The organism is Lysobacter capsici (genome assembly GCF_014779555.2).
Taxonomy (GTDB): Bacteria; Pseudomonadota; Gammaproteobacteria; order Xanthomonadales; family Xanthomonadaceae; genus Lysobacter; species Lysobacter capsici.
Genome location: NZ_CP094357.1, coordinates 4,763,774 through 4,994,459 on the forward strand (window position 1 = coordinate 4,763,774; position 230,686 = coordinate 4,994,459).

General features: G+C 66.8%; 189 protein-coding genes, 1 tRNA gene, 1 other RNA gene, 3 pseudogenes and 1 riboswitch (2 of these 195 cut by a window edge). Of the genes and pseudogenes, 71 read left to right on the top strand and 123 right to left on the bottom strand.

Features of this window, described 5'->3' with window-relative positions:
• From IEQ11_RS19520 to IEQ11_RS19550, 5 genes are all read left to right on the top strand, one after another.
• Positions 1-1,606 carry the 3' portion of a sensor histidine kinase gene (locus IEQ11_RS19520; protein ID WP_191822045.1) on the top strand. It extends 20 nt beyond the left edge of the window, so the window shows 1,606 of its 1,626 coding nt (coding positions 21-1,626); its start codon lies off the left edge, out of view; its stop codon occupies positions 1,604-1,606.
• A gap of 85 nt (positions 1,607-1,691) precedes the next feature.
• Positions 1,692-3,101, top strand: coding sequence for a sigma-54-dependent transcriptional regulator (locus tag IEQ11_RS19525; RefSeq protein WP_036104561.1), 1,410 nt, complete (start codon positions 1,692-1,694; stop codon positions 3,099-3,101).
• 544 nt (positions 3,102-3,645) lie between these two features.
• Positions 3,646-4,068 carry a pilin gene (locus IEQ11_RS25925; RefSeq protein WP_046657784.1) on the top strand — a complete coding sequence of 141 codons (423 nt, stop codon included), beginning with the start codon at positions 3,646-3,648 and terminating at the stop codon, positions 4,066-4,068.
• 536 nt (positions 4,069-4,604) lie between these two features.
• Complete coding sequence (locus IEQ11_RS19545; protein WP_046657785.1) at positions 4,605-5,018, top strand: pilin; 414 nt, start codon at positions 4,605-4,607, stop codon at positions 5,016-5,018.
• A 120-nt stretch (positions 5,019-5,138) separates the two neighbouring features.
• On the top strand, positions 5,139-7,034 hold the full coding sequence (locus IEQ11_RS19550; protein WP_191822046.1) for a hypothetical protein: 1,896 nt from the start codon (positions 5,139-5,141) through the stop codon (positions 7,032-7,034).
• Positions 7,035-7,756: 722 nt separating this feature from the next.
• Here IEQ11_RS19550 and IEQ11_RS19555 read toward each other — a convergent pair.
• Genes IEQ11_RS19555 through IEQ11_RS19570 form a run of 4 tightly spaced genes read right to left on the bottom strand, consistent with a single transcriptional unit; the run spans position 7,757 to position 11,349 of the window.
• Positions 7,757-8,917: a glycosyltransferase family protein gene (locus IEQ11_RS19555; RefSeq protein ID WP_191822047.1), complete on the bottom strand. Its 1,161-nt coding sequence runs from the start codon at positions 8,915-8,917 to the stop codon at positions 7,757-7,759.
• Complete coding sequence (locus IEQ11_RS19560) at positions 8,914-9,774, bottom strand: hypothetical protein (RefSeq protein ID WP_191822048.1); 861 nt, start codon at positions 9,772-9,774, stop codon at positions 8,914-8,916. The genes IEQ11_RS19555 and IEQ11_RS19560 overlap by 4 nt, the downstream gene beginning before the upstream one ends.
• Positions 9,764-10,465 carry a class I SAM-dependent methyltransferase gene (locus tag IEQ11_RS19565; RefSeq protein ID WP_191822049.1) on the bottom strand — a complete coding sequence of 234 codons (702 nt, stop codon included), beginning with the start codon at positions 10,463-10,465 and terminating at the stop codon, positions 9,764-9,766. Before IEQ11_RS19565 ends, IEQ11_RS19560 begins: the two co-directional genes overlap by 11 nt.
• Positions 10,456-11,349, bottom strand: a complete 894-nt coding sequence (locus IEQ11_RS19570) for a glycosyltransferase family 2 protein (RefSeq protein ID WP_191822050.1) — start codon at positions 11,347-11,349, stop codon at positions 10,456-10,458. The genes IEQ11_RS19565 and IEQ11_RS19570 overlap by 10 nt, the downstream gene beginning before the upstream one ends.
• A 135-nt stretch (positions 11,350-11,484) precedes the next feature.
• On the opposite strand from IEQ11_RS19570, the gene pilB reads away from it, so the two are divergent.
• From pilB to coaE, 4 genes are read left to right on the top strand one after another with little or no spacing between them, the layout of a single operon-like run.
• Positions 11,485-13,212 carry a type IV-A pilus assembly ATPase PilB gene (gene pilB, locus IEQ11_RS19575; protein ID WP_191822051.1) on the top strand — a complete coding sequence of 576 codons (1,728 nt, stop codon included), beginning with the start codon at positions 11,485-11,487 and terminating at the stop codon, positions 13,210-13,212.
• 3 nt (positions 13,213-13,215) lie between these two features.
• Positions 13,216-14,472 carry a type II secretion system F family protein gene (locus IEQ11_RS19580; RefSeq protein ID WP_191822052.1) on the top strand — a complete coding sequence of 419 codons (1,257 nt, stop codon included), beginning with the start codon at positions 13,216-13,218 and terminating at the stop codon, positions 14,470-14,472.
• A gap of 21 nt (positions 14,473-14,493) precedes the next feature.
• Positions 14,494-15,381, top strand: coding sequence for a prepilin peptidase (locus IEQ11_RS19585; RefSeq protein WP_191822053.1), 888 nt, complete (start codon positions 14,494-14,496; stop codon positions 15,379-15,381).
• 3 nt (positions 15,382-15,384) lie between these two features.
• Positions 15,385-16,005: a dephospho-CoA kinase gene (gene coaE, locus IEQ11_RS19590; RefSeq protein ID WP_191822054.1), complete on the top strand. Its 621-nt coding sequence runs from the start codon at positions 15,385-15,387 to the stop codon at positions 16,003-16,005.
• A 150-nt stretch (positions 16,006-16,155) separates the two neighbouring features.
• Here coaE and IEQ11_RS19595 read toward each other — a convergent pair whose 3' ends face one another.
• The 3 genes from IEQ11_RS19595 to IEQ11_RS19605 form a co-directional block, all read right to left on the bottom strand.
• A complete protein-coding gene (locus IEQ11_RS19595; protein WP_247024614.1) occupies positions 16,156-17,130 on the bottom strand; it encodes a Nudix family hydrolase in 975 nt (324 codons plus the stop codon).
• A gap of 82 nt (positions 17,131-17,212) precedes the next feature.
• Positions 17,213-19,933, bottom strand: coding sequence for a preprotein translocase subunit SecA (secA, locus tag IEQ11_RS19600; protein ID WP_191822056.1), 2,721 nt, complete (start codon positions 19,931-19,933; stop codon positions 17,213-17,215).
• Positions 19,934-20,579: 646 nt separating this feature from the next.
• Positions 20,580-21,491, bottom strand: a complete 912-nt coding sequence (locus IEQ11_RS19605) for a M23 family metallopeptidase (protein ID WP_036104597.1) — start codon at positions 21,489-21,491, stop codon at positions 20,580-20,582.
• 7 nt (positions 21,492-21,498) lie between these two features.
• Here IEQ11_RS19605 and IEQ11_RS19610 point away from each other — a divergent pair, with 7 nt between their 5' ends.
• Positions 21,499-21,954 carry a DciA family protein gene (locus IEQ11_RS19610; protein ID WP_096415560.1) on the top strand — a complete coding sequence of 152 codons (456 nt, stop codon included), beginning with the start codon at positions 21,499-21,501 and terminating at the stop codon, positions 21,952-21,954.
• A 340-nt stretch (positions 21,955-22,294) separates the two neighbouring features.
• On the opposite strand, the gene lpxC is transcribed toward IEQ11_RS19610, so the two are convergent.
• The 15 genes and pseudogenes from lpxC to mraZ form a co-directional block, all read right to left on the bottom strand.
• Positions 22,295-23,203 (bottom strand): UDP-3-O-acyl-N-acetylglucosamine deacetylase, encoded by a 909-nt coding sequence (gene lpxC, locus IEQ11_RS19615; RefSeq protein WP_036104603.1) that lies wholly within the window; start codon positions 23,201-23,203, stop codon positions 22,295-22,297.
• Between the two features lie 378 nt (positions 23,204-23,581).
• On the bottom strand, positions 23,582-24,802 hold the full coding sequence (ftsZ, locus tag IEQ11_RS19620) for a cell division protein FtsZ (protein ID WP_036104606.1): 1,221 nt from the start codon (positions 24,800-24,802) through the stop codon (positions 23,582-23,584).
• Positions 24,803-25,008: 206 nt separating this feature from the next.
• Positions 25,009-26,244 carry a cell division protein FtsA gene (gene ftsA, locus IEQ11_RS19625; RefSeq protein WP_036104607.1) on the bottom strand — a complete coding sequence of 412 codons (1,236 nt, stop codon included), beginning with the start codon at positions 26,242-26,244 and terminating at the stop codon, positions 25,009-25,011.
• A gap of 56 nt (positions 26,245-26,300) precedes the next feature.
• Positions 26,301-26,981 (bottom strand): annotated as a pseudogene (locus IEQ11_RS19630) (cell division protein FtsQ/DivIB); the annotation flags it as partial.
• Positions 26,978-27,955 carry a D-alanine--D-alanine ligase gene (locus IEQ11_RS19635; protein WP_046657795.1) on the bottom strand — a complete coding sequence of 326 codons (978 nt, stop codon included), beginning with the start codon at positions 27,953-27,955 and terminating at the stop codon, positions 26,978-26,980. The pseudogene IEQ11_RS19630 and the gene IEQ11_RS19635, both read right to left, overlap by 4 nt.
• Complete coding sequence (gene murC, locus IEQ11_RS19640) at positions 27,952-29,397, bottom strand: UDP-N-acetylmuramate--L-alanine ligase (RefSeq protein ID WP_057922453.1); 1,446 nt, start codon at positions 29,395-29,397, stop codon at positions 27,952-27,954. Before murC ends, IEQ11_RS19635 begins: the two co-directional genes overlap by 4 nt.
• Before the next feature lie 69 nt (positions 29,398-29,466).
• Positions 29,467-30,649 (bottom strand): annotated as a pseudogene (gene murG / locus IEQ11_RS19645) (undecaprenyldiphospho-muramoylpentapeptide beta-N-acetylglucosaminyltransferase); the annotation flags it as partial.
• Complete coding sequence (ftsW, locus tag IEQ11_RS19650) at positions 30,646-31,974, bottom strand: putative lipid II flippase FtsW (protein WP_191822058.1); 1,329 nt, start codon at positions 31,972-31,974, stop codon at positions 30,646-30,648. The gene ftsW and the pseudogene murG, both read right to left, overlap by 4 nt.
• Positions 31,974-33,062, bottom strand: coding sequence for a phospho-N-acetylmuramoyl-pentapeptide-transferase (gene mraY, locus IEQ11_RS19655; protein WP_036104620.1), 1,089 nt, complete (start codon positions 33,060-33,062; stop codon positions 31,974-31,976). The genes ftsW and mraY overlap by 1 nt, the downstream gene beginning before the upstream one ends.
• Positions 33,052-34,446 carry a UDP-N-acetylmuramoyl-tripeptide--D-alanyl-D-alanine ligase gene (locus IEQ11_RS19660; RefSeq protein ID WP_191822059.1) on the bottom strand — a complete coding sequence of 465 codons (1,395 nt, stop codon included), beginning with the start codon at positions 34,444-34,446 and terminating at the stop codon, positions 33,052-33,054. Before IEQ11_RS19660 ends, mraY begins: the two co-directional genes overlap by 11 nt.
• Positions 34,443-35,903 carry a UDP-N-acetylmuramoyl-L-alanyl-D-glutamate--2,6-diaminopimelate ligase gene (locus tag IEQ11_RS19665; protein WP_191822090.1) on the bottom strand — a complete coding sequence of 487 codons (1,461 nt, stop codon included), beginning with the start codon at positions 35,901-35,903 and terminating at the stop codon, positions 34,443-34,445. The genes IEQ11_RS19660 and IEQ11_RS19665 overlap by 4 nt, the downstream gene beginning before the upstream one ends.
• An 8-nt stretch (positions 35,904-35,911) precedes the next feature.
• Complete coding sequence (locus IEQ11_RS19670; RefSeq protein ID WP_082124471.1) at positions 35,912-37,897, bottom strand: peptidoglycan D,D-transpeptidase FtsI family protein; 1,986 nt, start codon at positions 37,895-37,897, stop codon at positions 35,912-35,914.
• Complete coding sequence (gene ftsL, locus IEQ11_RS19675) at positions 37,894-38,157, bottom strand: cell division protein FtsL (RefSeq protein ID WP_031371593.1); 264 nt, start codon at positions 38,155-38,157, stop codon at positions 37,894-37,896. The genes IEQ11_RS19670 and ftsL overlap by 4 nt, the downstream gene beginning before the upstream one ends.
• Entirely contained in the window at positions 38,154-39,224 is a 1,071-nt protein-coding gene (rsmH, locus tag IEQ11_RS19680) for a 16S rRNA (cytosine(1402)-N(4))-methyltransferase RsmH (protein ID WP_228464673.1), read from the bottom strand. Before rsmH ends, ftsL begins: the two co-directional genes overlap by 4 nt.
• Positions 39,225-39,235: 11 nt before the next feature.
• The gene (gene mraZ, locus IEQ11_RS19685; protein ID WP_036104630.1) at positions 39,236-39,682 is read right to left on the bottom strand and encodes a division/cell wall cluster transcriptional repressor MraZ; all 447 of its coding nucleotides are present in this window, start codon (positions 39,680-39,682) and stop codon (positions 39,236-39,238) included.
• 469 nt (positions 39,683-40,151) lie between these two features.
• Between mraZ and IEQ11_RS19690 the strand changes: the two genes are divergently transcribed.
• Entirely contained in the window at positions 40,152-40,751 is a 600-nt protein-coding gene (locus IEQ11_RS19690) for an ester cyclase (RefSeq protein ID WP_191822061.1), read from the top strand.
• A 326-nt stretch (positions 40,752-41,077) separates the two neighbouring features.
• Here IEQ11_RS19690 and rnpB read toward each other — a convergent pair.
• An RNA gene (rnpB, locus tag IEQ11_RS19695) (RNase P RNA component class A) lies at positions 41,078-41,437 on the bottom strand.
• A gap of 92 nt (positions 41,438-41,529) precedes the next feature.
• On the opposite strand from rnpB, the gene IEQ11_RS19700 reads away from it, so the two are divergent.
• Positions 41,530-41,871, top strand: coding sequence for a hypothetical protein (locus IEQ11_RS19700; RefSeq protein ID WP_191822062.1), 342 nt, complete (start codon positions 41,530-41,532; stop codon positions 41,869-41,871).
• Here IEQ11_RS19700 and rsmI read toward each other — a convergent pair.
• Positions 41,868-42,695: a 16S rRNA (cytidine(1402)-2'-O)-methyltransferase gene (gene rsmI, locus IEQ11_RS19705; RefSeq protein WP_036104644.1), complete on the bottom strand. Its 828-nt coding sequence runs from the start codon at positions 42,693-42,695 to the stop codon at positions 41,868-41,870. The genes IEQ11_RS19700 and rsmI overlap by 4 nt on opposite strands.
• Positions 42,696-42,770: 75 nt before the next feature.
• Between rsmI and IEQ11_RS19710 the strand changes: the two genes are divergently transcribed.
• The 4 genes from IEQ11_RS19710 to IEQ11_RS19725 all read left to right on the top strand — a co-directional run bounded on the left by IEQ11_RS19710 (position 42,771) and on the right by IEQ11_RS19725 (position 46,680).
• Positions 42,771-44,165, top strand: a complete 1,395-nt coding sequence (locus tag IEQ11_RS19710; protein ID WP_228464674.1) for a penicillin-binding protein activator — start codon at positions 42,771-42,773, stop codon at positions 44,163-44,165.
• Positions 44,149-44,562 carry a YraN family protein gene (locus tag IEQ11_RS19715; RefSeq protein ID WP_191822064.1) on the top strand — a complete coding sequence of 138 codons (414 nt, stop codon included), beginning with the start codon at positions 44,149-44,151 and terminating at the stop codon, positions 44,560-44,562. The genes IEQ11_RS19710 and IEQ11_RS19715 overlap by 17 nt, the downstream gene beginning before the upstream one ends.
• Positions 44,563-44,729: 167 nt before the next feature.
• A complete protein-coding gene (locus tag IEQ11_RS19720; protein ID WP_191822065.1) occupies positions 44,730-45,290 on the top strand; it encodes a metal-dependent hydrolase in 561 nt (186 codons plus the stop codon).
• Complete coding sequence (locus IEQ11_RS19725; protein ID WP_191822066.1) at positions 45,280-46,680, top strand: FAD-binding oxidoreductase; 1,401 nt, start codon at positions 45,280-45,282, stop codon at positions 46,678-46,680. The genes IEQ11_RS19720 and IEQ11_RS19725 overlap by 11 nt, the downstream gene beginning before the upstream one ends.
• A gap of 316 nt (positions 46,681-46,996) precedes the next feature.
• On the opposite strand, the gene IEQ11_RS19730 is transcribed toward IEQ11_RS19725, so the two are convergent.
• The 15 genes from IEQ11_RS19730 to glyA all read right to left on the bottom strand — a co-directional run bounded on the left by IEQ11_RS19730 (position 46,997) and on the right by glyA (position 60,722).
• The gene (locus IEQ11_RS19730; protein ID WP_191822067.1) at positions 46,997-48,178 is read right to left on the bottom strand and encodes a hypothetical protein; all 1,182 of its coding nucleotides are present in this window, start codon (positions 48,176-48,178) and stop codon (positions 46,997-46,999) included.
• 339 nt (positions 48,179-48,517) lie between these two features.
• The gene (gene thiL / locus IEQ11_RS19735) at positions 48,518-49,525 is read right to left on the bottom strand and encodes a thiamine-phosphate kinase (RefSeq protein WP_191822068.1); all 1,008 of its coding nucleotides are present in this window, start codon (positions 49,523-49,525) and stop codon (positions 48,518-48,520) included.
• 79 nt (positions 49,526-49,604) lie between these two features.
• A complete protein-coding gene (gene nusB, locus IEQ11_RS19740; RefSeq protein WP_036104656.1) occupies positions 49,605-50,066 on the bottom strand; it encodes a transcription antitermination factor NusB in 462 nt (153 codons plus the stop codon).
• Positions 50,063-50,530, bottom strand: a complete 468-nt coding sequence (gene ribH / locus IEQ11_RS19745; RefSeq protein WP_036104660.1) for a 6,7-dimethyl-8-ribityllumazine synthase — start codon at positions 50,528-50,530, stop codon at positions 50,063-50,065. The genes nusB and ribH overlap by 4 nt, the downstream gene beginning before the upstream one ends.
• A 3-nt stretch (positions 50,531-50,533) precedes the next feature.
• Entirely contained in the window at positions 50,534-51,433 is a 900-nt protein-coding gene (locus tag IEQ11_RS19750; protein WP_191822069.1) for a phytanoyl-CoA dioxygenase family protein, read from the bottom strand.
• 71 nt (positions 51,434-51,504) lie between these two features.
• Positions 51,505-52,635, bottom strand: a complete 1,131-nt coding sequence (gene ribB / locus IEQ11_RS19755; RefSeq protein WP_036104663.1) for a 3,4-dihydroxy-2-butanone-4-phosphate synthase — start codon at positions 52,633-52,635, stop codon at positions 51,505-51,507.
• The gene (locus IEQ11_RS19760) at positions 52,632-53,243 is read right to left on the bottom strand and encodes a riboflavin synthase (protein WP_046657807.1); all 612 of its coding nucleotides are present in this window, start codon (positions 53,241-53,243) and stop codon (positions 52,632-52,634) included. The genes ribB and IEQ11_RS19760 overlap by 4 nt, the downstream gene beginning before the upstream one ends.
• A gap of 183 nt (positions 53,244-53,426) precedes the next feature.
• Positions 53,427-53,598, bottom strand: a riboswitch (FMN riboswitch).
• A gap of 571 nt (positions 53,599-54,169) precedes the next feature.
• Complete coding sequence (locus IEQ11_RS19765) at positions 54,170-54,946, bottom strand: class I SAM-dependent methyltransferase (RefSeq protein ID WP_191822070.1); 777 nt, start codon at positions 54,944-54,946, stop codon at positions 54,170-54,172.
• A 149-nt stretch (positions 54,947-55,095) separates the two neighbouring features.
• Complete coding sequence (gene ribD / locus IEQ11_RS19770; RefSeq protein WP_191822071.1) at positions 55,096-56,196, bottom strand: bifunctional diaminohydroxyphosphoribosylaminopyrimidine deaminase/5-amino-6-(5-phosphoribosylamino)uracil reductase RibD; 1,101 nt, start codon at positions 56,194-56,196, stop codon at positions 55,096-55,098.
• Positions 56,193-57,026, bottom strand: coding sequence for a hypothetical protein (locus tag IEQ11_RS19775; protein WP_191822072.1), 834 nt, complete (start codon positions 57,024-57,026; stop codon positions 56,193-56,195). Before IEQ11_RS19775 ends, ribD begins: the two co-directional genes overlap by 4 nt.
• A complete protein-coding gene (locus IEQ11_RS19780; protein WP_228464676.1) occupies positions 57,017-57,502 on the bottom strand; it encodes a hypothetical protein in 486 nt (161 codons plus the stop codon). The genes IEQ11_RS19775 and IEQ11_RS19780 overlap by 10 nt, the downstream gene beginning before the upstream one ends.
• Before the next feature lie 10 nt (positions 57,503-57,512).
• Positions 57,513-58,031: a transcriptional regulator NrdR gene (gene nrdR / locus IEQ11_RS19785; protein ID WP_036104695.1), complete on the bottom strand. Its 519-nt coding sequence runs from the start codon at positions 58,029-58,031 to the stop codon at positions 57,513-57,515.
• 44 nt (positions 58,032-58,075) lie between these two features.
• Entirely contained in the window at positions 58,076-58,600 is a 525-nt protein-coding gene (locus tag IEQ11_RS19790; RefSeq protein ID WP_191822074.1) for an energy transducer TonB, read from the bottom strand.
• 177 nt (positions 58,601-58,777) lie between these two features.
• Positions 58,778-59,440, bottom strand: a complete 663-nt coding sequence (locus tag IEQ11_RS19795; protein WP_191822075.1) for an energy transducer TonB family protein — start codon at positions 59,438-59,440, stop codon at positions 58,778-58,780.
• A complete protein-coding gene (gene glyA / locus IEQ11_RS19800) occupies positions 59,433-60,722 on the bottom strand; it encodes a serine hydroxymethyltransferase (RefSeq protein ID WP_191822076.1) in 1,290 nt (429 codons plus the stop codon). The genes IEQ11_RS19795 and glyA overlap by 8 nt, the downstream gene beginning before the upstream one ends.
• 293 nt (positions 60,723-61,015) lie before the next feature.
• Here glyA and lpxO point away from each other — a divergent pair, with 293 nt between their 5' ends.
• From lpxO to IEQ11_RS19830, 6 genes are all read left to right on the top strand, one after another.
• Positions 61,016-61,918 carry a lipid A hydroxylase LpxO gene (gene lpxO, locus IEQ11_RS19805; protein WP_036104706.1) on the top strand — a complete coding sequence of 301 codons (903 nt, stop codon included), beginning with the start codon at positions 61,016-61,018 and terminating at the stop codon, positions 61,916-61,918.
• A 520-nt stretch (positions 61,919-62,438) separates the two neighbouring features.
• Positions 62,439-64,100: an energy-dependent translational throttle protein EttA gene (ettA, locus tag IEQ11_RS19810; RefSeq protein ID WP_036104709.1), complete on the top strand. Its 1,662-nt coding sequence runs from the start codon at positions 62,439-62,441 to the stop codon at positions 64,098-64,100.
• Between the two features lie 132 nt (positions 64,101-64,232).
• Positions 64,233-64,640 carry a hypothetical protein gene (locus IEQ11_RS19815; protein ID WP_036104712.1) on the top strand — a complete coding sequence of 136 codons (408 nt, stop codon included), beginning with the start codon at positions 64,233-64,235 and terminating at the stop codon, positions 64,638-64,640.
• A 75-nt stretch (positions 64,641-64,715) separates the two neighbouring features.
• Complete coding sequence (gene map, locus IEQ11_RS19820; protein WP_036104713.1) at positions 64,716-65,453, top strand: type I methionyl aminopeptidase; 738 nt, start codon at positions 64,716-64,718, stop codon at positions 65,451-65,453.
• A gap of 142 nt (positions 65,454-65,595) precedes the next feature.
• Positions 65,596-66,408 carry an orotidine-5'-phosphate decarboxylase gene (gene pyrF / locus IEQ11_RS19825; protein WP_191822077.1) on the top strand — a complete coding sequence of 271 codons (813 nt, stop codon included), beginning with the start codon at positions 65,596-65,598 and terminating at the stop codon, positions 66,406-66,408.
• An 11-nt stretch (positions 66,409-66,419) separates the two neighbouring features.
• A complete protein-coding gene (locus IEQ11_RS19830; protein WP_191822078.1) occupies positions 66,420-66,674 on the top strand; it encodes a hypothetical protein in 255 nt (84 codons plus the stop codon).
• Positions 66,675-66,728: 54 nt separating this feature from the next.
• On the opposite strand, the gene IEQ11_RS19835 is transcribed toward IEQ11_RS19830, so the two are convergent.
• Entirely contained in the window at positions 66,729-67,598 is an 870-nt protein-coding gene (locus IEQ11_RS19835; protein ID WP_191822079.1) for a DUF1444 domain-containing protein, read from the bottom strand.
• Positions 67,599-67,700: 102 nt separating this feature from the next.
• Here IEQ11_RS19835 and IEQ11_RS19840 point away from each other — a divergent pair, with 102 nt between their 5' ends.
• The gene (locus IEQ11_RS19840) at positions 67,701-68,672 is read left to right on the top strand and encodes an MBL fold metallo-hydrolase (RefSeq protein ID WP_191822080.1); all 972 of its coding nucleotides are present in this window, start codon (positions 67,701-67,703) and stop codon (positions 68,670-68,672) included.
• A 460-nt stretch (positions 68,673-69,132) separates the two neighbouring features.
• On the opposite strand, the gene IEQ11_RS19845 is transcribed toward IEQ11_RS19840, so the two are convergent.
• The 18 genes from IEQ11_RS19845 to xerD form a co-directional block, all read right to left on the bottom strand.
• A complete protein-coding gene (locus IEQ11_RS19845) occupies positions 69,133-70,020 on the bottom strand; it encodes a glycosyltransferase family 2 protein (RefSeq protein ID WP_191822081.1) in 888 nt (295 codons plus the stop codon).
• Positions 70,004-70,843 carry a glycosyltransferase gene (locus tag IEQ11_RS19850; RefSeq protein WP_191822082.1) on the bottom strand — a complete coding sequence of 280 codons (840 nt, stop codon included), beginning with the start codon at positions 70,841-70,843 and terminating at the stop codon, positions 70,004-70,006. The genes IEQ11_RS19845 and IEQ11_RS19850 overlap by 17 nt, the downstream gene beginning before the upstream one ends.
• Before the next feature lie 342 nt (positions 70,844-71,185).
• Entirely contained in the window at positions 71,186-73,432 is a 2,247-nt protein-coding gene (gspD, locus tag IEQ11_RS19855; protein ID WP_191822083.1) for a type II secretion system secretin GspD, read from the bottom strand.
• A 9-nt stretch (positions 73,433-73,441) separates the two neighbouring features.
• Positions 73,442-74,257, bottom strand: a complete 816-nt coding sequence (locus IEQ11_RS19860) for a hypothetical protein (protein WP_036104718.1) — start codon at positions 74,255-74,257, stop codon at positions 73,442-73,444.
• Positions 74,247-74,945 (bottom strand): type II secretion system protein GspM, encoded by a 699-nt coding sequence (gspM, locus tag IEQ11_RS19865; protein ID WP_036105013.1) that lies wholly within the window; start codon positions 74,943-74,945, stop codon positions 74,247-74,249. Before gspM ends, IEQ11_RS19860 begins: the two co-directional genes overlap by 11 nt.
• Before the next feature lie 25 nt (positions 74,946-74,970).
• Positions 74,971-76,155 carry a PilN domain-containing protein gene (locus tag IEQ11_RS19870; RefSeq protein ID WP_082124474.1) on the bottom strand — a complete coding sequence of 395 codons (1,185 nt, stop codon included), beginning with the start codon at positions 76,153-76,155 and terminating at the stop codon, positions 74,971-74,973.
• Positions 76,152-77,075 carry a type II secretion system minor pseudopilin gene (locus IEQ11_RS19875; RefSeq protein ID WP_051547089.1) on the bottom strand — a complete coding sequence of 308 codons (924 nt, stop codon included), beginning with the start codon at positions 77,073-77,075 and terminating at the stop codon, positions 76,152-76,154. The genes IEQ11_RS19870 and IEQ11_RS19875 overlap by 4 nt, the downstream gene beginning before the upstream one ends.
• The gene (locus IEQ11_RS19880) at positions 77,075-77,755 is read right to left on the bottom strand and encodes a prepilin-type N-terminal cleavage/methylation domain-containing protein (protein WP_247024617.1); all 681 of its coding nucleotides are present in this window, start codon (positions 77,753-77,755) and stop codon (positions 77,075-77,077) included. Before IEQ11_RS19880 ends, IEQ11_RS19875 begins: the two co-directional genes overlap by 1 nt.
• Positions 77,752-78,186, bottom strand: coding sequence for a type II secretion system protein XpsI (gene xpsI, locus IEQ11_RS19885; RefSeq protein ID WP_247024619.1), 435 nt, complete (start codon positions 78,184-78,186; stop codon positions 77,752-77,754). Before xpsI ends, IEQ11_RS19880 begins: the two co-directional genes overlap by 4 nt.
• Positions 78,187-78,251: 65 nt before the next feature.
• Positions 78,252-78,719, bottom strand: coding sequence for a type II secretion system protein XpsH (gene xpsH, locus IEQ11_RS19890; RefSeq protein ID WP_228464677.1), 468 nt, complete (start codon positions 78,717-78,719; stop codon positions 78,252-78,254).
• A 121-nt stretch (positions 78,720-78,840) separates the two neighbouring features.
• Positions 78,841-79,287: a type II secretion system major pseudopilin GspG gene (gspG, locus tag IEQ11_RS19895; protein ID WP_046659318.1), complete on the bottom strand. Its 447-nt coding sequence runs from the start codon at positions 79,285-79,287 to the stop codon at positions 78,841-78,843.
• A 326-nt stretch (positions 79,288-79,613) separates the two neighbouring features.
• Entirely contained in the window at positions 79,614-80,831 is a 1,218-nt protein-coding gene (xpsF, locus tag IEQ11_RS19900; protein WP_036104727.1) for a type II secretion system protein XpsF, read from the bottom strand.
• A 116-nt stretch (positions 80,832-80,947) separates the two neighbouring features.
• Complete coding sequence (gspE, locus tag IEQ11_RS19905; protein ID WP_425479551.1) at positions 80,948-82,705, bottom strand: type II secretion system ATPase GspE; 1,758 nt, start codon at positions 82,703-82,705, stop codon at positions 80,948-80,950.
• A 143-nt stretch (positions 82,706-82,848) separates the two neighbouring features.
• Positions 82,849-85,086: a glycoside hydrolase family protein gene (locus IEQ11_RS19910; RefSeq protein ID WP_191822086.1), complete on the bottom strand. Its 2,238-nt coding sequence runs from the start codon at positions 85,084-85,086 to the stop codon at positions 82,849-82,851.
• Positions 85,087-85,232: 146 nt separating this feature from the next.
• A complete protein-coding gene (gene purL / locus IEQ11_RS19915; RefSeq protein WP_191822087.1) occupies positions 85,233-89,339 on the bottom strand; it encodes a phosphoribosylformylglycinamidine synthase in 4,107 nt (1,368 codons plus the stop codon).
• A 149-nt stretch (positions 89,340-89,488) separates the two neighbouring features.
• Positions 89,489-90,118 (bottom strand): hypothetical protein, encoded by a 630-nt coding sequence (locus IEQ11_RS19920; RefSeq protein ID WP_191822088.1) that lies wholly within the window; start codon positions 90,116-90,118, stop codon positions 89,489-89,491.
• Positions 90,119-90,281: 163 nt separating this feature from the next.
• Positions 90,282-91,169 carry a DsbC family protein gene (locus IEQ11_RS19925; protein WP_096415665.1) on the bottom strand — a complete coding sequence of 296 codons (888 nt, stop codon included), beginning with the start codon at positions 91,167-91,169 and terminating at the stop codon, positions 90,282-90,284.
• Positions 91,170-92,089: 920 nt separating this feature from the next.
• On the bottom strand, positions 92,090-93,037 hold the full coding sequence (xerD, locus tag IEQ11_RS19930) for a site-specific tyrosine recombinase XerD (protein WP_036104744.1): 948 nt from the start codon (positions 93,035-93,037) through the stop codon (positions 92,090-92,092).
• A 145-nt stretch (positions 93,038-93,182) separates the two neighbouring features.
• On the opposite strand from xerD, the gene IEQ11_RS19935 reads away from it, so the two are divergent.
• Complete coding sequence (locus tag IEQ11_RS19935; protein ID WP_191823426.1) at positions 93,183-93,671, top strand: RDD family protein; 489 nt, start codon at positions 93,183-93,185, stop codon at positions 93,669-93,671.
• 166 nt (positions 93,672-93,837) lie between these two features.
• On the opposite strand, the gene lptG is transcribed toward IEQ11_RS19935, so the two are convergent.
• Positions 93,838-94,938 carry an LPS export ABC transporter permease LptG gene (gene lptG / locus IEQ11_RS19940; protein ID WP_036104749.1) on the bottom strand — a complete coding sequence of 367 codons (1,101 nt, stop codon included), beginning with the start codon at positions 94,936-94,938 and terminating at the stop codon, positions 93,838-93,840.
• The gene (gene lptF, locus IEQ11_RS19945; protein ID WP_036104751.1) at positions 94,935-96,017 is read right to left on the bottom strand and encodes an LPS export ABC transporter permease LptF; all 1,083 of its coding nucleotides are present in this window, start codon (positions 96,015-96,017) and stop codon (positions 94,935-94,937) included. The genes lptG and lptF overlap by 4 nt, the downstream gene beginning before the upstream one ends.
• A 309-nt stretch (positions 96,018-96,326) precedes the next feature.
• On the opposite strand from lptF, the gene IEQ11_RS19950 reads away from it, so the two are divergent.
• The 4 genes from IEQ11_RS19950 to IEQ11_RS19965 all read left to right on the top strand — a co-directional run bounded on the left by IEQ11_RS19950 (position 96,327) and on the right by IEQ11_RS19965 (position 101,862).
• Entirely contained in the window at positions 96,327-97,799 is a 1,473-nt protein-coding gene (locus IEQ11_RS19950) for a leucyl aminopeptidase (RefSeq protein WP_046657834.1), read from the top strand.
• Positions 97,800-97,982: 183 nt separating this feature from the next.
• Positions 97,983-98,408 (top strand): DNA polymerase III subunit chi, encoded by a 426-nt coding sequence (locus IEQ11_RS19955; RefSeq protein ID WP_057922486.1) that lies wholly within the window; start codon positions 97,983-97,985, stop codon positions 98,406-98,408.
• A gap of 150 nt (positions 98,409-98,558) precedes the next feature.
• Positions 98,559-101,324 (top strand): valine--tRNA ligase, encoded by a 2,766-nt coding sequence (locus IEQ11_RS19960; protein WP_191823427.1) that lies wholly within the window; start codon positions 98,559-98,561, stop codon positions 101,322-101,324.
• A 7-nt stretch (positions 101,325-101,331) separates the two neighbouring features.
• On the top strand, positions 101,332-101,862 hold the full coding sequence (locus IEQ11_RS19965) for a hypothetical protein (protein ID WP_191823428.1): 531 nt from the start codon (positions 101,332-101,334) through the stop codon (positions 101,860-101,862).
• A 52-nt stretch (positions 101,863-101,914) separates the two neighbouring features.
• Here IEQ11_RS19965 and IEQ11_RS19970 read toward each other — a convergent pair whose 3' ends face one another.
• The 5 genes from IEQ11_RS19970 to pssA form a co-directional block, all read right to left on the bottom strand.
• Positions 101,915-102,631 (bottom strand): ankyrin repeat domain-containing protein, encoded by a 717-nt coding sequence (locus IEQ11_RS19970; RefSeq protein WP_191823429.1) that lies wholly within the window; start codon positions 102,629-102,631, stop codon positions 101,915-101,917.
• A gap of 169 nt (positions 102,632-102,800) precedes the next feature.
• Positions 102,801-104,315: a catalase gene (locus IEQ11_RS19975; RefSeq protein ID WP_425494692.1), complete on the bottom strand. Its 1,515-nt coding sequence runs from the start codon at positions 104,313-104,315 to the stop codon at positions 102,801-102,803.
• A gap of 219 nt (positions 104,316-104,534) precedes the next feature.
• On the bottom strand, positions 104,535-105,026 hold the full coding sequence (gene rimI / locus IEQ11_RS19980; protein WP_046657839.1) for a ribosomal protein S18-alanine N-acetyltransferase: 492 nt from the start codon (positions 105,024-105,026) through the stop codon (positions 104,535-104,537).
• Positions 105,023-105,448, bottom strand: coding sequence for an alanine acetyltransferase (locus tag IEQ11_RS19985; protein ID WP_191823431.1), 426 nt, complete (start codon positions 105,446-105,448; stop codon positions 105,023-105,025). The genes rimI and IEQ11_RS19985 overlap by 4 nt, the downstream gene beginning before the upstream one ends.
• Complete coding sequence (gene pssA, locus IEQ11_RS19990) at positions 105,445-106,236, bottom strand: CDP-diacylglycerol--serine O-phosphatidyltransferase (RefSeq protein ID WP_036104761.1); 792 nt, start codon at positions 106,234-106,236, stop codon at positions 105,445-105,447. The genes IEQ11_RS19985 and pssA overlap by 4 nt, the downstream gene beginning before the upstream one ends.
• Positions 106,237-106,346: 110 nt before the next feature.
• Between pssA and IEQ11_RS19995 the strand changes: the two genes are divergently transcribed.
• The 3 genes from IEQ11_RS19995 (at position 106,347) to IEQ11_RS20005 (ending at position 109,798) form a co-directional block, all read left to right on the top strand.
• Positions 106,347-106,865, top strand: a complete 519-nt coding sequence (locus tag IEQ11_RS19995; protein ID WP_082124477.1) for a DUF4124 domain-containing protein — start codon at positions 106,347-106,349, stop codon at positions 106,863-106,865.
• 316 nt (positions 106,866-107,181) lie between these two features.
• A complete protein-coding gene (locus IEQ11_RS20000) occupies positions 107,182-108,903 on the top strand; it encodes a proline--tRNA ligase (protein WP_191823432.1) in 1,722 nt (573 codons plus the stop codon).
• Positions 108,904-109,414: 511 nt separating this feature from the next.
• The gene (locus tag IEQ11_RS20005) at positions 109,415-109,798 is read left to right on the top strand and encodes an H-NS histone family protein (protein WP_036104764.1); all 384 of its coding nucleotides are present in this window, start codon (positions 109,415-109,417) and stop codon (positions 109,796-109,798) included.
• A gap of 153 nt (positions 109,799-109,951) precedes the next feature.
• Here the strand turns inward: IEQ11_RS20005 and IEQ11_RS20010 are convergent, their stop codons facing one another.
• A complete protein-coding gene (locus tag IEQ11_RS20010) occupies positions 109,952-111,202 on the bottom strand; it encodes a threonine/serine exporter family protein (protein ID WP_036104766.1) in 1,251 nt (416 codons plus the stop codon).
• A 187-nt stretch (positions 111,203-111,389) separates the two neighbouring features.
• Between IEQ11_RS20010 and IEQ11_RS20015 the strand changes: the two genes are divergently transcribed.
• The 6 genes from IEQ11_RS20015 to IEQ11_RS20040 all read left to right on the top strand — a co-directional run bounded on the left by IEQ11_RS20015 (position 111,390) and on the right by IEQ11_RS20040 (position 117,481).
• On the top strand, positions 111,390-112,511 hold the full coding sequence (locus tag IEQ11_RS20015) for an ABC transporter permease (RefSeq protein ID WP_036104769.1): 1,122 nt from the start codon (positions 111,390-111,392) through the stop codon (positions 112,509-112,511).
• 85 nt (positions 112,512-112,596) lie between these two features.
• Positions 112,597-113,466: an ABC transporter ATP-binding protein gene (locus IEQ11_RS20020; protein WP_096415693.1), complete on the top strand. Its 870-nt coding sequence runs from the start codon at positions 112,597-112,599 to the stop codon at positions 113,464-113,466.
• Entirely contained in the window at positions 113,463-114,353 is an 891-nt protein-coding gene (locus IEQ11_RS20025; RefSeq protein ID WP_191823433.1) for a CPBP family intramembrane glutamic endopeptidase, read from the top strand. The genes IEQ11_RS20020 and IEQ11_RS20025 overlap by 4 nt, the downstream gene beginning before the upstream one ends.
• A gap of 34 nt (positions 114,354-114,387) precedes the next feature.
• Positions 114,388-115,317 (top strand): MlaD family protein, encoded by a 930-nt coding sequence (locus tag IEQ11_RS20030; protein ID WP_036104772.1) that lies wholly within the window; start codon positions 114,388-114,390, stop codon positions 115,315-115,317.
• Positions 115,318-115,472: 155 nt separating this feature from the next.
• Positions 115,473-116,096 carry an ABC-type transport auxiliary lipoprotein family protein gene (locus IEQ11_RS20035; protein ID WP_228464998.1) on the top strand — a complete coding sequence of 208 codons (624 nt, stop codon included), beginning with the start codon at positions 115,473-115,475 and terminating at the stop codon, positions 116,094-116,096.
• 197 nt (positions 116,097-116,293) lie between these two features.
• Complete coding sequence (locus IEQ11_RS20040; protein WP_191823434.1) at positions 116,294-117,481, top strand: glycoside hydrolase family 16 protein; 1,188 nt, start codon at positions 116,294-116,296, stop codon at positions 117,479-117,481.
• A 333-nt stretch (positions 117,482-117,814) separates the two neighbouring features.
• On the opposite strand, the gene IEQ11_RS20045 is transcribed toward IEQ11_RS20040, so the two are convergent.
• On the bottom strand, positions 117,815-118,405 hold the full coding sequence (locus IEQ11_RS20045) for an alpha-ketoglutarate-dependent dioxygenase AlkB family protein (RefSeq protein WP_191823435.1): 591 nt from the start codon (positions 118,403-118,405) through the stop codon (positions 117,815-117,817).
• Between the two features lie 238 nt (positions 118,406-118,643).
• Here IEQ11_RS20045 and IEQ11_RS20050 point away from each other — a divergent pair, with 238 nt between their 5' ends.
• Positions 118,644-120,296, top strand: coding sequence for an electron transfer flavoprotein-ubiquinone oxidoreductase (locus IEQ11_RS20050; RefSeq protein ID WP_036104780.1), 1,653 nt, complete (start codon positions 118,644-118,646; stop codon positions 120,294-120,296).
• Positions 120,297-120,385: 89 nt separating this feature from the next.
• Here IEQ11_RS20050 and IEQ11_RS20055 read toward each other — a convergent pair whose 3' ends face one another.
• The 3 genes from IEQ11_RS20055 to IEQ11_RS20065 all read right to left on the bottom strand — a co-directional run bounded on the left by IEQ11_RS20055 (position 120,386) and on the right by IEQ11_RS20065 (position 124,460).
• On the bottom strand, positions 120,386-122,788 hold the full coding sequence (locus IEQ11_RS20055) for a reprolysin-like metallopeptidase (RefSeq protein WP_191823436.1): 2,403 nt from the start codon (positions 122,786-122,788) through the stop codon (positions 120,386-120,388).
• 119 nt (positions 122,789-122,907) lie between these two features.
• Positions 122,908-123,540, bottom strand: a complete 633-nt coding sequence (locus IEQ11_RS20060; RefSeq protein WP_057922500.1) for a CoA transferase subunit B — start codon at positions 123,538-123,540, stop codon at positions 122,908-122,910.
• 182 nt (positions 123,541-123,722) lie between these two features.
• Positions 123,723-124,460 carry a CoA transferase subunit A gene (locus IEQ11_RS20065; protein WP_191823437.1) on the bottom strand — a complete coding sequence of 246 codons (738 nt, stop codon included), beginning with the start codon at positions 124,458-124,460 and terminating at the stop codon, positions 123,723-123,725.
• A gap of 117 nt (positions 124,461-124,577) precedes the next feature.
• On the opposite strand from IEQ11_RS20065, the gene IEQ11_RS20070 reads away from it, so the two are divergent.
• Entirely contained in the window at positions 124,578-125,489 is a 912-nt protein-coding gene (locus IEQ11_RS20070; protein ID WP_036104788.1) for an ATP-grasp domain-containing protein, read from the top strand.
• A 177-nt stretch (positions 125,490-125,666) separates the two neighbouring features.
• Here the strand turns inward: IEQ11_RS20070 and IEQ11_RS20075 are convergent, their stop codons facing one another.
• A complete protein-coding gene (locus IEQ11_RS20075) occupies positions 125,667-127,079 on the bottom strand; it encodes a mannose-1-phosphate guanylyltransferase/mannose-6-phosphate isomerase (RefSeq protein ID WP_191823438.1) in 1,413 nt (470 codons plus the stop codon).
• Between the two features lie 148 nt (positions 127,080-127,227).
• Between IEQ11_RS20075 and IEQ11_RS20080 the strand changes: the two genes are divergently transcribed.
• Positions 127,228-128,055, top strand: coding sequence for a D-hexose-6-phosphate mutarotase (locus tag IEQ11_RS20080; protein WP_191823439.1), 828 nt, complete (start codon positions 127,228-127,230; stop codon positions 128,053-128,055).
• A gap of 33 nt (positions 128,056-128,088) precedes the next feature.
• On the opposite strand, the gene IEQ11_RS20085 is transcribed toward IEQ11_RS20080, so the two are convergent.
• Positions 128,089-128,685: a hypothetical protein gene (locus IEQ11_RS20085; protein ID WP_191823440.1), complete on the bottom strand. Its 597-nt coding sequence runs from the start codon at positions 128,683-128,685 to the stop codon at positions 128,089-128,091.
• 417 nt (positions 128,686-129,102) lie between these two features.
• Between IEQ11_RS20085 and IEQ11_RS20090 the strand changes: the two are divergent.
• Positions 129,103-129,530, top strand: a pseudogene (locus IEQ11_RS20090) (electron transfer flavoprotein subunit beta/FixA family protein); the annotation flags it as partial.
• 156 nt (positions 129,531-129,686) lie between these two features.
• Here the strand turns inward: IEQ11_RS20090 and IEQ11_RS20095 are convergent.
• Complete coding sequence (locus IEQ11_RS20095) at positions 129,687-131,273, bottom strand: glycosyl hydrolase family 28-related protein (RefSeq protein ID WP_057922504.1); 1,587 nt, start codon at positions 131,271-131,273, stop codon at positions 129,687-129,689.
• Between the two features lie 534 nt (positions 131,274-131,807).
• Here IEQ11_RS20095 and IEQ11_RS20100 point away from each other — a divergent pair.
• The 7 genes from IEQ11_RS20100 (at position 131,808) to IEQ11_RS20130 (ending at position 139,199) form a co-directional block, all read left to right on the top strand.
• Positions 131,808-132,554, top strand: a complete 747-nt coding sequence (locus tag IEQ11_RS20100) for an electron transfer flavoprotein subunit beta/FixA family protein (protein WP_036104800.1) — start codon at positions 131,808-131,810, stop codon at positions 132,552-132,554.
• Positions 132,554-133,495 carry an electron transfer flavoprotein subunit alpha/FixB family protein gene (locus IEQ11_RS20105; protein WP_191823524.1) on the top strand — a complete coding sequence of 314 codons (942 nt, stop codon included), beginning with the start codon at positions 132,554-132,556 and terminating at the stop codon, positions 133,493-133,495. Before IEQ11_RS20100 ends, IEQ11_RS20105 begins: the two co-directional genes overlap by 1 nt.
• A 273-nt stretch (positions 133,496-133,768) precedes the next feature.
• Positions 133,769-134,458: an NAD-dependent epimerase/dehydratase family protein gene (locus IEQ11_RS20110; protein WP_057922507.1), complete on the top strand. Its 690-nt coding sequence runs from the start codon at positions 133,769-133,771 to the stop codon at positions 134,456-134,458.
• Positions 134,455-135,414, top strand: a complete 960-nt coding sequence (locus IEQ11_RS20115) for a glycosyltransferase family 2 protein (RefSeq protein ID WP_057922508.1) — start codon at positions 134,455-134,457, stop codon at positions 135,412-135,414. The genes IEQ11_RS20110 and IEQ11_RS20115 overlap by 4 nt, the downstream gene beginning before the upstream one ends.
• A complete protein-coding gene (locus IEQ11_RS20120) occupies positions 135,407-135,814 on the top strand; it encodes a GtrA family protein (RefSeq protein ID WP_057922509.1) in 408 nt (135 codons plus the stop codon). Before IEQ11_RS20115 ends, IEQ11_RS20120 begins: the two co-directional genes overlap by 8 nt.
• A 29-nt stretch (positions 135,815-135,843) precedes the next feature.
• On the top strand, positions 135,844-137,172 hold the full coding sequence (locus tag IEQ11_RS20125; protein WP_057922510.1) for an NAD(P)/FAD-dependent oxidoreductase: 1,329 nt from the start codon (positions 135,844-135,846) through the stop codon (positions 137,170-137,172).
• On the top strand, positions 137,169-139,199 hold the full coding sequence (locus IEQ11_RS20130; protein WP_191823525.1) for a hypothetical protein: 2,031 nt from the start codon (positions 137,169-137,171) through the stop codon (positions 139,197-139,199). The genes IEQ11_RS20125 and IEQ11_RS20130 overlap by 4 nt, the downstream gene beginning before the upstream one ends.
• Positions 139,200-139,519: 320 nt before the next feature.
• Here the strand turns inward: IEQ11_RS20130 and IEQ11_RS20135 are convergent, their stop codons facing one another.
• From IEQ11_RS20135 to IEQ11_RS20195, 13 genes are all read right to left on the bottom strand, one after another.
• Positions 139,520-141,133 carry a class I SAM-dependent methyltransferase gene (locus tag IEQ11_RS20135; protein ID WP_191823526.1) on the bottom strand — a complete coding sequence of 538 codons (1,614 nt, stop codon included), beginning with the start codon at positions 141,131-141,133 and terminating at the stop codon, positions 139,520-139,522.
• Entirely contained in the window at positions 141,069-145,214 is a 4,146-nt protein-coding gene (locus IEQ11_RS20140) for a glycosyltransferase family 4 protein (RefSeq protein WP_191823527.1), read from the bottom strand. The genes IEQ11_RS20135 and IEQ11_RS20140 overlap by 65 nt, the downstream gene beginning before the upstream one ends.
• Before the next feature lie 26 nt (positions 145,215-145,240).
• Positions 145,241-146,215 (bottom strand): GDP-mannose 4,6-dehydratase, encoded by a 975-nt coding sequence (gene gmd, locus IEQ11_RS20145; protein WP_057922514.1) that lies wholly within the window; start codon positions 146,213-146,215, stop codon positions 145,241-145,243.
• Complete coding sequence (locus IEQ11_RS20150) at positions 146,212-147,138, bottom strand: GDP-mannose 4,6-dehydratase (RefSeq protein WP_191823528.1); 927 nt, start codon at positions 147,136-147,138, stop codon at positions 146,212-146,214. The genes gmd and IEQ11_RS20150 overlap by 4 nt, the downstream gene beginning before the upstream one ends.
• A complete protein-coding gene (locus IEQ11_RS20155; protein ID WP_191823529.1) occupies positions 147,135-148,547 on the bottom strand; it encodes a methyltransferase domain-containing protein in 1,413 nt (470 codons plus the stop codon). The genes IEQ11_RS20150 and IEQ11_RS20155 overlap by 4 nt, the downstream gene beginning before the upstream one ends.
• Complete coding sequence (locus IEQ11_RS20160) at positions 148,544-149,812, bottom strand: ABC transporter ATP-binding protein (protein ID WP_191823530.1); 1,269 nt, start codon at positions 149,810-149,812, stop codon at positions 148,544-148,546. The genes IEQ11_RS20155 and IEQ11_RS20160 overlap by 4 nt, the downstream gene beginning before the upstream one ends.
• On the bottom strand, positions 149,809-150,600 hold the full coding sequence (locus IEQ11_RS20165) for an ABC transporter permease (protein WP_191823531.1): 792 nt from the start codon (positions 150,598-150,600) through the stop codon (positions 149,809-149,811). Before IEQ11_RS20165 ends, IEQ11_RS20160 begins: the two co-directional genes overlap by 4 nt.
• Positions 150,601-150,617: 17 nt before the next feature.
• Entirely contained in the window at positions 150,618-151,880 is a 1,263-nt protein-coding gene (locus IEQ11_RS20170; protein ID WP_228465008.1) for a glycosyltransferase family 4 protein, read from the bottom strand.
• A gap of 177 nt (positions 151,881-152,057) precedes the next feature.
• Positions 152,058-153,239, bottom strand: a complete 1,182-nt coding sequence (locus IEQ11_RS20175; RefSeq protein WP_191823533.1) for a cystathionine gamma-synthase — start codon at positions 153,237-153,239, stop codon at positions 152,058-152,060.
• A gap of 502 nt (positions 153,240-153,741) precedes the next feature.
• The gene (locus tag IEQ11_RS20180; RefSeq protein WP_191823534.1) at positions 153,742-155,112 is read right to left on the bottom strand and encodes a pyridoxal-phosphate dependent enzyme; all 1,371 of its coding nucleotides are present in this window, start codon (positions 155,110-155,112) and stop codon (positions 153,742-153,744) included.
• A 389-nt stretch (positions 155,113-155,501) separates the two neighbouring features.
• Positions 155,502-155,717: an HP1242/YdcH family protein gene (locus IEQ11_RS20185; protein ID WP_031371506.1), complete on the bottom strand. Its 216-nt coding sequence runs from the start codon at positions 155,715-155,717 to the stop codon at positions 155,502-155,504.
• A 625-nt stretch (positions 155,718-156,342) separates the two neighbouring features.
• Positions 156,343-156,984: a hypothetical protein gene (locus tag IEQ11_RS20190; protein ID WP_191823535.1), complete on the bottom strand. Its 642-nt coding sequence runs from the start codon at positions 156,982-156,984 to the stop codon at positions 156,343-156,345.
• A complete protein-coding gene (locus IEQ11_RS20195; protein WP_046657865.1) occupies positions 156,981-157,361 on the bottom strand; it encodes a DUF4398 domain-containing protein in 381 nt (126 codons plus the stop codon). Before IEQ11_RS20195 ends, IEQ11_RS20190 begins: the two co-directional genes overlap by 4 nt.
• Positions 157,362-157,459: 98 nt before the next feature.
• On the opposite strand from IEQ11_RS20195, the gene IEQ11_RS20200 reads away from it, so the two are divergent.
• Entirely contained in the window at positions 157,460-158,575 is a 1,116-nt protein-coding gene (locus tag IEQ11_RS20200) for a PilT/PilU family type 4a pilus ATPase (RefSeq protein WP_036104874.1), read from the top strand.
• A gap of 192 nt (positions 158,576-158,767) precedes the next feature.
• Here the strand turns inward: IEQ11_RS20200 and maiA are convergent, their stop codons facing one another.
• Positions 158,768-159,430: a maleylacetoacetate isomerase gene (gene maiA, locus IEQ11_RS20205; protein ID WP_096415767.1), complete on the bottom strand. Its 663-nt coding sequence runs from the start codon at positions 159,428-159,430 to the stop codon at positions 158,768-158,770.
• A gap of 94 nt (positions 159,431-159,524) precedes the next feature.
• Complete coding sequence (locus IEQ11_RS20210; protein WP_191823536.1) at positions 159,525-160,511, bottom strand: fumarylacetoacetate hydrolase family protein; 987 nt, start codon at positions 160,509-160,511, stop codon at positions 159,525-159,527.
• Between the two features lie 490 nt (positions 160,512-161,001).
• On the opposite strand from IEQ11_RS20210, the gene IEQ11_RS20215 reads away from it, so the two are divergent.
• Entirely contained in the window at positions 161,002-162,981 is a 1,980-nt protein-coding gene (locus IEQ11_RS20215) for a peptidoglycan DD-metalloendopeptidase family protein (protein WP_191823537.1), read from the top strand.
• Positions 162,982-163,632: 651 nt separating this feature from the next.
• On the opposite strand, the gene IEQ11_RS20220 is transcribed toward IEQ11_RS20215, so the two are convergent.
• Positions 163,633-166,416, bottom strand: coding sequence for a serine/threonine-protein kinase (locus tag IEQ11_RS20220; RefSeq protein ID WP_191823547.1), 2,784 nt, complete (start codon positions 166,414-166,416; stop codon positions 163,633-163,635).
• Between the two features lie 48 nt (positions 166,417-166,464).
• Positions 166,465-167,016, bottom strand: a complete 552-nt coding sequence (locus tag IEQ11_RS20225; RefSeq protein ID WP_046657870.1) for an ECF-type sigma factor — start codon at positions 167,014-167,016, stop codon at positions 166,465-166,467.
• A 334-nt stretch (positions 167,017-167,350) separates the two neighbouring features.
• Between IEQ11_RS20225 and IEQ11_RS20230 the strand changes: the two genes are divergently transcribed.
• On the top strand, positions 167,351-167,845 hold the full coding sequence (locus tag IEQ11_RS20230) for a GNAT family N-acetyltransferase (RefSeq protein WP_191823546.1): 495 nt from the start codon (positions 167,351-167,353) through the stop codon (positions 167,843-167,845).
• Between the two features lie 233 nt (positions 167,846-168,078).
• Here IEQ11_RS20230 and IEQ11_RS20235 read toward each other — a convergent pair.
• From IEQ11_RS20235 to rplM, 3 genes are all read right to left on the bottom strand, one after another.
• Positions 168,079-168,153, bottom strand: a tRNA-Gln gene (locus tag IEQ11_RS20235).
• Positions 168,154-168,219: 66 nt separating this feature from the next.
• Positions 168,220-168,612: a 30S ribosomal protein S9 gene (rpsI, locus tag IEQ11_RS20240; protein WP_036104896.1), complete on the bottom strand. Its 393-nt coding sequence runs from the start codon at positions 168,610-168,612 to the stop codon at positions 168,220-168,222.
• A gap of 9 nt (positions 168,613-168,621) precedes the next feature.
• Complete coding sequence (gene rplM, locus IEQ11_RS20245) at positions 168,622-169,050, bottom strand: 50S ribosomal protein L13 (RefSeq protein ID WP_036104898.1); 429 nt, start codon at positions 169,048-169,050, stop codon at positions 168,622-168,624.
• A 181-nt stretch (positions 169,051-169,231) separates the two neighbouring features.
• Between rplM and IEQ11_RS20250 the strand changes: the two genes are divergently transcribed.
• Positions 169,232-170,407: a (Fe-S)-binding protein gene (locus IEQ11_RS20250; protein ID WP_191823545.1), complete on the top strand. Its 1,176-nt coding sequence runs from the start codon at positions 169,232-169,234 to the stop codon at positions 170,405-170,407.
• 118 nt (positions 170,408-170,525) lie between these two features.
• The gene (coq7, locus tag IEQ11_RS20255) at positions 170,526-171,167 is read left to right on the top strand and encodes a 2-polyprenyl-3-methyl-6-methoxy-1,4-benzoquinone monooxygenase (protein ID WP_191823544.1); all 642 of its coding nucleotides are present in this window, start codon (positions 170,526-170,528) and stop codon (positions 171,165-171,167) included.
• 587 nt (positions 171,168-171,754) lie between these two features.
• On the opposite strand, the gene speD is transcribed toward coq7, so the two are convergent.
• Positions 171,755-172,549 (bottom strand): adenosylmethionine decarboxylase, encoded by a 795-nt coding sequence (speD, locus tag IEQ11_RS20260; RefSeq protein WP_036104904.1) that lies wholly within the window; start codon positions 172,547-172,549, stop codon positions 171,755-171,757.
• A 217-nt stretch (positions 172,550-172,766) separates the two neighbouring features.
• On the opposite strand from speD, the gene crp reads away from it, so the two are divergent.
• Both crp and IEQ11_RS20270 read left to right on the top strand, forming a co-directional pair.
• A complete protein-coding gene (gene crp, locus IEQ11_RS20265; RefSeq protein ID WP_082124483.1) occupies positions 172,767-173,456 on the top strand; it encodes a cAMP-activated global transcriptional regulator CRP in 690 nt (229 codons plus the stop codon).
• 6 nt (positions 173,457-173,462) lie between these two features.
• Positions 173,463-173,924, top strand: coding sequence for a global regulator CLP-associated N-acetyltransferase (locus IEQ11_RS20270; protein ID WP_046657873.1), 462 nt, complete (start codon positions 173,463-173,465; stop codon positions 173,922-173,924).
• Positions 173,925-174,464: 540 nt separating this feature from the next.
• Here the strand turns inward: IEQ11_RS20270 and IEQ11_RS20275 are convergent.
• From IEQ11_RS20275 to IEQ11_RS20355, 17 genes are all read right to left on the bottom strand, one after another.
• Positions 174,465-175,220, bottom strand: coding sequence for a haloacid dehalogenase-like hydrolase (locus IEQ11_RS20275; protein WP_046657874.1), 756 nt, complete (start codon positions 175,218-175,220; stop codon positions 174,465-174,467).
• Positions 175,217-176,008: an indole-3-glycerol phosphate synthase TrpC gene (gene trpC / locus IEQ11_RS20280; RefSeq protein WP_191823543.1), complete on the bottom strand. Its 792-nt coding sequence runs from the start codon at positions 176,006-176,008 to the stop codon at positions 175,217-175,219. The genes IEQ11_RS20275 and trpC overlap by 4 nt, the downstream gene beginning before the upstream one ends.
• Before the next feature lie 3 nt (positions 176,009-176,011).
• Complete coding sequence (locus IEQ11_RS20285) at positions 176,012-177,850, bottom strand: Mur ligase family protein (RefSeq protein WP_191823542.1); 1,839 nt, start codon at positions 177,848-177,850, stop codon at positions 176,012-176,014.
• Between the two features lie 4 nt (positions 177,851-177,854).
• On the bottom strand, positions 177,855-180,644 hold the full coding sequence (gene cphA / locus IEQ11_RS20290; protein ID WP_057922528.1) for a cyanophycin synthetase: 2,790 nt from the start codon (positions 180,642-180,644) through the stop codon (positions 177,855-177,857).
• A 159-nt stretch (positions 180,645-180,803) separates the two neighbouring features.
• Positions 180,804-181,649, bottom strand: coding sequence for a cyanophycinase (locus IEQ11_RS20295; protein ID WP_036104912.1), 846 nt, complete (start codon positions 181,647-181,649; stop codon positions 180,804-180,806).
• 129 nt (positions 181,650-181,778) lie between these two features.
• Positions 181,779-182,969: a beta-aspartyl-peptidase gene (gene iadA / locus IEQ11_RS20300; RefSeq protein WP_191823541.1), complete on the bottom strand. Its 1,191-nt coding sequence runs from the start codon at positions 182,967-182,969 to the stop codon at positions 181,779-181,781.
• Positions 182,970-182,976: 7 nt separating this feature from the next.
• Positions 182,977-183,372 (bottom strand): antibiotic biosynthesis monooxygenase family protein, encoded by a 396-nt coding sequence (locus IEQ11_RS20305; RefSeq protein WP_191823540.1) that lies wholly within the window; start codon positions 183,370-183,372, stop codon positions 182,977-182,979.
• Positions 183,373-183,640: 268 nt separating this feature from the next.
• The gene (trpD, locus tag IEQ11_RS20310) at positions 183,641-184,675 is read right to left on the bottom strand and encodes an anthranilate phosphoribosyltransferase (RefSeq protein ID WP_191823539.1); all 1,035 of its coding nucleotides are present in this window, start codon (positions 184,673-184,675) and stop codon (positions 183,641-183,643) included.
• 43 nt (positions 184,676-184,718) lie between these two features.
• Positions 184,719-185,300, bottom strand: coding sequence for an anthranilate synthase component II (locus IEQ11_RS20315; RefSeq protein WP_057922530.1), 582 nt, complete (start codon positions 185,298-185,300; stop codon positions 184,719-184,721).
• Positions 185,301-186,013: 713 nt separating this feature from the next.
• Entirely contained in the window at positions 186,014-187,372 is a 1,359-nt protein-coding gene (locus tag IEQ11_RS20320; protein ID WP_036104922.1) for a sensor histidine kinase, read from the bottom strand.
• 34 nt (positions 187,373-187,406) lie between these two features.
• Positions 187,407-188,081 carry a winged helix-turn-helix domain-containing protein gene (locus tag IEQ11_RS20325; RefSeq protein WP_036104925.1) on the bottom strand — a complete coding sequence of 225 codons (675 nt, stop codon included), beginning with the start codon at positions 188,079-188,081 and terminating at the stop codon, positions 187,407-187,409.
• 304 nt (positions 188,082-188,385) lie between these two features.
• Complete coding sequence (locus tag IEQ11_RS20330) at positions 188,386-188,577, bottom strand: hypothetical protein (protein ID WP_046657878.1); 192 nt, start codon at positions 188,575-188,577, stop codon at positions 188,386-188,388.
• Between the two features lie 1,183 nt (positions 188,578-189,760).
• Positions 189,761-191,251: an anthranilate synthase component I gene (gene trpE, locus IEQ11_RS20335; RefSeq protein WP_046657879.1), complete on the bottom strand. Its 1,491-nt coding sequence runs from the start codon at positions 191,249-191,251 to the stop codon at positions 189,761-189,763.
• 153 nt (positions 191,252-191,404) lie between these two features.
• Entirely contained in the window at positions 191,405-192,382 is a 978-nt protein-coding gene (gene yegS, locus IEQ11_RS20340; RefSeq protein WP_191823538.1) for a lipid kinase YegS, read from the bottom strand.
• Between the two features lie 1,222 nt (positions 192,383-193,604).
• On the bottom strand, positions 193,605-194,078 hold the full coding sequence (rraA, locus tag IEQ11_RS20345) for a ribonuclease E activity regulator RraA (protein ID WP_191823910.1): 474 nt from the start codon (positions 194,076-194,078) through the stop codon (positions 193,605-193,607).
• Between the two features lie 24 nt (positions 194,079-194,102).
• Positions 194,103-194,798 carry a ribulose-phosphate 3-epimerase gene (gene rpe / locus IEQ11_RS20350; RefSeq protein WP_036115462.1) on the bottom strand — a complete coding sequence of 232 codons (696 nt, stop codon included), beginning with the start codon at positions 194,796-194,798 and terminating at the stop codon, positions 194,103-194,105.
• Positions 194,799-194,963: 165 nt separating this feature from the next.
• Positions 194,964-195,296 (bottom strand): J domain-containing protein, encoded by a 333-nt coding sequence (locus tag IEQ11_RS20355; RefSeq protein WP_036115466.1) that lies wholly within the window; start codon positions 195,294-195,296, stop codon positions 194,964-194,966.
• Between the two features lie 184 nt (positions 195,297-195,480).
• Between IEQ11_RS20355 and IEQ11_RS20360 the strand changes: the two genes are divergently transcribed.
• From IEQ11_RS20360 to IEQ11_RS20370, 3 genes are all read left to right on the top strand, one after another.
• Complete coding sequence (locus IEQ11_RS20360) at positions 195,481-196,410, top strand: phosphoribosylaminoimidazolesuccinocarboxamide synthase (protein ID WP_036115470.1); 930 nt, start codon at positions 195,481-195,483, stop codon at positions 196,408-196,410.
• A gap of 590 nt (positions 196,411-197,000) precedes the next feature.
• Positions 197,001-197,336 carry a DMT family transporter gene (locus IEQ11_RS20365; RefSeq protein WP_036115472.1) on the top strand — a complete coding sequence of 112 codons (336 nt, stop codon included), beginning with the start codon at positions 197,001-197,003 and terminating at the stop codon, positions 197,334-197,336.
• 115 nt (positions 197,337-197,451) lie between these two features.
• Positions 197,452-197,946, top strand: coding sequence for an Mpo1 family 2-hydroxy fatty acid dioxygenase (locus IEQ11_RS20370; protein ID WP_046657883.1), 495 nt, complete (start codon positions 197,452-197,454; stop codon positions 197,944-197,946).
• Positions 197,947-198,023: 77 nt separating this feature from the next.
• On the opposite strand, the gene IEQ11_RS20375 is transcribed toward IEQ11_RS20370, so the two are convergent.
• A complete protein-coding gene (locus IEQ11_RS20375) occupies positions 198,024-198,455 on the bottom strand; it encodes a hypothetical protein (protein ID WP_191822023.1) in 432 nt (143 codons plus the stop codon).
• Between the two features lie 65 nt (positions 198,456-198,520).
• Here IEQ11_RS20375 and IEQ11_RS20380 point away from each other — a divergent pair, with 65 nt between their 5' ends.
• Positions 198,521-199,411 (top strand): DMT family transporter, encoded by an 891-nt coding sequence (locus tag IEQ11_RS20380; RefSeq protein ID WP_191822024.1) that lies wholly within the window; start codon positions 198,521-198,523, stop codon positions 199,409-199,411.
• 87 nt (positions 199,412-199,498) lie between these two features.
• Here the strand turns inward: IEQ11_RS20380 and IEQ11_RS20385 are convergent, their stop codons facing one another.
• From IEQ11_RS20385 to hppD, 7 genes are all read right to left on the bottom strand, one after another.
• On the bottom strand, positions 199,499-200,365 hold the full coding sequence (locus tag IEQ11_RS20385) for an NAD-dependent epimerase/dehydratase family protein (protein WP_046657887.1): 867 nt from the start codon (positions 200,363-200,365) through the stop codon (positions 199,499-199,501).
• A 7-nt stretch (positions 200,366-200,372) separates the two neighbouring features.
• Positions 200,373-201,602, bottom strand: coding sequence for a Na+/H+ antiporter NhaA (nhaA, locus tag IEQ11_RS20390; protein ID WP_191822025.1), 1,230 nt, complete (start codon positions 201,600-201,602; stop codon positions 200,373-200,375).
• A gap of 957 nt (positions 201,603-202,559) precedes the next feature.
• Positions 202,560-203,576: a sodium:calcium antiporter gene (locus IEQ11_RS20395; RefSeq protein ID WP_191822026.1), complete on the bottom strand. Its 1,017-nt coding sequence runs from the start codon at positions 203,574-203,576 to the stop codon at positions 202,560-202,562.
• Positions 203,577-203,764: 188 nt separating this feature from the next.
• Positions 203,765-204,427, bottom strand: coding sequence for a lectin (locus IEQ11_RS20400; protein ID WP_191822035.1), 663 nt, complete (start codon positions 204,425-204,427; stop codon positions 203,765-203,767).
• A 247-nt stretch (positions 204,428-204,674) separates the two neighbouring features.
• Positions 204,675-206,000 carry a homogentisate 1,2-dioxygenase gene (gene hmgA / locus IEQ11_RS20405; RefSeq protein ID WP_228464670.1) on the bottom strand — a complete coding sequence of 442 codons (1,326 nt, stop codon included), beginning with the start codon at positions 205,998-206,000 and terminating at the stop codon, positions 204,675-204,677.
• 193 nt (positions 206,001-206,193) lie between these two features.
• Complete coding sequence (locus IEQ11_RS20410; protein WP_191822027.1) at positions 206,194-207,249, bottom strand: hypothetical protein; 1,056 nt, start codon at positions 207,247-207,249, stop codon at positions 206,194-206,196.
• Between the two features lie 40 nt (positions 207,250-207,289).
• Entirely contained in the window at positions 207,290-208,381 is a 1,092-nt protein-coding gene (gene hppD, locus IEQ11_RS20415) for a 4-hydroxyphenylpyruvate dioxygenase (protein ID WP_096415825.1), read from the bottom strand.
• Positions 208,382-208,479: 98 nt separating this feature from the next.
• Here hppD and IEQ11_RS20420 point away from each other — a divergent pair, with 98 nt between their 5' ends.
• Positions 208,480-209,040 carry a MarR family winged helix-turn-helix transcriptional regulator gene (locus IEQ11_RS20420; protein WP_191822028.1) on the top strand — a complete coding sequence of 187 codons (561 nt, stop codon included), beginning with the start codon at positions 208,480-208,482 and terminating at the stop codon, positions 209,038-209,040.
• 1,183 nt (positions 209,041-210,223) lie between these two features.
• Here IEQ11_RS20420 and IEQ11_RS20425 read toward each other — a convergent pair.
• Positions 210,224-211,765, bottom strand: a complete 1,542-nt coding sequence (locus IEQ11_RS20425) for a peptide MFS transporter (protein ID WP_036106689.1) — start codon at positions 211,763-211,765, stop codon at positions 210,224-210,226.
• A gap of 510 nt (positions 211,766-212,275) precedes the next feature.
• Positions 212,276-213,220, bottom strand: a complete 945-nt coding sequence (locus tag IEQ11_RS20430) for a tryptophan 2,3-dioxygenase (RefSeq protein ID WP_191822791.1) — start codon at positions 213,218-213,220, stop codon at positions 212,276-212,278.
• Positions 213,221-213,415: 195 nt separating this feature from the next.
• Here IEQ11_RS20430 and IEQ11_RS20435 point away from each other — a divergent pair, with 195 nt between their 5' ends.
• The 11 genes from IEQ11_RS20435 (at position 213,416) to IEQ11_RS20485 (ending at position 229,102) form a co-directional block, all read left to right on the top strand.
• On the top strand, positions 213,416-216,997 hold the full coding sequence (locus IEQ11_RS20435; protein WP_191822790.1) for a lamin tail domain-containing protein: 3,582 nt from the start codon (positions 213,416-213,418) through the stop codon (positions 216,995-216,997).
• Positions 216,998-217,262: 265 nt separating this feature from the next.
• A complete protein-coding gene (locus IEQ11_RS20440; protein WP_191822789.1) occupies positions 217,263-220,754 on the top strand; it encodes a lamin tail domain-containing protein in 3,492 nt (1,163 codons plus the stop codon).
• 25 nt (positions 220,755-220,779) lie between these two features.
• Positions 220,780-221,007 (top strand): hypothetical protein, encoded by a 228-nt coding sequence (locus IEQ11_RS20445; protein WP_191822788.1) that lies wholly within the window; start codon positions 220,780-220,782, stop codon positions 221,005-221,007.
• Positions 221,008-221,586: 579 nt separating this feature from the next.
• Positions 221,587-222,660: a pyruvate dehydrogenase (acetyl-transferring) E1 component subunit alpha gene (gene pdhA / locus IEQ11_RS20450; RefSeq protein WP_036106687.1), complete on the top strand. Its 1,074-nt coding sequence runs from the start codon at positions 221,587-221,589 to the stop codon at positions 222,658-222,660.
• Complete coding sequence (locus IEQ11_RS20455; protein ID WP_046657893.1) at positions 222,657-223,688, top strand: alpha-ketoacid dehydrogenase subunit beta; 1,032 nt, start codon at positions 222,657-222,659, stop codon at positions 223,686-223,688. Before pdhA ends, IEQ11_RS20455 begins: the two co-directional genes overlap by 4 nt.
• Positions 223,681-224,043 carry an SH3 domain-containing protein gene (locus IEQ11_RS20460; protein WP_425494651.1) on the top strand — a complete coding sequence of 121 codons (363 nt, stop codon included), beginning with the start codon at positions 223,681-223,683 and terminating at the stop codon, positions 224,041-224,043. The genes IEQ11_RS20455 and IEQ11_RS20460 overlap by 8 nt, the downstream gene beginning before the upstream one ends.
• A gap of 40 nt (positions 224,044-224,083) precedes the next feature.
• Positions 224,084-225,454, top strand: coding sequence for a dihydrolipoamide acetyltransferase family protein (locus tag IEQ11_RS20465; RefSeq protein WP_057922544.1), 1,371 nt, complete (start codon positions 224,084-224,086; stop codon positions 225,452-225,454).
• 269 nt (positions 225,455-225,723) lie between these two features.
• On the top strand, positions 225,724-226,521 hold the full coding sequence (locus IEQ11_RS20470) for a M23 family metallopeptidase (RefSeq protein ID WP_191822787.1): 798 nt from the start codon (positions 225,724-225,726) through the stop codon (positions 226,519-226,521).
• Positions 226,522-226,693: 172 nt separating this feature from the next.
• Positions 226,694-227,530 carry a M23 family metallopeptidase gene (locus IEQ11_RS20475; protein ID WP_191822786.1) on the top strand — a complete coding sequence of 279 codons (837 nt, stop codon included), beginning with the start codon at positions 226,694-226,696 and terminating at the stop codon, positions 227,528-227,530.
• Positions 227,531-227,620: 90 nt separating this feature from the next.
• The gene (locus IEQ11_RS20480) at positions 227,621-228,562 is read left to right on the top strand and encodes a HEAT repeat domain-containing protein (RefSeq protein WP_191822785.1); all 942 of its coding nucleotides are present in this window, start codon (positions 227,621-227,623) and stop codon (positions 228,560-228,562) included.
• A 150-nt stretch (positions 228,563-228,712) separates the two neighbouring features.
• The gene (locus IEQ11_RS20485) at positions 228,713-229,102 is read left to right on the top strand and encodes a VOC family protein (protein ID WP_191822784.1); all 390 of its coding nucleotides are present in this window, start codon (positions 228,713-228,715) and stop codon (positions 229,100-229,102) included.
• A gap of 19 nt (positions 229,103-229,121) precedes the next feature.
• Here IEQ11_RS20485 and IEQ11_RS20490 read toward each other — a convergent pair whose 3' ends face one another.
• Together IEQ11_RS20490 and IEQ11_RS20495 are read right to left on the bottom strand one after the other, a co-directional pair.
• The gene (locus IEQ11_RS20490; protein ID WP_191822783.1) at positions 229,122-230,294 is read right to left on the bottom strand and encodes a GGDEF domain-containing protein; all 1,173 of its coding nucleotides are present in this window, start codon (positions 230,292-230,294) and stop codon (positions 229,122-229,124) included.
• Between the two features lie 140 nt (positions 230,295-230,434).
• Positions 230,435-230,686: the final stretch of an MBL fold metallo-hydrolase gene (locus IEQ11_RS20495; RefSeq protein WP_191822782.1), read on the bottom strand. It continues 711 nt past the right edge of the window; the window shows 252 of its 963 coding nt (coding positions 712-963); its start codon lies off the right edge, out of view — the gene reads right to left on this strand; it ends in the stop codon at positions 230,435-230,437.

Consider the following 230,686-nt stretch of genomic DNA (forward strand, 5'->3'; position numbering starts at 1 on the left):
CGTCAGTCCGGCCGAAGCCGACCTCGCGCTGCGCCGCGAACTGTATTTCTTCACGCTATATCGGCTGCTGGAAGCCGCCTTGCTGGTGCTGTTCCTGTTCGGGCCGGTCGAGAACCTGATCGGCTCGCCGCGCCACGACCTGTTCGCGCGCTCGCTGTCGCTGTCGTATCTGTTCATCGCGACCTTGCTGTTCCTGTTCGGCCGGCGCGGCGAACTGCGCGGCCAGGCCCTGGCCGGGATCGCCTGCGACCTGTTCTTCGGCATCCTGGCGATCCACGCCTTGCCCGGCGCCGGCACCGGCATCGCCTTGATGCTGATGTTCAACGTCGGCGCCGCGGCCTTGCTGCTGCGCGCGCGCTACGGCATCGGCGCGGCGATACTCGCCTGCGCCGGCCTGATCGGCGAATGGATCTGGAACGAGATCGGCGGGGAAACCACGGGCCGCACCATCGCCGAGCCGATCATGTTCGCGGTCGGCTATCTGTCGATCGCGCTGCTGACCAACATGCTCGGCCGGCAGATGCGCGAGAGCCAGGAGCTGGCCGAACGCCGCGGCGCGGAAGCGGCGAACTACGCCGAAATCAACGAGCTGATCATCCGCCGCATGCGCACCGGCGTGCTGCTGGTCGATGGCGAAGGCCGCCTGCGCCTGGCCAACGAGGCGGCGATGCTGCTGCTCGGCGACAGCGGCGAATACGACGGTTCGCGCCATGGCCATCGCATTCTCGCCATCGCCTCGCCCGAGCTCGCGCGCCGGCTGAGCCGCTGGCGGGTCGAGGGCCGGCCCGACGAAAGCCCGCTGCAACTCGCGCCGGACCTGCCCGAAGTGGTGCCGCGCTTCACCCGGCTGCTGGCCGGCAGCGACCAGACCCTGATCTTTCTCGACGACACCTCCTTGGTGTCGCGCCGCGCCGAATCGATCACCCTGGCCGCGCTGGGCCGCTTCTCGGCCAGCCTCGCGCACGAGATCCGCAATCCGCTGGCGGCGATCAACTACGCCGTGCAATTGCTGGAAGAGTCGCGCGACATCGCCATCTCCGACCGTCGCCTGCTCGAGATCGTGCGCCAGCAGGGCTCGCGCATGAACGGCATCGTCGAGAACGTGCTCGGCATGGCGCGACGCGAACCGGCCAAGCCCGAGCATCTGGAATTGATGGGCTTCGTACGACAGTTCCTCGACGAGTACCGGGTCAGTCATCCGCTCGAACAGGACACCTTGCGCGCGACCGGGCCGGACGCCCGGGTCGCGGCGATGGTCGATCCGCGCCAGTTGCATCAGGCCTTGACCGTGCTGGTCCACAACGCGCTGACCTACGGCCGCATCCCCGGCGAACCGGCGCGGGTGACCGTGCACGTGTATTTCGATGAAGTGGGATTGCCGGCGATCGATGTGCTCGACCGCGGCCCGGGCATCCCCGATTCTGTCGCCGAGCGCCTGTTCCGCCCGTTCTTCACCACCTCCAGCCACGGCACCGGCCTTGGCCTGTATATCGCGCGCGAGCTGTGCCGCGCCAATCAGGCCTCGCTGGATTACGTGTCCGTGCCCGGCGGCGGCGGCTGTTTCCGCATCCGCCTCGCCGGCGCCAGCGCGCTGTCGCCGGCGTGAATCGTCGTGCGACAAGCAGAATCTGTGCCACAAGCGTCTTGGCCGCGACCATGCCGTTAAGCTATCGTGGGCGATGGAGGGCGCAATGGCTGAAACACGTAGTGCATTGGTAGTCGACGACGAGCGCGATATTCGCGAGCTGCTCGTCATGACCTTGGGCCGGATGGGCCTGCGTTGCGACACCGCGTCGGGCCTCGGCGAGGCTCGCAGCCAGCTGCTGCGCAACAGTTACGACTTGTGCCTGACCGACATGCGCCTGCCCGACGGCTCGGGCATGGACCTGATCGCCGAGATCAGCCAGAAGTATCCGAACACTCCGGTGGCGATGATCACCGCCTTCGGCAACGTCGAAGCCGCGGTCGACGCGCTCAAGGCCGGCGCCTTCGATTTCGTCGCCAAGCCCGTCGACCTGGCGGTGCTGCGCGATCTGGTGCGGCACGCGCTCGAACTCAACGACACCCGCCGCAGCGCCAGCGAAGCGGTGGGTTCGCGCCTGTACGGCGAGTCGCCGGCGATGATCAAGTTGCGCCAGACCATCGGCAAGGTCGCGCGCAGCCAAGCCCCGGTGTACATCGCCGGCGAGTCCGGCGTCGGCAAGGAACTGGTCGCGCGCACCATTCATTCCGAAGGCGGCCGCGCAGACGGTCCGTTCGTGCCGGTCAACTGCGGCGCGATCCCGGCCGAGCTGATGGAAAGCGAATTCTTCGGCCACAAGAAAGGCAGCTTCACCGGCGCCCACGCCGACAAGCCCGGCCTGTTCCAGGCCGCCGACGGCGGCACCTTGTTCCTGGACGAAGTCGCCGAGCTGCCGCTGCCGATGCAGGTCAAGCTGCTGCGCGCGATCCAGGAAAAATCGATCCGCCCGGTCGGCGCGCAAGCCGAACTGGTGGTCGACGTGCGCATCCTCTCGGCGACCCACAAGGACCTCGCCGCGCTGGTCGCCGACGGCCGCTTCCGCCAGGACCTTTACTACCGCATCAACGTCATCGAGCTGCGCGTGCCGCCGCTGCGCGAGCGGCTCGACGACCTGCCCGGCCTGGCCTCGAAGATCCTGCACCGGCTCGCCGGCAACCAGGGCCGGCCGGTGCCGCGACTGGGCGAGGACGCGCTCGAAGCCCTGCGCGCCTACGGCTTCCCGGGCAACGTGCGCGAACTGGAAAACATCCTCGAACGCGCCCTGGCCCTGGCCGAAGGCGAAGTCCTCAACGCCAGCGACCTGCGCCTGCCGCGTCTGTCGACCCAGCCGCCGCCGTTGCCGGCCCACGCGGTCCAGGCCGGTAACCCATCGCCGCAGCCCGGCGCCGTCGACCCGCGCACCCTCAACCCGCGCGACACCGCGACCAGCGCCCTGCCCTCGTACATCGAGGAAATCGAGCGCGCCGCGATCCAGCAGGCGCTGCAGGAAAACCGCTACAACAAGACCCGCACCGCCGCGGCCCTGGGCATCACCTTCCGCGCGCTGCGCTACAAGCTCAAGAAGCTCGGGATCGATTGAGATCGCCGGTGGCCGCGTGGCCACCCGGCGCTTGCCGTTCGGGCGCAGCCTGCGGCTTATTAAGCGATAGCGCACCCGATAAGGCCTGCCTCCGCCGATGGCGAAGACAGCGCGCGGACCGAAGCTATCGCCTCGTCATCGGCAGGCCCAGACCCGATCCGCTCCAGGCACCCAACGAAACGGCCGCCACGACCGTCCGTCGCCGGAATCCGATGCTTTCCGCCCGGCTACGCCTCGAGCCCGCCGAAGCGGCCATGCATTGCGTGATGAAAACCGCAGTTTCTGCCCAGGAAAATCCAACCTGACGCATTTGGTCACCCGCCCAAACCATCGACTGACCTTCCGCGTCACACGACTGCGAGCACAACCGGGCCGATACGTGATGACGCTACCAGTTTCGATCCCGAGCCCAAGCCGCAGCGAAGTTGGCATGGGTTGTGCGTACTCTTCCATGCACGTGCGGCACGCACGGCTGCCGAAGGATCGAACATCCGGACCTGTTGGCACGTGAAGCAACTCAATCACCACTCCTAGGGGATACACCATGAAGAAGCAGCAAGGCTTTACCCTCATCGAACTGATGATCGTCATCGCGATCCTCGGCATCCTGATCGCCATCGCTCTGCCGGCGTACCAGGACTACACGATCCGTACCAAGAACGTTGAGTGCCTGAACGTCGCCGCTTCGGCCAAGCTGGCCGTGTCGGAAACCGCTCAGGACCGTGGCTCGCTCGCCGCCATCACCAGCCAGGCGATGACCGGCTACAGCTTCGCCGCCAGCAGCTACTGCGCCAGCGTCATCATCACCCCGGTCACTGGCGTGATCACCGCGACCACGCAGAACACCGGCGCTACCGCTCCGGCCGTGTTCACCCTGACCCCGACCGCTGCTGACGGCCGCGTTGATTGGATGTGCCGTGGTACCGGCAAGGCTTCGCAGCTGCCGGCCGAATGCCGCACTCCGTAATTAGCTTCGCTTCGAGTTCTTAGTTCGCTTGAAAAAACCCCGGCATATTGCCGGGGTTTTTTTGTGTCACGAAGAATCCATAGGAACTGCTCTGCGTTCAATCAGCGGCACTGATTTACACATACGGCCTTATCTGTCCTGGAGCGAATCTGACGCACTTCCAAGGCAAAAAGCGACCTTGCTTGATACTCAAGCACCAAGCGCGCCCCAACCAACTACTGCAGGTACTGCCCAATGCTCCGGCTGACTGTGATCGATCGCAAATGATCGAATGAAATTTTCATCCCTACACAGGATGCCTTTAGGCGAGCAATCCGCCAGATAGCGTGACGATCACCACACTTAAGAGCGCAGCAAAAAGTTGGCATGACTCATGCTTGGTATTACATGCAGCGTAGCTCGCCGAAGGACTGGGTACCGGCTCGCTGGCATTGCACCAAACCCTGCTGACGGCGTTGGCCCGCGCCGCTTCGAGGTAGAGCGGATCACCCCCCTAATGATCCTTTCCTTTCAGTCCGCACACCCTGGGGTACCCCATGAAACGGCAACTCGGCTTCACGCTCATTGAGTTGATGATTGTCATCGCGATCATTGGCATTCTGGTCTCGATAGCGCTCCCAGCTTATCTCGACTATGTAACGCGAACCAAGAATGCTGAATGCCTCAATGTGGCGGCCGGAGCCAAGCTTTCAGTATCCGAAACTGCGCAAGACCGCGGCTCTCTCAGTCTGGTCACCGCACTCAACACCGGATATAGCTTCAGCGCTTCCAGTTACTGCGCCAGCATCACAATTGGCAACAACGGCGTGGTGACAGCTGTATCTTCGCCGGGTGCGGCCCCTTCGGTGACCTTCACCTTACGTCCCACCGAATCCTTAGGGCGCCTGGAGTGGGATTGCAATGTCGCAGCCGGTACCAACCTCACGGTGGTGCCTGCGGAGTGCCGTTAAAAGCAGTGCGACGCACCTTGCACGGGCGCTCATCGCAAGAGGTTTAGTTGTCATCGGCAGCACTCGGCAGAAAGCTCACCTGTCCGTATAGTCTGCACCAGCCATTTTTGGAACAGACTCATGCTCGCTCGTCTTGTGCTTCTTGCTGCGATGGCATTGGCCGTTTTCGCCTATTGGGCAGGCCTATCCGGCCCGTTCATATTTGACGATCTACCCAATCTCAGTCCGGTAGAAAGCTGGCTCAAGGGCGAAATAAGCTGGCAGTCGGTAATGTTCGGCAACCAGTCCGGCATGATGGGACGGCCTTTGTCCATGGCCAGCTTTCTCCTCAGCGCGGAGCTTGGTGGGCATACTCCGTTCGCTTACAAATTCGGCAATCTAATCGTCCATTTGCTTTGCGGCTTCATCGGTTGGCAAGTCGTTCGCCGCCTTCTCGCTGAAGATCCGCGCTTGGCCGCGCGCGCCGATTTGCTTGCCAGCGTAGTGGTCGCTTTGTGGTTGCTGCACCCAATCAACGCCAGCACCGTACTCTACTCTGTACAGCGCATGGCGCAGTTGAGCACGCTGTTCGTCCTGCTTTCGCTGTGGACGTATCTGATCGCGCGACGCCAGCTAATTGAGGGCAAATTAGCCGCAGCCCTGCCGAGTCTGTTCGTGCTGTTCCCCGTATTCATGCTGGCCGGGCTGATGAGCAAAGAGAACGCAGCTGTCGCCCCGGCGCTGTGCCTGGTGATAGAACTGGCGTACTTCCTAGCCCGGGCCGAGCACAAGCGGATCAGGCAAGCGTTTTTCGCGGCCTTTCTGGTATTGCCTTTGCTGGCGGCAGCGGGGGCCTTCTTGTTTGCCCCGAGCAAGCTATTGGTCAGTTACTCCGAGCGCGATTTCACTCTGATCGAAAGGCTGATGACCCAGCCGCGGGTGCTGATGGATTACATCTTCACCATTCTCATTCCCCGCACGCCGCTGATGGGCTTGTATACCGACGACTTCGTGCCGTCGCGTGGTTTATTCGCACCCGTGACGACAGCGATATCGATCCTTGCACTTCTGGTAATCAGCGCATTAGCGGTCAAATTGCGCAAGCGAGCGCCAAGCTTCTTCGCCGGCTGGTTCTTTTTCCTCGTCGCTCACGGGATCGAGTCGAGCATCATCCCCCTGGAGCTCTATTTCGAACACCGAAACTATCTACCGGCTCTCGGCCTGATCTTGGCGGTGGTAGGTCTTGTCGCACTGTTGCCCCAAGAACTTCCGCTGAATATCTTCACTCCTAAGCAGCTAGGCACGTTGATCGTTGGTGGTTTCGCGCTTTCGTTCTTGTTCGCCACTGCTGGCCGAGCCAACGTATGGGCCGCGCCAGACACAATGCTCGAGCAGGGCTTGAAGCATCACCCAGGATCCATGCGGGCACAGCTTGAACGAGCCACCATGGCGCTTCAGCAACACGCCAATCCTCAAGGAGCCTACGACGCTTTTGCCGATTTACTCAGTGGAAGCAATCCCCGCTACCGAGTGGTTGGCCGCATTAGCTGGGTGACGTTAGATTGCATGACCGGCAAAACCGTGACATCGACGGACCTCCAACGAGCGGTGTCTCAAGCACAGCCCAGCTTGAGCATGGCCGAAGTTCCTGCCTTGCGATTGCTGACAAGATTCAGCAGGGAGCGCGGTTGCGGTCAATTGACCGACTCGATGATCGCTGATGGCATTGTCACCATGCTCGACCGCGCTTCGAATCAGCCGGACCAATCGCGCGCAAAATGGCTGACCCGCTTTCTGGCGGCGGAGACGCTATTACGTGCCGGGCGATCTGAAGATGCACAGAAGCAGGCCGAATTAGCCTGGAAAGCCAGTGGCGACCTTCCGGCAGGTGTGCTGCTCTCACAGATCTACGCGAGTCGAAAGATGAAGGCCGAAGCGCAGCAACTAGTGGGAATGCTGGAAAAACGGATCAAGCCCTACGACAAGCAGGGACTGGCCGAGCTAGCCAAGACCCGGACGTTGCTCCAGCAGCAGTGATGGACTCTATGAGGGAAGCTCGCAGGGTAGGTGCGCTGCCGGCTCAGTCGCTCGCGCGCGATGCCACCGCCACGAGGCTCGCTGCCATTTGAAGCGGTTGGACGAAAGAGTCGGTAAGAGGGATACGCCGGGCAGACGATCTTAGGGCCAGTTCGCGAAATGCTTTTAGCGCCCTGGTCCGCGTCCTTGAAACCGGCACTGCCTGGCAACGCTCGATAGTTACACAGTGTCACAGACCCGGAACCGCATCGCGGATACCAAGTTCTAAAAAATCCGACGCTTAAAACGAAAAAAACCAAGGTGCAGCGATAAAAATAAGCCGGACGGCACAGGCTATGCCAGCTCGCCGTCTGCCTGCTTGTGTTTTTCTTGGCTTTTATTACTGCCGCAGCCCACAAGCTATGACAGCAATCCGCGCGGTCACTTGGAGCGCAGTATGGTGCGCATTGGGGCCGAGACATTGTTGTTTCACCTGCGGCCTCCTGAGACTGCTGCGCGATCAATACAGCTACAGCCCTCCAATGCCACTGCCCGCGTTTCAGCAGGAGGAGCCCCAGAGATCGACACGAAGTATGACCGTGCCCAACTCGGTTTCTGGCTTATGTTCCGTCACCGCTGACAATCCAAATCGTTGCGGCCGACCAAATAATACAGACAAGCGCGATCATCGCGCCGCCCCTTGTCGGAACTCGATGAAGGTCAGATAGACCACCGGACAATGGTTAGTCCCGCAACAGGATCAAGCGCCATGCGGAAATCACCCGAGCCGCCGCCAAATGCTCGGTGAAGTAAGCACGTGCCTGTTGGGCCAGAGAATATCTGTGGCGAGAATCGTCGGCGAGTGACGTCAGTGCCCGTGACAGTTCAATCCCATCCGCGGTGTCTATAGCCACCAGCGGCGGGGGCGGCGCTCCGTTCGGCAGCGACATCTTGCCCTGACTGATAACAGCTCGTCCCGCGGCGAAATACATATACAGCTTGAACGGCAGAACCCGCGCGGCCTTACCGTCCCCTCCGAATATACCCAGGCAGATATCGGCATCGGCGACCTCCGTCGCCACGGCTTCCAACGATTGCCATTGCCGAACCCAACTCACTCGCCCGGAGCCGTGCTCGGCGATGAAGTCATTCAACGCCGGGCCAAGCTGGCCGTCACCAATGAATCGAAAGTGGAAACGACAACTTTGCCGATCATCGCTCAACAGTCTATGGATCGCCGCCAAGATCGTCGGAACGCCATGCAACGGAATTAACGTACCCACGAACAGCACTCGCAGCGGTTCGCCTCGCTCATGTACGCCGGATGGCACGGCTAAAAAAGGAGCTTCATCGATAGCCAATGGCAATGATCGCACTTGATTTGGCTGCAATGCGAAGTCGTCGATCATCGCAAGCCGATTGGCCTCAGTATCCACCAAGACCATGGATGCAGCGCGCAGGGCGCGGGCTTCGAAGCGCCTGATCCATAGTGAGGCAGCAGAGCCGCCACCTGTTCGATCGCGATCACGAAACATCGAATCCCATATCGAGATATAGGCGTCCACAATGCAATAAGGACGCACGCGCCTGGGCAGCCACGAGGCCAGCCACATGAAAAAGACACTGGGATAAGGCACGTACACGGGAATATTCCTGCCGCGTACCGCGCAGAGCACTCGTACCAAGCTGAGCAAATTGCCTGCACCCAGCCCTACTAGCGCCCGCAATTTTTTTGGCGGTGAAAGATGGCGTAGTGTCCACAGATGCAATTGCGGAGGCAATACCCGACCGAGATCGCGAATTCGTACTACCTCATGGGCTTGCAGCAGCCTTAAAGTCTGCTCGGCATTGGGATAGCCCGACCCCGATGCACGCAAGCCGCCAACGATCAAGGTCTGCGTCATCGCACAGCTCCGGCACGACGCAGCAATACATGACCAACCAAAGTCCCAAAACATTCGCTGAGCAGAATCAAAGCTCTTGCTGAAGCAACCCCCGCCAGGACCGTGCTTGCCTGGGTGGCGCTGGACATCGAGGCAATCACCGATTCGCGCACACCCAGACCGCCGGGCACCATAATCGCGAGTACGCCGGCAACTGTGCCGGCGAAGAGTGCCTGGATGAAAGTCAGTGTGCTGGCGGGCTCGACCAGTAACACATAGGCACCCGCATAAGGCGCCATCGCAAAGGTATAGCCGAGCAATGACGCACTCAGAGGGACGATTCTCACTCCGATGCGATTGCGCACCGCCCAGGCTGCCGACAGCAAGACACCGATGCCTAATACTGCAGCCAAGCCGATCCATACGGCATAGTCGGCTCGGCTCATCAAAGCAGATGCCGCCAAGGCGATCGCGGCACAGATCAATAACGAGAACCCCTGCTCCAGCACACCGACGATCACCGTCGTCCGCGGAGCGATACCGAATTCCGACAACATCAGTCCACGGCCGAGAATATGGCCGATGCCGACTGGCACGTATTTGGCGAGCAAGGTCGCCAGCCACACCCCACTCAATCGTAAGCCCGCAGTGCTGACGCCGAACGCCCGATTGGCCAATGCAAACGCGGCTGCGTTGAGGACCAGGGAGAGCGTGAACAGCAAAAACGCCAGCGCTAGCCGGCTTGGATCAATGACATAAATCGCTTGCAGAAACTGCGGCCCCTGCACGCCCAGGTAGTGCGCAGCGAACACCAATGCCGCCACGGCCAGCGCATATCCCAGGCTCAGGCGCCAATACTTGCCCGAATCAGCCGCCATGGTCGTGATCGGCCCGCACCCAGCGGTGCAAATACTGGAACGTCACGAATCCGCGGAACGGCCAGAAATCCAGGCACTTGGCCGGCACCAGACTCCAGGCCTTGGATTCGATCAGGCGCACATTCCTGCGTTCACTACGTGGTTCCAGGCCGGCCGACCGGCCAAGGCGGATGATGTCGTCCCGCGCGAAAAATCGTAGATGTGTTCGATCGTGGATGCCGCGATCGCGTGCCGGCCACGTGCCCAGTAATCCCAGTGCAAGGAAGGTCGAGAGATGGCGAACGTTCGGGATGCTGGTAATTACGCATCCGCCGTCAGCCAAGCGCTGCGTCAGCGCCTTCAACACCGTTAAAGGTTCAGCCAGATGCTCGAGTACATCGGCGCAGATAATCGCGTCGAATAGATCTTGCGCGGCCAGCTCGCGGACGGTTTCGAGGTCGTCGATCCGCCCCTGCAGGATTTCGTCCAGATTTTCACGCGCGTGTGCCGCGAGCTCCGGCGATGGCTCGACCCCGATCACGCGGGCGTGAGGGCAACGTTCGCGTATTAACGCTGCGCTCATTCCGGCGCCGCAGCCCACGTCCAGTACCCTCTTGCTTTCGCGCGGAAGCAAGCGCACGACATCGGGGCGAGCGCCTGAGTAGCCACGAAAATGGCTACGCAGTCCGCCACGAGCCTGTGCTAACGCCATTCCGGCTTCTCGTCCGGATCGATCCCGGCGTCCCGCCCATGCAGGTAGGTCAAGCCGGTGATCTGCTCGGACACCAGGCCGATCAGAAATACGATCACCGCCGCGCTGAGCATCAACGCGCTCATATTAGTGAATCGCCCCTCGGTCGCGAAGGTCCAGGCGTAGTGCCCCAATCCCAGCAACGCAAAGCCGACCGCCGTCGGCGCGAACAGCTTGAGCGGCGAATACAGCGTGGCGATCTTGAAGATGATCAACAAAAAACGCACACCGTCACGCAGGGGCCGGATATGGCTGTTGGTGCCGACCCGGCGTGAGACCTCGATCGGCACGTAGGTCACCGGATAGGCACTGCGGAAGAACGCCATCGTGCTGGTCGTGGGGTAGCTGAAACCGTTCGGCAGCAAATGCAGGAATTCGCGGAACTTGGCCGCGCGCACGGCGCGGAAGCCCGAGGTCAGGTCTTGGACCTTGTGCCCGGTCATCCAACTGGCCAGCCGGTTATACAGCGCGTTGGCCGCGCCGCGGCCGACACTGGCCTGGCCGCCCGAATTACGGGCGCCCACGGCCATGTCGTAGCCATGGTTGAGCCGTTCCAGCAGCAGCGAAATATGCGCCGGGTCGTGCTGGCCGTCGGCGTCCATGAACACGATGACCTCACCCGACGCCGCGCGCGCGCCGCGCTTGATCGCCGCGCCGTTGCCCATCGAGTACGGCGAGGAGAGCACGCGGGCGCCCAGTTCAGCCGCGATCGCCGCGGTATCGTCGGTCGAGCCGTCGTCCACCACGATGACCTCGGCCGACGGAAATGCCTGGCGCAATGCCGGCAACGTGCGCCGGAGCCCCTCCGACTCGTTCTTGGCCGGTAAAACAATTGATACGTGCATGCCACCTCCCCGGGAGCGCAGAATAGCCTGTCCTCAACGCAGTCGACACCGCCCATCCGCGGAATAGCGACAGCGGTCAGCTCGCCAAGAGCTGAGATTGAGGTAAAGTCAGGGTGGGGAAAACTGAGGGATGTAATGTCCACTGTCGCGACCGCCAACTTGGTGGGAATCACCGGCATTGCCCGGCGTTTGGTCATGGATGGGGCTCTGGACGAGGTCAGGGCGCGCGAAGCCATGACCGCCGCCAGCGCCGAACGCAAGCCGCTGGCCTCCTATCTGGCCGAACACCGCCTGGCCACTCCGGCCCAGCTCGCCGCCGCCAACTCGATCGAGTTCGGCGTGCCGCTGTTCGACCCGAGCACCATGGATCCGGGCCAGGCCCCGATCCGGGCGATCAGCGAAGAGCTGATCCGCAAGCACAACGCCTTGCCGCTGTTCAAGCGCGGCAACAAGCTGTTCATCGGCCTGGCCGATCCGACCAACACCAAGGCCCTGGACGAGATCAAGTTCCAGACCAATGCCGCGGTCGAGGCGATCTTGGTCGATGAGGAACTGATCCGCCGCACCCTGGACCGCTGGCTGGAGACCTCCGACGCCCTCGGCGACGCGGTCGGCGACGGCGAGGGCCTGGACAACCTGGAGATCGGCAAGGACGACGACCTCAACACCACCAGCGACACCGGCATCGACGCCAAGGGCGACGACACCCCGGTGGTCAAGTTCATCAACAAGGTGCTGGTCGACGCGATCCGCCGCGGCGCGTCCGACATCCATTTCGAACCCTACGAAACCGACTACCGGGTGCGCCTGCGCATCGACGGCCTGCTCAAGCAGGTCGCCAAGGTGCCGAACAAGCTGCATCCGCGCATCGCCGCGCGCCTGAAGGTCATGGCGCAGCTCGACATCGCCGAGAAGCGGGTGCCGCAGGACGGACGCATCAAGCTCAACCTGTCCAAGACCAAGCAGATCGACTTCCGCATGAGCACCTTGCCGACCCTGTTCGGCGAGAAGATCGTGCTGCGTATCCTCGACGGCAGCGCGGCGCGGCTGGGCATCGAAAAGCTCGGCTACGAGGACTATCAGAAGGAATTGTTCGTCAACGCGGTGGTCAAGCCCTACGGCATGGTGCTGGTCACCGGCCCGACCGGCTCGGGCAAGACGGTGTCGCTGTACACCGCGCTCAACATCCTCAACGACGAACAACGCAACATCTCCACGGTCGAGGACCCGGTCGAAATCCGCGTGCCGGGCATCAATCAGGTGCAGATGAACGTCAAGCGCGGCATGACCTTCGCCGCCGCGCTGCGCAGCTTCCTGCGTCAGGATCCGGACGTGATCATGGTCGGCGAAATCCGCGACCTCGAAACCGCCGAGATCGCGATCAAGGCCGCCCAGACCGGCCACATGGTGCTGTCGACCCTGCACACCAACGACGCGCCGCAGACCATCGCCCGTCTGATGAACATGGGCGTGGCGCCGTACAACATCACCTCGTCGGTCACCCTGGTGATCGCACAGCGTCTCGCCCGCCGTCTGCACGACTGCAAGCGCGAGGTGCATCTGCCCGAACACGCGCTGCTCGCCGAGGGGTTCACCCACGAGGAGATCGCGTCGGGTTTCAAGTTGTACGAGCCGGTCGGATGTCCGGACTGTACCGAAGGCTACAAGGGACGTACCGGCATCTATCAGGTCATGCCCATGACCGACGAAATCCAGGCCATCGTGCTCGAAGGCGGCAATGCGATGCAGATCGCCGCCGCGGCGATCCGATCGGGCGTGCCCGATCTACGCCGCTCCGCGCTGATCAAGGTGATGAACGGCGTCACCGGCCTGGCCGAAATCAACCGCGTAACCAAGGACTAACCCATGTCCGCGACTCGATCCGCCACCAAGACCCCCACCCCGGTACGCCGCGCCAATCCCCTGGACGTCTTCGTCTGGCAAGGCACCGACAAGCGCGGCATCACGATGAAGGGCGAGCAGGCGGCGAAGAACGCCAACCTGCTGCGCGCCGAACTGCGTCGCCAGGGCATCACCCCGACCGTGGTCAAGCCCAAGGGCAAGTCGCTGTTCGGGGCCGCCGGCAAGCGCATCACCCCCGGTGAAATCGCCATCTTCAGCCGTCAGATCGCGACGATGATGAAGTCGGGCGTGCCGATCGTGACCTCGCTGGAGATCATCGGCGAAGGGCACAAGAACCCGCGCATGAAGAAGCTGCTGAACACCGTGCGCGCCGACCTGGAAAGCGGCTCGTCGCTGCACGAGGCCATGTCCAAGCATCCGGTCCAGTTCGACGAGCTCTACCGCAACCTGGTCAAGGCCGGCGAATCGGCCGGTGTGCTCGAGACCGTGCTCGACACGGTCGCCAGCTACAAGGAAAACATCGAAACCCTGAAGGGCAAGATCAAGAAGGCGCTGTTCTACCCGGCCACGGTCGTGGCCGTGGCGATCCTGGTCAGCGCCATCCTGCTGATCTTCGTGGTGCCGCAGTTCCAGGCCACCTTCAAGAGCTTCGGCGCCGACCTGCCGACCTTCACCTTGATGGTGATCGGCATGAGCGACTTCATGATCAAGTGGTGGTGGGCCGTGCTGATCCTGGTCGTCGGCGCCGCGGTCGCCTTCATCATGGCCAAGAACCGCTCGCCCGCCTTCGCCCACTTCCTCGACCGGGCGATGCTCAAGATCCCGGTGGTCGGGCAGATCCTGCACAACGCGGCGATCGCCCGCTTCGCCCGTACCCTGGCGGTGACCTTCCGCGCCGGCGTGCCGCTGGTCGAGGCGCTCGACACGGTCGCCGGCGCGACCGGCAACGTGGTCTACGAAAAGGCGGTCTACCGCATCCGCGACGACGTCTCGGTCGGCTACCAGGTCAACATGGCGATGAAGCAGGTCAACCTGTTCCCGCACATGGTGGTGCAGATGACCGCGATCGGCGAAGAGGCCGGCGCGCTCGACACCATGCTGGTCAAGGTCGCCGAGTTCTACGAGCAGGAAGTCAACAACGCGGTCGACGCGCTGTCGAGCCTGCTGGAGCCGCTGATCATGGTCATCCTCGGCGTGATCGTCGGCGGCATGGTCATCGCCATGTACCTGCCGATCTTCAAACTTGCTGCGACCATCTGATCGGCGAAGTATCCTCATCCAATGGCATTTCTAGATCAGAACCCCGGCCTCGGGTACCCGCTCGCGGCCGGGCTTGGCTTGTTGCTCGGCAGCTTCTACAACGTGGTGATCCTGCGCCTGCCCAAGCGACTGGAGTGGGAGTGGAAGAAGGACGCGCGCGACGCGCTTGACCTGCCGGAGATCTACGATCCGCCACCGCCGGGGATCGCGGTCGAACGCTCGCACTGCCCGCACTGCAAGCATCAGCTGTCCTGGTACGAGAACATCCCGGTATTCAGCTATCTGGTGCTGGGCGGCAAGTGCCGCCACTGCAAGGCGCCGATCTCGATCCAGTACCCGGCGGTCGAACTGCTGACCATGCTGCTGATGGTCGCCTGCGTGGCCCGCTTCGGCTTCGGCTGGCAGGGCTTCGGCGCGATGGTGTTCACCAGCTTCCTGATCATCCTGTCGGGCATCGACCTGCGCACGCAGCTGTTGCCGGACACCCTGACCTTGCCGCTGATGTGGCTGGGCATCATCGCCGCCAGCGACAATCTGTATTTCCAGGTCAAGCCGGCGGTGCTCGGCGCGATCGCCGGGTACATGAGCCTGTGGCTGGTCAACTGGATCTACAAGCAGTACCAAGTGGTCGTGCGACGGGTCAAGGACCCGCAGGAAGGCATGGGTCAGGGCGACTTCAAGTTGCTCGCGGCGCTCGGCGCCTGGGTCGGCCTCAACGGCGTGCTGCCGACGATCCTGATGTCGTCCCTGGTCGGCGCGGTGATCGGTTCGATCTGGCTGGCGGTGAAGGGCCGCGACATGGGCATCCCGATTCCGTTCGGCCCCTACCTCGCCATCGCCGGATGGATCGTGTTTTTCTGGGGCGAATCCCTGCTCCAGGCCTACCTGCGGTTTTCCGGACTCGCCTGAGCCATGGCGGGGTTCTGCGTCGGCGTCACCGGCGGTGTCGCCTCGGGCAAGAGCGAGGTCACCCGTCGTTTCGAAACGCTGGGCATCGTCGTCGCCGATGCCGATTTGGCCGCGCGCGCCGCGGTCGCCGGCGGCAGCGAGGGCCTGGCCCAGGTGGTCGCGGCGTTCGGCAACGACATCCTCGACCCGCGCGGCGCGCTCGATCGCGCGGCGATGCGCCGGATCGTGTTCGCCGATCCCGCCGCGCGCAAACGCCTGGAAGCCATCGTCCATCCGCTGGTGCGCGCCATGCTGCGCGAGCAATGCGCGGCCGCGCCCGGCGCGTATGCGATCGCGGCGATCCCGCTGCTGGCCGAGGGCGGCGGACGCGAGGCCTATCCCTGGCTGGACCGCTGCCTGGTGGTCGATGTGCCGGTGGCGGTGCAGCAGGCACGGGTGATGCGTCGCGATGGGATCGACGCCGAGCTGGCCCAGCGCATGATTGACGCCCAGGCCACGCGCGAGGCGCGGCTGGCGATCGCCGACGATGTGATCGTCAACGACGGGGCGCTGGAGGCGCTGCAGGTCCAGGTCGAGGCACTGGATCGGCGCTATCGCGCCTTGGCGGCGAGTCCGCGGGCCTGAGGATGCGGACGAACCGGGCCGGGAACAGCGGGCCTGAAGACGCCGCCACAAGCATCTAGCGACTGAGCCTTCGCGGCTTCGACAGTCCAGCCAGACAGCCTTGAGGCCCGACGCCGTTCGATCCGAGACCGCAACCCCCACCCTGCCCGATCAGGCCGTCGCCCACAGACTGCGGATCGCGGCGATGCCCTGCGCGCCATGCCGGCGGGCTTCGTCCAGATCGCCCGGCTCCAATCCGCCGATCGCATAGATCGGCAGCGACACCGACTCGCGCAGCGCCGCGAAGGCCTCCCAGCCGATTCCCAGCACGCTCGGGTGGCTGGGCGTGGGCTTGATCGATCCGACCACGACGAAATCGCAGCCCAGTTGCTGCGCCGCGCGCAGCTCATCGGCGTCGTGGCAGGACGCGGCCAGCGGCAGTTCGGCGGCGACGGGACGTTCGCGCAACCCGCGCAGTTGCGCGGCGCGCAGATGCATGCCGACCCCCAGCTGCTGCGCCAAGGCCTGATCGCCATTGATCAGCACCTCGGCCTTGGCGGCCCGGCAACGCTTGACCGCGGCGGCCGCCAGACGCTGCCAGCGCTCTTCGGCCATGCCGGGCGCGCGCAGCTGCACGCGCCGCACACCGGCGGCCAGCGAGCGCGACAGCGCCGCCAGCCAGACATCGTCGCTGTCGCCGGGCTCGGGGGTGACCAGGTAATGCTCGGGTTGCCCCAATGCCGCCACCACCGGCCGATCGGCCGGCGGCATCGCGTAGCTGGCGAGCTTGTGCGGCGGCACCCAGGCCAGGGCCTGGCCTTCCAGGCCGCGCGCGCTGCCGCGCCAGGCGCGGATCTCGCGCACGTCCAGAATCAGCCGCTTGTCGGGATAGGCCTGCGGCACGCAGATGATCTGCGCGCCCACCTCGGTCTCGATGCCGAGCTCTTCGTGCAGCTCGCGCGACAACGCCGCCTGCGGCGTTTCGCCGGGCTCGCACTTGCCGCCGGGAAATTCCCACAGCCCGGCCAGATCGCGCCCTTCGGTGCGGCGCGCGAGCAGGATGCGCCCGCGCGCGTCGCGGATCACGCCCGCGACGACGTGCACTACCCTGGATTGGGGATTCGGGGTTCGGGATTCGGGTTCCACGGCCGCGGCCGCGTCAGACGCGGAAGTCGGCTCGGCTTTCGCTTTCCCACTCCCGATTCCCGATTCCCGATTCCCGCCGCTTTCAGCCCAACTGCCCATGGCAATGCTTGTACTTCTTGCCGCTGCCGCAGGGGCAAGGATCGTTGCGGCCGACATTGGCGAAGGCTTCCTCGGACACTTCCGCGGCTTCCTCGTCGGCGCCGAAACCGCCGGCGCTCGCATGCTGGAACTGCATCTGCTGCAGCTGCGCTTCGGCCTGGGCGCGCTCCTGCGCTTCCAGGGCGGCGACTTCCTCTTCGCTCTGGATGCGCACGCGCGCCAGCAGGGTCACGACTTCGCGCTTGACCTTGTCGAGCATCTCCGAGAACAGCTCGAAGGCTTCCTTCTTGTATTCCTGCTTGGGCTGCTTCTGCGCATAGCCGCGCAGGTGGATGCCCTGGCGCAGGTAGTCCATGCGCGCCAGATGCTCCTTCCAGTTCTGGTCGAGCACGTTGAGCATGATGTGCTTTTCGAGCATGCGCATGGTTTCGCTGCCGAGCTGGACCTCGCGCGCGGCGAAATGCTCGGCGACCGCGTCCTGGACCTTGGCGGCGATCGACTCGGCGTCGAGTTCCTCGGCCTTGCTCGCCATCTCCACCAGCGGCACCTGCACGTTGAATTCCTGGGCGATGGTCGCTTCCAGGCCCGGCAGGTCCCACTGCTCGTCGACCGAATTGGCCGGCACGTGGCGCTGGACCATATCGGCGACCACGTCGCCGCGGATGCCCTCGACGTTCTCGTTGACGCTTTCGGCTTCCAGCAACTCGTCGCGCTGGCCGTAGATCACCTTGCGCTGGTCGTTGTTGACGTCGTCGAAATCCAGCAGGTTCTTGCGGATGTCGAAGTTGTGCGCTTCGACCTTGCGCTGCGCGTTGGCGATCTGCTTGGTCACCAGCGGGCTTTCGATGATGTCGTCTTCCTTCAGGCCCATGCGCGCCATCACGCGCTGCACCCAGTCGGCCGCGAAGATGCGCATCAGGTTGTCTTCGAGCGACAGGTAGAAGCGCGAGGAACCCGGGTCGCCCTGACGGCCGGCGCGGCCGCGCAGCTGATTGTCGATGCGGCGCGATTCGTGGCGCTCGGTGCCGACGATGTGCAGGCCGCCGGAGGCCTTGACCGCATCGTGACGCTCCTGCCATGCCGCCTTCAGGCGCTTGTGGGTGACTTCGTCGATCGGCTCGCCGTTGTTCTGCGCGGCCAGTTCGGCCAGTTCGCTTTCCAGCGAACCGCCGAGCACGATGTCGGTGCCGCGACCGGCCATGTTGGTGGCGATGGTGATCGCGCCCGGACGGCCGGCCTGGGCGATGATGTTCGCCTCGCGCTCGTGCTGCTTGGCGTTGAGCACTTCGTGCGCGACGCCGGCCTCGGTGAGCTGCTGGCTGAGCATCTCCGACACTTCGATCGAGGTCGTGCCGACCAGCACCGGCTGACCGCGTTCGTGCGCGGCCTTGATCTCGCCGAGCACCGCGCGGTACTTGCCCGCGCGGTTGAGGAACACCTGGTCGGAGTGATCCTTGCGCTGCATCGGCCGGTTGGTCGGGATCACGATCACTTCCAGGCCGTAGATGCTCTGGAATTCGTAGGCTTCGGTGTCGGCCGTACCGGTCATGCCGGACAGCTTCTTGTACATGCGGAACAGGTTCTGGAAGGTGATCGAGGCCAGCGTCTGGTTCTCGCGCTGGACCGGCACGCCTTCCTTCGCTTCGACCGCCTGATGCAGGCCGTCGGACCAGCGGCGACCCTGCAGGGTGCGGCCGGTGAATTCGTCGACGATCACCACTTCGCCGTCGCGCACGATGTAATCGACGTCACGCTGATAGATCGCATGCGCGCGCAGCGCCGCGTTGAGGTGATGCACGACCGAGATGTTGTGGCCGGCGTACAGCGAATCGTCGTCTTCCGACAGGATGCCGGCCTTGCGCAGCAGTTCCTCGGCGTGTTCCTGGCCGGCTTCCGACAGATAGACCTGCTTGCCCTTCTCGTCGACCCAGTAATCGCCGTCGCCGTCTTCCTTTTCCTGACGGGTCAGCGAGGGGACGATGCGGTTGACCTTGATGTACAGCTCAGGCGATTCGTCGGCCGGGCCGGAAATGATCAACGGGGTGCGCGCTTCGTCGATCAGGATCGAGTCGACTTCGTCGACGATCGCGTAATGCAGGCCGCGCTGGAACCGGTCGTCCTTCGACAGCGCCATGTTGTCGCGCAGGTAGTCGAAGCCGAATTCGTTGTTGGTGCCGTAGGTGATGTCGCTGGCGTAGGCGGCATGCTTGTCGCTGTGCTGCATGCCCGGGTACACCACGCCGACGCTCAGGCCGAGCCAGTTGTACAGCTTGCCCATCCACGCCGAGTCGCGCCGCGCCAGGTAATCGTTGACGGTGACCACGTGCACGCCCTTGCCTTCGAGCGCGTTGAGATACACCGGCAGCGTGCCGACCAGGGTCTTGCCCTCGCCGGTGCGCATTTCGGCGATCTTGCCCAGGTGCAGGACCATGCCGCCGATCAGCTGCACGTCGTAGTGACGCATGCCGAGCACACGCTTGGACGCTTCGCGGCAGACCGCGAACGCCTCCGGCAGCAGCTTGTCGAGCGTCTCGCCGGCGGCGATGCGCTGCTGGAACTCCGGAGTCTTGGCCTGCAGCTGCGCATCGGAGAGTTTTTCCATCTCCGGCTCGAGCGCATTGATCTTGACGACGGATCGTTGCAGTTGACGCAGCAGGCGATCGTTGCGGCTGCCGAAAACGCGGGTAAGCAAGCTGTTGAGCATGAACGGGTCCGTGTAAAGCGAACGGGGATTGCACAGGCGGGACGCTTAAGAGCGCGTCGGCGCCGGCAAGTTCCCAGGGAATCCAGACAACCGGCTCGATCCGTTCGCTTCGCTGCCCCAAAACGAAATCAGCAAAACGAGATCAGGGGCGCCGTGCGCCCCCGATCGGATCGAGCCTGGTCTTTGGCCACACGCATTCTAGCGTGGGGGGCGTGCTGAACGGTATCAAGGGGGATGTGCGCCGATCGAATGTGGGACTTTGCCCGATTCCACAGTTTCGGGATTCGGGATTCGGGGCGTTGAGGTCGCTTGCTTGCCGGCCCGCAGACGAGCCTACGGCTAGGGCACCGGCTGGCTGGTCAGCTTGGGATCGCGGCCGCGGCGCACTGCGGGGCAGCGGGCGTTCTAGCCCGCTGCTGCTTTTGCGGCGTATGGGTGCGTCGGATCGCCACCTGGCAAGCGAGATTGGGAGTGCGCTCCCGGCCCGCCGCGGTGCGGAGGGCGCTTAGCCTGCTGCTGCTTTTGCGGCGTATGGGTGCGCTGGATCGCCGGCTGGCCGGCGAGATTGGGAGTGCGTTCCCGGCCCGCCGCAGTGCGGCGGTCGTTCTCAACAGGGCGCGAGCCAGTGGCTCGCGAGCGCCCCGTTTCACCCCTTCAGCGGCGACTGCTGGTTGAGGAACTTGACCGGATTGACCACCCGGCCGCTTTCCCAGACCTCGAAATGCACGTGGGCGCCGGTGGAACGGCCGCTGGAACCGGCCTTGGCGATCTCCTGGCCCGCGCGCACCAGCTCGCCGACCTTCATCAGCAGGCGCGAGTTGTGCGCGTAACGGGTCACGTAGCCGTTGCCGTGATCGATCTCGACCACGTTGCCGTAGCCCGAGCGCACGCCGGAGTAGCTGACCACGCCGTCGGCCACGGCCAGGACCGGGTCGCCGACGTCGGCTTCGAAATCGATGCCCTTGTGGAAGGCGGCGCCGCCGTTGAACGGATCGGCGCGACCGCCGAAGCCGGAGGTGATGTAGCTGTTGGCGATCGGGGCGCGCGAAGGCACCGCGTTCATGTCGATCTGGCGGTTGAACAGCAGCGACTCGAGCACCGAGAGCTGTTCGCCGGAGGCCTTGAACTGGCTGGCGAGCTTGTCCATGCCGGCGTTGAGCTCGGGCTTGGCCATGTCGCGGACCGGACCGGCGCCACCGACGCCGACCGGCTTGTCGAAATCGAATTCGCCGTCCTGCAGCTGGCCGATGCGGGTCAGGCGTTCGCCGAGCGCATTGAGGCGGTTGGCCTCGGCCTGCAATTCGCCCATGCGCGCGGCCAGGGCGTTGATCTCGCGTTGCGCGTCGAGCTTGGTGGCGGCGATCTGCGCGTGTTGCTGGGCCAGTTCGGCGCGTAGCATGCGGTTGTCGGCGAGGCCGGCGCCGGCACCGACGGCGACACCGGTGCCGAGCAGCAGCGCCATGGCGAGGGCGGGACGGCGGGCGCCGATCCGGCCGGCCTGCTGGAGCAGATGATCCAGCCTGGCGCGCGTGTTGTTTACGATGGATTGATAGGTCATGTGTCCGATGTCTGATTACAAGCCCAAGCCGAAGTCGCCGCCGCGAAAGTCCTCGACGCCGCGCATCGCCATGGATGCCTTGCTCGAAGATCCCGCTGGCAACAACCCCATCCGACGAGCGCTGTGGCTCGAAGGACTGGACCGTCGGTTACGCCCCTACCTGCCGCCTTCGCTCGCCGCGCATGCGCGGCTGGCCAACTTCGAACGCGGCAGGCTCGTGTTTGTCGTCGACGCTCCGGTGTGGCGGGCCAAACTGCGGCTCGCGGCGCCGGAACTGCTCGACGCAGCCCGATCCATCGGACTGGACGCGGCCGAATTCGTCGTCAAGACGACGATCCCGAACCCGGTGGCAGCACCGGTACGGAAGGCCAAACCCATGTCGGCCGCGACGCTCATGTCGCTGCAGGCCGCGCTGGCATCGTTGAAGAAACCCGATCCGTCGGGGTCCAGCGATGCCGGCTGACACTCGGTAGGGCCGCATGATGGGATGCGTACCGACGGGGGTCCGAGTGTCGGGGTCGGGGCATCCTACTGGCCCAACCCGGGGGTTTTGTTAAGCCTTCACTAGCTTTCCGGAAAAGTTTCGTTAGAAATTAGTTAAGCCGTCACGCACCGTTCACGAGTGTGATCGAGTTAACGTTCCTGACTTTCCCGGGCAAGCGTCACAGGCCGCTGGGGGTGCGCGTTCAGGTTGGGCGAACGCGGGGCGACCTGGAGAAACGAGTGCGCAGGAGTGAGGAGTGAGTAAAAAGCCGGCGGCCCCTACTCGTTCCTCACTCCTCTGCACTAGTTTTTAGCTGGCCCTAGGCCAGCGCGGGCTCGCCGTAAGCGACCGGAACCGGCTCGGAGCCGCTGTAGCTGACCAGTTCCCAGGCCGAACGCTCGGCCAGCAGGGCGCGCACCAGCTTGTTGTTGAGCGCATGGCCGGACTTGTAGCCCTCGTAGGCGCCGATGATGGCGTGGCCGGCGAGGTACAGGTCGCCGACCGCATCGAGGATCTTGTGACGGACGAATTCGTCGGCGTAACGCAGGCCGTCGTCGTTGAGCACGCGGAATTCGTCGAGCACGATCGCGTTGTCCATCGAGCCGCCCAGGCCGAGGTTGCGCTCGCGCATGTATTCCAGGTCGCGCATGAAACCGAAGGTGCGCGCGCGGCTGACTTCGCGGATGTAGTTTTCGGTGGAGAACTGCACTTCCGCGCGCGACTGCGAGGCCGGGATCGCCGGATGGTCGAAGACCACGGTGAAGCCCAGGCGGAAGCCCTCGAACGGCTCGAAACGCGCGACCTTGTCGCCTTCGCGCACTTCCACCGGATGCTTGATGCGGATGAAACGCTTCGGCGCGTCCTGCTCGGCGATGCCGGCGGACTGCAGCAGGAATACGAACGGACCGGCCGAGCCGTCCATGATCGGCACTTCCGGCGCGGACAGCTCGACGATGCAGTTGTCGATGCCCAGGCCGGCCATGGCCGAGAGCAGATGCTCGACCGTCATGACCTTGCCGACGCCGTAGGTCAGGCCGGTGCACAGGGTGGTTTCGGTAACCAGATCGGCGCGCGCGGGCATCTCGACCACGGGGTCGAGGTCGGTGCGGCGAAACACGATGCCGGTGTCCACCGGGGCCGGGCGCAGGGTGAGGAACACCTTGTCGCCGCTGTGCAGGCCCACGCCGGTGGCGCGGATCACGTTCTTGAGAGTGCGCTGACGCAGCATGGTCGTGGGGACTTCCGCGAGTGTTCTGGTTCTGCTGGCTGTCCGACCGACGGCCGAACAGGTCCGGACGGACGGATAGCTAATGGGGACGGGCACGAAACCGCGCAAGATTAGCACGGGGGTTGCTGAACCTGAACGAAAAGGACACAGCGTCCCGCCGTTGTCAACAGCGCTCGTCAAACTGACCGGTCGGCCCGCCTTTACGGGTCGGGCCGACCGGCCCAAAGCCCCGCGCGTAACGCCGGGGCAAGATGCCTCGGGCCGGGGACGAGTCCGGCCCTTGGTGCTTTGCAGCAGGAACGAGTTCAGAGGAGTGAGCAGTGAGTAGGAGCAACGGCTCTTACTCGTTTCTCACTCCTACCTACTCGCTCCTGATTTTCAGTCCGCCTGGCGGCGCAGGAACGCCGGGATATCCAGGTAGCTGTTGTCGCTGCCGAAATCGGCCACGGCCGGGCCGGTCGGTTCCTGGCGCGAGCTGCCGCGCAGGCTGCCGCCGAAGCTCGGCATCGGCGCATGGCCGACGTCGTCCATCGCGCCGAACTCGGGCTGACCGGTGGTCGCGTTGCGCACCAGCTGGATCGGCGCGCGCTGCGATTCGCGCTCGTAACCCGAACCGCGCACCGACTGCTTGGTGGCCACGCGGTTGAGGCCGGTGGCGACCACGGTGACGCGGACTTCGTCCTGCATGTCCGGATCGAGCACGGTGCCGATGACCACGGTCGCGTCCTCGGAAGCGAAGCCTTCGATGGTGCGGCCCACTTCGTCGAACTCGGCCATGGTGAAGTCCGGGCCGGCGGTGATGTTGACCAGGATGCCGTTGGCGCCGGCCAGGTTGACGTCGTCGAGCAGCGGGTTCTGGATCGCCGACTCGGCCGCGGCCTGGGCGCGATCGTCGCCGCGCGCGGCACCGGTGCCCATCATCGCCAGACCCATCTCGCTCATGACCGTGCGCACGTCGGCGAAGTCGACGTTGATCAAACCCGGGCGCACGATCAGATCGGCGATGCCCTGCACCGCGCCGAGCAGCACGTCGTTGGCGGCGCGGAAGGCCTGGATCATGGTCGCGTTGCGGCCGAGCACGGTGATCAGCTTCTCGTTGGGGATCGTGATCAGCGAATCGCAGTGGTGCGACAGCTCCTCGATGCCCTTGAGCGCGACCTGCATGCGGCGGCGGCCTTCGAACGGGAACGGCTTGGTGACCACGGCCACGGTCAGGATGCCCATCTCTTTGGCGAGCTGAGCCACCACCGGCGCGGCGCCGGTGCCGGTGCCGCCGCCCATGCCGGCGGTGATGAACACCATGTCGGCGCCGGTCAGCGCGTCCATGATGCGTTCGCGATCTTCCAGCGCCGCCTGACGGCCGACTTCCGGATTCGCGCCGGCGCCCAGGCCCTTGGTGACATTGCTGCCGAGCTGCAGCTGCAGCTTGGCGCCGCAGTTCTTGATCGCCTGCGCGTCGGTATTGGCGGTGATGAATTCCACGCCATCGACATTACCGCTGACCATGTGCGCCACGGCGTTGCCGCCGCCGCCGCCCACGCCAACGACCTTGATGACCGCGTTCGGGGCCATTTTTTCAACCAGTTCGAAATGTGCCATGTTCTCGTCCTCTTATGTGCCGGGAGTCGGGAATCGGGAATGGGGAATCGGAAAAGCGTTCCGTCCTAATCTCGATCTCGTCCTCGTCGACGTTTATGGTTTTAGTTGCTTTACCGCTGCCACAACCTGCCAGTGCTGTTGCATGTTGCTGTTGCTGTTGCTGTTGCTCTTACGATTCCCGATTCCCAATTCCCGATTCCCGGCCGTCAAAACTCGCCGCGATACCAGTTCTTGATCTTGTTGAAGAAACTGCCGGCGCGGCCGGTGGAGATCACCGGGCGACGCGGGTTTTCGATCTGGCTGCCCATCAGCAACAGACCCACGCCGGTGGCGTGAACCGGGTTGCCGACCACTTCGCCCAGGCCGGTGACGTGCTGCGGAATGCCCACGCGCACCGGCATCTGCAGCATTTCCTCGGCCAGTTCGACCACGCCTTCCATCTTGGCCGCGCCGCCGGTCAGGACCATGCCGGCGCGGACGTGATGCTCGAAGCCCGAACGGCGCAGTTCGGCCTGGATCATTTCGAAGATTTCCTCGTAGCGCGCCTGCACCGCCTGCGCCAGCGAGTGACGCGGCATGCGCCGCGGCGGACGATCGCCGACGCTGGGCACCTGGATCGATTCCTCGGCGGTCGCCATCTGCGCCAGCGCGCAGGCGTAACGCACCTTGATCTGTTCGGCTTCCGGCGTGGGCGTGCGCAGCATGTGGGCGATGTCTTCGGTGACCTTGTCGCCGGCGATCGGCAACGACGCGCTGTGCGCGATCGCGCCCTGCACGAACACCGAAATATCGGTGGTGCCCGCGCCGATATCGACCAGCACCACGCCCAGTTCGCGCTCGTCGTTGGTCAGCACGGCGTTGCTGGAAGCCAGCACGCCGAGAATCAGATCGTCGACCTGCAAGCCGCAGCGCTGCACGCACTTGCTGATGTTGGCCGCGGCCGACTGCGCGCACACCACCAGATGCGCATGCACCTCCAGGCGCACGCCGGTCATGCCGACCGGATTGCGGATGCCTTCCTGCGAATCGTCGAGCACGTAGTCGCGCGGGATCGCGTGCAGGATCTTCTGGTCGGCCGGTATCGCCACCGCCTTGGCCGCTTCCAGCACCCGGTCGAGATCGCCGTAGGTGACCTCGCCGTCGCGGATCGGGGCGATGCCCTGCGAGTTGCGGCACTGGATGTGATTGCCGGAAATCGAAGCGTAGACCGAGCGGATTTCGCAGCCGGCCATCAGCTCGGCTTCCTCGATCGCGCGCTGGATCGACTGCACGGTCGATTCGATATCCACGACCACGCCGCGCTTGAGCCCGCGCGATTCGTGCGAGCCGATGCCGATCACCTCGATGGGGTTGCCAGGCGAATACTCGCCCACCAGCGCCACCACCTTGGAGGTGCCGATGTCGAGGCCAACGATCAGCGACTTGTCGCCTTTGCGGTTCATGACTGTCCTTGCTGCTGCTTCGGTGCGGCCGCGGGCGCCTGCACGGGCGCCCACGACAGCGAAAAACCATTGGTGTAACGAAGGTCGGCGCGCGCCAGCACCTGCACCCGCTGCGCCATCAGCTGCGGCAGCAGCTTGACGAAGCGGCTCAGACGCGCGCGCGCCTCGTTGCGGCCGACCACGATCTGCGCGCCGTTGGCCAGGCCGAGAGTCCAGCTGCCGCGCTGATCGACTTCGACCTGACGCACGTCCAGACCCACCGGCGCGAACAACTCGCGCGACTCGTTGTAAAGCGCCACCACGTCCTTGATCCGGCTTTCCGGACCGGCGAACTGCGGCAGGTTGGCCGGCACCTGGATGTTGGCGGTCGGAAACAGACGTCCCTGCTCCGACAACAAACGATCCTGGCCCCAGCGCGCGAACGGCTTGTGCTCGATCACGGTCACTTCCAGCACGTCGGGCCAGCGCTTGCGCACTTCGGCATGGCCGACCCACGGCAGCTTGGCGACCGCGACCTGCGCCGACGCCAGATCGACCGCGAAGAAACCGCGCTGCGCATACGGCAGCAAGGTCTTGCGCAACGCCGTCGCATCCACCCGCTCGAACTCGCCGGTCACGCGCAGGCGCTTGAGCGGCCATTGGTTCGCGCCGATCCAGCCGTTGAGCACGGCGACGACCGGCAGCGCGACCAAGGCCAGCGCAAGCAACCATCCGACGAGGCGGAGCATGGCGTTCACGCCGTCGCACCTCCTTGCACGGTCGCCTCGAGCACGCGCCAGCACAGCTCGTCGTATTCGATCCCGACCTGACGCGCGGCCTTGGGCACCAGCGAATGGCTGGTCATGCCCGGCGCGGTGTTGACCTCGATCAGATACATCTGGCCGCTGTCGCGGTCGCGCATCACGTCGACCCGGCCCCAGCCCTTGCAACCGGCGGCGACGAAGGCTTCCATCGCCATGCGCCGGATTTCGGCCTCGTCGACGCCTTCCAGGCCCGGACACAGGTACTGGGTGTCATCGGCGATGTACTTGGCGTGGTAGTCGTACCACTCGCCCTTGGGCACGATCCGGATCGACGGCAGCGCGGTGTAGCCCTCGCCGTTGATCAGCACCGCGACGGTGAGCTCGTCGCCGATCACCATCTGCTCCATCAGCATTTCGCCGGGATAGCGCGCGGCCAGTTCGACCGCTTCGTCGATGTCGGCGTCCTTGAGCACGCGCGACACGCCGACGCTGGAGCCTTCGCTGGACGGCTTGATGATCACCGGCAGGCCGATCGCCTTCGCCGCGGCATGCACGTCGTCGCCCTTGGCGATGCGGCGATAGCGCGGGGTCGGCAGGCCGGCCGACATCCACACCTGCTTGGTGCGGATCTTGTCCATCGCCAGCGCCGAGCCGAGCACGTCCGAGCCGGTGTAGGGAACGCCGAACGCTTCGAGCACGCCCTGCAGCACGCCGTCTTCGCCGCCGCCCTTATTGCCGTGCAGGATGTTGAACACGCGGTCGACGCTGCCCACGCGAATGGCTTCGATCAACGCCGGAATGCCGTCGACCGCGAACGCGTCCACGCCGCGCGAGCGCAGCGCTTCGAGCACGCCGCGGCCGGAATCCAGCGACACCTCGCGCTCGGCGCTGGTGCCGCCCATCAGCACGGCGACGCGGCCGAACACGGCCGGATCGGTGACGCGGAGCGGGGCAAACTGCGAACTCACTTCGATTCTCCCTGGAAACCCTGGCTGGCCAACTGCTGCGCCGCCGCGCCGATATCGCCGGCGCCCATCAGCAACAGCAGATCGCCGTCGTTCAATACATCCGGCAACACGCCGGCCAGATCGCCCGCGCCGCCGACCACCACCGGGTCGATGCGGCCGCGCGCGCGGATCGCGCGCGCCAGCGACTTGGCGTCGGCGCCGGCGATCGGCGCTTCGCCGGCCGGGTACACCTCGGTCAGCACCAGCGCATCCACCGACGACAGCACCGCGGCGAAATCGTCGAACAGATCGCGGGTGCGGCTGTAGCGATGCGGCTGGAACGCGACCACCAGACGCTTGTCCGGCCAGCCGCCACGCGCGGCGGCGAACACGGCCTCGAGTTCCTTCGGGTGATGGCCGTAGTCGTCGACCAGTTGCACGGTCGCGCCCTTGTCGGTGTGCAGCTGCGCCAGCAGATTGAAGCGGCGGCCGATGCCTTCGAATTTTTCCAGCGCGCGCGCGATCGCATCGGGCTGCACGCCTAGTTGCCAGGCGACCGCGCACGCCGCCAACGCGTTCTGCACGTTGTGCCGGCCCGGCAGCGCCAGGGTCACCGCGGTGCGAGTCGCATCGGGCAGGCACAGGGTGAAATGCATCGCGCCGCCGGCTTGGCTGACGTCTTCGGCGCGCACATCGGCGGTTTCGTCGAAGCCGTAGGTCATCACATGGCGCGGGGTTTCCGCGGCGAGCTTGGCGACGTTCGGGTCGTCGATGCACAGCACCGCCAGCCCGTAGAACGGCAGCCGGTGCAGGAATTCCTCGAACGCGGCCTGGACCTTGGCGAAATCGCCGCCGTAGTTTTCCAGGTGATCGGCGTCGATATTGGTGACGATGGCGATCTGCGGATTCAGGCGCAGGAAGCTGCCGTCGCTTTCGTCGGCCTCGGCCACCAGCCACTGGCCGCCGCCCAGGCCCGCGTTCGCGCCGGCCGCGAGCAGCTTGCCGCCGATCACGAAGGTCGGATCGATGCCGCCTTCGGCCAGCACGCTCGCGGCCAGCGAGGTCGTCGTGGTCTTGCCATGGGTGCCGGCCACCGCAATGCCGCGGCGGAAGCGCATCAGTTCGGCCAGCATCTCCGCTCGCGGCACCACCGGAATGCGCTGCGCGCGCGCTTCCATCAATTCGGGGTTGTCGCGCTTGATCGCGCTGGACACCACCACGCAGTCGGCGCCGAGCACGTTGGCCGCGGCGTGGCCGCGATGCACGTTGGCGCCCATCGCGGTCAGGCGACGGGTGACCGCGTTGTCGGCGGTATCCGAGCCCGACACCTGATAGCCGAGCGTGCACATCACTTCGGCGATGCCGCTCATGCCGGTGCCGCCGATGCCGACGAAATGCACGCGCGGAAACGCCTTGGCCAGGTCGCCGGTGTGCTGCAGGCGGCGGCGGAGTGCGGTGCTCATGCTTTGAAATCCGGGAGTCGGGAATGGGAAATCGGGAATCGGGAGGAGCGGGTTTCGTCGCGATCTGAAAGTTCGTGCATCGAGAAGCATCCGGACGGGACGGCGCTCGGCTCTTGCCGATTCCCCATTCCCCATTCCCGATTCCCGTGAGCGAAGCGACTCATCGCGCTATCTCCAGCACAATCTGCGCGACCCGATCGGCCGCGTCGGGTTTTGCGATGCTTCGCGCCGCTTCGGCCATCTGCAGCAGCACGCCGCGTTCGGCGAGAATTTCGATGGTCGCCGACAGGCGCGCGCCGAGGTCGTCGCCGGCCTGCGGCAACAACTGCGCGGCGCCGCGGTCGACCAGGAAACGCGCGTTCTTGGTCTGGTGGTCGTCGACCGCCTGCGGGAACGGCACCAGCACGCTGCCGACGCCGGCCGCGCACAGCTCGGCCAAGGTCAGCGCGCCCGAACGACAGACGACCAGGTCGGCCCACGCATACGCGGCGGCCATGTCGGCGATGAACGGTTCGACCGAAGCGATCACGCCGGCGTTCGCATAGGCCTGTTCGGCATCGGCGCGCAGCTTCTCGCCGCTTTGATGCCGCACTTCGCAGGGCACGCGGCCGCGCAGGCCGGCGATCGCGGCGGGCACGGCCTGATTCAAGGCGCGCGCGCCCTGGCTGCCGCCGAGCACCAGCAGCCGCAACGGGCCGCTGCGTTCGGCGAAGCGCTGCGCGGGCGGCGCGACCGCGGCGATCTCGGCGCGCACCGGGTTGCCGACCACTTCTTCCTGGCCACCTGGGAAGGTGTCCGGAAAACCGGTCAGCACGCGGCGCGCGAAACGCGACAGCACGCGGTTGGTCATGCCCGGGGCGCGATTTTGTTCGTGCACGATCAGCGGCACGCCGGCCAGGCGCGCGGCCAGGCCGCCGGGACCGGCCGCATAGCCGCCGAAGCTGATCACCGCGCGCGGCTGACGCGCGCGCAACACGCGCTGCGCGGCGCGCACCGACGCGGCCAGCCGGAACGGCGCGCGCAACAGCGTCGCCAGCCCTTTGCCGCGCACGCCGCTGATCGCGATGGTGTCGATCTCGATGCCATGCTGCGGCACCAGACGCGTTTCCATGCCGCCGTCGGCGCCGAGCCACGATACCGGCACGTTGCGCGACAGCAAGGCTTTGGCCACCGCCAGACCCGGGAAGATATGTCCGCCGGTACCGCCCGCGAGAATCATCACCGGACGCTCGCTCGTACGAAGCTCGCTCATGCGGGCCTCCCGAACGAGGGCTCGACGCGTTCGCGCAGCCGGCTGGTGCCGCGCGCGGCGTCGCTGCTGCGGGTGGCGCCGACGGCCGCGGGCGTCGCAGTCGCGGTCGCGGTCGAAGGCGCGCCACTCGCGGCCGGCGCGGCCGTCTGCGCCGCTTCGCCGCGCAAACGCGCGACCTGGCGCTGGGCGCGGTCGAGTTCGTAGGACACGCGCAACAACACCGCCAGCGCCGCGCAGCTCATCAGCACGCTGGAGCCGCCGGAGGAAATCATCGGCAGGGTCAGACCCTTGGTCGGCAACAGACCCAGGTTGACCCCGATCGAAACGAAACTCTGCAGCCCCATCCACAAGGCGATGCCGAACGCGACATAGCCGGAGAAGTGGCGGCGCATCTCCACGCACTTCAGCCCGATCCACAGTGCGCGCCCGGTCAGCAGCGCGTACATGCCGACCACCGCGCACACGCCGGCGAAACCGAATTCCTCGGCGATCACCGCCATGATGAAGTCGGTATGCGCCTCGGGCAGGTACGACAGCTTCTGCACCGACGCGCCCAGGCCGACCCCGGTCCATTCGCCGCGACCGACCGCCATCAAGGCATTGGTCAGCTGGTACCCGGTGCCGAATGGATCGCTCCACGGATTCATGAACGAGGTCAGGCGGATCACCCGGTACGGCTCGGCGATGGCGATCACCGCCAGGATCGGCAGACCGATCAGCACCGGACCGAACATGCGCGGCATGTTGACGCCGCCGAGCACCAGCATGCCGGCGGTGATCGCCAGCAGCAGCGAGGACGAACCGAAGTCGGGCTGCATCAGCAACAGGCCGACCAGCACGATCGCCACGCCGATCGGCTTGAGCATCGCGCCCCAGGTCGCCGAGATGTCTTCGCTGAAACGCTTGAGGTAGCTCGCCAGCCAGACGATGTAGAGCAGCTTGACCGCCTCGACCGCCTGGAAACCGACCGGGCCGAAGTTGATCCAGCGCTTGGCGCCGTTGACCTGCTTGCCGATCACCGGCACGAACACCAGCAACAGCAGCACGATGCACACCAGCAGCAGCCACTGGTTGTGCTGTTCGATGGTCTTGAGCTCGGTGCGCATCAGCCAGAACGCCATGCCCAGGCCGACGCCGAGGAAGATCAGGTGGCGGGTCAGGAAGTAGAACGCGTCGACCTCGTGGGTCGCGGCGACGCCGAGCGAGGCCGAGCCGACCATGACCACGCCGGTGCAGGCCAAGGCGATGGACACGAACAACAGCCACGGGTCGTAGCGACCGTGGATGGCGTCGAGTCGGGTTGCCTGGCGCGCGGAGTTTTCCATCAACGGACCTTGAGAGTGGCCAGACCGACCAGCACGAGCACGACCGAGATGATCCAGAAGCGCACGATCACGCGCGGCTCGGGCCAGCCCTTGAGTTCGAAGTGGTGATGGATCGGCGCCATGCGGAACACGCGCTTGCCGGTGAGCTTGAACGAGGCGACCTGGATCATCACCGACAGGGTTTCGATCACGAACACGCCGCCCATGATCACCAGCACCAGTTCCTGGCGCACGATCACCGCGATGGTGCCGAGCACCGCGCCCAGCGCCAGCGCGCCGATGTCGCCCATGAACACCATCGCCGGATAGGTGTTGAACCACAAAAAGCCCAGACCCGCGCCGGCGATCGCCGCGCAGATGATCACCAGTTCGCCCGCGCCCGGCACCTGCGGGATCTGCAGGTACTTGGAGAACTCGGCATGGCCCGAGGCGTAGGCGAACACGCCCAGCGCGCAGGCGACCAGCACGGTCGGCATGATCGCCAGGCCGTCGAGGCCGTCGGTCAGGTTGACCGCGTTGGAGAAGCCGACGATCCAGAAGTACGCGACCACGATCAGGCCCGCGCCGAGCGGAATCGCGATGGCCTTGATCAGCGGCACGTAGAAGGTCGTGCTCGCGACCACCGCCGGATCAGCGGTGAAGTACAGGAACGCGCCCGCGGCCAGGCCGAAGATCGACTGCAGCAGATACTTCCAGCGCGATTTGAGGCCGTTGGGATCGCGGCGCACGATCTTGATCCAGTCGTCGTACCAGCCGATCGCGCCGAAGCACAGCATCACCCCGAGCACCAGCCACACATACCTGTTGCGCAGGTCGCCCCACAGCAGCACCGAGGCCAGCACCGTCATCAGGATCAGCGCGCCGCCCATGGTCGGCGTGCCGGCCTTGGAAAAATGCGTCTGTGGGCCGTCCTGGCGGATCGGCTGGCCGCCCTTGTACTGGGCGAGCTTGCGGATCACCGCCGGGCCCCACCACAACGACAGCGCGAGCGCGGTCAACGCGCTGAGGATGCCGCGGAAGGTCAGATAGCCGAACAGCCCGAACAGGCTCTGCAACTGCTCCAGCCAACGAGTGAGTTCAAGCAGCATGCGTGGTCCCCTTCCCCTGTGCGGGCTTATGCGCGGACAGCAACGCCGTCACGATCTTGTCCATCGCACTGCTGTGCGAACCTTTCACCAACACCCGTACGCCTTCGCGCAGCTGCTCGCTGAGCGCGCGCGCCAGCGCGTCGTGGCTGTCGAACACCTGCGCGCCGTCGCCGAAGGCCTGGGCCGCGGCGGTCGGCAGTTCGCCGAGCGCGAACAGGCGACGCAGCCCGGCGGCCTTGGCGCGACGGCCGATGTCGGCGTGCATGGCGATTTCCTCGTGGCCGATCTCGCGCATCGCGCCGAGCACCAGCCAGTTTTCGCCGCCCATCTCGGCCAGGGTGTCGATCGCCGCCGCGGTCGAACCGGGATTGGCGTTGTAGCTGTCGTCGATCAGCACCGCGCCGTTGTCGAGGCGATGGGTGATCAGGCGGCCGTCGACCGGCAGCGCGGCATTGAGGCCGGCGGCGATCGCGGCCAGCGACACATCGGCGCCGAGCGCCAGCGCCGCGGCGGCCAGCGCATTGCGCACGTTATGACGGCCGCTGAGCTTCAGCGCGACCGGGGCCTCGCCCTGCGGCGTCACCAGCACGAAGCTGGAACCCTCCGGCCCGACCCGAACGTCCTTCGCGGTCACGTCCGCACTGGCGTCGATGCTGTAGCGGATGATCCGCCGGCCCGAGGCGCGATTGTCGAAGTACGGCGCGAACGCGTCGTCGGCATTGATCACCGCCACGCCGTAGGACGGCAGCGCGTCGTAGATCGCGCCCTTGGTGTCGGCGATGCCGAGCAAACTACCCATGCGCTCCAGATGCGCCGGGGCGATGTTGTTGACGACCGCGACCTGCGGACGCGCGACCCGCACGAGGTAATCGATGTCACCGGGCTTGCCCGCGCCCATCTCGTAGATCGCGAACAAGGCGTCTTCGGGCGCATCGAGCACCGCCAGCGGCAGGCCTATCTCGTTGTTGCGGTTGCCCGGGGTCGAATAGGTCCGGCCCGGCGCGGCCTGCTCCAGGATCGCGGTGGTCAGCGCCTTGACGCTGGTCTTGCCGTTGCTGCCGGTGATCGCGATCACCCGGGTGTCGCGGGTCGACTGCACCGTGGTGGCCAGATCGGCCAGCGCGCGTTCGGTATTGGCGACGATCACCTGCGGCATCGCCGCATCGATCTCGCGCGAGACCAGCGCGCCGGCCACGGCGGTGCCGAGCAGCTTGGCGACATGGTCGTGGCCGTCGAAGCGCTCGCCCTTGAGCGCGACGAACAGCGCCGCGCCGCTGACCGGCAGCGCGCGGCTGTCGGTGCTCAGCAGGTCGATCGCGGCGTCCTCGCCGTGCAGGCGGCCGCCGGTCATGCGCGCGATTTCGGACAGCATCAGGCGCCTCATGCTCGCGCCTCCAGTGCCGCCTGCGCGATCAAGGTGTCGTCGAACGCATGGCGCACGCCGTGGATTTCCTGGTAAGGCTCGTGGCCCTTGCCGGCCACCAGCACGATGTCGTCGGGACCGGCTTCGCCGATCGCATGTTCGATCGCGGCGCGGCGGTCGCGCAGCACCACCGCGCGCTGCGGCGCGCGCAGGCCTTCGAGAATGTCGGCGACGATGACGTCGCCGTCCTCGCCGCGCGGGTTGTCGTCGGTGACGATCACCAGATCGGCGCCGTGTTCGGCGATCGCCGCCATCTGCGGACGCTTGCCGCGGTCGCGTTCGCCGCCGCAGCCGAACACGCAGATCAGCCGCGCGTTGGCATGCGCGCGCAGCGAGGCCAGCGCCTGCTCCAGCGCGTCGGGTGTATGCGCGTAATCGATCACCACCAACGGCAGCACGCCGTCGCCGCCGAGGCGGTTCATGCGGCCGTGGATCGGTTCGAGTTGCGACAGGGTCTGGGCGATCTGCGCCGGCGCTTCGTCGAGCGCGTACAGCGCGCCGGCCACCGCGAGCAGATTGTCGACGTTGAAACGCCCGAGCAGCTTGGAAGCGACCGGATGCGCCTTGCCGGCGACGACGAGATCGAAGCCGATGCCGCGGCTGTCGAAACTCAACGCGTCGGCGCGCATGGTGGCGCCGTCGCGGCAGCGCGAGCTCAGGCCGATCGCGCGCACGCCCTTGGGCAACTGCGCGATCAGTTCGCGGCCGAACTCGTCGTCGAGATTGATCGCCGCCGCCCGCAGGCCCGGCCAGTCGAACAATCGCGCTTTCGCCGCGCCGTAGCTCGCCATGTCGCCGTGGTAATCGAGGTGATCGCGGGTCAGATTGGTGAACACGCCGACATCGAAATGCACGCCGGCGACGCGGCCCTGATCGAGCGCGTGCGAACTGACTTCCATCGCCACCGCGGTCGCGCCGGCATCGCGCATGTCGGCGAGCAACTCGTGCAGCGGCAGCACCAGCGGCGTGGTGAAGCCGTTCGGCACGACCGCGCCGTACAGGCCCGCGCCGAGCGTGCCGACACTGCCGCAGCGGATGCCGCGCAAGGTCCAGGCCTGCGCGATCAGCTGCACGGTCGAGGTCTTGCCGTTGGTGCCGGTGACGCCGACCACGGTCATCGCCTCGCTCGCGCGGCCATGGAAGGCATCGCCCATCTCACCCAGGCGCGAACGCAGCCCCGGCACCGCGATCGCATCGGCCGGCGCCGGCAGATCGTCGGGCGCGGGCGGTTCGAACAGGATCGCGACCGCGCCCTGCGCGCGCGCCTGCTCGACGAATTTCAATCCGTGCGCGCCGAACCCGGCGATCGCCACGAACGCATCGCCCGGACGCACCGCGCGGCTGTCCATCACCAGACCGGAAATGCGCAGATCGCCGGGGATGCCGGCGATGTCGGGCAGCAGGTCGGCCAACGGCATCAGGCGGCTCATCGCACGCCTCCCGGGGCCAGCGCGCCGGCCGCGATCGGCGGCGGCGGCGCGGCTTCGTGGGTCGCCGCCGGCAGCACCGGTCCGCTCGGCTTGCCGCCGTTCTGCTTGAGTCGCTTGGCCTCGGCCGCGGCCTGCACCGCGAGCCAGGTTTCGATGTCGTCGGGCGCCACGTCCATCAGGCGCAGCGCGCCGTCCATGACGTTGCGGAACACCGGGCCGGACACCGAACCGCCGTAGTACCCCTTCTTGGTCGGATCGGGTTCGCTGACCACCACCACCATCGAAAAGCGCGGCTTCTCCACCGGCACGACGCCGGCGAACAGCGACACGTACTTCTTCGAATAGCCGCCGGTCGCGCTGAACTTGCGCGTGGTGCCGGTCTTGCCGGCGACGTGATAGCCCAGGATCGCGGCCTGCTTGGCGGTACCGCCCGGCTCGGTCACGGTCTGCATCATGTGCATGATTTCGCCGGCCACGGCCGGGTCGAGCACTTGCTGCGGCTCGTTGCGCTGGCCCTTGACGAAGGTCGGCTGGATCAGCTTGCCGCCGTTGGCCATCGCCGCGTAGGCCATCGCGATCTGCATCGGCGTGGCCGATAGGCCGTAGCCGTACGACATGGTCGCCTTGGTCGTGCCGCTCCAGCGCGACGGCGGCGCGAGCAGGCCCGAGGACTCGCCGGGGAAGCCGCTGTTGGGCTTGCGGCCGTAACCGAAGCCCTGGATGAACTTGTAGTAGTAGTCGTTCGGCAGCGGCAGCGCGAGCTTGGCCGCGCCGACGTTGGAACTCTTGGTGATCACGCCGGTGACGGTCAGGGTGCCGTTGTTATGCGTGTCGGTGATGCGATACCGGCCATTGGGCATCCAGCCCGGCTCGGTGTGCACCAGGGTCGAGGGCTTGACCGTGCCGGCGTTGAGCGCGGCGGCGACGGTGATCGGCTTCATCGTCGAACCCGGCTCGACCACGTCGGTGATCGCGCGGTTGCGGTGGGTGTCGCGATTGCCGGCGCCCAGCAGGTTCGGGTTGTAGGTCGGCAGGTTGGCCATCGCCAGCACTTCGCCGGTCTCGATGTCGAGCACCACCGCCGAGGCGCTGCTCGCGCCGGTGTCGATCAGCGCGCGGCGCAGCTCGCGGTAGGTCAGGTACTGGATGCGGCGATCCAAGGTCAGCGTGATGTCCTTGCCCGGCTCGGCGGTCTGGACCAGATCGACGTTCTCGACGATGCGGCCGGCGCCGTCGCGGATCACCCGCTTGACCCCGGGCTTGCCGCGCAGTTCGTGGTCGAACGCGAGCTCCAGTCCTTCCTGGCCGCGGTCGTCGATGTTGGTGAAGCCCAACACGTGCGACATCGCCTCGCCCTGCGGGTAGAAGCGACGGAATTCGCGCTGCGAGAACACGCCGGGGATCTTGTAGGCGAGGATCCGCTTGGCCTCGTCCGGATTGATCCGGCGCTTGAGGTACATGAACTCCTTGCCCGAACGCTGCGACAGCTTGCGGGTCAGTTCGTCCGGCGCCACGCCCAGGGCCTTGGCCAAGGCCGGCAGGCGCTCGGGGCTCTTGGCCAGTTCCTTCGGATTGCCCCAGATCGACTCGACCGGCGTGGACACCGCCAGCGGTTCGCCGTTGCGGTCGGTGATCATGCCGCGCGAGGTCGGGATCGGGATTTCGCGCAGCGAGCGCGCGTCGCCCTGCTGGCGATAGAAATCGTTGTGGATCACCTGCAGGTCGAGCGCGCGGCCGAGCAGCGCGACCGCGCACAGGCCCAGCGTGCCGCCGACCAGGATCAGCCGGTTGCGCAGGTTGAACTGGGCGCTGCGGCCGCGCGGCTTGTTGCCGGCGCGCGCGCGGTCCTCGCGCAGGCGCGCGAAACCTTCGCCGAGGTTTTCGACCAGGCGATCGAAGCCGCCGCCGCGATTGCCGCGCTCGCCGAGCACGCGATCGAGCGGACCGCTGCGGCCGGGCCGCTTGTTCTTGCGCCCGCTCATGGACGGATCACCACGGTTTCGGCGCCTTCGGGGAACTTCATCCCGATGCGCTCGCGCGCGACCTGATCGATGCGGTTGCTCTCGGCCCAGGTCGCCTGTTCCAGCTGCAGCCGGCCGAATTCGATGTTCAGCTCGTCGCGCTCGCGCTGCAGCTTGTTGAGCTGCACGAACAACTGCCGATGCTCATGGCGCGCGAACACCACCAACAGCGCCGAGACGACGTTGGCGACGATCAGCAGGGCCAGCAGCAGGCGCATCATGCGGCGCCTCCTGGCGGAGTCGCCGGGAATCGGGAATCGGGAGTCGGGAATCGGGAAAGCAAAGAGCCGGGCATGCCGTCACCGGCGTCGGCTTTTGCCGTTCCGATTCCCGATTCCCGATTCCCGATTCCCGGCTCTCCCAGCTTCTCAGCCACCCGCAACACCGCGCTGCGCGCGCGCGGGTTCTCGGAAGTTTCGTCGTACTCGGCCTTCTGCGCGCCGCCGATCATCAACAGATCGGGGGTGAACGCGATCTCGACCGGCATGCGCCGGTTGGCCGGCGGGGCCTTGGCGTGGCGCAGGATGAACTGCTTGACGATGCGGTCTTCCAGCGAATGGAAGCTGATCACCGCCAGCCGGCCGCCGGGCTTGAGCCGCGCGAGCGCCGCGTCCAGGCCGAGTTCCAGATCGGCCAGTTCGCGGTTGATGAAGATGCGGATGGCCTGGAAGCTGCGGGTCGCCGGATGGATCTTCTGATCGCCGCGCGGCATCACCGAGGCGATCAGGTCGGCGAGCTGGGCGGTGCGGGTCAGCGGCTGGGCGTCGCGGCGGGCCACGATGGCGCGGGCGATCTTGCGGCTCTGGCGTTCTTCGCCATAGGTCCACAGCACGTCGGCGATTTCTTTCTCGCCGGCGCTAGCCAGCCACTGCGCCGCGCTTTGGCCGCTGTCGGGGTCCATGCGCATGTCCAGCGGGCCGTCCTTGCCGAAGCTGAAACCGCGCTCGGCCACGTCGAGCTGGGGCGAAGACACGCCCAGGTCGAGCAGCACGCCGTCCAGGCCGGCGGCGGTCGCGTCCCAGTGGGCCAGGTCGGCGAAGCTGCCGCGGTAGATGGACACGCGCGCGTCGTCGCCGAACTCGCGTTCGGCCACGGCGATCGCTTCGGGATCTTTGTCCATCACCAACAAGCGGCCTCCAGCCTGCAATTGCGAGAGCACGCCGCGGGCATGCCCGCCGCGTCCGAACGTTCCGTCCAGATAGGCTCCGTTCCCGTGCACCCGCAGGCCTTCCAGCACCTGCCGGTACATCACGGGAAGGTGGCCGGACCGCGCACTCGTGCGTTCCATGCCACCGCCCGTCATAGCTGCAGGTCGAGCAGTTCGTCGCTCAGATCGTCGTCGGAGATGGTCTGACGGATCTGCGCGTGGTGCGCCTGCTCGCTCCAAAGTTCGAATTTGTCGCCCATGCCCAGCAACACCGCCTTCTTCTCGATGCCCACCGCGGCGCGGTGGCTGGCCGGCACGGTGATGCGGCCGTTGCCGTCGAGTTCGACGAACGCGGCCGCGCCGACCAGCTTGAGCTGCATGTTGCGATTGACCTGTTTGACCTTGGGCAGCTTGTTGACCTGGTCGCGGACGCGTTCCCAGATCGACAGCGGATACAGGTAAAGGGAGCCCGACTCGAACGGGTTGTAGGTGATGACCAGGCGGTTGTCGCATTCGCGCGCGACAAGATCGCGGTAAGCGGTGGGTACCGCCAGCCGTCCCTTGTCGTCGATCGTGATGGCGGTTTCGCCCTGGAACATTGCGCACCTTTGGGGTTCCCGTCTCTACCGGACGGGTCACCTCGTTCGTTCACCCGGCTGGGCGGTTGTCCTTCGAAAACCCACAAAAACCCAGGTTTTCCCTCGGAAGCCCACATTAGCAGGGTGCTCAGGGTTGTCAACAACTTTCCGGGGTAAATTTCGCTAGGCACATCAATGGCTTGCAGCGAACTTCAGAGTCTTATTCAAGACTTATCCACTAGCCTTTGTTTCGTCTCATATTTTGAGACTCTGAACGTCACAAAGTGACCTTCGCGCGAACTCCGTCACAGTTGCCGCGCCATTGCTGCAAGGCAGCACGAAACGCCGATCAGCGCAGAAGATCGAAAAAGACGGCGCGATCGCCGATATCCATGGGAAGAAGCGGACAGGCCGCCGGGCGACGCATTCCGACACCCGGTTCACGTAGCCGCGCCTAGCGTGAAGTTTTCCTGCGCCCTGGAGCCACCCGATGTCCCCACCCGCCCTTCCCGGCCGCCACCTCCTGCGCGCCGGCCTGCCGTCGGTCCTGCTGGCGGCCGCCCTGCTGGCCGGTTGCGGCCGCGGCGAGCCCGACCGGCCGCCCCTGACCGCGGCGGCGGCCGACGCCGAACTGCTCAAGCGCTGGCAGGCCGAGCAGGCGCGCGAAGACCAGCACCTGCAGACCTTCGACGAGCTCGATTTCGTCCATTACAGCGGCCAGCAGTGGCAGGACTTCCACAAGAGCCACGCCCCGGACATCGTGGTCCACTACCCCGACGGCCACACCACCACCGGCCTGGACGCGCACATCGCCGAACTCAAGCCGCAGTTCGTGTTCGCCCCCGACACCAAGATCCGCCAGCACCCGATCAAGCTCGCCCAGGGCGACCTGACCGCGGTGATGGGGGTGATGGAAGGCACCTTCAGCCAACCGATGCCGCTGGCCGACGGCAAGACCCTGGCCCCGACCCACAAGCCGTTCAAGCTCGAGATGACCACGATCGGCCGCTGGAAGGACGGGGTGATGGTCGAGGAGTGGCTGTTCTGGGACAACCAGGCCTTCATGAAGCAGATCGGGGCGGCGCCGTAAGTCAGCAGCCGACGCACTGCCCTTCTCCCGCAAGCGGGAGAAGGTGGCCCGAAGGGCCGGATGAGGGCGAGAGCAGACTCATGTCGGCCATGGCGGCAGCGCGCGCCCTCACCCAACCCTCTCCCGCAAGCGGGAGAGGGCTAAGGCAAAAGCAAGGGTCTATAGAAAGCAAAGGCTGCGCCAACACCCGCACACCACGCCCCACCAGTACGAGAGCCCCCTTTAGTAAAGGGGGCGCCCCGAAGGGGCGGGGTTTTGGAAGCACATAGCGGGGCCCGAAATTTGCTACGCAAATTTTGGGGCTTTTTCTGGCGCAGCCAGAAAAAGCGCGAAGTAGGCCGATAAGCCGGGTTCTGTCGTGGACAGTCATTCCTCTAGGCGCAACGTCACCGTTACGCTCAAGCAACCTACCCGGAGACATCGCGGGCCGCGACATAGTCTCCCTATTTGGTTTTGCTCCCAGTGGGGTTTGCCGTGCCGGTCTGTTGCCAGACTCGCGGTGCGCTCTTACCGCACCGTTTCACCCTTACCACGCACCCTCGCGGGCCGTTCGGCGGTCTGCTCTCTGTTGCACTTTCCGTCGGCTCGCGCCGCCCAGGCGTTACCTGGCACCGTGCCCTGTGGAGCCCGGACTTTCCTCGGCACCGGATCTTGCGACCCGATGACGCGACTGCCTGGCCTACTTCGCGTCGGCATTGTCGCATGCGCGCGGCCCGAACCGCCGCCGCGCGGTTAAATTGATCCGCGCCGCGAACCGCGCCCACCATCGGCCAATGCCATGCCCAGCGACGACCCCGAAGACCATTTCCCGCTGTATCCGCTGGGCATGCTGCGCCGTCACGGCCTGGTCGGCGCGCAGGATCTGGCCCAGCGCCTGCCCGACTGGAGCGAACAGCAACTGCGCGACGCCTTCTGGCGCGCCTACGCGTCGATCCGCGAAACCGAAACCGAGCTGGAACGTTCCATCAGCATCGACGGCGGCGAGAAAGTCATGCGGCTCAACGGCCAGCCGATCTTCGTATCCGAAGACTGCTGGAACTTCGAAGTGGTGGCCGGCGCGGAACTGATGGACCGCCTGGTTGCCGCGCTCGAGCAACAGCGCGCGGCGCAGGCGGATTAGTCGCCGCTGCCATACAAGGCCTTGCGCGGCGCCCCGCTCAACTCCGCCGCCAGCTTCGCCGCGGTCGACGGCGGCAGATGCTCGCTGAGCTTGGCGTACAACCGCTTGCCTTCGATCACCTTGGCGTCGGCATCGTCGCCGGCCCCTTCGACCACGACCACAAACTCGCCCTTGCGCTGATTCGGATCGGCCTTGACCTGCGCCGCCAGCGCCTCGAGCGACCCGTCGAGCACGGTTTCGAACAACTTGGTCAGCTCGCGCGCGAGCACCGCGCGGCGCGACGGGCCGAACGCGCCGATCATGTCGTCGAGGGTTTCCTCGATCCGGTGCGAGGATTCGTAGAACAACAAGGTCTGCGGTTCGGCGGCCAATCGGGTCAGGCGTTCGCGCCGGGCCGAGGTCTTGGCCGGCAGGAAGCCTTCGAAACTGAACCGATCCGAGGCCAACCCGGCCACGCTGAGCGCGGCGATCGCGGCGCAGGCGCCGGGCACCGGCGAGACCCGGATGCCGGCCGCGCGCGCGGCGCGGACCAGGCGATAGCCCGGATCGCTGACCAAGGGGGTGCCCGCATCCGACACCAAGGCGAGCGAATCGCCGCCCTGCAGACGCGCCACCAACTGCGCCGCCTGCTGCTCCTCGTTGTGCTGATGCAGCGCCAGCAGCGGGCGTTCCAGCCCGAAATGCGACAGCAACTGGCGGGTATGCCGGGTGTCCTCGGCGCAGATCGCCGCGACCGTGCGCAAGGTCTCCAGCGCGCGCGGCGACAGGTCGCCGAGGTTGCCGATCGGGGTGGCGACAATATGAAGGGTGCCGAAGGTCTGCATCGTGCTCAGGGTTCAAGGCCGGGTAGAATCCTAACCGGTCCCACAGGAACGCCGCTGCGCGGCGAATGCAAGCCGATGACTCATAAGAAAAACCGGCCCGCTTTGACATGGACGTTCATCGGCCTGTTGGCGGCGACCGCGGTGCTCGGCGGCTGCGCCAGCGTCGAAACCCGCCCGACCGCCGCGACCAACGCCTCCAATCCGCTGATCGCCCAGGCCGGGCACCTCGCGCGCGAGCACGCCGGTTTGAGCGGCGCGGCGCGCAGCGACAACGAACAGCAGATCAATCGCCTGCTCGGCCAGCTCGACGACGCCACCCTGAGCCGCGAAGCCGCCGCCTTGCCGGCCGGCGATCCGCTCTACAACTTCATGGGCAAGGTGATGATGCAGCGCGGCCTGCCGCTGCCGCGCCCGTTCGACCGCAGCTCCGACTGGAACTTCAACGCCGGCCAGCGTCCGCCGGCCGAAGCCGACGGCTACCGCCCGCCGGTGAAACTGGCGGTGCTGCTGCCGGCTACCGGCGCCTCCGCGGTCGCCGGCGCCTCGGTGCGCGACGGCCTGAGCACGGCGTACTACGGCGAAAGCCGGCGCCGCCCCGACATTCTTTTCTACGACACCGGCAGCAACGCCGCCGGCGCGGTGGCCGCGTACGACAAGGCGGTCGCCGACGGCAACGACTTCGTGATCGGCCCGCTCGGCCGCGACGAAGTCAGCGCGGTGTTCGCCAAGGGCACCCTGCCGGTGCCGGTGCTCGCGCTCAACCGCGGCAACGTCGCTCCGCCCAGCGGCAACGTCAGCTTCTCGCTGACGCCCGAGGACGAAGGCATCGCCGCGGCCGATTACCTGCTCGAACGCGGCGCCAAGCGCGTGCTCGCGATCGGCGGCAGCGACGACGGCCAGCGCCGCGCGATCGCCGCGCTCAAGGAGCGCCTGGCCGCGCGCGGCGCGCAGATCAGCGACACCATCGGCGAAGGCACCGCCGACCTCGGCCCGTTCGTGGCCAAGCCCGGCGGCGTCGACGCGGTGTTCCTGGCGGTCAAGGGCAGCGCGGCGCGCACCCTGATTCCCAAGCTGGCGATCGTCGGTCTGTCCGACAAGCCGCGGGTGGCGACCTCGCAACTGCTGTCGGGCACCGGCAAGCCGGAGCAGGACCGCGTGCTCGACGGCCTCGCGTTCCCGTCGGAATCGTGGACCAGCGGCGGCATCCGCGGCCTGCCGCCGGCGGTGGGCGTCGCTCAGACCCTGCCGACCGCGCGCGGCCCGGGCGCGGCACGCCTGTTCGCGTTCGGCTACGACGCCTGGCAGCTGTCGGCCTATCTGGAACGCCTAGCCACGCGCCCGGATGCGTTCATCAACGGCGCCACCGGCGTGCTGCGCATCGACGGCGGCGGCTCGGTGCTGCGCACCCCGGCGTGGTCGACCTTCAGCAGCGGCGTGCCGGTGCCGCTGGCGGATGCCGCGCGCCGCTGATCCGCGCAACGGTCCGGCGTCGCGCGCGTCGGACCGCCGCAGCCGCGGCGCCGCGGTCGAAGCCGCCGCGCGCGCCCATCTGCTCGAACACGGCCTGCGCGAGATCGCCGCGAATGCCAACTACCGCTTCGGCGAACTCGATCTGGTGATGCGCGACGGCGCGACCGTCGTCTTCGTCGAAGTGCGCTATCGGCGCAGCGACCGCTTCGGCGGCGGCGCGGCCTCGGTCGATCTGCGCAAGCGGCGCAAACTGGTGCTCGCCGCGCAGGCTTTCCTGCTCGCCCATCCGGGTTACGCCGACAGCCCCTGCCGGTTCGACGTGATCGAAGCCGATGGCGATCCGGCGCAACCGGGCTTGAACTGGTTGCGCGATGCGTTTCGCGCCGACGATATCTAGCTCGCGCAACGCGACGGCGAGTTCGCGCGATCGGCCGCGCCGACCGGATCGAAAGCGTCGGCGCTGAAGCCCATCCCACAAAACACACGACCTATCGCGGCGATCGGGCTTATGTCGCCGACGCAAGTCAGCGCGCGACCGGCGGCTTGCGGCGATACCATGGGCGCATGCCTACCGTAATGACCCATGCCGTGGTTCCGCTCGCCCTGGGATGGGCGCTCGGATCGCGCACCATTCCGCCGCGGCTGCTCGTGGCCGGCGCGCTCGCCGCGATGCTGCCCGATGCCGACGTGGTCGCCTTCAAGCTCGGCATCGCCTATGCCGACGACTTCGGCCATCGCGGCGCCAGCCATTCGTTCGTCTTCGCCGCGGCGGTCGCCGCATTCGGCGCGGTCTTCGCGCGCTGGCTGCGCGTGCCGCCTTGGCGCGCCGCGCTGTGGCTGTTCGTCTGCGCCGCCTCGCATCCCTTGCTCGATGCCCTGACCGACGGCGGCCTCGGCGTCGCCTTGTACTGGCCGTGGTCGGACGCGCGCATCTTCGCGCCGTGGCGGCCGATCGAGGTCTCGCCGATCGGCGCGCGCTTCTTCAGCGCGCGCGGGGTCGAAGTGCTGCTGTCGGAAGCGCGCTGGGTGGCGATGCCGGCGCTCGCGCTCGGCGCGGTCGGCGCATTGCTGCGCCGCATGAGCACGCGGCGCGGATCGCGCGCGGTGAGCCGCGATGCGCACTGAGTTCGCCACCGGCCTGCCGCCTGCGCTGCACCAGGAAATGGCGCCGCTGTTCGGCGCCGGCTGGCTGACCGATCCGGGCGAACGGCTCGCCTATGCCTACGACAACTCGCGCCGGCAATCGCTGCCCGACGCGGTCGCGCTGCCGCAGTCGCGCGAGCAAGTGCTGGCGCTGGTGCGCGCGTGCCGGCGCCATCGCGTGCCGCTGGTCGCGCGCGGCCGCGGCACCAACACCACCGGCGCGTCGGTGCCGATCGCCGGCGGCGTGGTGGTGTCGTTCGAACGCATGAACCGGATCGTCGAGATCCGCCCCGGCGATCGTTGCGCGATCGTCGAACCCGGCGTGCTCAACGGCGATCTGCAGACCGCGCTCAAAGCGCACGGCCTGTTCTGGCCGCCCGACCCGACCAGCGCCGCGTTCAGCACGGTCGGCGGCAATCTGGCCTGCAACGCGGGCGGCCCGCGCGCGGTGAAGTACGGCGCCAGTCGCGACAACGTGCTCGCGCTGACGGCGGTGACCGGCGCGGGCGAGTTGATCGTGTGCGGCACGGCCACGACCAAGGGTTCGACCGGGTACGACCTGCATCGGCTCCTGGTCGGCAGCGAAGGCACACTCGCGCTGATCGTCGAAGCCAGCCTGCGCCTGACCCCGACCGCGCCGGCGCGCGCGGCCTTGCGCGCGACCTATCGCGATGTCTCCACCGCCGCGCACGCGGTCGCGCGGCTGATGGCGCAGCCGGTGACGCCGTCGATGCTGGAATTCATGGACGGGGACGCGGTGCGGCTGGCGCGCGATGTCGGCGGCGCCGATCTGCCGCACGAGGCCGGCGCCTTGCTGATGATCGAAGCCGACGGCGACGCGCAGACCTTGCCGTTTGCGATCCAGGCGCTGAAACGCGCGGCGTCCGGCGACGGCCTGCTCTCGCTCGACGATGCCGCCGACGAAGCCGCGCGGGAAAAACTCTGGGCCGCGCGCAAGGCGCTGTCGCCGTCGCTGCGCACGCTGGCGCCGGGCAAGATCAACGAAGACGTGGTGGTGCCGGTGTCGCGCATCCCCGAACTGGTTGACGGCGTGCAGGCGCTGTCGCGCGCTGCCGCCCTGCCGATCGTGTGCTTCGGCCACGCCGGCAACGGCAACCTGCACGTCAACCTGCTCTACGACCCCGCCGACGCGTCGCAGAACGAACGCGCGCATGCCGCGATGGGCCACGTGTTCGAACTCGCGCTGTCATTGGGCGGCACCTTGTCGGGCGAACACGGCATCGGCCTGGCCAAACGCGATTTCATGCCGCAGGCGGTGGGCGCGCAGACCTTGGCGGTCATGCGTCAGCTCAAGACGGTGTTCGATCCCGACGGCATTCTCAACCCAGGCAAATTGCTGCCGGACGAGTGAAGTGGAGTGACTTGTTGCTGCCGGGCGAGTAAGGCGACGAGACTGGTCGTGAACCGCCGCCGCACGAGCGTATCGCCGTAACTCGCCGCAGCGCGCGCATCCCCACGAAGCAGCGCATCTGCTTTTGCCCACTTTAGAAAAGGGGGCAGCGTCTGCGCAGCAGACGCGGGGGATTTGAGCTTTTGACTTTGCTTTGGGCAATACGGCGTAGAGCAAGAGCAAATCCCCCCTGCCCCCCTTTTTCAAAGGGGGAGCACTTCGACACCGACCGCTCGGGCCTGAGTAGCCGCATCCAAGGCATGCCGCCTCGCCCGACTCAAAGCATCCGCACACCCGGCAAATCGCGGAAATACGCCGACACCTCGCCGACCGTCATCTGCGCATCGCCGGGACGGCCGAAGCCGCCGTCGGGCGCCGAGCCGCCGTAATTGCCCGAATACCCGTCGCGACCCGAACCCGCGCCGCCGCTGCCGCCATCGCCGCGCGAGCCGGCACTGCCGCCACCGCCGCCCGGTCCCGCGGAACCGCCCGAGACGTCGAACCGCAGCAGCTGCGCGAGTTCCGGATAACGCCGGTCGTACACCAGTTCGATACGGCCGCCGTCGCCGCCGATGCCGCCCGGCCCGCCGAAGCCGCCGTCGCCACCATGGCCGCCATCGCCGCCGTATCCCGCGCGCTCCTTGCCGCCTTCGCCGCGACCGCCTTCGCCGCCACTGCCGCCGCTTCCACCATCGCCGCCCGCGCCGCCGCGGCCGCCGCTGGCGATCAAGGTCAGCGGACGATCGGCCGGCGCGAGCACGAGGTCTTCGATATCGCCGAGCACCCGCACCGCGATCAGCTTCGGATACAGCCGCGTGCTCGCATACGTGGCGTACATGCGCAGATGCGGGCCGTTGAAGCCGTTGCCGCCCGGCGCGCCATCGCCGCCGCGCGCGCCGTCGCCGCCGTCCTGGCCGTCGAAGCCGTTGCGGCCATCGCTGCCGCTGTATCCGCTGGCGCCATCGGGCCCGTCCGCGCCCGGCCCGCCGGGCGCGCCCACGCTGACGATGCAGCGATAATCCGGGTCGTAATGCAGGGTCTGCGCCAGTTGCGCGCGCGGATGCAGCAGCTGCGCGCTGATCGCGAAACCGCTGTCGACGGTCGCCAGCACATCGGGATCGGGCGCGAACCAACCCAGTTCGTCGAACCGGCCCTGCGCGCTGGCGAAGGCGAAGTTGCGGAAATCCAGCATGCCGTTGCGGCGCGTGCCGTTGCCGCCGCGCCAGGTTTCGTAGCTCGACGGCGCCGCTTCGCGCGGCAGTTGCGCGGTCACCGTCGCATGCATCTGCACCGGCTGGCGCGGGCAGATGGTGGCGATGCCCGGGCCGATGTCGACCTGCATCGCGCTGACCTGCGCCTCGCCCAGATGCACGGTATTGATCCCGACCAACGAACGCATCGGGCCGCAACCGCTCAATCCGACAGCGGCGACAACACAAGCGATGGCCACGCGGCTCATGCGGCTCATGCGGCGCCGATGGAAACAAGCGGGGATCGACGCGGCTGGGCGCATGACGGCAGGCGATGGGGAAGTCGAATCAGGCTCGCATCGGCGCAATGAAAGCGGTCTGAACTTTCGCGATGACTCGACCCAACTGATGGCAGGGGTGGTCGCGCGCAATCGCGTCGTTTCGCGTTCGCGCGAGCGCAAGTTCTCGACGCGAAGCCGACCGGTCTTTTTTGGGGACTTCAGCCCCATATTTTTCGGTCGGATCGTTTCGTCAGAACGCAAGACGTCGGGGTTGAAGCCCCTGAGAAACTACGTGACGCTCTCGCAGCCGAAGCCGCGGATGACGGCTCAGCCGAAGTGCTGGTACCCACGTCGCGGCGGCGTCCACGGCGAACCATCCGCCCGCCGCACCCGCACACCCGGCTCGGCCTCGATCCAGCCGATCACGCAGGCCGGCGTATCGACCGCGCGCAAGGCCGAAGCGATCGCATCGCGCCGCGACGGCGCGGCGGTGAAGCACAGTTCGTAATCGTCGCCGCCGCCCAGCTGCAGCGACCAGCGCGCTTCGCCTTCGCAGGCGGCCGCGAGCGCGGGCGATACCGGCAGCACGGCCGCGTCAATGCGCGCGCCGACCTTCGATGCCGCGCAGACATGCCCCAGATCGGCGAGCAGGCCATCGGACACATCGATGCAGGCATGCGCGAGCGGCCCCAGCGCGCGGCCCGCGGCGACGCGCGGCGTCGGCCGTTGCAGGCGTTCGAACAAACGCGCGTGATCGGTCAGCGGATCGCCGACGCAACGGCGTACCTCCGCATCGCGGTACGGCGCGACGCCGGCCAGGGCGAGCGCGGCGGCGGCATCGCCGGGCGTGCCGGTGATCCAGACCTCGTCGCCGACTCGCGCGGCATCGCGCCGCAACGCGGCACCGGCCTCGACGAAACCCATCGCGGTCACGCAGACCGACAACGGCCCGCGCGTGGTATCGCCGCCGACGAGGGCAACGCGGTGTTGCGCGGCCAGTGGCACAAAGCCGTCGAGAAAGCCGTCGACGAAGGCCTGCATCGCATCGCCCGGCTGCGCCGGCAGCGACAGGGACAACGTGGCCCACGCCGGCAACGCGCCCATCGCGGCGAGGTCGGACAGATTCACCGCCAGCGATTTCCAGCCGATATCGGCCGGCGCGGCGTCTTCGAAGAAATGCACGCCGCTGTTGAGCGTGTCGGTGGCGACCGCCAGTTGCATACCGGCCGGCGGTCGCAGCAGCGCGGCGTCGTCGCCGATGCCGAGCACTACGTCGTCGCGGGTGCCCACGCGCGCGCGGATGCGCGCGATCAGGTCGAATTCGGCGGCGCTCATCGCGGCGGCATCATCGCTGGCGGGACCCTCGGCGCAAGCAGGCGTCGATCGCGTCGCGCGCGGGCGCGACGCGGCCGGATCACTTCTTCTTCGACGCGCCGAATTCGACCGCGCGCCAGTCCGCCGCGGCATGGTCGAGCACGCCGTTGACGTAGGTGTGGCCGTGCTCGGCGCCGAAGCGCTTGACCGTCTCGATCGCCTCGTTGATCACCACGCGGTACGGCACGTCCGGACGCAGGCGCAGTTCATAGGCGGCGATGCGCAGGGTCGCGCGCTCGATCGGATCGACCTGCTCGATGTCGCGATCCAGAAACGGCGCGAGCGCGGTATCGAGTTCGTCCTGGTGCTTGTCGACACCGCGCACGAGGTCTTCGAAGTACTCCAGGTCGGCGACTTCGTGGGCCTGTTCGTGGGCGAACTGGGCGATCACGTCGTTGACCTTGGAGCCGGACATCTGCCAGGCGTACACGGCCTGCAGCGCGCGGCGGCGGGCGCGCGAACGCGCGACCGGGTCGATTCCATCCTGACGGCGACGGGTCATGGCAGTTGTCCCAGCAAATGGCTCATTTCCAAGGCGGCCTGCGCGGCTTCCTCGCCCTTGTTGCCGTGGCTGCCGCCTGCGCGGGCCTCGGCGTCTTCGTGGCGCTCGACCGCGAGCACGCCGTTGGCGATCGCCAGGCCGTGATCGAGCGAGACCCGCATCAGGCCGTCGGAGCAGCCGTCGGCGACTTGTTCGTAATGGCGGGTGTCGCCGCGCACGACGCAGCCCAGCGCGACCACCGCCGCGTGACGGCCGGCCACGGCCAGGCGGCGGGCGACGACCGGCAGTTCCCAGGCGCCGGGGACGCGGATCACGTCGATGGCGTCCTCGGCGACGCCGTGTTCGGCGAAGGTCTTGCGCGCGCCGGCCACCAGGGTGTCGGTGATGCGCGGGTTCCAGCGGCTGGCGATGATGGCGTAGCGCGCGCCCGGGGGGCTGCGCAGATCGCCTTCGTAATGGGGCATGGATTACGGCCTTATGAGCGGAGTGGCTGGCAAGGGCGGCCAGGCCGGATCGTCCTCGCCTGGCACGGCGGGATGCTGCCGGTAGAGCCAGAAACCTGGACCTTCCGGCGCCAGGGCGAGTCGATGGGCAAGACAGTCCTGCTTGGACAGGTAGTGGAACACGACGCTCTTGCGCGTGCGGGCCGGATCGCGGATATCGCTGCCACCGTGCAGAAGATAGGCGCTCCAGACGAACACGTCGCCCTTGCGGGCCAGGAACACCTCGGGTTGCAGCTTGAGGGCCTCGACCTGCGCCCGCATGTGCCTGTCCCACAACGGCATTTCATCCTGAATGAAATGGTGGCTGCCGTTGCTGAAGACGTACTGCGGAATTTTATGGCTGCCGGGGTAGTAGCGCAACGGACCGGCGTCCGGATGGGTGTCCTCCAGCGCCACCCAGATCGCGACCAGGTGGTGCGGCGAGCGCGGGGTCATGTACAGCGAATCGACGTGATCGGGCTGGGCGCTGCCCTGTTCGAAGCTCAGCGAGTTGCACAGCACCGGCGGCTGGCCGAGCAGGGCCGCCACGATCGGGGTGATGCGCTCGTTCAGCGCCAGGCGGCGCACGGCCTCGCGCTCCAGGTAGAGGTCGCTGACCTTGAAGCGGTGCTCGCGCCGCGCCTGCTCGCTCACCCGCGCCAGCGGCAGGCGCTCGCCGGTGACCAGGTCGTCGACCACGATCCGCGGCGCCCCCTGCGCCCAGGCCTCGCGCAGCGACGCCTCGGCGTCGTCCACCTCGGCCGGGCTGTAGAAACCCGGCAGGACCAGCAAGCCGTCCCGATCCCAGCATTCGCGCATCGCGGCGGTCAATGGAGATGCGGCGTCCGCGCCGCGCGGACGCAGCCATTTCCAGGGGAATTTCATCGGATCGGTACGAACTTGCGGCGGCGCCGGAGGGCGGGTCGGCGGGCAGTCTACCCGCCCGTCCGGGGCCTTCAAACGTACTCGACGACCTCCAGACCGAAGCCGCCCAGGCCGATCTGCCTGCGTGGTGTCCCCATGACACGCAACTTGCCCAGACCCAGGTCGGCAAGGATTTGTCCGCCGGCACCGTTCCTGCGCCACTCGACCAGGGCCTGCCGGCCGCTGGACTCGCTCGGCGGCTCGCTGTCGGCGTGCTCGGCCGCGTCGTGACCCTGGGTTCCGCCGCGCACCCGCGCCAGCAGCGCATCGGCATCGGCGTGGTCGGCCAGCAATACCAAGGCGCCGCGGCCTTCGCGCGCGATCGCGGCGAGCACGTCGCCGACCGCCGGGCCGAAGTCCGGCCGGCGCCAATGCAGCGCGTCGGCCAGCGGATTGAGCACGTGCACGCGCACCAGGGTCGGGATCTGCGCGTCGGCCTGACCGCGCACCATCGCGAAATGCAGCGCGTGGGTCAGGCGGTCGCGATAGCTCAGCAACTGGAACGGGCCGTGCTCGGTCTCGATCTGGCGCTCGTCGACCCGCTCGATGGTGTGCTCGGTGGCCAGGCGATAGCGGATCAGTTCCTCGATCGAACCGATCTTCAAGCCGTGTTCGGCCGCGAACGCTTCGAGTTCGGGACGCCGCGCCATGCTGCCGTCGGCATTGAGCACCTCGACCAGCACGCCGGCCGGTTCCAGGCCGGCCAACAGGGCCAGATCGCTCGCCGCTTCGGTGTGGCCGGCGCGGCTGAGCACGCCGCCGGGCTGCGACATCAGCGGGAAGATGTGGCCGGGCTGGGCCAGGTCCGACGGCTTGGCGTCGGGCCGCACCGCGGTGCGCACGGTGTGGGCGCGATCGTAGGCCGAGATGCCGGTGGTGACGCCTTCGGCCGCTTCGATGCTGACGGTGAAGTTGGTGTGGTGCGGCGAGGTGTTGTCGCGCACCATCGGCCCCAGGCCGAGCTGGAAACAGCGCTCGCGCATCAGCGACAGGCACACCAGCCCGCGCGCGTGGGTGACCATGAAGTTGATGTCGGCCGGACGCACCAGTTCGGCGGCCATGATCAGGTCGCCTTCGTTCTCGCGGTCTTCGTCGTCGACGATCACCACCATGCGGCCGGCGCGGATTTCCTCCAGCAGTTCGGGAACGCTCGCGAAACTCATGCCGCACCTCCGGTGTGACGCTCGCCGAGCAGACGCTCGACATAACGGGCGACCAAGTCGATTTCCAGATTGATCGCGTCGCCGATGCCGGTCTGCGCGAACGCGGTGTTGTGCACCGTGTGCGGAATCAACGCGACCTCGAAACCCTCCGCGTCGACCTCGTTGACCGTGAGGCTGACCCCGTCGACGCAGATCGAGCCTTTCTTGGCGATATAGCGCAGCAGCGGCGCCGGCGCCTTGAAACGCCAGCGCTGCGCGCGCGCGTCGTCGTGGATCGACAGCACCGCGCCGACGCCGTCGACATGGCCGCTGACCATGTGCCCGCCGAGCCGGTCGCTGGGCCGCATCGCGCGCTCCAGGTTGACCCGCGCGGCGGGCCCCAGCGCGCCGAGCGTGGTCAGCGACAGGGTTTCGTTGGACGCATCCGCGTCGAACCAATCGGCGCCGAATTCGATCACGGTCAGGCACACGCCGTTGACCGCGATGCTTTCGCCGAGCTTGGGATCGGTGAAATCGAGGCTGCCGGTGGCGATGCGCAACCGCACGTCGCCGCCGAGATCGTGCTTGTCGGCGATGCTGCCGACGCCTTCGATGATGCCGGTGAACATCAGCGGACCTCCGGACGGAGACCGCGGCGGCGCAAGGCCGCGCCGGTGTTGCGATTGAACTGGGTCATGAAACGTTTCCCGCAAGAAGTGAGCGAAAAACGCCTCAAGGCTTTGAAGACAACGCACGACGCGCGGCCGGGCCGCGGGAGTCGTCTCGCCCATCCTCGCGGTGGGCTCGCGCGTAGCCGTCTTCTTTCATCCGGACTGTGACCGTCGGCTCCGGCATTGGACCGGATCTGCTGACCCTTGCGTGGGCGGCGGCCGAGATTCGGCTGCCGCGCGCAAGGCGCTCGCGGGCTCGCGCGTTGCCGCGCCTACCGCCGGTGGGGAGTTTCGCCCCGCCCTGAAGACGTTACTGGTGGTGCCGGCGAACCGGCGGGGCGCAGTTTACCACCCGGGGGATGGGTGGCTGGGGTCTTGGGATGGGAAACGGGTGGATGGTTTGTTCTGTGGGTGGGGGGAGTGGGGATTGGGGTTCGGACTAGGAGGTCGAAGGTCGAAGGTCGAGGTTCAAAGTTCGAGGTTTTGGGTTTTGGGTTTTGGGTTTTGGGAGTTGCACCCAGAAATCGCCGAAGGTCGCAAACCCAACAAGGCGTCCGGTGTTGCTTTCGCTCGTCATTCCCGCGAACGCGGGCTCCGCTTCACTTCGGCGGAGCCGAACATCCAGCGACTTTCGTGCGAGAACGCTTGAAGTCACTGGATTCCCGCGTTCGCGGGAATGACGATCTGGAAGGATGACGCTGAAGGCTAATGACGTTCTGGCGGGATGACGCTGAAGTCTCTGGATCCCCGCCTTCGCGGGGATGACGTGCTGAAGGTGACGTCCTGATCCTGATCCCGGTCCCAAGCGAGGGCTCGATGGGCTGACGCTGAAGTAGCGTCACGCGCCACCTATCGCTACCTACCTCACCGCCAGGAACCACCCTTCAACCCGCCTTGCGCCGCAAATGCAGCATCAACGGCCACTCGATCGTCCGCATGTCCTCGGCCATGCCCCAGGCCTGCGACAGCGCCGGGCGGTTCAGCGCGACCGGGTCGTCGCCGGTCGCGGCGCGGCAGCGGTCGGTCGCGGACAGACTGTTCAGATAGCCCAGAAAACGCCCCAGGCCCCAATGCGCCGTCAACCACAGCGGCGGCGCCGGCACGGCTTCGAACGGCCATTGGTAATCGGGATATCCGGCGCGGATCTCGTGATTCTCGCGCTGCCAGAACTCGTCGATGCGGGAGCGGAAATCGGCCACCGCGACCTCCATCCCCGGCGGTGGCAGGAAATCGCCGTAGGCCCATACCGCCAGCACCCCGCCGGGCGCGAGCACGCGCTCGCATTCGGCGAAGAAGCGTTCGCGTTCGAACCAGTGCAGGGCCTGCGCGACCGCGATCAGCTGCACGCTGGCATCGGCCAGATCGGTGCGTTCGCCCGGAGCGACGCTCAGATTGACCCGACCTTCGCCGCGCAGCGAGGCCTCGTGCGCCCAATGCTGCTCGAGCTGTTTGACGCTGGGGTCGCTCGCATGCACCCGCTCGAACCGCGCCGCGAGCCCGCGCGTGGCCTGGCCGCTGCCGCAGCCGGGCTCCCACACCGTCGCATCGGCCGGCACATGCGCGGCGATCACGTCGAACAGCGCGTCGGGATATTCCGGACGCGCCGCGGCGTAGGCACCGGCGATCGCGGAGAAGTGATCCTTGAAGGCGTTCTGGCTCATAGGCGAGGGAAGAATGAGTGGAGAGGTAGTGAGGAACGAGTCAGAGCGGAGCGAATGGGCGTAGGTGCGCTTGGCATGAGCCGAGTCGACCGCGAAGCGCAAGTCAGGACCGCAAGCAGCCGACGAACACCCTACTCACTCCTGTGCACTCACTCCTGCTTTCGAGGCTGCAACAACACCCGCGTATCCTCGCCGAGCCGGCGCACATCGATCAGGTCCAACTGCAGTTTGCTGGTCATCGCCTCGATGCCCAGACCGCCGAACAACGGCCGCGCGTTCTCGCCCAGCAACACCGGCGCGACATACAGCAGCACTTCGTCGACCAGCCCCTGGGCCAGAAACGCGCCGGCCAGGGTCGCGCCGGCTTCGAGCTGGATTTCGTTGACGCCGCGTTCGGCCAGCAGCCTGAGCACCGCGCTCAGATCCATCCGGCCCTCGATCATCGGCACCGCCACGTGCGCGGCGTCGAAATCGCGCGGCGGCTTGGCGTCGGGCGCATGCAGGTACAGGGTCGGCGCATCGCCCTCGCGCACGCGGCCGCGCGCGACCGTGGCCAGGCCCGGATCGAGCACCACCCGCAGCGGCGCGACGAACGCGGTGTCGTCGCCCAGACGCACGGTCAGCGAGGGATCGTCGGCGAGCACGGTGCCGGCGCCGGTCACAATCGCGCCGCTGCGCGCGCGCCAGTGCTGCACGTCCAGACGCGAGGCCTCGCCGCTGATCCACTTGGATTCGCCGCTGGCCATCGCGCTGCGTCCGTCCAGACTCGACGCCAGCTTGACCCGCAGCCACGGCCGACCGCGTTCGATCCGCGACAGAAAACCGCGATTGAGCGCGCGCGCCTGGGTTTCCATCAAACCGCTTTCGACCGCGATGCCGGCCGCCTGCAATTTCGCGAAACCGGCGCCGTCGACCTGCGGAAACGGATCGCGCATCGCCGCGACCACGCGCGCCACGCCGGCGGCGATCAAGGCCTCGCTGCACGGTCCGGTGCGGCCGGTGTGCGCGCACGGTTCCAGGGTCACGTAGGCGGTGGCGCCGCGCGCGCGATCGCCGGCCGCGCGCAGCGCATGCACTTCCGCGTGCGGCTCACCGGCGCGTTCGTGCCAGCCTTCGCCGACGATGTCGTCGCCGTGCGCGATCACGCAGCCGACCAGCGGATTGGGCTTGGTCGTGTACGCGCCCTTCTCGGCCAGACGCAACGCGCGGGCCATGTGGGCGTGATCGGTGGCGCTGAAGGTCGTGGTCATGGCATGCGCTTGAAGTGGGTGGCGTCGGGGAAATCGGAGATCAGGCCGCCGTCGGCCTGACGGGTGAGGGTCATGCCGCCGCCCTCGGCCGCGCCGAGCGCGCGGGCATCGAATTCGATCAGGTACAGCAACTTGGTCGAATCTTCCACGCTCAGCCAGCGGATGCGGTCGGGCCGCTCGGGGAAACGCACGCCGATGGCTTTCACCACCGCGCGCTTGGGCAAGCTCGCGAATTCGAACTGCCCGTCGTCGCCCGGCACCGGGCTTTGTTCGATCACCCGGCCATCAGCCAGACGCAGCATCGCCTTGGCCTCGCCGACCGCCAGACCGACCCGCGGCTCGTACACGCTGACCCGCACCGTCTCGCCGGCCCGCCGCGGCTGGTTCGCCCAGACGCGTCCGAGCGGCAGCAAGCCCGCGTCCACCGCCTGCTGCATGGTGTCGATGCCGTTGCCGCGCACCTTGTCCAGATCGGCCTGGGTCAGCGGCTCGGGCCGCGCGCGCTTGATGCCTTCGCCGCCGATCGCCAAGCCCTCCACCAGCGCCACGGTGTCGCCAATGCGCTGCCAGCAGCCGGCGACCTCCAGTCCCGGCGGCGGTACATCGTGCATGCGGAAGCTGCCGTCGAGGTTCAACTGCAACTGCAACTGCGGATTCGAGTTTCCCGACTTGTCGATCGCTGCATAACGCCCCGCCAATGCCGCATCGGCGGGTTCGCAGGCGAAGGCGGCCGGAGCGGCGAGCATCGCGGCGCCGACGATCGAACCGGCAATCGCCGAACGCGCACGCCGGGAACAATGCGCCGCGCAGCCGATGAAATTCATAGCCATTGGTTGCCCATTCGTTCTTGCTTGGCTTGCGGCGCGTGCACGCGAAATTCCGCCAGGAATGCGTCCATGTCGTCCAATCCGAAGAATAGTTGGATCGAACCGTCCGGGTGATTGACGACCACCCGCACCAGGCGGCCGCGCCGCGTGTAAGCATGCACGCTCACGACCTTCGCCAACGATTCGCTCGACTGCTCGGCATCGGTCGCGAAGTACAGCGATCCGTCGTCGAACCACAGCCGCATGCGTTCGTATTCGCGCCAGTATCGCGCCTCGAGCCGACGCTCTCGCCAGTACTTCAAGCCGATCAGCACCGCCACGCCCACGACGCACCAGCGCGCGAATTCCCAGGCGAACACGCCGGCCAACCACAGCGGCAAACCGATCATCGCCACGACGATGGGCATCAACCAAGCCGGGCCGAACCACTGCCGGCGCAGGCCGGCACGCACATAAAGAAACTTCCGCGACGTGGCCATCGAGCCGAACTCAGCGCTTTTTCTTGTCCGGCCGCGGCTCGTCGTCGCCGAGCAAGGTCAGCTGTCCGTCGCCGGGGATATCGCGTTCGAGCCGGTCGAGTTCCTCGCGGAAATCGGCCACGTCCTCGAACGAGCGGTAGACCGAAGCGAAGCGCACGTAGCCGACGTGGTCGAGCTTGCGCAGTTCGGCCATGACGAATTCGCCGACCCGGCGCGAGGCCAGCTCGCGTTCGGCGGTCATGCGCAGCTGATGCACGACCGCGCGCACCGCCGATTCGATCTGTTCTTCCGAGACCGGCCGTTTCTGCAGCGCGCGGTCGAAACCGCCGCGCAGCTTGCGCGCGTCGAAGGCCTCGCGGCGGCCGTCGCCCTTGATGATCACCGGCAGCTTGAGCTCGATCGTCTCGATCGTGCTGAAACGTTCCCCGCAGGCCTCGCAGACGCGGCGGCGGCGGATGGTCGCGCCGTCGTCGGACACGCGCGAATCGATGACCCGGGTGTCCACGTGCTGGCAGAAAGGACAATGCATGTCTTAAGAGTAATCCGGTTAGCCGAGCGACAGGACCACTTTACTCAATCCGGCAGCCGATACTTGATCTTGAAAAACCCCACTTCCGTCGGCGCCTGATCGTACGGGCGCGTGAATCTCGCGCCTTTTACCGCTTGCAACGCCGCATCGTGGAACTGGGTGGAGGTGCTGCACAATACCCGCGCCTCGCGGACCGCGCCGGACGCATCCACGGCCAGAAGCAAGACGACATCGGCGGACTGCTCCTGCCCTTCGGGATACACGAGGTCTAGTGTGCCGGCTTGCGGCCGGAAAGAGGGGGCCAGACGCAAGCGCAGTGAATTCTCGTCGTACCGGCGCAGAAACTCCTGGAAATCGGCCTCGTCGATGCGAGTCGTTTGCTTGTTCGCGCAAAAGAAACTCGCCCGATACCGCCCCTCCCGGAAAACCGCTGTCTCCTGCGGCACCCATGGGGGCGCCTCGATGGACTCAGGCTCGGGTTCCGGCGGGGGCGGGATCTGGCCTGCAGCCCACACCGGGCCGCAGAGGCCAAGGATTGCCGAAAACCACAGCCGCCCGATCGCGGTCATCGGGCAGCCGCCGCCACTGGCCGCGCGTTGTTCAAACGCGCGGACCGTCGCTCAGCCATGCGCCGGGAACTGCGCGCACTGCCTGGTCGCGCTCTCGCGCACACCGGCGATGACGTTCTCGTCCTTCGGGTTGTCGAGCACGTCGCAGATCCACTCGGCCAGGGCCATGCAATCGGTTCATTTGTGCCGCCGGAACCCGTATTTCGGCCCGTCCGGGTAAAACCGCATGCTCACATTGCCATAATCCGCGACCGGCCGGCCATCGCGCAGCGCGGGCTTGAACGCGACTTTCCTGGCGAATGCGAGCGCGGGCGCGTCGAACACGGTGTCGTTGCTGCAGATCACGATGGCGTCGCGGGTACGCCCTTTGGCGTCGATGATGACCTTCACCACGACCTCGCCGACCTTTTCGCCGGCCGCGGCGGGATACGCCGCGTCGGGACGATTGTCGGGCTCCGGCGCGCGGCTTCCGGGTTGCGCATACCAGTCCGGCGCCCCGTAGCGATCGTCGTCGGACAACCACACAACCCGATTCCTGGCGTGGAAATCCGAAATTTCGCGCCAACTGGCCCGGTACTTGCCTCCCTGCATGCCCATCTGGCAGGCCGGGATGTAGTAGGTCTCGGTCATGCCAATGTCTTGGCTGAAGTCCGGCCGGTTCGACGGCGTCGGCGGCGAAGGCGGCGCGACCACGATCGCTTCCTTCGCCTCCGCCGGCGTCAGCGTCTTGTACACGATGACGGGCGCGGCGGAATCTCCGCCCGGCGGAGCTTCGGCGGCGTGCACGCTTACGCATGCAAGCCAACCGAGCGCCGCCGATCGGAGCAGCGGTTTAGCCATACACCGGGAACTGCGCGCACTGCTTGGTCACGTTCTCGCGCACGCCGGCGATGACGTTCTCGTCCTTCGGGTTGTCGAGCACGTCGCAGATCCACTCGGCCAGGGCCACGCAGTCGGGTTCCTTGTAGCCGCGGGTGGTGACGGCCGGGGTGCCGATGCGCAGGCCCGAGGTCACGAAGGGCTTTTGCGGGTCGTTGGGCACCGCGTTCTTGTTGACGGTGATGTGGGCGCGGCCGAGCGCGGCTTCCGCGTCCTTGCCGGTGATGCCCTTGCCGATCATGTCGACCAGCATCAGATGGTTTTCGGTGCCGCCCGAAACGATCTTGTAGCCGCGCGCGATGATGGTCTTGGCCATGGCCTGGGCGTTCTTGACGACCTGGGCCTGGTATTCCTTGAATTCGGGCTCCAGCGCTTCCTTGAACGCGACCGCCTTGGCCGCGATCACGTGCATCAGCGGACCGCCCTGGATGCCCGGGAACACGATGCTCTGCAGCTTCTTCTGCATCTCGTCGAAATCGACCGCGCCGCTGCCGGCGTCGACCGAACCTTCCCAGCGCTTGGCCACGATGATGCCGCCGCGCGGGCCGCGCAGGGTCTTGTGGGTGGTCGAGGTGACCACGTGCGCATGCGGGACCGGGCTCGGGTACACGCCGGCGGCGATCAGGCCGGCGACATGGGCCATGTCGACGAACAGATACGCGCCGACCTTGTCGGCGATAGCGCGGAAACGCGCCCAGTCGACCACCTGCGAGTAAGCGCTGAAGCCGGCCACGACCATCTTCGGCTTGTGCTCCAGGGCCAGGCGTTCGACTTCGTCGTAATCGATCAGGCCCTGTTCGTTGACGCCGTACTGGATCGCGTTGAACAGCTTGCCGCTGGCGTTGACCTTGGCGCCGTGGGTGAGGTGGCCGCCGTGGGCCAGGCTCATGCCGAGGATGGTGTCGCCCGGATTGAGCAGGGCGAAATACACCGCCTGGTTGGCCTGCGAGCCCGAATGCGGCTGCACGTTGCCGTAGTCGGCGCCGAACAATTCCTTGACCCGGTCGATCGCCAGCTGCTCGGCGATGTCGACGAATTCGCAGCCGCCGTAATAGCGCTTGCCCGGATAGCCTTCGGCGTACTTGTTGGTCAGCACGCTGCCCTGGGCCTCGAGCACGCGCGGGCTGGCATAGTTTTCCGAGGCGATCAGTTCGACATGGTCTTCCTGCCGGCGGGCCTCGGCGGCGATGGCCTGGGCGAGTTCGTCATCGAATCCGGCAATACGGGTGTGGCTGGGGAACATTCGCGGAGCCTCGGAGAAAGAGCGGACAGGGGGGAGGAACCTCGGGGACAGGCCGGGCGGTGGCGAGAAGCGGCCGCCGCGCCCCGTTAATGCGGGGGTGGCTTGACGCAAGACTTGAAATGTTAGCCTAGGGGCGTATGGCGGCCAACCGCCAAGGCAGGGCTGCCACCGGCGCCCGACCCGGCGGACAATGACCGTCGCTCAACCCTCAGGGCCCGCCCCCACCGGCCGGTCCGGCCGCCAGGCTCACGGCGGCCCCGACTATGACAGCTTCAGTTCCGGATATTGCGACCATGAAATGGGTCTTCGTCTTCCTGTTCCTCGCCAGCGCGGTCTATGTGCACTACCGCGGCCGGGTACGCCACCGCCTGGGCCGCCAGTTGCTGGACCATTCGACTTTCATGGCGCCGATCAACGTGCTGATGTACGCCTGCTCGCGGGTGCCGACCAGCCCGTACCTGAGCCCGGACCAGTATTTCCCCGAACTCGAGCCGCTGCGCGCGCGCTGGCGCGAGATCCGCGCCGAGGCCCTGCACCTGCGCGAGCTGCAGCAGATCAAGGCCGCCGAAGGCTATAACGACGTCGGCTTCAACTCGTTCTTCCGCCGCGGCTGGAAGCGCTTCTACCTGAAGTGGTACGACGACGCCCACCCCTCGGCCGCCGAGCTGTGCCCGGTCACCACCCAGCTGTTGCGCGAAGTGCCCAGCGTCAAGGCGGCGATGTTCACCGAGCTGCCGCCCGGCGGCGAGCTGCGCCCGCACCGCGACCCCTACGCCGGCTCGCTGCGCCTGCATCTGGGCCTGGACACGCCCAACGACGACGCCTGCTTCATCGACGTCGACGGCCAGCGCTACAGCTGGCGCGACGGCGAATGGACGATGTTCGACGAAACCTATATCCACTGGGCCCAGAACGGCTCGGAGCAGAACCGCATCATCCTGTTCTGCGACATCGAGCGGCCGATGCGCTGGGGCTGGGCGCGCGGGCTGAACCGCTTCATCGCCAAGCGCCTGATCGCGGCCGGCGCCTCGCCGAACAACGAAGGCGACAAGACCGGCGGGATCAACAAGGCGTTCAAGTACTTCTACAGCCTGCGCCTGAAGGCCAAGGGGCTGAAGGAGCGCAGCAAGGGGACGTATTACTTCTTCAAGTACGCGGCGGTGGTGGCGGTGGTGGCGTTTATTGTTTGGGTTTGAGGGGCTGGGAATCGGGAATCGGGAATCGGGAATCGGGAATCGGATAGAGCCTAGAGCTCCATCACTGCCGGTTGCGCAAGCTGTCCGAAGCGCCCCACTCCCCGTCTTAACGTACTTCCCTACCGTCATTCCCGCGAAGGCGGGCTCCGCTTCACTTCGGCGGAGCCGAACATCCAGGGCCTTTCGTGCGAGAACGCCTGAAGTCACTGGATTCCCGCTTTCGCGGGAATGACGTCCTGGAAGATGACGCTGAAGTCTCTGCCTGCGCGGCATTGACAGCCTGTAAGCCTCGCCCAGTTGCAACGGAAACTCGCCACCGTAGAGGGCGACTACGCCTCCCGCGCGACCCGAAACACTTCACGCCGGCCATTTGAATCCCCGCCCCGCCGCCACAATCTGTATGACCCCGCCATCCCCCGCGCTGGAACCCAGCCAGCGCCTGCGGGATAATTCCCGTTTCCCGTCCGCCCCCTCCGGCCCTACCCGGCCCGGCTCGGCACGCCCCTGCTTCGGAGTTCGCATGCAATACATCTACACCATGAACGGCGTCAGCAAGACCGTGCCGCCGAAGCGTCAGATCATCAAGGACATCTCGCTGTCGTTCTTCCCGGGCGCCAAGATCGGCCTGCTCGGCCTGAACGGCGCCGGCAAGTCGACCGTGCTCAAGATCATGGCCGGCGTCGACCAGGACTTCACCGGCGAAGCGCGCCCGGCCACCGGCATCAAGGTCGGCTACCTCGCGCAGGAACCGCAGCTCAACCCCGAACACACCGTGCGCGAAGCGGTCGAGGTCGGCGTCGGCGACGTGCTCAGCGCGCAGGCCGCGCTCGACAAGATCTACGACGCCTACGCCGAGGAAGGCGCCGACTTCGACAAGCTCGCCGCCGAACAGCAACGGCTGGAAGCGATCCTCGCCTCGGGCGATGCGCACACCCTGGAACACCAGCTGGAAGTCGCCGCCGACGCGCTGCGCCTGCCGCCGTGGGACGCGATCATCGGCAAGCTGTCGGGCGGCGAAAAGCGTCGCGTCGCGCTGTGCCAGCTGCTGCTGCAAAAGCCCGACATGCTGCTGCTCGACGAACCGACCAACCACCTCGACGCCGAATCGGTCGAATGGCTGGAGCAGTTCCTGACCCGCTACACCGGCACCGTGGTGGCCGTCACCCACGATCGCTACTTCCTCGAAAACGCCGCCGAGTGGATTCTCGAACTCGACCGCGGCAAGGGCATCCCGTGGAAGGGCAACTACACCGCCTGGCTGGAACAGAAGTCCGAGCGCCTCAAGCAGGAAGAGTCCGGCGAAAAGGCCCGCCAGAAGGCGCTGGCCAAGGAACTCGAGTGGGTGCGCAGCAACGCCAAGGGCGGTCGCACCAAGGGCAAGGCGCGCATGGCGCGCTTCGAGGAGCTCAACTCGGTCGAATACCAGCGTCGCAACGAGACCAACGAGATCTTCATCCCGCCGGGCGAGCGCCTGGGCAACTCGGTGATCGAGTTCAAGAACGTGTCCAAGTCGTTCGGCGATCGTCTGCTGATCGACGACCTGAGCTTCATCATCCCGGCCGGCGCGATCGTCGGCATCATCGGGCCGAACGGCGCGGGTAAGTCGACCCTGTTCAAGATGGTCACCGGCCAGGAAACCCCGGACAAGGGCGAGATCGTCAAGGGCCCGAGCACCAAGATCGCTTATGTGGACCAGAGCCGCGACAAGCTCGACGGCAACCACAACGTGTTCCAGGAAATCTCCGGCGGCGCCGACATCCTCAACATCAACGGCGTGGAAATCCAGTCGCGCGCGTACCTGGGCCGCTTCAACTTCAAGGGCCAGGATCAGCAGAAGATGGTCGGCACGCTGTCGGGCGGCGAACGCGGCCGTCTGCACCTGGCCAAGACCCTGCTGCAGGGCGGCAACGTGCTGCTGCTCGACGAACCGTCCAACGACCTCGACGTGGAAACCCTGCGCGCGCTCGAAGACGCGTTGCTCGAGTTCCCGGGCTGCGCGGTGGTCATCTCGCATGACCGCTGGTTCCTCGACCGCATCGCTACCCACATCCTCGCCTTCGAAGGCGACTCGCACGTGGAGTTCTTCCAGGGCAACTACCGCGAGTACGAGGACGACAAGAAGCGTCGTCTCGGCGAAGAAGGCGCGCGTCCGCACCGCCTGCGTTTCAAGGCGCTCAAGTAAGACCCCATCGGGCCGCGTCGATCGACGCGGCCCGATTCGTTGTGCGGACCCTGCGGCGCGATGTCCACGCGCGGCGCCGACCGCGACCGCGACATTCGCAATCCATTCGTACCCGCTCGAGTAGTACCCGTCATGCCGATCCTTCTGCCGATCCTCGCCTTCATCGCGCTGCTGGCGTTCGCGCCGGAAGCGGCCATGAAACTCGGCGCCTGGTTCGCCGTCACCACCGTGACCGTGCGGATCAGCGCGGACAAGCTGGTCGGTTGCGCGGTGAGCTACGGCGAAGCCGCCTGGGCGGTGATCTACGCGGCGATCGCGCCGGTGCTGGTGATCTTCGGCCTGCTCAGCTTCGGCGCGTCCACCGGCATCACCCAGTTCCAGGGCGCCGGCACGATCGTGATCCTGGCGATTCTGCTGGGCTCGTTCATCGCCGCGTTCATGCTGGCGCTGCACACCAGCTTCAAGGACAGCGCGATCATCGCCGCGGTCACCACCGTGACCAGCGTGGCCCTGGCGCTGCTGATCCGCGGCCTGACGTGAGAGCGTCGGCACGCCCAGAGCACGCGCATTGCGCGATCATGCACGCACACCCGAGCCGGACCCGAGGATGACCCCATGACCGTACTGCACGCCTTCGAACTCGAGGGATTGCGCCGCGCCGGCTCGCTGGTGTCGACCATCCTCGCCACGATGCGCGAAGCCGCCGTCGCCGGCGCGGTCTCGCGCGATCTCGACGCGATCGGCGCGACGATGCTGCGCGAGGCCGGCGCGCGTTCGGCGCCGCAGCTGACCTACGACTTCCCCGGCGCAACCTGCATCAGCATCAACTCGGTCGCCGCCCACGGCATTCCCGACGCCAGCGTGTTGCGCGACGGCGACCTGGTGAACATCGACGTCTCGGCCGAACTCGACGGCTACTTCGCCGACACCGGCGGCAGCTTCGTGGTCGGCACCGCCAGCGCGGCCCAGCAGAAACTGCTCGACGCGACCTTGGAAGCGCGCGACAGCGCGATCGCGCAACTGCGCGCCGGCAACCTGCTCAACAGCATCGGCCGCACCGTCGAAACGGTGGCGGCGCGACGCGGCCTGCGGGTGATCCGCAACCTCGGCAGCCACGGCGTCGGCCGCGCCCTGCACGAAGCCCCGGGCAACATCCCCGGCTACTACGACCCGCGCGACACCCGCCGCCTGCACGAGGGCATGGTGATCACGATCGAACCGTTCCTGGCGACCCACTGCACCCACACCGACGAAGGCGACGACGGCTGGGCGATGCGCTGCCGGCGCGGTTTCGCGGCTCAGTTCGAGCACACGGTGGTGGTGACGTCGGGGGAGCCTATCGTCGTCACGTGATGGGGAGGGAATCGGGAATGGTGAATCGGGAATCGGTAGAAGCAAAGGCCGAGGCTTCCGATCTTCGACTCCGGTTCCAACTCAACTTCGACTCGTGATTCCCGATTCCCGATTCCCGATTCCCGAACAAAGGATCCACCTCATGACCTTCATGCAGACACTGCGCGACCGCTGGCAACAGGCCGGCACCCTGGTCTGCGTCGGCCTGGATCCCGAGCCGGCCAAGTTCCCCGTGCGTTTCACCGCCGACGCCGATGCGGTGTTCGCGTTCAATCGCGACATCGTCGACGCCACCGCGCAGTACGCCTGCGCGTTCAAGCCGCAGATCGCCCACTTCGCCGCGCTGGGCGCCGAGGATGCGTTGGCACGCCTGATCGCCTACGTCCACGCGAATCACCCGGGCATCCCGGTGATCCTCGACAGCAAGCGCGGCGACATCGGCAGCACCGCGCAGCATTACGCCAGCGAAGCTTTCGATCGCTACGCGGCCGACGCGGTCACCGCCAATCCCTACCTCGGCCGCGATTCGGTGCAGCCCTTCCTCGATCGCGCCGATCGCGGCGTGGTGGTGCTGTGCCGCACCTCCAATCCCGGCGCCGGCGATCTGCAGGACCTGCTGGTCGACGGGCGTCCGCTGTATCAGCACGTCGCCGAGAAAGTCGCGCGCGAGTGGAACGGCCACGGCAATTGTTCGCTGGTGGTCGGCGCGACCTGGCCGGCGCAGCTGCGCGAAGTGCGCGCGATCGTCGGCGAGGTGCCGTTCCTGGTGCCCGGGGTCGGCGCGCAGGGCGGCGATGTCGAGGCGGTGGTGAGCAACGCCAAGACCGCCGACGGCACCGGCCTGATGGTCAGCAGCTCGCGCGCGATCCTGTACGCGTCCAGCGGCGAGGATTACGCCGACGCCGCGGCGGCCGCGGCGAAGTCGCTGCGCGATCAGATCAACCGTTACCGCTGACGGCTACGCCGATGTACGCCGGGCTCGATGCTTTGTCCTTGGCGCAGGTCGAATCGGCGGTGCAGCGCCTGTACGACCTGGGCCGGATCGAACTGCTCCATCGCGGCATGATGCCGGAGGCCGAAGTGTTCGCGTGCCGCTATCAGGGCCGCCGCTTCAATCTGAAATACGACCTGGCCTACGGCGCGGAATTGCAGGCCGTCGCCGCGTTTTCGCACGACGAACTCGATGCGCTTGCCGCTTCGCTGGTCGCCGCGGCGGATTGAAAGAGCGGCCGATCGCGCGGCCGGTGCGCGATGCACCGACCGCGTTCGCGATCTTCAGTCCGCGAACACCCGCAGCTCGCCGTCGCGATGCACGAACAAGGCATCCGACAGGTTGTAGGCCGAGGACTGCGCGATCTGCGCGGCGATGTCCTTGAGCGAATCCACGCTCTGGCGATCCTCGCTGCCGCAGACCATCACCTCGTCGCGCGCGGCGATCGCGAACACCGGATCGCCCTGCACCTGGACGCGTTCGCTCCAGTGCTCGAACAACAGCACCATGCTCGCGTCGTAATTGCGGTCCAGCCGCGCCACGAAGCGGCCGTCGGCGCCCTGCACCTTCAACTCCGGCAGGAACCGGCTCAGGTTGCTCAGCGCCTGGGCGCGCAGGGCCTCGCCGTCGAGGCCGCCGCGTTCGGCGTCGGCCGGCGAAAGGAAACTCATCGAATCGGGGGTGTCCTCGACATAGGTCAGGACCAGGTCGCCGGCCAGCGGCTCGACGATGAAGGGGATGCGGTCGCCGGCGCCGGTCGAGCGCGCCTGCTGCAAGGCGATCTCGTGCCAGCCGCGGGTCTTGAGCACCGGCAGGATGGTCGCCACGTCCAGCGCCGCGGGCCGGTCCAGGCCGCGCTGCACGTCGCGCGCCGAGGCGATCTGGTCGGCGAACACCGCCTCCAGCGACTCGGGCGCGTCGAGGTAGCGCTGATAGCTGTTGCCGAGGAAATGGGTGGCCTTGAAGCCGTCCGGCAGCGACCAGTCGATGCGCGCGTCGGACACCAGCGCGCCGTGGGCGATGCTCAGCTGCGCCTCCGGCCAGGCCGCGCGCAACGCGGCCGCGTAGCGGTCGGCGAAGCTGTGCAGATCCATCGGGTGCGCGGGCCCGCCCTGGTCGCGCTTGCCGCCGAACAATTTGCTGAAGATGGACATGACCGATTCCCTGTGGTCGTTGGTCGGCCGACTATACGACCCGTGCCCCGGGCGGCCGTACTCACAATCGTCACATTCCCGGTGAGCGGCTAGGCTGCGCTCATGGACCGACGCACAGATCGCACCCGCCGGCGTTTGCTCGCCGCTGCCCTCGCCGCCGGCGCCGCGCTCGGCACCCGCGCGCTGCCCGCGCTCGCCGCCGCCGGCACCGCCGCGAGCGGGCCGGCCGGGCGCTCGCGCCTGATCCTGCTCGGCACCGCCGGCGGACCGACCCCGAAGGCGCTGCGCGCCGCGCCGGCGAACGCGGTGGTGGTCGGCGACGCGGTCTACGTGGTCGACTGCGGCAACGGCGTGGCCCGGCAGATGGCGCTGGCCGGGCTGTCGCTCGGCGCGATCGGCGACGTGTTCATCACCCACCACCATTCCGATCACAACGCCGACTACGGCAACCTGCTGTGGCTGGCCTGGGCCGCGGATCTGCGCCGCCCGGTCGACGCCTGGGGGCCGCCGCCGCTCAAGCGCATGACCCGGCGCTTCCTGCAGCTCAACGACACCGACATCCGCACCCGCATCGCCGACGAAGGCCGGCCGCCGCTGGCGCCGCTGATCCGGCCGCATGAGCTGCGTCACGGCGGCGTGGTGATGCGCGACGATCGGGTCAAGGTCACCGCCGCGCTGGTCGAGCACCCGCCGATGACGCCGGCGTTCGCCTACCGCTTCGACTGCCCGGATCGCTCGATCGTGTTTTCCGGCGACACCCGGCCCAGCGCGGCCCTGGTTGAACTGGCGCGCGGCGCCGACGTGCTGGTGCATGAGGTGATGTATCTGCCGGCGCTGGAGCGATTGATCGCCAGCGAAGCGCAGGCCGCGCGGCTGCGCCAGCATCTGCTCGACAGCCACACCACCACCGAGCAGGTCGGCCGCTTGGCGACGCAGGCCGGGGTCAAGACCTTGGTGCTGACCCATTTCGTGCCCGGTGGCGACGCGACGCTGACCGATGAGGTCTGGCGCGAGGCGGTGGCGCCGTATTTCAAGGGTGAATTGGTGATCGGGCGGGATTTGATGGAGCTGTGAGGAAGGCGACGGGGCGACCTGCCTGTCTTTCTGCCGTCAGGAGGGAGAAGGTGTCCGGAGGGCGGATGAGGGCGAGCGCGATGAAGTCTGCGAGGCCGATGCAATGTCTCGCGCCCCATACCCTCACCCCAACCCCTCTCCCGCGCTGCGGGAGAGGGGCTCGTCGCGCGGTGGCGGTGAATCCCGCTCGGAGTCTGTTCCCTTCTCCCGCCAAGCGGGAGAAGGTGCCCGAAGGGCGGATGAGGGCGAGCGCGATGGAGTCTACGAGGCCGATGCAACGTCCCGCGCACCACGCCCTCACCCCAACCCCTCTCCCGCGCCGCGGGAGAGGGGCTCGTCGCGCGGTGGCGGTGAATCCCGCTCGGACTCTGTTCCCTTCTCCCGCCAAGCGGGAGAAGGTGCCCGAAGGGCGGATGAGGGCACGCGCGATGGAGTCTGCGCGACGCAATGCGACTCGCCCTCAACGAAACGCCGCGCGCAAGGCCGCGATCGGAAACCGCAACCAGATCGCCGCGAATACGCCCGCGCGCACCAGCGCGCCGCGGCGCGGGGCTTCGAATTTGCTGAAGTAGCGCCACAGGCCGCGGTGCTTGTTCCATTCGACGAAGAACGGCCGCGAGCGGCTGGACACGCCGCGCACGTGCATCACCCGCACGTGGTTGGCGACCGCGACGGTGGCGCCGCTATCGCGCACGCGCCGGCACAGGTCGAGATCTTCGGCGTGCAGGCGATAGCCTTCGTCGAATCCGCCGATACGCGCGAACAAGCGCCGCGGCATCAGCATCAACGCGCCCGAGGTCGCCTGCACCGACTGCAGTTCCTGGCTATCGTCCGGCGCCACCGCCATTTTCGGCGCGGCCCACGGACGCAGCAGGCCGGCCAGCATCGCGCCGAAGTCCGGATCGCGCCGGCGCACCGCGGCGTCGCGTTCGTCGTGTTCGTTGACCAGATCGGCGCTTAGCAACGCATCGCCGAGCGGCGCGGCCAGCGCGTGCAGGCGCACGAAGGTGTCGGGTTCGACCATGCAGTCGGGATTGACGAACACCAGCCAGTCGTCGTCGCGCGCCGGTTCCAGTTCGGCCACGCCCTGATTGCAGCCGACCGAGAACCCGGGGTTGTCGGGATTGGCGACGAAGCGCAGGCGCGGGTCGAGCGAGGCATGGCGTTGCACGATTTCCAGGGTGCCGTCGTCGGATTGGTTGTCGACGACGCGGATCGCGGCGACGCCGGCGCACTCGCGCAATCGGCTCAGGCATTCGTCGATGGTCGCGGCGCTGCGGTAGCTGACCACGATCGCCTGGAATTCCGCGCGGGCCGGGAGCGGGCGCGGATCAGAGGAAGAGGTCACGTTGCGGTTCCGGTGGGCCGACGCGTTCGAGGCGTTCGGCGAGGTGTTGGCGCAATTCGCGCAGGGGATCGTGCATCAGGAAATTCGCCAGCCGCGCATGCCAGTCGGGCCAGCGCGAGGCCAGCGCGTCCATGTCGCCGTCGCTCGGATGGCCTTCGCCCAGGCGGGCGACGTAGGCGGTATCGCACAGCACGTTGCGCCAGCCCAGGCCGGACAGGCGCAGCGACAGGTCGGTCAGCGCGGCGTACCACGAGCCGTAGCTGGCCGCGTCCAGGCCGCCGGCGCGGCGGCGCGCGCTGCCGCGCAGCAGCACCGCGTGGCCGATCGCCGCCGGCAGTTCCGGATGCGCGGCCGGCATCTGCGCCAGCGCGCGGGCCAGGCGTTCGGCGTCGCCGGCATCGGGCAAGGGCGCGATCTCGCCGATGCGCGGCCACGCGGCGGCTTCGCCGGCGTTGCACCAAGGCGTGGCCGAGGCGATCGCGCGATCGACCGCCAGGCTCGCGCTCAGGCGCGACAGCCAGCCCGGCGCGGGCACCGCGTCGGCGGCGAGCACGGCCACGTCGGCCTCGCCGCAGGCGGTCAGGATTTCGTCCAGGTGCGCGACCTCGCCGATGCCGCGCTGGCGGCGGCTGTAATCGGCCTTGAGCGCGGTGCGCTGCAGCCAGCGTTCGATGATGGCGTAGCCGCGCGGTCCGGATTGGGCGTCGTCGGCCAGCCACACGCGCGTGCCCGGCGGGGTGCACAGCTCCAGCGCGGCCAGGCAGGCGTCGAGGGCGTCGTCGTCGACGCCGACCGGCACCACCACGATCGGCAGTTCGCTCATGGCGCTGGCGCGTGCATGACGCGGGCGGTGGGCGGCGCGACTGCGGCCGCGCCGCGCGCGGACGGCGGCGCGGCGGGGTGGAGCGCGGACGGGTGCTGACGTTCGGGCATCTGCGCGTTCGTAAGGGACGCGCATAGTGTGCGCGATCGAGGGCGATGGCGGGTGATGGCGGGGTTGGGAGTTCGCGGGCAAAAAGCGAATCCCCCTGCCCCCCTTTTGCAAAGGGGGGAAAGGCAAAGGCAGGACGCGCGTTGATTTATCCGGACGCTCCAACGCAAACGGGGCCGGCGATGCCGGCCCCGTCCGATCCGCCGCCGGCGCGGAGGCATCCGCGCCGGGTGCTTACTTCTTCTTGGGATTGAGCGGCTCCATCGAGCGGAACCGACGGCTGTACTCGTCGGTCAGATCGCGCGATTCCTGCGGATTGCGCACCAGCGTCGGGGTCAACAGGATGATGGTTTCGCGGCGCGAGGTCTTGGAGTTCTGCTTGCCGAACAAGCCGCCCAGCACCGGAATGCGGCTCAGCCCCGGCAGGCCGCTGGAGCCGCGATCGGTCTGGTCGGCGATCAGGCCGGCCAGCAGCACGGTCTCGCCGCTCTGCACCGCCGCTTCGGTCTTGAGCTTCTTGGTGTTGATGGTGACGTTGGTGCTGCCCGAATTGAGCGGCGCGCCGACCGAGCTGACTTCCTGCACGATGTCCAGGAACACCATGCCGTCGCGGCTGACCCGCGGACGCACCTTGAGGATCACGCCGGTGTCGAGGTACTGCACCTGGCTGTAGGTGTTGTTGTTGCCGGTGCCGGTGTTGACCGAGACCGATTCGATCGGAATGCGCGCGCCGACATTGAGCGTGGCCTCGGCATTGTTGCGCACGAACACCGACGGGGTCTGCAGGATGTGCACGTCGGTGACCTTGTCCAACGCCGACAGCACCGCCGCGGCGTTGTTCTTGATCAACGACCAGGCCAGGCCGTCGCCGCTCTTGCCGCCGATGCTGCCGGCGATGGTGCTCCACTTCTGAGGCACCAGCGGGTTGGTGTCGCGATTGAGATCGCCGAAGCCGTTGTCGATGGTCGCGCGCTCGAGGAACCACTGCACGCCGTATTCCAGGCCGCTGTTGAGCTCGATTTCGGCGACCTGCGCTTCGATGTGCACCTGCATCGGCATCACGTCGAGCTTTTCGATCACGTTGCGGATCGAACGCCAGGACTGCGGATTGCCGCGCACCAGGATCGAATTGGTTTCCTCGACCGCGGCCACGCCGACCTTGCTGCCGTCGACCTCCAGGGTGACCGCGCCGTTGCCCGATTGCCGCGTCCCCAGCGACGCGCCGCCGCCCAGGCCGCTGCCGCCGCCGCTGCTGGAATCCGAGCTGCCGTCGCTGCTCTTGCCGATGTCGGCGCTGGAGGTGCCGCTGCCGTTGTCGCGCAGTTCGGTCGACTCCAGCCCCGGCATCAGCGAGGGCGCGCCTTCGCCGCCGGAGCTGCCGCCGCTGCCGCGTCCGCCGAACACTTCCGACAACCGGTCGGCCAGGTCCTTGGCCTTGATGTACTTGAGTTCCATCGTGTACAGCTGGACGTTGTCGCCGGCGCTGTCGATGCGGTCGAGCCAGTCCTTGATGTCGTCGAGGTAATCGGCCTGCGGGGTGATCACCATGACCGCGTTGGCGCCTTCCAGCGGCATGAAGCGGAACATGCCCGAGACCGGCGACTTGCTCTGCTCGCCGAACACTTTCTCCAGATCGGCCACGACCTTGGTCGCCTTGCCCGACTGCAGCGGGAACACGCCGACCGACATGCCCGACAGCCAGTCGACGTCGAACACCTCGACCGTGCGCAGGTAGTTCTCGAGCTCGGCGCGGGTGCCGCCGACGGTGATGATGTTGCGCGAGTTGTCGACGTTGACGATCGCGTTCGGGCGCGCGTACGGCTTGAGGATCTTTTCCATCTCGGTGGCCGAGATGAACTTCAACGGCACCGTGCGCACTTCGAAGCCGCGCGCGGAGGCGGCCGAATTGGTGCTCGGCGCGACGTTGCCGGCCAGCGCCTGATCGGCCGGCACGACGTTGTAGCGGCCGCCGGTGTAGACCAGGCGGGCGTTGTTCCAGCTCAGCACCATCTCCAGCAGGTTCAGCGCTTCGGCCGAACTGACTTCCTTCGGCGTGGCCAGGGTGACCGTGCCCTGCACGCCCGGCGCGATCACGTAGTTCTGCCCGAGCATGTCGCCGAGGATGGCCTTGACCACCGCGTGCACCGACTCGCCCTCGAAGTTGAAGCTGGCCGTGCCGGTGGTCGCCGGCAAGCCCGGCGGCGGCCGCGAGGCGGCGCCGCGGTTGATGGTCTGGCCGGTGCCGCGACGGATCTGCGCCTTGGGACCCCCCTCGTCGGCCTTGCTTTCCAGGGGCTCCTGCTCGACGCCGTTATGGGTCAGGCGCGCGCCCGCCTGCTCGGTCTGCGGGCCCTTGAGCGCGGCGGGATCGCCTTCGCGCTTCACGCGCGGCGACACCACGCTGGCGCACGAGGCCAACTGCGTGGCGATGATCGCCGCGACCAGGGCATGGGTGGCGTATTGCTGAGAACGTAGCTTCATGCGTTCACTCTACGGCGTGTTGGCCGGGGGTTGAGCGGCTTGCTGCTGCCGCAGTTGCGCGCGTCGCGCCTCGATCCGCTTGCGGATGGCTTCCATCTGCGCCTGCTCGGTGAGCGGCGCGGAGGTATTGCTGTCGGTCGGTGCTGCGCTCGGTGACGGTGAGGGTTGCGACGGCGGTGGCGGGGTCTGCGACATCTGCGGCGAGCGATTGGCCGGCGGCGGCGGCGCGATCGGCCCGGCCGGCGGCACGGTGCGTCCGATCGGCTGCGCGCCCGGGCTGCCCGGCGGCGGCGAAGCGACCGCGGTCGGCGGCTGCCCGCCCTGGCCGTTGAAGATGCGCAGGTCGAGTTCGCGCCGGCCCTCGGGGCCTTCGAACACCGCCCGGCGCGGCTCCAGCGAGGTCAGGCGCCAGGCCGGGTGCGACTCGGGCACTTCGCCGAGCTTGACCCGCACCGACTCGCTGCCGTCGGCCGGCTGCAAAAACGCCATCGACAACTGCGGGGTGATCAGCACGCTGGTCAGCAGGTAGTCGAACGTGGCCGCCTGGTTCTCGCCCTCGCCCTTGCCCTGCATGAAGAACGGCTTGGGCCGGCGGTCGTCCACGAACAACGGGCGCGAGGCGATCTCGCCGTACTGGCTCAGCGGGCCGAGCGTGTCGGTCGGACTCTTCTGCACCTGCGGCAAGGGTTTGACCAGGGCCGGGTCTTCGGCCAGCGGATCGACCTGGCGCCCCATGCCGGCCAGGGCCAACACCCAGGTCAGCAAGGCCCAGCCGGCCGCGGTGGCCAGCAACCAGGTGCGCGGGCTGGCGTCGTCAAGGCGCATCGGTGGCTCCGGCGGCGGGTTCGGGACGATCGGCATCAGCCGCGCCAGCGCTCGCGGGCGCCGCGGCGGCCGGCGCGGGCGCCGGGGTCGGACGCAGGTAGCCGTACAGATCGAAGCTCACGTCCAGGCCGCCGTCGTTGGCCGGGCCGGCGGTGCCGGGCACGAAATAGCCGCGCGTCGACAACAGATTGAGATTGCCGACGAACAGCCGCGGCGAACCGCTTTCCAGCGAATGCAGCACCGCCGCGGTTTCCGGCGCGCCGCAGCGCAGGCGCACCTGCACGACCACGCGCGCGTAGCGGTCGCGGCGCGGTTCGGCCAAGGGCGAACGGTTGACGATGCCGCAGCTGCGATTGCCGGGGCTGGCCTGCAGCACCACGGTCTCCAGGCGCTGGACCAGGCCGGCGGTGGCCAGTTCGGCGGTCGCCTCGGGCAGGAAGCCCGGGCGGGTTTCCTGCTGCTTGCGCACCAGTTCCAGGCGCTGCTTGATCTGCGGCGCCTGCTTGAGCTCCATGCGCTGGCGCAGTTCGCGTTCGCGCAGGCTTTCGAGCGAATCACCGGCTTCCATCATCGGCACCGTCCACCACGGGTGGATCAGCACCGCATAGGCGATGGCGAGCGCGCCCAGCAGCAGGCCCAGGGCCAGCCAGCGGTCGCGGTCGGCGGTCAATGCGCGCAGACGGTTCATGCCCGACGCGGCGGCCACGGTCGACTTAGGGGCCACGCGCGGCCTCCGGGGTCTGCGGTTTCGGCGGGCCGATCTCGGCGGTCAGGGTGAAGCGGTCGCGATTGGTCGCGGGGTCCGGCTGGACCGCGCCGGTCAACGCCGGCGAACGCCACAGCTTGGTGCCCTGCAACTTGCCGATCAGCGAGGACGCCTCGCGGCTCAGGCCGATCATCAGCAGGCTCTCGTCTTCGATCGCGAGTTTTTCCAGATACGTGGTGTCGGGCATGCGCCGGCTGAGTTCGTCGATGATTTCCACGGTGCTCGGGCGCGCGGCGCGGGTGCGGTCGAGGAAGGCCTGGCCTTCGATCAGATCCACCAGCTGCTGGCGCTGGGTCGAGGCCTGACGCGCGGCGGCGGCGTTCTTGGCGATGGTCTGCTGCAGGTCGTCGATCGCGGCGCGGCGGTTTTCCAGCACCTGCCACATCGCCGCGGCCAGCGCGAACAGCGCCACCGCGGCCAGGGCCAGGTTCCAGAAACGGAACGGGTCGCTGCGGGTGCGCCGCTGCGACGGCGGCAGCAGGTTGACGCCGAGCGGCACGCCGTCGGCGCCGGCCACTTCGATGCCCGACAGGGTCGAGGCCAGCGGGCCGATCTTGGCCAGCTGCGGATCCAGCGCCTGGCGCGGCACCGCGACCAGTTCGGCGTCGAGCTGGCCGTCGCCGTCGCGGCGCGCGAGCACGCGCGCGTCGTAGGCGACCGCGTCGGCGGTGAACGGGGTCTGCCGGTCGATTTCGAAACCCACCACATCGCGCAGCCGATCGGCCGCGGCCGCCGGCAAGGTCAAGCGCCGACGCAGGCTGGCGGCGGGCGGCAACAACAGCCACCGCGGCAGATCGCCGATGCGTGGCGGCAGCAACGGCGCCAGCGGGTCGGCCACGATCGTCCCGGCGCCGGCCTCGGCCGGCGCATTGAGATCGGCCAGGCTCGGCAGCACCGCCAGATCGCGCACTTCGCTGCCCTGCTGCAGGCGCAGATGCACGCTGTCGCCGTCGACCTGCAACAGCAGGCGACCGCGATCCACGCCCAGCGCCTGACGCGCGCGCAGCGGCAACCACGAGGCGAGGGTGCGTCCCCACCACGAGAAAAAGCCGCCCGCTCCCGGTGCAAGCCGCGCGCTCAGACTTCTCAACCGGTTGGCGCCCAACCGGCTTTCGGCAACTTGCGAGTTCATCGTGATGAAGCTCCCTCCTCCCAACGCAGCGGTGTGTAGGTCATTCCCGGTAAGGGACTCCCCCCCGCTCGCACGACCACCCGCAACACCGATTCGCGGCCATCCGCCAGCCGTGCACGGCTGTCGATACTATAGGTTCCGCTGCGTTCGCCGACGAGGCCGGCGAGTTCGCCACCGCCCCCCGCACCCGGCAACTGTGATCCGGGCTGCGTTCTGCGCCGCTGCTCGACAAGCTGGGCGCCATTCATCCCCATAGCATTGAGCACTTCGACCGATGCGAACGCAGGCTCGGGCCGGGTCCGGCCGCTGTAAACCGTGACGTGCGGCTCGATCCTGGCATACAGCGCCGGAGTGATGCCCAGCACCTGCTCCAGTTCGGCCACGCTTTCGAATTCGGCATCCTTGGCCCCATAAGGTCGTCCCGCCGACGCGTAGTCGGCATCTTCCGCGCCACCGGCCGGCTGCGTCAGGGTATCGGCATCGCGCCAGTCGATGATCGCCGCGGCCAGTCGCGCCGCCTCGGATTGCTCGAGCTTGCCCGCGCCCTGGATCAACGCGGTCAGCAGCGCCGCGTCGGCCTGGTTGAGATCGATCTTGCCGTTCTCGTCGACGATGGTGATCTCCAGCTTGGCATCGCCATATGTCCAGCGATGCGGGCGCCCGTCGGGCTGCCACTGCAATTTCTGATCGGTCATCGCCACCCGGGTCATCGCGTACTCCAGCCCGGCGCGCGCCGCGTTCTGCGCGACCAGGCCGCGCACCATCACCCGGCCCTGCAGGTTCTCGGTGCGCGCGCTCAGCGCGAACGCGCCGATCAGCGCGGTCAGCAGCGCGATCATCCACATCACGAGCAGCAACGCCGCGCCGCGCGCGCCGCGGCGAGCCGCGAGAGAGACTGCGACGACGGCGCGCGGACCCATCACAGCTCCGGCACGAAACCGCCGGCCGAGGCGGTGGCCAGCGGCAGCGAGACGATCAGCGGCGGCCAATCGCGGCCATCGCGATCGGTAAGCGTGACTTCGACGAACAACGGCAGCTGATCCGGGGTTTGCCAACGTTCCTGCCATTCGCCCAACTGGCCGCGCTGGGGATCGATCGCGCGATAACGAAAACGCGCCGACTTCAAGCCATCGACCAACAGCTCCGGCGGACGCTCGCGCGCTTCCTTGATCGTCTCGCCGGCCAGCACCATCGACAGCGACAGCACCATGCGGGTCTGGTCGCCGTCGGTCTCGATCGCGAAATCGTGCAGATAGGGGCCGCCCTGGCCGAGGTAATCGGGCAGGTCGGCGACGAAACGCAGGCGATCGGGTTCGCCGACGAAACGCTGCGGCACCGCGGTGCTCTGGTCGAACGCGAACGGAATCGGCCGGGTCGCGGCGATGCGCTTGCGCAGGAAGCCTTCGACCGCGCGTTCGCGCTCGCTGCGCTGGGCGAGCACTTCGCCGCGGGTGGCGGTCTTGGTCGCCGCCGACAAGGTCGCGAACGCCAGGGTCAGGCCGGCGACCAGCAACACCATCGCCAGCAACACCTCGATCAGGGTGAAGCCGCGCGCCTGCGCCGTCGGCCGCGATCGCGCGAACCGCCGCGCGCGCCTCACAACGACACCTCGTTCGACGCCGCGCTGCTGCGCAACGAGCGCAGGAACAGACGCCGGCCGGCTCCACCGTCGCCCCACTCCACCGCGAGCTGCACTTCGAACAGGCGCGGCGCATTGGGATCGATCGGCTGCGACGACGACGCCGGCAGCGGGTCGCGCCATTGGGCGACGCCGAGCGTCCAGCGATAACGGCCGTTTTCGAAATCGCCGCTGCGCTGGCCCGGCTTGAGCGGTTGCCCGACCCCGACCTGATCCATCAGCGACTGCGCGTACAACGCGGCGCGGCCGGCGTCGCTGGACCAGCGCACCTGCTTGGCCGCCCCCGACAAGGTGCCCAGCAATAAGGTCAGCGCCATCGCCAGCAAGGCGAACGCAACGATCACTTCGAGCAAGGTGTAGCCATGCTGGCGCAGCGATGTTGCGCGATGCACGCCGCGCGCCGCACGCGAGGATCGCGCCGACCGCACCGAATCGGGCGACGACGGCCGCCGCGCGTTCATCGCGGCGCCTCGCCGCGCTTGAGTTTGACTTCGCCGGTCAGCCAGGCCACGTCGACATTCCACGCCGCCTGCTTGGCGCTGAGCTTGACCCGGCCGCCGGTGGACGCGCCGTCGGCGAAGAACATGATCGCGCCTTCGCCGCGGCGCGGCTGGACTTCGCGCGCACCGGTGAAAACGATGCCGAGCGCCTTGGGAATATCGCCGCTGCGCCCGTTCGGCGCGGTCCAGGTATGCGCGGCCGGATCGATGGTGAACTTCTGCGAGCGCCCGGTCGCGATCGCCTGGCTGCGCGTGTAACGCAGCTGCGAGGCGATTTCCTTGGACGCCGAACGCAACTGCATGCCGGCCATGCCGCCGTTCATCATGCCCACCGTCAGCACGCCGATGCCGGCGATCAACGCGATCACCAGCAGCATTTCCAGCAGCGACATGCCGCCTTGGCGACGGGCCGCGCGCGCCGGCATCGGCAGGCGCGCGCGCGAACCCGCGCGTGCGCTGTGCGCCGCGGCCGGGTCCCCTCGCCCTCCTCGGGCGGAGGGACTGTGCCGCGGGCGGATGCTCATTGGATGCGCAGTCGGTGACTACTCAGTTGTTCTTGATGTCGCCGTCGACGCTGGTGCCGCCGGCCTTGCCGTCCTTGCCGTAGCTGACCAGGTCGTAGGGGCCGCTTTCGCCCGGCGCTCGGTATTCGATCGGATGGCCCCACGGATCCTTGAGCTCGGCGTCCTTCGCGTACGGACCCAGCCAGCCGTTGGCGTCGGCCGGCGCCTTGACCAGTTCCTCGAGCGAGGACGGCAGGCGGCCGGTGTCCATCTGGAACGAATCGATCTTGCCGGCCAGGGTCTGCACCTGGCCCTTGGCGAGGTTGTAGTCGCCGCGGTCCTTGCCGCCGAGCACGCGGTTGCCGACGAACGCCAGCACCGCGCCGATCAGCACGATCACGATGATGATCTCGATCAGGCTCATGCCGCGCTGGCCGGCCGGAGACGGGGAACGGGTGAGGCGGCGGCTGTTCGAACGGGATTTGCGCATGTCGGTCATCCGTTAGGAGGGGATTCGGGCTAATGCTGGACTGGTAACGTCTCGCGGACGCGGACGGGGTTGAGCCTTGCTCAGGAATTCTGTTCCGCGACGATTTGCAAAGTTCACCGGCCGCCGCCGCGCGGTCGCGTCGGTACAGCCTGCGTTCAACGCCGGCACATGAACAGGCGGCGAAGCGTGACCGGTAGCGACCTTTGCATGACGGGAACGCAGACTTTCGGACACGGTCGCGGCAAGCCGGTGCTCAACTTCGGAAGGCGCACGCGGGCGCTGGCGGTTCTTCGCGACGAAGGCGTCAGGGCGCGAGTCGGTCATGGTCAACCGATCGAGTTGGTGAGGTCGTACAGCGGCAGCAGCACCGCCATCACCACCGTGCCGACGATGCCGGCCAGCACCACGGTCACGATCGGCACCAGCGCCGCGAGCATCCGGTCCAGGGCCATGCCGGTGTCTTGCTCGAAGGTCTCGGCGGTCTTCATCAGCATCGCGTCGAGCGCGCCGGATTCCTCGCCGACCTGGATCATCTGCAGCGCCAGCCGCGGGAACCGCTTGCCCTTGGACAAGGCGGTCGACAGCGACACGCCGTTCTTGACCTCTTCGGCGGCGGCGTCGACGTCGGCGGCCAGCACCCGGTTGTTGAGCACGTTGCGGCCGATGCCGATCGCGGTCATCAGCGGCACGCCGTTGCGCACCAGGGTGCCCAGGGTGCGGGTCAGGCGCGCGGTCTCGATCTTGCCGATCAGCGCGCCGACGAACTTGCGCTTGAGCAGCCAGCCGTCGAGCGCCTCGCGGAACGCCGGGTCGCGGCGCTTGCGATCGAACCACAGCACCGCCAGCGCCGGCACCGCGATCAGCACGATCCACCAATTGCGCACGAACAGGCCCAGCCACAGGATCACCTGGGTGAACATCGGCAGCTCGGCGTCGAGGCTTTCGTACATCTGGCCGAACTGCGGCACCACGTAACCGAGCAGGAACATCAGGCTGGCGCCGACCATGCACAGCAGGATCGCCGGATAGATCAGCGCATTGATCACCCGGCCCTGCATGACCCGGCTGCGCTCGAGATAATCGTCGAGCCGGGACAGGGTTTCGTGCAGATTGCCGCCGGCCTCGCCGGCCCGGACCATGTTGATGTACAGGCGCGAAAAGGTGCCGTGCTGGCGCTCGAGCGCCACCGACAGCGACGTGCCGCCGCGCACCGCGTCGCGGATGTCGGCGACCGTGCTCTTGGCCGCCTCGTCCTCGGGCAGGTCGAGCAGGATGGTCAGCGCGCGATCCAGCGGCTGGCCCGCGCCGAGCAGGGTCGACAACTGCTGGGTGAACTGCACCAGCCGCGCGCCGGTGAACGCCTTGGGCTTGAACAGCCCCTTCCACGACGACGACGCCCCGGCCTCGGAGGCGAGCTTGGCCTCCACCGGCAGATGCCCCTGTTCCTGCAGGCGCTGCACGACCTCGACGTTGCTGGCGGCCTCCATCTGGCCATCCAGCATTTCGCCGCGCGCGTTCAGGGCTTTGTAGTGGAACAGAGGCATAGACGGGAATCGGGAATGGAGAGTCGGGAATCGGTCAGAGCGAAAGCGTCAGCGTGCGGGATGACAGCGAGTCGGGACGACCACGATTCCCGATTCCCCATTTCCGATTCCCGGCATCACGCATCCTCAGTCACCCGCAGCACTTCCTCGATCGTGGTCTGGCCGGCCATCGCCTTGATGATGCCGTCCTCGTACATTGTGCGCATGCCGGCGCTCTCGCGCGCGATCTGTTCGATCTCGCCCATGCCGGCGTGACGCATCACCGCGCGGCGCAGGTCGTCGTTCATGACCAGGAATTCCATGATCGTGGTGCGGCCGTGGTAGCCGCTCGGCGCCAGCGCCGACGGCTTCGGCCGGTACAGGCAGATCTCGCCCTGCGGCTGATAGCGGCGCAGATTGAATTTCTCGATTTCCTCCGGCGAGGCCGGGTAGCGCTCGGCGTGGGTCGGTTCGAGCTTGCGCACCAGGCGCTGGGCCAGGATGCCGTTGATGGTCGAGGTCAGCAGATAGTCCTCGACGCCCATGTCGAGCAATCGGGTGATGCCGCCGGCGGCGTTGTTGGTGTGCAGGGTGCTGAGCACCAGGTGGCCGGTCAGCGCCGACTGGATCGCGATCTTGCACGTCTCCAGATCGCGCATTTCGCCGATCATGATGATGTCCGGGTCCTGACGCACGATCGAGCGCAGGGCGTGCGAGAAATCCAGGCCGATCTGCGGCTTGGCCTGGATCTGGTTGATGCCCTCGATCTGGTATTCGACCGGGTCCTCGACCGTGATGATCTTGACGTCGCTGGTGTTGAGCTTGCTCAGCGCGGTGTACAGCGTGGTGGTCTTGCCCGAGCCGGTCGGGCCGGTCACCAGCATGATCCCGTGCGGCTGGTCGAGCACCTTCTGGAACTGCGGCAGGAATTCGTCGGTGAAGCCGAGCTTGTAGAAGTCGAACACCACCGTTTCGCGATCGAGCAGACGCATCACCACCGACTCGCCGTGCGCGGTCGGCACCGTGCTCACGCGCAGGTCGAGTTCCTTGCCCTGCACCCGCAGCATGATCCGGCCGTCCTGCGGCAGGCGGCGCTCGGCGATGTTGAGCTTGGCCATGATCTTGATGCGGCTGATCACCGCGGCGGTGAGGTTGGCCGGCGGGCTTTCGCCCTCGGTCAGCACGCCGTCGATGCGGTAGCGCACCTTCAAGCGGTTTTCGAACGGCTCGATGTGGATGTCGGACGCGCGCAGCTCGACCGCGCGCTGGATCACCAGGTTCACCAGCCGGATCACTGGCGCTTCCGAGGCCAGGTCGCGCAGATGCTCGACATCGTCGAGATCGCCCGCGCCCTCGCCCTCGGCGGTTTCCACGATCGCGCCCATCGCGCTGCGGCCCTGGCCGTGCCAGCGCTCGATCAGGTCGCCGATCTCCGAGCGCAGCGCCACGAACGGGCGGACCTCGCGCTGGGTGGCCAGACGCAGCGCGTCGACCTGATAGGCGTCCTGCGGATCGGCCATCAGCACCTCGACGTGGCTTTCGCCTTCGCCGACCGGGCAGATCGCGAACTGCTTCATGAACTTGAGGGTCAGCGTCACGCCCTCGGGCGGCAGCTCGGGCGCGTCCTTGATGCTGACCAGCGGCAGGTCCAGCGCGGCCGCGACGGTCTCGGCGTGGTCGCGCTCGGACACCAGACCCAGCCGCGCCAGCAAGGCCAGCAGGCTGCCCCCGGTTTCCTCCTGCAGCCGTCGCGCCCGCGACAGATCGGGTTCCTTGAGGCGGCCCTTGGCCACCAGCGCATCGACGATGCGTGCGTCCACCGCCAACTGGATGTCGCCGCCGCTCAAGGCGGCGGTATTGGCGGACGGATCGATGGTGCCGGCTACTGCGTTCAAGTCACCCTCCTGCGCGTGAAACTCCCTAGCGCGTGAACCCTGGACTTTAGCAGTTTCGTTCGCGGTCTCTACTACCCGCGGACCCCTGACGAAAACCCGTCGTTGTGATGACGGTCGCAGCTGCCGCGCCGGCACTGGCGGCCCTATTCAGACTCCACCGAGATACGCCTGCGATAGATGTCGTTGATCTGTCCCGTCGGCGTCCATTCGATTTCGGGATGCTGGTAATACAGGTAGTAATGGCCGTTGAGCTTGCTCAGATGCGGATAGGAGATCCAGCAAGTGCCGCTGTTGATGGCCTTGAGCCAGGGATTGAGCGAGGACTTCTCCCAGGCGCCGGGATCGGCGAGCGTCGCTTCGCTGTTGCGCGCCATGCCGATTCCCCAATTGCCTTCGCAGAACGGATGGTTCGCGCCTTCGTAAGCCATGTAATAGATGCCGTCCTCGAACAGCACGCTGCCGGAGCCGAAGTTCTTGTCGTCCCACGACCCGGCCGCCGCTTGCGGCAGCTGGCCGAAGTCGGTGTCGGTGAACACCGCTGCCGGCTGTGGCCATACCGCGCCGGGATTCCACGTAGTCAGGTAACTCAACGACGCCTGATGCCGGCTGGTCAGAAGCGAGAACTCATGTACGTTCACCCATTGCAGATACAACTCGCCCGAGTCGGCGCGCCGGATCAGGTTCGGGGTGCTGGCGCTACCATTGGATTGAGCCGACTTGACCAGCGGCCCGCGCACGTCCCAGCCGTTGAGTCCATCGGCCGAGTGCGCCAGAAGCGAAGATACGCGCTGTTGCGGCCCAGACGCTTCGAACACCATCTGGTAGCCGTCGCTCGTCCGGATCACCGAGGGATCGTAAGCGTTGTCCATCACACCATAGCCGGGCACATTCAACGTCGTCGACGTATCGATCACCGGCTGTGCGCGCACTTCGAAATTCAGGCCCGCGTCCGTCGATGTCCCGACCATGACCTTGTAACGATCGGTGCTCCCGTTGTCGCGGAAATACGCATAGGTGGTTTGAGCATTCACCGGCACGATCGATACGCGCGCCGCGGTTTCGGTGATCCCCGGCGCGGAAGGATTGCCTTGGGCGAAGAAGCCGACGCGCCGATAGCCGTCGCCCGAGGTCTCCACGGCGGTACGGGTCAGGCGAATCGAATCGATCGCCAGGCCGGGGTCGGACCAATCGCCCAAGGTCAAAGCGCCGCCGTCATAGACGAACGAATTCAACGCTTTGTACCAGCCATAGACCGAGCTGCCGATGGCCGAGGATTTCTCGGCCAGCACATTCCCGTTGGACCTGGCGACCATGCCGAAGCTGTGCGTGCCGCCGTCCAGCGAACGTGCGCGCACGTCGACCGTATAGCTCTGGCCGACCACCAGTTGCGATGCCGCGGGTGTCCAATAGGTATAGATGCCGACCGAATCGCGCGACACCGCGCGCGCATCGTCGGCGAGTTCGTCGTCGAACACCGAACCGCCGGCGACCGCTTCGGCCTGCTGGGTGTGGATGCCGGCCAGATGCGCATTGCCGTACCACAGGTGATACAGGCTCAAGGTCTCGTCCTTCGGCTTGGACTGGACCAGGGCGACCCGATCCACCGCCAGCCCCGGCGAGGAATAGTCCGACAGCCGCAGATTCGAACCGGTGTATTCGAAGTCCGCGGCGCGTACCCAGCGGTAATTCGAATCGCCGATCTCCGTCGCCTTCACCGCAACGGTCTTGCCGTTGACTACGACGTGCTGGGTGAACGTGGTCGCCGCGCCCAACGCCCGCGCCCGCACATAAACCGAGTAATTACCGTGCGGCGGAGACACCGAATGCACATACCAGGTGTAAGGCCCGGCCGTCTGCCTGACGATCGCCTGCCCGGTACTGGCGCCGGAATCGGCGACCAGGTTTCCGCCCGCGATGTCGGCGCCGGCGGCGGAGACGATCGGCTCGATGATGAGCTTGTCCACCTGCAGCGACGGGCTCGACCAGTCCGCCAACAGCAGCGTCTGGCCATTGGCGAAATCGAAGAAACCCAATCGGTACCAGCGATAGGCGCTATGGTCGACGGTCGCCGACAAGGTGTCGACCAATTGCCCATCGATCTTGACGCTCTCGGAGAACGAACGCGCCTGACCGTCCAGTGAGCGAGCACGCACATAAATCGCGTAACGCCCGTGACTGAGCTCCGCGGTATCGAGCGTCCACCAGGTATAGATGCCGGCATCGGCGCGGGTGACCGCTTGCGCGTTGCTGGCGTCCTCATCGGCGACCACCTGGCCGCCCGAGACGACTTCGGCCTCCTTCGCCCACTGGCTTGCCGCCAGCGACTGCAGCGGCATCAGCAGCGTCAGCACCATCAACCAGATGCAGTTGGAATGTTTCATCGTCGAAGTCCATATCAAGAAGGCGGGCATAGTATGCGGCCGCCGATTCTCAATTCCTGCGTCGGTCGACGACCGACGCTGCACGCGACGAAGTCACCACGCCCCGAAGGGCGCGATGATTCAGTCCGTCCGATCCCGCGAACGAATCAGCCCACCCACACCCGCGCATTGCGGAACATGCGCAGCCACGGCGAGTCGCCGGCCCAGTCCTTCGGCGACCAGCTGAAATTGGCGCTGCGCAGGGTGCGTTCGGGGTGCGGCATCAGCAAGGTCGCGCGGCCGTCGCGGCTGGTCAGGCCGGCGATGCCGTCGGGCGAGCCGTTCGGGTTGAGCGGGTACTGCTCGGCCACCCGGCCTTCGCCGTCGATATAGCGCAGCGCGATGTCGGCGGCGCCGCGGTCGAGGTTGTTGGCGAAGCTGGCGCGGCCTTCGCCATGGGCGACCGCGACCGGAATGCGCGAACCGGCCATGCCGCGCAGGAACAGCGACGGCGATTCGACCACTTCCAGCAGGCCCAGGCGCGCTTCGAACTGCTCGCTGCGATTGCGCAGGAACACCGGCCAATGCTCGGCGCCCGGCACGATCGGCTTGAGCTGGGCGAGCATCTGGCAGCCGTTGCACACGCCCAACGAGAAGCTGTCTTCGCGGGCGAAGAACGCGGCGAAGGCATCGCGCAGCGCGCTGCGCTCGAGAATGCTGGTGGCCCAGCCGCGACCGGCGCCGAGCACGTCGCCGTAGCTGAAACCGCCGCAGGCGGCGAAGCCCTTGAAGTCCTGCAGCGCGAAGCGGCCGCTGATCAGGTCGCTCATGTGCACGTCGAAGGCTTCGAAGCCGGCGCGGTCGAACGCGGCGGCCATTTCGATCTGGCCGTTGACGCCCTGCTCGCGCAGGATCGCGACCTTCGGCCGCGCGCCGGTGTTGATGAACGGCGCGGCGATGTCGTCGTTCGGGTCGAAGTTCAACTTCGGCTTCAGGCCCGGCGCGGCGAAATCGCGCGCGATCGCGCGCTCCTCGTCGGCGCAGTCGGGGTTGTCGCGCAGCTTCTGCAAGGCATGGCTGGTCGACCACCACGCGTCGAACAATTCGTCCCAGCGCCATTCCATCAGCACCTTGCCGTCGTCCTTGACCCGGATCGACGGCGCCGTGGTCGGCTTGGCGATGCGCTGCGCGCAGTCGATCAGACCATGGCGCGAAATCAGGTCGGCGAATTCGGCGCGGTCGTCGTTGTGGATCTGCACGATCGCGCCGAGTTCTTCGTTGAACAAGGTGCGGAACGGGTCCTCGCCCCAGCCGTCGAGGCTGATGTCCAGGCCCAGGCGCGAGCAGAACGCCATTTCTGCCAGGGTCGCGAACGCGCCGCCGTCGCTGCGGTCGTGATAGGCCAGCAGCAGGCCGGCTTCGCGCGCGTCGCGGATGAGTTCGAAGAAATCGCGCAGACGCTGCGGGCTGTTGAGATCGGGCACGCCGCTTTCATGCCGCGCGCCGTCGCCGGTCTGGCCGGCGAATGCGGGCAGGCCGCTGTGCGAATGCTTCGAGACCGCCTGCGGATGCACCTGCGCCAGCACCGAACCACCCAAACGCTGCTTGCCCGCGCCCAAGCCGATCAGCCACAACTCGGTATCGCCTTCGCGCGACAACAGCGGGGTGAGTTGCTGACGCACATCGACCACCGGCGCGAACGCGCTGACGATCAGCGAAACCGGCGATACGGACTTATGCGCGACCGGCGACGATCCGCCTTCGCGATTCCCAATTCCCGATTCCCGATTCCCAGCCCACTGCGCCTGCATCGACAGCGAATCCTTGCCGACCGGGATGCTCAGTTCGAGTTCCGGGCACAGCTCCAGGCCGACCGCCTTGACCGCGTCGAACAGCAGCGCGTCTTCGCCCGGATGCGAGGCCGCCGCCATCCAGTTCGCCGACAGCTTGATCCGGTTGAGCGATTCGACCGGCGCGGCGCACAGGTTGGTGATCGCTTCGCCGACCGCCATGCGCGCGGCCGCGGCCGCGTCCAGCAGCGCCAGCGGGGTGCGTTCGCCGACCGCCATCGCTTCGCCGACGAAGCCGTCGAAGTCGCTCAAGGTGATCGCGCAATCGGCCATCGGCAACTGCCACGGGCCGATCATCTGATCGCGCGCGACCAGGCCGCCGACGGTGCGATCGCCGATGGTGATGAGGAAGTTCTTCGCCGCGACGGTCGGGTGCGCGAGCACGCGCAGGCCGGCTTCGCGCAGATCCAGCCCGTCCCAGTCCAGCGCCGGCCACGGCGCGGCCGCGGGATGGCGGGTGTCGCGGTGCATCTTCGGCGGTTTGCCGAACAGCACGTCCATCGGGAAATCGATGGGCCAGTCCTGAGCTTGAGCCCCTCTCTCGCTTGCGGGAGAGGGGTTGGGGTGAGGGTTCGTCGGCGACGTCGTGCCCTCATCCGCCCTTCGGGCACCTTCTCCCGTAGGCGGGAGAAGGGAATGCTCGGAGCCGTACACGCTTTCGATCGTCGCGCCATAACCGACCACGAGGCGTTCTTCCGCCGTCGCGTAACCGACCACCGCGAACGGGCAACGCTCGCGCTCGCAGATCGCGGCGAAATCGGCCACGCGATCGGCCGGCAAACCCAGCACGTAGCGTTCCTGCGATTCGTTGCACCACAGCTGCATCGGCGACAAGGAGGGATCGTCGCTGGGCACTTTCGCCAGATCGATCACGCCGCCGAGGCCCGAGTCGTGCAGCAGTTCGGGAATCGCGTTGGACAGACCGCCGGCGCCGACGTCGTGGGCACTGTCGATCGGGTTGTTTTCGCCGAGCGCGACGCAGCGGTCGATCACTTCCTGGCAGCGGCGTTCCATCTCCGGGTTGTCGCGCTGCACGCTGGCGAAATCCAGGTCCTCGGCGCTGTCGCCGGAGGCGACCGAACTGGCCGCGCCGCCGCCCAGGCCGATCAGCATCGCCGGGCCGCCGAGCACGATCACCGCATGGCCGGGTTTCAGGCCCAGCTTGGCCACCTGCACGCGATCGATCGCGCCCAGACCGCCGGCGAGCATGATCGGCTTGTCGTAGGCGCGGGTCAGCGTGCCGTTGGCGGTTTCGCCTTCGGACAATTCGAAGCTGCGGAAATAACCGACCAGGTTCGGCCGGCCGAATTCGTTGTTGAACGCGGCCGCGCCGATCGGGCCGTCGAGCATGATCTCCAGCGCCGGCGCCATGCGCGGATTGAGCGAACGTTCGCTTTCCCACGGCTGCGGCAAGGTCGGGATGCGCAGGTGCGACACGCTGAAACCGCACAGACCGGCCTTGGGCCGTCCGCCGCGGCCGGTCGCGCCTTCGTCGCGGATTTCGCCGCCGTTGCCGGTGCTGGCGCCGGGGAACGGCGCGATCGCGGTCGGGTGGTTATGGGTTTCGACCTTGATGCAGAACGCCGACGGGATCTGCGCCTCGGCGCTGTAGGCCTGGCTGCCCGGCTGCGGCCGGAACCGGCGCGCCGGATAACCCTCGACCACCGCGGCGTTGTCGCTGTACGCCGACAAGGTGTTTTCCGGGGTCTGCGCGTGGGTGTGCTTGATCATCTTGAACAGCGAGTACTGCTGTTCGCGACCGTCGAGCGTCCACGAGGCATTGAAGATCTTGTGCCGGCAATGCTCGGAATTGGCCTGCGCGAACATCATCAGTTCGACGTCGGACGGCATCCGGCCCAGCGCGGTGTAGCGTTCGCGCAGGTAGCCGATTTCGTCGTCGGCCAGGGCCAGGCCCAGGCGCGAATTGGCCGATTCCAGCTCGTCCAGGGCGATGCGTTCGAGCTCGCCGCGCGCCGGCACCGAGAACAGCGCGGCCGCGTCGTCGCTCGTGTCGAGCAGCGACTGGGTCATCGGGTCGTGCAGGACCTTGGCCAGCGCGCCCTGGGTGGCGGCATCGCTCGGCCAGCCGCTCAGGTCGTAGCGGGTGCCGCGTTCGACCCGCTTGACCGGCTGGCCGGCGCCGCGCAGCAGCTCGGTGGCCTTGCTGGCCCAGGGCGAGAGCGTGCCCAGGCGCGGGGTTACGTAACGCGAAATGGATTCGCTTTCGCGCACCGCTTCGGTTGGCTCGGCCTGCAGGATGCGGCGCAGGGTCGCGTCGTCGGGCGAGGCGCCGGCTTCGGGTTCGACCCAGTACACGGGCCAGGCGTCTAACAGGCGGACGCTGGAATGAAGGGCGGACAGGCGAGCTTGGAGACGCTCGCGGCGGAACGAAGACAGGGCCGAGGGGCCCTCGAGGACGATCATGTCCGGGGAACCGTGCAACGCAGGGCCCGGTATTGTAACCAAAACCAGGGCCGGGCTTCGGACCGCGAGCCCGGCCGCTGCCACGACGGCGTCGCGGACCGCCGGGCGGGCCGATCAGGCGCCCTGCCCACGCCGGCCGGCCGCGGGCCTCAACCAGCGGAGCCGAACACCCGCTCGCGCGCCTGGACGATCGAGGCCGGGGTGAAACCCCAGAACTTCTTCGCCTTCGCCCTGGCCACGAACTCGGCGAAGTCCGCTTCCCGACCTTGCGCCTTGAACGCGAGCGCGGCGGTGGCGGCCGGAAAGGCGTAGTCGGCCGGATAGCGCAGGATGTCGTCGGGCAACCGCGGCGACAGCGCCAGGAAATCGGCGATCCGGCGCAGGTGGAAGGCCTTGAGCTTGTCCACCAGCGTGGCGCAGGTCGCCTGCAGGTCCATCGCCGGGTACAGCCGCACGGTGCCGCCGACCTCGTCGCCGAACTGCTTGCCGTCTTCCGACAGCGAACTGATCAGCAGCAGGTCCTGCGACAGGACGATGTTCAGCGGCGACAGGTCCAGCGCCCTGAGCGCGCGACAGGTGGCGCCGTCGAACACCCGGGCCAGCAGATACACGCCGTCGGCGCGGGCGAGATGGACGAAGCTCAGCTCGGCGACGGCCTCGCCCTGCGCCGACACCCGCAGCTTGCGCTTGCCGGCCTTGAACGCCAGGCCTTCGAACGACAACTCCTGCAACGCTGCTTGCAGGGTCTGATCGAATCGGTTTCTGAGGTCCGTGCTCACTTCGAACTCCCGGCGCGAGGCCGCTCGCGTCACTCGTTGCTGCGAGTTCCGATGCGTGCGCCGAATGTCGCTCACACCCGCCCGCGAAAACGAACAGGCCGCGCAATGCGCGGCCTGTTCGCGGTACGAACCGGATCGCTCCGGCTTACAGCAGCGGCTCGGCTTACAGCCCGCCCACCGGAGCGGCCACCGCCGCGGTCGGCTTGGCCGCGCCGGCCGGCTTCTTCGACTCGGCCGCCAGCTTGTCCAGCGCCTCGCGCAGCTGCGCCGGCGGGACGTAACCGCCGAGCTGCACGCCGTCGGCGGTCAGGATCATCGGGGTGCCGGTCAGGCCGGCGCGCTGGCCGACGTTGTACTGCTGGGTGACGGTGTTCTTGCAGTCCTTGCTGGCGACCGAGCCGTGATCGCTCTTGGCGTCGGTCAGCGCCTTGCGGCGGTCCGCGGCGCACCACACCGAGACCATCTTCTTGTAGTCGTCGCTGCCGATGCCCATGCGCGGGAACGCCAGGTATTCGATCGCGATGCCCTGACGGTTGTATTCGGCGATCTCGCTGTGCAGCTTGCGGCAGTAGCCGCATTCCACGTCGGTGAACACGGTGACGGTGTGCTTGGGATTGGCCGGCGCGAACACGATGCGCTCGCTCGCCGGAATGGTCTTGACCAGATCCTTGCGCATCGCCGCCAAGCTGTCTTCGCTGAGGTTCTTCTTGACCTGGGTGTCGAACAGCGCGCCGCCGGAACCGGGCAGGAACAGGTAACGGCCGTCGTCGCTGACGTACACCACCTGGCCCTGGGCCAGCGCTTCGCGGAAGCCCGGCATCGGCGCCGGGCCGACCTTGTCGATGGTGACGTTGGGGTTGAGGGTGCGGATGGCGTCGACCGCGCGCGCGTCGGCGCTGCCGGCCTCGACCTTCGGCGCGGCGCCCTTCGACGCTTCCGCGGCGGGCTTGGCCGGATCGGTCTTGGCGGCCGCGGCGGCACCCTGCGGCGCCTGCGCGCAGGCAGACAGGCTGATCGCGCCGATCAGGGCAAATAGGATGCGCTTCATCAATCGATTCCTTGGCGTTCTGGGGTCGGGGCTTGGACCCCCCGACGGGGAATAGGTTCGACCGATTGTGGCACGGGCGGGGGCGGGATCGTGGTTCCGCGATGGGTATCACGTGGCCAAGGGGCGATGGGGGTCGCGGTTTGGGTCGCACCGGGCATCGGAAGCGTGCGTGTAGGCGTGCTGGCGCCACGCAGGATCGCGATTGCGGCGGAATGGGCTGGGTGCCCGGTGCCGGGTGCAGGAGCTGTTCGAACTACGTTTGCGACCTCAGGCCGGCGACGCCAGTGTGTTGACGCGGTCGCGGCTCGCGCCGCTCCTACAGGGGCTGCGGCGCTGATTCGGCCGCTCGTTACGCACTCCCTCCTCGGATCGAGTGCGGGGCGCACCTGCAAACCGCGATGAAACCCGGATCCACCCTGTAGGAGCGGCGCGAGCCGCGACCGCGACATGCGGGTTACGACGCAACCGCCATGTCGCGGTCGCGGCTGTGCCGCTCTGAGATGGCCGCGGTTATCGGCTTTACGGGCTGTCCTGAGCGGCAGCCAGCGACATGATTTCTTCGCGGTGCTCGCGAGTCCGATCCTTGCGAATCCGGCCCGGCGCAGTGCGCCGGGCGTTCAAGCAGGCACGCGGCAGTGGCGAAACTTCGTTGTAAAACCTGCGAACTGGTCCTTGCGAACCCGGCCCGGCGCAGTGCGCCGGGCGTTCAAGCAGGCACGCGGCAGTGGCGAAACTTCGTTGTAAAACCTGCGAACTGGTCCTTGCGAATCCGGCCCGGCGCAGTGCGCCGGGCGTTCAAGCAGGCACGCGGCAGTGGCGAAACTTCGTTGTAAAACCTGCGAACTGGTCCTTGCGAATCCGGCCCGGCGCAGTGCGCCGGGCGTTCAAGCAGGCACGCGGCAGTGCCGCGTTAGCGCCTGCTTTCACCCACGCGGATGATGCCGCGCGTGCAGCTTTTTCAAGTGTTCGCGCGCGACCAAGGTGTAGATCTGGGTAGTCGACAGAGAACTGTGCCCCAGCAGCATCTGCAGCGCGCGCAGGTCGGCGCCGTGGTTGAGCAGGTGGGTGGCGAAGCTGTGGCGCAGGCCGTGCGGGCTGATCTTGGCCGGGTCGATTCCGGCCAGCACCGCGTAACGCTTGACCAGATGCCAGAAGGCCTGCCGGGTCGGGGCTTCGCCGCTGGCTTCGATGAACAACGGCGCGCGCGCGCGCTTGCCGGCCAGTTGCGGCCGCGATTGGGCGAGGTAGCGCTCCAGCCAGTGCTGGGCCTCCTCGCCCAGCGGCACCAGCCGCTCCTTGCTGCCCTTGCCCATCACCCGCAGCACGCCCTGACGCAGGTTGAGCGCGGTCGCCGGCAGGTTGACCAGCTCGCTCACGCGCAGGCCGGCGGCGTACATCAACTCGAGCATGGCGCGGTCGCGCAGGCCCAGCGGCGTGTCCAGGTCGGGCGTGTTCAACAGCGCGTCGATCTGGCTTTCGGCCAGCGCCTTGGGCAGCGAGCGCGGCAGTTTCGGCGGCGCCAGCAATGCGGTGGGATCGTCCTGGCGCTGGCCGCGCCGCACCCGGAAGGCATAGAACGCGCGCAAGGCCGACAGCAGGCGGGCGTTGCTGCGCGGCGAATAGCCTTCGCGGGCGCGCCAGGCCAGATAGTCGTACAGCGCGGTGCGATCGGCGTCGGCCAGGCCGGCGCCGTCGCGCCAGCGCGCCAGGCCCTCCAGGTCGCGGCGGTAGCTGTCCAGGGTCTGCTGCGCGAGTCCGTTCTCGGCCCAGATCGTGTCGAGGAACGCAGTGATGGCGATGGCGTCGGCGTCGTCCAGCGGCGGCAGCGACATGGCCTGGACGCGGCGTTCGGCGGGGGTGGTGGAACTCATGCCGGCATGATCGGCCCGCGACCGCGGAATGGCAAAGACGCTAGGCGCGAGAAAGCCGCGGGCGAACGCCGCGACGACGAGTGCAACGCCCATGCCGCAAGCCCGCGCGGGTGGTTCCCGACCCGACCTCGCTTATCCTGACGCGATGACTTCGCCCGACCCGACCGCCCCCGACACCGCGCCCGCCCGCCCCGCCGCCCTGATCGGCTGGCGGCTGCTGTCGATGTTCTACGACTTCTGGCCGGTGCTGGCCTTGTGGATGCTGGCCGGCGCTGCGTTCGTGCTGGCGTTCACCCTGGCCGGGCACGACACCCACGAAAACATCCGTCCCTACACGCTGTGGTGGTCGCTGCAGTGGACGGTGTGCTGGCTGCTCGCGGGCGCCTATACGACGGTGAGCTGGCGCCGCGGCGGCCAGACCCTGGGCATGCGGCCGTGGCGCCTGAAGGTGACCGGCGCGGGCGATCAGGCCCCCGGCTGGAAAGCGCTGTGGTTGCGCTACGCCGTCGGCACCGTGTCGCTGGCCGCGGCGGGATTGGGCTTCTGGTGGGCCTGGTTCGACCGCGACCACCTGACCTGGCACGACCGCGCGAGCGGGACCCGCACGGTCCGCTTGCCCAAGCGCAAAAAGTAAGCGTGTCGCCAGCGGCGGCATAAACCGCGAGACCCGGGCCGGTGGAGCTTTCAGCCCCGGCTCGTCGCAATCGCCGCGCGCGTTCTTGCGGCGGTCCCGCCTCGACCGCGAGGGCCGAAAACCACACTCACAGTTCGCGGCTGACGCCCCGTTCCGACCGCTCTCGCTAACCCGATCTTCGTCTGAACAACAGCGCCGACACCACCAGCATCACCACCGTCGGCGCCAGATAGGCCAGGCGGAAGTCGAAGCGGAACACCTTGGCCAGCTCGACGAACTGGGTCTGCAGCAGCCAGAACACCAGCGCGAACACGATGCCGATGAACAAGCGCTTGCCCATGCCGCCGCTGCGCAGGCTGCCGAACGCGAACGGTACCGCCGCCAGGCACAGCGCCAGCACATTCAGCGGATAGAACCAGCGGCCCCAGTAGTGCGCCTCGAATTCGCCGGCATCGAGCTGATTGCGCTGACGGTCCTCGATCGCCTTGTGCAGCGCCTTGGCGGTCAGATAACGCGGCCGGTTGGTGCCGCTCATCAAGGCCGAGCTGTCGAGCTTGGACTCCCAGCGCTCCTCGGGAATCTGCACCTTCTCGGCCGACTTGGCATGGAAGGTGGTGCGGGTGACGTTGCGCAGCAGCCAGCCGCCCGGACGGTGCTCGGCGATGCCGGCGACCGCGATCGAGACCAGACGGCCGTCGGTACCGAACTGGTACAGGCTGACGTCGCGCAGCTCCAGCCAGCGGTCGTTGCCGGCGCTGCGTTCCTGGCCCTGGCTCGCGCTGAGGATCACGTCGCCCTCGCGCGCCCACAGCCCGGAGTACTCGGCCACAACTTGGTTGTTGGACTTGGCCGCGGCCTTGAGCGATTCGGCGCGGCGCTGCCCTTCGGGCGCGACGGTCTCGCCGTTGATCACCATCAGCACGGTCAGGATCGCCAGCGAACCGGCCACCGCGATGCTCAGGCGCCGCCGCGACAGGCCGATCGCGCGCAGCACAGTCAGTTCGGAGGTCGACGCCAACTGCCCCAGCGCCATCAGCGAACCGACCACCGAGGCGTAGGGGAACAACGCATAGGCGCGGCGCGGCACGGTCAGCAGCATGTAGGCCAATGCCTGGACCACGCCGTAGCGACCCTTGCCGACATCGCCGAACTCGTTGACGAAGCTGAGCATGAAATCCAGGCCCAGCAGCACCGCCCAGGTCAGCAGCACCGTGCTGAGCACGACCTTGGCGACATAGACGTCGTGGATCTTCGGAAACGGCTTCATACGATCGCCCTGCGCCGGCCGACCCGGCCGTCACGGAAATACATCCAGGACGTCACCGCCAGCATCGGCAAGGTCAGCCACCACAGGCCCAGCGCGGCCGGGGTCTTGCCGTCCTCGATCCAGCCGGTGCCCATCATCATGAAATTGTTGCCGATCAGATAAGCCAGAAAGCCGATCAGCATGGTCCCGTAACGGGCTTGGCGCGGCGTGCTGCGCGCCAGCGGCACCGCCAGCAGCGCGAACGCCAGCGCCAGCAGCGGCGGCGCGATCCGGTAATGCAGCTGGGCCGCGGCCTCGCGGCGCGGATCGCCGATCAGCTGGACGGTGTTGAGCATTTCCGGCGATTTGGGGTCGTAGCGGTTCTCGCTGGCCGGCAGCAGCACGTCGTTGCTGACATAGCGCATCAGGCGGAAGTTCAGGCTGCCGTCGACCGGGCCTTCGACCTCGAAACCGTCGTCGAGGGTCAGGTAGCGGTCGCCGTTGGCGTCCACGGTCAGGCGGCCGCTCTTGGACGTGGTCACGTCCTGGCGGCCGGGCTTGTGGCGGTAGATGAAGATGCGCTCGAATCGGGTGCCGTCGTCGGACATCGCGCCCACGTAGATCACGCCGTTGTCGCCCGGCAGGCCGGTGAAGGCGCCCGGCTCCAGGCCGGCCACGACCAGGCTGCGATTGGCCTCGTTGATCATCTGCCGCGAGGCCCGGTCGGCCCAGGGCCCCAGCCACAGCGAGCAGGCGCCGACCAGCAGGATGATCGGCCCGGCCACCAGCAGCAGCGGCTTGAGCAGCCGGCGCGGGCCCACGCCGATCGACGAGATCACCGGCATTTCCGAATCGCGATAGAGCCGGCCGATACCGAGCATCAGCCCCAGCATCAGCGCCAGCGGCAGGATCAGCGGCAGCCACTTGATCAGCACCAGGCCCAGCTGGATCAGCATCATCCCGGCCGGGACCTTGCCCTTGGCGATGTCCTCGAGCACGTCGGTGAAGGCGCCGCCGACGCTTACGATCAGCAGCACCACCAGGGTGGCGAAGATCGCCTGGGCGAATTCGCCGGAGAGGTATCGGTCAAGCTTGAGCATCGGGTAGGAAGGCGCGCTTCGGGTTGGGCTTCGGCATCGGGCGGGCTTGCTTTAAACTCGGGAGTTCGTTCGACGGCCGGCCGGACCGCGATCGCCCCGGGTTGGGGTTGCGCGGCACAGGCCCCAGATTTACCGCTGGTGCCAGCGTTACCACTGCGGGTGCATCGCTGGCGCCAGAGTCACCTCTGACGCGATCACCGGTGCGATATGGGCGATGCGGGTTCCGCGGCTTCCGCCCCGGTTCACCGCATCGCGCAAAGCCGATCGATTGTACGTACACAACCTCTTATCTGCTCGGGAATCTGTTGGATGACCCTCGAATTCGACCTGAACCGCGACGCGTCCGCCGCCGCTCAAACCGACTGCGTCGTGGTAGGCGCCTTTGCCGACAAGACCCTGACGGCTACCGCGCGAACGCTGGATGAAGCCAGCGGCGGACGCCTGACCGCGCTGCTGGAGCGCGGCGACATCAGCGGCAAGACCGGCAAGACCTCGCTGCTGCACGACCTGCCCGGCGTGGCCTCGCCGCGCGTGCTGGTGGTCGGCCTGGGCGAGGCCGGCAAGTTCGGCGTCGCCCAGTACCTCAAGGCGGTCGGCGACGCCGCCCGCGCGCTCAAGGCCGGTCCGGTCGCGCACGCGATCTTCACCATCAGCGAAGAGCCGGTCGCCGGCCGCGATGCCGCCTGGGCGATCCGTCAGGCCGCGATCGCCGCCGATCACGCCTGCTACCGCTACACCGCCACCCTGGGCAAGAAGAAGGACGAGCCCGGTCTGCGCACGCTGTCGATCAGCGGCTCGGACGCGACCGCGCTGGCCCAGGGCCAGGCGATCGCCGCCGGTGTGCAGTTCGCGCGCGAACTGGGCAACCTGCCGCCGAACGTGTGCAACCCGGCCTATCTGGCCCAGCAGGCGCAGGAGTTCGCCGCCCGCTTCGACAGCACCGACTGCGAAGTGCTCGATCGCGAGCAGATGCAGGAACTGGGCATGGGCTCGCTGCTCGCGGTCGCGCGCGGCTCGGCCAATCCGCCCAAGCTGATCGTGCTCAAGTACAGCAACGGCGGCGACGCCAAGCCCTACGTGATGGTCGGCAAGGGCATCACCTTCGACACCGGCGGCATCAACCTGAAGGTCCAGGGCGGCATCGAGGAAATGAAGTTCGACATGTGCGGCGCCGCCAGCGTGATGGGCGCGTTCGTGTCGGCGGTCGGCATGCAATTGCCGATCAACCTGGTGGTGATCGTGCCGGCGGTGGAGAACATGCCCGACGCCGACGCCTACCGCCCCTCCGACGTGCTCACCAGCATGTCCGGCAAGACCATCGAAGTCGGCAACACCGATGCCGAGGGCCGCCTGATCCTGTGCGACGCGCTGACCTACGCGCAACGGTTCGAACCGCAGGCGCTGCTCGACGTGGCGACCCTGACCGGCGCCTGCGTGGTCGCGCTGGGCAAGTTCGCCACCGGCCTGATGAGCAAGGACGACGACCTGTCGGCCGAACTGCTCAGCGCCGGCGAGGAAGTGTTCGACCGCGCCTGGCGCCTGCCGCTGTGGGACGAATACCAGACCCAGCTCGAATCGGCCTTCGCCGACGTCTACAACATCGGCGGCCGCTGGGCCGGCGCGATCACCGCCGGCTGCTTCCTGGCGCGCTTCACCGAAGGCCAGCGCTGGGCGCATCTGGACATCGCCGGCGTATCCAACGAAGAAGGCAAGCGCGGCCTGGCGACCGGCCGGCCGGTGGGCTTGCTGTCGCAGTGGTTGCTGGAAAGAACCGGGAATTGAGAATCGGGAATCGGGAATCGGTAGAGCGCTTGCGTCGCGACCGGCTCCCAAGAGCCGGGAATCGGGAGTCGGCAGTGCGCCTACCCGGCGACCGGTTTCCGTCTCACGCTTCCCGCTTCCCGTCTCCCGCTTTTCGCTTCGACCGATTCCCTATTCCCCATTCCCGATTCCCGGCCGCCCCTCATGCCCCGCGCTGACTTCTACCTGATCCAATCGCCGCGCTTCAAACAAGAACCGCTTCGGTTGGTCTGCGAGCTGACGCGCAAGGCGCACGACGCCGGGCTGTCGACGCTGATCCTGGCGCGCAGCGCCGAGCAGGCCGAACAGCTCGACGACATGCTGTGGGACATGGGCGAGGACGCCTACATCCCGCACCAGATCGCCGGCATGGACGAGGACGAGGACGAAGCCGACGTGCTGATCGCCACGCCCGACTCGCAAGCCGCATTGCGCGCCCTGGTCATCAACCTGCGCGATGCCGCGGTCGCCGACGGCTTCGAGCGCGTGCTCGAAGTGGTCCCCGCCGACGACTCCGCGCGCGGCCCGCTGCGCGAGCGCTGGAAGCAGTACCAGGCGCGCGGGTTGGCTTTGAATAAGCACGATATGTGAGGGCCGGGAATCGGGAATGGGGAATCGGGAGTCGTAAAAGCCTTCCGCCCATTCTTCGCCCGCCCCATCTGATCGCTGCCGCTGTTGCTTTCTCGATTCCCGATTCCCGGCTTCTCGATTCCCCATTCCCCATTCCCGATTCTCGCCCCTATGTCCCTCGCCCCCAGCTACGACCCCAAACAGTTCGAAACCCGCCTGTACGAACAGTGGGAAAGCAGCGGCGTATTCAAGCCGCGCGGCGAGGGCGAGCCCTATTCCATCCTGCTGCCGCCGCCGAACGTCACCGGCACCCTGCACATGGGTCATGCGTTTCAGCACACCCTGCAGGACGCGCTGATCCGCTACTACCGCATGCGCGGCTACGACACGCTGTGGCAGATGGGCACCGACCACGCCGGCATCGCCACCGAGATGGTGGTGGCGCGCAATCTCGGCGCCGACGGCCTGACCCGCGATGGCCTGGGCCGCGACGGTTTCATCGAGAAAGTGTGGGAATGGAAGGGCCAGTCCGGCGACACCATCGAACGGCAGATGCGCCGACTGGGCACCTCCGGCGACTGGTCGCGCTCGATGTTCACCATGGACCCGATCGCGTCGAACGCGGTGATCGAAGCGTTCGTGCGCATGCACGAGCAAGGCCTGATCTACCGCGGCCAGCGCCTGGTCAACTGGGACCCGGTGCTGAAGACCGCGATCTCCGACCTGGAAGTGATCAACGAAGAAGAAGACGGCTTCCTGTGGTCGATCGCCTACCCGCTCAGCGACGGCAGCGCCACGCTGGTGGTCGCGACCACGCGCCCGGAAACCATGCTCGGCGACACCGCGGTCATGGTCCATCCGGACGATGAGCGCTATCAGCACCTGATCGGCAAGACCGTCACGCTGCCGCTGAGCGCGCGCGAGATTCCGATCATCGCCGACAGCTACGTCGACCGCGAATTCGGCACCGGCGTGGTCAAGGTCACGCCCGCGCACGACTTCAACGACTACGCGGTCGGCCAGCGCCACGGCCTGCCGATGATCAACATCTTCACCCCCGACGCGGCGGTCAACGACAACGCGCCGGCGAAGTACGTCGGCCTGGATCGTTACGAAGCGCGCAAGGTCGTGCTCGCCGATCTGGAAGCCGAAGGCATCCTCGTCGAAACCAAGCCGCACAAGCTGCAGGTGCCGCGCGGCGACCGCACCAACCAGGTGATCGAACCGTATCTGACCGACCAGTGGTTCGTGCAGATGGACGGCCTGGCCAAGCGCGGCCTGGAACTGGTCGAGAAGGGCGACATCCGTTTCGTCCCGCCGAACTGGATCAACACCTATCGCCACTGGATGGAGAACATCCAGGATTGGTGCATCAGCCGCCAGCTGTGGTGGGGCCATCGCATTCCGGCGTGGTACGACGCCGACGGCAAGATCTATGTCGGCCGCGACGAGGCCGATGCGCGCGCGCGCGGCGGCATCGGCGCCGACGTCGCCCTGCATCAGGACAACGATGTGCTGGAGACCTGGTTCTCCTCGGGCCTGTGGCCGTTCAGCACGATGGGCTGGCCGGATGAGGCGACGATGGGCGCGCGCGGGTTCGAGCGCTTCGTGCCGTCGTCGGTGCTGGTCACCGGTTTCGACATCATCTTCTTCTGGGTCGCCCGCATGATCATGCTGACCGACCACTTCACCGGGCAGATCCCGTTCAAGGACGTGTACATCACCGGCCTGGTGCGCGATCAGTTCGGCCAGAAGATGGCGAAATCGAAGGGCAATGTGCTCGACCCGATCGACCTGATCGACGGTATTTCGCTTGAAAACCTGGTCGCCAAGCGCACCACCGGCCTGATGAATCCCAAGCACGCCGAGAAGATCGAGAAAGCCACGCGCAAGGAATTCCCCGAAGGCATTCCCGCGTTCGGCACCGACGCGCTGCGCTTCACCATCGCCGCGCTGGCGACGCATGGCCGCGACATCAAGTTCGATCTGAGCCGCGCCGAAGGCTACAAGAATTTCTGCAACAAGCTGTGGAACGCCACGCGCTTCGTGCTGATGAACACCGAAGGCGCGAGCTTCAGCGGCGCGCCGCAGCCGAAGACGGACGCCGAGCGCTGGATCCTGGCGCAACTGGCCAAGGCTTCGGCCGAAGCGGAAACGCATTTCGCCGCGTACCGCTTCGACCTGCTCTCGCAGTCGCTGTACGAATTCGCCTGGAACGCGTTCTGCGACTGGTTCGTCGAACTGTCTAAGCCGGCGCTGCAGGGCGAAGACGCCGCGGCCGCCGACAGCACCCGCCACACCCTGCTGTACGTGCTCGAGCGCCTGCTATCGCTGCTGCACCCGCTGATCCCGTTCGTGACCGAGGAACTGTGGCAGCAGGTCGCGCCGAAGCTCGGCATCGCCGAAACCACGGTGATGCTGCGCCCGTATCCGCAGGCGTCGCAGTTCGACGGCGATTACGCCCAGGCCGAAAGCGACATCGAATGGCTCAAGGCGATGGTGTCGGCGCTGCGCAAGGTGCGCAGCGAGCTGAACGTCAAGCCGTCGGATCTGGTGACGCTGCTGCTGACCAAGGGCGACGCCCGCGATCGCGCGCGCGGCGAGCGGTTCGCTTCGCAGCTCAAGTTCCTCAACAAGCTCGACCGGATCGAATTCGTCGACGACGCCGCATCGGCGCCGCCGGCCGCGCCCGCGGTGGTCGGCGAACTGACCTTGCTGGTGCCGCTGCCGGCCGACAAGCTCGATGCCGAGCGCGTGCGCCTGGACAAGGAAATCAAGCGCGTCGACGGCGAGATCGGCAAGAGCCGGGGCAAGCTGTCCAGCGAGACCTTCGTGCAGAACGCGCCGGCGGCGGTGGTCGAACAGGAGCGCAAGCGTCTGGTCGACTGGAACGTACAGCTCGAGGGGCTGACCGCGCAGCGCGCGAAGCTGGACTGAGCCACGCGTGCCGCGACGTCTGCTGGCTCGGTTCAAGGGTCCTGGCGGTAACGGGCGCGGCGACGGCCCGCTGCCGCCGCTCGCGCTGACCCCCGAACTCGTCGCGGCGGCCATCGAGGTGTTCGGCCAGGGCGAACGCCCGGACAACGCGATCGAAGCCGACATGCTCGCGCTGGCTGGGCATCCGCTGACCGCGCGCCGGTTGGTCGACGTGATCCCCGAGGCCTTCGGCCTAGTGCTGGTCGCGCATATACCAAGCTGCGCCGGCATGGAGATGGCGCAGACGTTTTCGGCGCGAAGCGCCGACGGCGAATGGCGCTCGATTCCAAGCGAACGCGAACCGTTGTTCGCTTTGGCCGCGACCACGGCGATGCGCATGTACCACGACGGCCCGCGCGATCGTTTTCGCGCCATCGCCACCCGCGCGTCGACCGTCAATGCGGTCAGCCAGGCGCTCGATCAGGTCGACTCGCTCGAAGGCGCGTCGATGGCCGGACCGGCGTTCAATGGCATTCCGGCCGAACTCTATTCGGCGTGACGGGCACGGAGGCATCCAACGCGACGGATACCGATTCCCGATTCCCGGACTTTCAGCCGCCCCGCCCGCGACTCAACACCGCCAATCGATCCGCCAGCGCCGCATTGCGCTGCGCGCGCGCCAGCGTTTCGGCGGTGGCGCCGCTGGCATCGGTGAGGGCGAAGTCGGCCTGACGCGCGGCCAAGGCTTCGACCAGATCGGCGCGGCCGAACAAGGCCGCGAACATCGCCGCGGTCTGGCCGGCGGCGTTGCGCGCGTTCACGTCGGTGCGCGGATCGGCGAGCAAGCGCCGCGCGCTTTCGATCTCGCCCTTGAACAACGCGCCCATCAGCGCGGTATTGCCGCGCGCACTGTCGCCCAGGTTCGGCGAGGCGCCGGCTTCCAGCAACGCCCGCACCGCATCGGTCTTGCCGTAGTACGCGGCGAGGATCAACGCGGTCGAACCACGTTCGTCGCGCGCATCGACCCGCACCCCGCGCGCCAGCAGCGACTTGAGCACGTCGACATCGCCGGCGCGGGCGGCGTCGAACAGGTAACGACTCAGGTCCTGGCTCGCGAGCGTGGACGAATCAATCGCTGTCGCGTTATGCGCCGTGGGCGCGGCGTGGCCGTGATCGGGCTGCGACGCGGCATGCGGGTTCGCTTGCGCGTGTGCGCCAGGAGCCGCGGCTTGAGTCGGCCCCGTTGGATCGTGCGCGAATGCGGGTGCCGCGACGATCGCAAACACAAACAGCCCGCTAACCGAAAATTTCAACAGCGTGGAATTCATAGAAAGTCTCCAGGCGCTCGGCCATCGCGGCCGCGCCGGTACGATGCGCCGCATCCCGAAGGATGCGGCGCCGGGGAAGTGACGTAAGCGCGTAAGCAACGCGCGCAACCTGAAGCGATGAATCGATACGCGCGCTGCGACCGATCCTCGCGCCGGATGCCGCCAACGATCATTCGCTCAACGCATCCGACAAGCTCTTCACCTTCGCCACATCGCGCTTGAGCGCCTGCGCCAGGCGCGTGCCGTAATCGGCGTCGGCCTTATGGAAGTACGAGAGCATCGTGTACATCGTGGTCTCGTCGCGCACCTGACCCAGGTCGCCGGCCAGATTCGCGATCAGACTCTTGCGTTCGTCGGCCGACAACGAGCGATAGAACTCGCCGGCCTGACGGAAGTTCAGGGTCTTGGCGATGCGCGCCTGCTGGGTCGCGCCGCTCAGCGGCAACGCGCTGTAGCGCGCGGCGTCGGACTGCGGCTTGGGCTGGATGCGCGAGGGTTCGTAGTTGACCTTGCCGGTGCGCACGCCGCTGTTGTGTTCGCCGTCCTGGTTGTTGCTGTTGACCGCGACCTTCGGCGCGTTGATCGGCAACTGATTGACGTTGGTGCCGACGCGATACAGCTGGGTATCGGCGTAGGAGAACATGCGCCCCTGCAGCAGCCGATCCTCCGACGGCTCGATGCCCGGCACCAGATTGGCCGGCGCGAACGCGGCCTGTTCGGTTTCCTGGAAGATGTTGGCCGGGTTGCGGTCCAGGGTCATGGTGCCGACCTTGACCTCGGGCACGCCGGTCCAGACCTTGGTCGCGTCGAGCGGGTTGAACGCGAACTGGTCGAGCTGATCGGGCTTGAGGATCTGCACGTACAGGTCCCACTTGGGGTAGTCGCCGCGCTCGATCGCTTTCATCAAGTCGTTGGACAGATGATTGAAATCGCGCCCCTGCACCGAGGCGATCTGCGCGCCGGACAGGTTGTGCTCGCCCTGGCGGCTGTCCCAGTGGAATTTGACGTAGACATAGCCGCCCTGGTCGTCGACCAGCTTGTAGGCGTGCACGCCGTTGCCGTCCATTTCGCGATAGCTGCGCGGAGTGCCGTAGTCGGAATACACCCGGGTGAGCATCTGCGTGGCTTCGGGCACGTGCGAGAAGAAATCGAACACCCGCGCCGGATCCTGCACATTGGTGTCGGGGCTGGGCTTGAGCGAATGCACCATGTCCGGAAACTTGATCGCGTCGCGGATGAAGAACACCGGCAGGTTGTTGCCGACCAGGTCCCAGTTGCCTTCGCTGGTGTAGAACTTGGTGGCGAAACCGCGCGGATCGCGCAGGGTTTCCGGCGAGTGGTTGCCGTGGATCACGGTGGAGAAGCGCACGAACACCGGCGTGGTGGTGCCGGGCTGGAACACTTTCGCGCGGGTGTATCGCGAGATGTCGCCGGTGACCACGAAGCTGCCGTGCGCGCCGGTGCCGCGCGCATGCACCACGCGCTCGGGGATGCGTTCGCGGTCGAAGCGCTGCAGCTTCTGGATCAGATGCACGTCCTGCAGCAGGACCGGGCCGTCGGCGCCGGCGGTCTGCGAGTTCTGGTTATCGCCGACCGCCGCGCCGTTGTCGCGCGTCAGGGGCGGCGCGGCCTGGGCGAAGGCGACGCCGGACAGAAGCAACTGCGCGGAAACGAAGGCCGCGATCAAACTGCGATGGGGCATGGGCATGGCTCTGTGGGGACTGCGCGGCAGCGTCCTACAGGCATGCGATCGGGGAAAATCGTTTGTTTGGATGGCAGCGATAGCCGTCGGCTATTCACTATGCGTCATTGCGCGAACCCGATCACCGTTCGCATGCCATCGGCATTCACCGCGCGGATCGAAGCATGACCGCGCGCACGTTCGAGCGCGGATCGAACCGGCTCACTCGCTGGGCAATAGTTCGATCGCCATCACCAAAGCGTCTTCGCGTCCGCCGCGCGCCGGGTAGTAGCGCGGACGCCGCCCGATCTCGTTGAAGCCTTCGCTGTGGTACAGCGCGATCGCGCCGGGATTGGACGGCCGCACTTCCAGGAACACGCGCTCGGCGCCGCGGCCGCGCGCGACGTGCAGCAACGCGCGCAGCAGTTTGCGGCCGAAGCCGTGGCCGTGCGCTTCGGGCGCGACGCAGACGTTGAGCACGTGCGCTTCGCCGGCGGCCAGGCTCATCAGGAAGTAGCCGACGATGCGCTCGTTTTCGGTCAACACCCAGGCCGGGTAATCGGCGCGCAGGCAGTCGCGGAAGATGCCCGGGGTCCAGGGGAATTCGTAGGCGCGAATCTCGATGGCGTGGACGAGTTCGAGATCGTCCTCGCGCATTGGCCGCAACGCGCGGGGCGCGGCGGCGGGATCGAACTGCGACGCCTGCGCGCTCATCCGCGCTGACCCGTGCGCCGCAGCGTGCGCAGTTGCGGCCACAGCGCGCGCTTGGCCGCGGGATTGCCGCGCAAGGCGGCGGCATCGAACAGCGCCAGCACCTGCGCGTCGCCGGCGGCGCGGCGCGCGGCGCGCAGCAGGTTGCGCAGCAAAGGCGGCGTGTCGTCGCCACGGGCGGCGGCGCGCGACGCGGTTTGCGCGGGTTCGGGCGCGGCACGTTCGAGCGCGGCGGATTCAGACGCAGTGCGCTCGCGCATCGGCTGCGGCGCTCGCGCGGGCGGCTCGGCGTTGCGGGCCGCATCGATAGGCGCGGCATTCGCCATCGGCGCCTCGGCCGGCGGCTCGCTGCCGGCCAGGCTCATCACCGTATGCCCCATCGCCTGCAGCCATTCGCGCTGCTGCGCGCTCCACAGCCCGCTCATGGCGCACCGGTCTGGCTGGGCGGCGGCGGCTCCTGCGGCGTGCGACGCATGCGGCGCCACAGCGCCTGGACCGGGCCGGACAAGGCGTACGGCGCGAAGATCGCCAGCAACACGCGCGGCGGATCGATCGCGATCGCGACCACCACCACCACCACGATCAGCACCGCCAGGAACGGCACCCGGTCGTTGCGCGGGCCGCTGCCCTTGAAGCTGACATAGCGCAGCCGGCTCACCATCAGCAGCCCGGCGATCACGGTCAGGGCCAGCGCGGCGTAGCGCAATCGCTCGCCGTCCAGGTCAAAGCTGTGGCAGGTCCACACGAAACTGGCGACCAGTCCGGCCGCGGCCGGGCTGGCCAGGCCGATGAACCAGCGTTTGTCGACCTGGCCGACCTGGGAATTGAAGCGCGCCAGCCGCAGCGCGGCGCAGGCGGCGTACACGAACGCGCCGACCCAGCCGATCTTGCCGGGGATCACCCCGTCGAGCTTGGTCGAGATCAGCGCCCAGTGGTACATGACCATGGCCGGCGCCAGGCCGAAGCTGATCAGGTCGGCCAGCGAGTCGTACTGGACCCCGAATTCGCTCTGGGTGTTGGTCAGCCGGGCGACCCGGCCGTCGACGCCGTCCAGGATCGCGGCGATGAAGATCGCCATGCAGGCCTCGTCGAAACGGCCCTGGGTGGCGGCGATGATCGCGTAGAAACCGGCGAACAGGCCGCCGGTGGTGAACAAATTAGGCAGCAAATAGATGCCGCGTCCGCGCGGGCGGGGCGTGGGTTGAGGTTCCATAACTGGGAAGTGTAGCGCTTGCCTGCGCCCGAGCAGGATGCTGCAATCTCGCATCCCCCGCTGTAACGTAGTTTCCGCTCGTTCCGCCTGCCCCGTTCCGGAGCCTCGTCATGTCCTGCACCTCCCGTTATTCCGCCCGCCGCGCCTTGTCGGCGCTGGGCTTGCGCGCCGTCCCGACCGCTTTGCTGGTCCTGCTGGCCGCCGCGCCGGCCGCCGCCACCGAGCTGTACCAATGGAAGGACGCCAAGGGCGTCACCCATTACTCCGACTCGCCGCCGCCCGAACAGGGCCAGGCCGGGGTCAAGAACCGGGTGATCCAGAACCGCACCGGCACCCCGGCCCAGACCGCCACGGCCGCCGCGCCGAGCGAGAACGCGCAATGCACCGGCGCGCGCGCCAACCTCAAGCAACTCGAGAGCGCGGCCGCGGTCGGCATGGACAGCAACGGCGACGGCAAGGCCGACGGCGTGCTCGACGCGCAGCAGCGCGCCGCCCAGGTCGAACTCGCCAAGGCCCAGATCCGGGTCAATTGCACCGCCGCGGCTCCGGCCACGCCCGGCGCCGCCCCCGCGGCCAGTTCCTCGCCGCCGCGGCCGGCCACCACGCCGCAGAAGCAGGCGGAGAGCTGAAGCGCCGGGAATTGGGATTGGGGATTCGGGATTGGTCGCGGCGGGTTTCGCTGGCGACCGGTCCGGATCGATGATCTTGCAGGTTCGATGATTACGCGCCGGGCCGCTCGAAAGGGCGGTCCGGCGTTTTCGTCTGGGTCAAAAGCCTAAAGAGCGAAAGCGAATCCCCCCTGCCCCCCCCCTTTTCCAAAGGGGGGAAAAGCGATAGCTGCGTGGCGTGTGGCCCAGTCGCGGATCGCCAATCCCGAATCCCAAATCCCGAATCCCGGCCCCAACTGGCAAACTGTTCGCTTTCCCCATCCGCGAACCCCTGCCGATGCGCCTGTCGCACTTCCATCTCCACACCAGCAAGGAAACCCCCGCCGAAGCCGAAATCATCAGCCACAAGCTGATGCTCAAGGCCGGCATGATCCGCAAGCTCGCCGCCGGCCTGTACACCTGGTCGCCGCTGGGCCTGCGCGTGCTGCGCAAGGTCGAGCGCGCGGTGCGCGAGGAGATGAATGCCGCGGGCGCGATCGAGGTGCTGATGCCGGCGGTGCAGCCCAAGGAGCTGTGGGAGGAAACCGGGCGCTGGGAGAAATTCGGTGGCCAGTTGCTCAAGATCAAGGACCGCAAGGAAGCGTGGTACTGCTTCGGCCCGACCCACGAGGAGGTCATCACCGACTTCGCCCGCAACGAACTGGCCAGCTACAAGCAGCTGCCGGTCAATTTCTATCAGATCCAGACCAAGTTCCGCGACGAGATCCGCCCGCGCTTCGGGGTGATGCGCGCGCGCGAGTTCCTGATGAAGGACGCCTACTCGTTCCACGTCACCGACGCGGACCTGGGCCGCGAATACCAGAACATGTACGACACCTACGGCCGCATCTTCACCCGCCTGGGTCTGAAGTTCCGCGCCGTGTTCGCCGACACCGGCGCGATCGGCGGCAGCGCCTCGCACGAATTCCACGTGCTCGCCGATTCGGGCGAGGACGCGATCGCGTTCTCCGACGGTTCCGATTACGCCGCCAACGTCGAGCTGGCCGAAGCGGTGTCGCCGGGCCCGCGCGCGGCCGCGGCCGAGGAACTGCGCAAGGTCGACACGCCCACCCAGAAAACCTGCGAGGACGTCGCCGCGCTGCTGGGCATCGCCCTGACCCGCACGGTCAAGTCGATCGCGATCGTCGGCAATGACGCCGACGGCAAGCCGCAGTTCGCGCTGGCCCTGATCCGCGGCGACCATGCGGTCAACGAGATCAAGCTGTCCAAGCTCGCCGGCCTGGCCGAGTATCGCCTCGCCACCGAGGCCGAGATCGTCGAACACCTCGGCGCGCAGCCGGGCTTCCTGGGTCCGGTCAAGCCGGTGAAGAACGTCCGCGTGATCGCCGACCGCAGCGTCGCGGCGATGGCCGACTTCGTGGTCGGCGCCAACGAAAACGGCTATCACCTCGCCGGCGTCAACTGGGGCCGCGATCTGGCCGAACCGGCCGAGGTCGCCGACATCCGCAACGCGGTCGCCGGCGATCCCTCGCCCGACGGCCAGGGCCGTCTGGGCATCGCGCGCGGGATCGAGGTCGGCCACGTGTTCCAGCTCGGCCGCAAGTACGCCGAGGCGATGAAGCTGACCGTGCTCGACGACACCGGCAAGGCCACCACCCCGGCGATGGGCTGCTACGGCATCGGCGTGTCGCGCATCGTCGCCGCGGCGATCGAGCAGAACCACGACGACGCCGGCATCGCCTGGCCCGAGGCGATGGCGCCGTGGCAGGCGGTGGTGTGCGTGATCAATCCCAAGAACGACCCGGCCGTGGCCGAGGCCGCGCTGGCGCTGTACCAGGACCTGGTCAAGGCCGGCGTCGACGCCGCGCTCGACGACCGCGGCCTGCGTCCGGGCGCGATGTTCGCCGACATCGAGCTGATCGGCGTGCCGCACCGCGTGGTGGTGTCCGAACGCGGCCTGGCCGCGGGCAGTTTCGAATACCGCCACCGCCGCGCCAGCGAAGCGGAGAATCTCGACCGCGGCGCGGTCCTGGCCCGGATCGGCGGCCTGTCCCAGTAAACCCGGCGGCGGTTTCGATACCGCCGGCGAACGCGGCGACGACAGGTCCGATTACCCCGCCCGCGGCGGCGGGGTAATCGCGACGGCCCCGGATTCGCGCCGCCCCAAGCAGGTTTCGTGCCTGGTTCGAAAAACCTCGGTATATCGGCTCGATATCTCCGTCTCGCCGCTCGATAACGCGGCCTTCGATAACCCTTTTCGACAGGCCGTTTCAAACAGCGCCGGTAATCCGGCGCGCCCGATCGGCGAGTCCAAAGCGCGCCCGCCGGCCTCGCGCAATCCACTCAAACCCGCGCCGTGCAAGCCCCGGCGGCGGGTCGCGACGCCCCGACCGCGCCTGTTTGTTTAAACCGTTTGCGCGGCCACAAATTCCCACGCGCGCGCCACTGGCTAGGGCGGTCGATATTCGTGTATATCTTCCGGCGCATTTACGGCAGACTTCACTGCCTTTACTATGCTGCCGCGCGCCAGGGACTGGCCGTCATTCCCGACCATACTCCCCGGAGGCTACATGTCGATCGATCTCTCCACGTTGTCCGCGAAAGAACTCGAATCCCTGATCAGCCAGGCCAAGAAGCGCAAGACCACCTTGAACAAGCGCAAGCCGCTGGCGGCCGTGCGCAAGAAAATCAGCACCCTGCTCAAGACCGAGGGTTACACCCTGGAAGAGCTGTTCGGCAACGCCGCTCCGGCGACCCGCGGACCGAAAGCCAGCAAGGCCGCCAAGGCCGCTCCGGCCGCGCGCAAGGCGCGCAAGCCGCTGGGCAAGGTCGCGCCGAAATACCAGAACCCGGCCAACACCGGCGAAACCTGGACCGGCCGCGGCAAGCAGCCGCGCTGGCTGGCCGCGTACACCGCGCAGGGCAAGAAGCTGGAAGATTTCCTGATCAAGTAACGGGACTAAAAAGTAAAATCCCCCGAAACCGCCGGCCTTAAGCCGGCGTTTTCATTAGGGCCGGGATTGGGGATTAGGGATTAGGGATTCGCAAAAACCAAGTCAAACGCAAAAGCCCAAAAAGCCGCGATCGCTTTTACCAATCCGCGCCCCTCACAAATTCCGCCGAGCCGGCAACAGCAAATTCCCGAATATCAGCCCCGCGATCAGCGCCAGCAGGATATTGAGCACCGCCAGCACCGCGTCCTGGCCGACGTTGACGTCCTGCTGCTGGATCATCGTCAACAGCCCGCGCAGGCTGACGCTGCCGGGCACCAGCAGAATGATCCCGGGCACGCGGATGATCGCGCCGGGCCGGTTGCCCCAGCGCGCGTAGGCATTGCCGATCGCGGTCATGACCAGGGCGGCGAGGAATATCCCCGCCGGACTGCCCCAGGCCAGGCCGACGAAACGCGAAATCAGATAACCGCTCGCGGCCGCGGCCATGACCTTGAGGTAATCGCCGCGGTGGGCGCGGAACAGCACCGCGAAGGCGTACGACGCCACCGCCAGCCCGCCCCATTCGACCCACGGCGCCTGCGGACGCGACGCGCGCACCACCGGCTCCAGCCCGACCAGATCGGCCAGATACAGCCCGATCACCGTGCCGACCGCCAGTTTCACCACCGTGGTCACCGCGCCGGCGAAGCGCGCCGTGCCCGAGACCAGATGCTGGCTGGTCAGCTCGTTGACCGCATTGGTCAGCGCCAGACCGGGCAGCAGCACGATCAGCGAGGCGATGATCACCGTGTTCTGGTTCAGCGGGGCGATGAAATTGGCGACCAGCAACACGGTCAGCGCGGCGAACATGCCGGCGATCGCTTCCAGCGCCTCGCGCAGCCGCGGCCGGCGGCCGGAGATGTCGACCAGCAGGCCGATCATCAGGCCGTTGATCGCGGCCACGCCGATGTCCAGCCACGGCAGCCGCAGCAGGCTGGCGACCGCGCCCGCGGCCAGGCCGTAGGCGATCACCTGCATCGAGCGCCAGCGCAGGCTGCGTGGGCGGTCGAGGGTCTCCAGCGCGGCGTGACCGGCGGCCAAGTCGAGCCGCCCGGCCATCACCTCCTCGGCGATGCGATCGGTTTCGCTGAGCCGGTACAGGTCGTTTTCGCCGGGCGGCAGCCGGATCACCCGGGTGGTGTCGCTGTCGCCGAGCGGCCGGTTGGGATCGCTGAAGGTGAGGATCAGGCCGGTCGGGTTCGACCACGGCTCGCACTCCAGGCGCAATTTCTGCGCCACCGAACTCACCGCGCCCTCCAGCCGCTGCGCGGTGGTGCCGTAGCTGTGCAGACGCTCGGCCAACTCGACCACGAACGCGATGCGGGCGGCGTAACTGGCGGCGCTGAGCGGATGCGGGGTCGACATAGTCGGAAAGCATGGCACGCGTTTGAGTTGCCGGGAATCGGGAATCGGGAATGGGGAATCGGAAGTGCCGAGAAACCGACACGGTGAGGGCCTTGCCGATTCCCGATTCCCCATTCCCGATTCCCGCTCCTAAGTGACACAGCCCTCACCTCGTCATCCCTAGCCTGTATCCTCCCGCCGAGGCTCTATGACCCTATCGACCACGCACGCACCGGAACTCACCGCCGATGGCTCCACGCCTTCGCGGCTACGCCTTTCCGGATGCTGGACCCTCGAACATGCGGTCGCCATCGGCGAGGCGCTCAAGCAGGCGCCCGAGGGCACCACGGAAATCGACGCGAGCGGGGTCGAACGGCTCGATTCGGTCGGCGTGCTGCAGTTGATGCGCTATGCGCGCCGCCACGATCTCGATTTCGACGCCGCGTTCAATTTCCACGAAAGCCATCGCGCGCTGGTCAGCGCGATCGAGGACGTGGCCGACGAGCGGCCGAAGAAGAAACGCGAATACGGTTTCGAAGCCGCGCTCGCGCGACTGGGCTACGCGGTCACCGACAACTGGAAGGAAGTGCTGGCCCTGGTCGCCTTCTTCGGCGAAACCCTGGTCAAGATGCTGCGGCTGTTCAAGAACCCGGGCCGCTTCCGCCCGACCGCGACCGTGCACCACATGGAACAGGTCGGCCTCGACGCGGTGCCGCTGATCGCGCTGCTGTGCTATCTGGTCGGCGCGGTGGTGGCGTTCCTGGGCTCGACCATCCTCAAGGATTTCGGCGCGACCATCTTCGTGGTCGAACTGGTCAGCATCGCGTTCCTGCGCGAATTCGGCGTGCTGCTGACCGCGATCGTGCTCGCCGGCCGCACCGCCAGCGCGTTCACCGCGCAGATCGGCGCGATGGTCAGCCGCGAGGAGGTCGATGCGATCCGCACCCTGGGCATGGACCCGATCGACCTGCTGGTGATCCCACGCGTGCTGGCGCTGCTGGTGATGCTGCCGCTGCTGACTTTCGTGGCGATGATCGCCGGCCTGCTCGGCGGCTTGACCGTCGGCGCCTACGGCCTGGACATCCCGCCGCAGCAATACCTCGCGCGCATGCACGAGACCATGCAGTTGCGTCACTTCCTGGTCGGCATGTCCAAGGCGCCGATCTTCGCCCTGCTGATCAGCCTGATCGGCTGCCTGGAAGGGCTGCAGGTCAAGGGCACCGCGCAGTCGGTCGGCGAGCGCACCACCTCCAGCGTGGTCCAGTCGATCTCGCTGGTGATCGTGCTCGATGCGTTCTTCGCCATCTGGTTCATGGAGATGGGCTGGTGATCGCTACGGGAATCGGGAATCGGGAATCGGGAATCGCTGAAAAGCGGTCTGCGCTGGTGGCCGCCAAGTTCGCGGGGAAACCGCTTTGACGACTCCCGATTCCCGACTCCCGATTCCCGATGAGGGCGACGCCAACGGCGACGACCTCATCATCCGCATCCGCGGCCTGGTCAATCACTTCGGCGAGCAAGTCGTTCACGACGGACTCGACCTGGACGTCAAGCGCGGCGAGATCATCGGCGTGGTCGGCGGCTCGGGCACCGGCAAGTCGGTGATGATGCGGTCGATCCTGGGCCTGCGTAAGCCCAACGCCGGCGAGATCGAAGTGCTCGGCATCGACGCGCGCAATCCCGATCCGCGCATGCGCCGCGAGATCGAACGCAACACCGGCGTGCTGTTCCAGGACGGCGCCTTGTTCTCGTCGCTGACCGTGGGCGAGAACGTGCAGGTGCCGCTCAAGGAGTACCACGGCGACCTGCCCGATTCGCTGCGCTACGAACTGGCGCTGCTCAAGGTCAAGCTGTCGGGCCTGCCGGCCGATGCGATCAACAAGCTGCCTTCGCAGTTGTCCGGCGGCATGCGCAAGCGCGCCGGCCTGGCGCGCGCGCTGGCGCTGGACCCGCCGCTGCTGTTTCTCGACGAACCCACCGCCGGCCTGGATCCGATCGGCGCGGCCGCGTTCGACCGCTTGATCCGCACCCTGCAACAGGCGCTGGGCCTGACCGTGTTCCTGATCACCCACGACCTGGACACGCTGTATGCGATCTGCGATCGCATCGCGGTGCTCGCCGACAAGAAGGTGATCGCCTGCGCGCCGATCGAGGAGGTCGAGAAAATCGATCATCCGTGGGTGCAGGAATACTTCCACGGCCCGCGCGCGCGCGCCGCGCAGGTCGCGCGCGACAAGAACGTGGCGGGCCACGCGGCCGCACCGCCCGATGCGCAGGCGCGATGAACGCCGTGTTCGCCCATCCCGATACGCTGTGGAGCGTGTCGATCTGGGCGGTGCTGTGTCTGGCCGCGGCACTGTTGTGGTGGCCCAAAGCGCGTTCGGCGGTGTACGTGCTGCTCGGCGCGGTCGCCGTCGCGGGACTGATCCGCGGCCTGTTCGATCCGCCCGCGCTGCTGTCGTTCGCCCTGCTCGGCCTGGCCGCGTGGATGGTGTTGCCGGCGCGGGCCAAGGGCGCGCGCATCGCCGGGCATGGCCTGTTCGTGGTGGTCGCGTTCGCGCTCGGGCTGCATCTGATGCCCGGGTTCAACAATCCGCAACTGATCAGCGATCTGCGGCTGACGACCGACGCGGCGCCGATGTCGCTGTACCTGAATTTCGACAAGCCGCTGGCCGGGTTCTGGCTGCTGCTGTGCTGGCCGCTGCTGCGCCGCTTTGGCGAGGGCGACGGCACGCGTCCGGTCGCGGCCTCGCTGGCCGCCGGCCTGATCGGCGCGCTGCTCGCCGCGGCGCTGTGCCTGAGTCTGGCCCTGGCGCTGAACGCGGTCGCCTGGGCACCAAAATGGCCGGCGTTCGGCGCGCTGTGGGCACTCAACAATCTGCTGCTGGTGGCATTGACCGAAGAGGCGATGTTCCGCGGCTATCTGCAACAAGCCCTGCAGCGGCGCTGGAGCGAGGTCCGGCACGGCCCGATCTACGCGACCTTCGTGGCCGCGCTCGCGTTCGGCCTGGTGCATGCCGGCGGCGGCTGGCGCTGGGTGCTGATGGCCACCTTGGCCGGATTGTTCTACGGCTGGGCCTACCGCAAGGGCGGCCTGCTCGGCGCGGTGCTCGCCCACTTCGGCCTCAACCTGATTCATTTCACCGCGTTTACCTACCCCATGCTGGCATGATGCCGGCTGCCGCTTCATCGCTCGAAGGTGCCTGATGGAAACCAAGGCCAATTACGTCCTCATCGGTGCGTTCACGATCATCGTGACGCTGTTCCTGCTGCTGTTCGCGCTGTGGGCGGCCAAGTATTCCTCGGAGAAGAGCTGGCGCGAATACGCGGTGATCTTCAACGAGCCGGTCACCGGCCTGTCGGAAGGCAGCACCGTGCAGTACAACGGCATCTCGGTCGGCACCGTGCAGCAGCTGAGCCTGGCGCCAGACGACCCGCGCCGCGTCATCGCCAAGCTGCGCCTGCAGGCCGATGCGCCGATCAAGACCGACACCCGCGCCAAGCTGTCGCTGACCGGCATCACCGGCAGCCCGATCATCCAGCTCACCGGCGGCAGCCCCAACAGCCCGGCGCTGGCCGATGCCGAGCGCAGCAGCGACATCCCGATCATCCAGACCGAGGCCTCGGCGCTGCAGAACATCGCCGACACCGCCAACCGCCTGGTCGCGCGCCTGGACCAAGTGCTCAGCGACGACAACGTCAAGCACGTGTCCAACACCCTGGCCAATATCGAATCGCTGACCAGTTCGATCGCCGATCAGCGCGGCGACCTGCGCGAGCTGATAGCCAACGCCAAGAAATCCAGCGAGCAACTCAGCCAGACCCTGGCCACCACCAACAAGGCGGTGGAGACGGTCGATCGCGAACTCGCCGGCAAGCTGCCGGGCATCATCAACAAGCTCGACAGCACCCTGACCAAGCTCGACTCGGCCGCCACCGGCGCCAACGGCATTCTCAACGACAACCGCGCCGCGATCGGCAGCTTCGCCAACGACGGTCTGGCCCAGCTCGGCCCGACCTTGAGCGAGCTGCGTTCGCTGGTGCGCGATCTGCGCCGGATCAGCGATCGCCTGGACAACAACCCGACGCGGTATCTGCTGGGACGCGATGCGACCAAGGAGTTCGAGCCGAAATGAAGCGGGTTATCGACTTATCGGCGCGCGCCGCTCACGGCAACGCCCACGACACGATTATCGGCATGACGGACATGAACCAGAATCTGGATTGCGCGCGTTCGGCTCGGGGCGATTTCGCTTCCAGGCATTCCGCTCGCCTACGTCGCTTCGAGTGGTTGTCCGCCGCTCTGCTGGCCGCGCTCGCATTGAGCGGCTGCTCGTCGATCCTCGGCGAAAAACCCAAGGCGCCGACCGTGCAGTACGCGCCCGATCCGCGCGTGCCGGCCGATCCGAGCTGGCCGAGCGCGAACTGGCAGTTGTCGCTGAGCGCGCCCAACGCCGCGCGCATGATCGACAGCCTGCGCATCGCGGTGCGTCCGAGCGGCGACGAGATCCAGGTGTACAAGGGCGCGGCCTGGGCCAAGCTGCCGAGCAGCATGATCGAGGATTCGCTGCTGCGCACGCTGGAGGACTCCGGCAAGATCGCCGCGGTCGCGCGCCAGGGCAGCGGCATCGGCGCGGACTACAAGCTCGTGCTCGACCTGCGCCGGTTCGAATCCGACTACGGCCAGGGCGCGGCATTGCCGTCGGCGACGATCGAGATCAACGCCAAGCTGATGCATAACGCGGATCAGAAAGTGGTCGCCTCGCGCACCTTCCTGCAGGCGCAACCGGCCGCGACCACCGCGGTGCCGGACGTGGTCAACGCGTTCGCACGCGCGCTGGAAACGGTCACCGGCGAGATCGCCGGATGGACGTTGACCTCGGGCGACGTGCACGAGAAGACGCACAAGCGCTGAGTGCGTACGCACGCGCGCATGGACAATCCCTGTGCGCCCTGCCCCATCGACACCACGACCACCGCGTCGCGCGCTTCATGGCCTGGATGACAGGTTAGCGACAGCGTTGTATTAGCTTGACCGACAACACAAGCGGCCCCGCGCCGCGCTCCTAGACTGCGCGCCCAACTACTTAGCGCGCCTCTGGGAGGCTGTCCATGACCGTCCCGTTCTCGCAACGCCGCCGCGCATCGGCGCGACGCACCCTGCTCGCCCTCGCACTGGGCGCCGAACTGATCGCCTGCATCGGCCTGGCCCAGGCCACGCCTCCGGGCACGATCGACTACGAAACCGTCGACACCACGCCGCTGCGCGCGATCGGCCGCGACATCGTCGCGCCCGATGCAAACACCACACTGCTGTTCGGCGCGCGCCTGTCGAGCCCGACGCCGACGACCTACGAGCAGATCGTCTTCGCGGTGCGCGATGCCAACGACGCCAATTTCGACCTGGGCCACCAAAGCGCTTACCGCGTGGATGCGAGCGTGCGCGAACTCACCGCCAGCGCCACGTTTCCTCCCGGGCAGTACCGTTACTGGCTGTCGTATTACCTCGACGGCCGCTGGACCAACCTCGCGCCGGAGCGCAGTTTCAGCGTCAGCGCCGCGCCGAACGGCGACCCGGCGTCAACGCGGCCGCTCGGCGCGGGCAGCAACTGGGTCTACACCTTCGGCGACGAGTTCGACGGCGCCGCGGTGGATTGGAACAAGTGGGCCGACACCTCGTCGGCCGAATCCGACAACGGCCGCGGCAACCCCGGCAATCAGCAGTTGGAGTGGAACCAGGGCAAGAACTGCGCGGTCGCCGCGGGCGTGCTGACCCTGACCGCCAAGCGCGAACGCGTGCGTTCGCCGTCGGGCCGCACTTACGACTGGACCTCGTGCCTGCTGTCCTCGCACAAGCGTTACAACTTCCGTTACGGCTTCATCGAAGCGCGCATGAAATTGCCGGCGCTGGCCGGTTTCTGGCCCGCGTTCTGGACCTTCCAGGCGCCCGGCGCGCAGCAGTGGAACGAAACCGATGTGTTCGAGTACTACTCCGACAACAAGAGCCGGCTGTACTTGAACCAGTACGTGATCAAGAACGGCGCCGAGCAACTGGACAGCTATATCCTCAGCATCGGCTTCGATCCCAGCGCCGGCTATCACGTGTACGGCGCCGACATCGCGCCCGACGCGACGCGTTTCTACGTCGACGGCAAACTGGTGCGCACCACCGCCAACGTCAGCCAGATCGACAGCTCGATTTTGGTCGATCATTTCGTCTACGCGGGCAAACCGCCGGCCGCGAGCACGCAGTCGGCGATCACGCAGGTGGATTACATTCGGGCTTGGAAGCGGCCTTGAGTCAGGTTCGCTGGCGATAACGCGAGACTTTTTGCAGGAAGGTTTGCTTTCACCACGATGGGTTTGGCGCGATCCGAACGAAAAGCATCGGGGTTGAAACCCCTTCCACAAAAGACTTCGAGGCAACCAGGTCTTTTGTGGGAAAGGTTTCAACCCCGAGTGCTCGGGCTGTATCAGCTCGTCATTCCCGCGAAGGCGGGCTCTGCCTTACTTCGGCGGAGCCGAACATCCACAGACTTCAGAGTCATGACGCGGTGAAGCCCTGGATTCCCGCCTTCGCGGAAATGACGGACTGGAAGATTCGGCGCGTCGTCTTAGAGATGTAGCCGCCCCTCACCTCCGCCCAATCACCCGAAACGTCAGATTGATCCGCTCCCCCACCGGCTTGGCCGTGCGCGGCAAGGCGTGCCGGTAATTGGCCTGGGTCGGCCCCGACATCAGCAGCACGCTGCCATGGCTGAGCGCCAGCTCGCCCTTGAGGCCCTCGCGGCGGCGATGCTTGAAGGTGAAGCGCCGGGTCGCACCCAGGCTCAACGAGGCGATCAACGGCGCGCGGCCGAGCTCGGGTTCGTCGTCGCTGTGCCAGCCCATCGCATCGCGGCCGTCGCGGTAGCGATTGGCCAGCACGCTGTTGAACGGCGCTCCCAGTTCCTCGGCCAAGCGCTGCCTCACCGGTTGCAGCGCCCGCGGCCACGGATGCGGCTGGAAGTCGGCGCCCGAATAGCGGTAATGCGCGTCGGCGTCGCCGATCCAGCTGCTCAGCCGCGGCGAATCGTGTTCGCGACCGAACAGGCGGATGCGATGCACCTCCCACGGCACCTGCTGCAACAAGGCCGCGTACAGCGCGTCGGCGGCCTCGCCGTCCAGCCAGTGCGGGTCGTAGGCCAGTTCGGCGTCTTCCAGCGGCAGTCGGGTCCAGGGCATGGGCGGACGCTAGCACGCGTCCGGCGCGCGCCGCGATCCGATTCCTGCGCCAGCCGCGGAGCCCGTCGACCGTGCCGGGCCCGACCGAAATCCGGCCGCCAACGGCCCAGGTCCGGCACAAAACACCGGCCGCGGTCCGTTTAAAACAGCCCAGTCGTTCACCGTGCCGGCGTTTGAAATGGCGCCGCTCGCGCAAACCCGCGACAATGACGCAATTGCACGCACGAGTACCGCCAGCATGAGCGAACAGCCGATCGATACGGTCCAGCCGTCCGACACGCCAGCCATCGAGATCGAACGCGACGTCATGGAATACGACGTCGTCACCGTCGGCGCAGGTCCCGCCGGCCTGTCGTTCGCGATTCGGCTCAAGCAGCTCAATCCGGAGATCTCGGTCTGCGTGATCGAGAAGTCCAGCACCATCGGCGCCCACATCCTGTCCGGCGCGGTGATCGAGACCGGCCCGCTCGACGCGCTGCTGCCGAACTGGCGCGACAACCCGCCGCCGATCTGCGTGCCGGCCACCGACGACGAGTTCTGGCTGCTGACCAAGACCGGCGGGCGCAAGCTGCCGGTGCCACCGGGCATGAACAACCACGGCAACGTGATCGTCAGCCTCGGCGCGATGTGCGCGTGGCTGGCGCCGCAGGCCGAAGCGCTGGGCGTTGAGATCTACCCCGGCTTCGCCGCCGCCGAAACCCTGCACGACCCCGACGGCCGCGTCGCCGGCGTGCGCATCGGCGACATGGGCATCTCCAAGGACGGCACCCCGAAGGACGGCTTCACCGCCGGCATCGATATCCGCGCCAAGGTCACCGTGTTCGCCGAAGGCGCGCGCGGGCATCTGACCAAGCGCCTGATCAAGCGCTTCAAGCTCGACGCCGACAGCGACCCGCAGGGTTATTCGATCGGCATCAAGGAACTGTGGCAGGTGCCCGAGGATCGCGTCAGTCCCGGCAAGATCGTCCACAGCTTCGGCTGGCCGGCCGACAGCCACACCTACGGCGGCAGCTTCCTGTATCACCTCGACAAGGGCCGCATCGCCCTGGGCTACGTCAGCGGCCTGGATTACCGCGACCCGGACTACAAGCCATGGGAGGCCTTCCAGCAATGGAAGAACCACCCGATGGTCAAGCCGCTGCTGGAAGGTGGCAACCTGGTCTCGGCCGGCGCGCGCGCGATCGTCACCGGCGGTTATCAATCGCTGCCCAAGGTCGAGATGCCCGGCGCGCTGCTGATCGGCGACACCGCCGGCCTGCTCAACGTGCCCAAGGTCAAGGGCACCCATCAGGCGATCCGCAGCGGCATGCTCGCCGCCGAGCACCTGGTCGCGGCCGAACTCGCCGCGGAAGGCTTCGACGCCAAGCTGCGCGCGTCGGACGCGATGGCCGAACTCAAGAAAGTCCGCAACATCAAGCCCGCGTTCAAGAAGGGCCTGTGGTTCGGCATGCTCAACGCCGCCTGGGAAACCGTCACCGGCGGGCTGTCGCCGTGGACCTTGAAGAACAAGCCGGACTGGTCGTCGCTGCAGAAACTCGGCGAAGCCGAAAAGCCCAAGCGCGATTACCTCGACCGCACCCTGGCGCCGCGCGACCGCCTGGCCTCGGTGTACTTCGCCGCGACCGAGCACGACGAAGACCAGCCGGTGCATCTGAAGGTCGCCGACACCAACATCTGCATCACCCAGTGCGCCGAGGAATACGGCAACCCCTGCACCCGCTTCTGCCCGGCCGGCGTGTACGAGATCGTCGAGGAAGAAGGCGCCAAGCGCCTGCAGATCAACTCGGCCAACTGCGTCCACTGCAAGACCTGCGACATCAAGGACCCATACGAGATCATCAACTGGGTCACGCCGGAGGGTGGCTCGGGGCCGAATTACCAGAACTTGTGATCGACACTATCGAACGGCCGCATCCGGTGAAGGATGCGGCTGTCGACCGGCAGCAGTCCCGCGGTTTCATCGAACCTTCGGTTGCGCCGTCAGTTCATGGTCCAGGCGCTGTCGTAGCCGCCAAAATCGTTCTGGCTCAAACCACCGGCGCCATCACCCAGCCAGATCTTGGCGAAGTAGCCGTTGCTCCACAAAATATCGCTGTTGCCGTCGCCGTTGAAATCCGCCGTCTTGAGGATGCGGAAACCAGAGCCCGCGCCACCTGGGCAACTGGAAGAGCTCAGCGTTCCGCCGTTCATGAACAACAGGCACACGACGCCGTCTTTCGCCATCAAGATGTCGGCCTTGCCGTCTGAATTCATGTCGGCCGCGGTCGACATGGTCCAACTGCCGTCGTAACCGCCGATATCCTGCATCGACGAGAACGTTCCCGCGCCGTTGCCGAACCAAAGCTTCAGATAATTGCCATTGGTCCACAGCAGGTCGACGCGGCCATCGCCGTTGAAATCGGCGGCGGCGAGAATCCGGAAGCCAGCTCCCGCACCGCCGGGGCAACTCGCAGAAGCCAGCGAATTCCCGCTCATGAAATAAATGCACAGCACGCCGTTCTTGGTCGCGAGCAAGTCGGTCTTGCCGTCGGAGTTCATGTCCGCGGACTTCTCGATGGACCACGAGCTATCGTAAGTGAACGCCGATTGCTGCGTGGCGGTACCGCCAGCTCCGTTACCGGTCCACAGCCTAAGCTCGTAACCGTTACTCCACATGACATCGGGCAAGCGGTCGCCATTGAAATCGCCCGTGGATATGATTCGGTAGCCGTTGCCGATGCCGCCAGGACATTGGTTGGACGCCAGGGTCGGGCCGTTCATGAAGAAGTAGCACAACACCCCGTCGCTGTTCCTGACCATCAACAGATCCGATTTACCGTCGCTGTTGTAATCGTCCTTGCCGCTGAGAGGCACGACCGTTGCCCTGAATGTGGCCGCCACCGGCATGGTCTGAGTAAGTGTTCGCGCATTGTCGGCCTGATTTTCGACGCCGCAGGCGCGTCCGCCGCACAGGGTGACGCGCGGATTGGAGAAAACCCGGTAGCCGGTCTGACCTTGATCGCCATAGGCCATGATGTCGTAAAAATTGCCGCCGGTGGCGTCGGCCTTGTAACCGAACGAATACGCGAACGCGCCGTACTTGAGGGTGCCGTCGGTGGTCGCGGTCGCGCGATCGTGCTGCGCCCCCATGTTGTGGCCGAGTTCGTGAGCGAAGGATTCGTCGCGGCAGAAGTAAGTAGTGTTGCCGTCCTGCTGGCGTCCGTCGCTGACCACCGAGTAGCCGTTGCCGGCCGATCCAACGGCGTAGGGCTGCTGGCCGCCGCCAATCAACCAAGCAATGCCGCAACCGTTCTGGCTCGTGCGATCGTACTTGCGCACCAGCGAAACCAGATCCGCGCCGTATTGGTCGCGTGCCGCGCGCAAGGCGTTGAACGCCGGATCCACCGGTACGTCGCGGGTGCCGGTGAGCTTTTCCAGCGTATCGCCGTTGTCGTTGTTGTCCGGGTAGTTCACCTGCATCGCATGGACCAGGCGAATACGCGCGTCGATCTGGCTGTTGCTATAGGCCTGATTGGTGATATCGACCAGATTGTTGATCCGTGTCAGCGCCTGCGACGTTCCGCCCAGACCGGCAGCGTAACCATTGCTGTAACCGACCAGCACATCGACCGTGGTCGCCGCCTTAGTCGCGGCGATGTCCGCTGCCGCGACCGGGCGGCTGGAGTCCCCAGCGGCGCTCGCGCCGATCGCGGCGTTGGGAATCAGAAAATCGTCCTGATGGTCAGCGCCGAACCGCTGCTCGACCAGCGCCAGCTTGAGCGGATCGGTCTCCACCAGCCAAGCCTTGCCGTCGCGCATGGTCAGCTTCAACGACGGCTTGCCGTCCTGATCGATGGCGCCGAACACGGCGTGTTCGCCGAAGGTGATGATCGCTTGCTGGATGGTGCCACTGCGGTCGACTCGGCCAAGCCAGGTCCAATCCCCCGACGCATGTTCGACATGGCGCTCGTAACGGAAATCGAGCTTCTCGCCCGAAGGCGCGGTAAGGCTCAGGTGGCCGCCGACGATCGAGGCTATCGCGTGGGCCTCGCTCAGATCGGCGCGATGCCAGGTGTAGGCGCCTTCGCGCAGGATCTGCGCTTTGGCCGGGTAGGCGACCAGATCGCCGCGATCGGGCGCGAGCGCGAATCCACCACCGGTGGCGCGATGCGGCAAGGCCGGCGCACGCATCGCGAGAGCGCGCGGCACGGATGCTTGCGCCGCGGCCGTAAGGCCGGGCGCGGCTGCGCTGGAGCGCGACTGCGATGCCGAGGCGTTCCGACCTGCTTCATTCCCTGAATCGGACGACGAACAACCGGCCAGCACCACGGCCAGGACACTGAATAAAACCAAGGAGCGCATGACGAATCGACCGACAGGGAAACAAGCGGCTGCATCGTGCATCCGCCACGGTCAGACTTCAATGCCTCTGACGCAATTCCGACCTAACGCTTTGGTCTGATTCTCACATTTCGTGTAGACAGGCCATTCATTGAATGACCCATCCGTGCCCAGCCGGCCGTTCAGGATTTACTGAACGGCACGCCGGTCTTTTCCCGCAATTCCTCGTCGCTTACGCCCGGCGCGGTTTCCACCAGCACCAGCCCCTGCTCGGTCACGTCCATCACCGCCAGCTCGGTGATGATGCGGTTGACCACGCCCAGGCCGGTCAGCGGCAAGGTGCATTCGGGCAGGATCTTGTGTTCGCCGTTCTTGGCACTGTGCTCCATCAGCACGACCACGCGCTTGACCCCGGCGACCAGGTCCATCGCGCCGCCCATGCCCTTGACCATCTTGCCGGGCACCATCCAGTTGGCCAGATCGCCCTTGTCGGTGACCTGCATGGCGCCGAGGATCGCCAGGTCGATATGGCCGCCGCGGATCATCGCGAAGCTGTCGTGGCTGCCGAAGTAGCTGGCGCCCGAACGCGCGGTCACGGTCTGCTTGCCGGCGTTGATCAGGTCGGCGTCGACTTCGTCCTCGGTCGGGAACGGGCCGATGCCGAGCAGGCCGTTTTCGGACTGCAACCAGACGTCGATGCCGTCGGGAATGAAATTGGCCACCAGGGTCGGCAAGCCGATGCCGAGGTTTACATAGGCGCCGTCGGTGAGTTCCTGCGCGGCGCGTTGCGCCATTTCGTCGCGGGTCCAAGCCATGAGAGTGGTTCCTTTGATTCGAGAGTGGCTGCCAAGGCAACCACGAGAAAGAGAGTCGGCAACAACGATGGCTCTGACTTCAGCGAGCCAGGCGGGAGAGCCGCGACGACCGTTTCGACTTCAGCGCGGCGGCGATCGCCACAAGCAGGAGACGAAAACGATCGGCCCTACCCTCGCCTGACTCAACCAGCCCGCACCGTCCGCTGCTCGATGCGCTTCTCCGGCGCGGCATTGACCACGATGCGATCAACATAGATGCCCGGCAGATGCACGTGATCGGGATCGATCGCGCCGACCTCAACCAGTTCCTCGACCTCGACCACGCAGGTCTTGCCGGCCATCGCGCAGGCCGGATTGAAATTGCGCGCGGTCTTGCGGAACACCAGGTTGCCGGCGGTGTCGGCCTTCCACGCCTTGACCAGCGACACGTCGGCCTTGAGCGCGGTCTCCATCACGTAATGATGGCCGTCGAACTCGCGCGTCTCCTTGCCGTCGGCCACGACCGTGCCGTAACCGGTGCGGGTGAAGAACGCCGGGATGCCGGCGCCGCCGGCGCGCAGACGCTCGGCCAGGGTGCCTTGCGGGTTGAACTCGAGTTCGAGTTCGCCCGACAGGAACTGGCGCTCGAATTCCTTGTTCTCGCCGACGTAGGACGAAATCATTTTCTTGATCTGGCGCGTTTCCAGCAGCAGGCCCAGGCCGAAACCGTCGACGCCGGCATTGTTGGAGATCGCGGTCAGGCCCTTGACGCCGCTGTCGCGCAGCGCGCCGATCAGGGCCTCGGGAATGCCGCACAGGCCGAAACCGCCGACGGCCAGGGTCTGCCCGTCCGCCACCACGCCTTGCAACGCTTCTTTCGCATTGGGATACAGCTTGCTCTTCGCGGCGCCGGTGGGCGTCGCGGCGATGGCCTGCGCCATGGGACAACTCCTTTACGGGATGCGCGCAGTTTAGCCTGCGGCCGGGCCGGGACGTAGCGGACTTTCGGGCAATACCGCGACAATGCCCCGATTGTGTGCCGACGCTAGACTGCCGCCATGAGTTCAATCGCCCTGGTCACCGCCATCGCCGCCGCCGGACAGGATGACGACCTGTCGCCGCTGCTCGCCGCCTGCACCGCGCACGGCCTGCGCGCGGAGATCCGCGCCTGGGACGACCCCAGCGTGGCCTGGGCGCGATACGACGCCGTATTGCTGCGCTCGCCCTGGGACTACACCGAGCGCCTCGACGAATTCCTGGCCTGGTGCGAACGCGTCGACGCGAGCAGCCGCCTGCTCAACCCCTGGCCGGTGCTGCGCTGGAACACCGACAAGCACTACCTGGCCGACCTGGCCGCGCGCGGCGTGCCGGTGGTGCCGACCGTCTTCGTCGAACCGGACATGGACGCGATGCCGGCGTTGCAGGAGTTCCTGCTCGCGTATCCGCAGGCCGAGGAGTTCGTGGTCAAGCCGGCGGTGAGCGCGGGCTCGCGCGACACCTTGCGTTACGCGCGGGTGCAGGAATTCGCCGCCGCCAACCACATCGCGCGACTGCTCGACGAAGGCCGCAGCGCGATGCTGCAACCGTACCTGGCCTCGGTCGATCGCGACGGCGAAACCGCGCTGATCCATTTCAACGGCGTGTTCAGTCATGCCATCCGCAAGGGCGCGATGCTGCAACGCGAGGATGCGCTGAACCTGCGCGCGATCGAGCGCATCAACCCGCGCGAAGCCGGCGACGACGAACGCACCGTCGCGCTGCATGCGCTGACCGCGATGACCGCGCGGCTGGATCTGGAAGAGCCGCTGCCGTATGCGCGGGTGGACCTGATCCGCGACGCCGAGGGTCACCCGCAATTGCTGGAACTGGAGCTGTGCGAGCCTTCGCTGTTCTTCGACCATGCGCCGGGCAGCGCGGATCGGTTCGCGCAGGTGTTGGTGGAGTTGCTGGCGGTCGATGCTTCGGATTGACGCGCGCATGGCGCCGCGCGAATGCCGGCTCGGCCCGCTTAGGGACTGAAGCGCCACGCCACGAAGCGATGATCCAGCCGCCGCGCAGCGACCGAAGCCCGGCACGCAAGATCGCCAGCCGCAAAAACAAAGACCGGCCATCGGCCGGTCTTTGCGGAACCACTCAATCCACGCCAATCACGAACGGCCGTACACATCCTCGAGCCGGACGATATCGTCCTCGCCCAGGTAGCTGCCCGACTGCACCTCGATCAACTCGACCGGTTCGCTGCCGTTGTTGCGCAGCCGATGCACGCTGCCCAGCGGGATGTAGGTGCTCTGGTTTTCGTGCAGATCGAACACCTTGTCGTCACAGGTCACCTCGGCCACGCCGGACACCACGATCCAGTGCTCGGCGCGCTTGTGGTGCTTCTGCAGGCTCAGCACGCCGCCGGGCTTGACCACGATGCGCTTGACCTGGAAACGCTCGCCCATGTCGATCGAATCGTAATTGCCCCACGGCCGATAGACCTTGCGGTGGAACAGGTGTTCCTGACGACCGGCCTGCTTGAGCTTGTCGACGATCATCTTGACATCCTGCACGCGATCCTTGCGCGCGACCAGGGTCGCGTCGGGCGTGTCGATGATCACCAGATCCTCCACGCCGATCGTCGCGATCATGCGCCGGTCGGACGCGCGCACCAGACTGCCGCGGGTATCGACCGAGATCACGTCGCCTTCGTGGCGGTTGTCGTCGTCGTCGCGCTCGGCCACCGCCCACAGCGACGACCACGAGCCGATATCGCTCCATCCGCAGCTGACCGGCACCACCGCGGCGCGGTCGGTTTTCTCCATCACCGCATAGTCGATCGAATCGTTCGGGCTGGCGGCGAACGCCTCCTTGCCCAGGCGGATGAAGTCCAGATCGGTGCTGGCCTGCGCATACGCGGCGCGCGCGGCCTCGAGGATCTTCGGCGCCAGGCGCGCCAGTTCGTCGAGGTAGCGCTGGGCCTTGAACAGGAACATGCCCGAGTTCCAGGCATAGGTGCCGGCGGCGACATAGCCTTCGGCGGTGGCCAGATCGGGCTTCTCTACGAAGCGGCCGACCTTGAAGCCGCCCTCGCCCAAGGCATCGCCGCGGTCGATGTAGCCGTAACCGGTCTCCGGATAATCCGGATGGATGCCGAAGGTCACCAGCCAGTCCTGATCGGCCAGCACCGCCGCGCGCGCGACCGCGTCGCGGAAGGCCTCGACGTCTTCGATCAGATGGTCGGCCGGCAGCACCAGCATGGTCGCGTCGGGTTCGCTGGCGACCAGGTGCAGCGCCGCCAGCGCGATCGCCGGCGCGGTGTTGCGGGCGACCGGTTCGAGCAGAATCGCGCCGTTGGCCACGCCGATGGCCTGCAATTGCTCGCCGACCATGAAACGGTGGTCGTCGGCGCAGACCGTGACCGGGGCCCCGGTATCGGGTAGCGCGCTGGCGCGCAGAATGGTTTCCTGGAACAGCGAGTGGTCGCCGATCAGCGAAAGGAACTGCTTGGGCTGATTCTGACGCGAGAGCGGCCACAAGCGTGAACCACTGCCGCCACTGAGAACGACGGGATGAAGCATCCTGGCTCCAGATATCGGAACGGAAAAGGGACGCAAGGATAGCCGAAGCTCCGTGCGGCCGGCTTCACGGCACTTAACCGGCGTTGTCCGCCGCGACCGATAAAATACGCCCACCCCGCGCCCCGTACGCCCTCCAAGGACGGAAGCCATGACCCTCGCCCCACCGCTGCAACTGGACGTCGGCGACGCCAGCCGGATCGAAGCCAGCCCGTTCGGCGCCCACGCCCTGTCCTGGCGCTGCCAAGGCCGTGAGCGCCTGTACCTGAGCCCGCGCGCCAGCTTCGGCGAGGGCAAGGCGATCCGCGGCGGCGTCCCGGTGATCTTTCCGCAGTTCGGCGAGCGCGGCGACGGCCCGCGCCACGGCTTCGCCCGCACCGCCGCCTGGGAGCCGCTGGACGGCCCCGGCACGGGCGCGGCGCGCCTGGCCTTCCGCCTTCGCGACGACGAGCACACGCGCCGCCACTGGCCGCACCGGTTCGAGGCCGAGCTGGCCCTGGAACCGGGCGAAAACCGCCTGCGCATCGCCCTGAGCGTGCGCAATCTCGACGAAGCCCCGTTCGAATTCAGCGCCGCGCTGCACACCTACCTGCGGGTCGCCGATATCGCCGGCACCTTGGTCCATGGGCTGGAGGATCGACCGTACTTCGATTCCGCGCGCGGCGGCGAGCAGGTGGAACCGACCGACGCGCCGGTGCGCTTCGAAGGCGAGGTCGATCGCATTTACCCCGGTACGCGCCGGGTGCTGCGGGTGACCGACGGGGAACAGATGCTGCGCGTGGAAAGCGAGGGTTTCGCCGACACCGTGGTGTGGAATCCCGGCGCCGAACTGGCCGCCGGTCTGGCCGACCTGGGCGCGGGCGAGCACCGCCATTTCATCTGCGTGGAAGCCGCGCGGATTATCGAACCGGTCCGGCTGGAACCGGGCGGCGAATGGACCGGCGCGCAACACTTGATCGTCGAAGAGACGCTGCGCTGACGAGCCGCGCCAGCCGCGTCGCGCGTGCCGGCCTCAACCGCAACGGTAATTCACTTCGCTGACGCTGTTGCGGAACGGATCGGTCAGATCGTCGGAATATTCGCCCATCAGCAGACGCTGCTTAGGCAACAGATTGCCGCGGAAAAACCGGCTGAAACGGGCCAGATTGTGGCCGCGCCCGGTCAGGCGCACGCAGCGTTCGTCGATCACGATCGTGCCCGACTGCAGTTGCTCGGTGAGGCGCACGTCGACCAGGCGATGCTCGATCATGTACTCCTTGGCCAGCACGTCGTGCAGATGATCGGCGTGGATGCCGCCGCCGCGTTGCTGAATCTTTTCCAGGATGTAGAACGACAGCGAACGGTCGATCACCGTCGGCACCGAGATCGCGAACGCGTAGCCGCCCAGCATCCACAGGCAGATCAACTGCACCTTCTCGAAGCGGTTGAAGTCGCCGAACGCCTTGAGCACGAACACGCCGATGCCGACCACGACCGCGGCGATGCCGGCGTCCAGGATCGCGCTGTACAGCACCACGTTGACCTTGCCGTAGCGCACATGCAGGGCGTACACCCCCAACAGCACGATCACGAACGCGAACGTGGCCAACAATGCCTTGAGATATTTCATGAGCGCAGCCTCTTCATTAGCTTGCTTGGCCTGAATCGGTTGAAGAACCCTACGTCCGCCTCGGCTCGGCGCGGCACCCAGACTCCACGCCGGCGCCACCATACCGCGCCCGCGACGCGGACGGCCGCGCCCAGACTGAAGACGCCGGCGCAGCCGTGAACGCGGTCGCGGTTTGCGGCCACCTCGCACGATCCGCGCGGCCCGGGACGGCCGACCTATCACCCCATCCACGCCCCTCCCGCCCACAACACGCGCTGAGCGGGCCATTGCGGCCAACCCTCGCCGGACGCGGCGAGGTATCCCGCGCCCTGCCCAACCCGCCGACCCGGCAACCTGCGCCCGCCGGCCGTCTCCGTTAGAATTGGCGGCTCTTGGCCGCTCCCGGCCGGACACCGCCCGCAAGAAATCCCCCGCACGATGAAGATCTTCGTCGGTTGCAAGCGCGTGGTGGACTACAACGTCCGCATTCAGGTCAAGCCGGATGGCTCCGGCCTGGTCACCGACGGCGTCAAGCTGTCGGCCAATCCGTTCGACGAAATCGCCCTGGAAGAGGCCCTCGCCTGCGCGACAAGGGCATCGCCACCGAGGTCGTGGTCGCCACGATCGCCCCCGCCGACGCCCAGCCGCACCTGCGCAACGGTCTGGCCCTGGGCGCCAACCGCGCCGTGCATATCGTCTGCGACCAGCCGATCCAGTCGCTGACCGCCGCGCTGCTCAAGCTGATCAAAAAGGAACGGCCCGACCTCGTGATCCTGGGCAAGCAGGCGATCGACGACGACGCCAGCCAGACCGGCCAGATGCTGGCGACGCTATGGAATCCCGGTGCCGAACTCGCCGCGAGCCTGGCCGACCTCGACCCTGGCGACCACCGCCATTTCGTCTGCGTGGAGGCTGACAACGTGCTCAGCCCGGTGCGGCGGGAGCCGGGCTCGGCCTGGAGCGGCGCGCAGATTCTGACGGTCGAGCCGGCTTCGGGGCGTTGAGCTGGAATGGGGCGGAGTTCAATACTCCGCCTTCCAATCGAACTTCACCTCTTTCGATAGCCACGGAGCGCCGGCTGAGTCGAAAAAACGGACCGTGAAGCTCGTGGCTTCGCGCGCGCGAACCGTATAGATCAGACCCACGCTGACGGATGGCGTCACAAAAATCTTACGCGGCGTGATCGGACAATTGTGCATGACGATGACGTCGCCGGCTCCATTCGTGTTTGCAATGGATATACCCGTGCGCATTGGTACCGTGATCTCGCCGGCTCCGGAAAACACCGCGGCGCCACCACCGCCGAAGAACTTTGGACGATCGCTGATTTCGATAACCGCCCCAGCAGCAGCCTGGACGCAACCGAACCCAAGACCCGAACCGTTCCAGTTCCCGGCCTGAAGCTGACTGATGTTCAGCTCGACGTTGGCCGCGTTCGCGTCGAGACTCGCGCCGCGATGCTCGGCCAAATCGAGCCCGGCGAAATTCATCACGCAATTGTTCGCATTGACCGCAACGCCGGAGTTATTGGCGGTGAAAGTGGCGAGTGAGCCCACTTCGCCCTGGGCGGTCACATTCGTATACATCCCGGTGTGACCGGTCGCCGACGGCTCGACATAGATGCCGTATTGGCCGCGATCAAAGTCTGCATTGACCAACTTCAATTTATTGGTGGTGCCGAAGCTATTGCCTACGATATGCAGGCCGATCTTGTAGAAGATACAGAACAAATTGACGATCAGCGGATTGTCGTTGCGCGCGGACACGATCGCTCGCGAGTTATTGATCTGGTATTTCGCTACCTCCTCGGACTGCGACCAGAATGGCCAAAAGTGCGTGTCGCTGATCCGCACCACGTCGTAGGCCTGATCGATCAGGATACCGATGTTCAACGGTTGACCGCGCAGGTTCACCGTGGTCAGACGGCCCGCGTTTCCGTTGAGCACTTGAATACCGTTGTAGGCGTTCAACAGCGTGACGTTGTCGAACAACGCATCCGCGTCGTCCACTGTGAAGTCATAGTCGTACACCGTCGGAGTGAACGGCATTCCCGGGCCGCCGACGGTATGTGTGCGGAATGTCCCAAGCCACGACACCGAAATGCCGCTGGCGCTGTTACCGAGCGACACGCGCTGAAGGATGAAGCCCTTGCCGGGATGATCAAGGAAAAACCAGGAGCCACCGCCACGCGGGTTAGGACCAGGACCGGGACTGAATCCCTCATTGGGCTCCACGCCGTCCCCGTCCAGCCAAAGGCTGCCGCTGATCGTGATGGGCGCGGTCAGGCGGTACACGCCCGCGGGAACAAACAGATGACGGATATTGTTGTCTAGCGCGAACGCCACCGCCGAGGCAACCGCGGCCGTGTCATCCGTCGTGCCATCGCCGACCGCGCCGAAGTCGGCGATGCTTACACGCTCGCGCAGCTTGGCCTGCACGGTCCGGACGGTCAGGCCCGTGCCTGGGAGGAATCCAACTGCAGCCGAGCCGGCGAGCGATGCGAAGCCGGCTATCGTTGATTCCAGAGCAGCCACTCTGGCATCGATGTCGGCTGCATTGAGGCTGTTGTTGAAGGCGGAAGTGTCTGGGCCGGCCGAGAGTGTGGTCATGCGTTTGCTCCAGCTTTTGAGTTACGACGAAGGCGTTCCCGCAAAGCTAAGGCACGGCAAACGCACAGGCTGCGACGTGGCAAGGCGCTTGACGGGGCGGCGCCGACACGGCGATACCCGCCGCCCGAGCTGACCGCAAGAAAGTTGCCGATCGCCTGAGCCAGTTCACGCCCATCACGGCCCGGACCGACAACGACCGGAGGCCGCTACATCTCACTCCCGGCCAGGCGGCAACGTTCCAAGCCTGCAACGCCGCTGCCCCGATAGGCGCGCCGGGCCGAAGTCCCGATGCTGATTCGCCGCAGGGCGACTTCAGCGCAACGCGCGCGCGCGGCCCTAACCCGCGTCTCCCCTCGCTCCGACGCGGAGGTGCACGCCTCCACGAGCCCCCCCCCACCTCGCCACGCAAGCCCGGCGTTTAAAACGCCCGGGCGGCCAAAACCGCCCCACGCTGCCCCCGCCCGGCCGTCTCCGTTAGAATTGGCGGCTCTTGGCCGCTCCCGGCCGGACACCCCCACAAGGAATCCCCGCACGATGAAGATCCTCGTCGGCTACAAGCGCGTGGTGGACTACAACGTCCGCATTCAGGTCAAGCCGGATGGCTCCGGCGTGGTCACCGACGGCGTCAAGCTGTCGGCCAATCCGTTCGACGAAATCGCCCTGGAAGAGGCCCTGCGCCTGCGCGACAAGGGCATCGCCACCGAGGTCGTGGTCGCCACGATCGCCCCCGCCGACGCCCAGCCGCACCTGCGCAACGGCCTGGCCATGGGCGCCAACCGCGCCGTGCATATCGTCTGCGACCAGCCGATCCAGTCGCTGACCGCCGCGCGCGCGCTGCTCAAGCTGATCGAAAAGGAACAGCCCGACCTGGTGATCCTGGGCAAGCAGGCGATCGACGACGACGCCAGCCAGACCGGCCAGATGCTCGCCACCCTGTGGGGCCGCCCGCAGGCGACCTTCGCCTCCAAGCTCGAAGTAGCCGATGGCAAGGCCACGGTGACGCGCGAAGTCGACGCCGGCCTGGAAACGCTGGAAGTCGACCTGCCGGCCGTGGTGACCACCGACCTGCGCCTCAACGAGCCGCGCTTCATCAAGCTGCCCGACATCATGAAGGCCAAGAGCAAGCCGCTGGAGACGATCCAGTTCGCCGACCTCGGCGTGGACACCGGCGACACGCTCAAGACCACCCATTACGCACCGCCGCCCAAGCGCAGCAAGGGCGTGATGGTCAAGGATGCGGCCGAACTGGTCGCCGCACTGAAGCAGAAGGGGTTGCTGTGATGAGCAAGATTCTGATCGTCGCCGAACATCTCGATGGCAAGCTCAACGCCGCCACCGCCAAGTGCGTGTCCGCCGCGCAGGCGCTCAAGCCCGAATCGATCGACATCGTGGTGCTGGCCGCCGACCCGGCCGCCGTCGCCGCCGATGCCGCGCAGATCGCCGGTGTCGCCAAGGTGCTGACCGTGGCCAACGCCGCCAACGCCCAGCCGATCGCGCAGGTGCTCGCGCCGCAGATCGCCGCGCTGGCCCAGGGCTACAGCCACGTGTTCGGCCCCTCGACCACCTTCGGCAAGGACCTGATGCCCTGCGTCGCGGCCCTGCTCGGCGTGGCCCAGGTCTCCGACGTGATGGCGGTCGAAGGCAGCCACACCTTCAAGCGTCCGATCTACGCCGGCAACGCCATCGTCACCGTCGAAGCGCCGAGCGACCACACCGTCGTCGCCACCGTGCGCGCGGCCTCGTGGCCGGAAGCGGCCAAGGGCGGCAGCGCCACCGTCGAAGCCGCATCGGTCGACGCCGTGCTGCCGACCCACACGCGTTTCGTAGGCCTGGCCGCCGGCAAGTCCGACCGTCCCGACCTGCAAAGCGCCAAGCGCGTCGTCTCCGGCGGCCGCGGCGTGGGCTCGGCCGAGAACTTCAAGATCATCTACGACTTCGCCGACAAGCTCGGCGCCGCCGTGGGCGCCTCGCGCGCCGCGGTCGACGCCGGCTACGTCCCGAACGAGTTGCAGGTCGGCCAGACCGGCAAGATCATCGCCCCGGAGCTGTACGTCGCCGTCGGCATCAGCGGCGCGATCCAGCACCTGACCGGCATCAAGGACGCCGGCACCATCGTCGCGATCAACAAGGACGGCGAGGCGCCGATCTTCGAGATCGCCGATATCGGGTTGGTGGGGGATTTGTTCAAGTTGTTGCCGGAGTTGGAAGCCGCGCTGGGCTAATCCGCCGGGCACGGCACTGCAAGGCCTCGCCCCCAACGCAAATCCCCGTCGGCAGTCTCGGGCCGGCGGGGATTTTTAGTGGCAATTGCCACTAAAAATGTGAAACTTATCCATACTAATTGCGACAAAATGGGGATAGCGTGCGACGCGGCAAGGTGATTTGACTCCTTGCCCGTTTACGTCCGCCTCTATATTTACGCGCAATAAAACACCCAATCGACTTAAAAACCCGGCGAACTTGCAGCCGGCAAGCTCGCCGACGATGGATCCAAAATGATAGTGGGCAATGGTTTAATCGCCGAAGCATTCAAGGCGCGCTATGAACACGACCGGACGGTCGTTATTTTCGCCTCCGGCGTATCGAATTCCTCGGAGACATCGGAGCAAGCGTTCCTGCGCGAGCGCCAGCTGCTGCTTGAAACGCTTCGCGCGACCGAGGGCAAATTCGTTTACTTCAGCACCTGCAGTCTGACCGACGCGGATCGGCGAGCGACGCCGTACGCGGTGCACAAATTAGAAATGGAATCGCTGGTGCTCGCTTACCGCGACGCCCTGGTGTTTCGCCTGCCCCAGGTAGTCGGCCATACGCCCAACCCACATACGCTGACCAATTTCATCGCATCGCGCATCGCCAACGCGGAACGTTTCTCGCTTTGGACGAAAGCGCTTCGTTCACTGATCGACGTCGACGACATCGCCAGCATCGCGACGGCGATGATCGACCGCGGCTTCAGCGGCCAGGTAATCGATCTTGCCGCGCCCGGCGCACTCACGATGATGGAGCTAGTGGAAACGATGGAGCGGATGCTCGGCGAGAAAGGCAACTACGACCTGGTGGACCGCGGTGGTGGAAGCATCCCGGACGCCACCTTGGCTGTGCAGTTCGCAAACGAACTCGGCATCGACCTTTGCGACGATTACCCTGAAAGGGTGCTCAGAAAATATTACGGAGTCCGGCGATGAGCATCGAGACAAGCGTGGTCATCCCCGCGTACCGAAGCGCCAACATATTGCCGATGCTGGTGCAAAAGCTGCAGGAAGCGCTGGACGGCATGTATCCGGACGCCGGCAGCGAACGCTATCAGGTGATCCTGGTGAACGACTGCAGCCCAGACGACACCTGGGCGCGCATCGAGGAGCTTTCTCGCGACCGCCCGTGGCTGAAGGGCATCAACCTGCGCAAGAACGCCGGACAACACAATTCCCTGCTGACCGGCTTGCGCTACGCGCGAGGCCAGTACGTGATCATGATGGACGATGATCTCCAGCACGATCCGGCCGATATTCCGAAGATTGTCGCGTCGCTCAAGGCCGGGAACGACGTGTGCTACGCCAAGTTCAAGTCCAAGCGCCACGCGATGTGGAAGCGCCTGGGCAGCCGCTTCAACAGCATGATCGCCGATCGCCTGCTGCGAAAGCCGAAAGAGCTCTACCTCTCGCCGTTCAAGGGGGTAGTTCGCGGCGTTCGCGACCAGATGGTCCGCTTCGTCGGTCCGCACGTGTATCTGGACGGGCTAATACTCGCCAGCACGAACCGGGTGACGATGATCGAGCTCGATCATCACGAAAGACTCGACGGACAATCCGGCTATAGTCTCGGCAAATCGATATCGCTCTGGCTGAAAATGGCCACGAGTTTCTCCATCGAACCTTTGCGCATCGCATCGCTCCTGGGCATCTTTTTCTCCGGCTTCGGCTTCCTCTCGGCTGTTGCCTTGATCGTCCAGCGCTTTACTCTCAACGCGATGCCCGTGGGCTGGTCTTCGCTGATCGTCTCGGTGCTGATTCTCGGGGGCATTCAGTTATTGGCCCTGGGCATCATCGGCGAGTACGTCGGCCGGGTTCTGCTGCACGTAAATGGCACTCCGCAGGCGGTGATACACTCAGCGGTTAATCTGGAGGTCGGCGAGCATGATTGACCGGCTCGGCAAGATCCTTGCACATGAAGATGCACGGAAATTGCTTCTTTACGCGATCTGCGGCGGGTCCGGAGTCCTGTTGGACCTCGCCACCTATACGGTTCTGCTGGCGTTCGAAATCAACTACCAAGCAGCCAATGCATGCGGGTACGTGGCCGGCACGTTGTTGAGTTTCGCGTTGAACCGTCATTTCACCTTCCAGACCTATGACAACACGTTGCGACGTCTGGCCATGTTCTGCGCCGCCGCCGGCGTCGGATATCTGATCTCGACCATCGTGCTGTGGCTGCTGGTCGACCGCATCGGACTGAACCCGCTGCTCGCCAAGATCGCCACGTTGGGCGTGGTGCTGGTCGTCCAGTTCTCGCTGAACCGCGCAATCACGTTCCGGCAACGATAAAAGAACAACCACTTCAGCTAGGTATTCACATGCAGTTTGATACAGCCATCGTTGGCGGCGGATTCGCCGGACTTGCCGCGGCATACGAGCTGGCCCGCAACGGCAAGCGAGTCGTGGTTCTGGAACGCGACAGCGCCGTCGGCGGCCTCGCGGGCGGCTTCGACATCGGCGGGCACGTACTGGAAAAGTTCTACCATCACTGGTTCAACAACGACCGGCACATTCTCGAACTGATCGAAGAGCTCGGCGAGAACGGAAACGTCCTGCTGCGCCCCACCCGCACCGGCATGTATTACGCCGACCAGTTTTTCCGTTTGAGCACGCCGCTCGACCTGCTGCGCTTCAAGGCGTTGCCATTCCTCGATCGCATTCGCCTCGGCATCGCGGTATTGCGCGCCCGTTCGGTGAAGGACTGGTCGAAGCTGGAACACCTCAGCGCCAAGGAATGGTTGATCGACCTGTGTGGCCAGCGCGCCTACGACGTAGTCTGGGATCCGCTGCTGACCGGCAAGTTCGGCGCCGTCGCCGATGACGTGTCAGCTGTGTGGTTCTGGAAAAAGCTCGTTCTGCGAGGCGGCAGCCGCAGCAGCTCGGGCGACGAGGTCCTGGCTTACTACCGGGGCGGTTTCGCCGCGCTCGCCGAGCGTCTTGAACAGGAAATCAACAAGCTCGGCGGTGAAGTGCGGGTCAACACCCCGGCCCTGCGCATCGTCGCGGACGCCGACGGACGCGCCGCGGGCGTGGAAACCGCCGAGGGCACGATCAAGGCCGACAACATCGTGGTCACCACCCCGCTGCCGATCACCGCCGACCTGCTCGAACCGCTCGCTCCCGCCACCTACATCGCGTCCCTGCGTCGCGTCCGCTATCTGTCGAACGTCTGTCTCGTGCTGGCGCTGAACCGCAGCCTGTCGGAAACCTACTGGTTGAACGTCAACGACCCAGGCTTCCCGTTCGTGGGCGTGATTGAGCACACCAACTTCGAACCGCCCTCATCCTATGGCGGGCACCACATCGTCTATCTGTCGAAATATCTGCCGCCATCCGACGCCATGTACTCGATGAGCGCGGACGAACTGCTGGAGTTCTCCATTCCCCACATCCAGCGCATGTTCCCGGACTTCAAGCGCGAATGGATCGATCACCACTATGTCTGGCGCGCGGACTATGCGCAGCCGATCGCCGAGAAGCATTATTCCAAGTTCGTGCCCGGAAATGCGACTCCGCTGAGTAACGTGTTCATCACCACGATGGCTCAGGTATATCCGGAGGATCGGGGTACGAACTATGCCGTCCGCGAAGGTCGTCAGCTCGCGCGCACGCTCCTGGGCGAATCGGTCGCGACGCGCAAAGAATGACAGCTTCCCCGATAGACAACGAGGCACCGGCTCGCAACGGATGGGCCGGCTTCGCATGGCCTCTCGTCGGCGCTGCCGCCGCCGCGATCATGCTGTCCGTGCTGTTGATGCAACCGGTCTGGAGATTCGGCGACGGCAGCGAGTACTACGCGCTTTACCTGGCGATACTGGAGCACGGGCGCCCGTTCATGACCGAGGGCGCTTGGCGGGACTATTCGTCGATCGCGATCGACGGGTCGATCCCCCAGATGGTCGACACCGCCACGCTACGGGCCACCTTCCCGTCGCTGGCGGACGCCCACACTGCCGATTTCAACCATTTCTGGTTTTATCCGGCGCTCGCGGCGATCGTGGCGGCTCCGTTCAAACTGGTCGGGCTGAAGCTCGGCCCGCATACGGCGTTCCTGGCGCTGCATGCCATCTTGTTCGGCATAACGCTGGCGCTGGCGGGCCGGCTGCGCGGCGTGCGTGGCGTCGTGGCGGCGGCATTGCTATTCGTGGCGTCGCCCATTCTCTGGTTCGCGACGAAGGTCCATACCGAATTCTTCACGATCGCCCTTGTGCTGCAAACCTTCATCCTGATAAGCCGCGGCAAGTTCTTCTATGCTGCGTTGCCCATCGCCCTAGCTTCCACCCAGAACATCAGCTTGGCCGCGACCGCGTGGGCGCTCATCGCGTTTGGCCTGCTCGCGAATCACATGTCCGGCCGCTCGGCTGCCCTGCGCGAAATGGTCGTCGCCGGCCTCGCCCTGCTGGCCACCGCGCTGCACCCCCTCTACTACCTGTATCGCCACGACGTGATAACCCCGCAGTTAAAAGCGGGGGGCGCAGTGGTGGGCGGCAACGCCGACCAATTGCTGGCGGTACTGATCGATCCCGACATCGGGCTTTTCACCAATTGGTGGTTCGGAACCTTCATCCTCGTCGCAGGATTGGTGCTGGCGGCGCGCTCCCGGCCGAAATTGAAGCTGGCCTATACCGCCATCGCGGCGATATACGTGGTCACTAATCTGTTCGCCCAGGCTTCCACCACCAACCTCAATTCCGGCTCGATCGATCTGTCGCGCTACGCGCTTTGGTACGTGCCCGTTTTCTACGCACCACTCGTTTGGCTGTTGGGCGAGGCGAGCCGGAAGCCAACCCGCTGGCTCGTCTCGCTCACGCTGGTCGGCGTCGCCTCGCTCCTGGTCGTGTGGAACTTGGGCTGGTATTGGCCAACCCGGCATGAGCGCTATACCGAGCCGACCATTTTTTCCCGAGTACTGCAATCCAAATTCCCGGGCTTGTACGATCCGCCGCCCGAAATTTTCTACGAACGCAACTCCGGCCACGGCGAAACCGATGTGCCGGTCGCCGCGATAGCCGGCCCTGATTGCCGCAAGTTGTACGTTCCGCCGCAATTACTCGGCGCGACCTCGATCAAGGTGGTTTCGCGGCATCGCTGCGCTTTCGACGAAGACCTGCTCGCGACCCTGGTTGCTGACAGGCTGGCCGACAACCCACCGCAGGACAAGAGCCATGGCATGTACGTGCGTCTCGATGACAGTGACTTGCGGCACCTGCAGCTGAGATTCGCGGTCGGGCGCATCGGCTTCGGCGCGGATGCGAATGGCGCCAACGCATTGGCCGCCGGTTGGAATATTCCGGAACCCTGGGGCACCTGGTCGAACTCGACCCATCCGAGAATCGAAATCGACCTCGCGAACTGCGGCTCGGATGTGCTTCAGGCGAAACTCAACGCGCGCGGATTCGCAATCCCTGAAAATCCGCGCGTCGTGGTTGCGGTCAAGGTCCAGGGCCGCCAGGTCGGCAGCTACGATTTCACCGCAGACAGCCCTGGCCCGAAGCGGTTGAAGTTCGACTATTCATGCGCCGACGCAGTTCGCGCGGGAAACATGCTTGCGTTGGACTTTGAAATCACCGGTGCCGGCTCCCCCTCCGCCTTGGGGCTCAGTTCCGACAACCGCCTGCTCGGCATAGGCGTGGAGTGGATCGAGATCAGTCGCCGACCGGCGGCGGAGCACTGATATAGCGATCGATCGTGGACATCGCCGCGCTCCATAGCGCGGCGAACAAGCGTTATGCCATGCATCGCATGGCCGCAGGCCAGGCACCCGATTTTTCGAGAGGATATCGCCCTGGGATCGCGCCGCAACGCACACCGACTTCGACTTCCCCATCGCAACGTTGAAATCGGGCCAGGTCGATCATCCCGACACGGCATCGGACATATCGCTGCGGTAGCGGCGAAATCCTCTCATCGCCGCTACCGTTAACGCATCGAACGGGTGGTTGGCCCATCCGGACCGGCGTTCGCGGCGCCCGACCGCGTCCTTGATGCGGCGAATCAGCCGAACAAGCGCCAGCGCCGACGCTCGCCCTGTGCGATAGCAGGTTTGGTTACGGCCTTCTTCCTAAATACCTTCACCATTCCCCGCAGCAGCAACTCCTCGCGACTGAAACCCAGTGACAGGCATTGCTGGAAGTTTTCATGCGATTCACTTCCAGGCACCACGCAGCCGCTCCACTCGCCCTCGTGCAGGAATTCGACTTCACCGCGCATCGACTCGAACAGATCGCGATAGTACGAGAGCCGGCGCCGGTTCATGGCATGCACGTACTCCGATCCCTCGTCGTCCGAGCCGCCGGCTTGCTTCATCATCTCCACGAACTCGGTGTCGTCGCTGATCAGGTGTTGCCAAGGCCTGGGAACCCTGTGCTGGAAGTGACTGCCGAAGTCGCAGGTCCAGATCGGATCGAAGGTGATGTAGGCAAGCCCACCCGGCTTGAGCACGCGCACGATTTCCTTCAATGCCGCGCCCGGATCAGGAATGTGCTCGAACGCGTTGAACGAGAAAATCGCGTCGAACAGATCGTCGCGATAAATCGTGTTCATTGCGTCGACCGCATGAAACTCCAAACGCTCGATCGGAAAACCATGACCGTGACGAACAAGTTTTTCCTGCAACAGCTTCACCAGCTCGCCGCCGAAACGCGCATTCTGGTCGAAATAGTCCGTGCAATAGATACGGCCGACATCGTTGGCTATGAAAGCGCTATGACCACCCGCACCGCCGCCGACGTCCAGCGTCACCGCATTGGCCGGCACCTTCAGTCCCAGCGAGTTGAGCAACTGCCACATCCGCTCGACATCCACCCGATGCTCGTTGACGTCCGCGGATTCGCAATAACCGCCGGTAGCGGCTTCGGGCTGTGTTTCCTGGGTCGACTGGTCTTGCGCCGTCACGGGCACGACTCCTGCGGGTAGATAAAAAGTATTGGTCGTCGCGCCGTGGAACGGGGCCATGACACCGGCATCCCAGCGGTACGGTTGATAGCCCAATTCGGCAAGCAGCGCGGTCACATTGTGCCAATCGCTGTTTTCGACCAGCAAAATGGGCTTGCATGCTTCGATGGTGGTCAGCAGTCCCCGAATGGCGGAGGCTTCGAAACCCTCGACATCCACCTTAATCAGATCGGGACGCAGGGCACAATCGTCGCCACGCTTGACTGGCACGCGGACTTGCGAAAATTCCGGGGCATGGCCCCGCTCGAGATACTTCTCGCGCACCCAGGGCTTGTCGAACTGGTCCAGATCGAACGTGGACTCCTCGAGGAACACCTCGCCATCCACCGAAGGCACGTGCAAGGTCAACTCGATCGCCTCATCCCCAAGCCCCGCCCGATGGATATGCACCGCACCACCGGACTCCCTGGCGATGCTCTCCAGTCCCGGCCAAAGTTGCGGATTGGCCTCGAACGAGTGGATCTCGACTCTCTCACCCAGAGTCGATCTGATCGACGCGATGGTCTGCCCGCCGTTGGCGCCGATATCCAGAACGGTGCGGATCGGTCGCAGGTTGCCGTCGATCCAACTCAGCGCCTCGAAATCAGGGTCATGTATCGCCTTGTTCCGGAGCTGTTGAACCACTTTCGCATGCAGCGCTTCGATTTCCGTCACGAACCACCCCCAGAATGATCTGCCGCAGATGTTTGGCCAACGCTCGCCAACTGTAACCACGCGCGGTTTCGATGCCCGCCGAGCCATGCCGATCGGCAAGTTCTGAATCGTCAAGGTATCGCTTGATCGCGCCAGCCAGATCGCCGACGTTGTCGGCGAGGAAGCCGTTGTGACCGTCCTGCACCAATTCGGTGAATGCCAGCGTTGAGCTGCGTGCCACCACCGGCCGCATGGCCATCCACGATTCCAGCAGCACGATCCCAAAGCTCTCGCTTTCGCTCATGTTGGCCAGACACAGCGAGCTGGCCAACGCTCCGATCACCACCTCACGCGGCTGCGCGCCGTAGTAATGCACACCAGACCCCTCCAGCGCTATGCCGTCGTCATCCGGCCCGATCAACACCACGTCCAAGCGATGCCCCGCGGCACGCAATTGTTCGCAAGCCTGCACGATCATTCTGTAGTTCTTCGCGCCGGTCTTGCGGCCCAGCACCAGCACAAACGGATTTTCGCCGGCATGGATCCGGCGGAACGCTTCGCGACCGCGAGCGAGCGATTCGGCAGAGAAGTCGCTGGCATCGAAGCCACCGCCTGGCGCGACCTGCGCATTGGCGCCGATCAGGTCGAAAAACACCGACTTGCTCGCGGCGGGAGCCGCAATAACCGCCTCGACCGTACTGAACACATCGTAGAACTGCCGCCAGTGGTAGTAACGATCTTCCATGTGGAAATGTGGCAGCACGACGGCGGGAATGCCGTTGCGCGCGGCCACCTGCGCGCCCAGGACCGAGGTCGAGAACGGCACGCCCTGCGCGAGGATGACGTCATAGCCGACGCAGGCGCGCTCCAGCCAAGCCTCGAGTTCGGAGCTATGTGGACCACGCGTGCCGAAAAAAAGCTGATCCTGGTCTCGGGGTCGTTCGCGGGTCACGGCAACCAGTTCCTTCACCCAGCGCTCGACCGGAATCTGACGCGCGCGTTGCTCCATCCCCTCGACCAGCGAAATCTCCACCTCGCCATAAGCGCCGGTGGCCGTGCAGGCATCGACGATATAAGCCAGTTCGCGAACGTCGTCGTCGCCTTGATAACGCGCCGAGGTTTGCAACTCGAGCAGGCGACCCTCGGTATTGAGGTGCTGGGTAAACGAAAACTTGCGGTGAAGCCGCTTGACGCCCAATTCCTTGCCGTCGAGGCGAATCGAGACCTGGACCGGCTCCAGCGCCAGACCGGAGACGGTCAACGATTGAGTATCCGGAGGCAGGCGAATCTGCGCTGTCTGTGCTGCCCACCGAATAACGCCGCCGTTGTGGCGCTCGGCGAAGTTCCAGCCGCCGAGTAAGCCATCGCCGAGATCTTCGGCCAGCTCCCGGCCCAGCTGAAGCGACTCGCGCATCCATGTCGATTGCAATGTGCGGGCACTCTCGAAGCGATCCTTGGCGGGCGGATCGAGCGGGAACAGGTGCACCGCGCCCCTCATCGCCGGCACCCGATCGTTGGCCGAAGGCGGATCGTAGTCCGCGGAAAAGTGCAATGTGTCGCGAATAGCGCCCACCGCCGGAGCGACGACATCGAATTCGATGCCATCCAACCGTTCCAGCTCGCGCAATACGTTCAGCAGAAACACTTCGGCGCCGCCACGCGCGGGCTCGCCGAATCGGTAAGTCAGCACCAGCGCCTTGCACGGCCGCGAACGCGGCATCAGCGCGCGCAGGCTACGTCTGAACTTGCCGCCGAGGACGCGCCAGTCCAGGTGGGTCGAAACGTAGTCCATGGCGGCGCTGGAAAGCCGCGACCTCAGCGCGGCATCGTCGAGCATCTGCGGAATTAGTTCGGCCATCTGCGATGGCTGCGCCTCCACATAGTGCTCGCCTGCGCGCAGCCCGGGAAACCCGCGTGCGCCCACGGCCGAGCTCAACATGGGCAGGCCGGCCACGAGGAAATCGGGCACCTTGAGACTTGAACCGCCGCCTTCGAACAGCGGATTCACGGCCAGGTCGGCGACGGCGAACAGAGCTTCCTTTTCCTCGCGGCCGAGAAACCCCAACAACACGACATTGTCGGGCAGCGAATTGCCCATGACCGATTGGCAAACCGAGCCGACTATCGCGAACGTCACCTGCGGCAACTTGCCGGCCAACTCGTCGATGATGTATTGCACCGCTCCGACATTGGGCGGATGCCCGCTACCGACGAATACCGCGATCGGGCGACGCGAAACCTCGTCTGTGGAGGACTGCTTGGGCGCCAACGACTGCCGGTGGATCGAGGGAATCCGCACCCCGTTCTCGATGACCAGCGCATTGTCGACCTTACGCGTCGCGCAGAACAGATCGCGATCCTCTTCGGAAACGCAAAGCAAAAGATCCGCGCGCTCGAGCAGTCGCGACTCAAGCGCTTCGACCGCCTCGATCCATTGCGGCCCATCGTTGCGTGCGGCGAGCAGCGCCTGCTTCAACGAGGTTTCGACGTTCTGCGACGAGTAAACGACGCTTAGGCCATCGGGCACGAACGCCAGCAGAGGAGTCAGGAAACACTGTTCGAAGATCACTACCGAGACCGACCCGATCTCCTCGCGCAATGCGGCGACCAGCTGCGGATTGTCCAGACAGTGCTTGGCCGAGACCAGATCCGCCACCGACACGGACTGATTGCGCAGCGACTCCACGTCCTCGCGCCGATGCGATTCGGATTTAGGAATCGCCCGCTGCACGACTCCAGGCGCGAGCATGCGCCTGATTTCGATGTCGGCATCGCTCAGGCACAGGAAGGTGACGTCGAATTCCTTACCCAGTTCGGTTAGCAACTCCTTGATCCGAACCTGCCCACCGCCCTGTGCGACGTGGACTTCGTAGTCGCAGAGCATAAGCACCCGCTTGCGGGATGCGGCGGACGAGGAAAGGTCCAGCACCTCGTCGATCGCTGTGGCGGTCGCCGCGGCGATGCTGGCCCAGGCGTACTTCGATTCGGCCAAGGCAGCACCCGCGTGCCCCATGCGCGCGCTCGCGGCGCCGTCTTGCAACACCGACGTCAGGCCTGCCGCGAACTGCTCGAGCTCGCAGATGCGGGCCTGTTCGCCATCGACCAGATCCAGTCCCCGCGCGCCCACCGCGGTACACACGATCGGCGCGGCATGCGCCATGTAATCGAGCATCTTGAGATTGGTGCCCGCGCCGCTGGTCAGGGGATTGATCGCGGCGCCGCATTGCCGGAGCAACGCGCTCTTCTCGGCCTCGGAAACGAAGCCCAGCAATTTCACATTGGAAGGCACCGTGCCCTGATACGCCTTGCAGACGCTGCCGATGACGTTGAATGTCACCGATGGCAATGCCGGAGCCAACTGCCCGACGATGTATTGCAGCGCCTCCACGTTCGGCGGATGCGCGCTGCCGAGGAACAACACCCCCCCGTCGCGTTGCGAGTCCGCCGTGGCGTCCATCGGTTCAGGCGGATCGAAACCATTCGGCGCGAGGAAAATACGCTGTAAGGGGAAGCCGAACACACGGGCGAATTCGCGCCGTTCCTCCTCGCTGGTGGCGAATATCGCCGACGAACAGGCGATCAGCCGCGCTTCCAGATCGCGGATAAACGCCGAGGCCTGAACGCCCACCGCGCCCTTGAGCATCTGCTGCGCGAGCCGATACTCCACGTTGTACGCGTTATAGATGCGGAATTTTCCGTCGCTGCCCGCGCCCTTGTCGTACGGCAATGTAAACGGCGATTCGTGGATGATCGCATCGGCATCGGCCGCCAACTCGCCCAACCGGGCGCCGAAATCGGTGTCGAATTCCGAGGCCATCGCGACCGCGAGCGCGGAACACTCCGGCCCAATGCCCTCGGTTTCCAGCGACCAGTGGATCTGTTCGGTCTCGACCGGCTTGGGCACCCGGAACTCGCGAAAACTGGGCGAATGCTCGACTCGCTCCGCTTTCGCGCTGGAGTAAGTCGCCGACAGCAAGGTCACGTCGAACTGCTCGCTCAAATGCCGATAAAGCATGTAGTAGCGCTGCTCTCCTCCGCTCGTGGGAGGCACGAACGCAGGAAAGAAGTTGATCGCGAGTAGTTTCTTGCGTTTGTCTGTCATGGTACTGCCCGGCCGATCCCTGTCCTTCAACGCGTCGTCAAGCGACGCAGGTCCGCTTCGACCATCATTTCGATCAGCTTTTGCAAGCTGGTCTTCGGCGACCAACCGAGCTTGGCCTTGGCCTTGGCCGGGTTGCCAAGCAGTACGTCGACTTCGGCGGGACGGAAGAACTTCTCGTCGATGATCAAATGGTCGTTGACGTTCAAACCCACGTGTTCAAAAGCGATTTCGCACATCTTGCGCACGGTCGTGGTCTCACCGGTGGCCACGACGTAGTCGCCGCCCTCGGCCTGTTGGGTCATCAGCCACATCGCCTCGACGTAGTCGCCAGCGAAACCCCAGTCGCGCTTGGAGTCGATGTTGCCCAGGCGCAGCTCTTTTTGCTGACCCAGCTTGATCCGCGCGACCGCGTCGGTGACCTTGCGGGTCACGAACTCGATACCGCGCAGCGGCGACTCGTGGTTGAACAAGATGCCGCTGGAAGCATGCAGGCCGAAGCTTTCGCGGTAGTTCACCGTCGCCCAGTGGGCCATCAGCTTGGCCACGCCGTAAGGACTGCGCGGATAGAAGGGCGTGGTCTCGTCCTGCATCTCGGCCTGGATCAGACCGAACATTTCGCTGGTCGACGCCTGATAGAAACGCGCCTTCGGATTGACGATACGCACCGCTTCGAGCACGTTCAGCGCGCCGACGCCATCGACTTGCGCGGTCAGCAGCGGTTGCTGCCAGGACGATCCGACGAAACTCTGGGCGCCGAGGTTGTACACCTCGTCGGCCTTGGAGACGTCCATCGCGCGAATCAACGACGACAAATCAGTCAAGTCGCCATCCAGCAACGTCACCTGATCGGCGACTCCCAACTCGCGCAAGCGCCAGAGGGTATCGCTGCTGCGCCGAGCGAGGATGCCGTATACCGCGTAGCCTTTCGACAACAACAATTGCGAAAGGTAAGCGCCGTCCTGGCCGGTGATACCAGTGATCAATGCGTTCTTGTTGCTCATGAGTGCGTCCGTACGTCCTGAAGAATGTCTTTTAGAGTGGTTTCGATAGCGATCTTTGGAACCCAGCCCGTGGCATCGCGCAAGGCGCCGGCATTTCCGACCATGCGACGTTGCTCGGCGCGTCGTAATTTGCTCGGATCCTGCCGGACATCCACGGAAACCCCTTCGATGCGGCACATCAGCTCGAGCAGATCGCGTACCTTGCGTTCGACCCCGGACGCGACCAGATAGGTGGCGCCCGACACGCCCCGCTCGAGCGCCGCAGCATAGGCGGCAACGATATCGCGCACGTCGGTAAAGTCGCGTGTAGTGTCGATATCGCCGGCGTCGATCACCGGCTCCTGGCGCCCATCGGCGATCGCCGCGACCTGGCCCGCCAGCGCCGGAACCACGAAGTGGGCCGCCTGACCGGGACCGATGTGATTGAACGGCCTCAGCACCAGGGCATCGAGCCCCTCGCTGCGCTGCCATTGCAAGCACAGTTGCTCGGCGGCGACCTTGCTGACCGCATAGGGGTTGCGCGGCGCGGGCATCAGCGCCTCCGTCACCGGCAAGTCCGCCTCGGCGACCTGCCCGTAGACATCGCCGGAACTGACGTATAGCAATCGCCCGGCGAACCGGTTCCGCTTGAGCGCCTGCAGCAGATTCAGCGTGCCCAGGAAATTGATATCGAAGGTCTCGCGCGGAGCCTCGAAGGAACGCGGCACGAAGCTTTGCGCGGCCAGGTGCAGCACCGCGTCGGGGCGCGACTCGGCCACCGCATCGGCCACCGCATCGGCATCGCGAATGTCCCAGTCTCCAACCGGCGTGACGAATTCGCAGGCTCCGAACCCGCCCGCCGCGACCGCGTCATGGACATAGCGTCCGACAAAGCCCCTGGCCCCGGTCACCAGCAACCGCTTCGGGCCATCGCGCCGGCTCATGGGCGCCTCCCCAGGACCGCGTAATCCGGCCCCACGTTCAGTAACCACAGCATGTCATTGATCGACTTCGCTCCAGGCAAATCGTCCGCAATCAAGGGCGGCGCGTTGAGTTCGCGATGTGCGCTCAAGCGCTCCACACGCACATCGGTGAAGCCACGGTTCCCCACCAACCATTGCAGCATCGCGGAAGGCAGGGGATTGCGATGAGTCGGGTCCATATAGAAATAGTGCGCGCCTACCAGCAGGTTTTCCGGGTTCGGCGTCTCCAGAAACAGCAATCCGCCAGGACGCAGGACCCGCAGGCTTTCCTCGACCAGTTCCACCACCCGCTCGAACGGAAGGTGCTCGACCAAATGCATCGATGTGATCGCGCCCACGGAACCTTCCGGCATGCGACGCAGCACCTCGACCGCATCGCCTTCTACGACCTTCAGCCCGGTGCCCTTGCAACTGGCGACGAAATCGTGGTTCAGGTCGATACCGCTGGCCTCCAGGCCGTGTTCGCCCAACAGTTCCAGCCATTCACCCCGGCCGCAGCCGATGTCCAGCACCGGCGCCTCCAAAGTGCCGGCCCCGACTTCACGGATCCATTCCAGATAAGGTTCGATTCGCGCCCGGATCAGTTCGCGCGAACCGCGGAACTGCTCCTCGAACGCCGAATAGAGCGCGTCCATTTTTTCGCGAATACGCGCCTCGTCGCGCTCGGCGACCTTGGCCGTTTCCATCATCGGCATCAGTTCGCCGATGCTCTGGCGCAACTTCGCGTTTTGGCCGCGCAGCTCGGCGATTTCGTCGACCAGCAGATTGATGTGGCGGCCCAGCTCATGCGATTCCTGGGCCTGCACCGTGTCCAGGACTTGCTGGCGATCGTGGTTAGCCCCCAGCCGCAGCAGCGCGTGCGCCCACGACACGAGCTTGCCGACGATCGGCTTGCGCTTGAGTTTCTGCAACCTGAACGGTATCAACAGGCCGTCGATATGAACCTGCTTGGCCATGCCCTCCTCGGACCAGCGCAGGGCCCCGAGAATTTCCACCTTGGTCAGACGCCGCGCGCGCAATTCCTCGAGGAAATACGTCATCCCGTCCGGATCGGGTGCCCGCCTGAGCACGGTGCGATAAGCCGTCTCGACGAAGCTCGCGTCGGACGGGACAAGCAACTCGCCGAGCACGTACTGGCGTTTGGCCGGCACCGTGTAGGAGACGGAACGCCAATACGACCCCCTCCTGGACGATCCGGCACCGCCGGAGCGCGCATCGAGCTCGTCGTCGATCCTCGCGAGCATGCGCGCGACAGCCGCGTCGCCATCGTCTTTCGCCGGCATCGAACCGAGCGGAACGGATTCGCTCAAGCGCGCGCTTACCGAACGCATCACGCCATAGACATCTTTCGGGTCAGGTTTTTGACTCACGAAATCACCTTGCCCGATTGCACAGGTACGGCCTGACCGGAACCAACTTCCCGCACGACGATAGTCGGTGGGATCCACGCGCTACCGACGAAATTGTCCTTGTCCAGATTGGCCACGGTGAATATCAGCGCCAGATCGCGCCAGTGATAGTTCTTTTGCAGATGGGTTTCGGTGCTCGACAGCGCGACCGAGAACGAATAGGTGCCAGGGCCGAGATTGGCCGGGAAACTTACCCGATATTCCACCTCGTCTCCCGCCCGCAACTGATCGCGGGCTTGCTTGGTGTGGTGGGTATTGGTTCCGAAGATCGCCTGGCCCAGGCGGTCGCGGATCATGTACCCAAACACCAGCCGTTCCACCGGCTGATGCACGGCAACCTTCGCCCGCAAGGTCACCGCCTGCCCCACGTTCACGTACTCCACTGGGGCGTCCGTCGCGTCCAGCAATTGCAACTGGGTGATCACCGCTTCACCGGTGCCCGATTCGGTCGAGATCTTCCCCTCGACCGCGGCCTCGGTCTTGACGGTGCTGTTCTCGCGCTGGGCGATCAGAGCGTTGTAATAGTCGAAAACTTCGTATGGGTCGCTGTCGAGCACCACCCGGCCGCCGTCGAGCAGGATCGCGCGGTCGCAAAGCGATTGGATCGCCGAGGGATCGTGCGAGACGATCAGCAAGGTCGTGCCCGCCTCGCGGAATTCGCGAATGCGCTTGAAGCACTTATGCACAAAGTAGGCATCGCCGACCGATAGCGCCTCGTCGACGATCAATACGTCCGGACGCACCGCGGTCGCCACGCTGAACGCGACCCGCATCTGCATGCCGCTGGAGTAGGTACGCACGGCTTGATCGAAGTACTCGCCGATTTCGGCGAACGCCTCGATCTCCGGCAGCAGTGTTTCGATCTGGTCCTGCGGCAGGCCCATCAGGCCGGCGGCATGGATCACGTTCTGGCGTCCGGTCAGCTCGCTGCTGAAACCCAGACCGAGTTCCAACAGGGCCGCGACCCGGCCGTGCAAAGCGATCTGTCCTTCGCTCGGCTTGGTAGTGCCGGTGATCATCTTCAGCAAGGTGCTCTTGCCCGCGCCGTTCTGGCCGATGATGCCGATCGATTCGCCCTGGTTCACCGAGAACGTCACATGACGTATGACCCAGTGCTCGGCGCGCGGAACCACCGGCACGCCCATCCAGCGCGCGAAACGCTGCAGTTCGCTACGGTATTCGACGTACGATTTGCCGACCTGATTGACGGTAAGAACGGCGCTCATAGCACATCCACCATTTCTGCCGAAGCACGGCGGAACAGGAACATGCCCACCATCAGCAGGACCACCGTTGCGACCAGCACACTCCACAGGCTCTGCTGTGGCGCGCGCTGATAGACGATGATGTCGTGATAGGCCATGGCCAACGGCGCCACCGGGTTGAACAACAACGTCACCTTGAATGCCTCCGGCACCACCTTGATCGGATAGACGATCGGCGTGACCCAGAACCAGAACTGCAGAATCACGCCCATCACATGCCCCACATCGCGGGCGAAGACGTTCAGGACGCCCACGATCAGGCCCACGCCCGTGGCCAGCGCCACGGTCAGCGCCATCAACACCGGCAGCCACAGGTAATGCACGTTCGGATAGACGCCTAAGATCGGCAGGATCACCATGATCACGCAGAACAGCGCCATGCTGTTGACCAGCGAAGAGCCTACCGAAATCATCGGCAGGGCTATGCGCGGGAACTGCATTTTCTTCAGCAGCGAGCCATGGTCGATGAACACCATCAGCAAGCGCTGGACGATCTCGGCGAACAGCGACCAGCACAGGATGCCGGAGATCAGGTAAACCGCGTAGGCGTACTTGCTGCCGACCCCCTCCAGTCGCGCGCCCAGCACGTTCGACAGGATGGTGGCGAAGATCAGCACCTGAGCCAACGGCTGCAGGATGATCCACGCCCCGCCGAAGGCGCTGCGGGAAAAACGTGATTTGAACTCGTTGACCACCGATGAAACGATGAATCCGCGATACCGCCATGCGGCCCTGAGTAATGCAGACATCCGTTGGGTTCTCTCGGTTAGCGATTCGACGGCGCGAACGCGGATGCGTCGTCGCGGATTGGTTTCGGTTGCATGCCCAGCGCCTGCAGACGCTGCGCTATCCGCTGCGCCGCCAGACGCGGCGAAAGCAGGTTCACCGCGTCGATGCGCGCCTGCCGGCCGAGGGTCGCGGCGAAATCGCGATCGTCGGCGAGCCGACGCATATGCCGGGCGGCCTGATCCACGTCGGCTTCGGCCCAATGCGCGCCCGGCTCGTGCGGATACTCGCCTTCACCCACCGGTACCAGCCGATAGCCGACCAAGCAGCTGTTGCGTTCGTTCATGAAGTCGCGGTTGCCCGACCAGTCGGTACCGATCACCGGCTTACCCAGGGCCATGCATTCGGCCAGGCCCAGGCCGAAGCCTTCCGAACGGTGCAGCGACACATAGACGTCAGCGCAGCGCTGCAAGGCATGCACATGCGCGCGGTCGATCACTTCATCGCGCACCACGATGCGCGAATCGCCGGCGACTTCGTTGAGCAGGGCGCGGAAGGTTTCCAGGTGGCGATGACCGTTGCTGGACTTCAACAGCAATTGCACGTCTGTCCGATCGGACGGAAACGCCCGCCGGAACGCATCGATCGTCGCGAGCGGATTCTTGCGCGCGACCCAGGAGTTGAAATCGAACGTGCACAGGAACACGAAGCGGTCAGGCCGCAGGCCGAAGTCCTCGCGTTGCAGGCCGCTATCGGGCACTTCGTTCAGAGGCAATGGCACGCGCAGGATCGGCTTGTGGGTGACTCGCCGGAACGCCTGCTCGACGAATTCCGACGCCACCATGATCTCGTCCACCCGATCAATCGCGGGCAGCCATGCCGCCGGGATTTCCTGCAACTCCCAAAACCAGCAGCCGATCAGGTAACGGCCTTGCATGCGGGCCTCGCCGATGTGCTCGATCGCACTGGGCAGGTAATCGGGATTGACGAAGACAATGCTCACCGGGTGCGGCGTGTCCTGCCCGATCTGTCCCTGCAGGCTTCGATCGTCAAGCACGTGCGGCAAATCGATATCGATGTCGTGCAACGCCACCGGATAGCCGCTGTCGAGCAGAGCGCGCGCGTACATGCGTGCGCTTTCGGCCAGGCCGAACTGACCACGGAAATACCCGAACAGATTGACCCCGGCGGCGGACGCGTACTCCGGCGCGACCGACGCGACCGGCGCTGGCGGGTCGACGATCGCGCGATCCCAGGCGGGCGTGCGTGCGAAGCGCGCACGCTGCTGGGCCCGACCGGACATCGCGCGCGAGACGCCGTCGCGCAGGACTCGCGGAAGACGCCGGTACAGCACTTGCAACCAAGCCTGCCGCCGAATCCAGGCAGCCAGATTCAGTAGCAGCAAGCCCGTGCCGCTACTCACGCGCACGTCGGAGTTCAAGAGTCGAGCCTCGTTAGCCACGATCGCATCGGCGGACGGTCAGGCAGCAAGCGCGCGTTCAAGCTCGGCCCGCAAATCCGCCAAATCCTCCACGCCCACGCTCAACCGCACCAGATTGTCGGTAATCCCCAACGCCGCGCGGCGATCGGGCGGAATCGACGCGTGCGTCATCACCGCCGGATGGTTGACCAGGCTTTCCACGCCGCCAAGCGATTCGGCGATGGTGAACAGTTCGCAGCGCTCCATCATCCGGCGCGCGCCGTCCATGCCGCCCTTGACGTAGATGCTGACCATGCCGCCGAAGCCGTGCATCTGGCGCTTGGCCAGTTCGTGCTGCGGGTGCGATGTCAGGCCGGGGTAGATGACCTTTTCGACCGACGGGTGGGTCTGCAGCCATTCGGCCAGCGCCTGCGCGTTTTCGCAGTGGGCCTTCATGCGCAGGTGCAGGGTCTTCAGGCCGCGCAGCGCGAGGAAGCTGTCGAACGGGCCCTGGATGCCGCCGACCGCGTTCTGCAGGAAGGTCATGCGTTCGGCGAGGTCCGCGTCGTCGCCGACCACGGCGATGCCGCCGACGATGTCGGAGTGGCCGTTGAGGTACTTGGTCGCCGAGTGCATGACGATGTGCGCGCCCAGCTCGAGCGGGCGCTGCAGGATCGGCGAGGAGAAGGTGTTGTCGACCACCACGACCAGGCCGCGCTTGCGCGCGATCGCGGCGATGGCGGCGATGTCGACCAGCTTGAGCAGCGGGTTGGTCGGGGTCTCGATCCAGACCAGCTTGGTCTCGGGGCGGATCGCGGCTTCGAACGCGGCGGTGTCGCTCAGGTCGACCCAGCTGAAGTCCAGGCCGGCGCTGCGGCGGCGCACGCGCTCGAACAGGCGGTAGGTGCCGCCGTAGACGTCGTCCATCGCGATCACGTGGCTGCCGGCGTCGAACATCTCCAGGATGGTCGAGGTCGCGGCCAGGCCGGAGGCGAAGGCATAGCCCTGGGTTCCGCCTTCCAGGCCGGCGATGCAGCGCTCGTAGGCGAAGCGAGTGGGGTTGTGGCTGCGCGAGTACTCGAAGCCCTGGTGCTGGCCGGGGCTGCTCTGGGCGTAGGTCGAGGTGGCGTAGATCGGCGGCATCACCGCCCCGGTGCTGGGGTCGGGCGACTGGCCGGCGTGAATGGCGAGTGTGCCCATGCCGTATTTGCGGGCATCGCCTTGCGGCGGTTGTTGGCTCATTGAGTACTTCCCAGGGGCGGCATTCCGCCGGTTGGCGCAACCGCGAAGTTTAACATTGCGGCCGTGAGCGCCTGTCCGCCCGGGCCCGGACTTCAGGCAGCGTGCAGGCGGGGTGTGCGGGTGGCGGGTATTTGCGACGGCGGCCACGTTGGGCGGCGGTCGGACGGGGCTGAATGCGCGGTCTGGGCGGGGTGGCTCGGGCGAAAGCGGCGGTTTGGCTGTGGTTTTGGCGAATTTCTGCTGCTGCTCGCGCGGGGATCGGACTCACTTGACCGATAAGGATCGCGGCTGGCATGGCCCCGCCCTGGCGAGGCGGCCCCCGAGCTTCAAGCCCCCTCTCCCGCTTGCGGGAGAGGGTTGGGGTGAGGGCGCGCGCCCTCATCCGCCCTTCGGGCACCTTCTCCCGCGAGCGGGAGAAGGACTCTTCTCGAGGTTTCGGGCAATTCGGGTCAGGGCACCGCAGCGCCCCGGGGACATGGGGCCCGTGGCCCGGAGCCCGGCCTTACTGCACGCGCCGACGCAGGAAATTCAATAAATCGATGCGGGTAATCAGACCGAGGAACTTGTCGCCGTCCATGACGATGGCGACATGGCCGCGGTCGAATACCGGCAGCAACGATTCGATCGGGTCGGCGACCGGGATCTTGTCGAGCTTGCTGACCATCGCGGTCGAGACCGGATCGCGGAAGCGCGATTCGTCGCCGTACACGTGCAGCAACACATCGCTTTCGTCGACGATGCCGACGATGTGCTCGCCGTCCATCACCGGCAGCTGCGACACGTCGTACAACTTCATTCGCTGGTAGGCGGTGACGAGCAGATCGTTCGGGCCGACCACCACGGTGTCGCGCTGCGAATACGGACGCAGAATCAGATCGCGCAGATCGCCGTGCTGTTCGCGCTGGATGAAGCCGTTGTCGAGCATCCAGTAGTCGTTGTACATCTTCGACAGGTACTTGTTGCCGGTGTCGCAGACGAACACCAGCACCTTCTTCGGCGTGGCCTGCTCGCGGCAGTACTTCAGCGCCGCGGCCAGCAGGGTGCCAGTCGAGGAGCCGCCGAGGATGCCTTCCTTTTCCAGCAGCTCGCGCGCGGTCAGGAAGCTTTCCTTGTCGTTGATCGCGTAGGCCTTCTTGACCCGGGTGAAGTCGGAGATCGGCGGCAGGAAATCCTCGCCGATGCCTTCGACCATCCAACTGGCCGACTTGTCCGACAAGGTGCCGCGGTTGATGTATTCCTCGAGGATCGAGCCGACCGGATCGGCCAGGATCAACTCGGTGGCCGGCGACAACTTCGCGAACGCGCGCGACAGGCCGGTCATGGTGCCGGAGCTGCCGCAACCGAACACGATGGCGTCGAGCTCGCCGCCCATCTGTTCGAGGATTTCCGGACCGGTGCCGAACTCGTGCGCGGCCGGGTTGTCGGGGTTGCCGAACTGGTTGATGAAGTAGGCGCCCGGGGTTTCGCCGGCGATGCGCTCGGCGAGGTCCTGGTAGTAATCCGGATGACCCTTGGCCACGTCCGAACGGGTCAGCACCACCTGCGCGCCCATCGCCTTGAGGTTGAAGATCTTCTCGCGGCTCATCTTGTCGGGCACGACCAGCAGCAGCTTGTAGCCCTTCTGCTGCGCGACCAGGGCCAGGCCGATGCCGGTGTTGCCGGCGGTGCCTTCGACCAGGGTGTCGCCGGGCTTGATCTTGCCGGCCTTCTCGGCCGCTTCGATCATCGACAGGCCGATGCGGTCCTTGATCGAACCGCCGGGGTTCTGCGATTCGAGCTTGAGATACAGCTCGCACACGCCGGTGTCCAGGCGCTGGGCCTTGACGATCGGGGTGTTGCCAATGAGTTCGAGTACCGAGGAGTGAATGGCCATGCGGCTCCTGCCAGCCGCTACCGTGCGGCGAATCGGACCATTCTAGCCGCCGGGCCGTGGTGCGCGCCTCCTCGCGGAGCCGCGAACGCCCGGGATATCACCTTCATGGCGCCGATGCGCGCAGCGGTCGCCGGCGCAGACCGGGGCCGCACCGCGCCCGTCGGCTTGCGGTGAGTTCATCGCTGCAGTGGTAGCCGCGGGCGGCAGCGATCGACGAGGATGACCGCCGCCGCCCGCGCTAAGCCTGGAGCCGCGACCGCGGGCGGGTCGGGTCCGTGTGGACTGAGCCGGGGCCTGCGCGCCCGGCCGGTGCGCAACCGGCATCGCGCCGGCTGCGCTGCATGCGCGGCCGCCTCACCCGCGGGTGGGCCGCACGCATGCGATGGGCTTCAATGTTGCTGATCGTAGAGTTGGATCAGCCGATCCTTCGCAGCCAACTTCTCGCGTTTCATCTGACCCAAGGTGGTGTCGTCGATCGGCAGCACGCCGAGCTCGGCGTCCATCACCTTCTTGTCGAGATCCTTGTGGCGCTGGTAGAGCTGTTTGAATTCCGGGTTGCTCTTGATCAGCGCGTCGATTTCAGGCTGCGGTTGTTCTTCGAACATGAAAGCCTCCTTCAGCACGAATGCAAACGCCCCGGCCGCGAGACCAGGGCGTTGCGGGGGACCGTAAGGTGCGTCGGGCTCGGCGCGGCGCCGGCTTCGCACAGGCCGGCCGCGCGCGAATGTGCGGCGGCGGGATCCTGCGGAAAGGGCGTATCGCTCATCGGCCTGACTCTTCGCCAAGCGGCGGTAGAACCGCTCGGATAATCGACCCTACTCCTGCGATCCGGATCCGGCAAGGGTGGACTGCAAACGGTTTCAGGCTACGGCCAGACTCGCCGGCCCGGACCGCAAGCGGCGCTTAACCATTTGATTACAAAGAAATAACTCACACACATTCGGTGCATGGATCGCGCTGCGAATCGCAGCTGGAATGTGGCTTTGATCGCCACGGCCGTTCGTCGGGAGCGAGTCTCCCGCTACGGCAAGGTGGCTGATGGCGGGACGCCAGATGGCGCGAATGAAAGGCGGGGCCTGGGAAAGGCGGGATCGCCCGACCCTGGTCCGCGCCGCAGCGCTGGCCGGCACGCGACAGCGGGCTTCGGGTCCAGATTGACGCGGCCCATAGACCGCCCCGCGGGGGCGGCTTGAGTCCGGCATCGGGACGGGCCGCTGGCCCGCCTCCGGCTTACTTCTTCTTCGGCTTGGGCTTGGGCGCCGGCTTGGGCGGAGTTTCGCCCATCAGCTCGGCTTCCTTGCGCGCCAGCTCGGCGTCGCGCTCGCGCGCGGCGCGCAGTTTGGCGGCCTGCTGGCCGGCGACGTTGTCGAGCAGGCCCTCGGCCTCGGCGCGGGCCTGGGCTTCCTGATCGGCGGCCAGGCGCAGGCGCTCGGCCTCTTCGGCCTGGATCTGGGCCTGCACGCGCAGGCGCTCGGTCTCGGCGCGGGCGCGGTCGGCGTCGCGGCGGCTGGCTTCGACCAGCAGTTCGCTGCGCTCGCGGTCGAGGCGATCGACCTCGCGCTGGGCCAATTGGGTACGGGTCACGATTTCGGCGGTTTCGACCCGGCGATCGGCGATCCGCAAGGCCCAGGCGCGATCGCGGCTGCGCGCGGCGCGCACCGCGTCGATGGCCTGACGCGCGCGCAGGCGCTCGAAGGCGCCGTACTGGGCGGCGTCGGGATTGGATTCGATCACGATCACCCGCTGGTTCAGGCGGGCGATATCGGGATCGTCGGGCGGCGCGGCGAAGGCCGCGGCGCAGGCCAGGGACAGGACCGTGGCGGCAAGCGTGCGCACGGCGAGGCCGCGGCGGAGGTCGGCGAACGCGCTCATTGGCCGGCTCCGTTCTGCAGGCGGCGGCGCAATTCGGCGATCTCGGCGCGGCGCTGGTTGAGTTCGGCGCTGGTCTTGGCCTCGCGGCTGCGGGCCAGGGCCAGGTCGGCTTCGGCCGTGGCGGTCAGGGCCAGACGCCGGGCGTCCTCGTCCTTGCCCTGCGACAACGCTCCCTGGGCCCCGCTCAGCGCGCTGCGCGCGGCGTTGAGGTCCTGCGGCGCGTACTGGTCGGCGTCGGCATCGTCGGCGCGCATCACCGCCTGCTGCGCGGCGGACAGCTCGCCGGTGGGCGGAGGCGTGGACGCGCAGCCGGCCAGGGCGGAAGCGAGAACTGCGGCCAGCAGCGGCAAACGAAATTGTGCGAAGCTTGCGGTCATTAGGGGAGCGCTGTGCGGAAGGGATGACGCACGGACATTGTCGTCAGGCCGGCAGCGTGCTTGCAACGGCGCGCGCCGTCAACAAGGGGTATGAATGCATGGACATCGGCTATTTCCTGAAGCTGATGACGGAAAAGAACGCGTCGGACATGTTCCTGACGACTGGCGCGCCTGTGTACATCAAGGTCGAAGGCCGTCTTTACCCGCTCGGCAACACCGGCCTGCCGCCCGGCATGGTCAAGAAAATCGCCTATTCCTTGATGGACGAAGGCCAGGTCCCGCTGTTCGAGCGTGATCTCGAACTGAACATGGCCCTCGCCCTGCCCGACGCCGGGCGCTTCCGCATCAACGTGTTCAAGCAGCGCGGCGAAGTCGGCATGGTGATCCGCGCCATCCGCAGCATCATCCCGAGCATCGAGGAGCTGCAGCTGCCGCAGGTGCTCAAGGACATCATCATGGCGCCGCGCGGGCTGGTCCTGATCGTCGGTTCGACCGGCTCGGGCAAGTCGACCACGCTGGCCTCGATGATCGACCACCGCAACACCAACACCGCCGGCCATATCCTCACCATCGAGGATCCGATCGAATACCTGCACAAGCACAAGAAGTCGATCGTCAACCAGCGCGAGGTCGGCCTGGACACCCATGCCTTCCACAACGCGCTCAAGAACGCGATGCGCGAAGCGCCCGACGTGATCCTGATCGGCGAAATCCTCGATGCGACGACCATGGAGGCGGCGATCGCGTTCGCCGAAACCGGTCACCTGTGCCTGGCGACGCTGCACTCCAACAACGCCGACCAGACCCTGGAACGCATCCTCAACTTCTTCAACGAGTCGGCGCACAAGAACGTGCTGATGAACCTGGCCTTGAACCTCAAGGCGGTGGTCTCGCAGCGGCTGGTGGTCGGCGTCGACGGGCGGCGTCTGCCGGCGGCGGAAATCCTGATCAACACCCCGCACGTGCGCGATCTGATGCGCCGCGGCCAGGTGCACGAGATCAAGCAGGCGATGGAAGAATCGCTGGAAGACGGCATGGAGTCGTTCGACCAGTGCCTGTTCCGTTTGTACAAGGAAGGCCGGATCGAGATGGAGGAGGCGCTCAAGGCGGCCGACTCGCGCGACGGCCTGGCGCTGAAGTTCCGCCTGTCCGAGGGCGGCACCGGCGAGCACGATCCGTATGCGGATATGTATGACGCGACTGCCGCTCATTGAGCGAGCAGTGAGTGCACAGGAGTGAGGAACGAGTAAAGCGTTCCGCAGCGAACGGGTCCTTCGGGGCCCGTTTTGCTTTTTGGTGCGGCTTGAGGAATGAGTGGAGAAGAGTGAGAAGTGAGTAAAAGCAGCAGGTCGCGACGACTACCTTGCTCTTACTCGCTCCTCACTCCTTTGAACTCATTTTCTGCTTCACCCGGGCGGCCGATCCGGCTGATTCTCCGGCCGCGCCTTGTCGAACTCCGGCAGCTCCAGGCAGGCCTGTTCGATCCGCAGCAAGGTCGGGAACGGTTCCAGCGGCACGCCGAAGCGGCGCGCGTTGTACAGCTGCGGGATCAGGCAGCAGTCGGCCAGGCCGGGGCTGTCGCCTTCGCAATAGGTGCCGGTGGCCGGATGGTCGGCGAGCATCGCCTCGACCGCGGTGAAGCCTTCGTGGATCCAGTGCGCGATCCAGCCGTCGCGTTCGGGCTGCGGGACGTTCCAGGTGCCGTCGAGGTACTGCAGCACGCGCAGGTTGTTGAGCGGATGGATTTCGCAGGCGATGGTCTGGGCGATCGCGCGCACGCGGTGGCGATCGCGCGCGGTCACCGGCAGCAGGTTCGGCCGCGGCCAGGTTTCGTCGAGGTATTCCAGGATCGCGATCGACTGGGTCAGGGTGCGCGAGCCGTGCTGCAGCACCGGCACCAGCCCCTGCGGATTGAGTTCGCGGTACGCCGGCAGATGCTGCTCGCCGCCGCCGCGAACCAGATGCACCGGCACGATCTCGTACTCGAGCCCCTTGAGGTTCAAACCGATACGCACGCGATACGAGGCGCTGGAGCGCCAATACGAATACAACCGCAATTGCTCGCTCACCCGGGCTCCACCTGGTTGTCGCTGCACCCCTGCACGGCGAACCTTACCGGTTGCGCCGCGCCGGAGTCGACCTCTCGTCCCGCGCCCGACGCCGTCAGGCGGAAGGTCGTTCCATGCGCTGTTCGATCGCGCCGAACAGGCTGCTGCCGTCGGCGTCGAGCATTTCGATGCGCACGGTGTCGCCGAACTTCATGAACGGCGTCGACGGCTTGCCGTGTTCCAGCGTCTCGACCGTGCGCTTCTCGGCGAAGCACGAGGCGCCCAGCGAGGTGTCTTCGTTGGCGACCGTGCCCGAGCCCACGATGGTGCCGGCCGACAGCGGCCGGGTCTTGGCCGCGTGCGCGACCAGCTGGGCGAAGTTGAACTGCATGTCGATGCCCGCTTCCGGCGCGCCGAACCACTCGCCGTTGATGTGGGTGAGCAGCGGGCGGTGGACCTTGCTGTCGATCCAGGCCGGGCCGAGCTCGTCGGGCGTGACGAACACCGGGCTCAGCGCCGAACGCGGCTTGGACTGCAGGAAGCCGAAGCCCTTGGCCAGTTCGTTCGGAATCAGATTGCGCAGCGAGACATCGTTGACCAGGCCGATCAGCTGGATGTGGCCGGCCGCGTCTTCGGCGCTGACCGCCATCGGCACGTCGTCGGTCACGATCACCACTTCGGCTTCCAGGTCGATGCCGTAGTCCTCGCTGACCACCCGCACCGGATCGCGCGGACCGTAGAAACCGGCGCTGACCGCCTGGTACATCAGCGGATCGGTGTAGAAGCTTTCCGGCACCTCGGCGCCGCGCGCGCGGCGCACGCGCTCGACGTGCGGCAGGTAGGCGCTGCCGTCGACGAATTCGTAGGCGCGCGGCAATGGCGCGGCGAGCGCGGTGAAGTCGACCTCGAAGGCGTCGGCGGCGGTGCCGGCGTTGAGATCGTCCGACAGCGCGTTGAGCCGCGGCGCGGTGTTCGACCAATCCTCCAGCGCGCGCTGCAGGGTGTCGGCGATGCCGGTCGCGCGCACGGCGCGGGTCAGGTCGCGCGAGACGACGATCAGCGTACCGTCGCGGCCGCCTTCCTTCAGGGATCCAAGCTTCATCCAGACCTCGATGTCGATTCAGGGCGCCGCGGCGCAATGGTTTCAATTGTAACCACTCGCGGCGCCATTGGCAGCCACGGGCTCGGGACGCCGCGTAAAGACCTCGGCCGGTCCGGGAACCGGCCGTAGCCAGCGCCGGGGCCCGCCAGGGCAGCGTTTGCGGCCCCGTCGAACCCGCCGCCGCTCGCTCCGGCCGCCATTTTGCCGCGTTCCGGGCCGGGCCGAAAAATAATTTGAAATTTCTTGATGGGTCCGGCCGCCCTTCCCCGGTTTGTTGAGTTAAGCGCGGCGTGGTCACGCCCGGGTTCGCCGGGACAGACCCAGCCGTGTGGAGCCGGGATTAGAGATTCGGGATTCGGGATTGGCCAGCCAAGGCGACGCGGCCGCTTTCCCAATCCCGAATCCCCAATCCCAAATCCCGGCTCCACGGGTTGAGGGCTCGTCCCTCTGCGACCGCGTGATTCCTCAATCATGCCTATGGAGTTTCATCATGAAATCGCATCTCAAATCGCAATCGTCCCGCCTGCTACTGCGCGCCCTGCCGGCCGCGCTCGCCCTGTGCGTCAGCGCCGGCGTCAATGCCCAGGCCCTCACCATCGACGTGGTCAACCCGATCAAGGACGGCAAGGTCGTGTTCGAAGCGATCGGCCCGTCCCAGGTCGGCGGCGCCAAGCAAGGCCGCGTCTCGCTGCGCATGGGGATCCGCAACGACGGCGCCACGCCGTTGAAGATCACCAAGGTCGAGATCCTCAACCAGCTCGCCTCCAACTTCCTGGCGCCGGTCGAAATCGCCCCGGGCACCCAGTACGCGTTCCAGAACTGCAACTGCGATTATTCCAACCCCGATCCGAACGCGCCGGACGTGCCGGCCTCGTATCCGATCATCATCAACGCGCCGTATCCGACCACGGTCAAGGTCGCCGTCTACGTGCAGGGCTTCGCCAATCCGGTGATCAAGAATCTGCCGTTCACCGCCGCCACCAACGACAACGGCCCGCTGCGGTTTCCGGGCAAGGCCAGCGACCTGCGCTTCAACGAAGCCTGGCAGACCTCGAGCAACCACGTCGGCGGCAGCCAGGCGTTCGGCCTGGACAACAGCGTGACCGGCTGGGACGGCGACTCGTGGGACGACAAGCGCCCCGGCGCCGATCCGACCAAGCCCGAGGGCCGCCGCGCCTACGGCCTGCCGCTGTACGCGATGGCCGACGGCATCGTCTGCGAAGGCCTCAACGATCTGCCGGAGTGGAAGAACTACCCGCGCGTGTCGAAGGAGATCGAACCCGAGCCGATCGCGCCGAGCACCGGCCAGTACTCGGCCGGCGGCAACTTCCTCAAGATCCAGGCCGGCAACGAAGTGGCGTTGTACGCGCACATGCAGCCCGGTTCGATCCCGGCCGAACTGCTGGTGCCCGGCGCGGTGGTCAAGCAGGGCCAGTACCTGGGCAAGGTCGGCTACACCGGCCAATCCAGCGGCCCGCACGTGCATGTGCACGTCAGCCAGGAAACCTCGCCGGGCTCGTGCGAAGGCAACGCCATTCGCCCGCGTCCGATGACCTTCTCCCAGTTGCAGAGCCTGACCCGCGGCGAAGCCACCGCGATGGCCAGCGCCAACAACATGGATCCGACTGACTGGACCGCGCTGAGCAACCATTCCGCGCCGCACACCTTCAGCCTGCTGTATCCGGCCAGCACGCCGTATGCGTTCGATGCCGCCGAAACCGACAACAAGACCTTCCTCGGCGTGTGGCGGGCGAGCGACGAGATCGAGATCCGGGTCAACCAGCCCAGCTGGACCGCCTTCACCCAGAAGCGCGCCGAGCTGGTCGCCGACGACTTCCGCCTGGAACAGATCGACACCTACGTCGAAAACGGCGACCGCCATTTCGTGGGCGTGTACAAGCGCGGCACCGGCGCCGGCGCGCTGTACAACGCCAGCAGCTGGGCCGACTTCACCGCGGTGTGGCAGGAGCTGAGCGAGGACGGTCAACGCCTGGTCGACATGACCACCTACCTCAGCGGCAGCACCCGTCACTACGTGGGCGTGTTCCGTCCGGGCACCGGCAACGCCGGCCTGTGGAGCCACACCGGTTTCTCGGCCTTCGCCGCCCAGCGCGAAACCGCCAAGGACCAGGGCCTGCGCCTGATCGACATGGAGAGCTTCGACATCGGCAACGGCCAGCGCCAGTTCATCGGCGTGTACCGCGCCGGCAGCGATTCCACCGCGCTGTGGCGTTCGACCTCGTGGGGCGGCTTCACCGCGAAGTGGGCCGAATTGTCCGACGACGGCTACCGCCTGATCGATGTCGACACCTATGTCGATGCCGGCGTGCGCAACTACGTCGGCGTGTTCCGCGCCGGCAGCGGCGGCAAGGCGCTGGAAGCGGTCAAGGGCTGGCAGGGTCTGTATCAGTCGGCCGAGAAGTACGCGACCAAGGGGTTGCGTCTGGTCGATGTGCAGGCGATCGAATGAGGGCGAGGTTCGCGACGCGGTTTGAGCGTCGCTGATCGTCAGGTTCGACGATAACGGGAACGCCGCCTGCGAGGGCGGCGTTCTTGTTTGTTGACACCCGACAATGCGATTTGTTCGTCGTATGCAAATTACCGTTGCCGGCTGGATTTTGCGCCGTCGTTCGAAGTTCGCGGTCGCGGCCTGCGCCGCTCCTATAGGTAGGCCATGCGGCTTTGGCTAGAGGTCTTGCAGTTCATCCAGCGCTGCGAGGCTTGGAGCTCGCGTTAGCAACAGCACACCCGAAGGGCGGCGCACATGGATGTACGCCGTGCGCCACCGAGACAGGATGTCTCGTGTGGCGCATGCCCGCGTAAGCACCGATCGCGTGGGCCCTTGATTCATAAAAAAGCATTTTTCTTTGGTTACCTTTTGACCGAAGGGAATCCAGGCGGACTTTTGTTGCTTTAGACAAAAGAAAGTAACTCGGCCGCTTGCGGACGAAAGCCGTTGATCTCGCCTTCGGCTTCAAAAGCTTTAGAGCTTTAGATATCTAAAGCCTTCCAAGCTTCAAGCAGGATCAAAAGCTTCCACCAAGAAAGCGGCAGGTCACCTTCGTTTGTCTAAAGCAAGAAACTGCGCAGAAGCCACACGAGCCAACTCACCCATCCACAACTAGCGCGACACCACCCGCAACCCCGGAGTCCCCCGCTTAAGCGCATCCAACCGCCGCAACAAATCCGATTCGGAATACAACTCCCGCCGCAACGCCGGCTCAGCCAACCGCACCTGCTCCGCCGCCCCCTGCGCATCCCCGCGCGCCCGCAACACCTCCGCATACGGAATCCGCGCCTTAGCCGTCTTCACCTGCCCCGCGCCCAACTGCTGCGCGCTATCGGCGACGATCGCCGCCCAGGCCCGTTCGGCCGCGGCCCAATCGCCACGCCGCTGCGCCAGCTCAGCACGCAGACCGGGAATACGCGCAAGCATCAAGGCGTTGTACTCGCCGCGATCCAGATCCAACCCGTCCAGCCCCGCGGCCGCCTCATCGAGCCGATCGGCGCTGAGCAACCATTCGATCCGGCTCAACGCCACCATCAACCGCCCCGGATAATCCTCGCCATGACGCGTGTTCCATACCCGGGTGGAATGCTCGATCAGCGGCTGCGCCCGCTCGCTGCGACCGGCCCGCGCCAGCAAGCGGCCAAGCGCGCTTTCGATACGCAACACGCGGCGCTCCTCCGGATCCAGATGCTGACGCCGGATCGACAGCGCCAGTCCCCAGCGCCGCTCGGCCTCGGCCACATCGCCGCGCTCGTCGGCGAGCACCGCCCAATTGTTGAGCACGCGCGCGTAATCCAGGCTGCGTTCGCCGGCGACGGTCGCCATGATCGCCAGCGCCGCGCGGTAGTGCTCGTCGGCCTGTCGAAAGTCGCCCAGATCCTGCGAGGTGTTGGCCAGGTCGGAATGAATATTGGCGACCATGTCGCTCTGTTCGCCGTACAGCTCGCGGGCCAGAATCAGGTTGTCGAGCAGTTCGCGCCGGCTGTCGTCGACCCGACCCTGGCCGAACAACGAACGCGCCAGCCCGAACTGATTGAGCTGGGTGGCGACCGTGTTCGGCCCGCTCGCGCGGGTGATCGCCAACGCCTCGCGGAAGGTCTGTTCGGCGCGCTTGAGTTCGCCGCGGCGCAGATACAACTCGGCCAGATGGCCGAGCATGCTCGCGCGCTCCTCCGGCGACTGGCGCATGGCGTGCCTGCGCCGCAGTTCCTGCGATTGCGCGAACGAGCGCTCGGCTTCGGGATATTGACTGTTAGCGACCTGGGCCAGGCCGAGCGTGTCGTAGGCATCGGCCAGCGCGCGCGGTTCGCCGTCGCGCTCGCGCAGCGCCAGCGCGCGGCGCGCGACCGCGACCGCCTGGCTGCCGTACTGGCGCGCGCTCATCGAACGCGACAGCTCGGCCAAGGCCTGCGCGGCCTGATCGGGACGCGCCACGGCCGGGTCGAGAAACTCCTTCGCCGCCTGTTCGAGCAAGGCCTCGGCGCGTTGCGGCTGGCCCAGATTGCGATACGCGCGGCCGAGCACCGCGCGCAGGCGCGCGCGGATCGCCGGGGTTTCGTCGAGCCCGCGTTCGATCCGTTCGGCCGAACTGTCGAGCACTTGGCGCGCGCTGACTTCCTGATCCGGACGCGCGCCGCGCATGCGCGGGTCGGCGGCGTCGAAGGCCGACACCAGAAACTCGCTGACTTGTTCGGCCACCGCCGCTTCGCGCTGCGCGTTCGCGCGTTCGGCGGTGACTCGCCAGACGAAACCGCCGGCGAGCAGCAGCACGATCGCGCTGGCCGCGCTCTCGCGCCAATGCCGGCGCAGATAGCGGCCGAACCGGTAATGCCAGGTCGGCGCGCGCGCTGTGACCGGACGCCAGGCCAGATGCCGATCGATATCCAGCGACAGCGCCTCGACCGAGGAATAGCGTTTGCGCGGATCCAGCGCGCAGGCGCGCGCGGCGATCGCGTCGAGGTCGCCGCGCAACGCGCCGCGCCAGGCGCAATCCGCGCCAGCCCAGGCGCTGGGCAGCGGCACGGGCGTATCGCGCTCGCCGATGCCGCGACCGATCGCCCGGCACGCCAGCAACTCGGTCAACAGCACGCCCAGCGCGAATACGTCGCTGACCACGCTGACCCGCGCGCCGCCGAGCAACTCGGGGCTGGCATAGGCCGGCGTGCAGAAATCGGTGCCGCGTTCGCCGTCGCCGTGCTGCCGGTCCAGTACCTGGGCGATGCCGAAATCCAGCAACACCGGCTCGCCGTCGTCGAGCACCAGCACGTTGCCGGGCTTGAGATCGCAATGCACGATCAAGCGCTGATGCGCGCTCTGCACCGCGCCGCAGATGCGCTGGAACAGGCGCAGGCGTTCGCGCAGCCCGGGCTGGCGTTGCTCGCAGTAGTCGTCGAGCGCGCGGCCGGGCACGTACTCCATCACCAGATAAGGTTCGCCGTTCGGCGTGGTGCCGCCGTCGTACAACCGCGCGATGTTGGGATGCTGCAATTCGGCCAGCAACTGCCGCTCCGCCGCCAGGCGCTGGGCGAATTCGGCCTGATTGACCCCGCTGCCGCGCAGCAGCTTGATCGCGACCTGCTGGCGGAACAGTCCGTCGGCGCGTTCGGCGATGAACACCGTGCCCATGCCGCCGCTCGCCAAGCGTTCGACCAGCACCCACGCGCCCAAGCGTTCGCCCGCGCGCAGTTCGCTGTCGGGCCGGTTCGCCATCAACTCGCCCAGCGGCTTGAGCGCCTGGTCGAAGCTAGCGGTTTGCGCCTGCAACAGATCCAGGGCTTCGTCGATCAGCTGCGGATCGTCGCTGAGCCGTTGCAACTCATCGCGCCAACGCTCGGCCGGCAAGTCGCAGACCGCATCGAACAAGGCGCGCAGTTGCTGCCAGCGTTGCGTTTGCATGGGTGCTCCGGAGCGATGGTGCGGCGGCGTTGCGGGTGGTGCGGCGGCTCAACTCAGTTGCTGACTCAACCAGGCGCGGGCGAAACGCAGGTCGCGCTCGACGGTCGGGATCGACACCTCGAGCACGCAGGCGATCTCGCGCTGCTCCATGCCGCCGAAGTAGGCCATCTCCACCGCGCGCGCCGAACGCGGATCGCGCGCGGCCAGGCGGTCGAGCGCGTCGTGCAGCGCCAGCACGTCGAAACCGACCGTCTGCCCGCCCTGCAGATCGGCGTGCGACAAGGTCAACAGCACCGGGTTGGCGCCGCGCTTGGACGCGGCCTGCGCGCGCGCTTCGTCGACCAGCACCGAGCGCATCTTCAACGAGGCCAGCGCGTAGAAATGCGCGCGATCCTGCCAGTCGACCTCGCTGCCGATCAGCCGGATCAACGCCTCGTGCACCAAGGACGTCGCCTGCAAGGTGCGATTGGACGAACGCGCGCCGAGCCGCGCGGCGGCCATCGCGCGCAGGGTTTCGTACACCTCGCCGAACAGGCGGTCGCGCGCGGCGACATCGCCCCCACGCCAGTCCTGCAGCAACCGAGTCAGCTCCTCGCCCATGCGCGTCCCCCGACGCCGTCGTGTCGCATCGATCCCCCTGCGCGCGGATGGTAGCCGAGCCTCATCGCCATGGCACAGGATGCGAGCCGATGCGCATCGCGGCCGCGACCGCCGGCACGGTTTACGGGTTTGGCCTGCTGCGGGCGACGTTCGTCTCATGACAACGCGCACCCGACATCCGGCGCGGCATGACGCCGCATTCGCCGCCAGGGCGCCACGGGCGCCCCCCCCGAACGCAGCGCCCAGTCTTCGAGCAACGCCAGCCGGCAAATCGCGGCATCCGCGACTATGGCGAAGGCTGCTACCTTGACCGCACTCCACCCGATCCATCGCGATGCTGCCGTTACCGCTGCCACTGCGCCCCATCCGCGACGACGATCGCGCCGCATTGCGTACCTGGCTGGAGCAACGCTGGGGCACGCCGATCGTCCAGCTCGACGGCCGCGCGATCGACGCCGCGGCGTTGCCGGGCTTCGTCGCCGACCACGACGACGGCAGCCTCGCCGGCCTGATCGTGCTGCTCGACGAGGCCGGGCATTCGGAGGTCGTGGTCCTGGACGTGCTGGCCTCGGGCATCGGCACGGGCACGCGCCTGCTCGAACTCGCCGCGATCCGCGCGCGCTCGCTGGGCCTGACCCGATTGCTGGCGCGCACCACCAACGACAACCTCGACGCGCTGCGTTTTTATCAGCGCCGCGATTTTCGTTTGTGGCGGTTGACGCCGGGCGCGATCGACCGCGAGCGCGAGGCCGACCCGGAGATTCCCTTGCTCGGCCACCACGGCATTCCGCTGCGCGACGAGATCAGCCTGTTGCGCGAGTTGGGGTGAGCGATCCGGCCGCCGCGGCGATCGTTGCGCGGGATGCTTACTCGCGGAAATAAAAAACCCGGCTGATGGCGGGCTTTTCCTGCGAGCAACAAAGATCCGCCTGACCGCGGGAGCTTTCCTGGAACTGCTAAGACCTGCCCGACGGCGGAAGCTTTTCTCGCGGACAACAAAAAACCCGCCTTTCGGCGGGTTTTTCGCGAAGCCATCCGCCTTGCGGCGGTGGCGATCTTGTTTGGCAGCCCCGGATGGATTCGAACCACCGAATGCCTGAGTCAGAGTCAGGTGCCTTACCGCTTGGCGACGGGGCTATAAAACACAGTCTAACGCAAAAATTCGCGGCTGCAAAAACAAAAACCGATGCAGCCGTCGAACGATTAGCGCTTGGAGAACTGGGTGGCGCGACGGGCTTTGTGCAGACCGACCTTCTTACGCTCGACTTCACGGGCGTCGCGGGTCATGAAACCGGCCTTGCGCAGCTCGCTCTTCAACGATTCGTCGTACTCGACCAGCGCGCGGGCGATGCCCAGGCGGATCGCGCCGGCCTGGCCGGTGATGCCGCCGCCGGCGACGGTGACGTTGACGTCGAACTTGTCGGTCGACTGGGTCAGCTCGAGCGGCTGGCGCACGATCATGCGCGCCGTCTCACGGCCGAAGAACTCTTCGATCGTGCGCTGGTTGATGGTGATCTTGCCCTCGCCCTTGCGCAGGAACACGCGAGCGGTGGAGGACTTGCGGCGACCGGTGCCGTAATTCTGTTGGATAGCCATGTTCGTACCTTAGAAGTCCAGGGGCTGCGGCTGCTGCGCGGCGTGCGGGTGCTCGGAGCCCTTGTAGACCTTGAGCTTGCGGTACATGGCGCGGCCGAGGGGATTCTTCGGCAGCATGCCCTTGACGCCGATTTCGATGACGCGCTCGGGGTGGCGATCAAGCGCCTGGCCCAGCGTTTCGCTCTTCAGGTTGCCGACGTAACCGGTGAACCGGTAGTACATCTTGTCCTGCAGCTTGTTGCCGGTGACCACGATCTTTTCGGCGTTGATTACCACCAGGTAATCGCCGGTATCGACGTGAGGGGTGTAGACGGGCTTGTGCTTGCCGCGCAGACGGCGCGCGAGTTCGGAGCACAGGCGGCCGAGCGTTTTGCCCGACGCGTCGACGATGTACCAGTCGCGCTGGACGGTCTCGTTCTTGGCGGTGAAAGTCTTCATGAAAACTCTTTTAGTGGGTGCAGATGGTCGGGCTGATTCCGCTGGATCGGACCCTCACGAGGAGGTATTCGGCCCGGGAACTTCGCCGCGCGTTGTAAATGTGGAACGTGAAGAGGCGAGATGATAGCGGGCTTATTCAGCCGCCGCAAGTCGACCCGACCCCCATGCTAGCATTCTGAACATGCCTGCCGCGCCCCGGATATCCGCCGATCCCGCCGATCCGCTGGTGGCGCTGGCCGACCGCTGCGTCCAGTGCGGGCTATGCCTGCCGGCCTGCCCGACCTACGGGCGCGAGCGGCTCGAGGCCGAATCCCCGCGCGGCCGGATCGCGCTGACCCGGGCCTGGGCGCTGGACACCATCGCGCCGAGCGCGATCGCCGACACCCACCTCGACCATTGCCTGGGCTGCCGCAGCTGCGAAGCGGTGTGCCCGGCGGGCGTGGAGTATGGGGCCTTGCTGACCCTCGCGCGCCGGCGCCAGCGCGAACGCCGCCCGGCGGCCTGGCGCCAGCGCCTGATCGAAGCGCTGGCGGCGCGGCCGCGTTGGCTGGGCGCGGGCCTGGGCCTGTATCGCCTGGCCTACCCGGTGCTGCCGGCGGCTTGGCGGCCGTTGCCGCGGCCGCCGCGGACGGTGGCGATGCCGGCCTCGCCCGAATCGAACAGCCCCGCTTCGGACCGGGTCGGCCTGTTCGTGGGCTGCGTCGCCGGTCGCTACGAGAGCCCGCTGCGCGCCGCCCTGGCGCGGCTGTGCGGCGCGTTGAACGTCGTGCTCGACCCGGTGGCGCGGCAGACCTGCTGCGGCGCCCTGCACGCGCATTCCGGCGATGCCGCCCATGCGCAGGCGCTGGCCGCGAGCAACCGCGCCGCCTTCGCCGGCCACGCCACCGTGCTGACCCTGGCCAGCGGCTGCCACGACACTCTCGACCGCGCCCTGGCCGACGGCGGCCGCGCGGTCGACGCGATCGTCTATCTCGCCGATCGCGCCGAGCGGCTGCGGTTTCGTCCGAGCCCGCAGCGCGTCGCCCTGCACCTGCCCTGCACCCAGCGCAACGTGGTCAAGTCGGTGCCGGCGCTGCGCCGCCTGCTGGCCGCGGTGCCGGGGCTGCAGGTGATCGAACTCGATGCCGGGCATGGCTGCTGCGGCGCGTCGGGCACGCAGATGTTCGCCGATCCGCAACGCGCGGCCGAATACCGGGCGCCGCTGATCGAGCAGTTCGAACGCAGCGGCGCGACTTGCCTGCTCAGCGCGAATATCGGCTGCCGGCTGCACCTGGGCAACGGCACGGCGCTGCCGGTCCGGCACCCGCTGGAGTTCCTGGCCACGTTGCTCGACGACGGCCGGCGCGAAGCGCCTTGAGGCCTCGCAGCAGGGACCGCCACGCGGATCGCGGCGCGATCTCGAACGAACTTCCCCGGACGATTTGTCCACCCCGTTTAACCGACTTCTACGCCGCCCGCGCCGTAGAATCGTCGGCATGAACGCTCGCACTCTCAATCCCCTGGACCGCGTGCTCAGTGAAGCCCAGCGCGCCCTCGACACGGTCTTCGGCGCCCCCGGCGCCGAGCGCCCGAACCCGGCCGGCAGCACCGCCGAACTGGTTCTGGAACCGCCCGAGAAACGCCATTCGGCCGGGCTGATGCGGATCAACCACGTCGGCGAGGTCTGCGCCCAGGCGCTGTACTGCGGCCAGGCCGCGGTCGCCCGCGACGAGTCCACCCGCGAGCACCTGCTCGAAGCCGCGCAGGAAGAAACCGATCACCTGGCCTGGTGCGCCGACCGCCTGCGCGAACTCGATAGCCGCCCCAGCCTTCTCAACCCGCTGTGGTACGCCGGCAGCTTCACCATCGGCGTGCTGGCCGGCCTGCGCGGCGACGGCTGGAACCTGGGCTTCGTGGTCGAAACCGAGCGCCAGGTCGAGGCGCACATCGACGAGCACCTGGAGTCGCTGCCCGAAGGTGACCAGCGCAGCCGCGCGATCCTGCGCACGATGAAGGCCGACGAAGCCCGTCACGCCCAGAACGCCGAAGCGGCCGGCGCGCGCATCCTGCCGATGCCGGTGCCGACGATCATGGCGGCGGCGTCGAAGTTGATGAAGACGGTGGCTTATCGGGTTTGAGGGTTTGAGGGTTTGAGGGTTTGAGGGTTTGGGGTCGAGGGTCGGGAACCGGGAACCGGGAACCGGGAACCGGGAACAGCATGAGCACAAAAGCCCGCCATTGGCGGGCTTTTGCTTTTGGAGCGCGCGCTTGCAGCGGGCTGTTCCGCGCCCAGGCAGTCCGCCGGCGGCCGGGTGTCGCGCCCAGACGGCCTCGCCATCAAGCGACGCGGTCGCGCCTACCGCGATCAGCTCCCTCTCCCGCTTGCGGGAGAGGGCTGGGGTGAGGGCCAGCGGCGGAGCGGCGGGACATCGGATTAAACCGCGCCTGCGGCGCCCCTCACCCCGCCCCTCTCCCGCAAGCGGGAGAGGGAGACGATCGGCGCGGTGGCTGGGGGCAACTCGCTCCGCGCTGTAATTGCGCGCATCAGTCAAGCCAGCGCCCAACTCCCTGCTGCACCGCAACGTCCGACCCGATGCCTGCGCCACCCCCAGCACAACGAAAAAGGCCAGCTTGCGCCGGCCTTTTTCCTTAACCATTCAGCGGACCGTGACCGGAACCGGCTCTGCTCAAGCCAATCCCAACGCCCGAATCCCCAATCCCGGCCTCAATCAGCCAGATTGCGCCCGTGATACAGCTCCTCGATCTCCCGCCGCAGGCGCGCCTCGATCTTCATGCGCTCCTTGAACGAAAGGTTCTTGGCCTTCTCCTCGAACAGGTAGGTGTCGAGGTCGAATTCCTTCAGGTGCATCTTCGTGTGGAAGATATTTTCCTGGTAGACGTTGACGTCGAGCATCTCGTAGCGCGACTTCACGTTCTTGGCCAGGTAGTCCTGGATCGAGTTGATCTTGTGATCGATGTAGTGCTTGCGGCCCTTGATGTCGCGGGTGAAGCCACGGACGCGGTAGTCCATGATCACGATGTCCGACTCGAGGCTCTCGATCAGGTAATTCAAGGCCTTGAGCGGCGAAATCACCCCGCAGGTGGCCACGTCGATATCGGCGCGGAAGGTCGCGATGCCGCTGTCGGGGTGGGTTTCCGGATAGGTATGGACGGTGATGTGCGACTTGTCCATGTGCGCGACCACGGCGTCGGAGATGACGTCCTTGCCGGCCGCCTTCTTGTCGATCACCGGCTCTTCCGAGATCAGGATCGTCACCGACGCGCCCTGGGGGTCGTAATCCTGGCGGGCGATATTGAGGATATTCGCGCCGATGATCTCAGCCACATCCGTCAGGATCTGGGTGAGGCGGTCGGCGTTGTAAGCCTCGTCGATGTATTCGATATACCGACGGCGCTCGTCTTCGGAGGCCGCGAAGCAAACATCGTAAATATTGAACGAGAGGGCCTTGGTGAGGTTGTTGAAACCCTGCAACCGCAGGCGCGGCAACGGCTTGACCACTGTAGGAAGATTCCAGTCGGACGGCGAGGGCCGCGATTATGAGGCAAACAGCCCCGGGGGGAAACGCATGGTGTTTTTGGGCTTCGTTGGTGACAAAAGCGTGACCGTCGCTGAACTTCCATCATCGCTCTGTATCGAAGTCCGAGTTTCAACGTCAGGATTTGCTTCCACAGGCCGTATCGCCCTAAGCTCGGTCGACTGCCAAAGCCGAATCCCAATGTCCGCCAACCCGGTAGCTCCCTTGACTGCTCTGCGCCGAACCAACAGCCCGTTGCTGCCGGATGGCGCAACGATCGAACGCTTCCTGGCCCATTGCCACCGTCGTCGTTACCCGTCCCGTACGGACGTGTTCCGCCCCGGCGACCCGGCCAGCACGCTCTATTATGTCGTCTCCGGCTCGGTAAGCATCATTACCGAAGAAGAAGACGGCCGCGAATTGGTCCTGGGCTATTTCGGCCCCGGCGAGTTCGTAGGTGAACTCGGCCTATTCATCGAAAGCGACCACCGCGAAGTCATCCTGCGCACCCGCGCCACCTGCGAGCTGGCCGAAATCGGCCACGAGCGCCTGTACGACCTGCTGCTGACCCGGCTGTCGCTGGACGCGCCCAAGCTGCTGTATGCGATCGGCGCGCAGATTTCCCGGCGCCTGCTCGACACCAGCCGCAAGGCCGGCCGCCTGGCCTTCCTCGACGTGACCGACCGGATCGTGCGCGCCCTGCACGACCTGGCCAAGGAACCCGAGGCCATGAGCCATCCGCAGGGCACTCAGCTGCGGGTGTCGCGCCAGGAGCTTTCGCGCCTGGTCGGCTGCTCGCGTGAAATGGCCGGCCGCGTGCTCAAGAAGCTCCAGGCCGACGGCAAGCTGCACGCCCGCGGCAAGACCGTCGTCCTCTACGGGACCCGCTAAGCCCCGATGGGACGCATCGCCCCGTCCGTCCAGACCGCGCCCTCGGTGCGGCTGGCGGAGTTGGGCGACGCCAACGACGTGGCCGGCCTGCTCGGCCACCTCGGCTATCCGTGCACCCGCGACGAAGCCTTCGAGCGGATCATCACCCTGCAGGACGATCCGCGGCATTACCTGCTGCTGGCCGAAATCGACGGCCACGCCTGCGGGCTGATCGCCAGCCACACCCGTTATTCGCTGACCCACGGCACCGACCTGACCCGGATCACCGCCTTGGTGGTCGCGCCGTCGTGTCACCGCCAGGGCATCGGCCGGCAACTGCTGCGCGAAGTCGAGCGCCGCGCGCGCCGCGACGGGGTCAGCCGGATCGAGGTCACCAGCAACGTCAGCCGCCTGGACGCGCACGAGTTCTACCGGCGCTGCGGCTATTCGGACGGGTCGCTGAAGTTCGTGAAGACACTGGGCGACTGAGGTTCACGTCCGCCGAGCCGTCACCGGCCCCTACTTGCTACCGCCTACGTCACGGCCCGAAGCCACCTGTAGGAGTGGCGCGTGCTGCGACCGCGCCACTTTGAATATTGCGAACTCTGCCCGGAGAGCGGGCAACGTGCGGTGCCGCGCCTGAACGAGGTGCCTCGGCTCACGATTGCCCGTGTCGCGGCTCGCGCCGCTCCTACAGGGAGCGAGCGGTTCAACACATCTCACCCCCGATTGCGCAGTCCCGCTCGCAGCCCCTGTAGGAGCGGCGCAAGCCGCGACCGCGCCGGCTCGGCTACTGCGAATGGCGCGGGAATGCAGCGATGCAGCGACGTGCGGTCTTCCGCTTATGGGCAGCTCCTCGGCTCACGATTAACCGCGTCGCAGCTTGTGACCAAAGGAAATCCAGTAGGACGCCACTCCTACAGGGCTGCGGGCGGGACTGCGCGATCTGACAGCAAGGCATCCGATCTTCCCGATCTTGCGAGAGCCGCGTGATCGCAGGCCGCTCGGGCCGACCAGACGGGCCATCGATCAGGCCGACCCCACCGCATCCCCGCCCCGCCCCGGGCAACCCCAGTTGAGGATCGGCGTGCCGGCCGGCAATACGCGGCGGAACATCTCGACCCGCTTGCGCTTGGGATTGACCACCACCGGCTTGAGCGCGGCGTGCAGCAGCGGCAGGTCGGCGCTGCTGTCGGAATAGGCGACCTCGACCGGCGCGGTGAAGCCGGCTTCGCGCAGCATCGTCATCTTCATGTACGAGTGGCAGTGACGACGGGCGCCCAGCGCGCCCAGGCGCGGGCCGACCAGGGTGCCGACCACCGGCACGTCCTCGTGGGCGACGAAGCTCAGAATCGCGCGCGCCAGTTCCGGCGGCGCGCCGGTCGCGATCACCACCCGGTCGCCCTGCTGGCGATGGTGATGCAGCACGTCCAGCGCGATCGGCAGCAGCCGCGCGCGGATCTGTTCGGTATGCAGGCTGACGTAGCGGTCGATCATCGTGTCGAGCGCGCCGGCGCGATGCACGCCGACCGTGCCGACCCAGACGAAGGCGGAAATGCCGACCCGGCGGGTCTTGAGCCACGCCACCATCGGCCCGGCCACCGGCGCGATCAGCAGCGCCAGCGCCATCCGCCACCACGAACGCTTGATCAGCCAGGCGAACAGATGGCTGCCCGAATCGCCGTCGTACAAGGTGTGGTCGAAGTCGAACACGATCAGCGGCGCATCGGCGCGCACCGCGCGGAAACGCGGCGCGGCGACCTCGGCCGGACGGACCTCGCTCACGCCGCGAACAGGCGCTGCAGCGCCGCGCCAGGGTCGCGTTCGCGCATGAAGCTTTCGCCGACTAGGAAGGTTTCGATCCCGGCGCCGCGCATGCGGGCGACGTCGCCGGCCGTGGCGATGCCGCTTTCGGTCACCAGGGTGCGATCGCGCGGCACCGCCTCGCGCAAGGCGATCGTGGTATCCAGCGACACCTCGAAGGTGCGCAGGTTGCGGTTGTTGACCCCGATCAGCTCGCAGTCGGTCTGCAGCGCGCGTTCGAGCTCGTCGATGTCGTGGACCTCGACCAGCACGTCCATGCCCAGTTCCATCGCCAGCCCGGCCATCTCGATCATCGCGCCGTCCTCCAGCGCGGCGACGATCAGCAAGATCGCATCGGCGCCGATCGTGCGCGCCTCATAGATCTGGTACGGGTCGATGGTGAAATCCTTGCGCAGCACCGGCAGCGAGCAGGCCTCGCGCGCTTCGGCCAGGTAAGCGTTGCTGCCCTGGAAGAAGTCCACGTCGGTCAGCACCGACAGGCAGGCCGCGCCGCCGGCCTGGTAGCTGCGCGCGATCTCGCCGGGCTTGAAGTCGGCGCGGATCAGGCCCTTGGACGGGCTGGCTTTCTTGACCTCGGCGATCACCGCCGCTTCGCCGGCGGCGTGCTTGCGCTTGATCGCGTCGACGAAACCGCGCGCGCGCGGCTGCGAGGCGGCGCGCGCGCGCAGGTCGGCCAGGGAGCGCACGCGGCTGCGTTGTTCGATTTCCTCGACCTTGCGGGCCAGGATCGTGCGCAAGACATCCGTCATCGGTTACTCCACTTCGCGGGTCGGTTCGCCTGCGAGGGGCAGGCCGGGGCGCCATTGTCCCAGTTGCAGCCGATCGAGCAAGGCGACGACGGCGTCGCGGGCGTCGGAATTGTGAATCGGCATCACCAGCACATCGCCGGGGGCGGCCCATTCCAGCAATTGCGCGGCCGCGCGGACCTCGTCCAGACAGACCTGGATCGCCGCCTCGGGCACGCCGCGCTCAAGCAGCTCGGTGCGCAAGATCGCCGCGACCTCGCCCGGCGCGCGCCCGCGCAGGAAGCTTTCGATGTCCTTGAGCACGACCCGGTCCGGGCGGAACGAGGCCGCGACCGCGGCCAGCGCGCGGATGTCGGCGTCTTCGCGGTTGCCGGCCTGGCCCAGAACCAGGCCCAGCCGGCCGTGGCCGCGCGCGGCGACTTCGAGCAGGCCGCGCAGGCCGTCGGGGTTGTGGGCGTAGTCCAGGTAGACCTCGCTGTCGCCCAGGCGCCAGCGCTGCAGGCGGCCGGGGTTGTCGCCCGGGTGCGAGCCGAAACTCGCCAGGACCTCGGCGATCTGCGCCGGGGCGACGCCCAGGCCGACCGCGGCCAGGGCCGCGCCGGCCAGATTGGCGACGTTGTAGCGGGCGCGGCCGGCGAAGCTCAGCGGCATGTCCGCGACCGCGCCGAGGTCGTGACGCTGGCCGGCGTAATCCAGTTGCAGACGGCCGGCGTCGTCGACGCCGCAGGTCGCGCCGCCGTCAGCGCGGTGCATCGCCAGCAGCGGGTGGCTGTCGTCCAGGGCGAACCAGCCGATCCGCCACGTCAGCGACGGGCCTTGCCGGGCCAGCAGGGCATCGTCGGCGTTGAGCACCAGCAGGCCGTCGTCGCCCAGGGCGCGGGCGACGGTCAGCTTGACCTGGGCCAGGTCCTCCAGCGAATGGATGCCGTACTCGCCGAAATGGTCCGGGCTGATGTTGGTGACCAGGGCGACGCGCGCATCGCGCGGGGTCACGCCGCGGCGCAGGATGCCGCCGCGCGCGGTTTCCAGGATCGCCGCCTGCACGCTCGGCTGGCGCAGCAGGGTGCGCGCGCCGACCGGTCCGGAGTAATCGCCGCTGTCGACCCGTTCGCTGTCGACGAACAGGCCGTCGGTGCTGCTGTAGGCGGTCGACCAGCCGTGCCGCCGCGCCATCGCCGCGAGCAGGCGCACGCTGGTGGTCTTGCCGTTGGAACCGGTGACGACCGCGGTCGGGATCGCGTGCAACTGCGGCCACGGCACTTCCGAGGGCGGCGGCAACGCATCGATCGGCCAGACCCGGCCGCCGATGCCTTCGCCGATCGACAATGCCTCGTCGTCGCTGTGCGCCGGAATCCCGCGCGCGCGCGCCTGCTCGAGCAATTCGATCAAGGCCGGATTCGCCTCCGCGACGGCCAGCGCGCGCAAGGTGGCGAGCGCGCTGGCGCGGTCCCAGTACGCGGCGTGGCCGGGCGCGTGCGGCGGCAACACGTCCTGGGCGATCGGCCCGGCCGCGGCGATCCAGGCCCATTCGGCGACTTCGGTGGCGGCGTACAACTGGTCGATCGGCGCGACGAAGGCCAGCGAGGCGCCGCTGGCATGCACGCGCACGACGATCGGGCCTTCCGGCCAATCCAGCGCGTCGCGCACGTCGGCGATGTTGCGCCGCCAGGCCGCCAGCGCGTCCGCATCCAGGCGCGCGTCGCCGCGCGTCTCCAGCGCGGCGCCGTGGCCGTCGAAGTACAGGTTGCTGCCAGTCAGCCGGCGCGAATCCTCGAACGCGAATGCGTACTCGGGCGGCGGCGGCGCGGTGGCTTGCTGGGAGGTCTCTTGCTCGGGTACGGACACAGGCTCAGTCGCTCTCTTCGCGTTCGAAGCGCAAACCGCGTTCGTCGCGCACCACGCCTTCCATCGCCGCGAACGCGGCTTCGTCCAGCGCCGGTTCCAGCGGCGGCAGTTCGGCGCGCTGCGCCACCGCCGCGACCACGCCCTCGGGCTGGAAGTGGATGATCTGCTTCCACGAGCGCGCCAGCGCGTCGGCGAACACCAGCACCAGATCGCCGGCCTGGCCCATGCGCAGCGCGGCGTCGACCGCCTGCTGCTCGTCGGGAATGATCGAGATCGCCGTTTCCGCCACGCCCAGCGCCAGCAGCTTCTTGGCGATGATCCGCGGCACTTCGTCGCCGTCGCGGCCGCGCAGCGAATCGTCGCGGCGGCAGATGTAGTGATCGAAGCGGCCGGCGACCGCTTCGGCGATCGCATGCAGGTCCTCGTCGCGGCGATCGCCGGGACCGGCCAGGACCACGATGCGGCGGCCCGGCACGTCCAGGCGCTGAGCCAGGTCCGACATCACCCCGACCGCGTGGGCGTTGTGGCCGTAGTCCATCACCACCTTGAACGGATGTTCGTTGTAGACGTTCATCCGGCCCGGGGCCTGGAAGAAGGTCGTATCGAACGTGCGCAGGCCGTGGCGGATCGCATCGAGCTTGATCCCAAGCGAGAACGCCATCGCCGCGGCGACCATCGCGTTCTGCACGTTGTGCAGCGCGCGGCCTTCCATCGTCGCCGGGATCAGATGCGTCCACAGCAGCGGGATATGGCTGCCCTTGTCGTACAAGGTGATCATGTGGCCGTTGATGCCGGCCTCCAGCGCGCAGGCGCGGCCGCCGGCGCGGATGTGCTCGCGCACCAGCGCGTGCGAGGGGTTCATGGTGACGTAGCAGATCACCTTGGCGTCGGTGTAGGCCGACATCTTCAGCACGTGCGGATCGTCGGCATTGAGCACCGCGCAATCGGTGGCCACTTCGACCACCACCCGCTTGATCTCGGCCAGTTGTTCGAGCGTGTCGATGCCCTTCAGGCCGAGGTGATCGGACTGGATGTTGAGCACCGCGCCGACGTTGACCTCGGACACGCCCATGCCGGCGCGCAGCAGGCCGCCGCGCGCGGTTTCCAGTACCGCCATGTCGACGTGCGGGTCCGACAGCACCATGCGCGCGGACACCGGGCCGGTCATGTCGCCCTCTACGGTGCGCTGGCCGTCGATGTAGACGCCGTCGGTGGTGGTCAGGCCCGGGGTGTAGCCGCCCATCTTGGTGATGTGGGCGAGCATGCGCGCGGTGGTGGTCTTGCCGTTGGTGCCGGTGATCGCGGCGATCGGCACGCGCGAGGGCGCGCCGGGCGCGAACAGCATGTCGATGACCGGGCCGGCGGCGTCGCGCGGCGTGCCTTCGCTGGGCGCGACATGCATGCGGAAGCCGGGCGCGGCGTTGATCTCGCAGATGCCGCCGCCGATGTTCTTGTAGCTCTCGGCGATGTTGGGCGAGATGAAATCCACGCCGCCCACGTCCAGGCCGATCGCGAGCACCGCGCGCACCGCCATGTCGCGGTTATCGGGATGGATGATGTCGGTGACGTCGGTCGCGGTGCCGCCGGTGGACAGGTTGGCGGTGGAACGCAGGTAGACGATTTCGCCGGGCTTCGGGATCGACGCGGCGGTGTAGCCGACCCGCTCCATCATCAGCTCGGCCTGCGAATCCAGCTCCAGGCGCGTGAGCACCTTCTCGTGGCCGACGCCGCGGCGCGGGTCCTGATTCACCAGTTCGACCAGTTCGGCGATGCTGCGCAAGCCGTCGCCGACCACGTGGCCGGGCGTGCGCTTGGTCGCGGCGATCAGTTCGCCGTTGATCACCAGCAGGCGATGGTCGTCGCCGCCGACGAAGGTCTCGACGATCACCGAACGCGAATGCTCGCGCGCGGCCTCGAAACCGGCGCGCACGTCCTCGTCGCTGGAAATATCGATGGTGATGCCGCGGCCGTGGTTGCCGTTGTACGGCTTGGTCACGACCGAGCCTCCGAGCTTCTTCGCCGCGCGGATCGCGCCGCTGGAATCGGTGACCAACTCCTGTCGCGGCACCGGCAAGCCGAGCGAAGCGAGAATCTTGTTGGTCTCTTCCTTGTCGCTGGCCAACTCCACCGCGATGTGCGAAGTCCGCCCCGTCACCGTGGCCTGGATGCGCTGCTGATACTTGCCGTGCCCGAACTGGATCAGCGACTGGTTATTGAGCCGCAGCCACGGAATATTGCGTTCCTCGGCCGCGCGCACCAGCGAAGCCGTCGACGGCCCGAGCGCGCGGCGCTGCGCGTAGCGGATGAAGCCGTCGCGCGCGCTTTCCCATTCGAAGTCCGCCGGCACGCTGCCGGCCGGGCGAATCTCCTCGGGCAGCAGCGAACACAACAGCTTGATGCCGAGTTCGCCCGCGGCGATGCCTTCCTCACGCTGCGCGTATTCGTACACCACCGAGTACACGCCGGGGCGGTCGTCGCTGACGCTGCGGGTCTTGCCGAAGGTGACGTTCTCGCCGGCGACGTTCTGCAATTCGATCGCGACGTGTTCGAGCACGTGGCCGAGCCAGGTGCCTTCGTCCTCGCGCATGCGCCGGACGAAACCGCCGGGTTCGCGGTAGGAGCAGCCGTGTTCGGCCAATCCGGGCAGCGCTTCGACCAGCCCGTCGATGAAGGCCGATCCGAGACGCGCGGTCGGCCAGGCTTCCAGTGCCTGCAGGTCTAACTCCAGGCGTATGACCGGAAAGTGCGCATACAACGAAGGGCCGACATAAACGGAGCGATCGAGAATGCGCATGCAGAACCTCAGTTCATGGTGATTTGGGTCGAGTGGGTTTAAGTCGCGGGAATTGAATGGGACGGATTTGGGCGGAACAGATTTAGCCGGACGGATGTAAGTGCAGCGTAGTGAAGACGGTCGGACTCAAGCGGCGCGCACTCGTTCACGCCGACCGCGTCATCCCGACTTGGACACCGCCAGCGAACCGGCCGATGCCTTGCGGGTATTGAGATTGAACGTAGCGCCTTTGGTCAGGATGTGCACGCCCAGGCCGAGCAGGCAGACCGGTTCGTCCTCGCCGACCATGTGCATGGACGAGAACTGCAGGCCGTCGGCGTCGACCACGGTGACCGAGCCGCTGCCTTCGACCTCGATGGTGTTGTCCGGGCCGATGAAGGCCGCGGTGTCCTCGTCCAGGCCGATGCCGATCGCGAACGGGTTGTAGGCCAGCGCCGCGACCAGGCGGCCGAGGCGGTCGCGCTGGCGGAAATGCTGGTCGATCACCACCCGGTTGGTCAGGCCCAGGCCCGGCGCCAGCCGCACGCTGTCGGCGCGCGGCGAGGAGCCCTCGGTGCCGAACGCGATCATGTGCTCGCTGAGGATGCTCGCGCCCGCGCTGGTGCCGCCGACGGCCACACCGCGCGCGTTCTGCGCGCGGATCGCCTGCGCAATCGGCGTGCCACCGAGCATGGTGGAGATGCGCAATTGGTTACCGCCGGTGAAGAAAATACCGCTGGCCTGTTCGATCCGCTGGATCCGGTTGGGCTCGAAACAATCGCGGCGGGTATCGAAATCCATCGATTCCACCCGGTTGGCGCCGAGCTCGGAGAACAGTTTTTCGTAGCGGTCGCCAGTGTCGGGCATGCGGCTGGCGGTGGGGATCACCACGATGTCGGCGCCGTCGCCGCCGCACAGATCCAGGAACCGCTGCAGAATCTTCGCTCCGTTTTCCTTGTCTTCCGCACCACCTATCGGAACGATCCAGCCCCGCTCTTCACCGTCGGGGATTCTGCTTGGCGACATCCGTACGTACTCACTCTTGGTCGGGCTGGCTGCGCGCGAGGCGAAGCGAAAGCGGCTGGCCGCCGCATGGCGGCGGCGGCAGGAATTCAGCGGTGGGCCGGTCCGGTCGGGCTGCGAACGGATCGGGTATCAGGTCTCAAAATTACCACGCCGCAGCACCGCGCCGTCGCGCAGATGCGCGCGGCCGGCGATGAACACGTCGTGCGCGGCGCCGTTTTCGTCCAGCGCGACCAGGTCGGCGTCGGCGCCGGCGGCGATCAGGCCCTTGCCGGGCAGGCGCAGCAGGCGGGCCGGATTGAGGGTGAACGCCGGCAGCGCGCGTTCCAGTTCGACCCCGCGCGCCAGCACCGCGTTCAGGCATTCGAGCAGCGCGCCCGATTCGCCCACGCCCATGCCGCACATCCGCCCGTGCTCGTCGAAACAGGCCAGGCAGCCGCCGGCATCGGAGCTGACGCTGACCCGGTCGGCCGCCGCGCCGCTGTCGAGGTACTGGATCAGGGCGTCCTGCGCGGTCCAGGCGTCCTCGCCTTCTTCGACCGGGAAGGCGGTCAGGTCGATATGGCAGCCGCGCCGCGCCAGCTCGATCGCTTCGGCGAACAAGGCCTTGCGCCGGTTGACGTGGGTCGGGTTGAACACCCGCGCCGGCAGTTCGCTGGTATCGAGCGCCTGACGCACCAGTTCCAGCCCGCGCGGGCCGTCGCCCAGATGCAGGTGAACGATGCCGGCCTTGCCGGTCATCAGGCCGGCGACATGCGCCTCGGAGGCGAGCTTGAGCAGTTCGTCGAGGGTCGGCTGGCTGGAGCGATGGTCGCTGATCGCGACCTCGCCCACGCCGATCAGCGGCTCGATGAACACCACGTCGCCGCGCACGCTGCCGGTCAGGGTGGTCGGCGGCAGGTGGTAGCCGCCGCTGTAGCCCCAGGCGTTGAGGCCTTCCTCGCGCAGCGCGTAGATATTGGCGACCAGCTCGCGGGTGCCGCGCGCGAGGTCGTCGGTGCCGAGCAGGCCGACCACGCTGGTCACGCCGGCGCGGGTGTAGCGCGACAGCATCGGCGCCGGCACGCGGGTGCGAAAGCCCGCTTCGCCGCCGCCGCCGGTGACGTGGACGTGGCCGTCGATCAGGCCCGGGATCAGCCGCCGGCCCTGCAGGTCGATGGTCTCGACCGGCAGCGAGGCCGGCAGCTGCGGCGGGTCGATGCCCATCCACAGGATCTTGCCGCCGCCGAGCAGCAGGTTCTGCCGGCCGAGCGCCTGGGGCGCATACACATCGGCATTGCGGATCAGGCGCAGCGCGGGTTCGTCGGTCGGGCCTGCGGACATCGTCGGTTCACTCATGGCGGCGGCCGGGTTCGGCATCGCTCGATTGTGCCGTGTCGGCGCGAGCCGCGTCGCGACGCCAGCCATAGGCGCGTTCGACCCGGGCGACGCGCAATTCGAATTGCGCGTACCACTGCTTGCGGCCGCGCTCGCGGATCGCGGTGTGTTCGAGGTTGCGCTTCCAGGCCAGGATCGAGGCTTCGTCGGCCCAGTAGCTCACGGTGATGCCGAAGCCATCGCTGCCGCGGGTCGACTCCACGCCGAGGTAACCGGGCTGCTGCGCGGCCAGTTCGATCATGCGCTGCGCCGCTTCACCGTAGGCGGTGTCGCCTTCTTCGGTGCGCTGGGAGCTGAAGATCACCGCGTAGTACGGAGGTTTGGGGAGGGTGGCGAAGCTGGCTGGCATGGCTGGCTCGGGGGTTGGGGTCGGGTAGAGCGAAGGCTTAAGAGCTGAAAGCGAATCCCCCCTGCCCCCCCTTTTGCAAAGGGGGGAAAAGCACGGGGTTGTAAAAATCGATACGCGATGCCGAATTTCCAACGTTCAAATCGCACACGAAAGAAGCCGCGCCTTCCGATCGCTTCGTCGGCATTCCCCCCTTTGTAAAAGGGGGGCTAGGGGGGATTCGCTTTTGCTCCAAGACGTGCAGAACCCATCGCACCGAACTCACAGCAAATCACCCCGCCGCCAACCGCCGAGTCAACGCAACAAACTCATCCAACTTAGCCCGCGCCGCGCCCGAGGCCAGCGCCTCACGCGCGCGCTCGATGCCCTGGGCGATGCTTTCGACCACCCCCGCCGCATACAGCGCCGCACCCGAATTCAAGGCCACGATCTCGCGCGGCAAGCCTTCGCGATTTTCCAGCGCCTGCAGCAGCAACACCTTCGACTCATCGGCATCGTTGACGCGCAGATTGCGGCTGGCCGCCATCGCGATGCCGAAATCCTCCGGATGCACTTCGTATTCGCGCACCACCCCGTCGCGCAGTTCGCCGACCAGCGAACCGGCGCCGAGCGACAGCTCGTCCATGCCGTCGCGGCCCCACACCACCAGCGCGCGCTGCGCGCCGAGTTCCTGCAGCACGCGCACCTGGATGCCGACCAGGTCGGGATGGAACACGCCCATCAGGATGCTCGGCGCATCGGCCGGGTTGGTCAGCGGGCCGAGGATGTTGAACAAGGTGCGCACGCCCATCTCGCGCCGCACCGGCGCGACTACCTTCATCGCCGGGTGATGCACCGGCGCGAACATGAAACCGATCCCGGCCTGCTCGATGCACTGGCCGACCTGCTCGGGTTGCAGCTCGATCACCGCGCCCAAGGCTTCGAGCACATCCGCGCTGCCCGACTTCGACGACACACTGCGATTGCCGTGCTTGGCGACCTTGGCCCCGGCCGCGGCCACCACGAACATGCTCGCGGTGGAAATATTGAAGGTGTGCGCGCCGTCGCCGCCGGTGCCGACGATGTCGACCAGATGGGTGCGATCGGCGACCTGCACCGGCCGCGCGAATTCGCGCAGCACCGTCGCCGCGCCGGCGATCTCGCCGATGGTTTCCTTCTTGACCCGCAAGCCGGTGAGGATCGCCGCGGTCATGGTCGGCGAGACTTCGCCGCGCATGATCGTGCGCATCAACTCGACCATTTCGTCGTGGAAGATTTCGCGGTGCTCGATGGTGCGTTGCAGGGCTTCTTGGGGCGTCATGGGCATGGGTGCCTACTCGGGAGTCGGGATCGGGAATTCGGCGAAGCCGTCAACGCTCGAGGAAATTGCGCAGCAACGCGTGCCCGTGCTCGGTCTTGATCGATTCGGGATGGAACTGCACGCCCTCGACCGGATGCTCGCGATGGCGCAGGCCCATGATCTCCTCGAAACGGCCGTCCTCGTATTCGGTCCACGCGGTGATTTCCAGGCTCTCGGGCAGGCTGTCGCGCGACACCACCAGCGAGTGATAGCGCGTGGCCTCGTAGGCGTCGGGCAAACCGGCGAACACGCCGCGGCCTTCGTGACGGATGTGCGAAGTCTTGCCGTGCATGATGTGCTTGGCGCGGATCACCTCGCCGCCATAGGCCTGGCCCAGGCTCTGATGGCCGAGGCAGACGCCGAAGATCGGCGTGTTCGGACCGAGCCGGCGGATCACCTCGAGCGATACGCCTGCGTTGTCGGGCGTGCTCGGACCGGGCGAAATCACGATGCGCTCGGGCGCGAGTCTTTCGATCTCCTCCACCGACAACTCGTCGTTGCGGATCACCCGAACCTCGGCGCCCAACGACTGCAGGTACTGCACGATGTTGTAGGTAAAGCTGTCGTAGTTGTCGATCATCAAAACGGACATGACGCGCCTCGAATGCGGGTGGTGCGTGGAGTGCCTGGACGACGCACGTCGCCGGAGGACGATCGTGAGATCGGTCCCGGCATCGTGCCTGCGAATGATTGCGCCGATTGCGACGCCGCCGCGCGGCGGCGGCCAGGGCCGCGCCCTCGCCGGCCGGACGCGGCCGCAAGCCCGCCATTATCGCGATTGCGAACGGGCCGGGGCAGTGACTGGGGGCGGGAATTGCCCGGATGGGCGGTCAGGGCCGGATCGGGCGAGGTCGGATCGGGCGAGGTCGGATCGGATGAAACCGGATCCGGTCGGCGCAGCGCGGTTGCGATCGGATCGGGCGCTCCCGCGACGGGAAGGCGCCGGCGGCGCTCAGCGGCCGCGGGGGTGGAACGATTGGGCGGGGTCACGCAGGCATTCCTCGAAAGACGACGGCACGGGGACGGAGGCGGCACGCCACCATCGCCAGCCCTGGCCGGCCTTCGGGGAATTGTGCGGGATCGCGCGGAGCTTCATGGGCCTACTGTAACTGCTGGATCGGGGTTTGTGCGACCGCGGGCGCGGCGGCTCTTCGCCTCGCCGCACTGTCCCGTATCCGACTGTAGGAGCTGCGCAAGCTGCGACCGCGCCAACACAACTACGGCGCCACTACGGAATTTGCGCGGCAGTTGCATTGACGCGGTCGCGGCTCGCGCCGCTCCTACAGTCAGAACCGCACCGACGGCTCAATCCGCCGTCGCCCCCAACGTCACCCTGACCCGCAACCCCGGATGGTTGTCGAGCAAGGCGATATGCCCGCCGTGACGATGCAGGATCGCCCGCACCAGGCTCATGCCCAGGCCGGTGCCCGGCGAGCCGCGATGGGTCTCCAGGCGCTGGAAGCGATCGAACACCCGCGCCCGGTCCTCGGCCGGAATGCCCGGGCCGCGATCGTCGATCTGCAGCACGATCGCCTGCCGCTCGCGCTGCAGGCCCAGCCGCACCTCGGTATCGGCCGGCGCGTACTTGACCGCGTTGTCGAGCAGATTGACCAGCATCTGGAACAACTGGTCGGCATCGCCGCGCACCCGCGCGCCGCCCGGCGAAGGCAGTTCGGTGGTCAGGGCGATGCCGCGTTCGGCGGCGATCGGCGTGTACAGTTCGGCCGCATCGCGGACCAGGTCGGCCAGGTCGAGTTCGGGCTCGTCGTGCACCGGCGGCTGCGCCTCGATCCGCGCCAGGCGCAGCAGCGCGCCGAACGAATGCAGCAGTTGATCGGTTTCGCCGATCGCCGCGTCCAGACGCGCGGCGGCGTCGGCGTCCTGTTCGCGCTGACGAGCCTCCTCCAGGCGATTGCGCAGCCGGGTCAGCGGCGTGCGCAGGTCGTGGGCGATGTGGTCGGTGGCGTGACGCACGCCGCCGAGCAATTCCTCGATCCGGTCGAGCATGGCGTTGAAGCGTCGCGCGAGCCGGTCGAAGGCATCGTCGCTGCCGTCCAGGCGCGCGCGCAGGTCCAGCTCGCCGCCGCCGACGCGCTCGGCGGTGTTGTCCAAATGCCGCAGCCGGCGCGAGACCCAGCGCGAGGTCATCCAGCCGATCAACGCGCCCAGGCTGGCCGCGACCAGCAGCGCCGCCAATGCCGTGCGCAGCATCAGGCCCAGGAAGCGGTCCTGGCTGCGGGTGCGGGTGCCGGTCAACAAGGTGGTGCCGTCGGGCAGGCGCAGCAGTTGCGCGACCACGCGCAGATCGCCGTCGCCGCTGTGTTCGGTGAATTCGATCCAGTGCGCGCCGCGACGATGGTTCGGCACCGGCGTGTTGCCGGCGACCACGCGGCCGTCGGGCGCGGTCAGCGCGTAGACCGCATCGGGATCGTCGTCGGAGGCGATGCGGTCGCGCAGCTCGGCCAGCAATGCCGCGCCGCCGTCGTCCTGGTACATCTCGACCAGCCCGGCCGCGTCGACCTTGACTAGTTCGCGCGCGTCCTGGATCAGCATCGCCGACACCGCGTAATGCACGCCGATGCCGAGCAATACGAACGCGAACAAGAACGATGCGGTGACCGCGAGCGCGAGACGCGCACTGGTCGAGCGCGGCATCAGGCGCATGCGCGACGCCCGCCTGCGGTGATGCGCGGGCGACTCATGCGCCCAACCGGTAACCGGCGCCGCGCACGGTGTGCAGCAACGGCCGCGGATAGCCCTGGTCGATCTTCTGCCGCAGGCGGCTGATATGCACGTCGATGACGTTGGTCTGCGGATCGAAGTGATAGTCCCACACCGCTTCGAGCAGCATGGTCCGGGTGACCACGCGTTCGGCCTGGCGCATCAGGTATTCGAGCAGGCGGAACTCGCGCGGCTGCAGTTCGATGCGCTTGTCGCCGCGGCGCGCTTCGCGGCTGAGCAGGTCGAGTTCGAGATCGGCCACGCGCAGGCGAGTCGGTTCGCTGCCGCCGGCGCTGCCGCGGCGCAGGATGCTGTCCAGGCGCGCGCTCAGTTCGGCGTAGGCGAACGGCTTGACCAGGTAATCGTCGGCGCCGGCGCGCAGGCCTTCGACCCGGTGGTCGACTTCGCCCAGCGCGGTCAGCAGCAGCACCGGCGTGCGGTTGCCGGCGCCGCGCAATGTCTGCAACAGCACCAGGCCGTCGAGCGCGGGCAGCATGCGGTCGAGCACGATCGCATCGAAGCTTTCGGTGGTGGCCAGGAACAAGCCGTCGCGGCCGTTGTCGGCGTGATCGACGGTATGGCCGTCTTCGCGCAGGCCCTTGGCGATGAAGCTGGCGGTGTGGGGATCGTCTTCGACGAGCAGGACGCGCATGCCGACTCCGCGATCGCGACGGTGCATGAAGGAAAGGACGCCGACAGGATACCGCGCTGGCCGGGAACCACGGCGATGGCCGGCGCCGGGCCGCGGCGGTGGTCGCGCCGGGGAAAAATCGCCCGCCGGACGGACCGGCGGGGCAAGCCGAACACACTAGCGAAAGCGGAACACGGGATCACACGATCGTTCGACCGTCGTCGCGGTCGCTTCAATAAAGGACACCCCGCCGGCTCGCGCCGGCGGGGTGTCGGGGACCCACGCCGACGATGCGTGGGGCTCGGGGGAGCAGGCTCGCGAAGGATCAGTTCGAGGCAGGCGCCGCCGCTTCGGCGGCCGGCGCGGCCTTGGCCGACTTCTTGGCCTTGTGATGCTTGTGCTTGACGGTCTTGGCGGCCGGCGCGGCGGTACCGGCGGTGGTCGCCGGCGCGGCGGCGAACGCGGAACCGGCGAACGCGGTCAGGGCGACGGCAATCAGGGCGTTGCGAACGTTCATGTGAGGCTCCAGGGGATTCGAGGGGGTGGGAGGTTTGGCCGGTGGGGTGGGCCCCATCGCGAAGCCAGATTGCGCCCCGGCGCTTGGCCCCGAGCTTTCCGCTGGATGAACTATTTTTAATGTGGCGCGGCGATTGCGTCGTGCTGATCGCTGCGACATCCGACCGACGTCACAGCTTTATCGGCGCGGTCGCGGCTTGCGCCGCTCCTGCAGTCGCCATCCCAACATCCTTCGCAACTTACGGCCGCCCCCTGTAAGAGCTGCGCAAGCTGCGACCGCGAATTGGGGATAACCAGCGCAACACGACGTGAGCGATCAACGCGACTTCCAGCCAACCTCGCGGCCGCAATGACGCGGTCGCGGCTTGCGCCGCTCCTACAGTCGCCATCCCAACATCCGTCGCAACTGACGGCCGCTCCCTGTAGGAGCTGCGCGAGCTGCGACCGCGAATTGGCGATTACCGGCGCAACACGACGTGAGCGATCAACGCGACTTCCAGCCAACGTCGCGGCCGCAGTGGCGCGGTCGCGGCTTGCGCCGCTCCTACAGCAGCCATCCCAACATCCGTCGCAACTGACGGCCGCTCCCTGTAGGAGCTGCGCGAGCTGCGACCGCGAATTGGCGATTACCGGCGCAATACGACGTGAGCGATCAACGCGACTTCCAGCCAACGTCGCGGCCGCAGTGGCGCAGTCGCGGCTTACGCCGCTCCTACATTCGTTCTCCCAACATCCGTCGTAACTGACGGCCGCTCCCTGTAGGAGCTGCGCGAGCTGCGACCGCTCCTACAGTCGCCACCCCAACATCCGTCGCGACTGACGGCCACCCCTGTAGGAGCTGCGTAAGCTGCGACCGCGAATTGGCGATTACCGGCGTAACACGACGTGAGCGATCAACGCGACCTCCAGCCAACGTCGCGGCCGCAGTGGCGCGGTCGCGGCTTACGCCGCTCCTACAGTCGCTCTCCCAACATCCGTCGTAACTGACGGCCGCTCCCATGTAGGAGCTGCGCAAGCTGCGACCGCGAATTGACGATTACCGGCGCAACACGATGTGAGCGATCAACGCGACTTCCAGCCAACGTCGAGATCGCAATGACGCGGTCGCGGCTTACGCCGCTCCTACAGTCGGTATCGGCAATCGGTCGCAACAGCGACGCGAACGCCGCCGTCGCCCGCGGCGGCTACAGCCCCCGCGCTGCCTCGGCCACCGCGCGGAACAAGGCGCGGCCCTTGCTCATCGTCTCTTCCCACTCTTTCTGCGGGTCGGAGTCGTAGACGATGCCGGCGCCGGCCTGCACGTGCAGGCGGCCGTCCTGGATCACCGCGGTGCGGATCGCGATCGCGGTGTCGGCGTCGCCGTGCCAGCCGATGTAGCCGACCGCGCCGGAATACACGTTGCGCTTGACCGGTTCGAATTCGCGGATGACTTCCAGCGCGCGGATCTTCGGCGCGCCGCTGACGGTGCCGGCCGGGAACGTCGCGCGCAGCACATCGGCGTAGCTCATGTCCGGCTTCAGCTGGCCGGTGACTTCGCTGACGATGTGCATGACGTGGCTGTAGCGTTCGATGCCGAACTGCTCGCCGACTTCGACCGTGCCCGGCAGCGACACCCGGCCGACGTCGTTGCGGCCCAGGTCGATCAGCATCAGGTGCTCGGCGCGTTCCTTCGGATCGGCCAGCAATTCGATTTCCAGCGCGTTGTCTTCCTCGGCCGTCTTGCCGCGCGGACGGGTGCCGGCGATCGGACGCACCGTGACTTCGCCATCCTGAAGGCGCACCAGGATTTCCGGCGAGGAACCGACCACCTGGGTGCCGCCGACATCGAGAAAATACATGTACGGCGACGGGTTCAACGCGCGCAGCGCGCGGTACACGTCGACCGGGCGCGCCTTGAACGGCACGCTGAGCCGCTGCGACAGCACCACCTGGAAAATATCGCCAGCGCGGATCAGTTCCTTGGCTTTCTCGACCGCATCGATGAAGCCGTCGCGGGTGAAACCGGAAACGAAATCGCCTTCGTCCAGGCCGGCCGGATCGAGCGTTTCCGGATAACCGGCGCCGCCGATGCGCAGCCGATGGACCAGTTGATCGAGCCGGCGATTGGCGCGCGCGAACGCCTGCGGCTCGCGCGGATCGGCGTGCACGATCAGGTACAGCCGGCCCTTGAGGTTGTCGAACACCGCCAGCTCTTCGCTCTGCATCAGCAGGATGTCGGGCGTGCCCAGTTCGTCGGGCTTGTAGCTGCCGTCGGGCTGCGGACCGGCCAGGCGCGGCTCGATGTACTGGATGCATTCGAACCCGAACCAGCCGACCAGGCCGCCGGCGAAACCCGGCAGGCCGTCGATCTTGGGCACGCGGTATTCGGTGCGCAGGCGTTCGACTTCGGCGAAGGGGTCTTCGACCTGGCGGCTGTCGACCAGTTCGCCGTGTTCGGACACGAACAAGGTGTGGCCGGCGAACGCGTACACGCGCTGCGCGGGCAGGCCGATGATCGAGTAACGGCCGAAGCGTTCGCCGCCCTCGACCGATTCGAACAAATAGGTGTGCGGGCCGTCGGCGAGCTTGAGATAGACCGACAGCGGCGTGTCGAGGTCGGACAGCACCTCGCGCACGACGGGAATACGGGTGTAGCCGTTAGCGGCCTGTTGCTGGAAGAGTTCGTGCGAGATCACGCGGCGGTTCCTTCATGGACGAGTGGGCAGGAGCGAGGATGGCTTGCGGCCACCATCGCCAACCCACGTCGGCGCAAAAGGAATGCGGGTTCGCCCAGGCTTTCATGGCGCTCACTGTAACTGCTTCGCCGACCGTGCGCGACGGTCCGGCGCCTAGCGGTCGGACTCGGTCGCGAGCGCCCCCGGCAACGCCTGCGCCGCGCTAGCCGACAGCAGCGGGCAGTCCGCCGGCAGGTGCATGCGCAGCCGCGCCGGCACGCAGTCGATGCGGAAGTGATGCGCGTGGACCGGTTCGCCGTCGAGGTTGAGTGTCAGCCCCTGCGGCGAATCGATTTCGACGTATTTCAGTTGCGCGCGCGCGGCGACGCGGTCGAGCGCGGCATGCTTGCCTTCGGTCAGCAGGGTGCGCACGGTCGCGCCGACTTCGCCCGACAACTCCGGGACCACGGTCACGTCGAGCAGGCCGTCGTCGACCAGCGCATCCGGACACAGCGCCTGACCGCCGCCGGCCTGCTTGCCGTTGCCGATGCCCAGGGCGATGAAGTCGCCTTCCCACTCGAAGCCGTCGCCGTGCAGGCGCGCGCGCATCGGCTCGATCTTGCCGAGCTTGGAAATACCGGTGACCAAGTACGCCAGTCCACCCAGCATTTTCTTGAGCCCCGCATCGGTCTCGATCGTCACCTGCGTGCCGAACCCGCCGCTGGCCAGATTGGCGGCCCAATGCAACCCGTCGGGCGCCTCCAGCCGGATCAGGTCGATCGGCCGTGGCGCCTGCCGATCGATCAGGTCCAGCGCCTGGGCCGGATCGGTCGGGATCAGCGCGGCGCTGGCGAAATCGTTGGCGGTGCCCAGCGGGACCAGGCCCAACGAGGGCAACACGTCGGCCGATTCGTCGCGGTGCGCGAGCGTGGTCGCCACTTCGCTGAGGGTGCCGTCGCCGCCGGCCGCGATGATGGTGGCGACGCCGTCGGCGATCGCCTCGGACACGTAGCGCTCGGCGTCGCCGCTTTCCCAGGTGACCCGCACGTCGAGGACGATGCCGCGGTCGCGCATGGCGGCGACGGCGTCGCGCAGGGCATCGTCGCCGGCGGACTTGCCGTTGAGGATCAATCGCCAGCGGGGTTTGGGCATGGGGTCGGGGGTCCGTGGAGGAGTCGCGAGGCTAGCAGCGCCGCGCGCAAGGCAAGTGAAATGCGGATACCGCGAAGTGTGTCACACACCTGTCATCGTTCATCCGGAATATAAGAGGCCATATCAGGGACGACGGGCGGAGGCTGGATTGCCTCCAAATATTCCAGACGCGGGCCGAAAGGCCCGCGTTTTTCGTTTTGGAATGGCGGCTCTACAGCCCATGCAGGTTGCCCCACCTCTGGCCCCTGCCCGCTGCCCGCCGCCTCCTAGGCAGAGCTCAGCGATGAAATCGTTGGCATCCTCGCCTAGCCGAGGCTCCGCTGAGCCCATCGCTCTGGCTCCGTCTTCAACCTAAGCCTTGCCCTTTTGCCCTTTTGCCCTTTTGCTCTTTTGCTCTTTTGCTCTTCGCTCTTCGCTTTGAGCATGAAGTCGCGCCTACCCACCAGCGCTGCGAGGCTTGTAACTCGCGTTAGCAAAAGGACACCCGAAGGGGCGGCGCACATGGATGTGCGCCGTGCGCCACCGGGACAGGATGTCCCGTGTGGCGCATGCCCGCGCAAGCACCGGACGCGCGGGCCCTTGATTCACAACAAAGCATTTTTCTTTGGTTACCTTTCTTTTGTTGCTTTAGACAAAAGAAAGTGACCCGCCGCTTCAGCGGCGGAAGCCTTTGATCCTGCTTGCAGCTTTAAAGGCTTCAAGCTTTGAAGCTTTTAAGCCAGAGGCAAGATCAACAGCTTTCGTCCGCAAGCGGCCGAGTTACTTTCTTTTGTCAAAAGCGACAAAAGAAAGGTAACCAAAGAAAAACTCTTTTCTTTGAATCAAAGGCCCGCAAGTGCGGTGCAGGCGCGGGCACGCGCCACACGGGACATCCTTGTCCCGGTGGCGCGCGACGCGCATCCATGCGCGTCGTCCTTCGGGTGTGCTTTTGTTCTCGCGAGACAGCGGCTTCGCAGCGCTGGATGAACTGCGCGACTTCAAGCCCAAGCAAAGCGACATGACCTCCCTGTAGGAGCGGCGCAAGCCGCGACCGCGGAAATACAACTGCGACGCAGGTTACGACGTCGGCGTCATGGCGCGGTCGCGGCTTGCGCCGCTCCTACAGGAGGGGACGCACCATGCGCGGCGCAATTGTTACTACGGCCTGTGCAACATCACCGCGTCGCGGTATGCATAGACGACGTCACCGCGGCAAACCCACACGCGTGACGACACTACGAACTCACCCCAGAACACCATCCGCCAACACCACCCCATCCGCATCCGCGCACAACCACTCGCCCGGACAGATCACCAAGCCACCGAACCGCACAGGCACATCGCGCAACCCCTGCCCCAACTTGTCGGTCTTGCGCGGACACGTCCCCAGCGCCTTAACGCCGAGCGCCATCGCCCCGATCGCCGCGCTGTCGCGGATCGCGCCGAACACCACCACCCCGGCCCAACCGTTCTCCAGCGCCTTGGCCGCGAGCAGATCGCCGAGCATCGAACGACGCAGCGAACCGCCGCCGTCGATCACCAGCACCCGGCCGTTGCCGGGCTCGGCGACGGCATCGCGCACCAGCGAATTGTCTTCGTAGGCCTTGATCGTGCTGACGATGCCGTCGAAACCGATGCGGCCGCCGTAATCGCGCAGCGGCAGTTCGAGCACGCGCACCTGCGCGTCGTGGCGGTCGCACAGGTCGCAGGTGTTCATCGTCGCGCCCTTGTCGGAATGGGTTCAGCGCCGCGCGGCGGCGACCGCGTTCTTCATGCTCGCGATCACCTCGGCGTAGCCGTGCTGCTGCGCGCCGGGCGCGTTGAAGATCGCCGAACCGGCGACGAAGGTGTCGGCGCCGGCCGCGGCGATTTCGCCGATGTTGTCGGTCTTGACCCCGCCGTCGATCTCCAGGCGGATCGCGCGGCCGCTGTTGTCGATGCGCTCGCGCACCTTGCGCAGCTTGTCCAGCGCCGACGGGATGAAGCTCTGGCCGCCGAAGCCGGGATTGACCGACATCAGCAGCACCAGGTCGAGATCTTCGAGCACCCAGTCGAGCACTTCGATCGGCGTGGCCGGGTTCAGCACCAGGCCGGCGCCGCAGCCGTGCGACTTGATCAGCTGGATGGTGCGATGGACGTGCTGGCTGGCTTCGGGATGAAAGCTGATCGTGCTCGCGCCGGCCTTGGCGAAGTCCGGGACGATGCGGTCGACCGGGTCGACCATCAGATGCACGTCGATCGGCGCGGTCACGCCGTGCTTGCGCAGCGCTTCGCAGACCAGCGGGCCGATGGTCAGGTTCGGCACGTAGTGGTTGTCCATGACGTCGAAATGGACCCAGTCGGCGCCGGCCTTGAGCACGTTGTCGACCTCTTCGCCGAGCTTGGCGAAATTGGCCGAAAGGATCGAAGGGGCGATGACGGTGGATTGCGTGGTCATGGGCGCTGCCGGCGGGAGATGCGGGTATTGTCGCCTTGCTGGGCGGATCAGGCAAAAACGAGTTCAGAGGAGTGAGGAGTGAGTAAAGGCGGGGTCGCTGGCGCTCTTACTCACTCCTCACTCCTCACTCCTCACTCCTCACTCCTCTGAACTCGTTTTTCGCCCTTAGCGTCGGCGCAGCGCCTTGATCCGATCGTAGGCGCGATTGATCTCGCGCGCCTTGAGCTCGGCCTGCTGGCGGACCTCGGGGGCGGCGTTGGCGACCCGGTCGGGGTGGTATTGCGAAATCAGCCGGCGGTAGGCCTGTTCGACCTCGCCGTCGCTGGCGTCCGCGGTCAGGCCCAGCGCCAGGTAGGGGTTGTCGCCGCGCAGCTTGAACCAGTCGGTGTCGAAGGCGTGGCCGATCAGCAGGCCGACGATCGCGCCGAACAGGGGGCTGCCGCGCATCAGCGCAATCCCGGCCACGACCCCCAGCAATTTGCCGTACCAGCGATTCATTCAGGCCCCTCGCGCCGTCCAGCCGGGCCCGCGAGGGCCGAAGCGTCGCAGTTTACCCGCCCGGACCTGCACGCGGCCGGCCAGCCGGCGTACACTGCCCGGCCCCGTCGCGCAGGCGCGCGAGCCGAACGGCTCCGGGCGCAGGGCGATGGGGGTTTCTGTACCGCCATCAGGGGTCCCCACGTTGACGACCACACTGCTGCAATCCGAACTGCCCGGCCTGCCCTTGCGCCACCGCGGCAAGGTCCGCGATGTCTACGATCTGCCCGCCGACCGCCTGCCCGCGGGCGCCGCGCCCGGCGGCGACTGCCTGCTGATGGTCGCCACCGACCGCCTCAGCGCCTTCGACGTGGTCCTGCCGGACCCGATCCCGGGCAAGGGCGAGATGCTGTGCCAGATCAGCAATTTCTGGTTCGGCAAGACCGCGCACATCATTCCCAACCACCTGACCGGCATCGACGTCGCCGCGGTCCTGCCCGACGGCGTGGACCCCGCGCTGTACGCCAGGCGCACGGTGGTGACCAAGCGGCTGAAACCGGTCGCGATCGAGTGCATCGCGCGCGGCTACGTGATCGGCAGCGGCTGGAAGGACTACCAGCGCACCGGCCGGGTCAGCGGCATCGCCCTGCCCAGCGGGCTGCGCCAGGCCGAGAAGCTGGCCGAGCCGATCTTCACCCCCTCGACCAAGGCCGCGGTCGGCGACCACGACGAGAACATCGACTTCGACACCGCGGTGCGCACGGTCGGCGCCGAACTGGCCGAAGCGGTGCGCGACGCGACCTTGCGCCTGTACCGCTACGCCGCCGATTTCGCGGCCGAGCGCGGCATCCTGCTGGCCGACACCAAGTTCGAGTTCGGCACCGACGCTGACGGCCGTCTGTATGTGATGGACGAGATGCTGACGCCGGACTCCTCGCGCTACTGGCCGGCCGATGAGTATCAGGTCGGCACCAGCCCGCCGAGCTACGACAAGCAGTTCGTGCGCGACTATCTGGAGACGCTGGGCTGGGACAAGACCCCGCCGGGTCCGAACCTGCCGGCGCAGGTGATCGAGCGCACTCGGGCGAAGTACGCCGAGGCCTTGCAGAAGTTGGCTGGGATATCGGTGGATTGATTGGAACGAAAGGGCCGCGAAAGCGGCCCTTTCTTTTTGTGGGATGAGGTTGCGCGGGTGGTTTTGCTGCGGCGACGGGGGAGCGGAGGCAAAAAAGCGAAAGCGAAAAGCAAAAGCGAATCCCCCCTGCCCCCCTTTTCCAAAGGGGGGGAAAAGCAGTTGCGGGAGGTTGGGTGGGCCCTGCAGCCTGACCTGACCTGACCTGACCTGCGCGCCTCCCGTGACGAGGTCAGCACCAATGCCGCTGCCCGCGCCATTGCTGCTGCCGTTTCCTTTGCCGTTTCCTTTGCCGTTTCCTTTGCCGTTGCCGTTGCCTTTGCTGTTGCTGTTGCTGTTCCCCCCTTTGGAAAAGGGGGGCAGGGGGGATTCGCTTTTGCCTTGCGCTTTTGCCCTGCGCTTTTGCTTCGCCCTTCCGCTTCACCCTTTTGCTTTTCCCCTACCCCGCCCCCCCCAACTGTCACCTGCTTTACAGAACCCGCCCGCTCAATACGCAACACTCCCCACAAGGCGCCATCCCGCGCCGCCTTCGCCGCCCGCCGACGCCATGCGCGCTACCCTGCCGACCTCGCCTCACGCGGATCGCCCCCGGCATGAACATCGGCTACCTGTATCTCGCCATCGCCATCGCCGCGGAGGTCGTCGCCACCAGCGCGCTCAAGGCCTCGGAAGGCTTCACCAAGGCCGGACCGACCCTGATCGTCGCGGCCGGCTACGGCGTCGCCTTCTATTTCCTGTCGCTGGTGCTCAAGAGCGTGCCGGTCGGGGTCGCCTACGCGATCTGGTCCGGGGTCGGCATCGTCCTGATCGCCGCGATCGGCTGGCTGTTCATGAAGCAAAGCCTGGACGCGGGCGCGATCGCCGGCATTTCGCTGATCGTCGCGGGGGTGATCGTGATCCAGCTATTCTCGAAATCCGCGGCGCACTAGCCGCGCCGCGCGCGTCGTCCCTGCGCGCAAGCACCGATTCACGCGCGCCGTTCGCGGACGCGCCAGCCACCGCCGCGCGGGCCTCGCGCCCGCCACGCATCACCGGGAGCCGCACATGAGCACCGTCGCGCAAACTTCGTTCGAAACCCGTCCGATCGACCGCTGGTTCGCCAGCTATTCCGGCGATCACCGCAACGCCACCAACCAGCGCATCCACGTGTTCGCGGTACCGGCGATCCTGTGGAGCGTGATCGCGCTGCTGTGGTGCATCCCCGCCCCGGGCACCTGGTTCAAGCCCGGCATCTGGGCGGCGATGGCGATGTTCGCGGCGATGCTGTTCTACTACCGCGCCTCGCGCAAACTCGGCCTGGGCATGTTCGCGCAGTTCGCCGTGTTCGCCTTGCTCACGCACTGGATCGCGCAGTCGTTCGGGCTGACGGTGTTGTTGTGGTCGGCGGTCGGCGTGTTCGTGATCGCCTGGATCGCGCAGTTCATCGGCCACAAGATCGAAGGCAAGAAGCCGAGCTTTCTCACCGACCTGACCTATCTGCTGATCGGCCCGGCCTGGGTGCTGGCGAAGCTGTATCGCAAGTTGGGGTGGTCGTACTGAGGGCCGGGATTCGGGATTCGGGATTCGGGATTCGGATTGTTCGATCAAGCGCGATGCCATTGCGATTCGCAACGGCTTCAAGCCACGATCGCGCGAATCAACCCGACGATGCCGAACCCACCCCAGACCCACAGCATCAGCGCCGCCGGCCACGCCGTCCATAAGGCGCGCGACCAGCGCAGCTTGCTGCCGTCCGGGCCGGGCAGGAACATGCGCACCCCGGTGCCCAGGGCCAGGCAGGACAGCACGAAGGCGATCGCGATCAGCGGCCAGCCGCCGCCGGCGCCGGAGGCCTGCATCACGATCAACGCGACGATGGCCAGCATCGCCCACAGCACCAGCGCGTAGATCACCGACCACAACGCCGCGCCGAACGCCGGCCGCGCGCCGAACTCGCGCGCCACCAGCGCGCGCAGCAGCCACGCGCCCGGGATCAGCCACAGCAGCACGACGACCAGCAACAGCAGTCCCCACTCCCAGATACCCGCAGATTGCAGGGCTTGCTTCACAATGGGTCCCCTCCGCCAGTCGCGGCCGCTGATTCGGCGGCCACGATAGCCCAAGCCGGACCGACATGCCCGCTCGCGATATCGCCTTGCTGTTGCTCGTGGTCGTGGCCTGGGCGATCAATTTCCTGACCTCGGCGCTGTCGCTGCGCGAGATTCCGCCGTTCCTGTTCACCGCGCTGCGCTTCGCCCTGCTCGCCGTGCCGCTGGTGTTCATGGTCAAACGGCCCGCGCCGGGGCAATGGCCGCGCCTGATCGCGGTGTGCCTGTGCATCGGCGTGCTGCATTTCGGCCTGAGCTTCAGCGCGCTGAAGGCCGCCGGCGATCTGTCCTCGCCGGCGATCGTGCTGCAAAGCTATGTGCCGATGACCGCGTTGCTGGCGTGGTGGCTGCTCGGCGAACGTTTCGCCTGGCGCACCGGGGTGGCGATCGCGATCAGTTTCGGCGGCGTGCTGGTGCTCGGTTTCGACCCGCTGGTATTGGACAAGCCGATCGCGGTGGTGCTGATGCTGATTTCAGCGGCGTTCCTGGCCCTGGGCACGGTGCTGATGAAGGGGCTGCGCGGGCTGGACGTCTACAGCCAGCAAGGCTGGACCGCGTTGATCGCGGTGCCGCCGCTGCTGGCGATCAGCCTGATCGTCGAACCCGGCGGCCTGTCGACCTTGGGCGAGGTGAGCTGGGTCGGCTGGACCGGCGTGGCCTATGCCGCGTTCGTGTCTTCGCTGCTCGGCCACGGTCTGTATTACCTGTTGGTGCAACGCCATCCGGTCGCCCAGGTCACGCCGTGGCTGCTGTTGGTGCCGGTGATCGCGATCGCGCTGGGCATCGTGTTCTGGGGCGATCGGCCGGGGCCGAGTCTGTGGATCGGCGGGGCGATGGTGCTGGGCGGAGTGTTGCTGATCGCGTTGCGGAATCTGGCCAAGGCGCGGGCGCAGCGGGCGTTGGCGGCGGATCTTTAGGACGCGGCTTTCATTGCGACATCGTGGTTGCGTCGCGTGTGAGGTGGCGCGGTCGCGGCTCGCGCCGCTCCTACAGGGGGCGGTCGATCAATCGCGTGGGGTTTCGAACATTTCGGCGCTCGGCTGGAAGCTGCGCGGGGCGTAGCCGAAGTCGCGTTGCGCCGGGCCTGCGTCGAAGGTCATGTCGTTGCGCATGCGCCGTACCGCGGCTTCGCCCAGGCCGGTCGCGCGGCCGGCCGCCTGCGCGGCGAGCAAGGCCAGGTTGAACAGCGGCGACGGCAGTTCGATCAATCGCACCGGCGGACGCAGACAGGCCAGGGTGCGTTCGACCATGTCGCGATAGCTCAGGGTTTCGCCGCCGGGCACCGCATAGATGTTGCCGAAACTCGCCGGCGCGGTCAGCGCGGCGAACGCGGCATCGGCGAGGTCGTCGACATGCACCGGCTGGCGCAGGCCATCGGCGCCGCGCGGCAGCGGGAAATACTTCAGGCGCTTGGCCAGTTGCGCGATCCGGGTCAGGGTCGCATCGCGGCCCGCGCCGTAGATCAAAGTCGGGCGCAGCACCGTGGCGGCATCGCTGCGCGGCGCCGCGGCCGCGAACAGGACTTCCTCGCCCTGGCGCAGTTCGGCGGCGTTGCGGCGTTCCTCGGCATCGGCCGAACCGCGCTTGGTTTGCGCGCTGGTCGAACCGAACGCGACCACGCGCGTGGCCTCGATGCCGGATTGTTCGTACCAGCGCGAAAACTTCAGCAGCGGACCGCAGCTGAAGATCGCATCGACCCGCGCGGGCAGCGCCGGCACGGCGTCGAGATCGCCTTGCAGCCACTCCAGGCCGGGGCGGTCGTGACGTTGCTGGCGCGAGATCGCCGACACCCGCCAGCCGGCGTGGTACAGGCGTTGCAGCAACGGCATACCGATCTGGCCGCTGCCGCCGAAAACCAAAGCGTGTTTCATGCGTTGTTCAATCCTGGGCGCCGCGCACCGGCAATACCGCGCGCAGCCAACCGAAGCCGATCACGGCCGACAATAGCGAGGCGCCCAGAATACCCAGAACCGCTTCCTCGTAAAGGCGCGCGTCCTGGTACGCCAGCGAGGCGATGAACAGGCTCATGGTGAAGCCGATCCCGCACATCAGGCCCAGGCCGATCATCGCGCGCAGGTCCATGCCGTTGGGGAAACGCGCCCAGCCCAGCGCGCGCATCAGCATCGCCGCGCCGACGATGCCGACCGGCTTGCCGACCACCAGGCCCAGCACGATGCCCATCGGCAAGGCCGCGGTCGCGTCTTCCAGCTTGACCCCGCTCAGCGACAGCCCGGCGTTGACGAAGGCGAACAACGGCAGGATCGCGTAGGCCACCCACGGATGCAGCGCGTGCTCCAGGGTTTCCAGCGGCGAATGTTCGTGCGCGTCGTCGATGTTGTTGCGCTTGTCGACGTGCGGAATCATCAGGCCGGTGGCGACCCCGGCCAAGGTCGCGTGGACGCCGGACTTGAGCACGCACACCCACAGCACCACGCCCAGCGCCAGATACGGCCCCAGCGATTTGACTCCGCGCCGGTTGAGCACCCACATCGCCGCCAACGCGAGCGCGGCCCACATCAGCGCGGTCACCGACAGCCCATGCGAATAGAAGAACGCGATGATCAGGATCGCCATCAGATCGTCGACCACCGCGATCGTCGACAGCAGCAGCTTCATCGCCACCGGCACGCGCGAGCCCAGCAGCGCCAGCACGCCCAGGGCGAAGGCGATGTCGGTCGCGGTCGGCACCGCCCAGCCGCGCATCGAGGCGGCGTCGTTGTGATTGAGCGCGGCGAACAGCAGCGCCGGCACGATCACGCCGGCGGCCGCGCACACCATCGGCAGCACCAGCTGCGAGCGCTCGGCCAGCTGGCCGCTGAGCGCCTCGCGCTTGATCTCCAGCGCGACCACCAGGAAGAAGATCGCCATCAGCCCGTCGTTGATCCACAGCAGCAGCGGTTTGCTGATGTCGAGCGCGCCGATGCGCACCTGCACCGGGATCTCGCGGAACGCTTCGTAGGCCGATTGCAGCGGCGAATTGGCCGCGATCAGCGCCAGCACCGCCGCGGCGATCAGGACGATGCCGCCGGCCGCTTCGAGGCGGAAGAATTCGCTCAGTGCGCGCAACGCGCGCCGCGGCAGCCGCGGCGTGGGGGTGATTTCGCTCATTGCCCATTATAGGCGGGGCGATTGCATGGGTTTTGTGGATGCGGCCAGCCCTTCTCCCGGTTACGGCGACCGAAGGGGTTCAAGGCTGAGAAGGTGCCCGCAGGGCAGATGTGGGTGCGAGCTTCGGCGAGGCCATCGGCGCGACGCGCGCCCTCACCCCAGCCCTCTCCCGCAAGCGGGAGAGGGGGCAACGATCAATGCGAACTGCGTAGGCTTTGCGAATCCTTCTCCCGCTTGCGGGAGAAGGTGCCCGAAGGGCGGATGAGGCATGGGCTTTGCGAGGTCATCGGCGCGGCGCGCGCCCTCACCCCGGCCCTCTCCCGCAAGCGGGAGAGGGAGCAGCGATCAATGCGAACTGCGTAGGCTTTGCGAATCCTTCTCCCGCTTGCGGGAGAAGGTGCCCGAAGGGCGGATGAGGGCATGGGCTTTGCGAGGTCATCGGCGCGACGCGCGCCCTCACCCCGGCCCTCTCCCGCAGGCGGGAGAGGGGCAACGATCAATGCGAACTGCGCAAGCTTTGCGAATCCTTCTCCCGCTTGCGGGAGAAGGTGCCCAAAGGGCGGATGAGGGCATGGGCTTTGCGAGGTGATCGGCGCGACGCGCGCCCTCACCCCAGCCCTCTCCCGCAAGCGGGAGAGGGAGCAGCGATCAATGCGAACTGCGTAAGCTTCGCGAATCCTTCTCCCGCTTGCGGGAGAAGGTGCCCGAAGGGCGGATGAGGGCATGGGCTTTGCGAGGTCATCGGCGCGGCGCGCGCCCTCACCCCGGCCCTCTCCCGCAGGCGGGAGAGGGGCAACGATCAATGCGAACTGCGCAAGCTTTGCGAATCCTTCTCCCGCTTGCGGGAGAAGGTGCCCGAAGGGCGGATGAGGGCATGGGCTTTGCGAGGTGATCGGCGCGACGCGCGCCCTCACCCCGGCCCTCTCCCGCAAGCGGGAGAGGGAGCAGGAGCCAGCGTTACTGATGCAGCATCAGCAGCTCGAACCCGATCCAGGCCAGCAAGGCCACCAGCAGGATCGCGCCCTCGCGCTTGCTGATGCGCAGGTCGCCCTTGAGCATCGGGTACAGCATCAGGGCGAACACCGCCGCGGCCGGCAGTTCGAAGCGCACGAACGATGCGGGCAGCGGCACCGTATGCAGCGCGGCCATGCCGCCGAGCACGATCAGCAGATTGAACAGGCTCGAACCGATCACATGGCCGACCACGATGTCGCCCTGCCCGCGCCGCGCCGCGGCGACCGCGGCGGCGACTTCGGGCAGCGCGGTGCCGATCGCGACCGGCAGCAAGCCGGTCAGCAGCGGCGACAGGCCCAGGCCGGCGCCGATGATGGCCGCGTTCGGCGAACCGAACCCGCCGGCCAGCGCGGGCGCGGCGTTGCCGAAGCTCCACAGGCCGTTGCCGCCGACGATCAGATACGCACCCAGGTGCAGCAGCAGCACGGCGATCAGCACCCGCACCAGATTCAGGCCCAGATTGGTCTGGGTCTGGGCGAACGCGGCGATGGCCTCCTGCAGCTCGGGCGCCTCATGGCGGGTGCGCGAAGTCGCGTAGGCGACCACGACCACGAACGCCACCAGCATCGCCACGCCTTCCCAGCGGCTGAGCGCGCCGTCCAGGCCCAGACCGATCACCACCAGCGTGCCCACCAGCAGCAGCACCAGCAGCGGCGCCAGCGCGCGCCAGCGCACCACCAGCGGCGCGGCCAGCGCCGCCAGGCCCAGGGTCAGGCCGAAGTTGACGATATTGCTGCCGACCGCGTTGCCGAGCGCCAGCGCCTGCTGGCCGCGCACCACCGCCTGCAGGTTGACCGCCAGTTCCGGCAACGAGGTGGCGAACGCAACCAGCACCAGGCCGGCGGCGAACGGCGAGGCGCCGAAGCGCTGGGCCAGGCCGGAGGCGCCCTTGACGATCGAATCGCCGCCCAGGGCCAGCAGAAACAGGCCCAATACGAACAAGCCGACGGCTTCGAACATGGCGATCTTCCCCTTGCAGTGAACGACGTGGCAGTGAACCGCGTGCGGTGGACGGCGTGATCCGGCGAGCGGCTGCGTCGGTCCCGATTCTAGCGTTGTGGCCGGGCCGGCTGTCGCCGGCCGGTCATGAATCAGCGCTTGCCTGTCGCCGGCGACGGATCAGCGGCGATTCGCCCGCCGGCGACGGCTCAGCCGCAGCCTTCGACGTAATCCACCTGCGGCGGCACGCCGATATGCCAGGACGTCACCTTTCCGGTGGCGTCGGTCTCGAACACCAGCGTGCCCGCGCCGCCGCCGCTGTCGCTCACGCGCAGGTAATGGCCGCCCTGCACGTACTTGTGGTTCTGCCGCTCGACCCGGCCGGCGTAGAGCTTGTCGATCTCAGCCGCGCTCATGCCGCGCTTGCCGCCGCCGGGCGCGGTCTCCTTGTCGTTGCCGACATCGAGACGGACGAATTTGCCGTCCTCGATCATGAAGCCGAAATCGCGCGGGTTGGTCACCCAGATCGGCTGCAGGTAATAGCAGCCGCCGTCGGCCGGCGGCTTGCCCTTGAGCTCGCCGCCCCAGGCCTTCTTGGCCTGCTCGGCGCTCATGCCGAAACGCATGTCGCCATAGCCGTCGAAGCGCGCCTGGGTGTCGCTGGCGGCCGGCGGCGGGTTGGACACCGGCGCGGTCGCGGGCGGAACGCTCTCGGACGGCTGATCGGTGATCGGCGCCGGGTTGGCCTCCGGCGCGGCGTTCGCTGCCGGCGCCGGCGCATCGGCCGGCGCGGCCTCGCGCTGGCAGGCGGCCAGGCCCAGGCTCAGCAACACGGCGGCGAACAGCGTGGCGCGGCGTGGCGCGATCGTCATCGGCGCAAGTTTCATCGGCGGAACTCCGGCGCACGAGGCGCGATTCGAATGGCCGAATCAGCCTAGCGGTTTTGCGTGAACGCGGCGAGAAACGCGGGGCTCGTGTCTGGTCAGCGCGGAGTTATCGAATGCCAACCACGACGCCAGCCTCGCGACGCGATCGGCCCGCCAACGAAAACGCGCGGCCGAAGCCGCGCGTCGCTGTCGCTCCATCCAGGTTCGAAGCGTCGGCCTCGAACCGCGTCGCTCAATCCCGCGAATTCGGATCGAAGTGCTTGCGCAGCCCCGCCCAGCACGCCTGATAGTCGCGCTGCCGGTGCGGCGCATCGAACGCCTGCGCGGTCGGACGGATCACCGCGCGCGTCTCGAACATGAAGGCCAGCGTATCGACGATCACATGCGCCTGACTGAGATCGGCGTGCGACGCCTTCTCGAAGGTCTGCGCATCCGGACCGTGCCCGGTCATGCAGTTGTGCAGCGACGCACCGCCCGGCGCGAAGCCATCGGCCTTGGCGTCGTAGGCGCCGTGCACCAGCCCCATGAACTCGCTGGCGACGTTGCGGTGGAACCACGGCGGCCGGAACGTGTGCTGCGCCACCAGCCAGCGCGGCGGGAAGATCACGAAGTCGATATTGGCCGTGCCGGGCGTGTCGCTGGGCGAGGTCAGCACGGTGAAGATCGACGGGTCGGGATGATCGAAACTGATCGAACCGATGGTGTTGAAGCGGCGCATGTCGAACTTGTACGGCGCGTAGTTGCCATGCCAGCCGACCACGTCCAGCGGCGAGTGGCCGATCTCGGCGCGCCACAGATGGCCCTGGAACTTGGCGATCAGTTCGAACTCGCCCTCGATGTCTTCATAGGACGCATGCGGGGTCAGAAAATCGCGCGGATTGGCCAGGCCGTTGGAACCGATCGGGCCGAGGTCCGGCAGTCGCAGCAGCGCGCCGAAGTTCTCGCACACGTAACCGCGCGAGGCGCCGTCGAGCAGTTCGACGCGGAAACGGATGCCGCGCGGAATCACCGCCATCTCCTGCGGCTCGACCTCGATCGCGCCCAGCTCGGTCGCCAGCAACAGCCGGCCCTGCTGCGGCACGATCAGCAGTTCGCCGTCGGCGTCGTAGAAATAACGCCCCTGCATCGAACGGTTGGCCGCGTACAGATGGATGCCGCAGCCGTGCTGGCCGGCGGCCGAACCGTTGCCGGCCATGGTGTACAGGCCGTCGACGAAATCGACCGCGGTTTCCGGCAGCGGCAGCGGGTCCCAGCGCAACTGATCGGGCGAGACCGGGCCGTCGCCGAAATCGTTGTGCAGGCGCGGCTGGTGGTATTGCGCGAAGGTGCCGTGCATCGCCGCCGGACGGATCCGGTACAGCCAGCTGCGGCGGTTTTCCTTGCGCGGCGCGGTGAACGCGGTGCCGCTGAGCTGCTCGGCGTACAGGCCGTGCGGCGCGCGCTGCGGCGAATTCTGCCCCTCCGGCAAGGTGCCGGCGATCGCCTCGGTGGCGAATTCGTTGCCGAAACCGCTCATGTAGCCGCGCGGACGCTGGCTGACGCTGTCGGTGTTGGGCATCGGGATGACGTTGTCGATGTCGTTGGCTGCGGTGCTCATACGGGCTCGCTGGGCTGTTGGATCTCGCGCCGTGGGCGGCGCGCTATCGGATCGTGACGCAGGTTCAAGTGAGGCTTTGCATTCGGTGGCGCGATGAATCGATACGAACGGGCCGGCACCCTCGAGAGCCGGCGCCCTCAAGAGCCGGCGCCGCTCAGACGCCCATCAAGGCGCGACTGAGCACATACGGATGCGACCGGTCGATCACCAGCGCCAGCTGCGTCGCCAGCTCCAGGATCCGCGGCGTATCGGCGCGCCACGCCAGGATGACGTTCAAGTTGTCGCTGACGCGATCGTCGATCACCAAGGCCTCGTAACCGCCGTTGTCCTGGCGTTCGGCCAGCAGCGGATCGAGCCAGGCGAAGTACTCGCTGACCAGCAACTTGGAACCGTCCGGCTTGTCCGGAAAATCCGGCAGCGGCTCACTGAACCATTCGCTGATGAGCTCATGCACCTCGTCGATCTTGTCGCCGACCGCGAAGTGCTCCATCAGCTTGAACACCAGCGCGGTCTGCCTGAGCTCGTCGGGCTCGGGATCCTCCATCCATTCGAATTCCGGATCGTCCGCCGCGCCTTCGATCGAGGCGGCCAACGACGCCAGCTCCTCCGCGTCGAGCTCGCGGCAGGTCAGCAGATCGACCAGTTCCTTCAGCATGTCCCCACCCTCATGATTTCGAACCGCGCCGGGTCCATGCCGCGCTTCACCCATCGGAACTTCCGGCACGCCAATCCGATTGCGTTCGGTCGCCCGTTCGATGATCAGCCCCGACTCGGCCGCGAGTTGCAGTATCCGCGCCGTATCCGGGCGCAGCACCGTGATTGCGTGCAGGTAGTCAGTGTGATTCTGGCGGAGCAGCAGCAACTCGTAGCCACCCTTCTGCCCGATCAGCTGGACGAACTGCCGATCCAGCCAGACGAAATATTCGTCCGGCTGGAAACGGCGGCCGTCTTCGTGCAAGGGGTAGTCCGGCAGCGGGTCGGCGAAAAAATCGCTGACCTGCTCATGCACCTCGTCGATCTTGCTGCTGTACGCGATGAAATCGCTGAGATGGGAAATGATTGCACTCTGCGTCAGCCGTTCGGGCGCGCGATCCTCCACCCAGTGCAGATGCGGATCGTCGGCCGCGCCTTCGATGGCGGCGACTCTAGATTCCAGCTCCTCCGGCTCGAGCTCCCGGCACGTGAGCAGATCGACGAGCTCCTTCAGCATGGCGATTCCTTCGCGGCCTGGGCCTGTTACAGGGCGCCCATTACAGCACGCCGCGCTGGATCTGATCGCGCTCGATGCTTTCGAACAGGGCCTGGAAATTGCCCTCGCCGAAGCCTTCGTTGCCCTTGCGCTGGATGATCTCGAAGAAGATCGGGCCGATCGCGTTCTTGGTGAAGATCTGCAGCAGCTTGCGCTGATGGGTTTCCGGGTCGGCGTCGATCAGGATCTTGTTCTTGGCCAGACGCGGCACGTCCTCGCCGTGATTGGGCACGCGCAGGTCGATCACGTCGAAATAGGTGTCCGGCGTGTCCAGGAAGTCGATGTTCTGCGCGCGCATCGCCTCGACGGTCTCGTAGATGTTGTCGGTGAAGCAGGCGATGTGCTGGATGCCCTCGCCCTTGTAGGCGTCGAGGTATTCGTTGATCTGCGACTTCGGATCGTTCGATTCGTTGAGCGGAATGCGCACCACGCCGTCCGGCGCGGTCATCGCCTTGGACACCAGGCCGGTCTTGACGCCCTTGATGTCGAAGTAGCGGATCTCGCGGAAGTTGAACAGACGCTCGTAGTAATCCGACCACTTCTGCATGTTGCCGAAGTACAGGTTGTGGGTCAGGTGGTCGATGAAGGTCAGGCCGAACCCGGTCGGGTTCTGGTCGGCGCCCGGGATCGGCTCGTAGTCGCCGTAGGCGCTGCCCTTGTCGCCGTACTGGTCGACCAGATACAGCATGCAATCGCCGATGCCCTTGACCACCGGCGCGTCGATCGCGCGGGTGTCGGCGCCCTCGCCGATCGCTTCGCCGCCGTTGGCGAGCACGGCCTCGAACACCTCGGTGGCCGGCTTCTTGAAGCGGATCGCGAAGCCGCAGGCGCACGGGCCGTGGGCCTGGGCGAAGGCCGAGGCGAAGCTGTCGGGCGACTCGTTGATCAGGAAGTTCACCCCGCCCTGGCGGTACACGGTGATCGGCCGCGACTTGTGGCGCAGCACGGCGGTGAAGCCCATGCCGCGGAAATAGGCGTGGAGCTGCTCGGCCTGGTCGGCGGGCGCGGCGAATTCGACGAACTCGAAGCCGTCGATGCCGAGCGGATTTTCGAAGGTAGTGACCTGCATGCCGAGGTTGGGCTGTGCATTCATGGCATTGTTCTCGGGTGGCGGCCAGGTCCGCTGCGGACGGCCTCGGGGAAAGGGTCGTTATAGTTTCACATGAAACCATAAGCAAGGCACAGTGCAACATGAATCGACCGAATCCGGATCCTGAATCACCCGTCCCGCCGAGCCCGGCCGCCGGCCCGATCGCCGCGACCAGCAAGGCCGTGGGCGGCGCCCGCCATGCCGAGCTCGACCTCGAGCACTTCCTGCCGTACCGCCTGTCGGTGCTGTCGAACCGGGTCAGCGGCGCGATCGCGCGGGTGTACTCGCAGCGGTACGCGCTGAGCGTGACCGAGTGGCGGGTCATGGCCGTGCTGGGCCGTTATCCGGGCCTGTCGGCCAACGAGGTCGCCCAGCGCACCGCGATGGACAAGGTCGCGGTCAGCCGCGCGGTCGCCCGCCTGACCGAGGCCGGCCGCCTGGAGCGCGAGACCCACGACGACGACCGCCGTCGTTCGGTGCTGCAGTTGTCGCCGGACGGCTACAAGATCTACGACGAGGTCGCGCCGATGGCGTTGGCGTTCGAGCAGCGGTTGTTGGTCGATATCGAACCGGCCGAGCGCGAGGCGCTGTTCCGGTTGCTGGATCGGCTGGATGAGTTGGAGATGCAGGCCGAGGCGGAGATGGCGGCGGATACGCGCTGAGGTTTTCGCGTTGAGGTTTTTCGCGCTGAAGATTTCGGCGGCGCGTGCATTGGTTTCAGCTGGTTGACGGCGGCTGAGTTCCTCGTTGGCTTGATAGCAAGAGCAAATCCCCCCTAGCCCCCCTTTTTCAAAGGGGGAAACGGTTTCGCTTGAGCGGAAGGTTACGTTGGCAACCAAGCATCGATGCTGTTGCCTTGCCGTCTTGCCGTCTTGCCGTCTTGCTGCCTTGCTGCCTTGGCTTGCTGTTGCTGTTGCTGTTGCTGTTGCTGTTGAAGCTTAGCTTTAGCAACGCATTTGCTCTTGCCCGGCGCGGCTTGTAACTCGCGATGCAATAGCGGGCCCGAAGGGCGGCACGCATGGATGCGTGCCGTAGGCCACCCAGGACATGGATGTCCTGTGTGGCCTACCCCCGCGTAAGCACCGCACTTGCGGGCTCTTGATTCGAAACAGGAACGCCTTTTTCTTTGGTTACTTTCTTTTGTGGCTTTGGACAAAAGAAAGTTACCCGCCGCTTTAGCGGCGGAAGCTTTTGATGTTGCCCCAAGCTTTGAAGCTCCAAAGCTCCAAAGCTTTGAAGCTTTGAAGCTTTGAAGCTTCAGAGCTTGAAGCTTCAGAGCCTTCAAGCCAGAGGCAAGATCAGCAGCTTCCGCCCGCAAGCGGGCGGGTTACTTTCTTTTGTCTAAAGCAACAAAAGAAAGGTAACCAAAGAAAAATGCTTTTTTGTGAATCAAGGGCCCGCGCGATCGGTCCAGACGCGGGCATGCGCCACACGGGACATCCTGTCCCGGTGGCGCACGGCGCACATCCATGTGCGCCGCCCTTCGGGTGTGCTTTTGCTAACGCGAGTTCCAAGCTTCGCAGCGCTGGATGAACTGCGCGGCTTCGTGCTCAAAGCACGAGCAAAGACTGAGCAAAGACTGAGCAAAGCCGGAGCAAAGCACGAGTAAAGCGCAGCTCGTTCCATGCAAGTTTCGACGCAGGCTCAACTATTTCCCGCGCCCCCGAACGATCAAAAACACCACCAACCCCACCACCGCCACGCCGACACCCAACACACCCAACAGCACGATCAGATGAAAAACGCTGACACCACCCATGGCCCCACTCCCCGATCTCCAGAAACGAAAACGGCAGCCTGAGCTGCCGTTTTCGATAGAGCGATCAAGCGATCAGCACAACCCGATTACTTCACCCCGTGCATCAACTTCTGCACCAGCGGCGCGACCAGGAACAGCAGGCCACCCGCGCCCACCAACGCCCAGAACCCGAAGGTGTAACCGCTCAGCGCCGAGGCCGTGGTCATGCCGCCCTCGCCACTGACCACGCCGGCGAAAATGCCCGACAGGTTGTTGCCGATGCCGGTCGACAGGAACCAGCCGCCCATGCCGAAACCGACCAGACGCACCGGCGCCAGCTTGGTCACCATCGACAGACCGATCGGCGACAGGCACAGCTCGCCGATCGACTGGATCCAGTACACCGCGAACAAGGTCCAGAACGGGATCTTGCCGGCCTCGCCGACCAGCTTGGTCAGCGCGAACATCAGCAGCAGGAACGCCAGGCCGTTGAAGATCAGGCCCAGGCCGAACTTGCGCGGGATCGACGGATTGGCGCGGCCCATCGCCACCCAGATCCAGGCGATCAGCGGCGCCAGGGTGATGATCGCGACCGAGTTGACCGACTGGAACCACGCGGTCGGGAACACCCGCTCGCCGCTGATGCTGAACACGAAGTCGGCCATCGAGGCGCCGAAGATGTCGCGGTTGACGATCTTGTCGGCGAGGAAGGTGAACGAGCTGCCCGCCTGCTCGAAGAACATCCAGAACAGGATGTTGAAAGTGAAGATGATCAACATCGCGATCACCTTGTCGCGCTGCACCGAACCTTCGCGGAAGCCCTCGACCAGCAGCAGGCCGCACAGGCCCAGGAACATCGCGGTCAGCACGCCCTGCAGCGCGTTGGCGCCCATGGCGAGCAGGAAGTACACGATCGGAATCGCGACCAGCGCGCCGAGGAACACGTACAGCACCTTGGCCTTTTCGGCCTTGCCCTCCGGCGGACGGCCGATGCCCTGCAACTGCTGGCGGCCGAACCAGAACCACACCAGGCTGATCAGCATGCCCACGCCGGCGGACAGGAACACCATCTTGTAGTCCGGCAGGGTCTCGCTGCCGAAGATCTTCTTCGCCAGCCACTGGGTCAGCAGCGGCGCGACCATCGCGCCGAGGTTGATGCCCATGTAGAAGATGGTGAAGCCCGAGTCGCGGCGTTCGTCGCCGGTGCTGTAGAGCTTGCCGACCATGGTCGAGATGTTCGGCTTGAACAGGCCGTTGCCGCAGATGATCGTGGCCAGGCCGAGCTTGAAGATCTGCTCGTTGGGCAAGGCGATCATGAACAAGCCGGTCGCCATGATCACCGCGCCGAGCAGGATCGAGCGTTGATAGCCGAGGATGCGGTCGGCGACATAGCCGCCGAAGATCGCCGCGGCGTAGACCAGGGCCAGGTAGGCGCCGTAGACGCGGTTGGCCGAGGCTTCGCCGGAGGCGTCGCCGCCGTGGAACTGATGCACGATGTACAGCACCAGTGCCCAGCGGATGCCGTAGAAGGCGAAGCGCTCCCAGAACTCGGTCATGAACAGCATCCACAAGGGCTTGGGATGCCCGAGTCGCTGCGAGAAATCCGGGATGGGCGCGGTGCCCTGGGTGGCTGGTGCGGCTCCGCTCATGCGGTGTCCCCTGTCGTGTCGAAACTGAATGAAAATCCCACGCCGACGGCACGGGTCGGGGAGATTTACCGGTGCGGGCCGGTCACGTCAAACCTTTGTGAAGCCTGTCGTGATGTGCTGCGGCGCAACATTTGCGCCTGCAAGTGCCTGAATGGGGGTGGATTTTGCATCGGCCGATGGGCGAAGTTCGGGGTTTGGGACGCGTACGTGCGGCGATCGGGTGACAACTGTCACCTCTGCGGGGCGAGCGGCTCGCTCTTCGATACCGGCGCGGTGGGTGTGGATTCGCGGTCGCGACTTGCGCCGCTCCTACAGGGAGGCCATGCGGGGGCGCGGTGATCGCGATCTCATGCGAGCCGCGGGCGCCGCTGACGCTCGGCGGTCGAAAGCACCTCTCCCGCCTGCGGGAGAGGTCGCCGCGCCTGGCGCGGCGGGTGAGGGCTCGCTGGACGGCGTGCCCCCATCCCAGCCTTCCCCCGCAAGCGGGGGAAGGAGCTAAATCTGCAAACCTCAGGCCGGGCCAGACCCGCCGCCGCTACCGCCACCGCTACCGCCACCGACCGGGCAGCCCTGCGCGGGCTCGGCCGCGCCGTAGCCTCCGGCCACCCCGATGCTGGTGCGCACCTCGAACAGCTCCGGAAAGAACGTCAGCTCCAGCGCCTGCTTGAGAAAGCCAACGCCGCTGGAACCGCCGGTGCCGCGCTTGAAGCCGATGATCCGCATCACCGTGCGCATGTGGCGGAAGCGCCACAGCTGGAACTGAGTCTCCAGGTCGACCAGGTCCTCGCACAGCGCGTACTCGCGCCAGTAGACGTCGGTGTTCTCGTAGATGCGCTCGAACACCGGCTGCAGCGCCGGGTCGCTGACGTGCGGGCGGCGCCAGTCGCGCTGCAGATGGCTGGCCGGGATGTCGTGGCCGAAGCGCGACAGGTACATCAGGAATTCGTCGTACAGGCTCGGCGCCGCCAGCGCGCGCTCGAGTTCGACTTGTCCGTCGGGGTCGTGCGCGAACACCCGCAGCATCGCCTCGTTCTTGTTGCCGAGCATGAATTCGATGGTGCGGTACTGCAGCGACTGGAAGCCCGAGGACGGCCCCAGGGTTTCGCGGAACCCCATGTATTCCGACGGCGTCAGCGTTTCCAGCACCGACCATTGCTCGGTCAGCTGGCGCAGCACCTGCTTGCAGCGCGCGATCACTTTCTGGCTTTGCCAGACCTGATCGCGACGCAGGTGGATCAGCGCGGCGCTCAGCTCGTGGACGATCAGTTTCATCCACAGCTCCGAGACCTGATGCTGGATGATGAAGAGCATCTCGTCGTGGTGCACGGGATCGGCCAGACCGCGCTGGGCCGACAGCAGTTTGTCCAGCTGCAGATAGCCGCTGTAGGTGATGCGTCCGTGCAGGTCGGTATGGATACCGCTTTCCAGTTCGCGCTGGTTCTTCTCGACGGACATCGGCGGGGCTCGCGGCAGGGGCGCAAAGCGTAGCGCATCGGGCCGGGCGCGGGGTCGCAAAGCATGCGCTCGGCATGCGCCGCGGGCACGCCGTCGCGATCGGTGCGACACCGCGAACGTAAAATAAACGCGCCTGCACAGTACAGCGCAACGCTGTCGGCTCCAGTCCGCAGGCGCACTTTCCAAGGGGAATTCATGCACAAACTTACAAGCCGCGCGCTCGCGGCGGGGATCGCTTTGGCGTTGGCCTCGGCCGGCGATGCTCAGGCCCAGGTGGTCATTTCCCAGGTCTATGGCGGCGCGGGGACCGCCACGACCGGATACAACGCGGACTTCATCGAGTTGCACAACAACGGCGACGCCGCCGTCAGCCTCAACGGCTGGAGCGTGCAATACGCGCAGAACAGCGGCAACTGGCTGCGCACGCCGCTCAGCGGCAGCATCGCCGCCGGCGGCTATTACCTGATCCGGCAAGCCAGCGGCGCCGGCAACCTGAGCCTGCCGCCGGTCAACGCCAGCGGCGGCATCGCGATGACGCCGGGCCAGGGCAAGGTCGCGCTGGTCGCGAACAACATCACCTTGAGCGCGGCCTGCCCCACCGGCCTGATCGATTTCGTCGGTTACGGCGCGGCCAATTGCGCCGAAGGCGCCGCGCCGGTCTTGTCCGCGTCCAATGCCGGCGCGCAATTGCGCAAGAACGGCGGCTGCACCGACAGCCAGGTCAACGCCGCCGATTTCATCGTCGCCACCGCCAAGCCGCGCGGCGGCACCGCGCCCAGGCTGGTGTGTTCGAGCTGGGCGCCGCCGGTGCTGACCGCGAGCGTGGGCGAGATCGTCGAAGGCGATTCGGGCTACGCCGATGCGCTGATCACGCTGCGGCTGGATCGTCCGGCCGGCGCCGACGGCGTGGCATGGAGCGTGTTCACCACCGCCGGCGGCAGCGCCTCGCCGGCCGGCGATTACCTCGCGATCAACAAGTCGGGAACCATCGCGCCGGGACAGACCGAAGCCAGCGTCGTGTTGCCGATCAAGGGCGACACCGTGGCCGAAAGCGACGAAACGGTGAACCTGCAGATCAAGATCGCCAACGGCGCGATCACCGCCAACGGCGATTACCTCGACCTCGTCGCGAGCATTCGCGACAACGACCGCGCTCCGCCGCCGACGCTGACGGTGTCGCCGGTCGCGCGCGAGGAAGGCGACGAAGCCATCACGCCGTTCGAGTTCGAGTTGCGGCTGGATCGTCCGGCCGGCGCCGGCGGCGTCGCGTGGAGCGCGCTCATCCTGCCCGGCGGCAGCGCCGTGCCGGGCGAGGACTACAACGCGATCGACCCCAGCGGCGTCATTCCCGCCGGACAGAGCAGCGCCCGCTTCGTGCTGCCCGTGCTCGGCGATCTGCATTACGAAGCCGATGAAACCGTCAACCTGCGGATCAAGGTCGCGTCCGGCGCGGTCGCCGCCAACGGCGATTACCTCGACACCCAAGCCACGCTGATCAACGACGACCTGCGCGTCACGCCGATCCACGAGGTGCAGGGCCGCGACGCGGTGTCGCCGTTGCGCGATCAATGGGTGATCGTCGAAGGCATCGTCACCTCGGTGGTCAAGGACGGGTTCTTCCTGCAGGCCGACGCCGGCCAGGCCGACGCCGATGCGGACACCTCCGAAGGCGTGTTCGTGCAGACCGCGTCGGCGCCGTCGCCGCAGTGGCGCGCGCAGCGCGTGCGCGCGAGCGGCACGGTGATGGAGTTGATGAGCCCGGGTGACCATCCGCAGCGCGAATCGATGACCGCGATCGGCGGTTCGCCCTCGGTCACCCAACTGAGCACGATGCCGGTCATGTTGCCGCCGCCGGTGAGCCCGTTGTTGCCGGACTACCACATCGGCGCGCGCGGTTACGAGCAATACGAAGGCATGCGGGTGATGTTGCCGCAAACGCGCGTGGTCGGACCGACCGGCGCGATCACCGACATCGGCACGGGCCACAGCGTCAGCGACGGGCGCTTTTACGTCGTCGACGGCGGCCAGAATCCGGCCGCGCCCTTCGTCGCGCCCGAGCGCGAACCGGGCACTCGTTATCCGGTGTATTGGCAGGGCCAGTTCCAGGGCTGGCTGCCGCGTTGGGACGGCAATCCCGAAGTGCTCGGCGTCGACAGCGCCGCCGCCGGCCATGCGCCGATCGACCTGTCCACCGGCGCGCCGATCGGCGGCCTGATCGGACCGCTCGATCATCGCAGCGGCCGCTACAGCATCGTGCTGGACGCCGATGCGCCGACCTGGCTGCCGCCGCCATCGCCGCCGACGCCGTCGGTGGTCGCCGCGGGCGCGCCGGACCAGCGCGCGACCACGCTCGCGCATTACGACCTGCGCGATCTGTTCGATTTCAGCAGCCCGCCCGGTTCGGGCCAGCCCGCGCCGATGCCGTTCGCGCTGGAACGGCGGCTTGGCAAGATCTCGCGCGGCATCCGCGAAAACCTGCGCATGCCCGACATCGTCGCGATCGGCGGGGTCGAGAACGAGCTGTTGCTGCAGCGTCTGGCCAACCGCATCGACAGCGATGCCATGAGCGACGGCCAGCCCGCCGCGCAGTACCGCGCCATCGCCCCGCCCGGCAACGATCCGAACGCGACCAACCTCGGCTTCCTGGTGCGCAGCGACGCGATCGTCAACGTCGGCGCGCGGGTGATCGTGGACAAGATCAAGCAGCTCGGTTCCGACGCCTTCGCGCAGGCGCCGGGCGGCGGCATGATCGCGTTGTTCGATCAACCGCCGCTGGTCATCGACACGCGCAGCAACTACGCCGACGGCAGCGCATGGCGCGCGCGCATCGTGCTGGTGCGGTTGCAGTCGCTCGACGGCATCGACGCCGACAGCGTGCGGGCCGAGCGTCTGCGCGAACGTCGCCGCGATCAGGCCCAGTTCCTGGCGCAATGGGCGCAGCAGCAGCAACACGCCGCCGATGCGTTGCCGCTGTTGTTCCTCGGCGATTTCCAGGCGCATGCGTTCAACGACGGCCTGGTCGATCCGGTCGGCATGATGATCGGCCAACCCAGCGATCCGTTGCTGACGATGGTCGCGCACGACGGCGCCGACCAGGTCGAACCGGACTTGATCGATCTCACCGCGACTCAGGCCCAGGCCCAGCGCTACTCGTCGATCGACCAGGGCAGCCGGCAGGAACTGCAGCACGTGCTGGCCGATGAAAACCTGCTGATGCAGACCGAGTCGATCGCGCTCGAACGCGTGCGCATCAACGCCGACTTCCCGGCGCAATGGCGCGACGACGAGGCCAGCGCGATACGCGGCGGCGACACCGACCCGGTGCATGTGCGGCTGGTGCCGCGCGAAAAGGCGTCGTTGCGGGTGTGGGCGCAACGCTCCGCGCCGAGCCATCGGGTCGGCGAGTCGATGCAGCCGACCTTCACCGCGCAGGTGCAAAACCTCGGTCCGCAGGTCGCCCGGCAGGTCGGCCTGGGCCTGGCCCTGTCGGAGCCGGTCGAGCCGCTGTGGGTCAACGTGCATTCGTCCAACTGGACCTGCGAGCCGCCGGTGACCGCCGACGGCCGCACCAGCGTGGCCTGCACCGGCCTGAACGTCTCGCCGCAAGGGCCGTCGAGCAACGCGGTGAGTCTGAGCTTCTCGGCCACGCCCGAGCGTGCCGGCCGCTCGATCACGCTGTCCACGTCGGTGGTGTCCTCGGCGCTCGATGCCGATCCGTCCGACAACGCCGCCCAGACCTCGATCGAAATCCTGCCCGCCCCCGCGCCGCAGCCGTGACCACCGGCCGCGGCGTCCACCGGCGCCGCGGCCCGACGCAAGGCCCGGATGTTTCGCCCCCGGCGCGAGCCGGGGGTTCTTGCTGCGTCGCAGCATGCGCGGGCCGGCGCTCGCGCGGGCCGCCTGACTGCCTGTGCCCGGGCGGTTGCGGGCAGGCCCAGCGTGACCGGCGTCATGCTCCTGCAACGCCAAAAAGTGAGTATTGATGCACAATCCAGCCGTCTGCGACCGGGGAGGTCGGGCAGACGCTCACATGGGGAACCACATGGACAAGCGCACGAGCCGCCTTTTGGCGGCGGCGGTATTGACCTTAGCGGCGGCCGGTTCGGCGCAGGCGCAGGTCGTGATCAGTCAGGTCTACGGCGGCGGCGGCAACAACGGCGCCCGCTACAAGAGCGATTTCATCGAGCTGCACAACAACGGCGCCAGCGCCGTCGATCTGAGCGGCTGGAGCGTGCAGTACAACTCGTCCGCCGGCACCGGCGCCTGGCAGCGCACCACGCTGACCGGCTCGATCGCGCCCGGCGGCTACTACCTGGTCAAGCAGGCCGACGGCACCGGCGGCACCGACGTGCTGCCCACGCCCGACGTGGTCGGCACGATCGCGATGTCCGGCACCTCCGGCAAGGTGGCGCTGGTCAACAACGCCACCGCGCTCAGCGGCGCCTGCCCGGCCGGCCGCATCGACACCGTCGGTTTCGGCGGCGCGGCGACCTGCTCGGAAGGCACGCCGACCGCGAACACCGCCAACGCCACCGGCGCGGTGCGCAAGAACAACGGCTGCACCGACACCGACAACAACAGCGCCGACTTCGACATCGTCGAACCGACCCCGCGCAACAGCGCCGCGCCGGCCTTCGCCTGCGCCGGCGGCAACCAGCCGGTGCTGTCGGTCGCCGACGTCTCGCTCGACGAAGGCAACAGCGGCACCGTCTCGTTCGTCTTCAACCTGAGCCTGAGCCAGCCGGCCGGCGTGGGCGGCGTGGCCTGGTCGGCCTCGACCGTCGACGGCACCGCCACCGCGGGCAGCGACTACGTCGCCCTGACCGGCGCCACCGGCACCATCGCCGAGGGCCAGAGCTCGGGCACGGTGACGGTCACCGTCAACGGCGACGCCGTCCAGGAACCCAACGAGACCTTCCAGTTGCGGGTCCAGGTCACCAGCGGCGGCCTGCCGGCCCCGCCGGCGTTCGCCCAGGCCACCGCGACCATCGCCAACGATGACGTGACCCTGGTGCCGATCCACGACATCCAGGGCAATGGCGCGACCTCGCCGCTGACCGGCCAGACCGTGACCTTCCAGGGCGTGGTCACCGGCCGCAAGAGCAACGGCTTCTTCGTCCAGGCCAGCGACGCCGAGGCCGACGCGGATCCGGCGACCTCCGAAGGCATCTACGTGTTCACCAGCACCGCGCCGACCGCGGCGGCCACGGTGGGCAACCGCGTGCGCGTGAGCGGCACCGTGGTCGAGTTCATCCCGACCGCCGACCTGGGCCAGCTGCCGCTGACCGAGATCAGCTTCGCCACCTACACCCAGACCGGCACCGACACCCTGCCGGTGCCGGTGGTGCTGCCGCAGGTGCTGCCGACCTCGCCGCTGGACGCGCTGGAACGCTTCGAGTCCATGCGCGTGGCGATCGACAGCTTCACCGTGACCGCGCCGACCAAGGGCAGCACCAACGAGCCCAACGCGACCGGCACCAGCAACGGCATCTTCCACGGCGTGATCGGCAGCGTGCCGCGTCCGTTCCGCGAGCCGGGCATCCAGCCGGGCACGCCGATCCCGGGCGGCGGCACCTCGCCGCCGATCCCGCGCTGGGACGGCAACGCCGAGCTGATGACCGTCGACAGCGACGCGCTCGGCGCGCCGAAGCTGGAAGTGGCCAACGGCGCGGTGATCACCGGCATGACCGGCCCGCTGGATTACGGCTTCCGCCGCTACACCCTGCTGATCGATCCGGGCGCGACGGTCAACGTCACCCCGGGTCCGGCGCCGCACGCGGCGGTGGACACGGTCGACCCGAATGCGGTTTCGGTCGCCGGCTACAACCTCGAGCGCTTCTTCGACACCGTTAACGACCCGGCGATCGGCGAACCGATCCTGACCGCGGCCGCGTACGAACTGCGCAAGAAGAAGGCCTCGCTGGGCATCCGCGATTTCCTCAAGACCCCCGACATCCTCGGCACGGTCGAAGTGGAAAACCTGACCGTGCTGCAGGACCTCGCCGCGCGCATCAACAGCGATGCGGTGGCCGCCGGCCAGCCGAACCCGAACTACGTCGCGTACCTGATGGAAGGCAACGACGTCGGCGGCATCGACGTGGGTTACCTGGTCAAGACCGGCGAAGTACTGCCGGGCAAGCCGCGCGTGCAGGTCGTGTCGGTCACCCAGATCGGCAAGGACACGCTGTGGACTGAACCGGCGGGCGGCAGCAGCCTGCTCAACGATCGTCCGCCGCTCGCGCTCGATGCGATCGTGCATTACGCCGACGGCCGCGACTTCCCGCTCAGCGTGGTGGTCGTGCATCAGCGTTCGCTCAACGGCGCGGAAACCGACGATGCCGACGGCCAGCGCATCCGCGCCAAGCGTCAGCGTCAGGCCGAGTTCCTGGCGACCTACCTCAACCAGCGTCAGACCGACAACCCGTCCACCCGCCTGATCGTGCTCGGCGACTTCAACGCGTTCGAATTCAACGACGGTTACGTCGATGCGATGAACGTGGTCACCGGCACGCCGAGCGCGGACAACACCACCGTGGTGCCCGGCGACGGCGCCGATCTGGTCAATCCCGACCTGATCAACCTGGCCAGCATCACCGAGCCGAGCGAGCGCTATTCGTTCGTGTTCGACGGCATGGCGCAGAGCCTGGACCATGTGCTGGTCAACGAAGAGATGGTCGTCAGCACCAGCCGCATCGTGCCGGCGCACGCGCGCATCAACGCCGACTTCCCGGAGGTCAACCGCAACCTGGCCGACTCGCCCTCGCGCCTGTCCGACCATGATCCGGTGGTGACCTATCTGTTCCCGCGCGAAGTCGCCGACATCGCGGTCAGCGCCGGCGCGTTGCCCGATCCGGTGCCGGTGGGCCAGCCTTACGGTTACGCGGTCAACGTGCGCAATCAGGGCCCCGGCCTCGCCACCGCGGTCGGCCTGGGTCTCGCCCTCGACGCCGAAGTGCCGTCGCTGACCGTGACCCCGTTCGCCCAGGGTTGGACCTGCGATGCACCGCAGATCGCCAACGGCAAGACCTCGGTCGCCTGCAGCAAGGCGCAGCTGGCGGTGAACACTCAGGACACCTTCTCGCTGTCGGCCACCGCCACCGCCGATCTGGCCGGCAAGACGGTCAAGCTCGCGGTCGCCGGCAGCACCACCTCGCAGGACCCGGTCGCCGCCAACGACAGCGCCGAAGCCTCGGTCGCCATCGTCGCCGCCGGTCCGCCGGCCACGCCGATCAGCAACGGCCAGAGCGTGCTGGTGTCCGGCGCGGCCAACGAAGCGCGCGTGTACCGCATCGACGTGCCGGCCGGTGCGCGCAACCTGCGCATCGTCACCGTCGGCGGCAGCGGCGACATCGCCCTGTACGCCAAGCGCGGCAGCGCGCCGACCGCGAGCGACTACGACCAGCGTTCGATCCGCACCGGCAACAACGAAGTGATCCTGATCGGCGCGCCGCAAGCCGGCAGCTGGTTCATCACCGTGCTCGGCGGTTCGACGGCCTTCGCCAACGTGTCGCTGCGTCCGAGCTTCGTGCCCTGATCGCGATCGACTGATCCATCGCTGCATGCGGTACCTGGACCCCGGCCTTGCGCCGGGGTCTTTTTTTGCCTCGACGAACGCGTCGAGCGAATGCCGTGTCGCCGCGATGCGCCGTCGCGATCGCCGCGCGCCTGAACCAACCTTGCAAGCCTCCGATCTGATCGCGTTGCCGATCGTGTCGCGCGCCAAGCTCGCACCTCATCCGACGCGCACACTTCGTTCGTCCGATCCGTCGCCCCACCGCGATGCTTGACCGCTTTGCCGCAACAGGCCGCTGCGCAAGCGTCGCCGCGTACGAACTGTCATCGATATCCATACCGCGCCGTGCTGTTCGGTTCCGCGCAGGATCGAAACCAAGTCACATTCAGCAAGACGATTCACGATGCGTCGCGACACGCGCAAGCCGCGCGGACACGGCGCGCGACTAGCGCAAACCTGGCTGGCGCGCAAATTCGCGTCGCTCACGCAAGTCGCGACGCCATAACGAAATTCCGATCCGTCATCGCCCGCGCGCCGCGTTTGAATTCCGGGCGAGTTCACGAAATCGGTGATTTCGCCGCAAGCCGCCCGACGCCTAGCGGTTTTCCGCGCGCAATGCATGCCGCAGCGCGCAACGGCGCTTAACACGCGTTTGGGTATCATCCGCGCCATGACGCAGCGCCCCAGGCCCGGATCGAAGGCCGCGGGCGCTGCGGCTTTAGCCCGGCCCGGCTGACTCCGCACTGGAACGGAGCGACCGGACCCAGCCGTCTGAAGCTGACCAGCGCGCCCGGCACTGGATCCGGGACCGGAACGATTCGGACCTCATCCCCACCCGTGAGGACCCTCCCCGATGACCGTCGCCGCGACGTTCGAAATCGAATACCTGCAATACCTCGGTGCCGACGGTAAACCCGTCGCCGAGATCCCGGCCGCGTTCAAGGACGCCAACACGCTGCTGCCGCTGTTCAAGCAGATGCTGTTCGTGCGCACCTTCGATACCAAGGCCATCGCCCTGCAACGCACCGGCAAGCTCGGCACCTATGCCGCCTGCCTGGGCCACGAAGCCACCCATGTCGGCATCGGCGCATCGATGCAGCCCGACGACGTGTTCGCGCCGAGCTATCGCGAATACGGCGCCCAGTTCATGCGCGGCGTGCAACCGCGCGAAGTGCTGATGTACTGGGGCGGCGACGAACGCGGCAACGACTTCGCCGGTCCGCGCAAGGACTTCGCCTGGTCGGTGCCGATCTCCACGCAGTGCCTGCACGCGGCCGGCGCCGCGCTGGCGTTCAAGCTGCGCAAGGAACAAAACCTCGCGGTCGCCTGCTGCGGCGACGGCGGTTCGTCCAAGACCGACTTCTACGCCGCGCTCAATTCCGCCGGCGCGTACGAACTGCCGCTGATCCTGTGCGTGATCAACAACGGCTGGGCGATCTCGGTGCCGCGCAAGGCGCAGACCGGCGCCAAGACGCTCGCGCAGAAGGGCCTGGCCGGCGGTCTGCATTGCCTGCAGGTCGACGGCAACGACCTGATCGCCGTGCTCGAAGGCATGCGCCGCGCCGCCGAACTGGCGCGCAGCGGCGGCGGCGGCAGCGTGATCGAATTCCTGACCTACCGTCTGCACGACCACACCACCGCCGACGACGCGCGCCGCTACCGCGACGATGCCGAGGTCAAGGACGCGTGGACGCGCGATCCGATGCCGCGCCTGCGCACCTATCTCACCGATCAGGGCGTGTGGAACGAAGAACTCGAAAAAGCCTGGGCCGAAGAATGCGGCAAGAAGGTCGACATCGAGATCAACGCCTACCTGGAAACGCCGGTGCAGCCGGTGGAAGCCATGTTCGATTATCTGTACGGCGACATGCCCGCGGATCTGCAAGCGCAGCGCGCCGAAGTACTTGCTCTGGAGGGTCGTCGATGAACGTCGCGACGAAAGCCAACGTGGATACGAGTCAGCCGGTCGCCACGCCCGCCGCGATCACCCTGATCGAAGCGATCACTCAAGCGCTCGCTTACGAGATGCGCCACGACAGCACCGTGCTGGTGCTCGGCGAGGACGTCGGCGTCAACGGCGGCGTGTTCCGCGCCACCGCCGGCCTGCAGCAGATCTTCGGCAGCGAGCGCGTGCTCGACACGCCGCTGGACGAAACCACCATCGCCGGCCTCACCGTCGGCCTGGCCGCGCAGGGCATGAAGCCGGTGGCCGAAGCGCAGTTCGACGGCTTCGTCTATCCGATGCTCGATCACATCATCTGCCACGCCGCGCGTTTCCGGCACCGCACCCGCGGCCGCCTGACCTGCCCGATGGTGCTGCGGGTGCCGTGGGGCGGCGGTATCCGCGCGCCGGAACATCACAGCGAAGCCAACGAGTCGTTGTTCACCAACGTGCCGGGCCTGCGCGTGGTGCTGCCGTCCTCGCCCGCGCGCGCTTACGGCTTGTTGTTGGCCGCGATCCGCGATCCCGATCCGGTGATCTTCTACGAACCCAAGCGCATCTACCGCCAGTACAAGGAAGTGGTCGCCGACGACGGCGAAGCGCTGCCGCTGGACGTTTGTTATGTGCTGCGTGATGGCACCGACATCACCCTGGTCAGCTGGGGCGCGCAGGTCAAGGAAACCCTGGAAGCGGCCGAGAAACTGGCCGGCGAAGGGATCAGCTGCGAAGTGATCGACGTCGCCACGCTCAAGCCGCTGGACTTCGCCACCATCGCCGAATCGGTCGCCAAGACCGGCCGCTGCGTGATCGTGCACGAAGCCCCGCGCACCGCCGGCTTCGGCGCCGAGATCGCCGCGCGCCTGGCCGAGGAGTCGATGTACGACCTGCTCGCGCCGGTCGAACGGGTCACCGGCTACGACACCCACATCCCGCTGTTCCGCCTGGAAATGAAGTACCTGCCCAGCGTCGACAAGATCGTCGCGGCGGCCAAACGCGCGCTCGGCCATGGCTGAGATGCGCGCGCTCGTGGTCGCCGATTACCGCACCAGGTACCACGACCCCATCCGCTTCGACGCGGGTGAGATCGTGCACTTGGGCGAACGCGACCACGAGTGGCCCGCTTACGTGTGGACCCGCCTGGCCGACGAACGCGCCGGCTGGGCGCCGTGCGATCTGCTGCGCCCGCTCGACGCCGAGCGCGCCGAAACGCTGGCCAGCTACGACGCGCGCGAACTCGACGTGTCGGTCGGCCAGTCGCTGCGGCTGCACGACGAACTCGGCGGCTGGTGGTGGGCGCAACGCGAGGACGGCGCTCAGGGCTGGGTGCCCGCGCGCCATCTGCAAGTCATCCAGGACGATGCGTCGTGACGCCGCGTCCCAATTCCCTATTTCAGAGACGAACCCGTTTATGAGCGATACCAAGACCTTCCTGCTTCCCGACCTCGGCGAAGGCCTGCCGGACGCGACCATCGTCGAATGGGCGGTCAAGGTCGGCGACACCATCCGCCTCGACGACACCCTGGTGTCGATGGAGACCGCCAAGGCCGTGGTCGAAGTGCCCTCGCCCGTGTCGGGCAAGGTGCTCAAGCTGGCCGGCGCCGCCGGCGATATCGTCGTCACCGGCACCATGCTGGCCGAGTTCGAACTTGACCTCAGCCAGCCGCAGCGCGCCGACGGCCAGGACACCGGCCACAACCACGGCCACGCCGCGCCCGCGGCACCGGCGCCCGCCGCCGAAGCCGCGCCGGCCAAGCCGGCCGACGCCAAGCCCGCCGAAGCGGCCGAACGCGCCGACAGCGGCACCGTGGTCGGGGCGATGCAGTCCTCCGACGCGGTGCGCAGCGAACAGGCGGTCGCGGTCGGCGGGGTCAAGGCGATGCCGGCGGTGCGCGCGCTCGCGCGCAAGCTCGGCGTCGACCTGAGCCGCGTGCGCGCTACCGGCAACGATGGCGTGGTCACCAACGACGACGTCAAGCGCGCCGCCGCCGACGGTTCGGCCAAGGTCGGTTCGGCGCCGCCCGCCGCGGTCGCGGCGCCTGCCGTCGCGCGTGCACCCGTCGCCGAAGCGCCGGCCGCATCGCGCAGCACCCTGTCGCAGGCCGGCCGGCCGATGCGCACCCAGCCGCCGGGCGTGGCCGCGACCGGTCAACCTGAGCAGCTCAAGGGCGTGCGCCGCAACATGGCGCGGGTGATGGCCGACGCGCACAGCAAGGTCGTGCCGACCACCCTGGCCGACGACGCCGACATCCACGCCTGGGCGCCGGGCAACGACATCACCGGCCGCCTGGTCCGCGCCATCGTCGCCGCGTGCAAGGCGGTGCCGGCGCTCAACGCCTGGTTCGACGGCGACAAGCTCACCCGCACCCTGCATCCGCACGTCGACATCGGCATCGCGGTCGACACCGACGACGGCCTGTTCGTGCCGGCGCTGCGCAATGCCGACGTGCTCGACACCCGCGGCGTGCGCGAAGCGATCAACCGCCTGCGCGTGCAGGTCGAAGACCGCAGCATCCCGGCCTCGGAGCTGACCGGCTACACCATCTCGCTGTCGAACTTCGGCATGTTCGCCGGCCGCTACGCCACCCCGGTGGTGGTGCCGCCGACGGTCGCGATCGTCGCCGCCGGCAAGGGCCGTCACCAAATGACCCCGGTGATGGGCGGCTTCGAATCGCACAAGGTCATTCCTCTGTCGCTGACCTTCGACCACCGCGCCTGCACCGGCGGCGAAGCCGCGCGCTTCCTCAAGGCCATGATCGACGATCTGGCCCGCGCCAACTGATCGACCCGCGCGGCGCCGGTCCTTGCGGCCGGCGCCCGCCTCGCGACGGCCGCCTAGCCTTGCTGTCGCCAACCTGTCAAACCCGCCGATCCGCAACCGCGACTGCGCTCACGGTGGCCGCTTGGCGCCGGTCTAGGAATAAAAAATTCCCATAACAAACCGGTGACTAATACCGCTAGCGTCGCAAGGCGATCGCAGGCGACACGTCCGCCCTACCCGGCCGGCCGCGCGCGCAGCGATCGCCTACATCCATCTAGCGAGGAATCACCATGACTCATCCATCGCGCCGCGCGCTCGCGCTGGCGTCGTTCGCCGTTCTCGGCCTGGCCGCGACCGGCGCCCAGGCCGCGCCGAATTTCCAGATGCCGTTCGCCTGCGGCGACACCTGGGTCGCCAACACCTGGAACGGGCACAGCCCGGCCAATTCGGTCGACATGAACCGTCCGGCCGGCGGCGGTTCCACCGCGGGCTCGACCGTGGTCGCCTCGGCCGCGGGCGAGGTCACCGTGTCGACCTATTCCACCACCACCGGTTACGGCAACTACGTGGTGATCGATCACGGCGGCGGCTGGAAGACCCTGCACGCGCACCTGCAATCGCGCGCGGTGTCGGTCGGCGCCAAGGTCAAGCAAGGCCAGAAGATCGGCCTGGTCGGCAACACCAGCGCCAAGTACGAGCTCGCGCCGCACCTGCATTACGAACAGGTCTACAACGGCAGCGTGCAGAAGGCCAAGTGGAACGGCGTCGCGCTGCGCTACTTCGAAAAGAAGAACTACAAGAGCAAGAACAGCTGCGGCAGCAGCAGCGGCGGCGCCACCGGCGTCGTCGGCACCAGCGGCGCGGCCTTGAACGTGCGTTCCGGCGCGGGCACCAACTACAGCGTCGTCGACACCGTCGCCAACGGCAGCAACGTCAACATCCGCTGCCAGAAGACCGGCGAATCGATCAGCGGCACCTACGGCACCAGCGCGCTGTGGAACAACATCGGCGCCAGCGGCAGCAACCGCTACATCCCCGACGCGTACACCAAGACCGGTTCCGACGGCCGGGTCGCGCCCGACTGCTGATCCGCGCGCGCGGCCGCGGCATCGACAAGACGCGCAACGAAGAGCGCGTCGATCCGCACGCCGCGACGACATGCAACACGCAAGCAACGACGTAAACCTACCCACCGCCTCGGCACCCACGTACCCGGGGCCTCTCCGAGTCACCCCATCCATCGCTCAAGAGGTTACCGACATGCATCGTCCTATCAGCGCGCGCCGCGCACCGACCCCGCGCAGCCTGCTCGCCGGTTTCGCCGCCGCGGCCCTCGGCCTGCTCGCCGGCAACGCCAGCGCGGCCAAACCGAATTTCCAGATGCCGTTCGCCTGCAACCAGACCTGGTACGGCGACACCTACCCCGGCCACGGCCTGCGCTACGCCGTCGACCTCAACCACAAACCGCGCCCGCTCAGCGACGGCGATCTGGGTTCGCCCGTGGTCGCTTCGGCCGGCGGCAAGGCGACGACCTACAACCCGCATCCGGGCACCGGTTACGGCAAGCTGGTGGTGATCGATCACGGCGGCGGCTGGACCACCTGGTACGCGCACCTGGACAGCATCGCCATCGCCAACGGCGCCAGCGTCAATCAGGGCCAGAAGATCGGCACGCTCGGCAAGACCACGCGTCCGGGCAACAGCATCTCCGCGCATCTGCATTACGAACAGCGGCTCAACAACGACGATCAGAAAATCGTCTGGAACGGCTCGACCATCGTCTACGACCAATACGAAGTCGCCTACAAGAGCCGCAACAGCTGCGGCACCAGTCCGGGCGGCGTGACCGGCACGGTCAGGACCGCGGGCTCGCCGCTCAACGTACGCTCCGGGCCGGGCACGACCTATTCGATCGTCGGCTCACGCGCCAACGGCGCCAGCGTCAGCATCCGTTGCCAGAAGGCCGGCGAATCGGTCAGCGGCACTTACGGCACCAGCAATATCTGGAACAACATCGCGCCGACGGGAAGCAACCAATACATTCCCGATGCCTACACCTACACCGGCTCCGACGGCCGGGTCGCGCCGGATTGCTGATCGCGCCCGCAAGCAGAGGCGGCGTCGAAGCCGCCTCTGCCTGCATTCACGGCACGCCCCTGACTCCATCGCATTACCGGACCACGTCGCATGAAACCCATCCCACTCGGCTTCGCCTTGCTCGCCGCCGCGCTGTTCGGTGGCGTCGTCGGCAGCTTGATCACGCGCGCGGCGACCGCATCGTCGGCCGCGCCGCCAACACCGCCGGCATCGATCGCGGCGCGCGGCCACGCGCATGCGGCGCAGACGCGCGCGAACGGCGGCAATCACGCGCCCGACGGCTACGGCGCGACCGGCACGCCGCCCAACGATTCCGAACGCATGATCCAGCGCGCGCGCCGCGACCCGGCCTACCTGCGCGAACTGCTGCGCGACTACAGCTTCGAAACCGAACTCGACAAGCGCGGCGCCTTGCTCGCGGTGCTGCAGGCCGTGGCCAACGACGAGGTATTGCGAATGGCCCGGCAACTCGCCGACAGCGGCGACCCCGAGTCGCGCCGCAACGGACTGGACCTGCTCAAGGCGTTCTCGCTCGACCAGCCGCAGGTGCGCGAACTGCTGTCGCGCCAGCTGCAGGCCGAGCGCGATCCGGCCATGCTCAAGCAACTGGTCGACATGCTCGCGCCGACCGTGGTCGCCAGCGAAGACGCCGCGCCCTTGCTCGAGCGCCTGAGCGAACTGCGCCAGCATCCCGATCCGGCGGTGCGCGCGAGCGCGGTGGTGCAGTCGGTGCAGTGGAACAAGCACGCCGGCAACGAAGAGATCCTGCAACGCGCGATGCTCGATCCCGATCTGTCGGTGCGTCAGGCCGCGATCGCCGGCATCAACGCTTCCAGCACGCGTTCGGACCGGCTCAAGGACAGTCTGCTCGCGCTGGCCGCCGATCCGCAGACCGACGCCGAAACCCGCAACTCGGCCGTGTTCGCCTTGCAGAATTTCGCTATGAACCGCGGCGAATACGCGCTGTACCGCAAGGCCGCCGCGCAGGCCGTCGACGGCGACGGCCACGAGCGCGAGTACCCTGGGCGCTGAACGCATCCGCGAGCGGTTCGCGACGAAAGCCGGTGCGGCATCACCGCAAAAAATCGCAAACGAAATGCGACCGCCTCGACACCCGGACACTTCCGCATTCGCCGCCGACGCGGCAGTCTGTCGCTCGACCTGAGACAACGGAGCGACGACATGGCCCACCGCAGCCGCCTGGCCGGCTTCATCATCGATTGTCAGACCGGACAGATCGACCCCGCCGCCGATTTCTGGAGCGGCGCGCTCGGCCTGGCCCGCGGCGAAACCGACGAAGACGATGGCGACGGCGCGCAATACGCGCAGCTCGCCAATACCGCCGACGAGCTCTACGTCGCGGTGCAGAAAGTCTCGCATTCCTCGCGCGTGCATCTGGACATCGAAAGCGACGACATCGAAGCCGAAGCCGATCGCCTGGAAAAACTCGGCGCTACCCGGGTCGAATTCATCAAGCGCTGGTGGGTGATGCAGGCGCCGACCGGCCATCGCTTCTGCGTCGTGCAGATGAAGCATCCCGAGCGCGGACCGCCGCCGAATCAGTGGGACTAAACGCGAGCGCGTCGCGCGCTCAGCTGTCGTCGACCACCAGCCGATCGCGCCCCGACGCCTTCGCCCGGTACAAGGCCTGATCGGCGCGATCGAACACCTGCTCGGGCGCATCGCGTCCGGGCTCGCCGCCGGCTACGCCGATCGACACGGTCAGCGCGAACGGCAACGACGAACGCGCGACGCGCTGACGGATGCGTTCGCCGATTTCGCTGGCGGTGGCCAGACGCGTACCCGGCAGCACCACCAGGAATTCCTCGCCGCCGTAGCGCACCGCGATATCGTCCTCGCGTATCGATGCGGCCACCGCGTCGGCGACCGCGCGCAAGGCGCGATCGCCGAGCAGATGGCCGTGGCGATCGTTGACCTGCTTGAAGTGATCGACGTCGATCACCATCAGGGTATAGGCCGCGCGACCCAGGCGCTGCATCGCGTCCGGACTGTCCTGCAATTGCGCCAACGCACTGCGATTGAGCAGCCCGGTCAGCGCATCGTGGCTGGCGCTGTGCTGCAGCAGGTCGTGTCGACGCTGCAGATCGGCCTGCGCGCTTTCCAGTTGCTGAGCGAAGGCCTCGCGCTCGGACAACAGGCGGCGCTGCTCGATCGCATACCGGCGCAGTTCGAACAGATGCTGGATCTGTCGCGCCAACGCCGCCAGACCGTCGGCCTGCGCCGGCGACAACGCGCGCGGCTGGGTGTCGAGGACGCACAGGGTGCCCAGCGGATGGCCGTCGGGACTCATCAGGGCCGCGCCGGCGTAGAAGCGCAGCGCATGCCCGCCTTGCAGGCTCAGGCCGAGCGCGGCGAAACGCGGGTCCTGGGCGACGTCGCCGATCAACAGCAACTCATCGGGCCGCACCTGCCCGATCAGTTGGTTGCAGATCGAATGCGAGCGCGGCAGTTCCGCGGCGTCGACACCGTGCCGCGCCTTGAACCAGACCCGGTCGCGATCGATCAGCGCGATCGCCGCGCCGTGAGTACCGCACAAGGTCGCGGCAAGCCGGACCAGATCGTCGTAGGCCGACTCCGGCACGCTGTCGAGCAGGCCATAGGATTCCAGCGCGGATTGCCGGCCGTCGTCCGGCCCGTCGTCGCGCGGAGGCGGCGCCGAATCGGCCGCGGGCGCGACGGCATCGTCCTGCGCGGGCAGGCGCTGGATCGACAGCGGCAGGAAATGGCGAAGTCGCAGCGGCACGACGGGCATCGGCGATGTGGAGGGGGATGCTACGTGATCGGGCTCAAGCTACCCCGGCAACGATTCAATGCCTGTGACGGCCGCGCGGCGCCGCCGCGACGATGCGCTGTCGGTTCAGCGAGCCGGTCCCCGGCGACGGCTCAACCGCGCCGATCCAGCCAGACTTCCAGGCCCTGGGCATTGAGCTCGATGTCGACCGCCAGCACCTCCTGCATCTGCGCCGGGCTCAGCGCGCTGCCGTGCGCTCGCGCGCGCGCCAGGAAGTAATCGGACAGCGCCGCGACCAGGTGCGCGTGCCGAGCGTCGCCGGCCGCCGGCGCGGCGCGCGCGAGCCGCACCATCGCGTCGATCTGCTCGATCAGTTCGGCGCCGAGCCGCTGCACGTCGCCGAC

Excerpts from the sequence above, each read along its gene's own strand:
- trpD (WP_191823539.1), bottom strand. The coding sequence starts at position 184,675 with ATGCCCATGACGCCCCAAGAAGCCCTGCAACGCACCATCGAGCACCGC.
- nrdR (WP_036104695.1), bottom strand. The coding sequence starts at position 58,031 with ATGCATTGTCCTTTCTGCCAGCACGTGGACACCCGGGTCATCGATTCG.
- IEQ11_RS20210 (WP_191823536.1), bottom strand. The coding sequence starts at position 160,511 with ATGAAGCTTGGATCCCTGAAGGAAGGCGGCCGCGACGGTACGCTGATC.
- IEQ11_RS19995 (WP_082124477.1), top strand. The coding sequence starts at position 106,347 with ATGTCCTGCACCTCCCGTTATTCCGCCCGCCGCGCCTTGTCGGCGCTG.
- IEQ11_RS20050 (WP_036104780.1), top strand. The coding sequence starts at position 118,644 with ATGAGCGAACAGCCGATCGATACGGTCCAGCCGTCCGACACGCCAGCC.
- hmgA (WP_228464670.1), bottom strand. The coding sequence starts at position 206,000 with ATGCCCAACACCGACAGCGTCAGCCAGCGTCCGCGCGGCTACATGAGC.
- IEQ11_RS20460 (WP_425494651.1), top strand. The coding sequence starts at position 223,681 with ATGGCTGAGATGCGCGCGCTCGTGGTCGCCGATTACCGCACCAGGTAC.
- ftsW (WP_191822058.1), bottom strand. The coding sequence starts at position 31,974 with ATGGAAAACTCCGCGCGCCAGGCAACCCGACTCGACGCCATCCACGGT.
- ftsA (WP_036104607.1), bottom strand. The coding sequence starts at position 26,244 with ATGAACCGCAAAGGCGACAAGTCGCTGATCGTTGGCCTCGACATCGGC.
- IEQ11_RS19525 (WP_036104561.1), top strand. The coding sequence starts at position 1,692 with ATGGCTGAAACACGTAGTGCATTGGTAGTCGACGACGAGCGCGATATT.
- IEQ11_RS20125 (WP_057922510.1), top strand. The coding sequence starts at position 135,844 with ATGCAGTTTGATACAGCCATCGTTGGCGGCGGATTCGCCGGACTTGCC.
- IEQ11_RS19560 (WP_191822048.1), bottom strand. The coding sequence starts at position 9,774 with ATGGCGGCTGATTCGGGCAAGTATTGGCGCCTGAGCCTGGGATATGCG.
- ettA (WP_036104709.1), top strand. The coding sequence starts at position 62,439 with ATGCAATACATCTACACCATGAACGGCGTCAGCAAGACCGTGCCGCCG.
- gmd (WP_057922514.1), bottom strand. The coding sequence starts at position 146,215 with ATGAGCAACAAGAACGCATTGATCACTGGTATCACCGGCCAGGACGGC.
- lpxO (WP_036104706.1), top strand. The coding sequence starts at position 61,016 with ATGAAATGGGTCTTCGTCTTCCTGTTCCTCGCCAGCGCGGTCTATGTG.
- gspG (WP_046659318.1), bottom strand. The coding sequence starts at position 79,287 with ATGCGCAAATCCCGTTCGAACAGCCGCCGCCTCACCCGTTCCCCGTCT.
- rplM (WP_036104898.1), bottom strand. The coding sequence starts at position 169,050 with ATGAAGACTTTCACCGCCAAGAACGAGACCGTCCAGCGCGACTGGTAC.
- IEQ11_RS20395 (WP_191822026.1), bottom strand. The coding sequence starts at position 203,576 with ATGTTCGAAGCCGTCGGCTTGTTCGTATTGGGCCTGTTTCTGCTGGCC.
- IEQ11_RS19660 (WP_191822059.1), bottom strand. The coding sequence starts at position 34,446 with ATGAGGCGCCTGATGCTGTCCGAAATCGCGCGCATGACCGGCGGCCGC.
- IEQ11_RS20480 (WP_191822785.1), top strand. The coding sequence starts at position 227,621 with ATGAAACCCATCCCACTCGGCTTCGCCTTGCTCGCCGCCGCGCTGTTC.
- IEQ11_RS20040 (WP_191823434.1), top strand. The coding sequence starts at position 116,294 with ATGACCGTCCCGTTCTCGCAACGCCGCCGCGCATCGGCGCGACGCACC.
- IEQ11_RS20105 (WP_191823524.1), top strand. The coding sequence starts at position 132,554 with ATGAGCAAGATTCTGATCGTCGCCGAACATCTCGATGGCAAGCTCAAC.
- IEQ11_RS19670 (WP_082124471.1), bottom strand. The coding sequence starts at position 37,897 with ATGAGCGGGCGCAAGAACAAGCGGCCCGGCCGCAGCGGTCCGCTCGAT.
- nhaA (WP_191822025.1), bottom strand. The coding sequence starts at position 201,602 with ATGAGCGAAATCACCCCCACGCCGCGGCTGCCGCGGCGCGCGTTGCGC.
- IEQ11_RS20165 (WP_191823531.1), bottom strand. The coding sequence starts at position 150,600 with ATGTCTGCATTACTCAGGGCCGCATGGCGGTATCGCGGATTCATCGTT.
- IEQ11_RS20315 (WP_057922530.1), bottom strand. The coding sequence starts at position 185,300 with ATGTCCGTTTTGATGATCGACAACTACGACAGCTTTACCTACAACATC.
- IEQ11_RS20325 (WP_036104925.1), bottom strand. The coding sequence starts at position 188,081 with ATGCGCGTCCTGCTCGTCGAAGACGATCCCCACACCGCCAGCTTCATC.
- IEQ11_RS19840 (WP_191822080.1), top strand. The coding sequence starts at position 67,701 with ATGGACCGACGCACAGATCGCACCCGCCGGCGTTTGCTCGCCGCTGCC.
- IEQ11_RS20380 (WP_191822024.1), top strand. The coding sequence starts at position 198,521 with ATGCCCGCTCGCGATATCGCCTTGCTGTTGCTCGTGGTCGTGGCCTGG.
- IEQ11_RS19750 (WP_191822069.1), bottom strand. The coding sequence starts at position 51,433 with ATGAAATTCCCCTGGAAATGGCTGCGTCCGCGCGGCGCGGACGCCGCA.
- gspM (WP_036105013.1), bottom strand. The coding sequence starts at position 74,945 with ATGAACCGTCTGCGCGCATTGACCGCCGACCGCGACCGCTGGCTGGCC.
- IEQ11_RS20320 (WP_036104922.1), bottom strand. The coding sequence starts at position 187,372 with ATGCGCCTGATGCCGCGCTCGACCAGTGCGCGTCTCGCGCTCGCGGTC.
- IEQ11_RS20400 (WP_191822035.1), bottom strand. The coding sequence starts at position 204,427 with ATGACGATCGCGCCACGCCGCGCCACGCTGTTCGCCGCCGTGTTGCTG.
- rsmH (WP_228464673.1), bottom strand. The coding sequence starts at position 39,224 with ATGGAACGCACGAGTGCGCGGTCCGGCCACCTTCCCGTGATGTACCGG.
- IEQ11_RS20355 (WP_036115466.1), bottom strand. The coding sequence starts at position 195,296 with ATGAATCGCTGGTACGGCAAATTGCTGGGGGTCGTGGCCGGGATTGCG.
- IEQ11_RS20195 (WP_046657865.1), bottom strand. The coding sequence starts at position 157,361 with ATGACCGCAAGCTTCGCACAATTTCGTTTGCCGCTGCTGGCCGCAGTT.
- IEQ11_RS19545 (WP_046657785.1), top strand. The coding sequence starts at position 4,605 with ATGAAACGGCAACTCGGCTTCACGCTCATTGAGTTGATGATTGTCATC.
- pilB (WP_191822051.1), top strand. The coding sequence starts at position 11,485 with ATGTCCACTGTCGCGACCGCCAACTTGGTGGGAATCACCGGCATTGCC.
- IEQ11_RS19565 (WP_191822049.1), bottom strand. The coding sequence starts at position 10,465 with ATGGCGTTAGCACAGGCTCGTGGCGGACTGCGTAGCCATTTTCGTGGC.
- rraA (WP_191823910.1), bottom strand. The coding sequence starts at position 194,078 with ATGAACACCTGCGACCTGTGCGACCGCCACGACGCGCAGGTGCGCGTG.
- crp (WP_082124483.1), top strand. The coding sequence starts at position 172,767 with ATGTCCGCCAACCCGGTAGCTCCCTTGACTGCTCTGCGCCGAACCAAC.
- IEQ11_RS19795 (WP_191822075.1), bottom strand. The coding sequence starts at position 59,440 with ATGGCTAAACCGCTGCTCCGATCGGCGGCGCTCGGTTGGCTTGCATGC.
- rpsI (WP_036104896.1), bottom strand. The coding sequence starts at position 168,612 with ATGGCTATCCAACAGAATTACGGCACCGGTCGCCGCAAGTCCTCCACC.
- IEQ11_RS20295 (WP_036104912.1), bottom strand. The coding sequence starts at position 181,649 with ATGTCGCCAAGCAGAATCCCCGACGGTGAAGAGCGGGGCTGGATCGTT.
- IEQ11_RS20190 (WP_191823535.1), bottom strand. The coding sequence starts at position 156,984 with ATGAGCGCGTTCGCCGACCTCCGCCGCGGCCTCGCCGTGCGCACGCTT.
- IEQ11_RS19550 (WP_191822046.1), top strand. The coding sequence starts at position 5,139 with ATGCTCGCTCGTCTTGTGCTTCTTGCTGCGATGGCATTGGCCGTTTTC.
- IEQ11_RS20005 (WP_036104764.1), top strand. The coding sequence starts at position 109,415 with ATGTCGATCGATCTCTCCACGTTGTCCGCGAAAGAACTCGAATCCCTG.
- IEQ11_RS20130 (WP_191823525.1), top strand. The coding sequence starts at position 137,169 with ATGACAGCTTCCCCGATAGACAACGAGGCACCGGCTCGCAACGGATGG.
- IEQ11_RS20250 (WP_191823545.1), top strand. The coding sequence starts at position 169,232 with ATGCCTGCCGCGCCCCGGATATCCGCCGATCCCGCCGATCCGCTGGTG.
- IEQ11_RS20410 (WP_191822027.1), bottom strand. The coding sequence starts at position 207,249 with ATGCTGAAGGAGCTCGTCGATCTGCTCACGTGCCGGGAGCTCGAGCCG.
- nusB (WP_036104656.1), bottom strand. The coding sequence starts at position 50,066 with ATGACCCGTCGCCGTCAGGATGGAATCGACCCGGTCGCGCGTTCGCGC.
- IEQ11_RS20055 (WP_191823436.1), bottom strand. The coding sequence starts at position 122,788 with ATGCACGATGCAGCCGCTTGTTTCCCTGTCGGTCGATTCGTCATGCGC.
- IEQ11_RS20000 (WP_191823432.1), top strand. The coding sequence starts at position 107,182 with ATGCGCCTGTCGCACTTCCATCTCCACACCAGCAAGGAAACCCCCGCC.
- IEQ11_RS19700 (WP_191822062.1), top strand. The coding sequence starts at position 41,530 with ATGCCCAGCGACGACCCCGAAGACCATTTCCCGCTGTATCCGCTGGGC.
- IEQ11_RS19960 (WP_191823427.1), top strand. The coding sequence starts at position 98,559 with ATGTCCCTCGCCCCCAGCTACGACCCCAAACAGTTCGAAACCCGCCTG.
- ribH (WP_036104660.1), bottom strand. The coding sequence starts at position 50,530 with ATGCCCCATTACGAAGGCGATCTGCGCAGCCCCCCGGGCGCGCGCTAC.
- IEQ11_RS20485 (WP_191822784.1), top strand. The coding sequence starts at position 228,713 with ATGGCCCACCGCAGCCGCCTGGCCGGCTTCATCATCGATTGTCAGACC.
- IEQ11_RS20160 (WP_191823530.1), bottom strand. The coding sequence starts at position 149,812 with ATGAGCGCCGTTCTTACCGTCAATCAGGTCGGCAAATCGTACGTCGAA.
- IEQ11_RS20220 (WP_191823547.1), bottom strand. The coding sequence starts at position 166,416 with ATGCAAACGCAACGCTGGCAGCAACTGCGCGCCTTGTTCGATGCGGTC.
- IEQ11_RS19870 (WP_082124474.1), bottom strand. The coding sequence starts at position 76,155 with ATGAACTCGCAAGTTGCCGAAAGCCGGTTGGGCGCCAACCGGTTGAGA.
- rimI (WP_046657839.1), bottom strand. The coding sequence starts at position 105,026 with ATGAGCGCGCAGGCGTCGCAGTTCGATCCCGCCGCCGCGCCCCGCGCG.
- ribD (WP_191822071.1), bottom strand. The coding sequence starts at position 56,196 with ATGACCACGACCTTCAGCGCCACCGATCACGCCCACATGGCCCGCGCG.
- IEQ11_RS19775 (WP_191822072.1), bottom strand. The coding sequence starts at position 57,026 with ATGGCTATGAATTTCATCGGCTGCGCGGCGCATTGTTCCCGGCGTGCG.
- IEQ11_RS20185 (WP_031371506.1), bottom strand. The coding sequence starts at position 155,717 with ATGTTCGAAGAACAACCGCAGCCTGAAATCGACGCGCTGATCAAGAGC.
- coq7 (WP_191823544.1), top strand. The coding sequence starts at position 170,526 with ATGAACGCTCGCACTCTCAATCCCCTGGACCGCGTGCTCAGTGAAGCC.
- secA (WP_191822056.1), bottom strand. The coding sequence starts at position 19,933 with ATGCTCAACAGCTTGCTTACCCGCGTTTTCGGCAGCCGCAACGATCGC.
- rpe (WP_036115462.1), bottom strand. The coding sequence starts at position 194,798 with ATGACCACGCAATCCACCGTCATCGCCCCTTCGATCCTTTCGGCCAAT.
- IEQ11_RS20370 (WP_046657883.1), top strand. The coding sequence starts at position 197,452 with ATGAGCACCGTCGCGCAAACTTCGTTCGAAACCCGTCCGATCGACCGC.
- IEQ11_RS19760 (WP_046657807.1), bottom strand. The coding sequence starts at position 53,243 with ATGTTCACCGGCATCATCGAAGGCGTCGGCAGCATCGCCGACAAGCAC.
- IEQ11_RS19690 (WP_191822061.1), top strand. The coding sequence starts at position 40,152 with ATGTCCCCACCCGCCCTTCCCGGCCGCCACCTCCTGCGCGCCGGCCTG.
- IEQ11_RS19815 (WP_036104712.1), top strand. The coding sequence starts at position 64,233 with ATGCCGATCCTTCTGCCGATCCTCGCCTTCATCGCGCTGCTGGCGTTC.
- IEQ11_RS19950 (WP_046657834.1), top strand. The coding sequence starts at position 96,327 with ATGACCCTCGAATTCGACCTGAACCGCGACGCGTCCGCCGCCGCTCAA.
- thiL (WP_191822068.1), bottom strand. The coding sequence starts at position 49,525 with ATGAGCGCCGCCGAATTCGACCTGATCGCGCGCATCCGCGCGCGCGTG.
- ftsZ (WP_036104606.1), bottom strand. The coding sequence starts at position 24,802 with ATGGCACATTTCGAACTGGTTGAAAAAATGGCCCCGAACGCGGTCATC.
- IEQ11_RS19860 (WP_036104718.1), bottom strand. The coding sequence starts at position 74,257 with ATGCGCCTTGACGACGCCAGCCCGCGCACCTGGTTGCTGGCCACCGCG.
- IEQ11_RS20330 (WP_046657878.1), bottom strand. The coding sequence starts at position 188,577 with ATGAACGTTCGCAACGCCCTGATTGCCGTCGCCCTGACCGCGTTCGCC.
- IEQ11_RS20230 (WP_191823546.1), top strand. The coding sequence starts at position 167,351 with ATGCTGCCGTTACCGCTGCCACTGCGCCCCATCCGCGACGACGATCGC.
- IEQ11_RS20225 (WP_046657870.1), bottom strand. The coding sequence starts at position 167,016 with ATGGGCGAGGAGCTGACTCGGTTGCTGCAGGACTGGCGTGGGGGCGAT.
- lptF (WP_036104751.1), bottom strand. The coding sequence starts at position 96,017 with ATGCTCAAGCTTGACCGATACCTCTCCGGCGAATTCGCCCAGGCGATC.
- xerD (WP_036104744.1), bottom strand. The coding sequence starts at position 93,037 with ATGAGTTCCACCACCCCCGCCGAACGCCGCGTCCAGGCCATGTCGCTG.
- IEQ11_RS19730 (WP_191822067.1), bottom strand. The coding sequence starts at position 48,178 with ATGAGCCGCGTGGCCATCGCTTGTGTTGTCGCCGCTGTCGGATTGAGC.
- IEQ11_RS19850 (WP_191822082.1), bottom strand. The coding sequence starts at position 70,843 with ATGAGCGAACTGCCGATCGTGGTGGTGCCGGTCGGCGTCGACGACGAC.
- IEQ11_RS19830 (WP_191822078.1), top strand. The coding sequence starts at position 66,420 with ATGTACGCCGGGCTCGATGCTTTGTCCTTGGCGCAGGTCGAATCGGCG.
- IEQ11_RS20180 (WP_191823534.1), bottom strand. The coding sequence starts at position 155,112 with ATGGCCATTCACTCCTCGGTACTCGAACTCATTGGCAACACCCCGATC.
- gspD (WP_191822083.1), bottom strand. The coding sequence starts at position 73,432 with ATGAAGCTACGTTCTCAGCAATACGCCACCCATGCCCTGGTCGCGGCG.
- IEQ11_RS20270 (WP_046657873.1), top strand. The coding sequence starts at position 173,463 with ATGGGACGCATCGCCCCGTCCGTCCAGACCGCGCCCTCGGTGCGGCTG.
- IEQ11_RS20100 (WP_036104800.1), top strand. The coding sequence starts at position 131,808 with ATGAAGATCCTCGTCGGCTACAAGCGCGTGGTGGACTACAACGTCCGC.
- IEQ11_RS20170 (WP_228465008.1), bottom strand. The coding sequence starts at position 151,880 with ATGTCCGGTCGGGCCCAGCAGCGTGCGCGCTTCGCACGCACGCCCGCC.
- IEQ11_RS19580 (WP_191822052.1), top strand. The coding sequence starts at position 13,216 with ATGTCCGCGACTCGATCCGCCACCAAGACCCCCACCCCGGTACGCCGC.
- xpsH (WP_228464677.1), bottom strand. The coding sequence starts at position 78,719 with ATGCCGGCGCGCGCGGCCCGTCGCCAAGGCGGCATGTCGCTGCTGGAA.
- IEQ11_RS19720 (WP_191822065.1), top strand. The coding sequence starts at position 44,730 with ATGCCTACCGTAATGACCCATGCCGTGGTTCCGCTCGCCCTGGGATGG.
- IEQ11_RS20025 (WP_191823433.1), top strand. The coding sequence starts at position 113,463 with ATGAACGCCGTGTTCGCCCATCCCGATACGCTGTGGAGCGTGTCGATC.
- xpsF (WP_036104727.1), bottom strand. The coding sequence starts at position 80,831 with ATGCCTCTGTTCCACTACAAAGCCCTGAACGCGCGCGGCGAAATGCTG.
- IEQ11_RS20200 (WP_036104874.1), top strand. The coding sequence starts at position 157,460 with ATGGACATCGGCTATTTCCTGAAGCTGATGACGGAAAAGAACGCGTCG.
- IEQ11_RS20120 (WP_057922509.1), top strand. The coding sequence starts at position 135,407 with ATGATTGACCGGCTCGGCAAGATCCTTGCACATGAAGATGCACGGAAA.
- IEQ11_RS20080 (WP_191823439.1), top strand. The coding sequence starts at position 127,228 with ATGACCCTCGCCCCACCGCTGCAACTGGACGTCGGCGACGCCAGCCGG.
- IEQ11_RS20425 (WP_036106689.1), bottom strand. The coding sequence starts at position 211,765 with ATGAGCGGAGCCGCACCAGCCACCCAGGGCACCGCGCCCATCCCGGAT.
- purL (WP_191822087.1), bottom strand. The coding sequence starts at position 89,339 with ATGATCGTCCTCGAGGGCCCCTCGGCCCTGTCTTCGTTCCGCCGCGAG.
- IEQ11_RS20430 (WP_191822791.1), bottom strand. The coding sequence starts at position 213,220 with ATGTCCGTCGAGAAGAACCAGCGCGAACTGGAAAGCGGTATCCATACC.
- IEQ11_RS19955 (WP_057922486.1), top strand. The coding sequence starts at position 97,983 with ATGCCCCGCGCTGACTTCTACCTGATCCAATCGCCGCGCTTCAAACAA.
- IEQ11_RS20150 (WP_191823528.1), bottom strand. The coding sequence starts at position 147,138 with ATGAGCCGGCGCGATGGCCCGAAGCGGTTGCTGGTGACCGGGGCCAGG.
- mraZ (WP_036104630.1), bottom strand. The coding sequence starts at position 39,682 with ATGTTCCAGGGCGAAACCGCCATCACGATCGACGACAAGGGACGGCTG.
- rsmI (WP_036104644.1), bottom strand. The coding sequence starts at position 42,695 with ATGCAGACCTTCGGCACCCTTCATATTGTCGCCACCCCGATCGGCAAC.
- IEQ11_RS20115 (WP_057922508.1), top strand. The coding sequence starts at position 134,455 with ATGAGCATCGAGACAAGCGTGGTCATCCCCGCGTACCGAAGCGCCAAC.
- IEQ11_RS20445 (WP_191822788.1), top strand. The coding sequence starts at position 220,780 with ATGCGGTACCTGGACCCCGGCCTTGCGCCGGGGTCTTTTTTTGCCTCG.
- IEQ11_RS20385 (WP_046657887.1), bottom strand. The coding sequence starts at position 200,365 with ATGAAACACGCTTTGGTTTTCGGCGGCAGCGGCCAGATCGGTATGCCG.
- IEQ11_RS20085 (WP_191823440.1), bottom strand. The coding sequence starts at position 128,685 with ATGAAATATCTCAAGGCATTGTTGGCCACGTTCGCGTTCGTGATCGTG.
- murC (WP_057922453.1), bottom strand. The coding sequence starts at position 29,397 with ATGAGCACCGCACTCCGCCGCCGCCTGCAGCACACCGGCGACCTGGCC.
- ftsL (WP_031371593.1), bottom strand. The coding sequence starts at position 38,157 with ATGATGCGCCTGCTGCTGGCCCTGCTGATCGTCGCCAACGTCGTCTCG.
- hppD (WP_096415825.1), bottom strand. The coding sequence starts at position 208,381 with ATGAATGCACAGCCCAACCTCGGCATGCAGGTCACTACCTTCGAAAAT.
- IEQ11_RS20455 (WP_046657893.1), top strand. The coding sequence starts at position 222,657 with ATGAACGTCGCGACGAAAGCCAACGTGGATACGAGTCAGCCGGTCGCC.
- IEQ11_RS20215 (WP_191823537.1), top strand. The coding sequence starts at position 161,002 with ATGAAATCGCATCTCAAATCGCAATCGTCCCGCCTGCTACTGCGCGCC.
- IEQ11_RS19790 (WP_191822074.1), bottom strand. The coding sequence starts at position 58,600 with ATGACCGCGATCGGGCGGCTGTGGTTTTCGGCAATCCTTGGCCTCTGC.
- IEQ11_RS20440 (WP_191822789.1), top strand. The coding sequence starts at position 217,263 with ATGGACAAGCGCACGAGCCGCCTTTTGGCGGCGGCGGTATTGACCTTA.
- IEQ11_RS20065 (WP_191823437.1), bottom strand. The coding sequence starts at position 124,460 with ATGGCGCAGGCCATCGCCGCGACGCCCACCGGCGCCGCGAAGAGCAAG.
- IEQ11_RS19780 (WP_228464676.1), bottom strand. The coding sequence starts at position 57,502 with ATGGCCACGTCGCGGAAGTTTCTTTATGTGCGTGCCGGCCTGCGCCGG.
- IEQ11_RS19725 (WP_191822066.1), top strand. The coding sequence starts at position 45,280 with ATGCGCACTGAGTTCGCCACCGGCCTGCCGCCTGCGCTGCACCAGGAA.
- IEQ11_RS19585 (WP_191822053.1), top strand. The coding sequence starts at position 14,494 with ATGGCATTTCTAGATCAGAACCCCGGCCTCGGGTACCCGCTCGCGGCC.
- IEQ11_RS20435 (WP_191822790.1), top strand. The coding sequence starts at position 213,416 with ATGCACAAACTTACAAGCCGCGCGCTCGCGGCGGGGATCGCTTTGGCG.
- coaE (WP_191822054.1), top strand. The coding sequence starts at position 15,385 with ATGGCGGGGTTCTGCGTCGGCGTCACCGGCGGTGTCGCCTCGGGCAAG.
- IEQ11_RS19555 (WP_191822047.1), bottom strand. The coding sequence starts at position 8,917 with ATGACGCAGACCTTGATCGTTGGCGGCTTGCGTGCATCGGGGTCGGGC.
- lpxC (WP_036104603.1), bottom strand. The coding sequence starts at position 23,203 with ATGCTGCGTCAGCGCACTCTCAAGAACGTGATCCGCGCCACCGGCGTG.
- ribB (WP_036104663.1), bottom strand. The coding sequence starts at position 52,635 with ATGAGTTTCGCGAGCGTTCCCGAACTGCTGGAGGAAATCCGCGCCGGC.
- IEQ11_RS20015 (WP_036104769.1), top strand. The coding sequence starts at position 111,390 with ATGACCCTATCGACCACGCACGCACCGGAACTCACCGCCGATGGCTCC.
- IEQ11_RS20075 (WP_191823438.1), bottom strand. The coding sequence starts at position 127,079 with ATGCTTCATCCCGTCGTTCTCAGTGGCGGCAGTGGTTCACGCTTGTGG.
- cphA (WP_057922528.1), bottom strand. The coding sequence starts at position 180,644 with ATGCGCATTCTCGATCGCTCCGTTTATGTCGGCCCTTCGTTGTATGCG.
- mraY (WP_036104620.1), bottom strand. The coding sequence starts at position 33,062 with ATGCTGCTTGAACTCACTCGTTGGCTGGAGCAGTTGCAGAGCCTGTTC.
- IEQ11_RS20470 (WP_191822787.1), top strand. The coding sequence starts at position 225,724 with ATGACTCATCCATCGCGCCGCGCGCTCGCGCTGGCGTCGTTCGCCGTT.
- IEQ11_RS19935 (WP_191823426.1), top strand. The coding sequence starts at position 93,183 with ATGACTTCGCCCGACCCGACCGCCCCCGACACCGCGCCCGCCCGCCCC.
- IEQ11_RS19910 (WP_191822086.1), bottom strand. The coding sequence starts at position 85,086 with ATGAAACATTCCAACTGCATCTGGTTGATGGTGCTGACGCTGCTGATG.
- IEQ11_RS19765 (WP_191822070.1), bottom strand. The coding sequence starts at position 54,946 with ATGAGCCAGAACGCCTTCAAGGATCACTTCTCCGCGATCGCCGGTGCC.
- IEQ11_RS20420 (WP_191822028.1), top strand. The coding sequence starts at position 208,480 with ATGAATCGACCGAATCCGGATCCTGAATCACCCGTCCCGCCGAGCCCG.
- yegS (WP_191823538.1), bottom strand. The coding sequence starts at position 192,382 with ATGCCCAAACCCCGCTGGCGATTGATCCTCAACGGCAAGTCCGCCGGC.
- IEQ11_RS20475 (WP_191822786.1), top strand. The coding sequence starts at position 226,694 with ATGCATCGTCCTATCAGCGCGCGCCGCGCACCGACCCCGCGCAGCCTG.
- lptG (WP_036104749.1), bottom strand. The coding sequence starts at position 94,938 with ATGAAGCCGTTTCCGAAGATCCACGACGTCTATGTCGCCAAGGTCGTG.
- IEQ11_RS20060 (WP_057922500.1), bottom strand. The coding sequence starts at position 123,540 with ATGGCTTGGACCCGCGACGAAATGGCGCAACGCGCCGCGCAGGAACTC.
- pyrF (WP_191822077.1), top strand. The coding sequence starts at position 65,596 with ATGACCTTCATGCAGACACTGCGCGACCGCTGGCAACAGGCCGGCACC.
- IEQ11_RS20110 (WP_057922507.1), top strand. The coding sequence starts at position 133,769 with ATGATAGTGGGCAATGGTTTAATCGCCGAAGCATTCAAGGCGCGCTAT.
- glyA (WP_191822076.1), bottom strand. The coding sequence starts at position 60,722 with ATGTTCCCCAGCCACACCCGTATTGCCGGATTCGATGACGAACTCGCC.
- IEQ11_RS19970 (WP_191823429.1), bottom strand. The coding sequence starts at position 102,631 with ATGAATTCCACGCTGTTGAAATTTTCGGTTAGCGGGCTGTTTGTGTTT.
- IEQ11_RS19610 (WP_096415560.1), top strand. The coding sequence starts at position 21,499 with ATGTCTGATTACAAGCCCAAGCCGAAGTCGCCGCCGCGAAAGTCCTCG.
- IEQ11_RS19570 (WP_191822050.1), bottom strand. The coding sequence starts at position 11,349 with ATGCACGTATCAATTGTTTTACCGGCCAAGAACGAGTCGGAGGGGCTC.
- IEQ11_RS20070 (WP_036104788.1), top strand. The coding sequence starts at position 124,578 with ATGAGTTCAATCGCCCTGGTCACCGCCATCGCCGCCGCCGGACAGGAT.
- IEQ11_RS20305 (WP_191823540.1), bottom strand. The coding sequence starts at position 183,372 with ATGCCAGCCAGCTTCGCCACCCTCCCCAAACCTCCGTACTACGCGGTG.
- iadA (WP_191823541.1), bottom strand. The coding sequence starts at position 182,969 with ATGTCCGCAGGCCCGACCGACGAACCCGCGCTGCGCCTGATCCGCAAT.
- map (WP_036104713.1), top strand. The coding sequence starts at position 64,716 with ATGACCGTACTGCACGCCTTCGAACTCGAGGGATTGCGCCGCGCCGGC.
- IEQ11_RS20175 (WP_191823533.1), bottom strand. The coding sequence starts at position 153,239 with ATGAGCCAACAACCGCCGCAAGGCGATGCCCGCAAATACGGCATGGGC.
- IEQ11_RS20465 (WP_057922544.1), top strand. The coding sequence starts at position 224,084 with ATGAGCGATACCAAGACCTTCCTGCTTCCCGACCTCGGCGAAGGCCTG.
- IEQ11_RS20365 (WP_036115472.1), top strand. The coding sequence starts at position 197,001 with ATGAACATCGGCTACCTGTATCTCGCCATCGCCATCGCCGCGGAGGTC.
- trpC (WP_191823543.1), bottom strand. The coding sequence starts at position 176,008 with ATGACGGATGTCTTGCGCACGATCCTGGCCCGCAAGGTCGAGGAAATC.
- IEQ11_RS19605 (WP_036104597.1), bottom strand. The coding sequence starts at position 21,491 with ATGACCTATCAATCCATCGTAAACAACACGCGCGCCAGGCTGGATCAT.
- pdhA (WP_036106687.1), top strand. The coding sequence starts at position 221,587 with ATGACCGTCGCCGCGACGTTCGAAATCGAATACCTGCAATACCTCGGT.
- IEQ11_RS20095 (WP_057922504.1), bottom strand. The coding sequence starts at position 131,273 with ATGACCACACTCTCGGCCGGCCCAGACACTTCCGCCTTCAACAACAGC.
- IEQ11_RS20045 (WP_191823435.1), bottom strand. The coding sequence starts at position 118,405 with ATGCCCTGGACCCGACTGCCGCTGGAAGACGCCGAACTGGCCTACGAC.
- pssA (WP_036104761.1), bottom strand. The coding sequence starts at position 106,236 with ATGGAACCTCAACCCACGCCCCGCCCGCGCGGACGCGGCATCTATTTG.
- IEQ11_RS19985 (WP_191823431.1), bottom strand. The coding sequence starts at position 105,448 with ATGAGCGGGCTGTGGAGCGCGCAGCAGCGCGAATGGCTGCAGGCGATG.
- IEQ11_RS20010 (WP_036104766.1), bottom strand. The coding sequence starts at position 111,202 with ATGTCGACCCCGCATCCGCTCAGCGCCGCCAGTTACGCCGCCCGCATC.
- IEQ11_RS19715 (WP_191822064.1), top strand. The coding sequence starts at position 44,149 with ATGCCGCGCGCCGCTGATCCGCGCAACGGTCCGGCGTCGCGCGCGTCG.
- IEQ11_RS19835 (WP_191822079.1), bottom strand. The coding sequence starts at position 67,598 with ATGTCCATCTTCAGCAAATTGTTCGGCGGCAAGCGCGACCAGGGCGGG.
- IEQ11_RS20140 (WP_191823527.1), bottom strand. The coding sequence starts at position 145,214 with ATGACAGACAAACGCAAGAAACTACTCGCGATCAACTTCTTTCCTGCG.
- IEQ11_RS20030 (WP_036104772.1), top strand. The coding sequence starts at position 114,388 with ATGGAAACCAAGGCCAATTACGTCCTCATCGGTGCGTTCACGATCATC.
- IEQ11_RS19710 (WP_228464674.1), top strand. The coding sequence starts at position 42,771 with ATGACTCATAAGAAAAACCGGCCCGCTTTGACATGGACGTTCATCGGC.
- IEQ11_RS19665 (WP_191822090.1), bottom strand. The coding sequence starts at position 35,903 with ATGCCGTTGGCCGACCTGCTGCCCGACATCGCCGGCATCCCCGGCGAT.
- IEQ11_RS19875 (WP_051547089.1), bottom strand. The coding sequence starts at position 77,075 with ATGGGTCCGCGCGCCGTCGTCGCAGTCTCTCTCGCGGCTCGCCGCGGC.
- IEQ11_RS25925 (WP_046657784.1), top strand. The coding sequence starts at position 3,646 with ATGAAGAAGCAGCAAGGCTTTACCCTCATCGAACTGATGATCGTCATC.